The 196,161-nt window shown below is 60.8% G+C and carries 189 protein-coding genes and 4 tRNA genes (1 of these 193 running past the window's edge); 102 read left to right on the top strand and 91 right to left on the bottom strand.

The window, feature by feature from the left end:
* Positions 1-385: 385 nt before the first annotated feature.
* The 5 genes from ACI2I1_RS14290 to ACI2I1_RS14270 form a co-directional block, all read right to left on the bottom strand.
* The gene (locus ACI2I1_RS14290; protein WP_404679640.1) at positions 386-1,417 is read right to left on the bottom strand and encodes an SH3 domain-containing protein; all 1,032 of its coding nucleotides are present in this window, start codon (positions 1,415-1,417) and stop codon (positions 386-388) included.
* Positions 1,418-1,505: 88 nt separating this feature from the next.
* Positions 1,506-3,683, bottom strand: coding sequence for a DEAD/DEAH box helicase (locus tag ACI2I1_RS14285; protein WP_404679639.1), 2,178 nt, complete (start codon positions 3,681-3,683; stop codon positions 1,506-1,508).
* Complete coding sequence (locus ACI2I1_RS14280; RefSeq protein WP_404679638.1) at positions 3,680-4,984, bottom strand: ATP-binding protein; 1,305 nt, start codon at positions 4,982-4,984, stop codon at positions 3,680-3,682. The genes ACI2I1_RS14285 and ACI2I1_RS14280 overlap by 4 nt, the downstream gene beginning before the upstream one ends.
* Before the next feature lie 3 nt (positions 4,985-4,987).
* Positions 4,988-7,507, bottom strand: a complete 2,520-nt coding sequence (locus ACI2I1_RS14275) for a TerB N-terminal domain-containing protein (RefSeq protein ID WP_404679637.1) — start codon at positions 7,505-7,507, stop codon at positions 4,988-4,990.
* Positions 7,508-7,766: 259 nt separating this feature from the next.
* Positions 7,767-8,051, bottom strand: coding sequence for a CPCC family cysteine-rich protein (locus ACI2I1_RS14270; protein WP_404679636.1), 285 nt, complete (start codon positions 8,049-8,051; stop codon positions 7,767-7,769).
* A 411-nt stretch (positions 8,052-8,462) separates the two neighbouring features.
* Here ACI2I1_RS14270 and ACI2I1_RS14265 point away from each other — a divergent pair, with 411 nt between their 5' ends.
* Both ACI2I1_RS14265 and ACI2I1_RS14260 read left to right on the top strand, forming a co-directional pair.
* Positions 8,463-9,875 (top strand): hypothetical protein, encoded by a 1,413-nt coding sequence (locus ACI2I1_RS14265; protein WP_404679635.1) that lies wholly within the window; start codon positions 8,463-8,465, stop codon positions 9,873-9,875.
* A 375-nt stretch (positions 9,876-10,250) separates the two neighbouring features.
* Positions 10,251-11,873: a recombinase family protein gene (locus tag ACI2I1_RS14260; protein ID WP_404679634.1), complete on the top strand. Its 1,623-nt coding sequence runs from the start codon at positions 10,251-10,253 to the stop codon at positions 11,871-11,873.
* Here the strand turns inward: ACI2I1_RS14260 and ACI2I1_RS14255 are convergent.
* Positions 11,844-11,919: transfer RNA gene (locus ACI2I1_RS14255), tRNA-Thr, on the bottom strand. The two genes, ACI2I1_RS14260 and ACI2I1_RS14255, sit on opposite strands and share 30 nt — an antisense overlap.
* A 23-nt stretch (positions 11,920-11,942) precedes the next feature.
* Positions 11,943-12,016 (bottom strand) — tRNA-Cys (locus ACI2I1_RS14250).
* Positions 12,017-12,129: 113 nt separating this feature from the next.
* Between ACI2I1_RS14250 and ACI2I1_RS14245 the strand changes: the two genes are divergently transcribed.
* Together ACI2I1_RS14245 and ACI2I1_RS14240 are read left to right on the top strand one after the other, a co-directional pair.
* The gene (locus ACI2I1_RS14245; protein ID WP_404679633.1) at positions 12,130-12,909 is read left to right on the top strand and encodes an acyl-CoA thioesterase; all 780 of its coding nucleotides are present in this window, start codon (positions 12,130-12,132) and stop codon (positions 12,907-12,909) included.
* A 27-nt stretch (positions 12,910-12,936) separates the two neighbouring features.
* The gene (locus ACI2I1_RS14240) at positions 12,937-13,368 is read left to right on the top strand and encodes a hypothetical protein (RefSeq protein WP_404679632.1); all 432 of its coding nucleotides are present in this window, start codon (positions 12,937-12,939) and stop codon (positions 13,366-13,368) included.
* Between the two features lie 23 nt (positions 13,369-13,391).
* On the opposite strand, the gene ACI2I1_RS14235 is transcribed toward ACI2I1_RS14240, so the two are convergent.
* On the bottom strand, positions 13,392-14,189 hold the full coding sequence (locus ACI2I1_RS14235) for a crotonase/enoyl-CoA hydratase family protein (protein ID WP_404679631.1): 798 nt from the start codon (positions 14,187-14,189) through the stop codon (positions 13,392-13,394).
* An 11-nt stretch (positions 14,190-14,200) separates the two neighbouring features.
* A complete protein-coding gene (locus ACI2I1_RS14230) occupies positions 14,201-15,385 on the bottom strand; it encodes an LL-diaminopimelate aminotransferase (protein WP_404679630.1) in 1,185 nt (394 codons plus the stop codon).
* Between the two features lie 136 nt (positions 15,386-15,521).
* Here ACI2I1_RS14230 and ACI2I1_RS14225 point away from each other — a divergent pair, with 136 nt between their 5' ends.
* From ACI2I1_RS14225 to ACI2I1_RS14195, 7 genes are all read left to right on the top strand, one after another.
* On the top strand, positions 15,522-17,402 hold the full coding sequence (locus ACI2I1_RS14225) for a PHA/PHB synthase family protein (RefSeq protein WP_404679629.1): 1,881 nt from the start codon (positions 15,522-15,524) through the stop codon (positions 17,400-17,402).
* Between the two features lie 190 nt (positions 17,403-17,592).
* A complete protein-coding gene (locus ACI2I1_RS14220) occupies positions 17,593-18,369 on the top strand; it encodes a phasin family protein (protein ID WP_224813069.1) in 777 nt (258 codons plus the stop codon).
* 227 nt (positions 18,370-18,596) lie between these two features.
* Positions 18,597-18,959 (top strand): ATP-dependent Clp protease adapter ClpS, encoded by a 363-nt coding sequence (clpS, locus tag ACI2I1_RS14215; RefSeq protein ID WP_221544117.1) that lies wholly within the window; start codon positions 18,597-18,599, stop codon positions 18,957-18,959.
* A 109-nt stretch (positions 18,960-19,068) separates the two neighbouring features.
* Positions 19,069-19,470, top strand: a complete 402-nt coding sequence (locus ACI2I1_RS14210) for a DUF427 domain-containing protein (RefSeq protein WP_404679628.1) — start codon at positions 19,069-19,071, stop codon at positions 19,468-19,470.
* 65 nt (positions 19,471-19,535) lie between these two features.
* The gene (locus ACI2I1_RS14205) at positions 19,536-20,759 is read left to right on the top strand and encodes an LptF/LptG family permease (RefSeq protein ID WP_404679627.1); all 1,224 of its coding nucleotides are present in this window, start codon (positions 19,536-19,538) and stop codon (positions 20,757-20,759) included.
* 2 nt (positions 20,760-20,761) lie between these two features.
* On the top strand, positions 20,762-21,859 hold the full coding sequence (gene lptG / locus ACI2I1_RS14200; protein WP_404679626.1) for an LPS export ABC transporter permease LptG: 1,098 nt from the start codon (positions 20,762-20,764) through the stop codon (positions 21,857-21,859).
* Positions 21,856-22,389: a GNAT family N-acetyltransferase gene (locus tag ACI2I1_RS14195; RefSeq protein WP_404679625.1), complete on the top strand. Its 534-nt coding sequence runs from the start codon at positions 21,856-21,858 to the stop codon at positions 22,387-22,389. Before lptG ends, ACI2I1_RS14195 begins: the two co-directional genes overlap by 4 nt.
* 299 nt (positions 22,390-22,688) lie before the next feature.
* Here ACI2I1_RS14195 and ACI2I1_RS14190 read toward each other — a convergent pair whose 3' ends face one another.
* Complete coding sequence (locus ACI2I1_RS14190; RefSeq protein WP_404679624.1) at positions 22,689-23,780, bottom strand: fatty acid desaturase family protein; 1,092 nt, start codon at positions 23,778-23,780, stop codon at positions 22,689-22,691.
* Positions 23,781-23,924: 144 nt separating this feature from the next.
* Here ACI2I1_RS14190 and ACI2I1_RS14185 point away from each other — a divergent pair, with 144 nt between their 5' ends.
* Positions 23,925-25,100 carry an N-acetyltransferase gene (locus ACI2I1_RS14185; protein ID WP_404679623.1) on the top strand — a complete coding sequence of 392 codons (1,176 nt, stop codon included), beginning with the start codon at positions 23,925-23,927 and terminating at the stop codon, positions 25,098-25,100.
* Between the two features lie 129 nt (positions 25,101-25,229).
* Positions 25,230-25,658 carry a response regulator gene (locus ACI2I1_RS14180; protein ID WP_404679622.1) on the top strand — a complete coding sequence of 143 codons (429 nt, stop codon included), beginning with the start codon at positions 25,230-25,232 and terminating at the stop codon, positions 25,656-25,658.
* Between the two features lie 247 nt (positions 25,659-25,905).
* On the opposite strand, the gene ACI2I1_RS14175 is transcribed toward ACI2I1_RS14180, so the two are convergent.
* Positions 25,906-26,652: a Crp/Fnr family transcriptional regulator gene (locus tag ACI2I1_RS14175; RefSeq protein ID WP_404679621.1), complete on the bottom strand. Its 747-nt coding sequence runs from the start codon at positions 26,650-26,652 to the stop codon at positions 25,906-25,908.
* Between the two features lie 149 nt (positions 26,653-26,801).
* Between ACI2I1_RS14175 and ACI2I1_RS14170 the strand changes: the two genes are divergently transcribed.
* Complete coding sequence (locus tag ACI2I1_RS14170) at positions 26,802-27,593, top strand: response regulator (RefSeq protein WP_404679620.1); 792 nt, start codon at positions 26,802-26,804, stop codon at positions 27,591-27,593.
* Between the two features lie 211 nt (positions 27,594-27,804).
* Here the strand turns inward: ACI2I1_RS14170 and ACI2I1_RS14165 are convergent, their stop codons facing one another.
* Complete coding sequence (locus ACI2I1_RS14165) at positions 27,805-29,466, bottom strand: CHASE domain-containing protein (protein WP_404679619.1); 1,662 nt, start codon at positions 29,464-29,466, stop codon at positions 27,805-27,807.
* 235 nt (positions 29,467-29,701) lie between these two features.
* Between ACI2I1_RS14165 and ACI2I1_RS14160 the strand changes: the two genes are divergently transcribed.
* The 3 genes from ACI2I1_RS14160 to ACI2I1_RS14150 are packed head-to-tail and all read left to right on the top strand — an operon-like array spanning position 29,702 to position 31,714.
* Complete coding sequence (locus tag ACI2I1_RS14160; RefSeq protein WP_404679618.1) at positions 29,702-29,884, top strand: NepR family anti-sigma factor; 183 nt, start codon at positions 29,702-29,704, stop codon at positions 29,882-29,884.
* A complete protein-coding gene (locus ACI2I1_RS14155) occupies positions 29,884-30,492 on the top strand; it encodes a sigma-70 family RNA polymerase sigma factor (RefSeq protein ID WP_221543456.1) in 609 nt (202 codons plus the stop codon). Before ACI2I1_RS14160 ends, ACI2I1_RS14155 begins: the two co-directional genes overlap by 1 nt.
* Positions 30,493-30,544: 52 nt before the next feature.
* A complete protein-coding gene (locus ACI2I1_RS14150) occupies positions 30,545-31,714 on the top strand; it encodes an AI-2E family transporter (protein WP_404679617.1) in 1,170 nt (389 codons plus the stop codon).
* A 55-nt stretch (positions 31,715-31,769) separates the two neighbouring features.
* Here the strand turns inward: ACI2I1_RS14150 and ACI2I1_RS14145 are convergent, their stop codons facing one another.
* On the bottom strand, positions 31,770-32,381 hold the full coding sequence (locus ACI2I1_RS14145; RefSeq protein ID WP_404679616.1) for a superoxide dismutase: 612 nt from the start codon (positions 32,379-32,381) through the stop codon (positions 31,770-31,772).
* Positions 32,382-32,558: 177 nt separating this feature from the next.
* Between ACI2I1_RS14145 and glmM the strand changes: the two genes are divergently transcribed.
* The 3 genes from glmM to thiD are packed head-to-tail and all read left to right on the top strand — an operon-like array spanning position 32,559 to position 34,938.
* Positions 32,559-33,896 (top strand): phosphoglucosamine mutase, encoded by a 1,338-nt coding sequence (gene glmM / locus ACI2I1_RS14140; RefSeq protein ID WP_404679615.1) that lies wholly within the window; start codon positions 32,559-32,561, stop codon positions 33,894-33,896.
* Positions 33,896-34,120, top strand: a complete 225-nt coding sequence (locus tag ACI2I1_RS14135) for a DUF1272 domain-containing protein (protein WP_221543460.1) — start codon at positions 33,896-33,898, stop codon at positions 34,118-34,120. The genes glmM and ACI2I1_RS14135 overlap by 1 nt, the downstream gene beginning before the upstream one ends.
* Positions 34,117-34,938 (top strand): bifunctional hydroxymethylpyrimidine kinase/phosphomethylpyrimidine kinase, encoded by an 822-nt coding sequence (gene thiD / locus ACI2I1_RS14130; RefSeq protein WP_404679614.1) that lies wholly within the window; start codon positions 34,117-34,119, stop codon positions 34,936-34,938. Before ACI2I1_RS14135 ends, thiD begins: the two co-directional genes overlap by 4 nt.
* Here the strand turns inward: thiD and ACI2I1_RS14125 are convergent.
* Together ACI2I1_RS14125 and ACI2I1_RS14120 are read right to left on the bottom strand one after the other, a co-directional pair.
* Positions 34,935-35,822: an LOG family protein gene (locus ACI2I1_RS14125; protein ID WP_404679613.1), complete on the bottom strand. Its 888-nt coding sequence runs from the start codon at positions 35,820-35,822 to the stop codon at positions 34,935-34,937. The genes thiD and ACI2I1_RS14125 overlap by 4 nt on opposite strands.
* A 50-nt stretch (positions 35,823-35,872) precedes the next feature.
* Positions 35,873-35,948, bottom strand: a tRNA-Trp gene (locus tag ACI2I1_RS14120).
* 89 nt (positions 35,949-36,037) lie between these two features.
* On the opposite strand from ACI2I1_RS14120, the gene aat reads away from it, so the two are divergent.
* Entirely contained in the window at positions 36,038-36,721 is a 684-nt protein-coding gene (gene aat, locus ACI2I1_RS14115; RefSeq protein WP_404679669.1) for a leucyl/phenylalanyl-tRNA--protein transferase, read from the top strand.
* Here the strand turns inward: aat and ACI2I1_RS14110 are convergent.
* From ACI2I1_RS14110 to ACI2I1_RS14095, 4 genes are read right to left on the bottom strand one after another with little or no spacing between them, the layout of a single operon-like run.
* Positions 36,670-37,155, bottom strand: coding sequence for a DUF2155 domain-containing protein (locus ACI2I1_RS14110; RefSeq protein WP_404679612.1), 486 nt, complete (start codon positions 37,153-37,155; stop codon positions 36,670-36,672). The two genes, aat and ACI2I1_RS14110, sit on opposite strands and share 52 nt — an antisense overlap.
* A gap of 2 nt (positions 37,156-37,157) precedes the next feature.
* The gene (locus ACI2I1_RS14105) at positions 37,158-37,553 is read right to left on the bottom strand and encodes an NADH:ubiquinone oxidoreductase subunit NDUFA12 (protein ID WP_224813054.1); all 396 of its coding nucleotides are present in this window, start codon (positions 37,551-37,553) and stop codon (positions 37,158-37,160) included.
* Between the two features lie 52 nt (positions 37,554-37,605).
* Positions 37,606-38,106 carry a DUF192 domain-containing protein gene (locus ACI2I1_RS14100; protein ID WP_404679611.1) on the bottom strand — a complete coding sequence of 167 codons (501 nt, stop codon included), beginning with the start codon at positions 38,104-38,106 and terminating at the stop codon, positions 37,606-37,608.
* Positions 38,082-38,660, bottom strand: a complete 579-nt coding sequence (locus ACI2I1_RS14095; protein WP_404679610.1) for a regulatory protein RecX — start codon at positions 38,658-38,660, stop codon at positions 38,082-38,084. Before ACI2I1_RS14095 ends, ACI2I1_RS14100 begins: the two co-directional genes overlap by 25 nt.
* 130 nt (positions 38,661-38,790) lie before the next feature.
* Between ACI2I1_RS14095 and ACI2I1_RS14090 the strand changes: the two genes are divergently transcribed.
* The 6 genes from ACI2I1_RS14090 to ACI2I1_RS14065 all read left to right on the top strand — a co-directional run bounded on the left by ACI2I1_RS14090 (position 38,791) and on the right by ACI2I1_RS14065 (position 46,645).
* Positions 38,791-40,524, top strand: coding sequence for a fatty acyl-AMP ligase (locus ACI2I1_RS14090; protein ID WP_404679609.1), 1,734 nt, complete (start codon positions 38,791-38,793; stop codon positions 40,522-40,524).
* A gap of 562 nt (positions 40,525-41,086) precedes the next feature.
* Positions 41,087-42,331 carry a toxic anion resistance protein gene (locus ACI2I1_RS14085; protein ID WP_404679608.1) on the top strand — a complete coding sequence of 415 codons (1,245 nt, stop codon included), beginning with the start codon at positions 41,087-41,089 and terminating at the stop codon, positions 42,329-42,331.
* Position 42,332: 1 nt separating this feature from the next.
* Positions 42,333-43,088 carry a hypothetical protein gene (locus ACI2I1_RS14080; protein WP_404679607.1) on the top strand — a complete coding sequence of 252 codons (756 nt, stop codon included), beginning with the start codon at positions 42,333-42,335 and terminating at the stop codon, positions 43,086-43,088.
* Positions 43,088-43,390, top strand: a complete 303-nt coding sequence (locus tag ACI2I1_RS14075) for a polyhydroxyalkanoic acid system family protein (protein ID WP_404679606.1) — start codon at positions 43,088-43,090, stop codon at positions 43,388-43,390. The genes ACI2I1_RS14080 and ACI2I1_RS14075 overlap by 1 nt, the downstream gene beginning before the upstream one ends.
* Positions 43,391-43,559: 169 nt before the next feature.
* Positions 43,560-44,096 (top strand): biliverdin-producing heme oxygenase, encoded by a 537-nt coding sequence (locus ACI2I1_RS14070; protein ID WP_404679605.1) that lies wholly within the window; start codon positions 43,560-43,562, stop codon positions 44,094-44,096.
* Entirely contained in the window at positions 44,093-46,645 is a 2,553-nt protein-coding gene (locus ACI2I1_RS14065; protein ID WP_404679604.1) for an HWE histidine kinase domain-containing protein, read from the top strand. Before ACI2I1_RS14070 ends, ACI2I1_RS14065 begins: the two co-directional genes overlap by 4 nt.
* A 5-nt stretch (positions 46,646-46,650) precedes the next feature.
* Here ACI2I1_RS14065 and ACI2I1_RS14060 read toward each other — a convergent pair whose 3' ends face one another.
* The 6 genes from ACI2I1_RS14060 to ACI2I1_RS14035 all read right to left on the bottom strand — a co-directional run bounded on the left by ACI2I1_RS14060 (position 46,651) and on the right by ACI2I1_RS14035 (position 54,495).
* Positions 46,651-47,418, bottom strand: coding sequence for a class I mannose-6-phosphate isomerase (locus ACI2I1_RS14060; RefSeq protein ID WP_404679603.1), 768 nt, complete (start codon positions 47,416-47,418; stop codon positions 46,651-46,653).
* A 23-nt stretch (positions 47,419-47,441) separates the two neighbouring features.
* Positions 47,442-48,458 (bottom strand): mannose-1-phosphate guanylyltransferase, encoded by a 1,017-nt coding sequence (locus tag ACI2I1_RS14055; protein WP_404679602.1) that lies wholly within the window; start codon positions 48,456-48,458, stop codon positions 47,442-47,444.
* 51 nt (positions 48,459-48,509) lie between these two features.
* Positions 48,510-49,235: a TonB family protein gene (locus ACI2I1_RS14050; protein ID WP_404679601.1), complete on the bottom strand. Its 726-nt coding sequence runs from the start codon at positions 49,233-49,235 to the stop codon at positions 48,510-48,512.
* Between the two features lie 132 nt (positions 49,236-49,367).
* Positions 49,368-51,842 (bottom strand): TonB-dependent receptor, encoded by a 2,475-nt coding sequence (locus ACI2I1_RS14045; protein ID WP_404679600.1) that lies wholly within the window; start codon positions 51,840-51,842, stop codon positions 49,368-49,370.
* 247 nt (positions 51,843-52,089) lie between these two features.
* Positions 52,090-53,019, bottom strand: a complete 930-nt coding sequence (locus tag ACI2I1_RS14040) for an isopenicillin N synthase family dioxygenase (RefSeq protein ID WP_404679599.1) — start codon at positions 53,017-53,019, stop codon at positions 52,090-52,092.
* A 156-nt stretch (positions 53,020-53,175) separates the two neighbouring features.
* On the bottom strand, positions 53,176-54,495 hold the full coding sequence (locus tag ACI2I1_RS14035; protein WP_404679598.1) for a NupC/NupG family nucleoside CNT transporter: 1,320 nt from the start codon (positions 54,493-54,495) through the stop codon (positions 53,176-53,178).
* Positions 54,496-54,641: 146 nt separating this feature from the next.
* Here ACI2I1_RS14035 and ACI2I1_RS14030 point away from each other — a divergent pair, with 146 nt between their 5' ends.
* Positions 54,642-55,331: a queuosine precursor transporter gene (locus ACI2I1_RS14030; RefSeq protein ID WP_404679597.1), complete on the top strand. Its 690-nt coding sequence runs from the start codon at positions 54,642-54,644 to the stop codon at positions 55,329-55,331.
* Positions 55,332-55,335: 4 nt separating this feature from the next.
* Here ACI2I1_RS14030 and ACI2I1_RS14025 read toward each other — a convergent pair whose 3' ends face one another.
* The 3 genes from ACI2I1_RS14025 to ACI2I1_RS14015 are packed head-to-tail and all read right to left on the bottom strand — an operon-like array spanning position 55,336 to position 58,301.
* Entirely contained in the window at positions 55,336-55,851 is a 516-nt protein-coding gene (locus ACI2I1_RS14025; protein WP_404679596.1) for a DUF421 domain-containing protein, read from the bottom strand.
* 48 nt (positions 55,852-55,899) lie between these two features.
* A complete protein-coding gene (locus ACI2I1_RS14020) occupies positions 55,900-56,889 on the bottom strand; it encodes a radical SAM protein (protein ID WP_404679595.1) in 990 nt (329 codons plus the stop codon).
* Positions 56,886-58,301: a dihydrolipoyl dehydrogenase family protein gene (locus ACI2I1_RS14015; protein ID WP_404679594.1), complete on the bottom strand. Its 1,416-nt coding sequence runs from the start codon at positions 58,299-58,301 to the stop codon at positions 56,886-56,888. Before ACI2I1_RS14015 ends, ACI2I1_RS14020 begins: the two co-directional genes overlap by 4 nt.
* Positions 58,302-58,379: 78 nt before the next feature.
* On the opposite strand from ACI2I1_RS14015, the gene ACI2I1_RS14010 reads away from it, so the two are divergent.
* Together ACI2I1_RS14010 and ACI2I1_RS14005 are read left to right on the top strand one after the other, a co-directional pair.
* Entirely contained in the window at positions 58,380-59,432 is a 1,053-nt protein-coding gene (locus ACI2I1_RS14010) for a methyltransferase domain-containing protein (RefSeq protein ID WP_404679593.1), read from the top strand.
* Positions 59,429-60,466 carry an SDR family oxidoreductase gene (locus ACI2I1_RS14005; protein WP_404679592.1) on the top strand — a complete coding sequence of 346 codons (1,038 nt, stop codon included), beginning with the start codon at positions 59,429-59,431 and terminating at the stop codon, positions 60,464-60,466. The genes ACI2I1_RS14010 and ACI2I1_RS14005 overlap by 4 nt, the downstream gene beginning before the upstream one ends.
* Here the strand turns inward: ACI2I1_RS14005 and ACI2I1_RS14000 are convergent.
* Entirely contained in the window at positions 60,463-61,185 is a 723-nt protein-coding gene (locus ACI2I1_RS14000; protein ID WP_404679591.1) for a glycosyltransferase, read from the bottom strand. The genes ACI2I1_RS14005 and ACI2I1_RS14000 overlap by 4 nt on opposite strands.
* Entirely contained in the window at positions 61,182-61,757 is a 576-nt protein-coding gene (locus ACI2I1_RS13995) for a TIGR04282 family arsenosugar biosynthesis glycosyltransferase (RefSeq protein ID WP_224813036.1), read from the bottom strand. Before ACI2I1_RS13995 ends, ACI2I1_RS14000 begins: the two co-directional genes overlap by 4 nt.
* A gap of 279 nt (positions 61,758-62,036) precedes the next feature.
* Here ACI2I1_RS13995 and ACI2I1_RS13990 point away from each other — a divergent pair, with 279 nt between their 5' ends.
* The 6 genes from ACI2I1_RS13990 to ACI2I1_RS13965 all read left to right on the top strand — a co-directional run bounded on the left by ACI2I1_RS13990 (position 62,037) and on the right by ACI2I1_RS13965 (position 66,788).
* Positions 62,037-63,188 (top strand): tyrosine-type recombinase/integrase, encoded by a 1,152-nt coding sequence (locus ACI2I1_RS13990; protein WP_404679590.1) that lies wholly within the window; start codon positions 62,037-62,039, stop codon positions 63,186-63,188.
* Positions 63,178-63,705, top strand: a complete 528-nt coding sequence (locus ACI2I1_RS13985; RefSeq protein ID WP_404679589.1) for a hypothetical protein — start codon at positions 63,178-63,180, stop codon at positions 63,703-63,705. Before ACI2I1_RS13990 ends, ACI2I1_RS13985 begins: the two co-directional genes overlap by 11 nt.
* A 24-nt stretch (positions 63,706-63,729) precedes the next feature.
* On the top strand, positions 63,730-63,978 hold the full coding sequence (locus tag ACI2I1_RS13980; RefSeq protein WP_404679588.1) for a helix-turn-helix transcriptional regulator: 249 nt from the start codon (positions 63,730-63,732) through the stop codon (positions 63,976-63,978).
* Between the two features lie 356 nt (positions 63,979-64,334).
* Positions 64,335-65,186, top strand: coding sequence for a hypothetical protein (locus ACI2I1_RS13975; protein WP_404679587.1), 852 nt, complete (start codon positions 64,335-64,337; stop codon positions 65,184-65,186).
* Between the two features lie 96 nt (positions 65,187-65,282).
* Positions 65,283-66,371, top strand: coding sequence for a DNA cytosine methyltransferase (locus tag ACI2I1_RS13970; protein WP_404679586.1), 1,089 nt, complete (start codon positions 65,283-65,285; stop codon positions 66,369-66,371).
* A 3-nt stretch (positions 66,372-66,374) separates the two neighbouring features.
* Positions 66,375-66,788, top strand: a complete 414-nt coding sequence (locus ACI2I1_RS13965; RefSeq protein WP_404679668.1) for a very short patch repair endonuclease — start codon at positions 66,375-66,377, stop codon at positions 66,786-66,788.
* Between the two features lie 3 nt (positions 66,789-66,791).
* Here ACI2I1_RS13965 and ACI2I1_RS13960 read toward each other — a convergent pair whose 3' ends face one another.
* The 4 genes from ACI2I1_RS13960 to ACI2I1_RS13945 all read right to left on the bottom strand — a co-directional run bounded on the left by ACI2I1_RS13960 (position 66,792) and on the right by ACI2I1_RS13945 (position 71,733).
* Entirely contained in the window at positions 66,792-67,739 is a 948-nt protein-coding gene (locus tag ACI2I1_RS13960; protein WP_404679585.1) for an O-methyltransferase, read from the bottom strand.
* Positions 67,736-69,103: an ATP-binding protein gene (locus tag ACI2I1_RS13955; protein ID WP_404679584.1), complete on the bottom strand. Its 1,368-nt coding sequence runs from the start codon at positions 69,101-69,103 to the stop codon at positions 67,736-67,738. The genes ACI2I1_RS13960 and ACI2I1_RS13955 overlap by 4 nt, the downstream gene beginning before the upstream one ends.
* Positions 69,104-69,311: 208 nt before the next feature.
* Positions 69,312-70,643 (bottom strand): phospholipase D family protein, encoded by a 1,332-nt coding sequence (locus ACI2I1_RS13950; RefSeq protein ID WP_404679583.1) that lies wholly within the window; start codon positions 70,641-70,643, stop codon positions 69,312-69,314.
* The gene (locus ACI2I1_RS13945; protein ID WP_404679582.1) at positions 70,636-71,733 is read right to left on the bottom strand and encodes an HNH endonuclease; all 1,098 of its coding nucleotides are present in this window, start codon (positions 71,731-71,733) and stop codon (positions 70,636-70,638) included. Before ACI2I1_RS13945 ends, ACI2I1_RS13950 begins: the two co-directional genes overlap by 8 nt.
* 410 nt (positions 71,734-72,143) lie before the next feature.
* Between ACI2I1_RS13945 and ACI2I1_RS13940 the strand changes: the two genes are divergently transcribed.
* The 3 genes from ACI2I1_RS13940 to ACI2I1_RS13930 are packed head-to-tail and all read left to right on the top strand — an operon-like array spanning position 72,144 to position 73,371.
* Positions 72,144-72,707 (top strand): recombinase family protein, encoded by a 564-nt coding sequence (locus ACI2I1_RS13940; protein ID WP_404679581.1) that lies wholly within the window; start codon positions 72,144-72,146, stop codon positions 72,705-72,707.
* Entirely contained in the window at positions 72,704-72,898 is a 195-nt protein-coding gene (locus ACI2I1_RS13935) for a hypothetical protein (protein WP_404679580.1), read from the top strand. The genes ACI2I1_RS13940 and ACI2I1_RS13935 overlap by 4 nt, the downstream gene beginning before the upstream one ends.
* Positions 72,895-73,371 carry a hypothetical protein gene (locus ACI2I1_RS13930; protein WP_404679579.1) on the top strand — a complete coding sequence of 159 codons (477 nt, stop codon included), beginning with the start codon at positions 72,895-72,897 and terminating at the stop codon, positions 73,369-73,371. The genes ACI2I1_RS13935 and ACI2I1_RS13930 overlap by 4 nt, the downstream gene beginning before the upstream one ends.
* Here ACI2I1_RS13930 and ACI2I1_RS13925 read toward each other — a convergent pair.
* Complete coding sequence (locus tag ACI2I1_RS13925; RefSeq protein ID WP_404679578.1) at positions 73,334-73,555, bottom strand: helix-turn-helix domain-containing protein; 222 nt, start codon at positions 73,553-73,555, stop codon at positions 73,334-73,336. The genes ACI2I1_RS13930 and ACI2I1_RS13925 overlap by 38 nt on opposite strands.
* Before the next feature lie 121 nt (positions 73,556-73,676).
* On the opposite strand from ACI2I1_RS13925, the gene ACI2I1_RS13920 reads away from it, so the two are divergent.
* A complete protein-coding gene (locus ACI2I1_RS13920; RefSeq protein WP_404679577.1) occupies positions 73,677-74,264 on the top strand; it encodes a zinc ribbon domain-containing protein in 588 nt (195 codons plus the stop codon).
* Positions 74,265-74,341: 77 nt separating this feature from the next.
* Here ACI2I1_RS13920 and ACI2I1_RS13915 read toward each other — a convergent pair.
* The 5 genes from ACI2I1_RS13915 to ACI2I1_RS13895 all read right to left on the bottom strand — a co-directional run bounded on the left by ACI2I1_RS13915 (position 74,342) and on the right by ACI2I1_RS13895 (position 77,636).
* A tRNA-Lys gene (locus ACI2I1_RS13915) sits at positions 74,342-74,417 on the bottom strand.
* A gap of 109 nt (positions 74,418-74,526) precedes the next feature.
* The gene (gene folK, locus ACI2I1_RS13910) at positions 74,527-75,033 is read right to left on the bottom strand and encodes a 2-amino-4-hydroxy-6-hydroxymethyldihydropteridine diphosphokinase (protein WP_404679576.1); all 507 of its coding nucleotides are present in this window, start codon (positions 75,031-75,033) and stop codon (positions 74,527-74,529) included.
* A gap of 28 nt (positions 75,034-75,061) precedes the next feature.
* Positions 75,062-75,925 carry an N-carbamoylputrescine amidase gene (gene aguB, locus ACI2I1_RS13905; protein WP_404679575.1) on the bottom strand — a complete coding sequence of 288 codons (864 nt, stop codon included), beginning with the start codon at positions 75,923-75,925 and terminating at the stop codon, positions 75,062-75,064.
* Between the two features lie 11 nt (positions 75,926-75,936).
* Positions 75,937-76,719, bottom strand: a complete 783-nt coding sequence (locus ACI2I1_RS13900) for an SIMPL domain-containing protein (protein WP_404679574.1) — start codon at positions 76,717-76,719, stop codon at positions 75,937-75,939.
* A gap of 80 nt (positions 76,720-76,799) precedes the next feature.
* Complete coding sequence (locus tag ACI2I1_RS13895) at positions 76,800-77,636, bottom strand: class I SAM-dependent methyltransferase (RefSeq protein WP_404679573.1); 837 nt, start codon at positions 77,634-77,636, stop codon at positions 76,800-76,802.
* A gap of 103 nt (positions 77,637-77,739) precedes the next feature.
* On the opposite strand from ACI2I1_RS13895, the gene msrA reads away from it, so the two are divergent.
* Positions 77,740-78,279, top strand: coding sequence for a peptide-methionine (S)-S-oxide reductase MsrA (msrA, locus tag ACI2I1_RS13890; RefSeq protein WP_221543511.1), 540 nt, complete (start codon positions 77,740-77,742; stop codon positions 78,277-78,279).
* A gap of 56 nt (positions 78,280-78,335) precedes the next feature.
* Here the strand turns inward: msrA and ACI2I1_RS13885 are convergent, their stop codons facing one another.
* The gene (locus tag ACI2I1_RS13885; RefSeq protein WP_221543512.1) at positions 78,336-79,202 is read right to left on the bottom strand and encodes an OmpA family protein; all 867 of its coding nucleotides are present in this window, start codon (positions 79,200-79,202) and stop codon (positions 78,336-78,338) included.
* A 265-nt stretch (positions 79,203-79,467) separates the two neighbouring features.
* Positions 79,468-80,706, bottom strand: a complete 1,239-nt coding sequence (locus tag ACI2I1_RS13880) for an RsmB/NOP family class I SAM-dependent RNA methyltransferase (protein ID WP_404679572.1) — start codon at positions 80,704-80,706, stop codon at positions 79,468-79,470.
* A 56-nt stretch (positions 80,707-80,762) separates the two neighbouring features.
* Between ACI2I1_RS13880 and ACI2I1_RS13875 the strand changes: the two genes are divergently transcribed.
* Complete coding sequence (locus ACI2I1_RS13875) at positions 80,763-80,921, top strand: DUF1674 domain-containing protein (RefSeq protein WP_221543514.1); 159 nt, start codon at positions 80,763-80,765, stop codon at positions 80,919-80,921.
* Here the strand turns inward: ACI2I1_RS13875 and ACI2I1_RS13870 are convergent.
* From ACI2I1_RS13870 to ACI2I1_RS13855, 4 genes are read right to left on the bottom strand one after another with little or no spacing between them, the layout of a single operon-like run.
* Entirely contained in the window at positions 80,918-82,306 is a 1,389-nt protein-coding gene (locus ACI2I1_RS13870) for a cytochrome P450 (RefSeq protein WP_404679571.1), read from the bottom strand. The two genes, ACI2I1_RS13875 and ACI2I1_RS13870, sit on opposite strands and share 4 nt — an antisense overlap.
* 44 nt (positions 82,307-82,350) lie before the next feature.
* A complete protein-coding gene (hemH, locus tag ACI2I1_RS13865; RefSeq protein ID WP_404679570.1) occupies positions 82,351-83,373 on the bottom strand; it encodes a ferrochelatase in 1,023 nt (340 codons plus the stop codon).
* Complete coding sequence (locus ACI2I1_RS13860; RefSeq protein WP_404679569.1) at positions 83,370-85,649, bottom strand: molybdopterin cofactor-binding domain-containing protein; 2,280 nt, start codon at positions 85,647-85,649, stop codon at positions 83,370-83,372. The genes hemH and ACI2I1_RS13860 overlap by 4 nt, the downstream gene beginning before the upstream one ends.
* Positions 85,628-86,593 (bottom strand): Mrp/NBP35 family ATP-binding protein, encoded by a 966-nt coding sequence (locus ACI2I1_RS13855; RefSeq protein WP_404679568.1) that lies wholly within the window; start codon positions 86,591-86,593, stop codon positions 85,628-85,630. Before ACI2I1_RS13855 ends, ACI2I1_RS13860 begins: the two co-directional genes overlap by 22 nt.
* Before the next feature lie 117 nt (positions 86,594-86,710).
* Between ACI2I1_RS13855 and hflK the strand changes: the two genes are divergently transcribed.
* From hflK to ACI2I1_RS13840, 3 genes are all read left to right on the top strand, one after another.
* Positions 86,711-87,832, top strand: a complete 1,122-nt coding sequence (gene hflK / locus ACI2I1_RS13850; RefSeq protein ID WP_404679567.1) for a protease modulator HflK — start codon at positions 86,711-86,713, stop codon at positions 87,830-87,832.
* Between the two features lies 1 nt (position 87,833).
* Complete coding sequence (gene hflC / locus ACI2I1_RS13845) at positions 87,834-88,667, top strand: protease modulator HflC (RefSeq protein WP_221543519.1); 834 nt, start codon at positions 87,834-87,836, stop codon at positions 88,665-88,667.
* 159 nt (positions 88,668-88,826) lie between these two features.
* Positions 88,827-90,353, top strand: a complete 1,527-nt coding sequence (locus ACI2I1_RS13840; protein ID WP_221544120.1) for a Do family serine endopeptidase — start codon at positions 88,827-88,829, stop codon at positions 90,351-90,353.
* Positions 90,354-90,464: 111 nt separating this feature from the next.
* On the opposite strand, the gene ACI2I1_RS13835 is transcribed toward ACI2I1_RS13840, so the two are convergent.
* Together ACI2I1_RS13835 and msrB are read right to left on the bottom strand one after the other, a co-directional pair.
* The gene (locus ACI2I1_RS13835) at positions 90,465-92,627 is read right to left on the bottom strand and encodes a transglycosylase domain-containing protein (RefSeq protein WP_404679566.1); all 2,163 of its coding nucleotides are present in this window, start codon (positions 92,625-92,627) and stop codon (positions 90,465-90,467) included.
* Between the two features lie 112 nt (positions 92,628-92,739).
* Positions 92,740-93,138, bottom strand: a complete 399-nt coding sequence (gene msrB / locus ACI2I1_RS13830; RefSeq protein ID WP_404679565.1) for a peptide-methionine (R)-S-oxide reductase MsrB — start codon at positions 93,136-93,138, stop codon at positions 92,740-92,742.
* Positions 93,139-93,324: 186 nt separating this feature from the next.
* Here msrB and rpsT point away from each other — a divergent pair, with 186 nt between their 5' ends.
* The 5 genes from rpsT to ACI2I1_RS13805 all read left to right on the top strand — a co-directional run bounded on the left by rpsT (position 93,325) and on the right by ACI2I1_RS13805 (position 97,771).
* Positions 93,325-93,585 carry a 30S ribosomal protein S20 gene (gene rpsT, locus ACI2I1_RS13825; RefSeq protein ID WP_221543522.1) on the top strand — a complete coding sequence of 87 codons (261 nt, stop codon included), beginning with the start codon at positions 93,325-93,327 and terminating at the stop codon, positions 93,583-93,585.
* Between the two features lie 441 nt (positions 93,586-94,026).
* Positions 94,027-95,484: a chromosomal replication initiator protein DnaA gene (gene dnaA / locus ACI2I1_RS13820; RefSeq protein ID WP_404679564.1), complete on the top strand. Its 1,458-nt coding sequence runs from the start codon at positions 94,027-94,029 to the stop codon at positions 95,482-95,484.
* A gap of 85 nt (positions 95,485-95,569) precedes the next feature.
* Entirely contained in the window at positions 95,570-95,971 is a 402-nt protein-coding gene (locus ACI2I1_RS13815) for a DUF983 domain-containing protein (protein ID WP_404679563.1), read from the top strand.
* Positions 95,968-96,735, top strand: a complete 768-nt coding sequence (locus ACI2I1_RS13810) for a HesA/MoeB/ThiF family protein (protein WP_404679562.1) — start codon at positions 95,968-95,970, stop codon at positions 96,733-96,735. Before ACI2I1_RS13815 ends, ACI2I1_RS13810 begins: the two co-directional genes overlap by 4 nt.
* Positions 96,736-96,844: 109 nt before the next feature.
* On the top strand, positions 96,845-97,771 hold the full coding sequence (locus ACI2I1_RS13805; RefSeq protein WP_404679561.1) for an alpha/beta hydrolase: 927 nt from the start codon (positions 96,845-96,847) through the stop codon (positions 97,769-97,771).
* 3 nt (positions 97,772-97,774) lie between these two features.
* Here the strand turns inward: ACI2I1_RS13805 and ACI2I1_RS13800 are convergent, their stop codons facing one another.
* Entirely contained in the window at positions 97,775-98,476 is a 702-nt protein-coding gene (locus ACI2I1_RS13800) for an NAD-dependent deacylase (protein ID WP_404679560.1), read from the bottom strand.
* Between the two features lie 109 nt (positions 98,477-98,585).
* Here ACI2I1_RS13800 and dapB point away from each other — a divergent pair, with 109 nt between their 5' ends.
* Both dapB and nth read left to right on the top strand, forming a co-directional pair.
* Positions 98,586-99,314, top strand: a complete 729-nt coding sequence (gene dapB / locus ACI2I1_RS13795) for a 4-hydroxy-tetrahydrodipicolinate reductase (RefSeq protein ID WP_404679559.1) — start codon at positions 98,586-98,588, stop codon at positions 99,312-99,314.
* Between the two features lie 9 nt (positions 99,315-99,323).
* Positions 99,324-99,974, top strand: coding sequence for an endonuclease III (gene nth / locus ACI2I1_RS13790; protein WP_404679558.1), 651 nt, complete (start codon positions 99,324-99,326; stop codon positions 99,972-99,974).
* On the opposite strand, the gene ACI2I1_RS13785 is transcribed toward nth, so the two are convergent.
* From ACI2I1_RS13785 to dapE, 3 genes are all read right to left on the bottom strand, one after another.
* On the bottom strand, positions 99,971-100,264 hold the full coding sequence (locus ACI2I1_RS13785) for a hypothetical protein (protein WP_404679557.1): 294 nt from the start codon (positions 100,262-100,264) through the stop codon (positions 99,971-99,973). The genes nth and ACI2I1_RS13785 overlap by 4 nt on opposite strands.
* On the bottom strand, positions 100,257-101,495 hold the full coding sequence (locus ACI2I1_RS13780) for a dicarboxylate/amino acid:cation symporter (RefSeq protein ID WP_404679556.1): 1,239 nt from the start codon (positions 101,493-101,495) through the stop codon (positions 100,257-100,259). Before ACI2I1_RS13780 ends, ACI2I1_RS13785 begins: the two co-directional genes overlap by 8 nt.
* Positions 101,496-101,617: 122 nt before the next feature.
* The gene (gene dapE / locus ACI2I1_RS13775; RefSeq protein ID WP_404679555.1) at positions 101,618-102,757 is read right to left on the bottom strand and encodes a succinyl-diaminopimelate desuccinylase; all 1,140 of its coding nucleotides are present in this window, start codon (positions 102,755-102,757) and stop codon (positions 101,618-101,620) included.
* A gap of 29 nt (positions 102,758-102,786) precedes the next feature.
* Between dapE and ACI2I1_RS13770 the strand changes: the two genes are divergently transcribed.
* Positions 102,787-103,254: a cupin domain-containing protein gene (locus ACI2I1_RS13770; RefSeq protein ID WP_404679554.1), complete on the top strand. Its 468-nt coding sequence runs from the start codon at positions 102,787-102,789 to the stop codon at positions 103,252-103,254.
* A 22-nt stretch (positions 103,255-103,276) separates the two neighbouring features.
* Here ACI2I1_RS13770 and ACI2I1_RS13765 read toward each other — a convergent pair whose 3' ends face one another.
* Together ACI2I1_RS13765 and ACI2I1_RS13760 are read right to left on the bottom strand one after the other, a co-directional pair.
* Positions 103,277-104,170, bottom strand: a complete 894-nt coding sequence (locus ACI2I1_RS13765) for a S1/P1 nuclease (RefSeq protein ID WP_404679553.1) — start codon at positions 104,168-104,170, stop codon at positions 103,277-103,279.
* Positions 104,137-104,796, bottom strand: a complete 660-nt coding sequence (locus ACI2I1_RS13760; RefSeq protein WP_221544121.1) for a glutathione S-transferase family protein — start codon at positions 104,794-104,796, stop codon at positions 104,137-104,139. The genes ACI2I1_RS13765 and ACI2I1_RS13760 overlap by 34 nt, the downstream gene beginning before the upstream one ends.
* Before the next feature lie 211 nt (positions 104,797-105,007).
* Between ACI2I1_RS13760 and ACI2I1_RS13755 the strand changes: the two genes are divergently transcribed.
* On the top strand, positions 105,008-105,424 hold the full coding sequence (locus ACI2I1_RS13755; RefSeq protein WP_404679552.1) for a VOC family protein: 417 nt from the start codon (positions 105,008-105,010) through the stop codon (positions 105,422-105,424).
* 24 nt (positions 105,425-105,448) lie between these two features.
* On the opposite strand, the gene ACI2I1_RS13750 is transcribed toward ACI2I1_RS13755, so the two are convergent.
* The gene (locus tag ACI2I1_RS13750) at positions 105,449-105,880 is read right to left on the bottom strand and encodes a DUF983 domain-containing protein (protein ID WP_404679551.1); all 432 of its coding nucleotides are present in this window, start codon (positions 105,878-105,880) and stop codon (positions 105,449-105,451) included.
* Here ACI2I1_RS13750 and ACI2I1_RS13745 point away from each other — a divergent pair.
* The 5 genes from ACI2I1_RS13745 (at position 105,840) to ACI2I1_RS13725 (ending at position 112,774) form a co-directional block, all read left to right on the top strand.
* Positions 105,840-106,010 (top strand): hypothetical protein, encoded by a 171-nt coding sequence (locus ACI2I1_RS13745; RefSeq protein WP_404679671.1) that lies wholly within the window; start codon positions 105,840-105,842, stop codon positions 106,008-106,010. The two genes, ACI2I1_RS13750 and ACI2I1_RS13745, sit on opposite strands and share 41 nt — an antisense overlap.
* A gap of 176 nt (positions 106,011-106,186) precedes the next feature.
* Entirely contained in the window at positions 106,187-106,753 is a 567-nt protein-coding gene (gene ahpC, locus ACI2I1_RS13740; RefSeq protein WP_224813009.1) for an alkyl hydroperoxide reductase subunit C, read from the top strand.
* Between the two features lie 294 nt (positions 106,754-107,047).
* Positions 107,048-108,637, top strand: a complete 1,590-nt coding sequence (gene ahpF, locus ACI2I1_RS13735) for an alkyl hydroperoxide reductase subunit F (protein WP_404679550.1) — start codon at positions 107,048-107,050, stop codon at positions 108,635-108,637.
* A 202-nt stretch (positions 108,638-108,839) separates the two neighbouring features.
* Complete coding sequence (gene katG / locus ACI2I1_RS13730) at positions 108,840-111,056, top strand: catalase/peroxidase HPI (protein WP_404679549.1); 2,217 nt, start codon at positions 108,840-108,842, stop codon at positions 111,054-111,056.
* 167 nt (positions 111,057-111,223) lie between these two features.
* A complete protein-coding gene (locus ACI2I1_RS13725) occupies positions 111,224-112,774 on the top strand; it encodes a catalase (protein WP_404679548.1) in 1,551 nt (516 codons plus the stop codon).
* Positions 112,775-112,796: 22 nt separating this feature from the next.
* Here the strand turns inward: ACI2I1_RS13725 and ACI2I1_RS13720 are convergent, their stop codons facing one another.
* On the bottom strand, positions 112,797-113,774 hold the full coding sequence (locus ACI2I1_RS13720; RefSeq protein ID WP_404679547.1) for a LytTR family transcriptional regulator DNA-binding domain-containing protein: 978 nt from the start codon (positions 113,772-113,774) through the stop codon (positions 112,797-112,799).
* On the opposite strand from ACI2I1_RS13720, the gene ACI2I1_RS13715 reads away from it, so the two are divergent.
* Both ACI2I1_RS13715 and ACI2I1_RS13710 read left to right on the top strand, forming a co-directional pair.
* Positions 113,774-114,310: a DUF2306 domain-containing protein gene (locus ACI2I1_RS13715; RefSeq protein ID WP_404679546.1), complete on the top strand. Its 537-nt coding sequence runs from the start codon at positions 113,774-113,776 to the stop codon at positions 114,308-114,310. The two genes, ACI2I1_RS13720 and ACI2I1_RS13715, sit on opposite strands and share 1 nt — an antisense overlap.
* A 54-nt stretch (positions 114,311-114,364) precedes the next feature.
* Complete coding sequence (locus tag ACI2I1_RS13710) at positions 114,365-114,979, top strand: Pr6Pr family membrane protein (protein WP_404679545.1); 615 nt, start codon at positions 114,365-114,367, stop codon at positions 114,977-114,979.
* Here the strand turns inward: ACI2I1_RS13710 and ACI2I1_RS13705 are convergent.
* Genes ACI2I1_RS13705 through ACI2I1_RS13695 form a run of 3 tightly spaced genes read right to left on the bottom strand, consistent with a single transcriptional unit; the run spans position 114,960 to position 117,427 of the window.
* The gene (locus ACI2I1_RS13705; protein ID WP_404679544.1) at positions 114,960-115,529 is read right to left on the bottom strand and encodes a Smr/MutS family protein; all 570 of its coding nucleotides are present in this window, start codon (positions 115,527-115,529) and stop codon (positions 114,960-114,962) included. The genes ACI2I1_RS13710 and ACI2I1_RS13705 overlap by 20 nt on opposite strands.
* Before the next feature lie 22 nt (positions 115,530-115,551).
* Positions 115,552-116,736, bottom strand: a complete 1,185-nt coding sequence (locus tag ACI2I1_RS13700; RefSeq protein WP_404679543.1) for a murein transglycosylase A — start codon at positions 116,734-116,736, stop codon at positions 115,552-115,554.
* Positions 116,737-116,764: 28 nt separating this feature from the next.
* Positions 116,765-117,427 (bottom strand): Tim44/TimA family putative adaptor protein, encoded by a 663-nt coding sequence (locus ACI2I1_RS13695; RefSeq protein ID WP_221543543.1) that lies wholly within the window; start codon positions 117,425-117,427, stop codon positions 116,765-116,767.
* Between the two features lie 269 nt (positions 117,428-117,696).
* Here ACI2I1_RS13695 and secB point away from each other — a divergent pair, with 269 nt between their 5' ends.
* The 4 genes from secB (at position 117,697) to ACI2I1_RS13675 (ending at position 121,653) form a co-directional block, all read left to right on the top strand.
* The gene (gene secB, locus ACI2I1_RS13690) at positions 117,697-118,230 is read left to right on the top strand and encodes a protein-export chaperone SecB (RefSeq protein WP_221543544.1); all 534 of its coding nucleotides are present in this window, start codon (positions 117,697-117,699) and stop codon (positions 118,228-118,230) included.
* A gap of 28 nt (positions 118,231-118,258) precedes the next feature.
* Positions 118,259-119,902 (top strand): murein biosynthesis integral membrane protein MurJ, encoded by a 1,644-nt coding sequence (murJ, locus tag ACI2I1_RS13685; RefSeq protein WP_221543545.1) that lies wholly within the window; start codon positions 118,259-118,261, stop codon positions 119,900-119,902.
* Between the two features lie 4 nt (positions 119,903-119,906).
* Positions 119,907-120,923, top strand: a complete 1,017-nt coding sequence (gene trpS, locus ACI2I1_RS13680; RefSeq protein WP_404679542.1) for a tryptophan--tRNA ligase — start codon at positions 119,907-119,909, stop codon at positions 120,921-120,923.
* Positions 120,924-121,101: 178 nt separating this feature from the next.
* Positions 121,102-121,653, top strand: a complete 552-nt coding sequence (locus ACI2I1_RS13675; RefSeq protein ID WP_404679541.1) for a type II CAAX prenyl endopeptidase Rce1 family protein — start codon at positions 121,102-121,104, stop codon at positions 121,651-121,653.
* On the opposite strand, the gene ACI2I1_RS13670 is transcribed toward ACI2I1_RS13675, so the two are convergent.
* The 4 genes from ACI2I1_RS13670 to ACI2I1_RS13655 form a co-directional block, all read right to left on the bottom strand.
* Positions 121,650-121,997, bottom strand: coding sequence for a heavy metal-binding domain-containing protein (locus ACI2I1_RS13670; protein ID WP_224812999.1), 348 nt, complete (start codon positions 121,995-121,997; stop codon positions 121,650-121,652). The genes ACI2I1_RS13675 and ACI2I1_RS13670 overlap by 4 nt on opposite strands.
* A 53-nt stretch (positions 121,998-122,050) precedes the next feature.
* Positions 122,051-122,923: an SDR family oxidoreductase gene (locus ACI2I1_RS13665; protein WP_404679540.1), complete on the bottom strand. Its 873-nt coding sequence runs from the start codon at positions 122,921-122,923 to the stop codon at positions 122,051-122,053.
* Positions 122,924-122,994: 71 nt separating this feature from the next.
* Positions 122,995-123,231: a DUF2312 domain-containing protein gene (locus ACI2I1_RS13660; RefSeq protein WP_404679539.1), complete on the bottom strand. Its 237-nt coding sequence runs from the start codon at positions 123,229-123,231 to the stop codon at positions 122,995-122,997.
* A gap of 81 nt (positions 123,232-123,312) precedes the next feature.
* The gene (locus ACI2I1_RS13655; RefSeq protein ID WP_404679667.1) at positions 123,313-123,624 is read right to left on the bottom strand and encodes a DUF1244 domain-containing protein; all 312 of its coding nucleotides are present in this window, start codon (positions 123,622-123,624) and stop codon (positions 123,313-123,315) included.
* 49 nt (positions 123,625-123,673) lie between these two features.
* On the opposite strand from ACI2I1_RS13655, the gene pyk reads away from it, so the two are divergent.
* Positions 123,674-125,128 carry a pyruvate kinase gene (pyk, locus tag ACI2I1_RS13650; RefSeq protein ID WP_404679538.1) on the top strand — a complete coding sequence of 485 codons (1,455 nt, stop codon included), beginning with the start codon at positions 123,674-123,676 and terminating at the stop codon, positions 125,126-125,128.
* Here the strand turns inward: pyk and ACI2I1_RS13645 are convergent, their stop codons facing one another.
* The 5 genes from ACI2I1_RS13645 to rpoB all read right to left on the bottom strand — a co-directional run bounded on the left by ACI2I1_RS13645 (position 125,129) and on the right by rpoB (position 139,421).
* Positions 125,129-126,838 carry a SulP family inorganic anion transporter gene (locus ACI2I1_RS13645; RefSeq protein WP_404679537.1) on the bottom strand — a complete coding sequence of 570 codons (1,710 nt, stop codon included), beginning with the start codon at positions 126,836-126,838 and terminating at the stop codon, positions 125,129-125,131.
* Positions 126,839-126,872: 34 nt separating this feature from the next.
* A complete protein-coding gene (gene gltX / locus ACI2I1_RS13640) occupies positions 126,873-128,231 on the bottom strand; it encodes a glutamate--tRNA ligase (protein ID WP_404679536.1) in 1,359 nt (452 codons plus the stop codon).
* 73 nt (positions 128,232-128,304) lie between these two features.
* On the bottom strand, positions 128,305-130,620 hold the full coding sequence (locus ACI2I1_RS13635; protein ID WP_404679535.1) for a putative bifunctional diguanylate cyclase/phosphodiesterase: 2,316 nt from the start codon (positions 130,618-130,620) through the stop codon (positions 128,305-128,307).
* 228 nt (positions 130,621-130,848) lie between these two features.
* A complete protein-coding gene (gene rpoC, locus ACI2I1_RS13630) occupies positions 130,849-135,177 on the bottom strand; it encodes a DNA-directed RNA polymerase subunit beta' (RefSeq protein WP_404679534.1) in 4,329 nt (1,442 codons plus the stop codon).
* Positions 135,178-135,239: 62 nt separating this feature from the next.
* Positions 135,240-139,421, bottom strand: a complete 4,182-nt coding sequence (gene rpoB / locus ACI2I1_RS13625) for a DNA-directed RNA polymerase subunit beta (RefSeq protein WP_404679533.1) — start codon at positions 139,419-139,421, stop codon at positions 135,240-135,242.
* 372 nt (positions 139,422-139,793) lie between these two features.
* Here rpoB and ACI2I1_RS13620 point away from each other — a divergent pair, with 372 nt between their 5' ends.
* The 9 genes from ACI2I1_RS13620 to ACI2I1_RS13580 all read left to right on the top strand — a co-directional run bounded on the left by ACI2I1_RS13620 (position 139,794) and on the right by ACI2I1_RS13580 (position 143,872).
* A complete protein-coding gene (locus ACI2I1_RS13620; protein WP_404679532.1) occupies positions 139,794-140,306 on the top strand; it encodes a DUF2975 domain-containing protein in 513 nt (170 codons plus the stop codon).
* A complete protein-coding gene (locus ACI2I1_RS13615) occupies positions 140,306-140,530 on the top strand; it encodes a helix-turn-helix domain-containing protein (RefSeq protein WP_404679531.1) in 225 nt (74 codons plus the stop codon). The genes ACI2I1_RS13620 and ACI2I1_RS13615 overlap by 1 nt, the downstream gene beginning before the upstream one ends.
* 2 nt (positions 140,531-140,532) lie before the next feature.
* Entirely contained in the window at positions 140,533-140,832 is a 300-nt protein-coding gene (locus ACI2I1_RS13610; RefSeq protein WP_404679530.1) for a hypothetical protein, read from the top strand.
* 36 nt (positions 140,833-140,868) lie between these two features.
* The gene (locus tag ACI2I1_RS13605) at positions 140,869-141,300 is read left to right on the top strand and encodes a hypothetical protein (RefSeq protein WP_404679529.1); all 432 of its coding nucleotides are present in this window, start codon (positions 140,869-140,871) and stop codon (positions 141,298-141,300) included.
* A gap of 107 nt (positions 141,301-141,407) precedes the next feature.
* Complete coding sequence (locus ACI2I1_RS13600; RefSeq protein WP_404679528.1) at positions 141,408-141,650, top strand: hypothetical protein; 243 nt, start codon at positions 141,408-141,410, stop codon at positions 141,648-141,650.
* A 127-nt stretch (positions 141,651-141,777) separates the two neighbouring features.
* Positions 141,778-142,029, top strand: coding sequence for a hypothetical protein (locus ACI2I1_RS13595; protein WP_404679527.1), 252 nt, complete (start codon positions 141,778-141,780; stop codon positions 142,027-142,029).
* A gap of 325 nt (positions 142,030-142,354) precedes the next feature.
* On the top strand, positions 142,355-142,870 hold the full coding sequence (rplJ, locus tag ACI2I1_RS13590) for a 50S ribosomal protein L10 (RefSeq protein WP_404679526.1): 516 nt from the start codon (positions 142,355-142,357) through the stop codon (positions 142,868-142,870).
* Positions 142,871-142,954: 84 nt separating this feature from the next.
* The gene (gene rplL, locus ACI2I1_RS13585) at positions 142,955-143,329 is read left to right on the top strand and encodes a 50S ribosomal protein L7/L12 (protein ID WP_224812989.1); all 375 of its coding nucleotides are present in this window, start codon (positions 142,955-142,957) and stop codon (positions 143,327-143,329) included.
* A gap of 228 nt (positions 143,330-143,557) precedes the next feature.
* On the top strand, positions 143,558-143,872 hold the full coding sequence (locus tag ACI2I1_RS13580; RefSeq protein ID WP_404679525.1) for a hypothetical protein: 315 nt from the start codon (positions 143,558-143,560) through the stop codon (positions 143,870-143,872).
* A gap of 16 nt (positions 143,873-143,888) precedes the next feature.
* On the opposite strand, the gene ACI2I1_RS13575 is transcribed toward ACI2I1_RS13580, so the two are convergent.
* A complete protein-coding gene (locus tag ACI2I1_RS13575; RefSeq protein ID WP_404679524.1) occupies positions 143,889-144,422 on the bottom strand; it encodes an acyloxyacyl hydrolase in 534 nt (177 codons plus the stop codon).
* A gap of 105 nt (positions 144,423-144,527) precedes the next feature.
* The gene (locus tag ACI2I1_RS13570) at positions 144,528-145,214 is read right to left on the bottom strand and encodes a PilZ domain-containing protein (protein ID WP_404679523.1); all 687 of its coding nucleotides are present in this window, start codon (positions 145,212-145,214) and stop codon (positions 144,528-144,530) included.
* A gap of 211 nt (positions 145,215-145,425) precedes the next feature.
* On the opposite strand from ACI2I1_RS13570, the gene ACI2I1_RS13565 reads away from it, so the two are divergent.
* On the top strand, positions 145,426-146,829 hold the full coding sequence (locus ACI2I1_RS13565; RefSeq protein WP_404679522.1) for an MATE family efflux transporter: 1,404 nt from the start codon (positions 145,426-145,428) through the stop codon (positions 146,827-146,829).
* Between the two features lie 16 nt (positions 146,830-146,845).
* Here ACI2I1_RS13565 and ACI2I1_RS13560 read toward each other — a convergent pair whose 3' ends face one another.
* The gene (locus ACI2I1_RS13560; RefSeq protein ID WP_404679521.1) at positions 146,846-147,679 is read right to left on the bottom strand and encodes a mechanosensitive ion channel family protein; all 834 of its coding nucleotides are present in this window, start codon (positions 147,677-147,679) and stop codon (positions 146,846-146,848) included.
* 222 nt (positions 147,680-147,901) lie between these two features.
* Here ACI2I1_RS13560 and groES point away from each other — a divergent pair, with 222 nt between their 5' ends.
* Together groES and groL are read left to right on the top strand one after the other, a co-directional pair.
* The gene (gene groES, locus ACI2I1_RS13555; RefSeq protein WP_221543569.1) at positions 147,902-148,189 is read left to right on the top strand and encodes a co-chaperone GroES; all 288 of its coding nucleotides are present in this window, start codon (positions 147,902-147,904) and stop codon (positions 148,187-148,189) included.
* 85 nt (positions 148,190-148,274) lie between these two features.
* Positions 148,275-149,924 (top strand): chaperonin GroEL, encoded by a 1,650-nt coding sequence (gene groL / locus ACI2I1_RS13550; protein WP_221543570.1) that lies wholly within the window; start codon positions 148,275-148,277, stop codon positions 149,922-149,924.
* Positions 149,925-150,010: 86 nt separating this feature from the next.
* Here the strand turns inward: groL and ACI2I1_RS13545 are convergent, their stop codons facing one another.
* From ACI2I1_RS13545 to ACI2I1_RS13535, 3 genes are read right to left on the bottom strand one after another with little or no spacing between them, the layout of a single operon-like run.
* Positions 150,011-150,571 carry a DUF305 domain-containing protein gene (locus ACI2I1_RS13545; protein ID WP_404679520.1) on the bottom strand — a complete coding sequence of 187 codons (561 nt, stop codon included), beginning with the start codon at positions 150,569-150,571 and terminating at the stop codon, positions 150,011-150,013.
* A gap of 20 nt (positions 150,572-150,591) precedes the next feature.
* Complete coding sequence (locus ACI2I1_RS13540; RefSeq protein WP_404679519.1) at positions 150,592-151,215, bottom strand: DUF2231 domain-containing protein; 624 nt, start codon at positions 151,213-151,215, stop codon at positions 150,592-150,594.
* A complete protein-coding gene (locus ACI2I1_RS13535; RefSeq protein ID WP_404679518.1) occupies positions 151,212-151,481 on the bottom strand; it encodes a metal-sensitive transcriptional regulator in 270 nt (89 codons plus the stop codon). Before ACI2I1_RS13535 ends, ACI2I1_RS13540 begins: the two co-directional genes overlap by 4 nt.
* 48 nt (positions 151,482-151,529) lie before the next feature.
* Between ACI2I1_RS13535 and ACI2I1_RS13530 the strand changes: the two genes are divergently transcribed.
* Both ACI2I1_RS13530 and ACI2I1_RS13525 read left to right on the top strand, forming a co-directional pair.
* Complete coding sequence (locus ACI2I1_RS13530) at positions 151,530-153,386, top strand: copper resistance system multicopper oxidase (protein WP_404679517.1); 1,857 nt, start codon at positions 151,530-151,532, stop codon at positions 153,384-153,386.
* The gene (locus ACI2I1_RS13525; RefSeq protein ID WP_404679516.1) at positions 153,383-154,429 is read left to right on the top strand and encodes a copper resistance protein B; all 1,047 of its coding nucleotides are present in this window, start codon (positions 153,383-153,385) and stop codon (positions 154,427-154,429) included. Before ACI2I1_RS13530 ends, ACI2I1_RS13525 begins: the two co-directional genes overlap by 4 nt.
* A gap of 480 nt (positions 154,430-154,909) precedes the next feature.
* Here ACI2I1_RS13525 and ACI2I1_RS13520 read toward each other — a convergent pair whose 3' ends face one another.
* Entirely contained in the window at positions 154,910-155,299 is a 390-nt protein-coding gene (locus ACI2I1_RS13520) for a RidA family protein (RefSeq protein WP_404679515.1), read from the bottom strand.
* A gap of 75 nt (positions 155,300-155,374) precedes the next feature.
* On the opposite strand from ACI2I1_RS13520, the gene ACI2I1_RS13515 reads away from it, so the two are divergent.
* Entirely contained in the window at positions 155,375-155,974 is a 600-nt protein-coding gene (locus ACI2I1_RS13515) for a TetR/AcrR family transcriptional regulator (protein WP_404679514.1), read from the top strand.
* 44 nt (positions 155,975-156,018) lie between these two features.
* Here ACI2I1_RS13515 and ACI2I1_RS13510 read toward each other — a convergent pair whose 3' ends face one another.
* Positions 156,019-157,134, bottom strand: a complete 1,116-nt coding sequence (locus tag ACI2I1_RS13510; RefSeq protein WP_404679513.1) for an endonuclease/exonuclease/phosphatase family protein — start codon at positions 157,132-157,134, stop codon at positions 156,019-156,021.
* An 85-nt stretch (positions 157,135-157,219) separates the two neighbouring features.
* Entirely contained in the window at positions 157,220-159,439 is a 2,220-nt protein-coding gene (locus ACI2I1_RS13505) for a DUF305 domain-containing protein (protein ID WP_404679512.1), read from the bottom strand.
* Between the two features lie 192 nt (positions 159,440-159,631).
* On the opposite strand from ACI2I1_RS13505, the gene ACI2I1_RS13500 reads away from it, so the two are divergent.
* Both ACI2I1_RS13500 and ACI2I1_RS13495 read left to right on the top strand, forming a co-directional pair.
* Positions 159,632-160,039 (top strand): host attachment protein, encoded by a 408-nt coding sequence (locus tag ACI2I1_RS13500; protein WP_221543580.1) that lies wholly within the window; start codon positions 159,632-159,634, stop codon positions 160,037-160,039.
* 145 nt (positions 160,040-160,184) lie between these two features.
* The gene (locus ACI2I1_RS13495) at positions 160,185-161,198 is read left to right on the top strand and encodes a serine hydrolase (protein ID WP_404679511.1); all 1,014 of its coding nucleotides are present in this window, start codon (positions 160,185-160,187) and stop codon (positions 161,196-161,198) included.
* Between the two features lie 120 nt (positions 161,199-161,318).
* Here ACI2I1_RS13495 and ACI2I1_RS13490 read toward each other — a convergent pair whose 3' ends face one another.
* Entirely contained in the window at positions 161,319-161,591 is a 273-nt protein-coding gene (locus tag ACI2I1_RS13490) for a hypothetical protein (RefSeq protein ID WP_404679510.1), read from the bottom strand.
* A 241-nt stretch (positions 161,592-161,832) separates the two neighbouring features.
* Between ACI2I1_RS13490 and polA the strand changes: the two genes are divergently transcribed.
* The 3 genes from polA to ACI2I1_RS13475 are packed head-to-tail and all read left to right on the top strand — an operon-like array spanning position 161,833 to position 167,065.
* Entirely contained in the window at positions 161,833-164,667 is a 2,835-nt protein-coding gene (gene polA, locus ACI2I1_RS13485; protein WP_404679509.1) for a DNA polymerase I, read from the top strand.
* Between the two features lie 29 nt (positions 164,668-164,696).
* The gene (locus tag ACI2I1_RS13480; protein ID WP_404679508.1) at positions 164,697-165,974 is read left to right on the top strand and encodes a sensor histidine kinase; all 1,278 of its coding nucleotides are present in this window, start codon (positions 164,697-164,699) and stop codon (positions 165,972-165,974) included.
* A gap of 11 nt (positions 165,975-165,985) precedes the next feature.
* A complete protein-coding gene (locus tag ACI2I1_RS13475; protein ID WP_404679507.1) occupies positions 165,986-167,065 on the top strand; it encodes a mechanosensitive ion channel family protein in 1,080 nt (359 codons plus the stop codon).
* On the opposite strand, the gene ACI2I1_RS13470 is transcribed toward ACI2I1_RS13475, so the two are convergent.
* Positions 167,066-169,390 (bottom strand): CDC48 family AAA ATPase, encoded by a 2,325-nt coding sequence (locus ACI2I1_RS13470; protein WP_404679506.1) that lies wholly within the window; start codon positions 169,388-169,390, stop codon positions 167,066-167,068. It abuts the gene before it with no gap.
* 69 nt (positions 169,391-169,459) lie between these two features.
* Between ACI2I1_RS13470 and ACI2I1_RS13465 the strand changes: the two genes are divergently transcribed.
* The 5 genes from ACI2I1_RS13465 to ACI2I1_RS13445 all read left to right on the top strand — a co-directional run bounded on the left by ACI2I1_RS13465 (position 169,460) and on the right by ACI2I1_RS13445 (position 173,307).
* The gene (locus tag ACI2I1_RS13465) at positions 169,460-169,648 is read left to right on the top strand and encodes a hypothetical protein (protein WP_404679505.1); all 189 of its coding nucleotides are present in this window, start codon (positions 169,460-169,462) and stop codon (positions 169,646-169,648) included.
* Between the two features lie 235 nt (positions 169,649-169,883).
* On the top strand, positions 169,884-170,591 hold the full coding sequence (locus ACI2I1_RS13460) for a CoA transferase subunit A (RefSeq protein ID WP_404679504.1): 708 nt from the start codon (positions 169,884-169,886) through the stop codon (positions 170,589-170,591).
* Positions 170,588-171,487 carry a 5'-nucleotidase, lipoprotein e(P4) family gene (locus ACI2I1_RS13455; protein ID WP_404679503.1) on the top strand — a complete coding sequence of 300 codons (900 nt, stop codon included), beginning with the start codon at positions 170,588-170,590 and terminating at the stop codon, positions 171,485-171,487. Before ACI2I1_RS13460 ends, ACI2I1_RS13455 begins: the two co-directional genes overlap by 4 nt.
* 1 nt (position 171,488) lies before the next feature.
* Positions 171,489-172,154: a CoA transferase subunit B gene (locus ACI2I1_RS13450; RefSeq protein WP_224812967.1), complete on the top strand. Its 666-nt coding sequence runs from the start codon at positions 171,489-171,491 to the stop codon at positions 172,152-172,154.
* Positions 172,155-172,161: 7 nt separating this feature from the next.
* A complete protein-coding gene (locus ACI2I1_RS13445) occupies positions 172,162-173,307 on the top strand; it encodes a CaiB/BaiF CoA transferase family protein (RefSeq protein WP_404679502.1) in 1,146 nt (381 codons plus the stop codon).
* A gap of 66 nt (positions 173,308-173,373) precedes the next feature.
* On the opposite strand, the gene metK is transcribed toward ACI2I1_RS13445, so the two are convergent.
* The 6 genes from metK to hisS all read right to left on the bottom strand — a co-directional run bounded on the left by metK (position 173,374) and on the right by hisS (position 180,564).
* Positions 173,374-174,612, bottom strand: a complete 1,239-nt coding sequence (metK, locus tag ACI2I1_RS13440) for a methionine adenosyltransferase (protein WP_404679501.1) — start codon at positions 174,610-174,612, stop codon at positions 173,374-173,376.
* 51 nt (positions 174,613-174,663) lie between these two features.
* Positions 174,664-176,241 (bottom strand): apolipoprotein N-acyltransferase, encoded by a 1,578-nt coding sequence (lnt, locus tag ACI2I1_RS13435; protein ID WP_404679500.1) that lies wholly within the window; start codon positions 176,239-176,241, stop codon positions 174,664-174,666.
* A gap of 61 nt (positions 176,242-176,302) precedes the next feature.
* Positions 176,303-176,977, bottom strand: coding sequence for a DUF4167 domain-containing protein (locus ACI2I1_RS13430; protein ID WP_221543594.1), 675 nt, complete (start codon positions 176,975-176,977; stop codon positions 176,303-176,305).
* 238 nt (positions 176,978-177,215) lie between these two features.
* On the bottom strand, positions 177,216-178,034 hold the full coding sequence (gene prmC, locus ACI2I1_RS13425) for a peptide chain release factor N(5)-glutamine methyltransferase (RefSeq protein ID WP_404679666.1): 819 nt from the start codon (positions 178,032-178,034) through the stop codon (positions 177,216-177,218).
* Position 178,035: 1 nt separating this feature from the next.
* The gene (prfA, locus tag ACI2I1_RS13420) at positions 178,036-179,103 is read right to left on the bottom strand and encodes a peptide chain release factor 1 (protein ID WP_224812963.1); all 1,068 of its coding nucleotides are present in this window, start codon (positions 179,101-179,103) and stop codon (positions 178,036-178,038) included.
* A gap of 201 nt (positions 179,104-179,304) precedes the next feature.
* Positions 179,305-180,564 carry a histidine--tRNA ligase gene (hisS, locus tag ACI2I1_RS13415; RefSeq protein ID WP_404679499.1) on the bottom strand — a complete coding sequence of 420 codons (1,260 nt, stop codon included), beginning with the start codon at positions 180,562-180,564 and terminating at the stop codon, positions 179,305-179,307.
* A gap of 94 nt (positions 180,565-180,658) precedes the next feature.
* Between hisS and ACI2I1_RS13410 the strand changes: the two genes are divergently transcribed.
* The 3 genes from ACI2I1_RS13410 to ACI2I1_RS13400 all read left to right on the top strand — a co-directional run bounded on the left by ACI2I1_RS13410 (position 180,659) and on the right by ACI2I1_RS13400 (position 183,725).
* A complete protein-coding gene (locus tag ACI2I1_RS13410) occupies positions 180,659-182,605 on the top strand; it encodes a M61 family metallopeptidase (RefSeq protein WP_404679498.1) in 1,947 nt (648 codons plus the stop codon).
* Between the two features lie 135 nt (positions 182,606-182,740).
* Positions 182,741-183,280, top strand: a complete 540-nt coding sequence (gene ppa / locus ACI2I1_RS13405; protein ID WP_404679497.1) for an inorganic diphosphatase — start codon at positions 182,741-182,743, stop codon at positions 183,278-183,280.
* Between the two features lie 157 nt (positions 183,281-183,437).
* Entirely contained in the window at positions 183,438-183,725 is a 288-nt protein-coding gene (locus tag ACI2I1_RS13400; RefSeq protein WP_404679496.1) for a hypothetical protein, read from the top strand.
* A 13-nt stretch (positions 183,726-183,738) separates the two neighbouring features.
* Here the strand turns inward: ACI2I1_RS13400 and ACI2I1_RS13395 are convergent, their stop codons facing one another.
* From ACI2I1_RS13395 to ACI2I1_RS13385, 3 genes are all read right to left on the bottom strand, one after another.
* Positions 183,739-185,136, bottom strand: coding sequence for a mechanosensitive ion channel domain-containing protein (locus ACI2I1_RS13395; protein WP_404679495.1), 1,398 nt, complete (start codon positions 185,134-185,136; stop codon positions 183,739-183,741).
* Positions 185,133-186,479: a TldD/PmbA family protein gene (locus ACI2I1_RS13390; RefSeq protein ID WP_404679494.1), complete on the bottom strand. Its 1,347-nt coding sequence runs from the start codon at positions 186,477-186,479 to the stop codon at positions 185,133-185,135. The genes ACI2I1_RS13395 and ACI2I1_RS13390 overlap by 4 nt, the downstream gene beginning before the upstream one ends.
* A 75-nt stretch (positions 186,480-186,554) precedes the next feature.
* Positions 186,555-186,932, bottom strand: coding sequence for a hypothetical protein (locus tag ACI2I1_RS13385; RefSeq protein WP_404679493.1), 378 nt, complete (start codon positions 186,930-186,932; stop codon positions 186,555-186,557).
* A 158-nt stretch (positions 186,933-187,090) separates the two neighbouring features.
* On the opposite strand from ACI2I1_RS13385, the gene lptB reads away from it, so the two are divergent.
* From lptB to ACI2I1_RS13350, 7 genes are all read left to right on the top strand, one after another.
* The gene (gene lptB, locus ACI2I1_RS13380; protein ID WP_404679492.1) at positions 187,091-187,888 is read left to right on the top strand and encodes an LPS export ABC transporter ATP-binding protein; all 798 of its coding nucleotides are present in this window, start codon (positions 187,091-187,093) and stop codon (positions 187,886-187,888) included.
* A gap of 26 nt (positions 187,889-187,914) precedes the next feature.
* Positions 187,915-189,369, top strand: coding sequence for an RNA polymerase factor sigma-54 (gene rpoN, locus ACI2I1_RS13375; protein WP_404679491.1), 1,455 nt, complete (start codon positions 187,915-187,917; stop codon positions 189,367-189,369).
* Between the two features lie 143 nt (positions 189,370-189,512).
* A complete protein-coding gene (gene ctrA, locus ACI2I1_RS13370) occupies positions 189,513-190,211 on the top strand; it encodes a response regulator transcription factor CtrA (protein WP_404679490.1) in 699 nt (232 codons plus the stop codon).
* 289 nt (positions 190,212-190,500) lie between these two features.
* Positions 190,501-190,944 carry a response regulator gene (locus tag ACI2I1_RS13365; RefSeq protein WP_404679489.1) on the top strand — a complete coding sequence of 148 codons (444 nt, stop codon included), beginning with the start codon at positions 190,501-190,503 and terminating at the stop codon, positions 190,942-190,944.
* 60 nt (positions 190,945-191,004) lie between these two features.
* Positions 191,005-191,706: a tRNA (guanine(46)-N(7))-methyltransferase TrmB gene (locus ACI2I1_RS13360; RefSeq protein ID WP_404679488.1), complete on the top strand. Its 702-nt coding sequence runs from the start codon at positions 191,005-191,007 to the stop codon at positions 191,704-191,706.
* Between the two features lie 66 nt (positions 191,707-191,772).
* Positions 191,773-193,140 carry an NAD-dependent succinate-semialdehyde dehydrogenase gene (locus ACI2I1_RS13355; protein ID WP_404679487.1) on the top strand — a complete coding sequence of 456 codons (1,368 nt, stop codon included), beginning with the start codon at positions 191,773-191,775 and terminating at the stop codon, positions 193,138-193,140.
* Positions 193,141-193,151: 11 nt separating this feature from the next.
* Entirely contained in the window at positions 193,152-193,799 is a 648-nt protein-coding gene (locus tag ACI2I1_RS13350) for an SDR family NAD(P)-dependent oxidoreductase (RefSeq protein ID WP_404679486.1), read from the top strand.
* Between the two features lie 13 nt (positions 193,800-193,812).
* Here ACI2I1_RS13350 and ACI2I1_RS13345 read toward each other — a convergent pair whose 3' ends face one another.
* The gene (locus ACI2I1_RS13345; protein ID WP_404679485.1) at positions 193,813-194,418 is read right to left on the bottom strand and encodes an outer membrane protein; all 606 of its coding nucleotides are present in this window, start codon (positions 194,416-194,418) and stop codon (positions 193,813-193,815) included.
* Between the two features lie 226 nt (positions 194,419-194,644).
* Between ACI2I1_RS13345 and ACI2I1_RS13340 the strand changes: the two genes are divergently transcribed.
* Positions 194,645-195,352, top strand: coding sequence for a DUF3592 domain-containing protein (locus ACI2I1_RS13340; RefSeq protein WP_404679484.1), 708 nt, complete (start codon positions 194,645-194,647; stop codon positions 195,350-195,352).
* Here ACI2I1_RS13340 and ACI2I1_RS13335 read toward each other — a convergent pair.
* On the bottom strand, positions 195,349-196,002 hold the full coding sequence (locus ACI2I1_RS13335) for an aminotransferase class V-fold PLP-dependent enzyme (protein ID WP_404679483.1): 654 nt from the start codon (positions 196,000-196,002) through the stop codon (positions 195,349-195,351). The two genes, ACI2I1_RS13340 and ACI2I1_RS13335, sit on opposite strands and share 4 nt — an antisense overlap.
* A protein-coding gene (locus ACI2I1_RS13330; protein WP_404679482.1) for a hypothetical protein crosses the window boundary here: on the bottom strand, positions 195,936-196,161 show its 3' portion. Its footprint extends 326 nt past the window's final position; the window shows 226 of its 552 coding nt (coding positions 327-552); the start codon falls outside the window, past its right edge; its stop codon occupies positions 195,936-195,938. The genes ACI2I1_RS13335 and ACI2I1_RS13330 overlap by 67 nt, the downstream gene beginning before the upstream one ends.

Genomic DNA, 196,161 nt, shown 5'->3' with positions numbered 1-196,161 from the left:
CCTTTCGACGCGGAGGCTGGGCCGGAGCGACGACCCTTTCGACGCGGAGGCTGGGCCGGAGCGACGACCCTTTCGACGCGGAGGCTGGGCCGGAGCGACGACCCTTTCGACGCGGAGGCTGGGCCGGAGCGGTTTACATGACGTTCATGCCAAATTTGGCTATGACCTCAGACCTTCGGATCACTTGGGTAAGTCAGCTTAGCGCCCGAAACCCGGCCATTCGGGGCAATTGTAGAAGAGCCCCAAAACCGCAGCTTGAATACGTTCGAAAGGAGAGTGGCTTCGCTCCTAAGGTTTGTCGTTCGGATCGCCTCTGACGCAGCTGAAAGCGGAGGTTTGGATCGAATGGTGTAGTAGATTGAAGCGTGCCCAAGTCTCTACTCAATCAAGAACTACCGCCCATTACGAGAGAGTCGCGCCACACCCAACCACACTCGAGCTTATCAAGAGCACCATTGCGGTAATGCACCTTCACCCATCGGCCTTTGATGGACTCGACGAATACGCCCTCGTTTTCAGCTAGTCGCCACCGCAGTTCAGCCTGTCCGTTCGGATCGGTGCGCACATTGGCGAAGCTGGCCCTTACGACAGCGCGAGGAAGCGCCTCGATAGCGTCGATGCGTTCCGCCTCGGCATCCATCACCTGCGAGATTGCGTCGATCATGTTGTGTGTCGCGGCATCCCGCGCGCTATCATCATCGGTGTAATCTGCCCCCTGAACCATCTGCCAGACGGCAAAAAGGATCAAGAGCAATTGGATCAGACCCATCGTGCGAACTTCGTCGCCAGTGTTGCTAACGAGCCGTTCGAAAATGCTTTCGGCAAGTTCATCCTGATTGTCAGGTAGGGACGCGAGTTCGTCTTCTTCGTAGATCGCGCGGGCGTATGCCTCAATGGTGACCCGATCCATGTTCGCAAAACCGCTGACGATGGCGGATTGGTTTTGGCGAAGTGCCTCAGTCACCGTCGACCACGGGCGCATTACTTCGTTCAACTGATTAGCCAGCCGCTGCGATGCGCTGGTGATCGCAGTCAGGTTGTCGACGTTCTGCTTCTGCCAGCTGATCGTAGGCGCAATCATCGCCTGGTAAGTATTTTGGAGTTCCTGCACCCGCTGTGCGATTCCTGTGAGTGCAGGCAAACGCACTTGTTCCATTAGCTTGCTCATGGTGCCCGTCACGGCGTCCATGCGCTCTTGATAGCCTTTTAGCGCGTCTTGCACGACAGAATACGCGGGACTTTTGAGCGCATCGAGATAGGCAGGTTGAGCCGCGCGGATCCCTTTCGCCAATTTCAAAGCATCCGACTGCTCATAGAGCCTTGCAGTTTCGAGAATCCCTGATTGCTTAAGGAACAGGTTGTCGCGCTCCATACGACGACGCTCGGCTTCCAAAAACCTGTCGACTGAATTTACCATCCGTCGAAGATGGGGACTTTTGTTTTTGATCTCAATCCATAGCCGACCAAATCGGTCGCGCTGAAGCGAAGCTGATCTCCGACGACTTTCAAGACTGATCTCCAAGAGTTGAGGCTGCCAACCTCGATAGACATCCGGCATCAAGCCTTGAGGAAAGGGCATCGCGTCGAAGTAAGTCTTCAGTTAGGTGAGGATGGAACTTCTCGAACAACAGGTTCGATGAATGAGCAAACAGGTCCATCTCTTTGCCATCTGCCAGAGCTGAAAGGGCATCGATCAACTGCGGGCTTTCGTCTTTTCTGAACACTTCCAGAAACCCGTCGTGTGTCTGCACGGTAAAGCAGTTCGCACGAAGAGCGAGTGCCAAGGTCGTTGTCCGAACCGAGCCCGTTTTGGTCGCTATGACAGCAGCGTTGTCGCTGAGCTGCGCAATCCTTCCGGGGTCAAATTTCAGCTGGGTGTAGTTGCTGCGTGCCTCGTCGAGTAGCTCCAGCGCAGTCGCATCAAGATAGATCGGGCGCTTTTGGCCTTCTAGAACATCGAACATTCGCTCGATCACCCGGTCATGGATGTTGCCAGGGTCGCCCCCAAAGATGGGCGGCACTCCCGCTTTCGCCGGTGCAGCCAGGATGACACGATCCCGGTCGAGAACTTCTTGCACCAGCCAGCGCCTGCCCGAAAAAATGAGAAGCATTCCGGGAGCAATCATGTTGTCGATGGGGAGCGTTCCAAGCTCCCTACCGCCGGAAATCAGCCGGTATTCCTCGGGTGTCTGGAACACGGCATAGAAGCTGTAATGCTCGACCAATTTCTCGCCCATTGCACCGAGCAGCAGCAGTCCATCACTGGCTTGCTCGATGAGCGCAGTCTCGGGATGTCCGAGCGCCCGCAAAACATCCAGGAACAGCTGTGTATCGACCTGACGGAATGGTCCGATCTGGCAGAGAATCCTGTAGAGTTGCTGCGCACGTATTCCGCCTCGCTCGGCGATCACCGATAGGATTTGGTGAACGAGGGTCGAAAGGTGAAGGGCCTCGCGTTGTGGCGGTTCACACCAGCCTTCCAAAAGCAATTCGATCATCGCTATGGCCCGCACCATCCCAAGGCGAAGACGGTCCGAGAAATTGCTCGTCGGCGTAAGCTTTGCCTCGACTGCGTATTGTCGAAGGATGGCTGGCTTGCCCGGTCGCCGTCCTGATCGGCCAAGCCTTTGCCTGAGCGATGCGACGCTGAACGGTGCGCCAATCTGGCCGACACAGGTCACATCGCCAATATCAATTCCCAGTTCCAGCGTGGAAGTGCAGATGGCAGTCGTCGGCGCAATAGCATCTTTCATGCGACGTTCGATGAAGTCTCGATGCTCGCGCGATAGGCTGGCGTGGTGAGGGTAAAACTCTTGTGGCAGGTGTTCCTTTTCGCAAAGTGCGCGCAACCGATCTGAGTAGATTTCAACTGCCTGACGCGCACCGCCAAAGACAAGATTGTCCCTGCCTCTCAGGTGTTCGAATAGGTGCTGCGCAATGGCATCCGTCGCTGAAGGGCCTTCATCTTCCTTGTCACCAGCAACGTAGCCACGGAGCTGAAGCTGCAATTCGGCTGATCCGCCCTCGGCAACGACCTGTTCGACTTCATTTGGATTGTCAGGACGAAGATAGGCCTTCGCCAGTTCCATATCTCCGAGTGTGGCCGACAAACCAACCCGGCGAATAGGTCTATTGAGAGCAATTTCGAGGCGCGTGAGAAGCGAGCGCATCTGGATTCCGCGCTCGCTGTCGAGGACCGAATGCAATTCATCGAGAATGACTGCGCGCGTTGCGCCGAACAGCCTTGGAATCTCCAATCCGCGTCTAATGAATAGCGCCTCAAGTGACTCTGGGGTGATTAGGAGCACGCCCCTCGGTCGCTTGGTGGCCTTAATCTTTACCGATGACGAAACGTCGCCATGCCACGGCGTGATGGGCAAGTCTGTATCGCGACAAATGTCTCCAAGTCGCCGCGCCTGATCGGTGATGAGCGCTTTCAGCGGTGCGACATACAGAACATCAAATCCGTAGTCCTCACAGGGCTCATCGAGCACCTGGGACAGTAGCGGGAGAAATGCGGCTTCGGTCTTGCCTCCGGCGGTGCTGGCAGCGACAATCAGGTCACGATTGCCGTCCATAAGCACGTGAGTTGCGCGCGCCTGAATATCGCGCAATTCCTTCCAGCCTTGCTGACGTATCCATTTCTGGATTGGTCGAGCCAGCTTGTCGAATGCCGTGCTCACAGTCGGAAGCTGGCTAGCTCGTCGCTCTCGGGAACAGCGCCAACGCTCTCATCCACGTCGCTCATGTCGTCACCAGAATCCTCCACCACGTCGAGTTCTTCGATGAGGTCTGACCATTCGACGCCGGGGTTTTGCTCGAGCACCGCCAGAAGATTCACGAATGCCGTGACCGTGTTCCGGGGGGTTCTGAAATAGGCTTCCCCGATCCTGCCCGAACAGTGTGCCATAAACGCTTCCAAGGCGTTGTCTGGCAGGATTGTTTCATCGCCCTGCATAACGGCGCGAATTTTGTCCAGGAGCACGAACAAATCTTCGGGCGTAAGGCTGGCTAGTCGAATGACCGGCCCGGAGAGATCGACCAGTCCCTCACGCGCAAAGGTGTTTTCTGTGAGGCGAGATTGGAGGGCCTCATAGCTGTAGAGGCCGCGCCGCGTATTCATGAGGAATTCCGGCGTTCCTCCCATGAGGAACCCAAGGTTCTCCGCGCTCCCTTGCAGAACGTCGTTCAGAATGCGCAGGATTTGCTCATAGTTGGCATTGCGGGCTTGCGATGAAGTCAGCTTGTAGAGGTTGACCATTTCGTCGAGGCCAATGAGCAAGCCCCTGTAGCCCGCTTCACAGACGAATGCCGACATCAGTTTGAGGTGGTCGTAGACGCTTGCGTCATTGACGATGGTGCGAACACCGAGAGCCTTGCGAGCATCGGTTTTGGTAGCAAATTCGCCACGTAGCCATCGGATTGCTGCCGATTTCAGCTCTTCATCGCCGGTTTCGTGTCCCTGCCAATACCGGCGGATCACCTGCGCGAAGTCGAAGCCTCCGGTCAGCTCCTCGAAATGGGCAAGGCGCTGGCGAATGATGTCATCTGTCGACTGTTCTTGCGCCTCGGCATCGTGTTGGGCCTGACTGACAAAGCGTTCGACAACATTCGACAATGCACCACCATCGGGCTTGGTGCGGGTGGCAAGGTTTCGCGCCATCTCTGCGTAGAGGCCCCGTGCTTGCCCGCCGGTCGCGTGGATGCGTCGATCCGGGGCAAGGTCGGCAAACATGACGACCAGTCCCTTTTCGAGCGCTACAAGCCGGATCAGGTTCATGAAGAAGGTCTTACCGGAGCCATATTCGCCGATGATGAAACGAATGGCTGAACCGCCATCGGCGATCCGATCCATGTCCTTGACGAGTTCCTCGATCTCACGCGCTCGTCCGACCTGGATGTGCCGAAGCCCCAATTTGGGAACAACACCGGCGCGTAGCGCCTGAACGATGGCGTCGCGTTCGCGAGGTTTTAGTCTCGACATGAATTAATCCCCCTTCGCCATCTCGGCTCTCAACGTATCGGCTATGTCCGGCGATACGTCATATCCGTCATATTCATCGAGCAATGCTTCATCGAATTTATCGAATGCCCACTCGTTGACCACCTCAAGCGCGCCAGATGGCATGAGGCCTTGCTTACCAACGATCTCCTCAAACTCGTCGTCGGTCCAGTGTTCGCGCTGGATTATCTGCTCCACAAGCATTGCGTGCTTTGGATCGAGACCAGCCATTGAGGAAGAAAGAGCGTGCTCTGCAATGACTTCATCGCTCACGTCTTCGTCGGTCGAAAAAATCTCGCCCAGAACGCTTGAAACGCGCTCGGTGTCATCTCGAATAGCGGCAATACGCGCTCTATCGAGCGAAGCAACTTTGGCTTTTGGTTCATCCGGTATTTGTTCGCCGGGTGCTTCCGCTTCAGCGGCCTTAACGCGAACCGGGCCGTCTAGCACGTCGCCAGCATGGAGGTCGGCGTAAACGAGGCCAGCATCGATCCCGAGAGCCTTGTAGATCTTCTCGATGCAAGCCACTTCTTCAGACTGAATCACGCTGTCAGCGTGGGCTATCGCGACAACTGCCGCGCGCAGTGCTAGATGATGCTCAGTGTCCGCATCTTTCAGCTTGCTGCGCAGCCATGACATGTCTGGCGGAACATCGAGATACCATTCGAGGTTGGCGTGGAGACGCTTTCTTTCAAGTTCACTCAGGCCGCTAACAGCGTCGATCTTTTCACGGAGTGCTCTGCGTTCGGCTTCAACAATTTTGCTGTCGGCGTGTGCGACGAATGTCGCCAGCGCTAGTTCAAACAATTCGGTTAGATAGGCCGGCGAGACGTCTTCAAGCTGTTCGACCGGCTCGCCGAGTTCGAAGATCACAACAGGTTCGTCGATCTTCGGTCCGCGCAGCGAGAATCTTGGGTCTGGAGCCAGACCGAATCCGATACGGGCGAGTGCATCCGCTGCGCCAATCAGGTTCCGCTTGCCGAGCTTCTCCGGCGTTTCGCCTTCCAGGCGCGAGATCACATCAAGTGCTGGGACCAACCCACCTGCGGCTACTTGTTCGCGCGCCCAGTCCTTGAGTTCTTCCAACTCTTCTGACGGGAACAGACCCCAAAGCTCAGCAGGTAACAGCGCCTGTGCTTCAATGCTCCCACGGCTATCTTGGTTTCGTCCAAGAAATCGGCTGAATTTGTCGAGCTCATCCATAGCATCATCGGCTATCTTCTGCGCCTTCTGCACCGGCGACCGCAAATCAGTCACGTCGGGGATTTGAGCTTTTCGGCCGCTTTTCGCGCTTAGGTTAACCGAGCAGGTGAATTCACTGGAGGCGGCGCGATACGTCATAGTCAGCATTTTCCGAGGCGCTCGCACTTTCAAGCCATCGGGATGCAGCGCTCCGAACTTAAGTTTAAAGAGTGCTCGGAACTCTTCGTCACATCGCTCGGCAGGCGTGCGGAGGCGGCGTTCTGGATGACACAGCAACCACAGGAGCACCCATTCTGAGTCCAAGGCTTCGCCTTCGGAAATTATTCCTCCAAGGGCGAGCTTCAACAATATGGGCAAATCCCAACTGCGGTTCTCCAAAATTGCCTGCTTGAGGGTGGGGTCGTCAGTCGAAAAGCCACCCATTGCCGCCGCGCGGGCGATGTTGAGGAATTCACCGAGATACCTTTGTGCGGAATGGTTGTGAGAGAAGAGGGTCTTGAGGCGTTCAACCTCCGCCACGATTTCCTGTTTCTCATCTTCAGTAGGCTGTTCGACCAGATACCGCCGCTCCAATCCATAAAAGAAAAGGAACATGTAGCCCGGGTCGATCGTCCCGTCTTGCCGCCCACCCGCCAGCCAATCGAGATAAGTGGCTCTGCAAACGGCGGGGATGCTCGAATAGCCCGGCCAGTATGGCATATTAACGCCATTCCTGTCCGATCCGACCTGCGCAACGGACAACGATGGATCGATGTAGGCTCGACAGCTCTCGCCCAAATGGGTTGAGCCGATGCGAGGCGGTTTGCCGACGTAGACCATCCCATCGATCGTGCGACCCGCGATAGTAACGAGCTGCCCTCTAGGCACCCACCCTTGGTGACGGCCTTGCGATCTATCCGGTGAATCTCGCGTTGGGGTCTTTGCTTGACGCGAAAGCTCCTCTTCTTGATCCGACCGACCCAGTAGTTCTGCAGATCGGCGCACTGCTTCCGCTGCAGTTTGTGCTACCTTTCCGAAGTCGGGATCAAACTGACCTGGTTGATCCGGTCCCGAATTCGTAGACGCTCTAACCTTGCGCGAAAACGCGCGGGATCGCAGCTTTTCAGGGCCGGTCGTCTCCGCCACTCGCGCACTTCGACGTTTTTCATACCACCAGACAAATGCAATGGGCGCGAAAAGTGCGAAAAATACCTCAAGCGCATCGGGAAGACTGTCCAATGCAATTGCCGCGATTATGACACAAGCAATGAAAGAGACGACATAAAGTCCGATAATGCGGATGATTTTCCAGACAATCGACATATGCACTGCCTGCCATTTTGCGAATGAGAGGTCACGCGGATTTTCTAGTTGTAGAGCTATCCCTGACAGCGGACTTTGGCGTCAACCATCGCTTTAAGAGCGGGGAGGCGACTGGCCGCTTGCCTATATTAAAACGCTGAAACTAAACGCACCGTTGTCGGTGCAGATTTCGCCTATTAGGCCCCACCTTGCTGTTATCAGGTTTCAGGCTCCGCAGTCCGTCGCGCTGATTGCTGGAATTGGGGTGGAAAGCGGGCGTTCAACGGTCGGCAGATTCTGATGCTGTTGGCTGTCGAACATGAGTTACTGCGCTTTGCTCGCACGCGCCGAAAGCTTGGTAGTTTGAGCGAGCAACCGACAATGATAGCGCGCCATTCGGCCCTCCTCTCACTGCGTCTGCATCGTGGTCGTCTTGGCCGTCATCCTCCCAAAAGCAAACTGGGCAAATGTCGAAACCGCCCCGCTCGCTGAGCGTGAGGTTGAAACAGCACGGGCACTGGTGCGGTTCTTCCCCCGCCGACTTGTAGACATTCTCGAATTTCATTTCTCGGAGATCGCACTTCTACCAAACGACCCCAATGGGGTCGTTAGCCGAATGTCGGTTGTCGTCGTAACGACACCTGAAAGCAGACCGACTGCAAACGGCCCAATTCGAGACGTCTTGAGAAGCTACCGCCAAGCTGAGCTCAGCGGATGGCTTTGGTCCAGCCGTCTTGCAACCCTTATGTTATGGTCTGTGACGCCAAGCAAACCGAGATGACCATTTGCACACGAATTTTCCTCGAGATAATTTCTCTTTATGGAAAGCCGCTGGAATTGCGTTTCGCCGATCATTATTTTTCGATATTTCGTTTCTTTATGTATTAACTACCCCTATATAATACTTTCAATCTGACAATGTAAAAAACAGGTGATGAGACACCAGCCTCCAAGTTATTTCGCCGCATCCATTTCGATGCCCGAAGATCTCCAAGATCTAAATAACCATTTGCGGGCGTTGCGGTCGTCCTTGCTCGCAGAGTCAGCGGCAAGATGCTTCGCCGAATCGGAGTGCGCGACACACTTTTACAAATTTTCGCCCCTGAACCTGGATCCAGTCGGCGTTGATCCAGCGAATGAACAAGCGGTAGAACGCTATTTGCGGGGCATCGTAGCTCCACCGCGTTTTGCGATGCTTGGCGCAATGTGGGAAGACCTCTCGCTATTGGATTTCGAAATCGCAGCGTCGGATCTCTCCACGCTGCACGAGACCAGCCCGACTATAGGCGAAGCGGCGCTCCGGCTGGATATTCGAGGCATCTGGCGATTGGCCGCGTCCGCGGGCGGACCGGTTACAGCAGTCCTAGAAACATTAGTCCCTCAGCTACTGACGATAGCTGCGCTCGGTCATGTTTTTCACTACGCTCAAGCGCTCGCAGCACAGTTGCATACGCCGACCGGCTTTCCGGCGTTAGACCGGATAGACTACGACACCTCGGCCCAAGCACCCAAGGTCGGGACAGTATGTAAGGCGTTCTCAGAAAATTTCGACTTAATTGATCTTCTGATCGCGGCATATACGCCGTCAGGGCAGCTTGGCGATGTAGACGGCTACTGCGAGGGGCCGGGCTGCGATGCAAAAACTACTCGCATCTTTCGAAAGTGTGGCTTGCTCCATCGGGGAAAGAAGGAGCTGAAGCAGTTCACGAGAGCTCACGGCAGCGGACTCGAGGACTATCTAGACCGCAACATTGAAAGCTTGTCGCGCCTTCGAAACGGACTTGCTCCCACAATCGATCAACTCAAGTCCGGTTTTCACTACAATACGGCCCTAGGCAATATTGGCAGGACATCCCCAGCAGTTCTACTATACTTGGTGATCGAGCAGGCAGTGTCTTGGCTTGTGGCTCCGATCGTTGAAGGTCAAGACGAAGACAAGAAGATCAGAACGAAGCCGAAAAATGAATGGCCGCCAGATTTGATGGCGCGCCTTTCGGCTCGTCCCGCTTCAAGCGGAATAGCCACTTTAGCATGCAATCGGCCCTTGCATGCAGGCACGAGGCCTATGATCGACAACTTGTTCGCCGCTTACCGCTTCGCGATACTAGGGGATAACGAGGCTACCCCTACGAAATTCCGTAAACTCACATTCCAAAATCCTGGCGCTCAGCAGTGCCATGATCGCAAGCGCTTTAGCGGCGAGAAGGAAGGCCCGGCCAACTTCAGGAAGATAATGGAACAGTTTCGTGTCGATATGGAGAGTGGAAGAAATATCGACACACAAGCCAAACGCGACGCCGGCAAAATTCGCGACAGCCTCACGGGTCTGCCAAGCGACGCCGAACTGGCTCTTCGCTTCATACCACAAGCTTTTTCCCTATATATATGAAGACTTTGTCTAAGAGAAGTTATGGGTAGGTCCCAAATCGCCTGAACCGCAATCCGCCAAGGTTCGCGGATGGAACCTGAAACAAATATCGGAGACAAACACCCGCAGGCGGCTGTGCGTCGTAATCTCCTCGACAACAACGAACCACTCTCGCCGGGGGTCGGTCCAGTTGTCAAGTCTGCCACAAAATCTCGAGCGCCGGCCAACCTACACACCCGATCCAGCAGTTGCGAGACAGCAACCGGACGGAAGACCGTCACCGATCTGCCGACGGAACTGCCTATTCTGGACGGCGAAGCGGACCTCGTTTTCCGGATGCTTCAGCATCGGATTCATGATATGTTCTCGACTGATTAGAATTAGAGGAGATCTCTAGTGGCTCAGAGAATTCGCGCATTCGGCTACGTTCGCGTCAGCGTCGACGACGAAGGTCCGAACAACGCCAGCATCGCAGCGCAGACCCGAGCCATCGAGGAATTTGCCGAACGAAACGGCATCGAGATCGTTGAGATATTTTCCGAGCCAAACGTGTCCGGACGTAAGTTGGCTCGTAAGCAGTTCGATCGTATGATGGGTCTTGCGACGTCTCCATCGCGTCCGGTCCAACAGATTCTCGTGTTCAACCTTTCGCGCTTCGCTCGGCGGCTGCTGACGCAGGTAGTTAGCGAGCACAAACTCGCCGAAGCGCAGATTGAGCTCGTTTCGCTTACTGAAAACTTCGGCCAAGATGCGACCGGACGGATGATCCGCTCAATCGTAGCCCTCATGAACGAGAAATACGCGCAGGACGCCTCGCTCTTCACTCGACGGGACCGCCGCGGCAATGCCCGTTCCGGCTACTGGAATGGCGGGCCCGTTCCGTTCGGCTATCGCTCTGAAACCGTGGCGATCGAAGGCAAGAAGGAGCGCAAGAAGCTCTTCATCGTCGAGGAGGAAGCGATCGTCGTGCGCGAGATCTTCGATCTGGCCAGTCGTGGATTAAGTGGGCAACCGATGGGCACCCGAGCAATAGCGGCGCATCTAAACGAGCAAGGATATTCCCTCCGCGGCCGGAAGTTTTCACACGGAAATCTCGACGGCATTCTCACTCGCGAGCACTATGCAGGCTTTTACCGAGATAGCACAGCGGACGATCAAGGTATCAGGCCCTCCCACGGTGACGCCATCGTCGTGGCCTGCCCGCAGATCGTCGATCCAGTCCTTATCGCCTCGGTGGCAGCCCGGCGAGCAAAGGCCGCGCCGCGAGTCACGGCTCCGCGCCTCACCAACTCGCCGACGCTGCTCACCGCCGTCGCGAAATGCGGATCTCCGACCTGCGGCTGCGGGTTGACGATCCGCACCGCGAAGGGCGGACGATACAAATACTATACCTGCAACGCCCGCGCGTCCCGCGGCGCCTCTGCCTGTGACACGAAGGCGATCCGCGACGAAGTCCTTGATCCAATTGTGATCGAGACTTTGCTCCAACGGGTCCTACTCCCCGAGAGACTCAAGGTGTTAGTGTCGCATGTGATCGAAGTGTCCGACGTCGCCAACAAGCGCCGCGAAGCCGATCTTAAGCGCGTGCGCTCAGCGCGCATCGAGTCCGAGAAGCGCCTTCGCAACCTCTACGAACTGGTTGAGAATGGGCTCGAGAAGCCGAGCGATCGACATTTCGCCAAGCGCCTGTCCGAGCGAAAAAACGAAGTGGCGCAGTTGGATGCCACTGAGCGCAGTCTTGAGATCCAGCTAAATGATCACCGCGAGAAGATCGACGAAGCTTTCGTTGAAAAGTTCGGCAAGGTTCTGGTTCAGGAAATCCGCAACGGAACTCCTGGAAATCGGCGTGCATGGGTGCATCTGTTCGTCCAGCAGGTTTCTATAACCAACGACGAAATCGTGATCATGGGGACGAAGGCTGCGCTCGAAAGCGCCTTAATATCCGGCGCAAAACGAGGCACCGCACTGGTGCCCAGTTTTGACCGGGAGTGGTGCCGCTTAGGTGACTCGAACACCTGACCCCATCATTACGAATGATGTGCTCTACCAACTGAGCTAAAGCGGCACATTCTCTACGCAAAAGAGAAGTGGAGGCCCGAGCCGGAATCGAACCGGCGTGCAAGGATTTGCAGTCCTCTGCGTAACCACTCCGCCATCGGGCCTCGCCCGGCCTATCGGCACGGGAAGCGGCCCACTAGCGATTCTGGGTCAGCTTTGCAATCGCCTTACGTAACGTCGCACTGGACGCGGACGAAAACACTGGCAAATACGGTGCATGAGTATTGCCAGACTGACCGATCCGGTGTCCGCCAATGGCGGCAGGACCCGCTTTGAAAATCTTGATCACTGGATGCAGGGGCGTACGCTGTACGGCGGTGCTTCTGCCCTGATCGCTTATACCGCCGTCATTCGCGCATTCGCCGATCTGCCACCGCTGAGATCCGCTCAGATCGCATTCGTGGCACCGACCGGGCCCGAAATAGAGCTCAAGCGTGAAATCGTAAGGCAGGGACGCAATGTCGCGCAGGTACGCAGCGAAATCTGGTGCGAGGGCCAACGTACCTTAACTGCGTTCTGGCTGTTCGGCACGGAGCGCGAGTCGAATGCCGAACATGCTGCCGCGCAGCTTGCGGACTGGCCTGGGCCGCCAGAAGACGCCGAGATCACGATGACAGACAAAGGTCCCGCATTTATCCAGAACAACTTCGAGTTACGGCGCGGCCAGGAATTGACCGGTCCTGGGGAGCCGGTTGTTCGCCGATGGGCCCGGCTCGCTGAGAAAGAAGACCTCGATCCGATTAGTGAATTGATCCTGCTCGGAGATGTACTGCCCCCTGGTGCGATGCGGGCGATGAAGCGGCAGGGCCCGCTCAGTTCGATCAACTGGTCTTTCAATCTGCTTACCACCAGCCCCGAGACGCGGGATGGGTGGTGGCTATCCGAGAACGCCAGCCAGCACGCAGCCGGCGGATATTCGTCGGAGCGCCTGCGTTTATGGAATACCGATGGTAAGCAAGTTCTCGACGGCATGCAGTGTGTCGCCATTTTCGGGTAAATTAACGTGCTCAGGAAGGACCCTAGATTGAGCCTCGCCCCAGATCAGCGAACATTGGTTCTAGCAGGAGCCATTCTTTTCCTGCTCGGCCTCTTGGAGGGAGCGATCGTGCAAAGCTTCACCAATGCGAGGATGGCGCCTTCCGCTCATCTCACTGCTGTGCAGAGCGCCTTGGCCATGATGCTCGCGGGATTGCTTTGGACGTCGACACGTCTTCCCGGAAATGCCTCAACATTGGGCAAGTGGGCCATTATTATCGGAATGTTTGCGCTTTGGGTTGGGCTTACCGGCGCAGCGATAACTGGCGCCAGCAGCGTCCTTCCCATTGCGGGTGCTGGTTATCGTGCTAGCCCGTTTGCACAGATGCTGGTCGCGTTTGCCGTGCTCGGCGGAAGCTTTCTGCTGACCATCGGATGGTCGATCTTTGTCTGGGGTTTGCTCCGCGCAAACCGCGCTTAACTGCTGGCGCGAGGAATAAGTGCTCAAGAGTCGGTGAATTTGGGCGCACGCTTCTGCATGCCCGCCATCACCGCCTCTATCTGGTTGGGGGTTCGCATCACGGCAGCCTGCTCTTGGCTCTCGGCCAGCAGGATTTCGTCGCCGGACTTCTCCAGCATCGCTTCCGTTAGACGTTTCGCTCCACGAATGGCGTCGGGGTTACGACTTGCGATTTCGTTCGCGATATCATTCGCCTTGCCCAGCGGATCCTCGGTTACGTGGGTTGCCAGGCCAAGGGCCTGGGCCTCGGCGCCAGAAAACTCACGATTGGTGTAAACCAACTCGCGAAGGACATCATCTCGCACCAGACCGCGCCACAAGCGATACCCGCCCATGTCGGGCACGAGACCCCACTTCAATTCCATGATCGCCAGGCGTGTAGCTGGATGCACGACCCGGATGTCAGCACCGCTCGCGATCTGCAGACCGCCGCCGAAACACACGCCGTGTATTGCTGCCACGACCGGGACAGGGCACTTCCGCCAAGTCATGGCAACTTCCTGAAAGATATTGGCATTGTCGTGCGTGCGCGCTGTCAGAGGAGCGCGATCACCGTCATGCGTAGCTGTGAAACTCGACACATCGAGCCCGGCGCAAAAGGCCCTGCCCTCCCCTGCGAGGACGACAGCGCGTAGACCTTTCATAGACCGCAACCGATTACCCGTCTCGATAATCGCCTCGAATTGTGCGGGATCGAGTGCATTCATCTTGTCGGGCCGATTGAAACGCACCTGGGCAACGCCATTTTCGGCCAAATCGATAGTCACCCGCTCAGTGGTCATGCCTGTGTCCTTCAACGTGCGTGTTCCGCCAGAAATTTTTTGATGTTGCGCGCTGCCTGCCGGATACGCTGTTCGTTTTCGACCATCGCGATCCGGACGAAACCCTCGCCCTCTTCGCCATAGCCCACCCCAGCAGCGACCGCGACGCCAGCATGCTCCAGCAATTGTTTGGAAAATTCGAGGCTGCCCATGTGCTTGAATCCCGGGGGAAGAGGCGCCCAGGCAAACATGCTCGCAGCCGGGACGGGAATGTCCCAACCAGCGCGCCCGAAGCTTTCTACCATGACATCGCGGCGGTGCTGATAGCGCTGCCGGTTTTGTTCCACTATGTCCTGCGGGCCATTAAGTGCAGCGCAAGCCGCGGCCTGGATGGGCGTGAATGCGCCATAATCGAGGTAACTCTTCACGCGGGTCAGCGCGGCAATCAGTTTTGCATTGCCGACTGCGAATCCCATGCGCCATCCGGCCATGGAATAGGTCTTGGACATCGACGTGAACTCGACTGCCACATCCTTGGCGCCTTTTGCCTGGAGGATCGAGGGTGTGGGCTTGCCGTCGTAGTAAAGCTCTGAATAGGCGAGGTCGGAAAGCACCCAGACATTGTTTTCCTTGGCCCAGTCCACGACACGCTGGTAAAATGCAGCATCGACAACTTCCGCAGTGGGATTGCTGGGATAGTTTACCACCAGAACGGTTGGCCGTGGGACGGTATAAGCCATCGCGCTGTCGAGCGCCTGCCAGTAGCGTTCGTCGGGCGTGGTCGGGACGGAACGAATGGTGGCGCCAGCGATGATGAAGCCAAAGGTGTGGATGGGATAGCTGGGACTGGGTGCGAGGATCACGTCACCCGGCGCCGTAATAGCGGTGGCCATCGAAGAAAGTCCTTCCTTCGAACCCATCGTGACCACGACTTCGCAGTCTGGGTCCAGCTCCACCCCAAAGCGGGACTGATAATAATTCGCCTGGGCTTTCCTGAGCCCAGGGATGCCCTTTGACTGCGAATATCCGTGGGCGCTCGGCTTCTGGGCGACTTCGCACAGCTTGTCGACGATGTGCTGCGGCGGGGGATGATCGGGGTTGCCCATCCCCAGGTCGATTATGTCACGCCCAGCTTGCCGCGCCGCGTGCCGCATCGCGTTCACCTCTGCAATCACATAAGGAGGCAGGCGTTTGATGCGGTAAAATTCGTCGGACATTTAGGCTCCGTTGCGCGTAGTTAGAGTCATACTGATTACCTATTCGGGCCTCACACGCAAAGGTGCTCGCTCTTGCGAGCCAGAGAATTATCGTAGAGACCTATCAAGTGCTGCTTCGCGCCTGAAGGGGAGAGACATGGCCGAGACACCCGATCCGTTCACCAACCTCTATGAACAGCCCGCAAAATTGATGCGCGCCCTCTTCGCCCCGATGACAGGCGCAATGGATCCGGCGGCCATGACGGGAAACCAGTCAATGGGGCCGGAAGATATGCAGGCCTGGGCCGAATCAAGTGCGCAATTGCAGGCATTATGGGCGCAATTCCAGGCTGAGCAGATGAGCAATCCGCAAGCCTTGGTGCCCTATTTCGATCCCTCACGCTGGATCGCTCTGGCGAGCGACTGGTACAAGCAGATGCCGATCGCCCAGGCGGAACAGCAGCAGGCCCTGTGGGACGAGGGAATGAAACTTTGGTCCGATGTGCTGGGCCAGTATGGGTTGGGGCCAAAAGCAACGGATAGTGCCACCGACGATGTAGAACTTCCCCGGAAAGACCGGCGGTTCGCGGATGAGAAGTGGCGCGCGCATCCCGCTTATGCGCTCATCCATCAAACCTATCTCTTTCTAGCTGAGCGAATGGAGCAGATGGCGGACGACATCACCGGCCTCAGCCCCCAGCAACGCGAGCAGTTGCGCTTCACCACCAGGGCACTCACGGAGGCGGCGAGTCCCGCCAATTTCCCCCTCCTCAACCCCGTAGTAATGGAGCGCACGCTCGAAACCCACGGTCAGAATCTGGTAAAAGGCATGGAGCACCTTCTGGCCGACACGCGACGCGGCCAGCTTAGCCATTCCGACGCGGATGCATTCACTCTGGGTGAAAATATCGCCACGACGCCCGGCAAGGTGGTTTATGAGACACCGCTCTATCAGCTTATCCAATACAACCCCAGCACAGACGAAGTGCTGTCCACGCCGCTGGTAATCTTTCCACCGTGGATCAACCGCTTCTACATACTCGACCTCAATGAGAAGAAGAGCTTCGTCAAATGGGCGGTCGAACAGGGTGTGACCGTCTTCATGGTCAGTTGGAAATCAGCTGACGCAAGCATGAAAGATGTGGTCTGGGACGATTATGTCAAAGCGCAGATCGATGCGATCGATCAAATTCGCGAACGTCTCGATGTGCCGCGCGTACATACGATCGGTTACTGCGTCGCTGGCACCACCCTCGCCGCGACGCTCGCACTCCTTCACCGCCGCAGCGAAGAACATCGCGTGAAAAGCGCGACTTTCTTCACAGCGCAAGTCGATTTCGAGAAGGCTGGCGAACTGCTGAACTTTGTGGATGACCAGCAACTGGGTACGGTCAAGGCGCTTTCTCCAGATGGTTATCTGGATGGTCGCTACATGGCGGCGACATTCAATCTCCTTCGCGGCACCGATCTGATCTGGAATTATGTCGTCAACAACTACCTGCTCGGTGAGGAGTATCCTGCATTCGATTTGCTCCATTGGAACGGGGACGTCACCAATCTGCCCGCCAAGTGGCATCAACAATATCTACGTGACCTCTACCGGGATAATTTGCTGGTGAAGGCCGATGCGCTCAGCATCGACGGCACCTCGATAGATCTCGGTTTGGTCGAGACACCCACTTACGTCCAGGCAGGGAAAGAGGACCATATCGCACCGGCCGAAAGTGTCTGGAGGATGACAGAGCAATTCTCCGGGCCGGTCAAATTTATCCTCGCAGGGTCGGGCCATATTGCCGGTGTGGTTAATCCCCCGTCATCTGGAAAATACCAGTATTGGACTACCGACGCAGAGCCCCGCACGCTCGCCGACTTTCGCGAGACGGCCGAGGAGCACCCCGGCAGTTGGTGGCCCGACTGGATTGAATGGCTGCGCAGTCAGGACGCGACAACCGTACCCGCTACCGGGAAACGCAAGCCGGGCAGCAAAGGTGATAAAACCATCGAAGATGCGCCGGGGCGGTATGTCATAACCCGGTAGACCGCTGTTCTCCAGGCGGGGAACGTCGGAAGATCAGCTTGTTGAAGCACGTGCCCGTTGCCGGGTTCAGGCGACTCGAGCTTTATCGACTGGAATGAAACGAACCCGGCCATTGTGCACTGCACAATTTTCTTGACTTTGCTGCCGCCATGCCTATTTTGTGCAGTGCAACAAAGACGAGGTTATTCCGATGGCCGAAGATCAGGACAAGAGCGCCGCTGCGACTGAAAAAGCTTACAACGACGCCGTCGACAAAGCTGTTACGGCGAATGCCAAAACCGTTGGCAAGGCGGTGGAAGCGAAAAGCTCCGGTCCGGTGGAAGTCGATGCAGTAGCGAAAGCAGTTGCCGCTCCTGCGAGTTCCACTTCGGGTCAGACTAAAACCAGACCTGCGGACGCGCCCAAGACGCTTTCCAAAAAGAAAGCTTCTTCCCGGAAGAGCGGTTCAAAGAAGGCGGTCAAGCCTTCTGCTCCAGAAACCTCCCCCCCCTCGATTACCAAGTTAAAGGAAACCATCATGGCCAATGCCAAACCAGAAAAAACCGCTGATTACGCAGCCACCGCAAAGGATATGGCTGATGAAATGCAAAGCCGCGCCAAGGCCGCCTATGAAAAAAGCACCGAGATGACCAAAGAAGCTGTCGAGTTCCAGAAAGGCAATCTCGAAGCCCTCGTCGAAAGCGGCAAGATCTTGGCTTCGGGCATGCAGGACATGGGACGTGCTTATGTCGAAGAGGCGAAGTCTGCCGCCGACACCGTACAGGGCGACGTAAAGAGCATGGCTGCCGTGAAGTCGCCGACCGATCTGTTCCAGCTTCAAGGTGAGATTGCGCGTCGCAATTTCGACGCCATGGTTTCGACCGCATCGAAGAACACCGAAACCATGCTGAAGCTGGTAAACGATGCCTTCGCGCCGCTCTCCAACCGTATGAGCCTCGCTGCAGAAAAGGTCCGCACAGCGGCCTGATCAAACAAGCTTCAATACACCGGGGGCTTCTCTCCTCTCCCTTGCCCGGTGGTTGAAAAACGCGGGTCGAATGGCATTAATTGCCGTTCGGCCCGTTTCGTTTTCGACAGTCGTCCCGGTTCCTTCCCCACATCAAGATGGGATCGTGCTGGGCTGCAATCCATCAATCGAACCAAGCTGGTTTCCGCGCTTGCGATTTCGCCAGCCGATACGATATTGGCCCTGTGATGATCCACCCTTACCACCATTTTACGATAGCGGCTTCGACCGGCGACGACGATCCAGCCGAGGGTGACGGTCAGGCGAATGTCGCCACAAAAACCCGCGCCAAGCCAAAGAAGCCCAGTCAATACAAGGTATTGCTTCTGAATGACGACTACACGCCCATGGAATTCGTCGTCATCGTGCTGAAGCGCTTTTTCAGAATGGACATGGAAGAGGCCACTCGAGTCATGCTTCACGTCCATCAAAAGGGTGTCGGGGTGTGCGGGATTTTTCCGTACGAAGTTGCCGAAACGAAGGTGAACCAAGTGATGGATTTCGCTCGGCAAAACCAGCATCCTCTCCAATGTACGTTGGAAAAGGCCTGAGCCGATAGCATTCTTCGGTCACCCAGAACCCGATCCGATCGCCGAAGGGCAGGAAAGTGTCTGGGACTACCCGCGTCCGGCAATCGCCGAACCTTCAGATCGGCATATCGTGATCCGTCACAATGGCGAGACGCTTGCAGAAACCCGCAAGGCATGGCGCACCTTGGAAACGAGCCATCCGCCGACTTATTATTTGCCGCCCGAGGATGTAGCTACCGAATTTCTCGCCCCAAATCCGCATCGATCGCTCTGCGAATGGAAAGGCCAAGCAAGATATTGGGACGTTGTCTTGAGTGACGAGCGCATCCAAGCTGCTTGCTGGTGCTACCCCGACCCGGCTACGGCTTTTAGACCAATCGCGGGCTATTATGCCTTCTATCCTTCACCGTTCGACGAATGCTTGGTTGACGGGGAAAGAGCGCTCCCACAGCCTGGTGGCTTTTACGGCGGATGGATTACCAGTCGTGAAGCAGGGCCGTTCAAGGGCGTACCAGGTAGCCGATACTGGTAAGACATGACGCGCGCCTATTTTCGCGCTAGGGCCTCGGCCCACACGACCCACAGGCCGGAAACCGAGTGTTCAATTTCATTCCCGCAATCGACCGCTACATCTTTCGGCTAGTTATCGTGCCGATGCTCGGCGTCTTTGCGCTCGCCGCCTCTCTTCTCGTGCTCGACAAGATGTTGCGTCTCCTCGATTTTGTCGCAGTCGAGGGCGGTCCCGTAGGGGTAGTCTTCAAGATGCTCGCCACGCTCATGCCGGAATACGCCAGCCTGGCGATCCCGCTGGGATTGCTGCTGGGTATACTGCTCGCGTTTCGTAAATTGGCGACAACCAGCGAACTCGACGTGTTTCGCGCAGTCGGTCTATCGTATGGCCGCCTCCTGCGGGTTCCTTACCTGATCACTGCTGCGCTGATGGCGGTCAACATCGCCTTGGTATTCTTTATCCAGCCGGTGAGCCGCTTCACCTACGAACGGTTGGAATACGATCTGCGATCGGGGGCGCTCGGCGCTTCGGTAAAGGTCGGTGAGTTCAATACCATCGCAGACCGCATGGCTCTCAGAATTGAAATGAGCGAGGATGACGGGCGTGAATTGAAGGGCATTTTCGCGCGTGTTGCCAACGACAAAGGTCAGGTCCTCTCGATCAGCGCAAAGTCAGGCTCCTTTCTAGCCACAACCGACGATCCCGATACGATCATCCTACGCCTTACAGATGGAACGATCGTGCAGGACACCGGGCAGCAGGATCCCAGAGTGCTGACCTTCACCCGCCATGATTTGCCAATCGATCTTCCGGCGATCGAAGAATTTCGGTCGCGCGGAGAGGATGAACGAGAATATATCCTGCCCGAATTGCTCCGTATGGGATGGGCAGATGACGAGCCCAGGAGCAAGCGCGCCGCTTCTCAGGCCAGTTTCAACTTCAGGCTCGTGGAAGTCGTGATGATGGCTCTCATGCCCTTGCTGGCAGTCGCCCTCGGCATCCCGCCCAAGCGCAGTACAAGCGCGCTCGGCGTTTTCATCTCGATCGTGATGGTCGTCGCCTATCACAAGGTAAACCAATATGGCGAAGACGTAGGTGCCTTGGGAATGGTCGATCCCCTGTTGGCCCTTTGGGTGCCGTTCCTGCTGTTCGCCTCTCTCATCCTGTGGATGTATTATCGCGTCGCGTTCGTTCCGGGCGGACAAGCGATCGGCGCGCTGGAAAACTGGTTCTCGAAAATCGCCAAACGCATCGGCAAGCTGTTCCGCAGGCGCCGCCGCGTTGTGGTTGGCGAGGAAGGCGAGGACTGATCATGCAGCTTGATTTCTTCCCGTCGCGCACGCTCACCGTCTATCTTGCCAAATTGTTCGTGGTTCGGATCCTGGCTGTCCTGGCGATGCTGGTTCTGGTGCTGATGATGCTCGATCTGCTTTCCACCAGCGGAGAGATTCTCGCCGTCCCGGGAAATGGCCAAGGCGAATTGCTGACATATGCGGGCCTCCGAATCCCTCAATTGGTCCAGCGTTTCCTTCCCTATTCGGTGCTGCTGGCTACGCTGATCACCTTGGTGACGCTGAACCAGAATTCCGAAGTAATCGCGATGAAAGCCGCAGGGCTTTCTGCTCATCAGGTGCTCGCCCCCCTTCTGCTGACGGCGCTCGTAATGGGCGGGGTCAGCTTCATCTTCAACGAACGGGTAGTCACGCGCGCGACGGCGACGCTCAAGGCATGGGATGCAGCCGATTTCGGTCCCATCCCCGAAGAATCGCAGGTTCGCGCAGATGTCTATCTGACCGATGGAACCAATATTCTCACTGCTGCTCAGTTGACGGGCAGTGGGGAGAACATCCGTATGCGGGATGTTACCTGGTATCGGCGGAGTGCTGACGGGGCAATCGTGGAGCAGATCGAAGCCGCCAGCGCACGATATGCCGGGCCGGGCTGGCAACTGGAAGATGTAACCCGCTTCGACGTCGCCAGTGCTTCTCAGCGGGAAACCGAACGCATGCTCGTCGGCACGCAACTTACGCCGGCTCAGATTGATCTGGCGAAAGTGGATCCTGATGCGGTGCCGTTCTGGGAGCTTGGTGACCAGATCTCAGCATTCGAGGAGGCTGGTCGCAGAACCGGCGAAATGCGGGCCAAATGGTGGCACAAGCTATCGGGTCCACTATCATCTTTTCTGATGCCACTTCTTGGCGCAGTGGCCGCGTTCGGTTTGGCCCGGTCGGGCGCGCTCTTCGTTCGCGCGCTGATCGGCATGGCTTTGGGTTTCGCGTATTTCGTGGTCGACAATGCCGCGCTCGCCCTCGGCAATTTCGGTAGCTATCCTCCGTTTCTTGCTGCCTGGGCCCCGTTCTTCCTGTTCGCACTTATCGGTGAGACAGTCCTCATCCGAACAGAAGAATGACCGAATGGCACATCCGCCTGGCCCGGGCCGAGGATGCGGATTACCTCCCCGCGATCGAAACCGCGGCAGGCGAATTGTTCAAAACAGTTGATGGACTGGCAGGTATTGCCGGCACTCAAGCACTTAGCGCCCCGGAACAGCGCCGGTTAATTCGCAAGGGTCATTGCCTTGTGGCGGAGAGTGCAGGCACGCTTGTGGGATTTATTTCAACCGAGCCCTTTCACCGCGAACTCGATATTCGCGAATTCTCCGTTCACCCCGACTATCAGCGTAATGGCATCGGTGCGATCCTCTTACGAGCGGCCACGATTGACGCACATAATTCCGGCTTTCGGGCGATTACGTCGACGACTTTTGCCGACGTTCCATGGAATGGGCCCTTCTATATCCGGCATGGCTTCAAAACCGTCACCGATCTAAGCGCTCATCCACGACTAGCAGCAAACATCGAGCAAGAGGTCGAGGATGGTCTACCCCGCGAACGCCGCGTCGCGATGATAAAGTTCCTCGGCCTCGACGAGAACGCCTGACTGTTTCCGCCGGAAGATGTCCACCAAGGAAATCGGGCCCGATCAAACTCATGCCTACTGCCTAACTGCACATCCGGCCCAGGCCGCATGCAGTGACGCCAAGCCTTGCGTATGTCAGAGACTGACAGGGACCGCGTTCATACCACACACGTCGAAACTACAGCCGACGACGATAGTGGCGAGACAAAAATCATATCGGCTGATCTGAACGAGCTAGCCCGACAGAGCCGCTAAAACGAAAGGCTGGATCCCACAATCGAAGCAGATGGCCTCTTGCTCGGCTGAAAGTCGGCGTAGTGTCAGCCGCGCGGACGCATGGTGTTTCGCGCGATCCGCGCCACCAGCACCCCCATGCCGGCGTGGTTTGCGCCGTGATAACTGGAATCCGTCTCAAGCGCTGCAACCAAGCGACGGTGCGCCTCTGGCAGCGAATGATAGGGCATGGAGGGCATCAGGTGATGCAGGGCATGATAACGCAAGCCGACTGGAGCCCACAGTTCCGCAATACTACCGGGGGGAGGCACGTTGACGCTGTCGAGGAACTGCGCGGTTACAGTCATCGGTTCGCCTTCGTTTTCCCACAAATGCGCGACCAATGTGCGCAGCTGATTTAACAGCGCCACGACCGATGCGACGGCCAGCGCAACCAGCAGTGGTTTCCAGCCGAAAGCGAAGACGCTGCCGATCAGCGCCCAAGCCCACAGCATGCCAGCTGTTTCCTGGATCAGAACGCGACGCGGCAGATCGCCCTCCGGCGGGCGGCGACGGAAGTCGGGATTGATCGCAAGTGCGCTCAACCGCTGCCATGTCAGTTGCCGAAGCGGCGGGATAATCGCTCCCAGCGGAACCAGTACGGCAAAACGAAACAGCAATGCGACCGGCGCCAATATGGCGATGATCACGAATAGCGGCAGACTCCACGGCTTCATGAGCGCGAGCGGCAGATATTCCGGATCGGCACTCGTGCCGTATTGCGTGCGCTTGTGGTGCAGAGTGTGAACCTGTTCATACATGAAGGAGGGCGTCAGCATGGGAATGCCCACAAGCGCGTTCCAAGCAGAACGAAACCCCCGCATCGCTCCATTTCGGAAATGCGAGATTTCATGAATGAACAAGAGCGCCCGATACAGCGCCAGAACCGAGACCACCGCGGAAACGATTGCCAGCAAAGTGTTATCGACCAAAACAGCGCCTGCCAGCGCGCCATAGCCGATCAGCGCAGAGCCGACCATGTCTGCCCAGTAAACACTTGCTCGGTGTTCGGCGATATCCTTCGTCAGATCGCGGGCAGCGCGCAGCATCGCCTTGTCATCGGCGATCTGTGACAACCAGCCAGGCTGGCGAGTAATAGCTGCGCTTGAGGCAGTGGCAAAATTTGGTTCTGCGTTCATAATGATCGTTCCGGAGGCCGCGCCCATAGCGCACAAAGTCGCAGAATTACAGCCCGGCCCTTCGATTACAGATATCGGTGTCCGCTCAGGCTTCCTTGACTTTTGTGCGGTGCCATAGACAGGGCTAACCGCGGCTGAACAAGGATGAGACAGGTGAGCCAGAGCAATATCGTAATCGCGCCGGTAAAAGGCAAGAAAAGACGCGCCGAGTTCGTCGATCTTGGCCGCCAGTTCGCTTTACGCGAACCGCATTACGTTCCGCAGCTGCGCTCTGAACAGCTCGAGCTGGTCGATCCAGACAACAACCCTTTTTTCGGTCACGCAACGGTCGAATTGTTCATCGCGTTCCGCGATGGACACCCGGTAGGCCGCATTTCCGCCCATATCGATCATCTCGCCCTTGAGCTCCCTCGTGAACAAGGAATGGGTCCAGGCACCGGCATGTTCGGCTATTTCGACGCGGAAGATGAAGAAATCGCGCACGCGCTGCTTTCGAAGGCGAGCCAATGGCTGCGCAACGAAGGCATGAACCGCATGCTCGGCCCAATCTCGCTGTCCATCTGGGAAGAGCCCGGGCTACTCGTTCGCGGACAGGACCATTCTCCCATGATCATGATGGGTCACCACCCTGCCCATTACGGAAGCTGGATGGAAAGTTTCGGGCTGGAAGAAGCCAAGCGGCTCTATACCTACGACCTTAACATCGTTCAGGAATTCCCGAAGCTAGTCCAGCGGATCGTCGCTTCCGGCGAGCGCAACGAGCGCATCTTGATCCGGCCTATCGATATGAAACAGTGGGACACGGAAATCCGTACAGTGCTGCATATCCTGAACGATGCATGGTCGGATAATTGGGGTTTTATCCCGTTTACGGAGGCCGAGATCGCTCATGCTGCGAAAAAGATGAAACCGATCATCAAGCCAAATCTCAATATGATCGCCGAACTGGATCGAACGCCAGTGGCATTCATGATGGTCCTTCCGGATATGAACGAAGTCCTCAAGAGGATCGATGGGAAATTGTTTCCGTTCGGTTGGATCAAGCTTCTGGGTTGGCTGAGAAAGCCGATGGGCGCAGGTATGCGTGTCCCGCTCATGGGGGTGTTGAAAGAGTTTCAGAACTCCCGTCTTGCAAGCCAGCTCGCTTTCATGATGATCGAATTGATCCGCCGCAATGCGACCGCCGATTATGGCAGCGAAAGAGCGGAAATCGGTTGGATACTCGACGACAACAAGGGCATGAAAGCTATCGCTGAGACCATCCAAAGCTCGATCAATCGCGAATACGTCATTTACGAGAAAGCGACCTCTGAAAGCTGAAGCAGTTGCCGGTAAGCAACACGGGCCAGTAGACCGGCGTGGTCGGGAACTCCCACGCTTCCATCGCCGTTCGAAGAAAACAGTGCCACCAAAGCTGGCGCTACCCATTGAGAGATCGACAAGGGCCGCGTGAACAAAAAATCAATCCCAGCCCAACTCCCCCGCCATGTTCTGGTCGTGGAAGACGACGCAATTATCGGACTGACGATAGAGCAGACCCTGACCGATGCCGGCGTTCCCGAAGTGGAAATCTGCCCCACGACCGATAAGGCTCTTGCGGCACTCCGGCGCAAGCAACCCGATGTCATAATTCTCGATGTGCATTTGGCAGATCGGGACGATGGCTGGGCAATAGCGGAACTGGTCCGCACCCTGGGGCCTGACAGTCCTCGCATAATATTCTCGACAGGTATGCCGGAAGATATTCCGGAAGAGATCGCGGGATTGGGCACGGTGCTTGAAAAGCCGTATGAGCCGGAGGTTCTGGTGAAATTGCTCACCGAGCCCAAGCGCGAGGGGATCATCTCCCGTCTGCGCAGCAAACTGGCGCACGACTGACAAATCAAAGGCCAATGAATATCGCTATTAGATGTGCGGCCCTGGGAGCCAGGCAGCCTCAGCGAACTTTGTGATCGGAACCATCAAGAAAAAAGGCCTCCGCTCTTTTTGAGCGAAGGCCTTTCGGGATCATATCACCTGCCGCTTGGACGGGAGGGGGGTCTCGGCGGTGACATAGGGTAAATGAGCCAGCAAGAACCGGGTTCCCAGCGATCAAGATTTTTTTCAAACCACCATGCACCATAGATCAAATATAGGGGCGCTGCCCTTCCCCACTACGCGAAAAGCCGACCAAATCCGCCGCTGCATCCATGTCCGGAATGCAGATCTCTTTCTGACCCCACTCCACCAAACCATCGAGATGAAGGGCGCGCATAGTCCGGTTAGTATGGACCAGTGACAAACCAAGCATGTCGGCGACCTGGGATTGCGTAAGCGACAGGGCCAGCTTGTTGCCTTCTGCCGCGACGCCTGTGGCCTGGGCCCGATCGATCAGCCAAATGGCCAGAAATATCACGCGTTCTCTTGCACTACGCTGCCCCAGCGACACGATGTGATTTTCCAGCGCAGTCTCTTCCTTCGCTGCGAGCCACGTGACGTCGTAGCCTAGGCGGGGACTATCCTGGATGAGCTTCACGAAATCGGCTCGGTCGAAAAAACACACACGGGCCGGTGTTAATGCTTCGACCGAATGGTTCGCGGGATTATCGAAAGCCGCCTGCAGCCCGACCAGATCGCCAGGGAACATGAAGTTGACGATCTGCCTTCGTCCATCCTCGAGCGAGCGAAACCGGATAAAGACGCCTTCCAGAATGGTGTAAAGATGCCTGCCGTTCTCGGCTTCCGTCAGGAGGCTTTCGCCGCGAACAAGAAGGAACTCCCCCTTTTTTATCGAATTTATATAATGAGCCTGCGCTTCATCGAGCGGACGCAGAGCCTCGCATTCTTGAAGTGGGCAATGAACGCAATTATGTGGATCGGCGACGTCGAGCAAGGCAGGCCCCCATGCCTCAGTTAGTACAAGCTGTTCTCGTTTCCGTCGTAAGAAAAAGTCCGTTTGTCAAATCATGGGATTTCCCGGTGATTGACGGAACCTAAGCTGATACGGGGCGTTCAGCACGCGCAAACCACGGAAGGGGTTATATGTCGCTTGGTGACCAGATTGCTAAAAACTTACCTTATCTCCGCCGCTACGCGCGAGCCCTGACCGGCTCGCAGGCAACTGGAGATGCCTTTGTCCGCGCCACTCTCGAGGCGGCGTTGGCTGATGAACAACTCAAATCGTCTCTCGAAGGCGGTCGAGTTCCACTATATCGCGCTTTCAACAAGGTGTGGTCCAGTGCCTACATGGATGTGCCCGAAGTCGACAGCGAAGCCGGGCACGAAGGCGCCGCTCAGGATCGACTGAAGTCGATCACGCCCCTGAACCGTCAGGCGTTGCTGCTTACCACTCTGGAGGATTTCTCGGTCGAGCAGGCTGGCGAGATCATGGAGCTGGAATCTGACGAGATCGAACGTCTCGTGCAGGAAGCGGTCGGAGAAATCGATCGCGAGAGCGCAACCAGTGTCCTCATCATCGAGGACGAGCCGCTTATCTCCATGCAGCTGGAAGACCTCGTGACCTCCCTTGGCCACGAAGTTTGCGGAACGGCAGCCACGCGCACGCAGGCTCAGGAAGTTGTGGCGCAAAAGACGCCTGGATTGGTGCTGGCCGACATCCAGTTGGCAGATGGCTCCTCGGGACTGGATGCGGTGGACGATATCCTCGCTATCGATAGCGTCCCGGTAATTTTCATCACGGCCTATCCTGAGCGCCTTCTCACTGGCGACCGTCCCGAACCGACATATCTCGTGACGAAGCCGTTTCAGGAACAGACGGTCCGTGCTGCGATCAGCCAGGCCCTTTTCTTCGGATCAAGCCGGCCACTGGGCTGACGCACCCAATATTGCCAACAAGAAGGCCGCCCGGAGCTATTCGGGCGGCCTTCTTGCGTTGCAACTGGGTGTTTCGCCGCACAATTTCACTGAAGCCTGCGGAAGCTCACGGGCGATGCTCTTAAAGCGTATCTAGTCAGGGCTGGGACAGAAGATCACCCGCAACGGCACCATCTTGCGGAGCTAGCGGGTCACCGGTCTAGCCGAGGTCTCACTGGTCGAGTTTGGCTGCGGCATATTTGCTACGGAGGGCAAACTCGCTCGGCTCGCGCACGGCAGCCATCAATCGGCAGCGTACGCCCTTCGGGTCGAATTCGAGCTCAACTGGATGCCGGAGCTCGTGAGCGACGATCTTTTCAATCAGATCGATACCGAAGCCACGCTTGGTGGGTGGTTCAACATTGGGTCCGTTGCTCTCAATCCACTCGATGCGTGCAAGGTGCGGGTTTACAAGTTCCCACGTGACGGACACTTGTCCTCCACTGCATGACAAAGCGCCGAATTTCGCCGCATTGGTCGCCAGTTCGTGAATGGCAAGGCCAAGGGACAGCGCATCGTTGGGTGCAAGTTCGACGTCCGGGCCTTTCGCCACCACTTCGTGATCATTCGCGTTTATATAGGGAGCGAGCTCTACCGATATGACCGCTGCAATTGGCGTTGTCCCCCACTCAGACTGGGTAAGCAGGTCGTGGGTCGCGGAAAGCGCGCGGATGCGATTGTCTATGCCCTCGGCAAACTCATCCAGGCTCTCCGCCCTGCGGCGCGTAAGCGACACGATCGACAGCACATTCGCGAGAGTGTTTTTCACTCGATGATTTAACTCGCGCGTCAGTGAATTGCGAATGGAGTTCTGTTGAGCGAACCATTCCAGCGACCGACTATCTTCCTCTGCTTGCTGGGTAAGAAGGCGGGCCACTACAAGCAGTAGGCTCGCGACCGCGAGGCCGAAAAGCAAGGTGATGAGAGAGAGGGGCGAAAGGGCCATGTCCCGCTTTGACTGAACCACCAGCAACATGCGCCGATTGGCCAGATCGACATCGCGTTCCACGGTATGCCCATCATCGACCCAGTTTTCCGTCTCCACCATTAAGAGCGGCTTGCCGCCCGAAACGTCGAAAAAACGGAATGCAGCTTCTGGTGAAGTGATCAGTTCTGAAGCGGAGGTAAGAAACTGCGAGGCGTTGAACGGGCTGTATACGAAGCCTTTCAAGCTCCGCTGGGCGCCGCGTCCATCAAAAACTGGCATGTAAATAATGAAACCGAACTCGTCGGGACCACTATCCTGAACCAGATTGACCCGCCCGCTGGCCGTGGGCCGGACCGTCCGGGTAGCCTCGTCCATCGCTGCTCTTCTGGTGGGTTCCGAATACATGTCGAAGCCGAGCGCTTTGCGGTTGCGAAGAGTGTCGGGCTGAAGGAATAGGACGGGCACGAGCTGCTTTCGCGGGTCGTCTTGCAGAGAAGGCCTCACGTTCATCTGGCCCACGCGCCCGAAACTCAGCTGCTCCTCCACTGCTGCAAGCTGGTTATCGGTGATTGCTGGGGCCCATCCGATCCCTTCAGCTCCGCGGTAATCCGCATCGAGCCTCAGCTCAGAGACGAATTGCCGGAAGACATCACCGGTAACGCTTTGCTGTGAACCAAATAAGGCAGCTCCTGCACGCAAAAATGAGGAGCTGGAGTAAGCTCTCCTTTCGATGGCCGACACCATGGCATCGGCCTGGCGGCTAAGATCGGCATTTTCCCTGACACGCTCCCCTCGCTCTATGGCGAAGACACTGAGGACGGTGACCGCTGCGACCAAAAGAAAGATAGCCAACGGCACTGCCCGTGGATAATCCACGAGCCAACGCCGCTTCCCCCCACGTCGCATGAGTTTTTCTTGAACCAGCGGTATGCCTCACGATATTACAAGCTAAGCTTTGCCCATCTATCCGCCGAACAGAAGAAGGTTCCGTTATTTTTCTGCCGACTGATCATCAATTCGCTTTTTGCCGGAACCTGTTGCATACAAGGGCGTTGTGCCAAAACTAGGGATCATGGGTCACGGGTGTGGGGCGGCGATCAAAGCTCCTGCTTATGTAGGCCAGGGACAAAATCTTTATACGATGACCGTTGATAATTCTTCCGCAAGCAAACATGGTACAAGCGGTGGCAAGGCAGCGAAAACCGGTGAGGGCGACCGCCCCGACTGGGCGCTTGGCCTGCGCCGACTTTACGATTCCGTTGTCGAGGAAGACCTTCCCGACAACTTCAAGGATCTCCTTTCGCAACTGGACAGTAAGGACTGATGGGGGCTGAACAGCGTACGGCCTCCGAGAAGGCCGATTTCAAACAGGAATTGACCGACGTCGTTCCTCATCTGCGCGCTTTTGCTCGCGGCCTGTGCGGTCGTGCCGACATGGCGGACGATCTTGTGCAGGAAACCTTGTTGAAAGCTTGGGCCGCACAGGAACGCTTCCAGCCCGGGACAAGCATGCGTGCGTGGACATTCGTCATCCTGCGTAACGCATATCTCACTGATATGCGACGCAATCGCTTCCGCGGCGAATATGACGAGACCGTGGCCGAGCGGATATTGACGGCTCCGGCCGGTCAGGAAGAACCGATCCATCTGTCCGATATGCATCGCGCCTTGCTGACGCTTCCGCCCGAGAGGCGCGAAGCACTACTGCTCGTGGGTGCCGGTGGTTTTTCCTATGAAGAAGCCGCCAATATCTGTGGCTGTGCGGTAGGCACGATCAAGAGCCGTGTGGGCCGAGCCCGCTCTGCTCTGAACGCCATGCTGGCCGATGGCTCGATCCCCAAACGGTCCATCGACGATGACACTGCTCACCGTGCGATACTTGAGGAACTTGATGATGTCGCTGCCGGACAGGGGTCTTCCTCGCGGAACTGATGGCGGGGCCGAACTCCTTGCCCTCTCGGCGCCAATCGCCGGATAAATGCACATGAGCGAAGGCCCAGTCCGCCCAGAGGATAAGCTTACCGCGCCGGGCGAAGGTCGCTTTTCGCTGGCGGAGCAGGAACTGCGCCTGATATCCGCATTGGTCCTGCTGATCGGCATCGGCCTGTTTCTCGCGCTCCCCTTCGTGTTGTCGATCGGGTCGGTGGTCTTCCTGCCAGTTGTGACCGCGGTCATACTGACCGTCATTCTCTCTCCGCTCGCCGACAAGCTGAACGGATGGGGGGTGCCCAATGCGCTTTCCGCCCTGATTTCCTTGCTGTTCTTTTTCGCGGTCCTGATCCTTGCACTCGCATTGATCCTTCAGCCGGCTACTGTCCTGTTTGATGAACTGCCGGCAATGCTTAATCAGGTAGGCGAGCGGTTCACCCAGTTGCGCGATCAGTTTGCGTGGATCGGCCAGATTAACGAACAGCTGGCCGAACTGATGGACCGGGGAGAATCGCAAGAGGTAGTAGTAGCGACGCCAAGCCTCCTCGAAGAACTGGCGTTTGCGACACCCAGCCTTGTGATCGAGACCATCCTCACCCTCTTGATGGCCTTCTTCATGATCGAGGCGAGAGTACGGCTCAGACAGCGGCTGCTGTTCGGTCGGTCGAGTTTTGGCACCAGCATCAAGGCAGCACGCGTTTTGCGCGAGGTACAGGACCGCGTCGCAGCTTACATCCTGACGGTGGGGTGGATCAATGCTGCGGTCGGCGTCATCGTTGCGCTCGGCGCTTGGGCGCTTGGCGTCGACGCCCCCATCATGTGGGGCGGCCTTGCGGCCATTCTCAATTTTCTTCCCTATATCGGCCCGACCGTCATGGTCGGCCTGCTCGCCCTCTTTGGTATCGGCACGGCCGACACGGTATTTGTTGGCCTGATCCCTGCCGCGGCCTATCTCGGCCTGCACACGATCGAAGCCAATGTCGTGACGCCGTCGATTCTGGGCGCGCGGTTCACTATGAACCCTGTCATGATCCTGATCGCCCTTTCCTATTTCACATGGATCTGGGGAGTATTCGGGGCCTTGCTGTCGGTGCCCATCCTGCTGATGCTGACCGCCTTGTTCGATCACGTCGGACGGCCCAATCTGGTGGGCTTCATCTTCGGGGAACCCCTGTTCGCCAATAATCTTCTAGACCTCTCCGCCGAACCAGAAGCAGAAGTATAAAAAAGGCCGCCCTGCAATCGCACGGCGGCCTCTTTAAACTATCTGAGCGGACTGCTTAGCAGGGATATTCCCAAGTGGTCCCACGCGCCAGATTGTCGCTGGCGAAGCTCCAATTAAGTTTGTCGCTAACTGCACCAAGGTACTCGGGACGCGCGTTCTGATGATCGAGGTAGTATGCATGCTCCCACAGGTCGATGACCAAGAGCGGGTTGATACCATCTTGATCTGCCAGCGTATCGCCATCATGCGTTTCTTCGATGGTGAGTTCGCCGTTCTTCACTGCGAGCCAGACCCAGCCGCTGGCGAAATGACCTGCGCCGCGCTCTTTCAGCTTGTCCTTGAGCTTGTCGACAGAACCGAAAGCCTTGTCGATCATGCTCTTGAGCTCGTCCGAGGCAGCAGTTTCCTCGCTGGCCATGGAATGCCAATAAAAGCCGTGGTTCCAGCTCTGGGCGGAATTGTTGAACAGGCCCTGGTTGCTGTCACGCGCGGAGGAAATCACTTCTTCGAGCTTTTTCCCATCAAGGTCCCCACCTTCGATCGCGGAGTTCGTCTTGTCGATATAAGCCTTGTGATGCTTTCCGTGATGATAGCTCAGCGTCTTTGCCGAGACGGCCGGTTCAAGTGCAGTGTCTTCATAAGGAAGGTCGATCAGCTCGAAAGCCATGAATAGGTCCCCTTTGAGAATTGGTGTTAAAAAGTTTGGAACTCGAGTTCCTAACGCACATCCAAGCTTGTGGTTGCAGCGAGCTGCGACAATAGGAACAGAAGCGTGGCAAATCGACTTTCTTTAGCCGCGCATTCAAGCCAGAAGATTGGTTACAAGGTTTTACGAGAGGCTCCCATGGCACGGAAATTTTTTGGCACAGACGGCATTCGCGGTCGCGTGAACGAAGGAGTGATGACCGCTGAAAATGCCATGAAGGTCGGTCAGGCCGCAGGCACGCACTTCCTTCGCGGGAACCACCGCCACCGTGTCGTGATCGGCAAGGACACCCGCCTCTCAGGCTATATGGTGGAAAGCGCACTGGTGGCAGGCTTCGCCAGCGTCGGGATGGATGTCATCATGACCGGCCCCCTGCCCACGCCGGCGATCGCGCTGCTGACGCGGGAAATGCGGGCAGACCTTGGGGTCATGATTTCCGCCAGTCATAATCCTTTCGAAGATAATGGCATCAAGCTGTTCGGTCCGGACGGCTTCAAATTATCCGATGCTGCTGAAATGGCCATCGAGACATTGATGGAACAGGAGCCGCTGCTGGTGAGCCCGGATTTGGTAGGCCGCGCGCGCCGCATCGATGACGCGAGTGGCCGATACATCCATGCCGTCAAGCAATCGGTTGCCAGCGATATTCGCTTCGATCGGCTGAAAGTCGTGGTGGATTGCGCCAATGGAGCAGCCTATCGCGTCGCCCCCTCGGCGATATGGGAACTGGGTGCCGACGTATTCGCCATGGGCGTCGAGCCCAACGGCACAAACATCAATCGCGACGTCGGATCAACCTCACTCGATGCAGTGAAAAAGCGCGTAGTCGAAGAACAGGCGGATATCGGCATTGCGCTCGACGGCGACGCCGACCGTCTCATCGTCATCGACGAAAAAGGGCGGGCGGTCGATGGTGACCAGATCATGGCGCTTATCGCCACGCGGCTGCACGAGCGCGGCGATCTTACTGGCGGAGGGGTCGTTGCCACCGTTATGAGCAACCTAGGCCTCGAGCGCTATCTGCATGGTCTGGGCCTGACGCTCGAGCGCACCAAGGTGGGTGACCGATACGTACTGGAAAGAATGCGCGAAGGCGGCTTCAACGTGGGCGGTGAACAATCCGGCCACATGATCCTGACTGATCATGGAACCACAGGCGATGGCACGGTCGCCGCCCTGCGCGTCCTGGCGAGCCTCGTCCGTTCGGGGAAGCGGGCAAGCGAATTGCTCCACGTGTTCGATCCTGTGCCCCAGCTCCTGAAAAACGTCCGCTATTCCGGCGGTGCGCCGCTGGAAAACCAAAAGGTCAAACAAGCCATTGTGGACTCCGAAAAGGAACTCGAAGGCAAGGGCCGTCTGGTGATCCGCCCTTCCGGTACAGAACCCGTCATACGCGTCATGGCGGAAGGCGATGACGCCGGACAAGTCGAAAAGGTGGTCGACCGTATCTGCGACGCCGTGAAGGCTGTCGCCTGATGCTGGAGATGCGCGCCAATTGCGAACGCTGCGGCACGAATACGCCAGCCGAGGCGCCGGGGGCGTTTATCTGCAGCCTCGAGTGCACTTATTGCGCCGATTGCGCAGATAGTCTGGACGATCTGTGTCCGAACTGCGGTGGTGAACTGATGGATCGGCCGACGAGGTCGCGCCAGATACAGGAACGCTATCCACCTGGATCGGCGCAGAAAGGGCGGGCATGACACAGACGCAATCACCCCCACGCATTCTGTCGATTGCCGGGTCCGATTCTTCAGGCGGAGCGGGCATCCAGGCCGACATCAAGACCATTACCATGCTCGGTGGGTATGCGATGACGGCAATAACGGCGGTGACCGCGCAAAACACCACGGGAGTTCAGGCAGTCGAGGTACTCGATAGCGATTTTGTAATGAAGCAAGTCGAAAGCTGCCTGTATGATCTTAGGGCCGATGCGATCAAGATCGGCATGTTGGGCTCGCCGGAGATCGCCCTGCGACTGGCGGAGCGCCTCGACAGCTTTGCTGGCCCTATCGTATTCGATCCAGTGATGATCGCCACCAGCGGGGCGGTCCTAGCCGATGAAGCCACCATCGAGGCGTTTGGCGCACTGATGCACATCGCCACGGCAGTCACGCCAAATTTACCGGAGCTTGCGGCTCTTACCGGGCGCAAGAACATTCCTGCCGAGGAAATTTTCGAGGCTGCGCGCGAATTGGCTGAAGCTCAGGACACGATCGTGTTGGCGAAGGGCGGCCATAGCGATGGCGACCAGGTCATCGACTATGTGGTGTCGGCCAGCGGCAGGATCGCCAGCTTCGGGCATGAGCGGATCGAGACCCGGCACACCCATGGCACTGGCTGCACTCTGTCCTCTGCCCTCGCAACCATGCTCGCGCATGGTCAGCCGCTGACCCACGCTGTGCGCATCGCGCGGGCCTTTACCCGCGCAGCCATCGAGCAGGCACCCGGTTACGGCAGCGGGAATGGCCCGCTCGGCCACCAGTCCGTCAGGAAACTGGAGCCGGGCGAAGCACTTTAGCGATCGAGTTCGTAAAAGGCTGAGATGTGGTCCCACGCATCTTCGGCGGTTTCACACCAGCGGAACAGATCGAGGTCCTTTTTCGAGATAGTGCCTTCCTCGGCGATCGCCTCGAAATTCACCACTCGCTTCCAGAAATCCTCTCCAAACAGCAGAATGGGCATCGGCTTCATCTTGCCGGTCTGGATCAGTGTCAGCAGTTCGAAGAACTCATCGAACGTGCCGAAACCGCCCGGGAAGACCGCCACGGCTTTCGCTCGCAGCAGGAAGTGCATCTTGCGCAGTGCGAAATAATGGAAGTTTAGCGACAGATAAGGCGTCACATAGATATTGGGCGCCTGCTCATGCGGCAGGATGATGTTGAGCCCGATGCTTTCACCGCCGGCATCGCTTGCCCCGCGATTGGCGGCTTCCATGATCGATGGGCCGCCACCCGAGCAGACCACGAACTGGCGCTTGCCGTCCTGAATGATCGATTTTTCGGTGACCATGCGCGCCAGCTTGCGCGCCTCGCCGTAATATTTCGACTTGGCAACGAGACTCTCGACGACCTTGCGCTCTTCCTCGGGCAGATCCTTCGCGCCTTCCAGCGCCTCTTCTGCGGATTCGGGCGGTGGGATACGCGCACTGCCATACATTACCATGGTCGATCCGACCCCGGCCTCGTCGAGGATCATCTCCGGCTTGAGCAGTTCGAGCTGGAAGCGGACCGGCCTCAGCTCTTCGCGCAACAGGAATTCCTTATCCTGAAAGGCGAGCTTATACGCCGGATGGGCGGTCTGAGGCGTCTGCTTGGGCTGTGATTTTTCGAATTCGGCCTCTTCCTCGGCCGGGTAGAATTTGCGATCCTGCAGATCGCGCTTGGTCTTTTCTTCTTCTGTCATGTCCGCGCGATAGTGCGGACGTGCAGCAGCGACAAGTCATGAGAAGAAAATGGCAGGGGTGACAGGATTCGAACCCGTGGCCCTCGGTTTTGGAGACCGATGCTCTACCAGCTGAGCTACACCCCTGCAGCGTCAAGACGGCGCGCATTAGTATGGGCAGCGCGAATTGGCAAGACGCGTATCGCACCTGCGTGCAAACTGTTAGAGATATTGCCATGCATGCGCCCACATCCGACCTGATTCCGGTAGAGCTGCTTTTACGCGCCTATCGGAGCGGTGTCTTTCCAATGGCGGATCACCGCAACGACCGGGAGGTCTATTGGGTCGAACCGCGGGAACGGGCCATTATCCCCCTGGATGGCTTCCATCTCTCGCGCAGTCTGCGCAAGGTTATCCGTCAGGACCGCTTTCGGGTGAGCTGCGATGAGAATTTCGCCGCTGTAATCGCAGCCTGCGCCCAGCCGCGCGAGGAAATGTCCGAAAGCTGGATCAGCCATCAGATCGAGGCGAGCTATATTGCCCTGCACGAGGCTGGACATGCCCATTCGATAGAGGTCTGGGATGGTGATGACTTGGTCGGCGGCCTGTACGGCGTGGCTTTCGACCGGGTGTTCTGCGGGGAAAGCATGTTCAGCCGCGCCACGAACGCCAGCAAGGTGGCTCTTGCCTGGTTGGTTTCGGCCATGCGCAACGCCGGTTACGCGCTTCTGGACTGCCAGTTCATGACCGGCCATCTGGGATCGATGGGAGCGGTAGCCATGCCGCAATCGGCCTATCTCGAACGGCTGCTTTCAGCGCGGGGGCGCCCGCAGACGAGTCTGCCGCAGGCCGTCGCTGAAACGCTGGCTCACTCTTCCCCGGGAAAATCCATTGCGCAGGATTTGACCCAGACGTCGTAGATTGGATGCTCGACGACATTGAGAGCCGGCTTGTTCTTGAACAGCCAGCCTGAGAAGACCTTGCGAAAACTGTCTTCGGTCCCGCGCTCGCGCACCAAGACCTGCACGAAAGCGCCCTCGTCTCTCTCGAACTCCCAGGGCGCGGTCCGTTCGCAGGCACGCAGACGAACGATCACGTCACCCACGCGGCGTTGTTCGCCTGGCCTCAGCTCAAGCTCTTCGCTCAGATTGTTGCGCTTGTTCAGCAGGCCGATGGTGGCGACACGTTCTTCCATGGGCGTGCCGATCCCGGCTTCGTCGCCCGCGATCTCGGGCAGGTCGACGCTTTCGAGTTCTTCGGGGATCTGCGTCTGCGTCGGTGTCGGCTCGGGCGGATCGTCCGAACAGGCGACCACCATCGTCACCGCCACGAGAAGCGCGACCGGGCGAAACATTTTCAAGCGTCCGGCGACCAGGCTTCGTAATCGCCCACCGCACGCGCCCGCTTGCCGCCCCGTTCCAAAGCGCCCTGCGGACGATAGGCCGTCGCCGTGCCGGTGGCGTTGGGGGTGTAATCGGTTTCCCAGATGCGTGCGGGCGGCAGGTTGCTTTCGGGGATATCGTCGAATGCGCCGTGCAGCCAGCCATGCCATTCGCTCGGCACGCGGCTCGCGTCATTGGCGCCTTCGTAGATCACCCAGCGGCGTTCGCGCTGCCCCTTCTTCGGCTTGGACCGGAAATAGGCGTTGCCCTGCGCGTCGGTGCCGACCTGTTCGCCGTTGCGCCAGCTCCATAGGTGCGTGCCGATGGTGGCACCGTTCCACCAGGTGAAGATTTTTCCGAGGAAACTCATGGTCGCGCGCCTAGCCGATTCGCGCCCCTGCGCCAAGCGTCTCGTGCGCAGCTCACCAGCTTACCCGATCGCCCGGTTCGATGCCGAGTTCAGCTGCGCGCCCGCCGGCAATTTCCAGCACCGCACTGGCCGAGCCGACCGAATACACCTGCTTTTCCGAATAGGGTTCGGTCATCGCGGCGATATTCGAGATGCGTCCGTCAAGCCCAACGAAGATGATATCGAGCGGGATCGGGGTGTTCTTCATCCAGAAGGCGCGCGCGGTCGGCTGGTCGCTGGGAAAGATCATGGCTTCATCGGGGCCCAGCTCGGTCCGGTACATCAGGCCTTGGGCCTGACTTTGCGGGGTGTCGGCCAGTTCCGCCCTGAATTCATGCGAGCCGTCCGGACCTGCCACGACCACCGGCACGATTGCGAGGCCCGATACCGGATGCGCGGCCTGCGCGGCCACCTCACCCTGCCCGCCCTGGACTTCGGCATCGGCCGCAGGCGAGCAGCCCGCGATCAACGCAGTCGCGACGAGAGAAATCAGTCCCGTACTTCCTCGACCCATTCTTCCAACTCCCCGATGTCCGCAATCTCGACCACGCGCCGCGCGTGATCGAAGGAATGACCTGCCCGCAATATCGCGGCAAGCTGCTTTTCGCGCCGCTTGTGCGATTCTTCCGAGCCCTCGCCCGCCACCGAGGCTGCGAAGGGGCCAAACCGCCGGCGCTTGGCATAGGCGAGCACAGCACTGCGGGCCGCCCATTCGCCCGGCGCATTGGCCTGCCGCAGATCTTCTTCCAGCCCGTCCGCCCGCAGCTTTTCCTCTACCCGCCGCGCGCCATAGCCGCGTGCAAGCAGCCCGCTGGCCTTCATGCGCGCATACGCCTCATCGTCGACATAGCCCTTCTCGCCAAAGCGCTCCACCAGGCCGGCCACATCCGGCTCCCCTTCACCCTCCCAGCCGCGCTCGCGCAGCTTGCGCCGCAGATAGGTTTCGAGCTTGCCCGACGAGGTGGCGAAGCGGGCGACATAATGGAGCGCAAGGTCGTTCAGCCGCACGCGGTCGAGCGGTTTAGGTGTGCGACGAGTGCGCCTGCGTGTTGCATGACCATCAGCCATCGGCCATATTCGTGCCACAAACCTTATCGAATGGGAAAGTTTGATAAGCAGCCGCACCAGATTTCGCGGTAGCTTTTCCGACGAAGGTCGCCTTCTAGGGCATTGTTTTCAAAAGGTTACAAGAGAAAATATGACCGACGCCGTTTTGACGCCGACGCCAAATGATTGCGATCTACCCCGCCGCCGGAGCGATTTTGCGACGTTCAACGAAGCTGTCGACTATGCCGCGCGCAGCGAAAAGGGGCTTAATTTTCACGATATGCGCGGCTCGCTGGAGCGCGTTTATCCGTTTTCGGAAATGCGCGATGATGCCCGCGCGCTGGCCTACAAGCTGGTTGCCGCCGGGATCGGCAAGGACGACCGCGTAGCTCTGGTCGCCGAAACCAGTCCTGAATTTGCGGCCCTGTTCTGCGCCTGCATCTATGCCGGTGCCTGGCCCGTGCCGCTGCCGCTGCCGACCACCTTTGGCGGCAAGGACAGCTATATCGACCAGCTTTCCGTTCAGCTGGAAAGCAGCGATCCCAAGATCCTTCTCTATCCGCCGGACATCGCCGAAATGGCCAAGGCGGCGGCCGACAAGCAGGGATGCGATGGTGAAAGCTGGGATGTCTTCGCACAGCGCGAAGGGCCCGAAGTCGAGCTGCCCGAGGCCAAGCCCCACGATATCAGCTATCTGCAATATTCAAGCGGATCGACCCGCTTCCCCACCGGCGTCGCCGTGACGCACGAAGCGCTGCTCCACAATCTGCGCGGCCACGCCGAAGCCACCGATATCGGCGCTGGCGAGCGCGTGGTGAGCTGGCTGCCATGGTATCACGACATGGGCCTGGTGGGCTGCCTGCTGTCCCTCATCGCCAATCAGGTCAGCGGCGATTACCTCAAGACCGAACATTTTGCGCGCAGGCCGCTCGCATGGCTCGATCTCATCAGCCGCAACAAAGGCAATTCGCTCAGCTATTCACCCACTTTCGGTTACGATATCTGCGCGCGTCGCATTTCCAGCCAGAGCAATGTCGCCGAACGCTTCGACCTGTCGCGCTGGCGCACGGCCGGCAACGGGGCCGACATGATCCGCCCCGACGTGATGCAGAATTTCGTCAACGCCTTTGCCGATGCCGGTTTCAAGGCGACGGCCTTTACGCCCAGCTACGGCCTGGCCGAGGCCACTCTGGCCGTTACCGTCATGCCGCCGGGCGAAGGCATCCGCGTCGAACTGGTCGAGGAAGAACGCCTCTCCGGTCGCCCGCGCGATCTCTCGCGTCCGGCCCGGTATCGCGCCATCGTCAATTGCGGCAAGGCGCTACCCGGCATGGAAGTGGAAATCCGCGGCGAAAACGGGGATGCCCGCGGCGATCACCAGATCGGCAAGGTCTGGTGCCGCGGCAAGAGCGTGATGCATTCCTATTTCCGCAACGAGGAAGCGACCGAGGAATGCCTCGTGGATGGCTGGCTCGACACTGGCGATATGGGTTATCTTGCGGATGGCTATCTGTTCATCGTCGGCCGCGCGAAGGACATGATCATCATCAACGGCAAGAACCACTGGCCGCAGGACATCGAATGGGCGGTCGAACAGCTGCCCGGCTTCAATCATGGCGATATCGCTGCCTTTTCGATCGAAACCGAAAATGGCGAAGAAGCGCCCGCCGTGCTGGTGCATTGCCGCGTCTCCGAACCGGACGAACGCATCAAGCTGCGCGACCAGATAGCCGACAAGGTTCGCGGCGTAACCGGAATGAGCTGCGTGGTCGAACTGGTGCCCCCGCGTACCCTGCCGCGAACCAGTTCGGGCAAGCTGAGCCGGGCGAAGGCAAAGAGGCTCTATCTCTCAGGTGAAATACAGCCCCTCGACCTGGCCGCATAAGGTTTGGGGCGCATTTCATAAGAAATGCACGGTATTATTCTGATTATCATGGTGCTGATTATCCCGGCTACCGTGGGGCAGCTGACGCGGTAAGTGAAGAATTGGCGGGCAAGCGGGTCTGATCGTCGAATACCGTCAGATCATCGCTAGGCAGACCCCTCAATGCTTTCTTGCCATCATGACCGTGCGCCATGGTAGTCTTCCACCGGCCCAGTCTGGCAGCGATTTTGGGGCGCCGCGACCGCGCCTGGACGCGCGTTTTCTGGCCCCGCCAGGCCTTATCGAGCAGACCTTGGAAGGGCTTGCGCGATGCGTCGGCCATGCTGGTCAGCCACTTGACCAATCGCGGCTCTGATCGAGAACAGCAGGCGAAACCTGCTTTAGGTCTCGAATTGTTCGTTTTAAAATCTCTTCGTCTTCATGCTCCGCGGGTCGCCCGGCGTTAACATCACAGAATTCTATTTTGTCTGAGTCTTTTGAACGCTAGGCTCGCCCCGCTTGAACATCCTGTCTTACATACCTAATACAGGATCGGAACAGTTTACGGAGGTCTTCGCCAGTCATGAGTGACGCCAAAACGCAGGCAGAACAGGCCAAGGCGCCTGCCGCCCCTACCACCACGGCCGCTCCGCCGGAATTCGACCTCACGCCTCCGGACCCGGTTCCGGTGGTTTCGGCCGAAAAGGCCGCCGGTCTCGTGCCGGTTTCGGAAGAGGTGAAGAGCAAGCTGGAGACCAAGGTCGACGGCTTCGTCAACGATCTGATCTCGCAGGATGCCAATTCGCCCGAATTCGGCAAGAAGGTCGATCAGCTGACCAATATGGGCCGCAAGGAAATCATGGCGGCCTCCGGCATGTCCAACCGCTTCCTCGACCGTCCGGTCCGCGCGATGGACAAGGACGAAGGCGTCGGCGCGAACCTCGCCGAACTGCGCCGCGTGGTGGAAGATCTCGATCCGGGCAAGCGGGGCAAGCTTTCGGGCACGCGCAAGATCCTCGGCATCATTCCCTTCGGCAACAAGCTGACTAATTATTTCCGCAGCTACCAGAGCGCGCAGACGCATATCCAGTCGATCCTCAACAACCTTGCCAGCGGCAAGGACGAACTGATCATGGACAATGCCGCGATCGACGTGGAACGGCAGAAACTCTGGGAAGCGATGGGCAATCTGGAGCAGATGATCCACATCTCCAAGACGCTCGACGCCAAGCTCGAGGACAAGGCCGCCGAACTCGACGCGACCGACCCTGCCAAGGCCAAGGCGGTGCGCGAAACGGCGCTGTTCTATGTCCGCCAGCGTACGCAGGACCTGCTCACCCAGATGGCGGTCAGCGTGCAGGGCTATCTCGCGCTCGACCTGGTCAAGAAGAACAATGTCGAACTGGTCAAGGGTGTCGACCGGGCCAGCACCACCACGGTCGGCGCGCTGCGCACGGCGGTCACCGTGGCCGAAGCGATGACCAACCAGCGGCTCGTGCTCGGGCAGATCACAGCGCTCAACGAAACGACTGCGGGCATTATCGACAGTACCGGCACGATGCTGCGCGAACAGACCGGCAAGATCCACGAACAGGCCGCCGCAAGCACCATTCCGCTCGAAACGCTGCAGCGCGCGTTCCAGAACATCTACGACACGATGGACGAAGTAGACCAGTTCAAGGTGCGCGCTCTCGACAGCATGAAGCAGACGGTCAATACCCTCTCAAGTGAAGTAGAAAAATCAAAGGGTTACATCGCCCGCGCCGAAGGCCAGGCCCAGGCCCAGCAACAAGTAGCCGACAGCGGCCTCCTCAGCATCGAGGGCTGATATGGGTGACCTTAGCAAAGATAGCGAACGGATCCTCCAAGAGGCCCGGACGCTGCGCGACGACAATCGTACGGGCGGACGGCACCGGCGCGCGGCCTCGATCGGCGCTGGCTCGGCCGAACTGAAAGCGAAGCATTACGCCAGGAAGCTGGTCCAGATCGCCATCGGCATCGTGGGCGTCTTGATTGCTGCTGGCGTTGTCGGCGCGGTCATCGGCGGCATCGGGTTCTGGGGGGTCATGCTGTCCGTCCTCGCTATTCTGGTCGTCATCGGTGTCGTGTCGACGCAGAAGGTCAAGGTCCCCAAGCGGGCAGACATCAACAAGGGTAATGTCCAGCAGATGGTCGGCCGTACCGAATTGTGGCTCGAGAACCAGCGCCCGGCCCTACCCCCGCCAGCGGCGAGGATCGTCAGCGATATGGGCGTGCAGCTCGACGCCCTCGGTTTGCAGCTCGAAGGCGTCGACCAGAACCACCCCAAGGCACGCGAAGTGCGCAGCCTGGTCGGAGAGCAGCTTCCCGAAATGATCGAGAGCTACCGCCGGGTACCTGCGCACCTGCGTAGCGAAGAGCGCGCCGGATCCACCCCCGACCGGCAACTGACCGAAAGCCTCGGCAAGATCAGCGGCGAGATCGACTCCATCACCCGCCAGCTGGCGGAAGGCTCGCTCGACGACCTCGCGATCAAACACCGCTATCTCGATTACAAATTCGGCGACGGCGCCGAAACCAGCCCCCAATTGGAGCATAAGGACTGATGCGCGTTCCCCTGCAACACAATCTCGGCAAGGAAGAGGTGCGCCGCCGGCTTCATGCTCGCAGTCATGAAATCGGCGACGCCATTCCCGGCGGCGTTGCGGATGTCAGCGTAGACTGGCACCATGAAGACTGCATGGCGCTCGACATCAAGGCGATGGGGAATGTAGTGAAATCGCGGGTTCTCATCGAAGAGACCCAAGTCATCTTCGAAGTCGATCTTCCGCAAGCGCTTTCCTTTGTCGAGCCAATGATCGCCGGAGCGATTCGCAAGAAGGGCCAGAAGCTGCTTGAACCCAAATAGGCAGGCATGCGGGGCCGACCGCGCGAGGTGAGCCAACCCTTTAAGCCGCAGGAACAAATTTGTTTGCCAACCGCTTTTACGCGGGGCAGCGGATTGGTATTGTCCGCTTACGCGTCCATCACCTTCTGCGAAGCTTGCGATGGGGATGGTCTGGATATGGGATCGCAGGTTGAGAAATGCATTACGGGAAGCGACGAGCGAAACTCACGCTCGTCTCGATGAAGCAGTTGGCCACTTGCCACTGTCGTCAGCGGACAAGTATGCCTTTTTCCTGACTGCCCAGTATCGGGCGCGCCTAGCTGTCGATGAAGCGTTCGAGAATCAGGCGCCCCATGGCATGGTCGCTCCGCCTTCACAGACTAGGCTGCTGGAACTCGACCTCAAGGATCTCGGCTCCTCGCCCACCCAGCAATGTGGCAAGCTGAGCTTTGATACAGAGTTTGAAGCGCTGGGTGCGGCTTGGGTGATCGCGGGATCCTCGCTCGGCAACCGCGCTATCCTGCATCAGAGGCGCAAGAGGGAATTAGCGGGACCGCAACGTTTCCTTGAAGACGACCGCCTTACATCTTATTTTTCTGATCTCCGCACAGTTCTCACCGAAATTCACGCGGCTACCCATGTGGACGAGGCCGTGCTGGGGGCTATGAAGACATTCGAGGTGTTCGAGCGCGCCTTTGCAATTAAGCGATCGGGAGTCGCTGGATGAATACCGAAAACATGCATGTCGACCTTTCCAGCTGTGACCGTGAGCCAATTCATGAGCTTGGGCTGATTCAAGGATTCGGCGCGCTGATCGCCATCAATTTGGACTGGTTCGTGGGACAGCGATCCGCGAATCTCGAGCAAATGCTGGGGCTCGATGAACCGGTCGAGATCGGCGCCCGCCTTTCGTCCTATCTATCCAAGACGGCTTTTGAGCGCCTTCGCAGCGCGGTGGCGGGCCTGATCGATCCTGATCAGGTCGGCCGCCTTTTCGGACTTGATCTGATCGGGGATGGCAGGCTTTTCGACTGTGCCGTTCATTCCATCGGGGCGTACATAATCATCGAAATCGAGCCGCATGCCGAGGGAGATGTCAACCGGCAGATCGGCCTGCTTCGTCCCATCATGGCTCGTCTGGAGAAATTCAGCGACGCCAACAAGCTGCTCGCAGAGGCGGCTCGTCAACTTCGCATGTCGCTCGATATCGATCGGGTCATGATCTATCAGTTCCACAAGGATCTGTCGGGCGAAGTGGTAGCAGAGGCCAAGCGGGATGACCTTGGCGGTTTTCATGGCCTTCGTTATCCAAAAAGTGACATTCCCGCACAGGCGCGCGAGCTCTATAAACGCAATCGCTTTCGCATCATCAGCAATGTCAACGAAAAGCCTGTCCCGATCGAGCCCGGTTATACCGCCGAAGGCGATCCCATAGATCTTTCCTTAAGCACGTTACGCGCGGTATCGCCGATCCACATCGAATATCTGCAAAACATGGGCGTGGAAGCTTCACTGTCGATATCGATCATCATCGAGGGCAAGCTTTGGGGCCTGTTTGCCTGCCATCACTATTCCCCCAAGATCTTGCCCTATTCGCAGCGTACATCTGCCGAACTGTTCTCCGAGCTCTTCTCGATGATGCTGGAGCGGACTCTGTTCCGCAAACGAGACGAACAACGAGACGCAAGTCGGCGGGTGCACGATCGGCTTATGCGGGACATCGCTGCCGGAACGCCTCTGGCCGAGAGCCTGCCTTTGCTGACCCCCGTAATCCAGCAGATCATTCCGCATGATGGCGCCAGCGTTTTCGTCGAGGATGTCTACGATTCCAGCGGCGCGGCCCCCAACGAAGAAGAGTTCCGCGCGATAATTTCAGGACTGAACAGCGCGGCAACCAGCCGGGTTCTGGCCATCGATTCATTGACTGAAAGATTGCCGAAGGCTGAGAGGTTTGCAGACCGCGCTGTTGGCGCGCTTGTCATCCCGGTCTCTCGCACGCCACGTGACTATCTTGTGCTCTGGCGCCGGGGACTGGTCCAGACCGTTACCTGGGCGGGGAAGCCTGAAAAGACGGTAGAATATGGGCCCAATGGACCTCGCCTGACACCGCGGAAAAGCTTCGAAGCCTGGCAGGAGTCGGTAGAAGGCCGGAGCGCTCCATGGACCGATGGAGAACTGCAGGTCGCAGAAGGTTTGCGGGTGACCCTTCTGGAGATTATTCTCCGGCTGACCGATGATGCCGTCAAGGAACGGGCCAAGGCTCAATCTCAGCAGGAACTGCTGATTGCCGAGCTCAATCACCGAGTGAGAAATATCCTGAACCTCATTCGTGGGCTCATCAACCAGTCCAAGCACGAAGCTGGCAGCGTCGAAGAATTTTCGGATATCGTTGGCGGGCGAATTTCATCTCTCGCCGCCGCTCATGATAATATTACCAAGGGTAATTGGTCTGCCGCTCCGCTCAGCGAACTGATCGAAACGGAGGCCCATGCCTATCTGAGCAAGCAGAAGGACCGGTTGCAGGTAACCGGGCCGGAAGCCATGGTGGCACCAGAGGCTTATACCGTCCTTGCGCTCGTCATCCATGAGATGATCACAAATTCCGCCAAGTATGGCTCGTTATCCGATAGTTCTGGTCGTCTCGACATAACGATAACCCGCAATTCGGACGATTCGCTGCAGATTGACTGGAAGGAATCGGGCGGACCACCGGTAAAGCCACCGACCCGGCGCGGCTTCGGATCGACCATCACCGAACGATCCATACCGTTCGAATTGAACGGCGAAGCCAATGTCGATTATCGGCTTTCTGGCTTGGAAGCCTCGTTCTGCGTCCCTTCACGCTGTGTCGAATGGAATGGCGCATTCATCGGCGAACCGGACGGAGCCAAGAACATGCAGCCGGATGATAATGTGCCGCAGGATGTACCTGAAAGCGTACTTCTGGTCGAAGATAGCATGATCATCGCTCTCGACACCGAAGACTGCCTTCGCGAACTCGGGGTGGAGAATGTCCATGTCCAAAGCACAGTTGCAGGTGCCCTGTCGTTTCTGGAAAAAACGTCGCCGGGATTAGCGATCCTGGACTATAATCTCGGAAATGAGAGCAGCGAACGCGTGGCTGAAAAACTGGCTGAACTGGGCGTAACCTTCTGGCTTGCGACTGGTTACGGAGAGATGGAGGACCGTCTGGGAGAACTGGGCGCCTCGGGCTTGCTCACGAAACCTTATGGCAAGGCAGAGCTGGCGACCATATTGACCAAATCCAAGTCCTGATGAATTCAGGCGGCAGCGAATAAGAGTGCCCGCTCGCAGGCGGTAAAGTCTATTAAATGCAGCGCGTCAGCCCAACCGGCGCCGCCAGGTTGAATTTCGCAGTTCCCGATGCGGCAATGCCCGGATAATGGGAGAACTTGCACCGCACTGGGAAATTGTGCTGCGATAGTTCCGGTGGGGCGACCGACGCATTGTGCCACTTTGAAATGCCGAGAAGTTAGCAGCACCTTTTCTTCGGTGGGATCTACGCTGGCCCAGATGCCCTTCGCCGCCGAAGGTTCGGCAAGAGACTGAATTGCTTCCTCGATTTGAAGGGGGCGCCCTCGGCCGTAATCGTATAGTCGAAAAGTTGTATCGACGTTTGGCTGTAGCTCAACCAGCGTAACCCCCGCACCAATGGCGTGCACAGTCCCAGCGGGCAGGAAAAGAAGATCATCTTTCTTCACCGGCCGCCAGCTCAGCAAATCTGACAGCGTACCATCCAATGCAGCCGACCTGATTTGCAGCGCTGAGAGAGGCTCACGAAAACCTACTGCGATACGGGCGGTAGGCTCTGCGTCGGTGACGACCCAGCACTCGTCTTTACCTATTCTCGCTGGGCAGAACTTCTCCGTAGGATGGATTTGTATGGAGAGAATATCGTTCGTGAACAAATATTTGGAGAGGATGCGCTTGAGGGGAAGGGGCACCTCGAAACGGATTTCCCCGATTGCTTCATCTTGCTCGCCGTAAGGACACGGCAAATTCTTAGAGCCCCACGGCTTGCGAACCAAAGACGCACGAAGCCTCCCTCCGCTCAAGGAAGATCGCTTTCAAGATATTCGTTCAACTTTTGGGCGTGATCCCGGGCCATGATCAAAATTTCGTCTCCATCCACCACGATGACTACGTTCTCTAGCCCAATCGCGGAAACTCGTGGACCGTCGGAGTGTATCAGTACGTTTTTGCAATCCGCCATTCGCGCAGATGCGTCGGCAACATTGCCTTGTCGATCTGAAGGCCGAGCATCCATGAGTGCGCGCCAATTACCGACATCCGACCACTCCATCTCAGTGGTCACGACAGCAGCATTTGCGGTGTTCTCGAAAACGGCAAAATCGACACTTTCCCCGACGATGTCATCGTAGAGTTCTGCGGAAGGATAAAACCCGCCCTCAAGTTCTTTCCCGCACTCTACCGATCGGCTAACCAATTCAGCAGAGACCGGACGCAACTGTGCGAACTCACGCAGGAAATCCCCGGCGCGGAATACGAAAATACCTGCATTCCACACCACATCGGACTGCGCGATTAGCGTCGCAGCCTGTCCAGCATCAGGCTTCTCCCAAAAACGCGAAATGCTGTAACCAGGGTCGAGAGCATCGCCCAAGGTAATATAACCAAAGCCGGGTTCCGCGCGTCTCGGTGTGATACCAAGACACGCTAGCAACCCCCTTTTCGCAAGCTGCGCAGCTTCGGACACGGCCTTAACGAAAAGCTCGCCGTCACCTATGAGATGATCGGCAGGGCACACTAGGAGGATGTCATCGGCTTTTGCTAGCGTCGCAGCCAAAGCTATCGCAGTTGCCGTGTTGCGAGGCACCGGCTCAACCGCGAGCAGGCAAGAACCAGCCTGTTCGCGCGCAATATCCTCGTGGTTTTTCCCGCAAACTACCAAGGGCTTGAGAAACTTGGGGTGGGCCACCCGATCGATGGCTTGCTGAAAGAGCGTGCGCTCTCCAAACAGCTTTAGAAAGGGCTTTGGCATGTGAGGTCGGCTTACGGGCCACAGGCGCTTTCCAGACCCACCGCACAAGATGACAGGCTGGATCATGTGACATGCACCTTCAACATAGAATGTGCTTAGCTTCCCGAGCCAAGATTGTCAGTTAAAGAACCGTTGCTGGTAGAGGAATGTGGATGCGACTGGATTGCCTTGGGCATCCCGCGCAGGCTCGAACCTGATCTGCTGGTAGGACAACTCGCACACCCGAGCGTCCGTTTCAGGAAAAGGGCTAGCCCGATAAATAGAACACGACGTCACCCGTCCTGCGGCGGACACCGACAAGCGTACGATCACCGATTTGCCGATCCGCGCATCGCGTCCACCAGGCGGGATAGGAAATGCACTCGAATCGGAGATGCTTTGAACCAGTTCTGGTTTGGTTGCCGCGATACCGCCCTGTCCACCGCCGCCCCTACCAGCGCCTGTCCCTGAACCTGAGCCTGCGGCTCCCGTGCCATCACCAGCCTCAGTTGCACCCGAACTTTGGGCTGTCCCGGTGGAAGACGCACGTGGAACCGGCTTGTTCTCCCTTACCCTGACCGTTGGTTTGGGGGCAGTCACCGGCTCCGGAACCGCTTCTTCCCCTGGGTCGCCTTGAGCCCCCTCATCAGGTTCCGGCTCCACCACCGGCGGCTCTTCCTCCGGGGCAGTGACAGTGACGGTAAATGCAGCGACCACGGACCTCTCCACCTGTGCCGTCGCATTAGGGGCAAAGCTGCGAACCAGGAAATAGAAGACGGCGATATGCAGGATGATGATAAGTGCGATGACCCATGGATTGGGTCTCGACCTCTTACTGCTAAACCGGGAGGCTTGGTCGCTCATAGGCGCAGTAACGGGCCAACAGTGCTGAGCGTTCCGCCCGTGAGAGAGCAAACTACGGGTCACAGATCGCTCAACAAAAAAGGGCGGCCCAGAGACCGCCCTTTTTCGATTCTGAAGGGTGTAGAAGCCTTATCAGAAGCCCCACACCAGCGACGCGGTGAATGCCCGCGGCGCACCGATATTCACGAATTCTCCCGAAGTCGTAAGTCCGGTTGGTGCCGAACCGATATAAACTTCGTCGAACAGGTTCATCACGTTGAGCTGGAAGTATGCCTCGTCGAGATCTTCATCGAAGTAGCCGAGCGATAGACGAGCATCGATGTCAGCTACGGTGTAGCCGGGCAATTCGATGGTGTTGATATCGTTCAGGTAACGAGATCCCGTCCGCTTCACCTGAGCACCGAACTCGACAGGACCGAGATCGAACTGAGTGCGGGCGCCTACGGTAAACTTCGGCGCACCGGCTTCGCGCTTGCCTCCGGTGGCGGCAAAGCTGTTAGCTCCAATCTGTACGTCCTCTTCGATATCGGATTTCAAATAAGAGCCGAAGACATAGAAGAGAACAGGTTCACTTGGCTTCCAAGCGATGCTGCCATCCACACCGTATTTATCGACCTTACCGAGGTTACGGGTGATGGTACGGTCGGCCACCGGATCATAAGCGGAAGCTAGTCGGTTATTGTACCGGTTGAACCAACCGGTCAACTGGGCCTGAACCGTTTGGGTTTGATAGCGCACGCCTACGTCGACAGAGTGAGAAGTTTCGGGCTCCGGAGCAATTCCGGTATAGAGCGAGCCGTACAAAGCGTCAGTGCCTGGAACAGAAAGGTTCTTCGCATAGCTCGCAAAGACGCTAGCGCCGGAAGCTACCTCGTAAGTAAGACCCACGTTGGGCAATACGGCATCATAATTGTAATTCGCGGAAACCGGTGCAACAGCACCCCCATTCGCAGCTACATACTCTGCAATGTCTTCCGAACCGTTGATACAGTTGACATTTCCAGAAGGATCAGTGGTCACACAATATTGGTTAAGTTCACGTTCGAAGAAGGGAACACGAAGGCCCAGTTCTGCGGTAAGACCACCGAATTCACCACGGTACTGCGCAGCAGCCTGATGCAGAATTGCGAAAGACTTTCGGTTGCGCTTCTGAGGAGCTACTCCATTCGCATCAAGCAGCGGATCGTTAACAGGATAGATATCGACCGGTTCACCATTGCCTAAGAGCGAGCCTGCGGTGCCCGTCTGACGATGACGAGCGTGATCAAGCGTGTACGCCAAACGCACTCGATGATCGGGATTGATCTCATAAATAAGGTTTGCAATCACGCCATACCGATTTGTCCGAGTATGGCTGGGGGAAAGCACGTTCACGTAATCGAGTGTGTCCCCGTCGCCGTTGAGATCGACACCGCCGAAGTAATAATATGTGGTTCCACGGTCCGGACGGTTCGGGTTACGCGGGTCAGTGGTAAAGATGCCTCCAGTGTAACCATCTGGCGAGGCTCCTTCGAAACCAACCGATGTGCCTCCACCATTAGCTTTCACGTACTGGAAGCTAGGATCTACAGTCAGCGTCAGAGCATCAGTCAAAGTGAAGCGAGACGCACCACGAATGTTCCCAGTGTTAGAGGGATTATAACGACGCTCGAATGGCGTGCCACACGAGTTGTAACCATCTTGGACACCGGGAGTACCAGTGACGGTCGCGCATGGGGTACCGTCCGAAACTTCGTAGAACCGATCTTCAGGATCCTGCAGAGGGCTCGGTTCGCCTGTGTATCGATACGTCGAACCGTTAAAATTGTTGCGGTTTTCGTTGTAGTGACCGGCGAGCGAGATGAAATCGTCCGCATTGCCAAGCGGCTGGAAAATTTTCGCGTTGTACTGCTGCTTGTCTACGCCACCGTAGTTCGAGAAAACCGAGTCGTTCTCAGTGCGCGAAGCGCTGACATATGCTTTCAGTCCGCCAGGCGTCAGTTCACCAGTCTCGACCTTACCGAAAAAGCGATACATCATCCGATCGCCTGGATCGCCACGCGCGATAACGTTTCCGTAAGTGAGAGTGGTCGACACACCAAATTCATCATCCGGCGTCTTCGAAAGAATATTGATCGTGCCACCGGCGGCTGCTGCGGTCGGGCTGTCGACGTCTGTCGAGCCGAGGGTCACCGTTGCCGACCCGATGATTTCGGGATCGATCATCTGGTTGGTGTAAAGCGCGTAGTTCCCAGAATCGTTCAGTGGCAGACCGTCGAAGGTCTGCGAAATGCGATCGGATCCGAAACCGCGGATGGTGAAGCTGCCACCCAACGAACCAAACGGATCATTGTTGGTGAAGCTAACGCCCGGAACAAGGTTCAAGGTGTCGTTGATGGTCTGACCGGGTGCCTGACGCATGATAAGCTCGGAGTCGAGCGTCACCTTAGCCTTGGGCGAGTCGGGAATTTCCACGCCGCCTACGTCTTTCGAGCGCGTACCCGAGACAACGATAACGCTGCTGTCATCAAAATCGACCGATCCGGTCGACTGCGCTGCTGCCGGCACGGCGAGCATGGCGGTGGCTGTGCTGACCGCGCTCGCGGCCAGGAGATACTTGAACTTCATCGGAGAAGACCCCTTCGTCTCTTCAGATTGGAATATTTCGGTTAGCACTGGAGATGCGCCGCCCCGCTAGGCTGACGATGTTTCGCCAAAGCTATCCTTTTATGACAGAGTCAAGACAACCACAGGGAGGACGGGAGCGCCGTCACCGGCCCACCAAAAAATACGTGTGTTTTCCAAGCATTACTCCTGTTGCAAAAAGCACACAGGCGCTAAAAACTTTCCCGAGACAGTCGATTCCCCATGAGCCTCAGGCGAGATTGATCTCGCGCAGGCGCTCCATCAGGTAGTCATGGCTCGATATCGGTTCGGGATGGCCGGACGGATCCTCCGAGTCGATGCAGGACGGCAAAGTTTCAATGATGTAGTCGGGCCGGAAATGAAGGAAGAACGGCATTGAATAGCGCGCCCGATACGCAGCTTCCCCGCGCGGGTTGACGACACGATGGGTCGTCGAACGCAACTTGTGATTGGTCAGCCGGTCCAGCATGTCTCCGATGTTCACCACCAGCGCGCCGGGAGGCGGGGCGATGGCCAACCATTCGTCATCGGCGGTCAGCAATTCGAGACCCGCTTCTTCTGCACCGAGCAGCAGGGTGATAGTATTGATATCGCCATGTGCAGCGGCACGGATGGCGCCTTCAGCCTCGGCGCCTTCCAGTGGCGGATAGCGTAAAAGGCGCATAACCGAGTTTCCATCTTCGACCGTTGGGGCGAAAAAGTCGCGCCGCAAACCAAGGTGGATTGCGATCGCTTCAAGCACGCGCCCGCCGGCTACCTCAAAAGCGTTGTAAAGCTCGTTAAACGTCTCGCGAAAGCCCGATACCTCTTCGGGCCAGACGTTGTCGGCCATGTATTTCGAGAGCGGATGCCCTTCCGGCAGTTCGCGACCAACATGCCAGAACTCTTTGAGGTCATGGACTTGGGCGTCCTTCGCCTTCTCGGTACCGAAGGGCGTATAGCCACGCGCGCCCCCGCCTCCCGGGATCTGATAGGCTTTCTTCACATCGTCCGGCAGCGCGAAAAAGGCCTTGGACAGTTCTTCTGCGCGATCGATAAGATCTTGCGGAATGCCGTGGTCACGAATGACCGCGAAGCCATATTCCTCGAAGCTGCGGCCGATTTCCTTGGCGACTTCTTCGAGCGGGCGAGCAATGGATACACTGGCGATATCGGACATGGCGCCGCGATAGTCCCACCCGCGAATAGGCGCAATAGTGGCTCGCCGGCTAGGCGAGCGCTAACGAGATAAATCCAAAGGCGCGACTATGCACGCCTAGCACCACCACCGGCGACACCTGCAGAAAGGATACCGGCGCTGTCAGGCAACGAGCTGCTAATAAGGTAAGAACAACCCGGCAAGCGCAGCGCTCATCAAATTGGCAAGAGAGCCTGCCGCGAGTGCACGCAGGCCGAGCCTCGCGATGACGGGCCTCTGATTGGGCGCAAGACCTCCGGTGACGGCCATCTGAATTGCGATAGAACTGAAGTTCGCAAAGCCGCACAAAGCGAAAGTTATGATCGCACGACTGCGGTCATTCAGCGCGGCACCGTCAAGAGCGCCAAGATCAATGAACGCAACGAATTCGTTCAGAACGATCTTGGTACCGAACAAGCCGCCCGCGACACCTGCCTGATCCCATGGAATGCCAAGAAGGTACATTACCGGAGCAAAAACCCAGCCGAGCACCATCTGGAAGCTTAGAGCATCGTAGCCGAAGAGGCTGCCAACCCATCCGAGCAGGCCATTGGCCAATGCGACCAGCGCCACGAAAGCAAGAACCATTGCGCCTACCGCGACAGCGAGCTTCACGCCTGTCTGCGCCCCTTGCGCCGCAGCCTCGATCACGTTGGCAGGCTTTTCCCCGTCCTCGAAAGTCTCGGCGACCATCACTTCATGGGCCTTTTCGCTTTCGGTGATGGCAGCCGGGCCTTCGCCACTGATGCGGCCGCGCGGCAGAGAGAGCTCCCCTTCCGCTTCGGGCGAGGGTTCGCCATCGTCGGGCATGATGATCTTGGCCATGAGAATTCCGCCGGGCGCAGACATGAACGCCGCCGCAAGCAGGAACGGCAGATAATCGTTACCCAACAGGCCCGCGTATGCCGCCAGAATGGTGCCAGCGACACCGGCCATGCCCACGCTCATCAAAGTGAACAGGCGTGACGGGGCCAGTGCGGCGAGATAGGGCCTCACAACCAGCGGACTCTCGGACTGCCCGACGAAAATGTTTGCGGCCGCGCCCAAGGACTCGACCTTGGATATCCCAGTCACCCAACCGATCGCGCCGCCGACCCAGCGCACGATGCGCTGCATGACCCCGAGGTAGTAGAGGATCGAAACCAGCGCAGCGAAGAAAATGATTACCGGCAAGGCGCCGAGGGCGAAGGTGTTCGACAAGGGATTGTTTTCCGGTGCGCCAAAGAGGAACTGGGTTCCCTGATCTGCATAAGAAAGCAGCGCCGCCACGCCGTTGGACATCGCATGTATGACGGCCCTTCCGCCACTCGTGCCGAGCACCAGGAACGCCATCAGCGCCTGTAACGCAAATGCAGCGCCAACGATGCGTAACTTGATCCGCTTTTTGCCAGTGGAGAGGAGAAAAGCGATAGCGAGGATCACCACGATCCCGAAAATATTGATCAGTACTGGCGGCACGCGGACCCCTTCGCATTGCACTAGGTACAACTTGGACTAGTTGCGGATGAAATCGGCCGCTACCTTGCACGGCACTGCCTAGTCAATTTACGGGCGCAATTCCAGCTTCGGCTGTCACCAGACATGAAAGTACACCGTCTCTCATCATGACAGAACAGCATGGCGAAATTCGCATCAACGCCGCAGCGACACCGCTGGGGCTCTTCGTCTACACTCTGATCTATGGAGGCATGACGGTGCTTGCTGGGGTGCTGGCATTCAAGCAGGTCCAGCTTTACCCCACCAATCTTGCTGTCGAATCGGGCATCTTCGCCTTCCTGCTTCTCGTGGTGATTTCCAGCACGATTGCACAGCTGTACGGTGAGAAACTGGCAAATCGTATCGTGTGGTGGGGCTTCCTGCCGCTCCTGATCGCAGCACTTTTGATGCAATTAGTGCTGCATCTGCCCGCTTCCCCCGAAATGGCCGGGGGTCGTGGCGACGATCTGGCGGCCTTCGAGCGGGTTCATGCAACAATCTGGCGGGTCTGGGCAGCTGGCCCAGCTGCGTATCTGGTTTCCCTGCTGCTCAATGTATGGATCTTCGCCCGCCTGCGCGGGAGCGACGAGAACACGGGCACAGTATCTTTGATGCTGCGAGGCGCGATCGCATCGGCGCTCAGTCAGGCGATCGATTCGGTCATCTTCATCACGCTGGCCTTCTACGGACAATTCCCCATCGGCAACCTGCTGATCGGACAGATCATCGCAAAGGTTCTGCTGAGCTTTATCCTCGTACCGTTCCTAATCACCGGCGGTGTTGCCTTCGCAAGGCGGCTGGACAGACGCAGAAGCTGACGCCTCAAGGTCTGTCGATCCCCTCGATAATCCGGTCCTCCAGAGTATCTCCGTGGAGGACGCTGATATCGCCGGTTGTTTCGAGCACCACTGCTCTCACCTGGCTCAATTGCAGCACGTTCGCCTCGCGTAGCTTGGCGAAAAGGTCGCTCTCGGCGACACGGGAAATATCCAGCGCTCCCTCAACGATCTGACCGTTATACATAAGCATGATCGGGCCATTCTGAATTGCTTCCTCAAACGCTTCCGAATTGCGTCTGATTCGCGCGATCAGGTACTGAACGCCAAACAGACCACCCGTCGCCAGCAAAGCCTGCGTAAACGCAGTCCACTCGCTCGCCTGAACTGCCCCTGCGAGAAGCGAGCCTGACGCGATCGTCACGACGAAATCGAAATTGGTCATCTTGGATAACGTGCGCAGGCCGATCAGGCGGATCAGTGCGGTCACCCAGGCGACGCCGATTAGTGAGAGGATTGCCGCGCGGGCGACGATGTCGAGCCAGGTTTCTTCGAAGAACATGCCCCGCCAACGCGCGGACGCGGAAAGCCTTCCCGCACATGATAATAATCAGGCGGAGCAGCTCGCTCCGCCGAGCACGCAGAAACGGGCGCAGTGGGGATGGTTCAGGGGAACGTCGCAATCCGCCTCGGCCAACGTCCCGCCGAGGTCGAACCCGTCGTCATGCGGGATGAGCGTGCAGGCGACCACACGCGGTGCGGGTACACCCTTGCGGTGCACGACCATCCGGCTGGTGTTGCACATGATGTCGCTCGGCGACTTACCGAGAATGTCCCAGCAGGCGGTCGTGATCTCGGCGATATCCTTGTCGGCATCCATCTCGGGGAAGAGCACAAGTTTACCAAGGTCATCCATATCGAGGGCGATGCCTTGCTGGGCGAAGAGGGCGGCGTAGTGGTGGCGGGCGGGGTGTTCGCCTTCGCCGGGGAGGAGGCGGCCGGCGACCGCGATGGAGAAGCCGCCCTGCGACAGCCAGCGCAGCCCGTCCATCGCCGCGTCCCAGCTGCGCGGCCCGCGTTCGGCCTCGTGCACCGCCTTGCTGTAGTGATCGAGGCTGACGCGCAATGTCAGCCGGTCGCCATGCTGCGCGCGCAGGGAGAGCAGTTCGTCTTCGTGCCGCCGCATCGGCTTCATCGCATTGGTCAGCACCAGCACCGCGAAGCCGCGGTCGAGCGCGGCCTCCAGCATCTCGATGATGCCGGGGTTCATGAAGGGCTCCCCGCCGGTGAAGCCGATCTCGCGCGTACCCATGCCCTGCGCCTCGTCGAGGAAGCGCACCGCATCGGCGACCGAGAGATAGACCAGCGCATCATTGGTCGGGCTGCTTTCGATATAGCAGCTGGCGCAGGCCAGATTGCACAAGGTGCCCGTGTTCAGCCACAGCGTATCGAGGCGCGCGAGCGGGACGCTGGCGCGCGGATCGCCTTTGGCGGTGACCTTGGGATCGCTGAACTTTTCGCGCGGCAGGCTGGCCGCATCCACGGCGAAGGGCGAGGGTCCGGCCGGCGCATTGCGCGATTTGCTGCGGGTATCGTTCATGCCAGACGCCTCCGAATCCGCGCGACGAGCCCGGCCCATTTCTTCGGAACCGTGCCGAACACCGTCGGCTCCCAGGCGCTGAAGGCCCCGGCTTTCGAGATCTCGCTCCGGGTCGGATACGGAACGATGGCCGAACCGAGCGCGAAACTGCTGCTTTTGCCCGTAATCGTCTGGGCAAGCGGCAGGACCATTTCGCCGGCGTGCTTGCCGACCAAGCTGGCGCCGAGCACTTTCCGGCCTTTCAGCACGAGCTTGAGATGGCCCGCATCGTCGCCATCGGTCAGCGCGCGTTCGTTGTCGTGGAAGCTTTCGGTCACCACCCTGACCCTGTCCCCGTACCGGCTGCGCGCGTCCTTTTCGGTAAGGCCGACCTGCGCCACTTCGGGAGCGGTATAGGTACACCAGGGCAGCGCCGACCAGTCGACCTTGGCAGGGATGCCCAGCGTGATCTCGAGCGCCACGTTAGAGCCTTCATAGCCCGACACATGCGTCAGCCGCGGCCCGTCGCGGCAATCGCCAATCGCATAGATGCCCTTCACCGAAGTGCGGCGGCGATCGTCCACCACGATGCCATTGTCGTTCATCGCGACGCCCACTTCCTCCAGCCCGAAGCCGGTGCAATTCGCGCGCCGCCCGGTGGCGATCAGCAGATGTGTGCCGTCGATCGTCTCGCCCCCCGCCGTCAGCCGGAAGCCCGCGCCCTGCGGCTCGACCCGGTCGGCAGTCGCGTGGACGAAGCGTACCCCTTCGCGTTCCAGCGCGGCGCGGACGACCGCCACGCTGTCGGGATCGTCACGCCCCATCAACTGCCCCGGTTCGACCACCGTGACCGCGCTGCCCAGCCGCCGGAAGGCCTGCGCCATTTCCATGCCGATCGCGCCGCCGCCCGCGATCACCAGATGATCGGGCAATTCCTCCAGCGCGAACAGCGTCTCGTTGGTGAGGTAAGGAACCTCGTCCAGTCCGGCGATCGGCGGGATGGCGGGTTTCGATCCAGTGGCGATCACGATGCGCGGCGCGGTGAGCGTACGCCAGGCCACTTCCACCGATTGCGGGCCGGTGACCTGCGCCCAGTCGCGAAATACCTCGCAGCCCATCTCTTCGAACCGCTCTTCGCTGTCGTGCGGAGCGATGGCGGCGATGGCATCGTGGATGTGCCGGTGCACCCCGCGCCATTCCACCTGCGGCGGGGCCAGCGTGACGCCGTGGCGCGTGGATATCCGCGCCTCTGCCGCGCGCGCGGCGGCTGCGATCAGCGCCTTGGACGGCACGCAGCCATCGTTGAGGCACTCCCCGCCCATCTTGCGCGCTTCGATCAGCGCGACATCGAGCCCGAACAGCGCGCAGCCGCCCGCAGCAGTCAGACCGGCAGCACCGCCGCCGATCACGATCACGTCATGAGTGAATTTCATCACTTGCTCCCTAGGCCATTATGCTGGACAGGCGAAGGGCGTTTCCCGCATGCAGCATTTCGAAAGGCTTCAAGCCCCATGAATTTGGCCAATTCGCAGGATTATTACGGCAAGGTGCTTGCCTCTTCCGCCGATCTCAAAACCGATGCCTGCTGCACTGCAGAGGCCCCGCCTCCCGCCGTGCTCGCCGCCATGCGCAATGTGCATGAGGATGTGCGCAGCCGCTATTACGGCTGCGGCCTGGTCACCCCGCAGGCGATCGAAGGGTGCCATATCCTCGATCTTGGGTCGGGCAGCGGGCAGGATGCCTATATCCTTGCCCAGATGGTTGGCGAGACAGGGTCGGTCACCGGTGTCGACGCCACGCCCGAGCAACTGGCCGTCGCGCGCGAACACGAGGACTGGCACCGCGACCGCTTCGGCTATGCGCAATCGAACGTGCGGTTCATCGAAGGCGATATCGAAAAGCTGCTGGCGCTCGATCTGCCGGAAAACCATTTCGACGTGATCGTATCCAATTGCGTCATCAATCTGGTGGCGGACAAGGGCGCGGTCTTCGAAGCCGCGCACCGACTGCTGAAGGATGGCGGCGAACTCTATTTCTCCGACGTCTATTCGGACCGCCGCGTCCCCCTTGCCCTGCAAAGCGATCCGGTGCTGCATGGCGAATGCCTGTCCGGCGCGCTGTACTGGGGCGATTTTATCGCGCTGGCCAAGGCCGCCGGTTTTGCCGATCCGCGGCTGGTAACCAGCCGCCCGCTCGGCATCGACGATCCCGCCATCGCCGCCAAGCTTGACGGTATCGGCTTCCATTCGGCCACCTATCGCCTGTTCAAGCTGCCCGGCCTCGAATCCCAATGCGAAGATTACGGCCAGGCCGTGCGCTACAAGGGCACGCCGGCGGGGAGCGAGAGGGTCTTCGAACTCGACGGCCACCATCTGATCGAGGCCGGGCGGATGTTCCCGATCTGCGGCAACAGCTGGAAAATGCTGGCCGACACGCGCTTTGCCCAGCATTTCGATTTCTTCGGCGATTTCTCGACCCATTACGGCGTCTTCCCCGACTGCGGAATTGCCATGCCGTTTACCGGCGGCAGCGATAACGCGCCCCAGCCCGCCGCCTGCTGTTGAGGATCCTCGTCACCGGTGCCGCCGGCCTGCTGGGCGGCGAGCTGTGCAAGCGCCTGCTCGAAGCCGGTCACGCGGTGACCGGGCTCGTGCACCGCAATCCCACGATCTGCGGGAATGATGGACAGGCCCTCGCCATCGACACGCTCACGGGCGACATTTCCCAGCCCCGTTTCGGCTGGGAGGCAGAGCGGTTTGCCGAAGTCGCGCAGGCGCACGATTTGCTGATCCATTGCGCCGCGACCGTGCGCTTCGATCTGGCGGAGGACGATTACCGCGCTGTCAATGTGGACGGCGTGGCGCATGCACTGGCGCTGGCCGAAGCGGGCGAGATGGATTTTCTCCATATCTCGACCGCCTATGTCTGCGGCATCCGCAATGGCACGATCAGCGTGAACGATGCGCTGCCGGGTAATGGGCCGGAAAACGCGCCCGAAATCGGTTTCGCCAATGGCTATGAAGCCAGCAAGGCGGCGGGTGAGCGGCTGGTGCGCGCTAGCAGCGTGCGCTGGGCCATCGCGCGCCCTTCGATCGTGGTGGGCGATTACGAAACCGGCGCGATCCGGCAGTTCGACACCACCTATGCCGCGTTCAAGCTGATCGCCGAGGGCCGCGTCCGGCAGATGCCCGCACGGGCGGACGGTACGCTGGATTTCGTGCCGCTCGATCACGTGGCGCAAGGGATCGTTCTGATCGCCGAGCGGATGGAGGATGCGGCGGGCGGCACCTATCACCTCGTCTCGGGCCAGCCGCTTCCGGTGACTGCCTTTGCCGGCGCGATCGGGTCCTATCCCCAGTTCCACGAACCCCGGCTGGTGACGCCTGAGGAGTTCGATCCGGCCTCGCTACAGGCGCTGGAGCGGCGGCTCTACAAGCGCGTGGCTGGCCTTTACGCGAGCTATTTCCAGCGCGATCCGCATTTTTCGGATACCGAATTCCGCAATCTGTCGGGCCGGGGCTGCCCGCCTACGGGCCCCGCCTATATCCACCGGCTCATCGATCACTGTATTGCGGTGGGCTTCCTGCCCGCCGCCTAGCGCACGTCGGGATAGTGGCGCGCCATCCGCCCGCGCAGCCCGAAGGCCCAGAGCATACCGACCTTGAAATAGATCCAGTTCGCTTTCAGCGGCCCCCAGGCCGCGATCCGGCGGTCCGATGTTCGGACGCGGCGGCGGACCATCTTCACGCGGCCCAGCGCGGCAAGCTTAACGCACAGATCGGCCTCTTCCATAACCGCATCGCCCGGCGTGCAGCCGCCCACGGCAAGGAATTGCTGGCGGCGGAAGAACATGGCGTGATCGCCGAACAGCAGCCGCACCCCGCGCAGGAACAGATGCGGCCGGGTGATGAGCGGGGCGTACCAGGTCTTGGTCCAATTATGGATCGTGGTGCCCCAGCGCACACCTTGCGGCCCCGCGATCACCGGCGTGAAACTGGCGAGCGCGATGGCGGGATCGGAGAGAGTGTTCTCGATCACCGCAACCATGTCGGCGGGCGGGATAGTGTCGGCATGGAGGATGCAGACAAGCTCGCCCTGCGCCTGCTCCACCCCGTGATTGATCTGCTTCGCCCGGCCTCTTGGCGCGCTCAGCACGCGCCATCCGGCGGCCTCGGCGATGGCTATTGTGGCATCGCTGCTGCCGCCATCGACCAGCATGATTTCCAGCGGTGCGGGACCCAGCGCGCCGAGGCTGGCGATCAGCGCGGGCAGCGCCTTTTCCTCGTCCAGCGTAGGGACCAGCAGCGTGACGCTCATTCAAATTCGGGCCACTGGGCCAAGTCTTCGGCGGTATCGATATCGGCCAGTTCTGGCAGGATCGCCGGGCCATGGCCGCGCACCGCCAGCCGGGCGAGCGTTTCGGGCAGCACCTTGGGCGTGCTCCATTCCATATCCTCGAACAGGAACGCCACGGGCTCGCGAAAGCCGATCAGATAATAGCCGCCGTCATTGGCCGGGCCGAGCACGACGCGCCGATCCTCCAGCGCACCGGCGGCAGCGCGCAGCAGCGGCGCGGTGATGCCGGGGCAATCGCTGCCGATGATGAGGGCAGGCGCCTCTACCCGCGCCATCCGCGTGCCGAGATCGCCATCGCCCTGCTCCACCACCGCTACATCATCACCGAACAGGCCGCGAAATGCGCCGACTTCCCCGCCGGTCACGCGCAGTTCGAAAGCGAGCCCGCTTTCGCGCGCTACGTCCACGGTGAGTGCAAGCAGCCGCGCATAGAGCCGCGCGGCGCCTTCCTCGCCCAGCGCGGGAATGAGGCGCGTCTTCACCTTGCCGGGGACCGGCAGGCGGGCGAATATCGAAAGACGGGGACCGGTCATCGCCGTCACCTTAGCGCCTGTGCGCCGCGGGTGAAGGGGATGACGGAAGAAACGTGGTGAGCCGTGCTGGGTTCGAACCAGCGACCTACTGATTAAAAGTAAGCCGCCCAACATGAAACTTGGCGTGCACATGCTCGAAATAAATCGCTGCATCCACTGCTTCTAACGGGAATGTGCCGATAATGGCTCGTTTCTCGTCATACCGCTCAACGACTCTCCGAGACATTCAGGGGCACCCAAAGTCACCCACGGCGCGAATGAGACGGACACGAGACGGACATGGCAAGAACAAAAATCACAGACAAGGTAGTGCGCGAACTCACTCCGTCCCCTGACGGCAAGCAAAAGATTGTTAGGGACGAGGTCATCGTGGGTTTCGCCGTTCGCATCACCGGCAGCGGGTTCATCTCGTTTGTCTTTAACTATGTATGCAACGGGGTGCAGCGGAGGCTGACCATCGGATCGCCGCCCGCTTGGTCAGTAGCTGCGGCTCGAGAGAAGGCGAAACAACTACGACGGCAGGTCGATGTCGGAATTGATCCACTTGAGGACAAACGCGCAGCACGAAACGAGAAAACTGTCGATGAAGTATGGCAGCGCTATCAACGTGAGGTGCTATCCAAGCGTGCTCCAAAGACGGTGAAAGACGTGACCTCTATCTGGGATCGTTTGGTTACCCCCACACTAGGCAAGATGCAGATCACGAGAGTTCTGGCGCAAGACATTGAGAGCCTTCATGCGACGGTGAGCGAAGCCACACCCACCCAATCGAACCGGATGCTCGCGAGCATCCAGCACATGTTCACCAAATCCATCCATTGGGGACTAGTATCGCATAACCCAGTCAAAGGGATTGATCGAAACCCCGAAGAGAGACGCGTCCGGTTTTTGTCGGAATGCGAACTGCGCCGTTTTCTCCGCGCTCTTCGCAAACGACCGCAGACCAGTTCCACCTTAGCAATAGAGTTCCTGATGTTGACTGGTGCCCGAAGCGGCGAGACTTTCCGCGCGAAATGGGTCGAGGTTGATTTAAGAAAAGCGGTCTGGACGAAACCTAGCGCCCACACAAAAACCAAAAAAATTCATAGCGTCCCGCTGGCATTGGAGGCTGTTGAAGTATTGAAGCGTGCACAAGAAAACCGCCGAAGTGAGTTCATATTTCCGGGCATCAATGCTTCACACATCAAGTCAGTGAAAAAGGCCTTTGCAGCCATTCTGCGTGATGCCGACATAACAGATTTCCGAATTCACGACCTGCGGCATTCCTATGCTTCTTGGCTCGCGTCCGAGAATGTGCCTCTGACAACGATTGGTCGTCTTTTGGGGCACACACAGGTATCAACCACGTTGCGCTATTCACATCTGAACGACGAAGTGCTTCGGAATGCGACCAGTATAGCAGGGAGACGGATGCGACAGGATGAGCAATAAGACACGCAGATCAGGTCATTCGCATATTGAGAATGCTCAGCAGCTTTTCGAGCGCACAGGTGATTATCGGTATGTTGCGCTTGCCATTGGTTCCTCCCCAACGAAGCCGCCGAAATGGGCTATGCAAGCCTGTCTAGCTGAATGCGAACGAACTGAAAGTAAGGCATATTCTGTCGACGAAGACAGGATAGGACAGGTTCTTGATGATACGATACGCGCTCTAGCCAATCATGAACGAGATACGCGCAAAAACTGTCGCATGTCGCTCCGTGCGGCCATTCTTAAAGCCACAGGAAGAGTAAGCGGTCCACTAGACGAAGATAGCGAGGTCAGGCCTTACCGCAGGGCATGGGACAGGGAACAGAAAGAAGATCGTCGTCACAGCTATTTGGGATTGGAAGGCTATGAGACGACGCACCGCATCCATCGCGTTCTCATGGAAGAGTATGGGCGTGAGTTCGGTATGCCGACCGACCCTCTCAAAGATTTCTGGCGAGCCGAGAATGGCGACGAATAGTTTCATGTGACCATTATTGGCCGAATGTCGGCATATTTTGCTTCGATAGGTTCTCTTAACTCCGGTCCAACACTGGAGAAGCAAATGACCCATGATTTCCGAGACGACCTGATCACTTGCGAAGATGCGGCGCGACACTTGGCTGTATCCATTCGTACGTTGAGCCGCTGGGCTAGACTAAGGAAGGGGCCACCACGCATAAAAGTGGGGCGAAGCATTTTCTATCGACGCTCAGCGATTGAGCATTGGCTGCTGTCGTTAGAGAACGGCTGATTGTGATTTCATTGCAGCAACAAAGGCGGTTCGCTCGGAAACTCATTTCTACAATCAGTCGACGGAGCGAAGCTGGCAATTCCCAGATAGCGCGGTCGCTGCTCAATAGAGAGATTGAGCGATATCTTGGGTCTTGGGCTGTTCAAGCCTCAACAATGTTCAGGATACGCAGTGAGAAGGTCTCGGCAAAGTATGCGATGTCCGAATGGGCAAAGGCGCAAACAGACCCTATCGTTCCATATTCTTACCGGAGGTATCGGCCAGAGCCACCCATCGATTGGTATCTTAAAGCCCGCGCCACCACCGGTCACAGGAAGATATGCGTCTTACCCGCTCAGATCGCCATGTGGCATCGAATGGCGAAAGACCTAATCGTCGCTCAACATCATCCGCGTGCTCACATCGGCGACTGGCGTGAAAGGGGCCGAGATCATCAAATCCGCCAAATCGTAAATGCTGTAGAGAATGACGACGCTTTTGTCGTTGTCGCAGATGTGGTGCGGGCGTTCCCAAGCGTCAATGTCGATACAATCTATGAACTTCCATATCTACCAGAAGCACTGATCCGTAGGGCTATCGACTATCGGTTCCTTCGCTTCTCGCGTGGGTATGTGGGAGCATGTCCATGGGACGAGTTAAATCTCATGCATGGTGAACTTGAAATGGCTCCGAGCGGTCTCTTGGAAGGATCGCCCGTGTCGAATGCTCTTTTTTCGGTGCTTCTAGATGATCTGCCGGATCACTTGGACGAATGTATAAGCGCATTCGTTTACTGTGACAACGTCATCCTGGTAGCGCCGACGGAGGAGCAAGCCCAAAATGCAGCGAGGTCTTTGGTCAGGTATTTCTCCGGCCACCGAGCGGGGCCATTTGAAGTGAGGTCAGAGGTGCGGAAGGTGCGATATGGTTTCGATCATCTTGGTTACTCGCTATACTGCCGAGGCAACGAGGTGGAAGTCGACTTGTCTCCTGCCTCTTGGAAAAGGCTCCTAGCGCGCATCCAAGATCAGGAGGCAAGCTGTGCTGAAACTCTGCGATGGTTACACACCTCATATGGTGCGCTGACCCAAGGCAAGATAAACAACTGGGTGACACTTATTCTCGGCGAGGAGATGCGACGAAGAGACGGAAGATCGCCTGCTTCCCACGCGTATTGCGACGCGTCGCAGACTTTGAGCAAGCGGAACGCGGAAAAGGCTGACCTCTAATGTAGCTTACTGATGTTGGTTTTCTTCAATGGGTAGTGCTTTCTGCACCAAACCTGGTTAGATAGCGATCGCATTAGAGTGAGGGCACCCGATGCGATGAAATTGGTCGAATTGTTTTGTGGAGCGGGCGGGTTCTCGCGGGGCGCTCATTCGGCCGGATTTGAAATTTCTGCCGCATACGACCTCGACGAGACATTGACATCGTCCTTCGAGCGCAACTTCCCAAACACTCTTTTGCGACATCGTGATGTGAGCAACTTGCAAGGCGCTGAAATAGCGGGAGATGTCAGCGGCGAGATAACTGGGCTTATCGGGGGCCCGCCATGTCAGGGATTTAGCAGCATTGGGCGACGCGAAGTCTCGGACCCACGCCGCCTACTGCTTGGCCATTTCTTTCGCTTAGTCGCAGAGATCGAGCCCTCATTCTTCGTGATGGAAAACGTCCTTGGATTGACGAGCGCGCACTCGCGCGACGTTTTGGCGCAGGCGATGCAGAAAACGGCGGCGGCTTACAATATTTGCGAGCCCCTTATCTTGAACGCTGCTGATTTCGGAGCCGCAACATCCCGACGCCGAGTTTTCGTTATCGGCTTGCACCGAGACTTTCAAACCACGTTCGAAGGTGAAATGTTGGAGCAATGGAAAAGGCCTGCCGCTACTGTCCATCAAGCAATCGCAGATTTGCATGGAGCTGAGCGTCTAGGAGATAAAGATGACGGCTTCGATCATTGGCGTATCAAACGACGGGGTGCACCCTCCGAATATGCCCGCTCTTTACGATCAATAGACGGACGATTTACGGGGCACAGGATAACCGATCATTCAGACAAGGTCATTCGCAGATTTTCTGAAGTGCTTCCCGGCAAGACAGACAAGGTAGGCAGACACCATCGGTTGAAATGGGATGGGCAGTGTCCGACCCTGCGGGCGGGCACCGGCTCAGACAGGGGGTCGTATCAATCCGTGCGGCCTATCCACCCCGTAGACAACAGGGTGATAACAGCAAGAGAGGCGGCACGACTACAGGGTTTTCCGGACGACCATGTTTTTCATCCGACCACATGGCATAGCTTCCGAATGATCGGGAATAGTGTCTCGCCAATCGTTGGCGATGTCGTTTTGAAGACGGTTGCTCAAACCTTAAAACTTAATGTGAATGAGCATTATACAGAGGCGGCGGAGTAGTAGCTGGTTGATCATGTAACCAAAGAACGCCGATCATGGTTGATGTCTCGCGTCAAAAGCAAGGACACCTCACCGGAATTGCGGGTTCGGAAAGCCGCTCATTCGCTGGGATTACGGTTCAGGCTTCATCGGAAAGACCTACCTGGTAAGCCGGACCTTGTTTTTCCGAAACACAAGACAGCCATCTTCGTCCACGGTTGCTTTTGGCATCGGCACAAAAATTGTCCTAAGGCGACGACCCCTAAATCGAGGCGCGATTTCTGGCTGGAGAAGTTTGCGGCAAATGTCAGTCGTGATGAAAGGGTTAGCCTGGAACTTCGAGATCGAGGCTGGTTGGTAGAAACCATCTGGGAGTGTGAAACAAAGATTGATGGCCCGCTCCGCGCTCAACTTATGGATATTTTCGGACTTGAGTGAAGCCTAAGCCAAGATTTGAGCGAAGGCTGGATACTGTCGATAGTGGGTCTGAAAGGCCCTCAACTCATCTTCGTGCAAATCGAACCCGAGGGCCTGAATGTCGTCTCGCGAAAGAGCGGCATCGCTTGGCAGTTGGGCTTGCAGAACGGCGGCTTCCTTCATCGTTAGATGCGGAGCATGAACTGGATCTGCGGGTTTGCAATCCCAATCGTCTCTTTGCACGATGTCGCGAGCCACAGTTGCTGCACCCTTCGTCGGCAAGAGCCCTCCGACCGTGACCATTTGCGCTCCATCCTGATAGAGGACCCGAAATGCCGGGATAAAGCCGCCCGGGCGGGAGAGTTCGGCGGCAACGGACTGCATATAATCTAACGAGTAATCGGCGAGCGTGCTCTGGAGCCTCTCCTTCTTAAAGTCTGCTTTGGGTAGATTGTCTGGTAGGACCGCACCCAAAATTTCTCGCAGCCTCTCGGGTCTATCTGTGGCCTTGCCGTACTTCATTTCCAAGGCATTGAACGTGCAAAGGAAAATGCTGTTAGCGGGCGCGCGCTCGATAACGAGCCGGATGTCCTCGCGAATGTCTTCGTTCAATTCGTAATCGTAATCGAGCCAAATGAGCCAAGGCCTTGATCGCAGGGCGTTATCGGCTAACAATTCGGGAAGGATGTTGCCGGACAATCCCTCCTTCACGGTCACGGTAGAAAAAGGCGCGTTGAAGGTCGCCCGACGAAAGCCGATTGGATCGGCCTCGATGGAAAACATTTCACGAACGCCGAGAACTTTGTGTGCGAGGAGGAAGTCGGTGAACCAAACGGACCCGAAGCCCACGTAAATCATGTCTTCGTAATCGAGATGACCCTGCAGACGGCGGATGCCCTCAAATACGATCTGCCTTTGAATGCTCTTACTCGGCCTAAGACTGTAATTGATCGTGTTGAAGGAGGGCATCATTCGTCTCCTACGAGATCGTCATAGGCATACTCGAACGATTGCAGGCCGACTTCACGGTAAGAGAGCGTCGCTTTGCCCATCGCACGCGCCAGCTTCTTTATCCGAGTGACGGGGACCGAGTATCCTATGTTGCCTACTCTTTCCACGGGCTTCGCCGCGTAGCGGGGCAAAGTTACGGTCTCCCGCTTGGCCAAGGATCTCAATTTCACAGGCTTTGCAGCGGCTTCCACCGCCTTCGCTTGTTCGAGGGACTGCTTTCTTGAGTTGGTATAATTGATCCAAGCACGTGTGACCTCGCGCATCTTGGGACGCGCGCGTCGATAGACTTCGGACGAAGTGTCCACACTGCGCTTTGTAGTTGTCATCGGAAGAGCACCAGCATCCTCGGCCGTAAAGATTATCATGCCGATGAAACCCGAATATTGTCTGTGCCACTGAGGCCAACCGTCGCTTCCCCAACCGGAGATCGAGGTCTTGTCCGCTGCGAGGACGATCCGCCCGTTGCAGACGACATACCAGCCGAAGCGCCGTTCACCTTCATCTTCGACATCCGGGTCACCGCTATCCGGGGGAGGAGCCGCCATTCCGCCTATCAACTCGACCTTTACGATCTCACCTTCGACTTCGTCCTCGTATTCGATCCGCATCGGGGCAAAGCCGTCACCTTCGCGTAATTCGATCTCCCAACCGGTAATTTGTTCTCCATTGAGGTCAATGGACAGGCCACGATCAAGGTGCAGCGAATAATCGCGAGCGATCGTACGCCGAAGGTTCTGTATGAAGGCGGGGCTGTCAAACGACGTTTTGGAACCCGAAGTCAGTTCCTCGACTACGATCTCGACGCCGTTTTCTTCTAGATCGTCGGCCTCCACGATGTCGAAGTCCCAAGGGGGACTATCGTCGCTCAACCAACTGTCGACATCGATGGGAACTTTGAATGATAGACGGGTGTCGTCATCATCAAGGAACGTGCTGCGCACGGATATGTCGCGCCCTAGCTTGAAAACTGCTCGCTTCATGCCGATCCCATAAACCCCGATGCTATAGGCATCGCCTGTATCGGTTGCCGGTCGACCGAAGCTGAAGGCATGCTCAACTGCGTCGTCTAGTGTCATCCCTCCGCAGTTGTCCCTGATAGAGAAACAATCAGGTGTTCCAACGATCTTGATCGAGAACGGGGACAGGTCAATGGTCTCGTCCAAACCCATAGGCTTGCTTCCGGCGGTCCTCCATGCGCCGTCGACGCTGTTGTCGATCAAGTCGAGAATGCAGTCTTCGAGAGTGATGTCCCTCGTAATCATTCGCACGAAAAATGCTTTGGTTGGATTGGCGACCGCTTTGGTCTTGCCCGCCTCAATTGTCATTGCCCCTCCACGTCATTAGTCTGCTAGCGTCAAATGAACGCGTAAACATTAACGGGCAAGGCAATGTTTTCCCAGCGCGCATCTGTGTTCGCAATACGGCTTCCCCTTGGGAGACACCTGTAGAAGCAGGTCATCCTTCCCATGTGGGTCGCCCCGGCCCCATTTGGACACTTTCTTCTGAGCCCTAGAGCCTAGGTGGACGAGGCTCTCACTCGTGGACTTCAAAGCCGAAAAACCGAAGTGCCTTTATGGTTCGGCCATTGACCGGGGGGCGGTCGGGATCAAGCCAGCCAAGCAGTTCCATAACGCACGCCTCGCCGAACCCGGCCAACTTCCACTGCTCGTTCCTGATGCAGTCATATGCACGGTTCAACGCAACTCCCGAACCGTAGAGGAGGTGCGACAGCGTAACCTTGATGCGGGGTAGAGAGTTTTCAGCGAACTGCGCTTTCAGGCCGGTTATCCCGCCGGAGACATGCCTAAGACGGTCGTTGAACGCATGGACGCCGATCAAGGCGTCGAACAGATCGTCATAGGAAAGAGCAGCGATTGCTTCGGGCGAGGCCATCGCGTTACGGAGCCGGTGGATGCGATCAGTTTCCTTTTCGGCATCATACATATCGCCCGCTTGTGTATCGGTTGAGGTGGTCCATGCATCGAGGCTCGATAGGACACGCTGACGCCGTTCCGCTGCCGAGGCGAGAGTAGTCTCCTTCCACGTTTCTCCTGGGGCTTCAACCAGACGGCACCAACCGAGAAACCTCCCGATCTCGATAACTGGGTCTTCGCCCTCAAACTCAGGTCGTCGCTTGCCGAACGCAGCAAAAATCGCTTCTACCTCCCGGAACGCCGGGATGATCTCCTCGTCGTATTTTCTGTGATACTTTTGGAGAAATGCCCTTTCCTTGCTCACCTTTTCGCTACCGACTTTGGCACTCGGAACGACTGCCTCCGGGACGAACTGTTCCAGCTTGAACTGGAACTCCTCTTCTTCCTTGGGGTCGCCAATCTGACGAAAAGCCAGTTCGTATTGCGACAGAATGTCAGCGGTCAACGTTTCGGCGCTTGACCAGAACATCTCATAGAGCGAGACGAGGTCATCGAAACCATCATCGTTCCTGCGCACGACGACCGACACTTCCCTGTTGGTTTTCAATCCGCTGTCCGTCAGATTTGCGGAGCCCACCAGCGCAACGTCACCAACGATGTAGAGTTTCGCATGGAACTCTCGGTCAGTGTAATAGCGGATCCGCACGAGGGGGTTGGCGATGGCTTTCCGAAGGATTGGCGGCGGCGTGATCGAGCAAAGGCGCACGAGCAGGTTCACTTTGCAGCCGCGCTTCGTCAGTATTCCGATTGGTTCCGTCGTAGTGAAGAATGGGCTGGCGAGATAAGCGTCACACCCAACTGACGTGCAATGCGAGAACCAGTTGATAGTGTAACCTGTGGAAGCTGTGTTTCCGTAGCTATCCCGTAGCGCCATCATGCGTTTCTTCTTTCTGTCCTTTAAAAAGGCGGCCGGGCATACCTCGTCATCCACTCGCCAATTCGCGATGCACGATACGATGGCAGTTGGCGCATAGCACTTGCAGTTGATCCAGGGTGGTCTCATGCCCAGGCTTCATTTCCGAGATCGGGATGCTGTGGTGCACCTCCATGCATCCCTCCGCCAAAGCTGCTCCGAATAAATCGACCCAGTCATTTTTGCACCGCTCGCACCATAGCCGACCATTCTCGGCTATAAACTGCTTCTTCTTTAGTCTCGCGAGACCAGCCGCCCTCTCTTTGCGAAGATGCTTCGCAATACGTGGGTTGCCTTCCGTCCAAGTTCGTTCGTCGTCTGTTGGCGGAACGTCCGCGAGGGCCTTTTCCAACTCAGCACGCGGAGTTCTCTTGCGAGTTGCAGGAAAGCGTTCGGTCCCGGCGATGCCTCGCTTTTCGATGCTGTAGCCGAGGTCGTTCATAATCCGAAAGGCTGTGTTTCCCGGCCCGGAAGAAAATAGATATGAATGGGTGTAAGTGCGCAATGCTTCACTGAGCGCAACACCGAAAACAGCCTTCGCTGGAAGTGCGTCGCCGTTGTCAGCGATGAGCCAATATTCTCGTGGGTCTGCGAAGGAATGCCAGCGCGGATCATTTCCTGCGAGTTCGTCAATGGCTGTTTCAATATGCTCCTTGCGCACCTGTCGAAGAACCGCTGCCGGGAGACCACTCTTACCGCCCTGGAGGATCGTTCCTTGGATAATAGGGATGATCGAATAGGCGGGCTGGCGTGGCGTTATGATGAGAAGTCGGCGGTAAGCCCCTCGACTGCGACTACCTGCATTTGAACGGCGAACGATCTCGTCGAACTGATCTTCTACGGAGGCGGTAACCTCAGATGTGTCAAGAAGCAGACGTTCGTTAAGCGGCCGATCCTGGACTGGCCCACTGTCTAAATAGATCTTCGGATACGCGCCCTCTTCATGGAGACGGCTTAGAATAAGTTCGAGCGCTTTCCGATATTCGGGATTGCGCTCGTTATTACCCGCAGATCCGCTACGGCTGTGTAGAACAACCCGACTGTCCCCCACCTCAACTTTGGCGGAGAGCGGTCGCTGCTTTTCCGTCAATATCTCGGTCTCGATCATCTTGTAATCCGCTCCCCCTGCGATGCGTTTCTCCCTACGCGAGATTGGCTCGCAGTGCTAAGCCCAAAAACGAACTGAACAGAAGGAGGCGCGAATGGGCACCAAATCGGCATGGACACCAGAGCGTAGGGCTAAGCAGCGGGCCGCCATTGCGAAGACGAAGCCTTGGCTCCAATCGACGGGACCGCGCACTGCGGCAGGAAAAACGGTATCAAGCCAGAATGCTCGTCTGCCGGACACCTTGAGAGAAGCACGGAACCAGATTGCCGAAACCCGTGCGCTGGCGCTTGAGATTTTTGGGCGTCAGAGGATGCCAAGGTGGCCTTTTGACTAACGCTTTTAGAGCCATTTTACTCTCGACCACGGAGCACACTCCCCTAGGATAACCTTGTGATTAATCAGGAGATGCTGTGCTCATAGGATACGCTCGGACGTCAACATTCGATCAGATCGCAGGTCTCGAAAGTCAGATCGAAAACTTAACTGCTTCAGGCTGTAGCAAGGTCTTCTCCGAACAGGTTTCATCCGTTGCGGAACGAGCGCAACTCGAACTCGCGCTCGATTTCGTGCGAGAGGGCGATGCTTTGGTCATTGTTCGACTGGATCGCCTAGCACGATCCACTAGTGACCTCCTTTATATCATCGCAAGGCTTGAAGCTAAAAAAGTTGGTCTTCGTGTCCTCGATTTCGGTGGCTCGGAAATGGACACACAGTCGCCGACAGGAAAGCTGATGCTGACCATGTTCGGGGCACTGGCACAGTTCGAGCGCGAACTCATGCTAGTTCGCCAGCGCGAAGGCATCGAGCGAGCCAAGGCAGCGGGCAAATACCTGGGCAGGGTCCCCACAGCCCGCCGCAGGCTTCCAGAGATGCGCGAAATGGCAGAGGCGGGCCTTACCCCTCCGGAGATCGCCAATCGCCTCAATCTCTCCCGAGCGAGCGTATACCGCCTGTTGAAGGAAGATCGTTCGTGACCGAGCCAGCCGAAGTCTTCGCCCGGATCGCAGCGGAGTTGGAAGACATGCATGGTGTGTCGGTTGAAGGCCAGTCAGGCGACCAGCCGCCCGAAGGGATCGCCGTCATTGCGCTTGAGATTGGCAACCGGTTGCAACGGGTCCGCGACCTTTTGGCCGAAGTGCAATGCTCGTCCGGGCGTCCTGCATGAAATGGCCCCCCGCCGACGTCCTGCTAGATCGCAAAGTCGAGGCTCTGGTTTCTGATGGCTTTGCCCTGCCCAGATGGGGCTTCGCGGTCCCCGGCCCCTACAACGGCGCGAAGGGCGAAGAGCGCATCTACGCGTGGCAGAAGAACCAGATCGCTTGGCGGCTAGGTTGGCTTCCTCGCAACCAGACCTGTTCGATCTGCGAGGCCCGGCCAGCCGAACAAGGCCATCAGGAACTTTACCAGCGGCCTTTCGCGCTCATGCCAGTATGCAGATCGTGCCATGTCCGTCTTCATCGAAGGTTCGGCAACCCTGATCGCTGGCAGGCCTTCGTAGATCAGCTTTCGCCCGATAACTGGGCGAGGATGCTCCTGCCCGAGCAACTGGATCGTCTGGATGCGATATGGCTTGCGGCCGTGCCCGACTGGCTGGGTGCGCTTACTGCTCTTTCGAAGGCTCGGCGAGCAGCGCAGTAACCGGCACATCCAGTGCGATCATAATGCGTTCGATTACGTCGATGGTCGGTGCGCGCTTCGCGTGCTCGATATGGTTCAGGTATGTTCGGTGAATACCGATCAACGCAGCGAAATCATCCTGCGACATCTCGCGCTCCCGCCTAAGCAGCCAGATATTCTTGGCAAGGTTGTCGCGAAGTCGCATCGTAGACGATGGACCATAACCCGAAACTGGGCGCACCCGACTATCGTCTACAAAGTTCTTTCCGGGATCGGGCCGATCTCTTAGGGTAGACTATCATCTACTTACCGGGGGTCAGAACTTTATGAATGCAGACGAACGCAAGTGTCCGGAATGCGCAGAGACGATCAAGAAGGATGCAAATGTCTGCCGCTTCTGCGGTCATCGTATTCGCGGCGGCGGTCCGACCGATGGGCCAAGAAACGAAGCCGAGCAGAAGGTTGCACGCAACTCCAAGATCGGCTGTGCCGCTGCTATTGTTGCCATTGTCTTGCTCATGGCGTTCTGTTCACCAGACACCCCGGATGACCTCGGTGCATCTCAACCAACTGCTGCCAAAAAGCAGGCAGAGAATGAAGAGGATGATCTTACAGATCGCAGCACGCAGATCATGTGGGTAACGCGCACGAGGAACGGGGTGGAAAGCAGATTGAAGGACCCCGACAGCGCGGACTTCAAGGATGTGCGGTTTTATTCAGGCGGCCCGTCGCCCGCCGTTTGTGGGCAGGTGAACGCGAAGAACAGTTTCGGCGGCTATATGGGGTTCCAACGCTTCATTGGGTCTGGCGAGAAAGTCGTGTTTCTCGAAGATGAAGTTGCCAGGAGCGAGTTTGCTGATGCGTGGACTACTCTTTGCATCAAAGCTGACCGGGATGATGTTTACCTTCCATAAGTCTGGCGGCAGACGGACACCAGACGGACACAAGGAGAGGCGACTAGTCGGAGAGCCAATAAAATTGGCAGAAAAGGTGGTGAGCCGTGCTGGGTTCGAACCAGCGACCTACTGATTAAAAGTCAGTTGCTCTACCGACTGAGCTAACGGCCCGACCACGGGCGGCTCCCTAAGCAGGTGGCTCCGGCTGGTCAAGCATGGTTTGTCCAGCTTTTCGCAGACCGGCCCGTTCGGGGCCTTGCTGCGGTGCTTGCCGTGCGGGTCAGGCGCGCGGTGCGGGTCGGGGTTTACGGATGCGCGCGGCGAGTTGCCGCAGCGTGAGCGCCGTTACCGGATCGCGCCAGTGGGGGGCGATTTCGGCGGCGGGTTCGATAACGAAAGCCCGCTCGCGAAACAGCGGGTGGGGGATAGTGAGGTCTGCCGATACCCAGACGCCGCCGCTCCACAGGACGATATCGAGATCGAGCGGACGCGCGCGCCACCTTCCTCCGCGGCGGCGGCGTCCAAACTCGCGCTCGACCTCCTGCAGGACATCCAGCAGCGCCGGTGGGGGCAGCCCGGTCTCGATCACCGCCGCCGCATTGGCATAGCGCCTGATCGAGGGGCCGATGGGCCGGCTGGCGATGATGCCGGAGACCGCGGCGATTTTGCACTCGGGCCCGGACAGCCTGCCGATGGCGGCCCGCAGGACCTGCGCCGGTCCGCCCACGCCGGGAAAGCGCATGTTCGAACCCAGCGCGACAAGATAAAAGTGGCGCGCGTCGGCCATCACGCGTCGCGGCGTGCCGGGCGAGGCATCAGATATCCTCGGCGATCCGGCCGTAAAGCTGCGGGCGGCGATCGCGGAAGAAGCCCATTCCCGCCCGGTGCTTGGCCGCGCGGTCGAGATCGAGCGTCGCGACCAGCACGCCGCTTTCGTCGGCGCCGAATTCCTCGATCAGATCGCCCCATTCGTCGGAAATGAAGCTGTGCCCGTAGAAGCTCTGCGGGCGGTCGGCGGGCCCTTCGTGGCCGATGCGGTTGGCGGCGCAGACCGGCATGCAGTTCGACACAGCATGGCCGATCATCGCCCGGCGCCACATGCGGCTGGTGTCGAGTTCCGCGTCATAGGGTTCGGACCCGATGGCGGTGGGATAGAAGAGCACTTCCGCCCCTTTCAGCGCCATGACGCGGGCGCATTCGGGATACCACTGGTCCCAGCATACTCCCACGCCGATCCGCGCGCCGAACAGGTCCCACACCTTGAAGCCGTCGTTGCCGGGCCGGAAATAGTATTTTTCCTCATAGCCCGGCCCGTCGGGAATGTGGCTCTTGCGGTAAGTGCCCATGATCTCGCCGTCCGGCCCGACCATCGCCAGCGTGTTGTAATAGTGGTGGCCGTCGCGCTCGAAGAAGCTGGTCGGAATGGCGACGCCGAGCTTCTTCGCCAGTTCCTGCATCGCCACCACGCTGGGATGCTCCGCCGTGGGGCGCGCGCGGGAGAACAGATCCTCCTCCTCGTCGCGGCAGAAATACTCGCCCGCGAAGAGTTCGGGCGGCAGGATGACCTGCGCGCCCTTCCCGGCGGCTTCTTCCACCAGTTGCGAAACGGCGGCGATATTGTCCGCCTCGTCCGGAAGGGCGAGCGGCAGTTGCAGGACGGATATGGTCAGCTCTCTCATGCGGCAGAGCGTTATTTCTCCCGCAGCGCGAAGTCCACCTGGATATAGACCTGGCTGCGCGTGGTGCCGACCATCATGCCGGGCGATCCCTCTTCGGGGCGGGGAGCGGTGCGCACCAGCGGCGGCGGTGGCGGCGCAACGGGCGGAGGCGCAGCCGCAGCGCTTTCGACCATCGCATCGTTCATCGCCTGCGCACCGCGCAGCCATTGCTGGCCCTGCTGGCCGCCTGCATCGCGGATGTAGAGCACGCGGCCGATCTCCATGTCGGCAGCCTTGGCATAGGCCTGCGCCCGGATGCGGGCGGCCTTGTAGGCATCGGCATAAGCGAGATTGGCGACCGTCTCGGGATCACTCATGGTCAGGCTGGGGCCGGACAGGACATTGGCGCCCGCTTCGGTAACCGCGCTCACCGCGGCGCCAGCCCGATCGGGGTTGTCCATCGTGACCTGGAAGACGTTCGAAGCCTGGTACTGCCCCTTGCGATCGCCCCATTCGACCCGCCGGACGGAGACATTCTGCGTCTGGATATCGTCTTCCTCGACCCCGAGTTCGCGCAGGGCAGCAACGATCTCGGCGATCTTTTCGGCATTCGCCTCGCTTGCCTCGGTGGCGCTGCGCGAGAATGTCTCGATCCCCGCGTTGAACTGCGCGCGGTCTGGCTTGCTTTCGGCCTGGCCGCTTGCGCTTACTGACAGCAAGGTTTCCGAATGATCGACGCCGCGAACCTCGTCGGCCCGGTCGCCGCACGCCGCCAGCGCAAGCGTGGCGGCGGAAAGAAAAAAGACATTACGCATGAGAAACCCCTGATGACACAATATTACATCAGGGGTTTCTCATTTGCAGACTGAACGGCTGCTGACAGCCGGATTGCCGCTTACATGCGTTTGCGGAAGAGCAGCGTCATCCGATCGCTTTCGCCCAGATCCTTCAGCTCTTCCTTCTTGCCGCCCCAGCTGGGAGGCATCTGCCAGACGCCGCCTTCGTGATTGGCCGGATCGCGCGGGTTCGCGTTGATTTCACTCATGCCGACGAGATCGAAACCATGTGCCTCTACCAGCGCAATCACATCTTCCTGCCTCAGATAGCCGTTCCCGCCCAGTGTGTAGTCGCCTGGTGCATCGGCATTGGCGCGGTGCTGGACGATGCCCAGCATGCCGTCATCCTTGAGCAGGCTGCGGAGCCGCGTGAGCTCCGTGTAAAGCGCCCCGGACCGCAGGAGATTGTGCATCTCGCGGAAAATCAGCACGCGGTCCGCGCTGCCGTTCATGGCCTCGGTCAGATCCTGCGAGCCATGAATCGCAACCGGCGCACCGGTGAGGCCCCACTGCGGATAGCTTTCGGAAAACTGCCCCGGAAGCTTGCCGAAATATTCACCGAACCTGCTCGCATCGGCAGCGGAAGGATCGGGAGTCACGCCGATATAACGGCCATCGGTGCCCAGATAAGGCACCAGCACCCGCGTGTACCAGCCGCCTGCCGGCATGTAATCGATCACGGTCATGCCCGGTTCGACGCCGAAGAATTCCAGGGTCTCGAACGGATGGCGATACTGATCGCGCGCGCGATCCTCGGCGCGGTTCTCCTGAGCCAGCGCGGCCATCAGCGCCTGATGCCGGCTGTGGCGTTCGGCCATCGGCCCGTCGCTGTGATGATCGGCAACCGCAGGAGCGGCTAAAGCAAGGGCGGCGGCCCCGGCAAGCAGTAGGCGCATAGAAATTCTCCCCATCTGAAACGAATGCTGTCTTCCTGCCCCCTGCCGCAGCCGATGACAAGCGCGACCAGTCTTCCTACATCTTCGAGCGAAGGAGATACGAATGGCTCAGGAACAGGTTATCGTGGCCGGCGGGTGCTTCTGGTGCACCGAGGCGGTGATGAAGGACGTGATCGGCGTAACCGAGGTCGAGAGCGGCTATATCGGCGGGGAAAAGCCCGATCCGACCTATAAGGAGGTATGCAGCGGGACGACCGGCCATGCCGAAGGCGTGCGCGTGACCTATGACAGCGATCGCATCAGCCTTGAGCAGATCCTCGATGTGTTCATGGGAACGCACGATCCGACCCAGCTGAATCGGCAGGGCAATGACGTGGGCACGCAATATCGCAGCGCCATCTTCCCGGCCGATGATCAGAAAGAGGCGGCTGATGCGGCGATCGCACGCTGGAATGACGAGCATCCCGGCCAGACAGCCGTGACGACCATCGAAAGCGGCGAATGGTATCCTGCTGAAGATTATCATCAGGAATATTGGGAAGGCGAAGGGCAGCGTAACCCCTATTGCCTGGCGGTCATTCCGCCCAAGCTGATGAAGCTGCGCAAGAGCTTCCAGCAATATCTCAAGGAAGATGCCGAATAAGAGAAAGGGGCGGACATCGCAGTCCGCCCCTTCTTTTTAGCCGGATGTGGCTGACCTCAGCCTTCCTCGGTTGCCTTGCTGACGAGGATGTTGACCGAGACACGGCGGTTCTGCGCCTTGCCATAGGCGGTCGTATTGTCTGCCGCAGGGTCCGCTTCGGCCATGCCGGTCGGGGTGAGCATGCGCCAGGGTTTCCAGCCGCATTCCTGCTGGAGGAAATTGACGACGCGGCCTGCGCGGCGTTCACTGAGCACCTGGTTATAATCCTGGCTGCCGTCGGAATCGGTATAGCCGACGACAAGCAGCAAAGCGTTGTCCATCGCTTCGGCATCGGTGGCAATGGCGCAGATTTCCTGACGACCTTCGGGCGAAATATTCCATTTGCCGCTGTCGAAATAGACGTTGGTGACGCCCTTCACATTATACTGGTCGATATTCGCCATGCGGCCGCGCAGCGCCTCGGCAGCTGCGGCATTGGCATCGATATCGGCGCGATGTTCGGCGAACTGCTGCTGGGTGGCGCCGCGGATCATGGCAGCTGTTTCGAGATCGCTGCCCTTGAGCTTGATCTGCTTGGCAACCAGTCCGCCATCGAACTGCAGGGTTTCCACCTCGACCGGAATTCCGTTCAGCAACTGGTTCGTACGCAGTGCCTTGCTGCCCAGGCCCAGAAATCCACCCGTGGCTTTTACTTCGGTCCCGTCGTCGACGATGACAGTCGCGGTCTGGCCGTCTTCGGTCGTGACCTGGATGGTTTCACCGCTCCGGGCCGTGATGATGCCTTCGATTTCCGGACCTTCGGTCAGGGCCGATCCGTACACATCGATATCGGAACCATCCTGCGCCAGCGCAGGGGCCGCCATGGGTAGCGCGGCAGCCGAAAGCAGCAGGGGAAGAGCTGCGGTTTTTGTCAGTCCAGTCATTCAAATTCCTCCGTCTAGGGCCGCCACGCGCAGACGCGGCGACGGCTCATGAACCCGTGTCGCAGGTGCCGTTCACGGGTTAGAATACCTCTACTCATCAAGCTTAACGCCCGAGAAGCTCGGGTGCGGGTGCGCCCGAGGGAGGGTTGGGTGCTGGCGCCGGCCTTGCTCGAAAATGAACAATGGCAAGAATAAGGCAATGCCGGGGGCAGTTCGCGCCGCCCCTGCGACAAACCGATCCGCCGCCATGGGCGGATCGCCCAATTCAGTCGGCTTTCTGGCTGGTCGAAATGAAGAAGCCATCGAGCCCGCCTGTTTCGGCGAGCATGCCCGGATCTGTCCGAAGCGTGCCATCTTCCGACGGCGCAAGATCTGCCGGAAGGTTTCCTGCATCGATGGGCAGGAGGCGGAGGCTACCCGGCAAAGCCTGATCCTCGCCTTCTTCGCGCTCGAGCGAACAGGTCGCATAGACGAGGGTGCCGCCGGGCTTGAGCCATTCGGCCGCGCGGCTGATAAGCGCGGATTGGAGCTGCGCCATCTCCTCGATCTGGCGCTGACCGATTCGGTGCAGCACGTCGGGATGGCGCCGCGCCGTGCCTGTCGCCGTACACGGCGCGTCGAGCAGGATGGCATCGAACTGGTGCTTGGGCTCCCATTCCAACGCATCCGCGCGAACCACGCTGGCTTTCAGACCTGTCCGCCCCAGATTTTCCTTCAGCAGGGCGAGCCGCCGTTTCGAGACATCAAGCGCGGTGACCTTCCACCCCTGCGCGGCCAGCTGGAGGGTCTTGCCCCCGGGCGCGGCGCACAGGTCGAGGACGTGCCGCCCCTCTCCCGCACCCAGCAGATGGGCCGGCAGCGACGCGGCAAGGTCCTGGACCCACCAGGCCCCGTCGGAGAAACCGGGCAATTTCTCGACATTCTCGCCGCGGGCAAGGCGCAGGTGCCCGGGCATCAGGCTATCCGCAGCCAGTTTCGCCTTCCATATCTCGGTCTGCTCCGGATCCTTGAGCGTGAGATCGAGCGGCGGCGGAACGGCCAGGCCGCCCGCGATGGCTGGCGCCCGTTCGCCCCAGCGCTCCGCTACCGTTTCGGGCAGAGTGGGCGCAGCAGGCAGCGCGGCCTCCTGCTTCGTCAGCGTGGAGAAAACGCCATGTGCCAGCCGCCGCGGTCCACCGGCCAGTAGCGGCAGACAGGTCGCGATGATGGCGTGCGGCGGCGTGTCGAGGCGGAGCCACTGCGCCAGCATCATGCGCAGGACCATCCGGGCCTTCGCATCGGACGGCAGGACCGTCTTCGTCGCACTGTCGATCTGCGCGTCGAGGTCGACCAGCCAGCGCAGAACTTCGCTGGCGATGGCCCGGGCCAGCGCCCGGTCTTCGAACTTGCGCACGTCTTTCGTCGCCGCGGCGAAGGCAAGGTCCATGGTGTCGCCCCGCCGAAGGACGGCATCGAGCAGACGAAGCGCGGCGCGGCGCGCGTGAATTCCGGAAGGCTGTGCCATTGGTCCGCGCCCTACGCCTACTTGAAACCATGCGCCAGTCCGCGCATCTTCATTATATGACCAAACGCGCAGACAAGCGGCCCGAGACTTTCAAGAAGCCCGATCACTGGACGAGCGAACCGCCGCCCAAGCCGGAGAAAGGCGAAGTCGACGAGGATCTCAGCCCCACCCGCTATGGCGACTGGGTGAAGGACGGGATCGCGATCGATTTCTAGATCCGCTCGAGTGTGATCTTGAGCCCGTCCTTTGGCTTGGGAATGGGCCAGGCCTGCCAGTCGGGCTCCTGATCCAGCGCGATGCGGTAGCGCGGGAGCAGCTGGGCCATCAGGATCTTGATCTGCATATAGGCAAAGTGCAGCCCCAGGCACATGTGCGCCCCGCCGCCGAACGGCACCCAGGCATATTTGTGGCGCGCCTTTACCGCCTCGCTGGTGAAATGGTTCGGATCGAAGCCATAAGGGTCGGACCAGTGCTCTTCTTCATGGTGCACGTAATTGGCATTGATGCCGACATGCGATCCGGCGGGAATGCGATAGCCGCCGAATTCGAATTCCCGCAGCGCGCGGCGCGGGGTCGAAGGAACGGGCGGCATGATCCGCAACGCTTCCTTGAAGGCCATCTCGACCAGCTCCAGCCGGCCCATGTCTTCATAGGCGAGGTCGCGCGCCCGGCCGTCCGGGCCGAGGCCGCCGGTGACGCTTTCGATTTCCTGGCGCAGCTTCTCCTGCCAGTCGGGGTTCTTGGCCAATTGCCAGATCAGCGACGTGGCCGAGCTGGTGATGGTGTCATGCGCCGCCATCATCAGGAAGTTCATGTGATCGACCACCTCGTCGACCGGCATCAGACTGCCATCCTCATATTCGGCGGTCGCGAACTGGCTGAACATGTCTTGCCCCCCGCCCTCGGCGCGGCGACGGTGGGTTTCCTGTGTGAAAAAATCGACCAGGAATGCGCGGCCATCGGTCCCGCGCTTCATCTGGGTGAAGGGTAGCGGCCTTCTGACCGGCGCTACCGAGGCCTGGACCATGTCGATGAATGCGGTGTTGATCCTGTCGGCTTCCGGCCCCCACTCGATACCGATGAAGCTATCCGCCGCCAGATCGAGCGTCAGCGTCTTGATGGCAGGATAGAACTCCATCCGCCCGGCGCCCCATTCCTCCACCTTGTGCGCGATCCCGCGGTTGAGGCTGCCCGAATAATGGCGCATCGGGCCGGGCTTGAACGCGATCGACAGCGCCCGGCGGTCGGCCCGGTGGTGGTCGAAATCCAGCAGCATGAGGCCGCGCGGGAACAATTGGTCGAGAATCGGACCCCAGCCCTGCTCCGAAGAAAAGTTCTTCTCTCGGTCGAACAGGACAAGCTCGTTGGCGTCGGCGCCGATCAGCGCGATGTTCCAGCCCCCGAACGCCTTGCTTTTGTATACTCGGCCGTACGTTTCGACCATGTGCTGCGCAAAGGCGTGCGGGTCTTTGAGCATCTTGAAGGTGTTGCCCACCACGGGCCAGCCGCCTTCACCGGGTATGTGCGCAAGCTCTTCTTCGGTCGGATTGCCTTCGGACCAGTGAGCCGGGATCGGATTGTGTGCTGCAAGTGTGGCCATGCGGCCGGTTATGCCTCAGCCGAGATTAAGTGGCAATTAGCAATCTATATCCACCCGGCAAGCTCGCGCCGCAGCAATGTTTCAAGCATGGCCACGCCAGCCTCCGATGTATTCAGGCAGGACAGCGCAGCGAACTGCTCGCCGCCCGCCTCGAAAAACTGGTCCCGACCCTGCATCGCAAGCTCTTCCAGCGTTTCCAGGCAGTCGGCCGAAAAACCGGGCGCGGCGATTGCCATGCGCTTGGTTCCCATGCCCGCTTCCTCAGCAATCACCGTATCGGTTGCCGGTTCGAGCCATTTGGCGCGCCCGAAGCGCGACTGGAACGTCGTGCGAATCCGCATAACGCGTTCCGCAAGCTTGTCCTGCAGGAGCCGGGAGGTTTTCTGGCAATGACAATGATAGGGGTCGCCAAGGTGCAAGGTCCGCTCGGGCATGCCGTGAAAGCTCAGCAGCAGCACTTCCGGCACGAATTCCAGGCCATCAAGCTGGCGAGTGAGGTCCGCAGCCAGCGCGTCGATATAGGCGGGATCGTCGTGATAGGGCGGCAGGGTCCGCAGGCTTGGTTGCCAACGCATTTCCCGCAGCTTGTCCGCAGCCTTGTCCACAACCGTCGCCGTCGTGGCTCCGGAATATTGCGGATAGAGCGGAGCGAGGAGAATGCGTTCGCAGCCAGCGTCCATCAGGGCTTGTAGCCGTTCCGGGATGGAGGGCGTACCGTACCGCATCGCCCAGTCCACCGTGACGCCCTCTCCCAGCCGCGCCTGCATCGCTTCGGCCTGCTGCCGGGTAATGACGGCCAGCGGGGAGCCTTCCTCGGTCCACACCTGCGCATAGGCATGGGCGCTCTTTTTCGGCCGGGTATTGAGAATGATGCCGCGCAAAATCGGTTGCCAGGCGATGGGCGGGATCTCGACCACTCGCCGGTCGGACAGGAATTCCGCAAGATAGCGCTTTACCGGCCCGGCCTCAGGCGCATCCGGTGTTCCAAGATTGACGACGAGAACACCAACGCCGCCCGAGCGAACGGGGGGATGGTCGGCTGGAAGATTCTGTTTTTGCCAGGTCATGGAACGAGGGGGAGACGGTAAGAACGCTCGCCCGTCAAGGCGAACAATGCATTGGCAATAGCGGGAGCCGCCACGACGACGCCCAGTTCACCGGGATCGAAGGGCTCTGCATCGCTTTCAACGAAGTCGATCCGCATGTCGGGAGTGTCGGCCAAACCGGGCAATCCCATCCCACCGAAAGTGCGCGGGACAGGGTGGCCGCTCTCGAAACCAAGCGGTCGCCCAAGCGCCAGTCCCATACCGTAGAGCAATCCCCCTTCGACCTGCTGGCGGGCTATATCGAGATTCACGATGCGACCGATATCGACCACCGCGCTCAGCTGACGCACCTTAATCCCGCCTTCGCCCCGCATGAGATGCGCGACGCAGGCGATGTGTCCGGCTGCATCCTCGCCGAGCCGCATGCGTGCTACGGCAACTCCTTCACCGGAACCGGGCTGCGCGCCATCCCATTCACCAAGCCGCGTCGCCCTGCGCAAGGCTTCCGCCAGCCGCGGGGCGGTGCCCAGCATGGCCATACGGTAAAGGAAGGGATCGCGCCCAGCCGCCCGGGCAAGTTCGTCGACCACGCACTCTGTGAAAAAACAGGTATAGCCCTGAGCCCCGCCGCGCATGCGGCCGGTCGGCAGGGATATCGTCGCCGGGACATGCTCTACCGCGACATGCGGGATATTGTAGGGCGGAACCGCGCCTTCCACGACGAGAGGGTCTGCTAGACCCGCACTTTGCCTCTGCGCCGCTTCGGGGACATGATTTCGAAACAGACGATGCCCCGCTTCGCGCATCCATGAAGGCGACACTATCCGCGCCCGCCATGCGACCGGCTGCCCCTCTGCACCGATTGCCGCGGCGATCTCGCCCGAAACCGGCGCTCGCGGAGGAACCGCTTGGAAATCCTGCGCGCGCGACCATGTCAACTGGACCGGCCTCCCCACCTCGGCGGCGATCTGCGCCACTTCGATAGCGTGCTGCTTTTCCAGGCGGGCATCGAAGCTGCCGCCGGCAGGCATGGGGTAAAGTACCACATCCGAATTCGTCAGCCCCACAGCCTGCGCCGCGGCATCGCGAGCCGCTTCGGGTGCCTGCGCCGCCATCCACAATTCCAGCCGTCCTCCGGCCAGCCGCGCGGTTGCCGAGGCCGTTTCCAGCGGAGCATGCGATGCAGGAGCAATGTCGAAGCGCCGCACAATCGCCGTGTCGCCCAGCAGGCCATCGAGATCGCCCATGGTCTCGATGCGCTCGGCAAGCTGAGCGGAGCTATTTGCCGCTTCTTCGAGCTGCGCTTCGAGCCGGTCCTGCTCCAGCGCTCCCGGTCCGGTGAATTGCGGCCGCATCTTCGCCAGCGCCCGATCGGCAATCCACCAGCTTTCCGCCACCGCGGCGAGCCAGCGCTTCGACCGCACCACGGCAACCAGACCGGACATTCCCGCGGCCTTTCGTTCGCTGAACCGCAGGAGTTCGGGCAAACCCGCCGGGCCGTGGCGTATGGATGCATAGACCATGCCGGGCAGCCGGACATCGCCTGCAAACAAATGGCTGCCATCGACCTTGGACGGCAGGTCGAGGCGCGGATACATTCCCTGCGCCTCCGCTTCACCGGGTATCGGCTGTTCGAATGCGGGCATGGGCCGGAGCGGTGCGGGATCGGGCGGATCGTAGCGCACCGCGTCCTCCACAAGATCGCCGAAGGCGACACGCTGCTCTCCATAGATGACGAAGCCTTGGGCAACCTGGCATTGCTCGGGCTCCACATCCCACCGATCTGCTGCAGCTCGCGTCAGCATGTCTCGCGCGCTTGCAGCGGCCTCGCGAAGCGGCAGTTCATATGCGGCAAGGCTGGTCCCGGCGGCAGTGGCCGTGAACGCATTGCTGCGCGCGAAGCGGCCAGTTGACCAGTCGTTATCGGGTAGCCAGCCGTCCAGCAGGTAAGACCATTTCCCGGCGAGCGGGAGATTGGCGAACATGCCCGATGGCGGGACCGGTTCAATTCCAACCTGACGCCAGTCCGCTCCCAGTTCGACTGCGGCAATCTGCGCAAGAACGGTGCCGATCCCCTGCCCCATCTCGAGCTGGGGCTGGGCGATGGTGACAATCCCGTCCCGGCCGATAACCAGCCAACCGGCGAAAGTTTCGTCGCCAGGCCGGGCGACCAGCGGACTGGCATATTTGCGCGGCCAAAGATTCCACGCGATCAAAAGCCCTCCGCCAGCCGCCGCTCCGACGAGCAGTTTGCGGCGTGAAACGGAAAGGCCGCTCAGTTTCTTTCTGCGAGCCACGCTTGCAAACTCTCGGCTATCGCCAGGAAGGGTTCGGCAATGGGATGGTCGAGGGCTGCGGGCGGCTTGCCATGATCGCTTCCCTGACGGATTTCGATATCGAGCGGGATGCGTCCTAGAAACGGCAGATCAAGGCGCTCTGCAGCTGCTTCCACCTGCCCGGCGCCGAAGGGATTGGAAACCTCGCCGCAGGAGGGGCAAGCATAGCCCGACATGTTTTCGACCAGACCGATTACCGGCACCCCGGCACTGTCGAACAACTGGCCCGCCCGCGCCGCATCGATCAACGCCAGATCCTGCGGGGTCGAAACGAGCACGGCACCCGCCGGTTTGAACTTCTGCACCATAGTCAGCTGCACATCGCCGGTTCCAGGCGGCAAATCGATCAGCAGGACTTCGGTATCTTTGCTCCAATGGGCCTCGATCAGCTGGCCGAGCGCACTTCCGGCCATGGGTCCGCGCCATGCCAGTGCCTTGCCCGGCGCAACGAGGTGTCCCATCGAAAGGTGCGGCACACCGTATTTGCCATCGATCGGGATCGGCTTGTTGTCCCGCGCCTCGGGTTTTTCCCCCTGCGTCCCGAAAATAACCGGCTGCGACGGGCCATAGATATCGGCATCGACCAACCCCACCTTCACGCCCTTGCGTGCAAGCGCAATGGCAAGATTGGCTGTCAGCGTCGACTTGCCGACCCCGCCCTTGCCCGATCCGACCGCGATGATCACCGGGCCCTTGCGCTCCGCCGTCATCACGACGCGCACATCGCTGACGTCTGAGCGCCGCCCCACGGCCTCCTTTATTGCAGCCTCCGCCTGGGCGCGCCCCGCCTCGTCCAGGCTGCCGGCATCGACGACAAGCGTCGCCCTGCCCTCGTTGAGGACGGATCCGGTGACAAGAGAGGCTAATTCGGGAGGAAGATCGGCGGAAAAATCGGTTCGGCTCATGGCTGGCGCTGCTGTAGCATCGAAAAGCGCGCCGCAACCCCTGTTTTTCCGGCAAAGGCTGCCTATAAGACAGTTATGAGAATTTTGGACGGGCTTGGACAGAGGATCCGCCTAGCAATGGCTGGCAACAATCCGTGGGGTGGGGGGAGCGATGATTCCTCCGGTTCCGGTGACGGTGAAACACCCAAGGGTGACAAGGGTAAGGGCGAAGGTCCCCGTAATCCCTGGTTGCCATCGGGCTCTGGTGGAAGCGGCGAAGGGCGCCGCGGTCCCAATATCGAAGATATCTTCAAGAATCGCGGGCCCGAAGGTCCGCGCCGCAAGGGCGGTGGCGGCGGGCCTGGGGGCCCCGGCTTCCGCATTCCGCAACGTCCCGGTGGCAAAAGCTGGTTCCCGGTCGCGATCGTCGCAATCGTCGGCGTCGTCCTGCTCGCTACCAGCGCGCATCTGATCGATCCTCAGGAAAAAGCAGTCGTCAAACGTCTCGGCGATTACAGCCGCACGCTCGATTCCGGGCTTCAGTTTACGCTCCCTTTTCCGCTTGAGACTGTGGATGTCGAGAATGTGGAAGGGGTCCGCCCGATCCGCATTCCGGGAAATGACAATCAGGCCAAGCTGATCCTGACCGGCGACCAGAATCTCGTCGATCTGAGCTACATTGTACGCTGGAACATCCAGGATCTCCAGCAATTCAAATTCCGCGTTGTCGACCCGGAAGAGACCGTCAACGAAGTTGCCGAAGCGGCAATGCGCGCGGCAGTCGCCGAAAAGCAACTGGACGAGACCTTCTCGGGTCAGGGACGCGCCGCGATCGAACTGGACGTGCGCGAACGCATGCAGGCGACGCTTGACCGTTATCAGGCGGGCATAAGGGTGCTCGGTGTCGAAATCGAAAAAGCCGATCCGCCGAGCCAGGTGGTCGATGCTTTCCGCGATGTGCAGGTTGCCGAACAGAATGCGGACGCAGCGCGCAATCAGGCGCAGGGTTATGCCCAGCAGGTGCTGGCGCAGGCGCAGGGTGAGGCCGAAGCCTTCGACAAGGTTTACGAGCAGTATCGCCTCGCGCCCGAAGTGACCCGTCAGCGTCTTTATTACGAGACCATGGAACGTGTGCTCAGCAAGACCGACAAGACCATCGTCGAGGCCCAGGGTGTCACACCCTACCTCCCGCTACCGGAAATCCGGCGCCGGGCTCAGCAACAGCCCGAAACCACTGTAACCGCACCGGGAGGCCAGTAAGATGCAGCGTATCTGGGAAGACCACCGCCTCACGATCATCGTGGCCGGACTCGTCCTGATCGGGCTCATGATGAGCCTCTATATCGTGCCCGAAGAAGAACAGGTCGTCATCGTACGGACCGGTGAACCGCAAGGCATCGTGAACACGCCAGACGGTCAAAAAGGTCCGGGGCCCTATCTCCGCGTGCCGTTTCTCGACCGCGTGGTAAGGATCGAACGCCGACTGCTCGATCTCGAGATGACCAATGAAGAGGTGCTGTCGAATGACCAGCAGCGGCTCCTGGTGGATGCCTATGCACGTTTCCGCATCATCGATCCGGTTCGTATGGTGGAGCGTGCCGGGACTACCGATGGCGTGCGTTCCGCGCTTGAGCCGATCCTGAATTCGGTTCTGCGTCAGGAACTCGGCCGCCGAACGTTTCAGGCCATGCTAACCGCCGAACGGGGCTCCGCGCTGCAGAATGCGCGCGCCAATCTCGACCGGCAGGCACGCCAGTACGGTGCCGAAGTCGTCGACGTTCAGATCACCCGCACCGATCTGCCAGATGCCCCCCTCCAGTCCGCTTTCAGCCGGATGGAATCGGATCGCGAACGTGAGGCAAGGACGATCCGGGCGCAAGGCTCGCGTGATGCGCGGATCATTCGCGCTGAGGCCGATGCGGAAGCCGCTCGCATCTATGCGGAAAGCTTCGGCAAGGACGCTAATTTCTATGACTTCTACCGCGCCATGCAGAGCTATGATGCGACCTTCGCTTCCGAAAACGGCGATGCGGCCAGCAGCATAATTCTGTCGCCTGACAACGAATATCTGCAGCAGTTCCGCGGACGCCGTTGAACATTCGTCGATTGAACGAGGGGTACTACCCTGCCGTTCAAGAGGCATTCAGCGCTAGGCCGCAGTCTACGCAGCGGAACTGCCGAAGCCGGAGCGTTTTGTGAAAGCGTGCTGGCTCCGAACGAAGTCAAAGAGGATTTGAAAGAGGACGTGAAAAAAGTGCGATACGCTTATTCCGTAACTGCCACCCTTTTGGCCGGTGGCGCTGCCCTTTCCCTCGCCGGGTTCCCGGCCGGGGCGCAGGTCGCCCAAAACGACGATTCGCAGATCGCGCGCGTCGTCCCGCGTGCCGGGGCGCCCGAAAGTTTCGCCGATCTGACCGAGCAACTGCAGCCGGCCGTGGTGAATATTTCGACGCGCCAGCGAATTGAGGTTCAGACCGGCGGCAATCCTTTCGCCGGAACCCCGTTCGAGGGCATGTTCAACCGCCGTCGCGGGCAGCAAGACAGCGAACCCCAGTATCGTGAGGGACAGTCGCTCGGCTCGGGCTTTATCATCTCTTCCGACGGCTATGTCGTGACCAATAATCACGTCGTCAGCCCGACCGGGCGTGGCTCTGTCGAAGAAATCACCGTGACCCTGCCGGACGGCACCGAATACGAAGCCGAATTGGTCGGCACCGATGCGGCGTCCGACCTCGCCGTCCTCAAAGTCAACCGGCGCGAAGCTTTCCCCTTCGTGACCTTCGGCGATTCCAGCCAGGCCCGTGTGGGTGACTGGGTGATCGCCATCGGCAATCCCTTCGGCCTCGGCGGAACCGTGACGAGCGGGATTGTTTCCAGCGTTCTGCGAAACGCAGGCAGCGGCGCCTACGACCGCTATCTGCAGACCGATGCCAGCATCAACCGCGGCAACTCCGGTGGACCGCTGTTCGACATGCAGGGCAACGTCATCGGCATCAACAACGCCATCATTTCGCCCACCGGCGGAAGCGTGGGCATCGGCTTTGCGATTCCTGCTGAAACCGCGGCCCCTATCGTCGACAAGCTCCGGCGCGGCGTCGAGATCGAGCGCGGCTATCTGGGCATCCAAATCCAGCCGGTGACCGAGGACGTCGCCTCCTCGCTCGGCCTTGCGCGCAATCGCGGCGAGATCGTCCAGATGGTGCAGCCCGGCGAACCGGCCGATCGCGGCGGCATCGAAGCGGGCGACATCGTCCTTCGCGTCAATGGGAAGGACGTAACACCTGATCAGACGCTGTCCTACCTCGTCGCCAATATCGCACCGGGCACGTCAATTCCGCTGGATGTGATCCGTGACGGTGAACGCCGCCGGGTCAATGTGACCGTGGGCAAGCGCCCGAGCGAAGAAGAGATGCGACGCAGTCAGATGTTCGATCCCGACGCGGAGCCGGAAGACGACATGTCGCCCAGCGACAGCGAAGTCATCCAGGAGAGTGTCGGTCTGCAGGTGCTGGAACTGACGCCGCAGATTGCACGCCAGCTTGGTGCCGGATCTGACACGCGCGGACTTGTGATCGCTTCAGTTGACCAAAATTCCGACGCGGCTCGCAAGGGCCTCCAGCGTGGGGACATCATCCTGACGGCAAACTACCGTCCGATGACGTCGGTTGCTGATCTCGAGACTGCGGTCCGCTCGGCCAAGGCCGAAAACCGTGATGCGGTTCTTCTTCGGATCCAGCGTCGCGGTGGTTCGCCGCAATATGTGGCTATTCGCCTTCGCTGATCCGAACCAAAGTAGTGCTCGAAAATAGAGCCCTCCCGATACGCGTTGGGAGGGCTTTTTCGTACCTAGTCGGAAGTCGCCTAACCTTGAGCAGGATGAGGAAGATCGCCTCTAACGATCCCGTCCGATCACGCCGTCAAGAAAATCGTCGTCGATCGCTTGCGGAGCGCCATCTTCTCCGCGCCCCGTCGATGGTTGCGGCCGCGGCGGTGGGACGCGCTGAACTCTTGGCTGCTGCGGTCGGATAACCTCCACGCCCGAGCCGTCCTCTGGCTCGTCACGCGGTCCCGGCAACGCCCCCTCTGGCCCCTCGCTTCGGCCAGGCTCGATCAGATTGCCCTGCTCGTCGATGTAGTAATAATCATCCGGGTCGCCGAAGAAGAAGTCATCCTCTTCATCCAGCTGCCATTCCGGCACCTGAACTTCGGTCTCAAATTCTTCCACCGGGCGGTCCTTCACCGCATAGCGCATGAAAGCAGCAAAGGCCTGTGCCGGGGCGCGGCCTCCCTGCAAACCGCCGACCCGTCGGTTATCGTCCCGGCCCATCCATACACCGGTGGTGACGCCCGATGAAAACCCGACGAAATAACCGTCCTTGTTCGAACTCGTGGTCCCTGTCTTACCCGCGACCGGACGCCCGATTTGCGCAGCACGCCCCGTTCCGGTCTGGACTGCGGTCTGCAGAAGATCGGTGATGCCCCGCGTCACGTTATCGGGAATGATTTGTGTACTGCGGGCGCGGCGGTGCTGATAAAGCACCTCTCCATCCGTCGTCGTGACTTTGACGATCCCATAAGGGGTTACCGAATTGCCGCCGGCCGAGATCGCCGCGAATGCGCGGGTCATATCCAGCAGGCGCACTTCGTTTGAACCAAGTACCATCGCCGGATAGGTATTGATCGGGGTAGTGATACCGAAGCGGCGAGCCATGGACGCCACCGAACCGAATCCGACTTCGTTGCCGAGCTGGGCGGCTACCGTGTTGATCGAATAGGCGAAAGCGGTCCGCAGATTAGTCTCGCCGATGTTTCGCCCATTCGAATTGTTGGGACTCCAGCCGCCGATCGAGACCTTTGTATCCACTACGCGATCATCAGGGGTATAACCCGCCTCCAGCGCGGCGAGGTAAACGAACAGCTTCCAGCTCGAACCCGGCTGGCGGAGGGCATTTGTCGCCCGATTGTAATTCGTCTCGACATAATCGGTCCCTCCGACGAGAGCCAAGATGGCGCCGTCGCGATCAAGACTGACCAATGCGCCTTGCGCTCCTTCGGGGGCATTGCCCGCTACCGCAGCAGTCGCAGCTTTCTGCATCCCGGGATCCAGCGTGGTCCACACTTCGATCGGTTCGAAAGTTTCGGGCAGCAGGAGATCCAGTTGCGGGAGCGCCCAATCGGTAAAATAGCGCACCGAGTTGGTCCCCTGCTCCGGCTTAAGCTTGACCGCCGATACATCAACTTGTGCCTCGCTCGCGCTGATACGGCCCTGCTCGCGCATCAATTGCAGGACCACGCTTGCACGGCTGACCGCCGCATTGACGTCGGCGGTGGGGGAATAGCGGCTGGGTGCCTTCACCAGCCCTGCGATAATCGCCGCTTCGGCAGTCGACAGCTCGGTCGCCGGATGGCTGAAGAAGTTCCGGCTCGCGGAATCGATACCGTAAGCGCCGCCGCCGAAATAGACCTTGTTGAGATAGAGTTCGAGGATCTGTTCTTTTGAGAACTTCCATTCCATCGCCATAGCCAGGATGGCTTCGCGAAGCTTGCGATCGAGCGAACGATTGCTGTTGAGGAAAACATTGCGCGCAAGCTGCTGGGTAATGGTGGAGGTGGCGCCGAGCCGGTTCTCACCCGTCGCCCACACATATACGGCGCGCGTCAGGCCATAAGGGTCCACGCCGGGATGCGAATAGAATCGCCGGTCCTCTACAGAGATCATGGCATCTTTCATGACCTGCGGGATCTCGTTAGCGGTGATCCACTTGCCATAACTAGGGCCAAGTTCGACGAGTTCGGAGCCATCTCGCGCGCGCACGACAATGGTCTGCGCATTCTGGGTTGCCTTGAGTTGATAATAACTCGGCAAGGACCGGGCTGCGAACGCCACTGCGATAGCGAGAAAAATCAAGCCGAGGACAGCGATGCCTGTACCCCACAGAAGCATCCTGCGAAACCAGACCTTCACGCGGCTGGTTTCCCCCCACCCCTCTTCTGCCGCCCGCCGCGCACGCTCCGATCGCTGGCTGCGTTTACGGCGGCTGCCTCTCTTATCCATTCCCTGCGGCTTCCCTCATGTTCCAGGCGCACGGCCCTATATCCGCCACAATCTCCCATGGCGAGACGGAACCTCGGCTTAACGAATCGTACGGAGGCCGCAAGCCGCCCCCTTAGTCGTCTGGTTCGAATTCGAGTGCTGCAGAGTTGATACAATAGCGAAGGCCATTCTCGCCGGGGCCATCCGGAAACACATGGCCAAGGTGCCCTTCGCAGTTGGAACAGGTAACCTCAGTCCTGATCATGCCATGAGTGACATCGCGGTGCTCTTCCACTGCGGCGCTTTCGGCCGGCGCCGTAAAACTCGGCCACCCGGAGCCGCTGTCATATTTGTCCGCGCTTTCGAACAAGAGCTGACCGCAGGCAGCGCAGTGATATTCCCCATCAGCCTTGTTCTTGTCATACTTGCCGGTGAAGGCGCGCTCCGTCCCTTTTTCCCGCAAGATGCGATATTGCTCAGGGGTTAGCTCTTCGCGCCACTCGGCTTCCGATTTTTCGACTTTATCGCTCACAGCTTGTCCTTCATCTCATCTGCTTCCATATAAGGGCAACAGGGCGCGCCAGTTGCGGTTCCGCTTTTGCTTGACGATTCGGTATCCCATCGCTAAGTGCGCCGCTTTCCGGCGGTTAATCCGCCTTTTTCGACACGCCCAATTGAATTCCAGCCGCTTTTTGTCGCGGCCTGATCGAGGACAGATATGGCCAATACGCCGCAAGCCAAGAAGCGCATCCGTCGCAACAACCGCCGCGCCGAAGTCAACGGTGCGCGCATGAGCCGCATCCGCAACTACGTTAAGAAGGTTGAGACCGCGCTCGAAGCTGGCGACAAGGATGCTGCCCAGACCGCCCTCCGCAATGCTCAGCCGGAAATGGCTCGCGGTGTTGCTCGCGGCGTGATGCACAAGAACACTGCAGCTCGTAAGATGAGCCGCCTGTCGAAGCGCGTTGCCGCGCTCTGATTTTTAAGCGGCTTCGGCCGAACACAGACACGTGAGGGGTCGTCGCAAAACGCGGCGGCCCCTTTTGTCGTATTCGGGTTGTACTTTGAAATCAAAGTGTCTCCGAGCCGTAATGAAATCGGCGGAAATACTGCGATTCGTCAGCCCCATTTCGTTAAATCGAAGCTTTTTCAAAGGCATCCACGGAGGGCTGCGGGGTCACGTTGAGTCAACTAGATTATTTCAGATTTTTTGCTGTTATCCCCCTTGCGACTCATCGCTGCTGCGACCTACACAATGGATCTGCTCGGGGGGGACAGCCCGGGTATTCATATCGACGGCCAAGGGGAGGGACCACCCGAGAATCACGCGATTCCGGGTAGCGGCGAAGCTATGCGCGCACTCCCTCTGGCCCACTTAACTTTTGGACGACCGTACGGTCACTCGGGGATCTACACTCCAATGGCGAAATCAGGCGAGCTTGCTGGCAAGCGGAAGGCAAATAACGAAATGGAAGACCTGGAAGCCGTAAACCTGGCAGCCGATTGGGCAGATATCAGCCAAGGCCTGCGCAAGGATTTGGGGCACCAGCTTCACAGCCAGTGGATCAAGCCCATACAGCTTGGCCGGATCGATTCTGAGACCGGCACGCTCGATCTGTTTCTTCCGACCGAATTCAGCGCCAATTGGGTCAAGGATCGCTTTGCCGACCGGCTGAGTCTGGCGTGGAAAATCGCGCGCAGCGAAGTGCGTCAGGTCGCCATTTCGGTTCACCCTGGCCGGCGCCAGGTTGCCGATCTGCGTCTTCACAGCAACGGCCGTCGCCCTGCGAACGATGCCGACACTTCGATGATGGCAATCGGTGCCGATACTCTGGGAGATACCGGCTTCACCTCTTCGGTGGGCCTCGACGCCAGCCTGACCTTTGCCGCCTTCGTGACCGGCGAGGCGAATATTCTCGCGTTCAACGCGGCCCAGCGCATGTCTGCGACAGAAAAGCCGCAATTCAGCCCGCTTTACCTCAAGGGCGCCACCGGACAGGGCAAGACCCATCTCCTGCATGCCATCGGACACACATTCCTTCAGACACACAGCCGCAGCCGCATCTTCTACTGCAGCGCCGAGCGCTTCATGGTGGAATTCGTGCAGGCCCTGAAGGCCAACCGTATGATTGAGTTCAAGGCGCGGCTGCGCAGCTTTGACTTGCTGCTGGTCGACGACATCCAGTTCATTATCGGCAAGGCCTCGGCTCAGGAAGAACTGCTCTACACGATCGATGCACTTCTGGCGGAAGGCAAACGCCTCGTCTTCGCAGCCGATCGCGCGCCGCAGGCTCTCGACGGTGTGGAACCGCGCCTGCTGTCGCGCCTTTCGATGGGCTTGGTGGCGGACATCCAGCCCGCCGACATCGAACTGCGCAAGAAAATCCTTCACTCCAAACTGAGCAAGTTCGCACCGCTGGCCGTACCGGAAGACGTGCTGGAATTTCTCGCGCGTACCATCACGCGAAACGTGCGTGAGCTGGTCGGGGGACTGAACAAGCTGATCGCCTATGCGCAGCTCACGGGACAGGAAGTCTCCCTGCAGTTGGCCGAAGAGCAGCTGACGGATATCCTGTCTGCCAATCGCCGCCGGATCACGATCGACGAGATCCAGCGGACCGTCTGCCAGTTCTACCGCATTGATCGCAGCGAAATGAGTTCGAAGCGCCGTGCGCGTGCGGTGGTGCGCCCGCGCCAGGTCGCCATGTACCTGTCAAAGGTACTCACCCCGCGCAGCTATCCCGAGATTGGCCGCAAATTCGGCGGGCGCGACCATTCGACGGTCATCCACGCCGTGCGCCTGATCGAGGATTTGCGCCAGCGCGATGCTGATATGGACGGCGATGTGAGAAGCCTCCTGCGCCAGCTGGAAAGCTGACCAGTCCACATCGTAGGCACCGTTGGTCGACAGGCCTTGCACAGCCTTGTCGACAGCGTGCATGGGAGCGTCCAAAGGGGCAGGCATGAGCAAGCCGATCAGTCTGCCCAAAACGCTCCCCTCCGCCTTGTGGCGGGGCACATTATGCCGCTGCCCGCGATGCGGCGACGGCAAATTGTTCCGCAAATGGCTGAAGCCTGTCGATCGCTGCAGCGTGTGTGATCTCGATATCACCGGACAGCGGGCGGACGACCTTCCAGCTTATATCGGAATTTTCGTGAGCGGGCATTTGCTCGCCCCCGTCATCATCACGCTCGTGGTCAGCTATTCGCTATCCCCCATGGCGTTGCTCGCCATCATCATTCCGCTTGCACTGGTGATGCTCATCGCCCTGCTGCAACCATCCAAAGGAGCCGTCATCGCTCTGCAGTGGTGGAACGGGATGCACGGCTTCAAGCGGGAACGCGCGAACGGAGAAAACCTGTGAGTCTCACGCCCGAACGTCTCGATCGCTTTGCCCGGCACATCGTCTTGCCTGAAGTGGGCGGCGCTGGGCAAATGGCGCTGGCAGAAAAACATCTCGTGCTCATCGGCTTGGGTGGGATCGGCAGCCCCGCGTTGCAATACCTCGCTGCCGCTGGGATCGGGAAGCTGACCCTCGTCGACGACGACAAGGTCGATCTCAGCAACCTACAGCGGCAGACGCTTTATAACGAGCGTGACGTGGGCCACGGTAAGGCCATCTCTGCAAAGCGATGGGTCACGCTGTTCGACCCTGCGCTCGATGTCGAAATCAGTGATCGCCGTATCGATCCCGCCCGCGCCGCCACGCTTGTTGCCGATGCTGACCTTGTGCTCGACGGGACCGACAATTTCGCCACTCGGCTCGCTGTCTCCGACGCCTGCGTGAAAGCCGGCGTGCCATTGCTGTCAGCTGCAGTCGGGCGCTTTCAGGGGCAAGTCGCCGCTTTCGCAGGGCATTTGCCCGACGAAGCCTGTTACCGCTGTTTCGTCGGCGATGCTTTCGATGCCGACGATTGCGATACCTGTGCCGAAGATGGCATGCTGGGCGCGATGGCAGGCTGGGTCGGAAGCTTTGCCGCGCTGCACGCGGTTCGCCTCCTCCTCGACGGAGTGAGCGCCTATGGCGATTCGCAATGGAGCCGGGTCAATCTACTCGACGGCATTAAACCGGGCATGCGCCAATTCGTGATCACGAAAGATCCCGCATGTTCGGGCTGCGGCCACTAGCAGCCCAGGGATCTCTCCTGCCGCGAACGAGCTGGTTGACGTGTTCGGAAGCCACAGTAACTTCGCGCGAGACCGGGCAGGTAATACTGCCGCAGAGAGGATCTTGGCCATGTTCCGAAACCTTTTGACCAGCCAGCTGGCGGCATTTGCTATGATCGCGGCAACTCCGGCGTCGGCTCAAGCCGACCGGATGACCGCTATAGCCACACCTGAACAAGCCGATGCGATCGCTCTCGGCACCGGTTCGATGCCGGGGGCGACCACAGCGGAAAGCTGGCATTCCCAATATGGAAGCGTGTTTGCCCGGAACGTGGTCGACTCCACGGTGACGCCCTTTCTCGCCGATCCGGCGATTGCGACAGGCAGCGCGGTAATCGTCGCCCCGGGCGGCGGTTTTCGTACGCTCTCGATGGAAAACGAAGGGTGGCAGGTAGCCCAAGCCCTGAACGAGCGGGGCGTTTCCGCCTTCGTTTTGAAATATAGACTTAACCAGACACCCGCCGACCTCCAAGAATTCGCCTCATTGCCGCCTCCGCGCCCCGCCACGGATCCGGGCGAGAACGCAAGACCAATGCTGGATCAGCGCATGGCCAGCATCGGCCCGATGATCGAGGACGCGGAGGCTGCTTTCGCCTTGATCCGCGTCAATGCAGCAGCATGGGGCGTAGACCCGGACCGGATCGGTATGATCGGATTTTCGGCCGGCGCCGCACTGACGATGGCGACCGCGATTACCAGCGAGAGCGCCAAACCGGCGTTCCTGGCTGATATCTACGGCCCGCTCGGTCCGCTTGACGTGCCGGCCGAAAAGCCGCCATTATTTATCGCCCTTGCGGCCGACGATCCGCTCTTCAACACGACCGACTTCGGCATCGTGACCTCATGGAAAGACGCGGGCGCGGCGGTCGAATTCCATTATTACGAGCAGGGCGGTCATGGCTTCGGCATGTATCAGAAGGAAACAACAAGCACCGGCTGGTTCGATGCCTTCACCGACTGGCTGGTGATGCATGGCTTTGCCAGACCGCTGGAGTAACGCTTACCCGAGCACTTCTGCGACCCATTCCGGGACCAGTTCGCTCGCCCTTCCCTTCCGGGTCTCGTCGAACCAGTAGGATCCCTCGCTGCGCTGTAAGTTGAGCTCCAGCGTATGCGCACCGAATTCTCGTGCATCTCGGACGAAGCCCGCAGCCGGATAGACCGCCCCGCTAGTGCCGATGCTGACGAACAAGTCAGCGCGTCGCAGTTCTTCATAAATGCGGTCCATCTCGTAAGGCATCTCGCCGAACCAGACGACATCGGGACGCAGTGCCTCTGCGCCGCAATCTGGGCATGCAGGGCTGCCGACAAGCGGTTCACTCCATTTATGCCGCTGCCCGCAGCTGGCGCATAAGGCGCTGAGCAATTCGCCATGCATATGAAGTACGCGTTTGGCCCCGGCCCGTTCATGCAGGTCGTCGACGTTCTGCGTCACAATCAGCAAATCGCCTTCCCACTCCGCATCCAGCTCGGCCAGCGCCCGGTGAGCTGCGTTCGGCTCCACCTTTTGCACCGCCTCGCGCCGTGCATCGTAGAAGCGCTGCACGAGAGCGGGGTCGCGTGCGAAGCCTTCGGGCGTTGCGACGTCTTCCACCCTGTGCTGTTCCCACAGGCCGCCGCCGTCACGAAAGGTGTCGATACCGCTTTCCGCCGAAATCCCGGCGCCTGTGAGAATGACGATGTTGCGGATAGAATCGGACAAGTTTCGGCTCCCGGTCGCCCCACGCTTGTCGAAAGGGCGTCTTATCTTCTAGCCACACGTTAACGAACCAAACGGAGCTATGACAAGCTCAGCCCGAACGGAGGTCAGCTTGGCGAATATTGGTGTCATCGGAAGCAAAGGCGCGATGGGTGAGGTGTTGCGCCGCGTCATAGAAGAGTCCGGCCACGATTTCTCGGGCGGCGCGGACAAGGGCGACGATGTCGGCAAGCTGGCCGATGTATCGGACCTGCTGGTCGATTTCTCCGCGCCGGCCGCCCTGCAATCCAATCTGCATGCAGCGGTCGGGGCCGGAATCCCGATCGTGATTGGCACCACCGGGCTCGAGCGCAAACATCACGATGCAATCGATCAGGCCGCGCACGCCATTCCGGTGCTCCAGACGGGCAACACGTCTCTTGGAGTGACCCTCCTTGCTCACCTCGTTCGCGAAGCCGCTCAGCGGCTCGGCAAGGGGTGGGACATCGAAATTCTCGAAATGCATCATCGCCGCAAGGTGGACGCTCCGTCCGGGACCGCGCTGCTCCTTGGGGACGCTGCCGCCGGCGGACGGGGTATCGATCTTGCAACCAATAGCGAAAGCGGGCGCGATGGTGCGACTGGTCCGCGTAGTGAAGGTGCGATCGGCTTCGCCGCTCTGCGCGGTGGCACTGTTGCCGGGGAACACAGCGTCATCCTGGCTGGCGAAGAAGAACGCATCACACTGTCCCATAGCGCAGAGAACCGCGCCATTTTCGCTCGCGGAGCAATCCGCGCAGCCGAGTGGCTCCGCACACGCGAGACGGGCCGGTATTCCATGGATCAGGTTCTGGGCATCTGATTTGCACATATGACCAAGGATCAGATCTTCGAGTTCTTTCGCCGCCTGGCGGAGGACAATCCCTCGCCAGAAACCGAGCTGGAATATGGGAATGCTTACCAGTTGGTGGTCGCAGTGGCACTGTCTGCCCAGGCGACCGACGTCGGGGTCAACAAGGCCACGCGTGCGCTATTCCGCGAAGTCGAAACCCCCGCGCAAATGATCGCGCTGGGCGAGGACGGGCTGAAGGAGCACATCAAGACCATCGGCCTGTTCAATTCCAAGGCGAAGAACGTCATCGCGCTGAGCGAACTGCTGGTGGCCGAATATGGCGGCGAAGTGCCGGACACGCGCGAGGACCTCGTCCGCCTGCCGGGCGTCGGCCGCAAGACGGCCAATGTCGTCCTCAATTGCTGGTTCGGGCATGAGACCTTCGCTGTCGACACGCATATCCTGCGCGTCGGCAACCGTACGGGCCTTGCGAAGGGAAAGACGCCCGAGCAGGTCGAGGTGAAGCTCGAGAAGCGCGTGCCCCAGCCCTTCCGGTTAGGCGCGCATCACTGGCTGATCCTGCATGGCCGCTATGTTTGCAAGGCCCGCACGCCCGAATGCTGGCGCTGCCCGGTGGTTGACCTTTGCAGCTACCGCAAAAAGGTGTTGGAGAAGCCGAAGGGTCGTTAGCGGTCCGGCTTCCCGTCGAGGCAAATCCTCTCGCCCGGTTGCAGGGTTGCCTGAGGTGCGATGCCCTCGAGATAGATCAGCGTTTCCGCTTCCTGCTGGTTCATGCCCATCGCGCTGGCATGAGCCATCAGTTGTGGCACCGTAAATCCCGAGCCGTTCTCGGGCACGGTGATCAATGTGCCCGCGCACCCGGATGCGCGGTCTCCACCCCCGCTCCCGCCCGCCTGCGGTGTGCAGGCGGTGAGCGTCGCGATCAGCACCGCTGCCGCGGCGGCTGACCGCCTAGACATCGTCTGCCGAGACCATTTCGCGCCGGTCGATCTCGCCCGTCATCACGGCCACCGTCGTCGCCACGGCAGCATCGCCGCTGACGTTGGTGGTGGTGCGCATCATGTCCATGATCCGGTCCACGCCGGCCACGAAGGCGATCGTTTCCAGCGGCACGCCCACCGCGCCGAATACCAGCGCCATCATGATCAGCCCTGCGCCCGGAATGCCTGCCGCACCGACCGCGCCGAGAGTCGCGAGAATCGAGATGAGGAAGTAGTCGCCCCAGCTCAGATCCACGCCGAAAATCTGCGCGCCGAACAGCGTGGCGAGGCCGAGATACATCGCCGTGCCGTTCATGTTGATGGTCGCCCCCAGCGCGATCACGAAGCTGGCGACCGAATTCGACACGCCGAGATTCCGCTCCGCACAGCGCAGCGTCACAGGCAGCGTGGCGTTGGAGCTGGCAGTGGAATAGCTGACCGCCATCGCATCGACGATGCCGCGGAAAAAATCGCGCACCGGCAGCTTGGCGAGGAATTTGATCATCGCCGAATACATGACGAAGATTATCAGCAGGCAGCCGGCATAGTTCAGCGCGACCAGTTTCGAGAGCGCGACGAGCGCATCCAAGCCCAGTGTGCCCGCAACCCAAGCCATCAGCGCGAAGACGCCGAAGGGGGTGAGTTCCATCACCACCATGGTCACCTTCTGCATGATCACGGCACCGCTATCGAACACCTTCTGCACCGGCAGGCCGTCTTCCTTGGCCATCAGGATACCGATGCCGATCAGCAGGCTGAAGACGATTAGCGGCAGCACCGACACGTCTGCCATAACCTGCACCGGGCTTTCGGGCACGATCGACAGGATCATGTCCACCGCCGTGGTGGGATTGGGTTCGGGCGTGGTGCCCATCTCGATCGCACTGGTATCGACGCCCGCTCCGGGAGCGATGATGGTGCCAAGCGCGAGGCCGAGCCAGACGGCAATCTGCCCGGTGACGACGAACAACAGCATCGCCCGACCGCCCACCGCGCCTAGCTTGCGCAGGTCGCCGATCGCCGCGACGCCGCTGACCAGGCTGAAGAAGATCAGCGGCACGACCAGCATCTTGATCGACTTGATGAAGAAATCGCCGATCCATTTGATGCTTTCCGCCTCGGGACCCCAGGCATAGCCCGTCAGCACGCCCAGGAGGAGCGCGGTGACGACGCGCTGCCACAGCGGAATTTCGAACCAGGTCTTCAGCAAACTGTCATCCCCTCATGTCGTCATTGTGAGCGGCGCAGCCGCGCGGCAATCCATGGCGCAGTTCGCGGCGAATGCAAAGCGGCATGGATTGCCCCAGCGCCCCGGCACCTCGCCATGACTGCCTATTCTGCGCTCAACGCTGCGCGGGCGATGCGCGCATAGATGCGGCTGAGCGTCGCCAGATCATCGACTGCCACAGCCTCGTCGCGCTTGTGCATGGTCGCGTTGCAGAGGCCGAATTCGATCACCGGGCATACGCTGCGCAGGAAGCGCGCGTCGGAGGTGCCGCCGGTTGTGGAGGGTTCGGGTTCGAGCCCCGTTTCCGCTTTCACCGCCGCGGCGATGATGTCGGAAAACGCACCCGGCGGAGTCAGGAACGGCTCGCCGCTGATGATTGGCAGCGCGGTGCCCCCGTGTCTCTGGGCCACCGCTGCGACTTTCTCCGACAGCGAGGCGCCCGAATGGCAATCGTTGAAGCGGATCGAGAGCCGTGCCTTTGCGGCCTCGGGAATGACGTTATGCGCCGGATTGCCAACTTCGAGGTCGGTCACTTCCAGATTGCTCGGCTGGAACCAGTCGGTCCCTTCGTCGAGCACCAGCGCATCGAGTTCGGCCAGCATCGCGACCAGTTTGGGAATCGGATTGTCGGCCAGATGCGGATAGGCGACGTGGCCCTGCGTGCCCTGCACTTCCAGCCAGATGTTGACCGAACCGCGGCGGCCGATCTTCATCATGTCGCCCAGCCGGTTCACGCTAGTTGGCTCGCCGACGAGGCACAGGTCGGGCTGGTGGCTCGCCTCGCGCATGAAATCGATCAGCGCGCGGGTGCCGTGCAGCGCGGGGCCTTCCTCGTCGCCGGTAATGATGAAACTGAGCGTGCCCGCATCGGCCGGGACCTGCGCCACGGCATCGACCATGCAGGCGATGGCGCCCTTCATGTCGACCGCGCCGCGGCCGTAGAGCAGATCGCCGCGCACTTCGGGGGCAAACGGCTCGCTCGCCCAGCCGCCGCCCGGCGGGACGACGTCGAGATGACCGGCGAATGCGAAGTGGCGCGATCCCGGAGGGCCCTTGCGAATGGCGAAGAGGTTTTCCACCGGCGCTTCTGGCGTTCCTTCCTCACCCGCTCCGCGCGTGAACCGTGTGACTTCGAAGCCGAGCGGGGCGAGCATGGCCTCCAGCTCGTCGAAAACCGACCCGGTGGCGGGCGTGACGCTGCGGGCGGACATCAGGCGCTTGGCGAGATCGAGGACTTCGGTCATGTTGCCTCCGCTAGCAGGAGAGTGTGCCAATGCCCAAGCTCGATCTCGACGCCATTCCCCAGACCAATGCAACCGGCTATCCGCCGCCCTACGACCAGGACGTCGCAGGCCGGAGATATCGGCACCTTGCTCCTGCTGCCGGGTTTACCAAACTCGGGGCCAGCCATGTGGTCCTGGACCCGGGTGCCTATTCCTCACAGCGGCACTGGCACGAGGGGCAGGACGAGCTGCTCATCTTCCTGCAGGGCGAGGCCGTGCTGATCGAGGATCAGGGCGAAGTGCCGGTCCATGCGGGCGATATCCTCGCCTGGCCGGCGGGAGACCGCAATGGCCACCGCCTTCACAACCGGTCCGACAAGCCCTGCGTCTTCATCGCCGTGAGTGCCGGAGATCGTGATGAGGACCGCGGCGAATATCCCGACATCGACATGGTCTTCACCCCCGAAGGCTATTTCAAGCGGGACGGCACGCCTTATCCGACCAAGCGCGCACCCTGATCACGTCCGTCACCCGACCTACTCATCGGGCCTCTTCATCAGCCAAGGGTCCCGGCGCGAAGGCCTTGTCCAGATATTCCGCCATGCGGATCCCGGCCTGCGTCACCCGCCTGCGCAAGATCGGGATCGCACGCTCGATATCCTCCTGCGTCAGCGCCGTTTCATCGGGCAGTTCCTCGCCATCGCAGGGGGCGCGGTCGAAAGCATTGGGATAGACGAAGTCACGCGCCGTTTCCCAGCTCTCCCGCCCCCAGTCGGCGGAGGTTCCGCCGCCCAGTTCAGCCCGCTCCGCTACGGAATAGCGGCGCACCAGCGGCGTGGGCGAAGACGTGATGGCGCGTTCGGCCAGCGGCCCGTCCCAGATCCAGTGCAGGTTCAACCCCGGCGCAATGCCATAGGCGGTCGTATTGTCATTGCCGCCGCGGTCACCGTGATCGCCCGAATGCAGCGGCATATGTACGTCGCCGATGAAATGGATGAGGAAGGTCAGCGCCTCCAGCCGCACATTGGCGGGCAGGCTTTCATCGGCAAGGATACGCTCGTTACGCTCGATCTGGGCGAGGATGCAGTTCTGCCCCGAGCAATTGGCGCGCGGATCATAGGCTTCACAGACCGGCGCGGTGCGGTAATGCCAAGCGAAGGTATAGCCCCAGCGCCAGTAATCGCTGCGCAGGCAATCGGGCCAGGAAGCGGCATCTTCGAGACTCGCAAGCTCGCAATCGGGTACGCCCAGCTCGGGCGCGGCCTTCAGCAGGCGCGCGATGGCGGCCCGCGTTTCCGGCTTCACATTCGCAAGCGCGATCGATGCAGTGGTGCGGTGGGCGTAATCGCCCCATGCCATGGCCTGCGCGGGCAGCAGCGCAGCCAGCGCTGCCAGCAGTGTCAGGAAACGGTTTCGTATTGTTCGATGACCCATTCTTCGTTTTCCGATGCGGTGATCCACGCCTGCATCCACTCATGCTCCCATAAGGCCTGCATATAGGCCGCCGCGAAGCCGGGGACGGCAATCTGATAGCTGATGAAGCGGCTGACGACGGGGGCGAAAAAGACGTCCGCCGCGCCGAAGGTGCCGAAGAGATAAGGGCCGCCGCTGCCGAACCGGCTGCGCGCTTCGGCCCACAGAGTGAGGATGCGCAGGATGTCGGAGCGGCAGGCCTCGCTCGGCGTGAAACCGTCGAAGCGCTTGCGCACGTTCATCGGGCATTCGCCGCGCAGGGCCTGGAAGGAGGAATGCATTTCGGCGACCATCGATCGCGCCATGCCGCGTGCGGTCTCGTCCTTGGGCCAGAACCGGTCGCGCCCCACCTTGTCGGACAGGTATTCGAGCATGGCGAGGCTGTCCCAGACCACGGTTTCCCCGTCCCACAGCAGCGGGACCTTGCCCGATGACGGCATGATCTCGCCGCCCTGCCGGGTCGCTTCCCAATCCTCGCCATACAAGGGGACGACGATTTCGTCGAAGGACAGGCCGGACTGCTTGGCCGCCAGCCAGCCGCGCAGGCTCCAGCTGGAGTAGTTCTTGTTACCGATAACGATCTTCATGCGGGCTCCACCATTCCCAGTTCCCTTGCGCCCTATCCGTTCATCCACGCGCTGTCGATGCTGAATGGTGGAGCGCTTGGAGCGCACCTCAGCGTAAAATTCCTCGAGCATGGCAAGGGCGGTTTCCGGCGTCAGGTCGTTTCTCATAGCCCCAGCCATGCATAGCCAGATGCGTGTAGGAAAACGGTTTCTGGCAGGCTATTGCCGCTGCATGACCCTGCGCCCTTTCCATCTCGCCTTCCCCGTCCGCGACCTTGCGGAAGCCCGCAGCTTTTACGGCGGGACACTGGGCTGCGCCGAGGGGCGTTCGTCCGATGAATGGATCGATTTCGATTTCTACGGCCATCAGATCGTGGCGCATGCGGGCGGGGATGCGGGCGACCGGGCAAGCAACCCGGTCGATGGTCACGACGTGCCCGTCCCGCATTTCGGCGTGGTGCTGACGATGGAGGACTGGCAGGCGCTGGCCGACCGGCTGACGAACGCAGGCACGCAGTTCGTGATCGAGCCGACGATCCGCTTCAAGGGCCAGCCGGGCGAGCAGGCGACGATGTTTTTCCGCGATCCCAGCGGCAATGCGCTGGAAATGAAAGCCTTCGCCGACGACGCGATGTTATTCGCGACCTGATCGGCTGCGAGCGAGGCAGGGACTTCAGTCCTCGTCCCTGCCCCGTTTCTCATCCTCGCGGGCGTGCATGTCACCCCACAGCTTCTCGGTCCCGGCCTCGACCGAACGGTTGACGTATTGCGATGCGACCAGCCAGCCCTTGATCGGGCGCAGCGGCAGCACACAGCCCAGACCCATCAGCGGAATGGCGATCACGAACAGCAGGACTACGGGCAGTTCCAGCGCGACCTGCATCCACACGATCAGGAACAGCAGCGGGAAGGCAACGAAGGTCAGCGAGAAGAAGGCCGGGCCATCGTCCGGCGAAGCGAAGCGGTAATCGAGCCCGCAGACATCGCAGCGATCGACGACCTTCAGCCAAGACTTGAACATCTTACCCTTGCCGCAATGCGGGCAAAGGCCTTTCCAACCCGATTTGAAGATCCAGGCGGTCTTTTCGCTTTCGTCCAGTTCCAAGATGCAGCTCCGAATGGTGGCCGGTGTGACACGCGCTTGTGGCCAAGATGCGCTGGCGCGCGAAATCGAGCAGTGTGGGCGCGCGCACAAGCACAAATATGTGCACCCGGCTTGCGCGCCGTTCATCTAAGCGGGGTTCGTTGATTGCGAAAAACGCAACTATAATAGCCGTTCCGTTGCGCTTTTCGAAAGTTCCATTCAGTTAATCGATTATTCCGATGCTAGCAATCGCAACATATCGCTTTTGTGCATCGCAACAGACCTTATCTGGGGTGCATCAGTTTAACCCGAACAACGGAGAAACCCATGGGTATTATCGGAAGCCAGATCAAACCGTTCAACGCCACCGCATTCCAGGCAGGCAAGGACTTTTTCGAAGTCACCGACGAAGACGTTAAGGGCAAGTGGGCCGTTTTCTTCTTCTATCCGGCCGACTTCACTTTCGTCTGCCCGACCGAACTGGAAGATCTCGGCGAACAGTACGCCATGCTCCAGAAGATGGACGTCGAAGTCTACGGTGTGTCGACCGACACCCACTTCAGCCACAAGGCATGGCACGACACTTCGGAAAAGATCGGCAAGCTGCAGTTCCCGTTCCTTGGCGACCAGAACCACATCCTCGCACGCAATTTCGACGTGCTGCGTGAAGGCGTCGGCCTTGCTGACCGTGCCACCTTCGTGGTCGATCCGGACGGCGTGATCCAGATCATGGAACAAACCTGTGAAGGCGTTGGCCGCAATGCGAACGAACTGGCCCGCAAGATCAAGGCTGCACAGTATGTCCGCGCCAACCCCGGCCAGGTCTGCCCGGCAGCATGGGAAGAAGGCAGCGATACGCTTTCGCCTTCGCTCGACCTCGTCGGCAAGATCTAAGCTGCAGGCGAATATTTTGGAGGCGGCGCTTACCCTTTAAGGCCGCCTCCCGAGACTGGAACACGCTTCCCGTCTCATGCCGAGGCCCGGGGGCTTCCCCCCTCCCCCCCAACCCCCGGGCCTCTTAATTTCTCACCAGCGCCCTCTCTTCGCGCATGCGAGGAGATAAAGGCGACGCGGCAATCCATCACTTCGCCCGATATCCGGCCCGATATCCGGTTACGGCAAATGGCAGGAGATGGATTGCCACGTCGCCCCGTTCCGGGCCTCTCGCAAAGACGAAGGATACGACCGATGCTCGACGCCAATCTTACCCAGCAACTCAAGACCTATCTTGCCAATCTGCGCGAACCGGTGGAACTTGTCGCTTCGCTCGGCGGTGACGAGAAGTCGCGTCAGACGCGCGAATTGCTCGAAGAGATCTCGGCGCTGCACGATATGGTCAGCGCAAGCTTCGACGGCACTGACGAGCGCAAGCCCAGCTTCGTGATCCGCCGCGCCAGCGATGCGGAAAAGTGGGTGCGCTTTGCCGGTTTGCCGATGGGGCATGAGTTTACGTCGCTGGTTCTCGCCCTGCTGTGGGCAGGCGGCCATCCGCCCAAGGTCGATGCCGATCTGCTGGAGCAGGTCCGCGGGCTGGAGGGCGATTTCAATTTCGAGATGTATTTCTCGCTCAGCTGCCACAACTGCCCCGACGTGGTCCAGGCGCTGACGCTGATGGCGCTGGAAAATCCGCGCGTTACCGCCACGCTGATCGAAGGCGGCGCGTATCAGGACGAAGTCGACGCGCGCGACGTGATGGCCGTGCCCGCGACCTTCCTGAACGGCGAACCCTTCTACAACGGCAAGATGGAACTGGCCGAAATCCTGGCCAAGGTCGACACCGGAGCCGATGCCAAGGCGGCAGAAAAGCTGTCCGCCAAGGACGCTTTCGAAGTGCTCGTGATCGGCGGCGGCCCGGCCGGCGCGGCTTCGGCCATCTATACCGCCCGCAAGGGTTTCAGCACCGGCATCGCGGCAGAACGGTTCGGCGGCCAGCTGCACGATACGCTGGGCATCGAGAACCTTCCCGGCACCGCCTATACTGAAGGCCCCAAGCTGGCGGGCGATCTGGAACGCCATGTCGGTGAGTACGAGATCGACGTGATGAACCTGGCGCGGTCGGTAAAGCTTATTCCTGCCACGCAGGAAGGCGGACTGCATTCGGTCGAACTGGCCAATGGTGCGACGCTCAAGGCCCGCAGCCTGATCCTTGCCACTGGCGCGCGCTGGCGCAATCTCGGCGTGCCGGGCGAAGCGGAATATCGCAACAAGGGCGTGGCCTATTGCCCGCATTGCGACGGCCCGCTGTTCAAGGGCAAGCGGATCGCGGTGATCGGCGGCGGCAATTCCGGCGTCGAGGCGGCGATCGACCTCGCCAAGATCGTCGGCCACGTCACGCTGATCGAATATGACGAGCAGCTGCGCGCCGACGAGGTGCTGCAGAAGAAGCTGCGCAGCATGGACAATGTCGAGATCGTCACCAACGGCCAGACGACCGAGATCACCGGCAGCAACGGCAAGGTCGACGGGCTGATGGTGAAGAACCGCGAGAGCGGCGATACGCGCCGGATCGAGCTGGAGGGCGTATTCATCCAGATCGGTCTCGTGCCCAACACCGAATGGCTGGAAGACAGCGGGCTGGAGCTGACCAAGTTCGGCGAAATCGTCACCGACGAGGAAGGCCGCACCAATCTGCCGGGCATCTTCGGCGCAGGCGATGTGACCAATGTGCCTTACAAGCAAATCGTCGTCGCCATGGGCGAAGGCTCGAAAGCCGGCCTGTCGGCCTTCGATTACCTGATCCGCACCGAACCGGTGGACGAGATCGCCCAAGCGGCCTGATTTTCCCCCTTCAAACGCCTTCAAAGCGCCGTCATCCCAAGCGGATGGCGGCGCTTTTCCATGGCCGGAAACACCTTGCCGCAAAATCGCCTCAGCCAATCAATTAGAACCGTTTAATCGATTGGACGAATGACCGGCTATTGGGCAGATTGCTTTCATCCTCGGACGGGAGACCGAGTCTAAGTTAGCAGGAGAGAAGACCATGGACGCCAAGACCGGAGATATCAGCGGTTGCCCATTCACCGGAAACAGCGGCACGCGGGACCTGTTCGGCCGCCGCAACCGCGACTGGTGGCCTGACCAGCTCGACCTTGAAATCCTTACCGAGGGCGGCCGCGCAGCCGATCCCATGGGCGAGGATTTCGATTATTGCGAAGCCTTCAATGCGCTGGATTACACCGCGCTGAAGAAGGACCTCACCGATCTCATGACCGACAGCCAGGAATGGTGGCCGGCCGACTATGGCCATTACGGCCCCTTCTTCATCCGCATGGCATGGCACGCCGCCGGGACCTATCGCACCGGTGACGGGCGCGGCGGTTCGTCCAGCGGGCAGCAGCGCTTCGCCCCGCTCAACAGCTGGCCTGACAACGGCAATCTCGACAAGGCGCGCCGCCTGTTGTGGCCGATCAAGCAGAAATACGGGAAGCATATCAGTTGGGCCGATCTGTTCATCCTGACCGGCAACGTTGCCATCGAGAGCATGGGCGGCCCCGTCTTCGGCTTCGGCGGCGGGCGCAAGGACGTGTTCGATCCCGAAACCGTCTATTGGGGCACGGAAGACCAGTGGGTCGATACCGGCGCGGAAACCCGCATCCAGCCCGACGAGGGCAAGGCGCTGGAAAATCCGCTGGCAGCGATCCAGATGGGTCTCATCTACGTCAATCCCGAAGGTCCGGGCGGCAATCCGCACGATGCGGAAGGCATGGCGCGCGACATGCGCGAAACCTTCGCCCGCATGGCAATGAACGACGAGGAAACCGTCGCCCTGACCGCGGGCGGCCACGCTTTCGGCAAATGCCACGGTGCCGCCCCGGCGGACTCGTTCGGCAGCGCGCCCGAAGGCGAGACGCTGCACCGCATGGGCTTCGGCTGGCTGACCGACCCTGAAGAAATCGAGAAGGGCCATATCACGACCTCGGGCATCGAGGGCGCGTGGACGCCCAACCCGACGCAGTGGGGCAATGACTATTTCCGGTTGCTGTTCAAATATGATTACGAGCTGACTCAGTCACCCGCAGGTGCGAACCAGTGGACCCCGGTCAATCCCGAGGAAGCCGACATGGCACCCGATGCGCGGGACCCGAACAAGAAGGTCCCCACCATCATGACGACCGCCGACATGGCGTTGAAGCGCGATCCGGAATATCGCAAGATTTCCGAGCGCTTCCTCAATGACCAGGCTGCGCTGGACGATGCCTTTGCCCGTGCATGGTTCAAGCTGACCCACCGAGACATGGGGCCCAAGGTCCGCTATCTCGGCCCCGACGTGCCGGGTGAAGACCTGATCTGGCAGGATCCCATTCCCGCCGGCTCGCAGGTTTCGGACAGCGATCTGTTGTCCTTCAAATCGAAGGTTCTCGATAGCGGCCTGTCGGTCGCCGAACTGGTCAAGGCGGCATGGGCTTCGGCCTCAACCTATCGCAATTCGGACCACCGCGGCGGCGCCAACGGCGCGCATATCCGCTTCGACGAGATACGGAACTGGGCCGTCAACGATCCCGAAGAACTGTCGCGCGTTCTGGACAAGCTCGACGAAATCCGCGGCAGCATCTCGATGGCCGATGCGATCGTCATCGCCGGTTCGGCGGCAGTCGAGAAAGCTGCGAAGGATGCCGGCTTCGATATTGCCGTCCCCGTCACTACGGGCCGGGGCGACGCCAAGGCGGAAGACTTCGACGCCGAGAGCTGGGAGCCGCTGGAACCCTTCGCCGACGGTTTCCGCAATTACCTGAAGACCAAGGCTTCAGTGAAGACCGAGGACATGCTGATCGACCGGGCGCATCTGCTCGGCCTGTCGATCCCCGAAATGACCGTGCTGGTCGGCGGGCTGCGCGTCCTGGGTGCGGTGAGCCACCACGCCAAGCATGGCGACAGCATCGGCGTCCTGACCGAAACGCCGGGCAAGCTCGACAACAGCTACTTCGTTAACCTGCTTCACATGGGCACCGTCTGGGAAGTGGTCGACGAGAGCGGTGACGAGGAATTCGTCGGCAAATGCCGCCTGCACGGCGACGAGAAGTGGCGCGCCACGCGCACCGACCTCGTATTCGGCTCCAATTCGCGGCTGCGCGCCGTGGCAGAAGTCTATGCCGAAAACGGCAATGAGGAGAAGTTCGTTCGCGATTTCGTCAAGGCCTGGACCAAGGTCATGGACGCGGATCGTTTCGATCTCAGCTACGCCAAATATCACTCCTAAGGCACAGCTGCCTACGAAGATGCAGGAAGCCCCCGCCCCTCCGGGCCGGGGGCTTTTTGCTGTTCGCCTGACGCGATCACTACGAACGCTTTTTCGAATGCTTACCGGCAGGAACACGCCCGCATCTGACCCGTATTCAAGGCATCCCCCGAAAAAAGGCGCGCGACATGGCAAACGGCAAAGTTCCCCCCACCACCACAGATGCTGGCATCCCGGCACAGAGCGACGAGCATTCCCTCACTCTGGGCCGTGACGGTCCGATCGTTCTCAACGATCACTACCTCATCGAGCAGATGGCCAATTTCAACCGCGAGCGCATTCCCGAACGGCAGCCGCATGCCAAGGGTTCGGGCGCTTTCGGCTATTTCGAGACCACGGCTGATGTGTCGAAATACACCAAGGCAAAGGTCTTCCAGAAGGGCGTGAAGACCGACACGGCCATGCGCTTTTCAACCGTGGCGGGCGAACGTGGCAGCCCTGATACCTGGCGCGATCCGCGCGGCTTCTCGGTCAAATTCTACACCGAAGACGGCAATTTCGACATGGTCGGCAACAATACGCCGATCTTCTTCATCCGCGATCCGCTGAAATTCCAGCATTTCATCCGCAGCCAGAAGCGCCGCGCCGACAATGGCCTGCGCGATCACGATATGATGTGGGATTTCTGGACGCTGAGCCCCGAAAGCGCGCATCAAGTCACCTACCTCATGGGGGACCGCGGCGTGCCGAAGAACTGGCGAGAGATGAATGGCTACGGCAGCCATACCTACATGCTGATCAACGAGGACGGCGAGAAGTTCTGGGTCAAGTTCCACTTCATGACCGATGTCGGCGAGATGAGCGGAAACGCCCACCTTACGCAGGACGAGGCCGTGAAGAAGGCGGGTGAGGATAGCGACTATCACCGGCGCGACCTGTTCGATGCGATACATAAGGGCGATTATCCCAGCTGGACGCTGAAATGGCAGATCATGCCTTACGAGGACGCGAAGACCTATCGCATCAACCCCTTCGATCTGACCAAGACCTGGCCGCACAGCGACTATCCGCTGATCGAAGTCGGCAAGCTGGTGCTAAACGAAAACCCGGTCGACTGGGACACCGAAATCGAACAGCTCGCGTTCGAGCCGAACAATATGGTCCCCGGCATCGGCCTGTCGCCCGACAAGATGTTGCTGGCCCGCGGCTTCTCCTATGCCGATGCGCACCGCCACCGGCTGGGTGTCAATTACAAGCAGATCCCGGTGAATTCGGCAAAGAATGCCAAGGTCAATTCCTACTCCCGCGCAGGCGCTATGCGGGTAACGAATTCGGTCGATCCGGTATACGCGCCGAATTCCTACGGCGGCCCCGCCGCCCAGCCGGAAGTGGGCGGGGAGGCGACCTGGCACACCGATGGCGACATGGTCCGCATGGCCTATACGCTGCGCGAGGACGATGATGATGTCAGCCAGCCCCGCGCCCTGATCAACGACGTGATGGACGATGCCCAGCGCGACCGCTTCGTATCGAACGTCGCAGGCCATCTGGCAGACGGGGTAAGCGAAAAGGTGCTGGTACGCGCTTTCGATTACTGGAAAGCCATCGACCAGACGATCGGCGAGCGGATCGAAAAGATGGTCCGTGACAAGATCGGCGGCAAATCGGAAGCACCGGGCATGGCGAGCGCGCTCTCCATTGGCGGCGAAGGGAGCGCGATGAAAGAAGCTGCCGAATAAGTGAAAGCAGGCGCGGCTGGCGTTATAACCAGCCGCGCTCTTTCAGCAGCGACACGTTGGCACGGCTGACCGGTGCCTCGATGCCATTGTCAAGCACCAGCCGCACATTGCGGCCTTCACGCTTCACATCCGTTACCGATCCGCGCGCGACCCACCAGCTCCGGTGGACTTGCTCGCCCTCCATCCCGCCCAGTTCCGCGACGGCGTCACGCATACGCATGAGAACAAGTTCGCTGCCCAAGGCAGTATGCGCGCGAACGTAGTGATCTTCCATTTCAAGAGCGATGAGCTGGCTGCCGAGTTCCGGAGACAGCCGGTCGGTGAAGCGCAAGCTGGCTACAGGTTCAGCCTCACGCACCTCCCCATCTGTCGGCGCCATCTGGGGCGGGACTGCGGGATCGGCAGCATGCGGTTCAATCATCCGCGTCGCCGGGATGAGATTGAACATCAGCGTGACCACTGCGCCGACGAGGGCAACCAGGCCATAATGAACAAGGGCCGTTTCGAATGTCGGCATGCGGACGGCTCCGCCTCCGGCATTTACGACCCAGACCAGGCAGGCCATGGGCACCGAGGCAATCAGCACGGCGGCTGCCCACAAAGGAAGCGCTGGCAGGGCGAGTAAGGGTCCGAGCCGCAGCACGATCGCTCCGATCGGCTTGTAGAATGCATAGCCCGAAACCGCCAGCACCACCCAATAGGTAATCCGGGCGGGAACCGACATGCCGACCGTGCCCAGAGGAGCCAGCAGGCCGAGCACCACGCCGATGGCGACCAATACCGACAGGTCGATCACGATCTGGCGCGCACGCATGGCGGCCGGTCCTGGCACATTCGCTGTCATCGGGAGCGAGCCTAGCGCCAGTTCGCGCTTCGTAAAGTGGCATTCATCCGTAAATCCGCGCAATTGGCGAAGCAGCGGGCCAGAAGGCGTAAGCCCGATTGCCCGCGAATGGGCGTGCGTCAGAACCGTTTCCGCAACCGTCACGGAGACAGACAATGACTGCCATCGCCTTACCTTTCAGCAAAAGCGCCGCTGCGAAATCCAGCTTCGATCTTGGACCGATCGCCAGATCGCTGGTCGGTGTAGCCTGCTTCACCATGAGCTTTCTGGTGCTGATCGCTCTGGGCCGGGCAGCGCTGGGACTGGTCGACAATTTGCATCACTATGCCAAGCTGCCCATACTGATCCACGTCGCCACGGTGCTCCCGGCCATCCCGCTTGGCGGCTATCTCCTGCTGGCGAAGAAGGGCACCCCGCGGCACAAGCAGCTGGGCAAGCTCTGGCTCGTCCTGATGCTGGTCACGGCAACCAGCGCCATCTTCATCCAGTCTACCGGTGGCTTCAGCTTCATCCATATCTTCGTGCCGGTGACTTTTCACGCCGCGTGGAAGACGATCGCGACTGCCCGCAAGGGCGATATCGCCGGCCACAAGAAGCATCTCGTGTTCACCTATCTCACCGCGCTGATGATCCCTGGCATCTTCGCCTTCGTCCTGCCGGGCCGCCTGATGAACGTCATGCTGCTGGGCTGATCGGCGCCGGAGCGGGATGCTGGCAATGCGGGCACGGTGCGCTAGACAGGCGGAATGTACCCCTACTATCCGTACCCCGCCCGCATCCTGGCCGGCATCATTTCGGCCATCGCGATCCTTTCGCTCGCCGCGCAGTCGATCGGCAATATCGAGCGAGACGGATCACTGATCGAAGGATGGAGCGCAATGCTGCGCTTCTTCACGATCTGGGGCAATCTTGCCTCGGCAGTGGCATTTGCCTGGATCGCATGGCGCGGCCGGATCGAGCCGCGCATTCCCTTTGCGCTTGCGGCCGCGCTGGTGATCATCGCGGCGGTCTATCACCTGCTCCTCGCCTCGATGCATCATCCCGAAGGTCTGGATTGGTGGACGAACATTGCGCACCATACGTTGGTCCCGGCAGGCGGGATACTGTGGTGGCTGCTGTTCTCGAAGGACGAACTGGCGGGCTGGCGTTCGCTTCCCATCGTCATGCTGGTGCCGCTGATCTACGGCGCGTTCGCGCTGATCAATGGCGCGGTGACCGGATTCTATCCCTATTTCTTTCTCGACCGGAGCACACTCGGTCTCGGCGCGGTCCTCGTGAACATGGCGGGGCTGGCGATCCTGTTCATGGCAGTCGCAGCAGCCTTGTTGGGGCTGAGAAAGATTATCCGCGTTCGCGCCTGAGCACGATATAAAGCGCGCCGTCACCGCCGTGCCTGATGTGGGCGCGGCGGACCGCGACGATGGCGGAATGGTGGCTCGACGCGGCCAGCCAGTCCAACACCTTGGCGCGAATGGCGCCCCGTTTATGCCCACGGTCTGCCGGATCGACGGGGCGCGGCTTGCCCGTCACCAGCAGGATCGTGCGCGCGCCCATCGCGCGGGCCTGAGCGACCCCGCTCATCAACCGGTTATAGGCGGCATCGAGGCCATGCCCGTGAAGATCCAGCGTGAAGTCCGGCTGCACCGCACCCGACCGCATCCGCTTGTCCCATCCAGCGTCGAGCGTGTTGCGCGTGGCATCGATCTGCTTGGGCGCGGGCTTGGGAGCGGGGACCTGGCGCACCGGCTTCGCGGCCGCCTTGCGCGGCTGCGGTTGCGGCTTGGGCGGAGCGGCGGCCTTGGATAGCCGCATCGGACTGGGAGCTTTGGCCGGATGCAGGCGATCGACCGTTGCGGCGACCTTTTCCCACGCTTCCGCTTCGTCCTCCGAAAGGCCCCGCGGCGCGCTCATGGGGCGGACCCGAAGCGCGCGGTCATTGCTGGAGGCGCGCGAGCGTTCCCTTGGGAAGCAGCAAATAGGCCATTCCGCGCCCGCTCATGCCTCCGGCGATTTCGCTCGCATCGCCGCCATTGCCCCAGAAGGTGTCGAAGCGGTTCGCGCCCTTGATCGCGCCGCCGGTATCCTGCGCGATCCACAGACCGTCGGCCACGTCGCGGTCGAGGTCGAGCCAGACCGGCGCGCCGTAAGGAACGAAGTTGGGGTCCACAGCCACGCTGTCCCCCCGCTTGACCGGCACTTCAAGCGAGCCGAGCGGACCATCGGTGTCGAGCGGGCGGAAGAAGATCCAGCTCTTGTTGAGGTTCATGATCTCCGCGCCCTTTTCGGGGTTATCGCGGATGAACTGGACGATGCCCTGCATGGAGGTGGCGTAGGGCGTGCCGTCGCCGATCAGTCCCTGCTCGCGCATCACGCGGCCGATGCCGACATATTCGCGGCCATTCTGGCCCGCATAGCCGATGCGCATCACGCTGCCGTCGGTCATGCGCAGCAGGCCGCTGCCCTGGATTTGCAGGAAGAAGAATTCGACCGGATCGGCTGCCCACGCAATCACCGGAACCTTGCCGTCCAATGCACCCTCGACGATCTGCGAACGCTCGTAATAGCGCACGAACTTGCCGCTTTCGTCATATCGGCCGAGCGGGGCGCGCCCGCTGCGCTCAACTTCGGGAATGTCGTCGGGCCAGCCGCGCACCAGATCTTCCGGCATGGCATAAATCGGGACGTCGTACCCAGGTGCCGGCGTCCGGCTGCCAAGTATTTCGGGTTCGAAATAGCCTGTTGCGAACGCCTTGCCATCACCGACGATGACGGTCTCGAACTGTGCGCGGAAAAAATCTGCCGCCGGGCCGGACCAGTTTTCCGCGGCTGCGCACGGTGCCTGCCAGTCCACCCGGCGCGTCAGGCCACTGACATCGTCGCGAAACAGAATCTTGCTGCAGGAGGCGCGAAAAGCCGTGAGCGCGGACGCTGCATCGAAGCTCTGGAACGGCATGGTCTCGATCGCTGGACCCGGAGAAAGCGTGGCGGCGAGAGCATTGTCAGCGGGGATTGCCGGGGGCGGTTCGACCGCGCCCGTATCCAGAGGCGGGCGTGCACCTGGAACTGCGGCGCATCCCGCTAGGCTGAAGGCTGCAACCAGCCCGGCGAGAAAACGCATCTAACCCTCCGAAGTCGAATAGCGAGCGTCAGCCCTGATCGGTTTCGTCCAGCACCCAGTTCGGGTCGCGCGAATCGACATTGCGGCTGAATGTCCAGATGTCGCGGCTTTCCACCGCATCATCGAGCGATCCGGCGACGACATTGCCGTCCTTGTCGCGGGTGAGCGAGGCGATGTCGGATACGAACAGAACCGAGATGCGCGCCGTGCGCCGGTCCAGCTCGGCCGAATGGATGGTCGCATCCTCGATGCGGATCAGGCGGTTTTCAAGCGTTTCGCCCGCAGCCTGCCGCGCGTCGATCGCGCCGGAGAAGCCGGCATAGACATCGTCATCGGTCAGTTCGCGCAGCGTTTCCTTGTCGCCCTTCCAGAAGGCTTCGAGGATCATGCCGTAAGCCGCCTTCGCCCCTTCGAGGAAAGCCAGCAGATCGAAGCGCTGGTCGGCGCTCGCAATCGCGCGGATCGCGCTTTCATTCTCGGACGAGGCATTGTCCACACCGCGCAGTGTCACCGGCTCCCTGACCGGCGCAGCACCGCGATCTAGCGCCGATGGCGCGCCCTTGGCGTCCGGCGCGTCGAAGCGGCGGTGCACAGGCTCTTCCTCATGCTCCGACCGCTGGCCGAGCACGGAATAGAGGCGCAGCCCCAGAAAGGCTGCAATGGCGGCGAGGATGACGATCTCGGTGATCACAAAAACAAGTCCAATCAGTATTCTCTCCTGCCTACGCACCGTAGCGTCGGCAGTTCCGTCCTACCTGCCCTAGATAGGGTCGAATTACAAACGGGCAATGTCGGACGGATGCCCTGATGCACCGCGTTTGCGCCGGATCGTGCCCGCTGCGCAGGCTCATTGCTCCCCGCCCGGTCAGGTGCTAGGCGCGCGCCGAACCGGTCGGAGAGCGCATCGCGCCATTCTTCCGACTCCGATGATTCGATCTGCAGAAGAAGTGATACGCGAATATGGCCGAAGAAAACGACGTACTGACCGATCTCAACATGGATCCCGCAGCCGGCGGCAACGGTGCGGACAATCGCCCGACGGTTGGTCTCATCAACCAGTACATCAAGGATCTTTCGGTCGAGAACCCGAACGCACCCGGCAGCTACCAGTGGCAGGAACAGCCCCGTGTCGACGTTCAGGTGAACATCGGCGCCGACAAGGTGAGCGAAGAAGTCACTGAAGTCGAACTGAAGGTTACTGTCCGCGCCGATGGCGACCAAGGCAATTTCTACCTCGTCGAGCTGGCCTATTGCGGCCTCGTCGGCATGCGCAACGTACCAGACGAACACGCCCATGCCTTCCTGTTCGCAGAAGCGCCGCGCCTGCTTTTCCCTTTCGCCCGCGCGATCATTTCCGACGCGGTACGCGATGCCGGTTTCCCGCCGCTTTTGCTCGACCCGATGGATTTTGGCGCGCTATATCAGCAGCAGCTTCAGGCCCGTGCGGCACAGCAGGGTGGTGAAGACGTCCCTGCACCGACCGGCAACGCCTAATCGGCCAGATCAGGGAACAGGCTAGGCCATGAGCCTGCTCAAAAATGTCGGCACGATCGGCTCACTCACCATGGTGAGCCGCGTTGCCGGCATGGCGCGCGAGATGATCTTCAGCCGCGTATTGGGCGCCAATGGCGTGACCGACGCGTGGTTCCAGGCCTTCATCATCCCCAACGTCTTCCGCCGCCTGTTTGCGGAAGGCGCGTTTTCGGCGGCCTTCGTACCCATGTTCTCCAAGCGCCTTCACGGCGAAGGGGGCATAGAAGACGCGCGCAGTTTTTCCGACGACGTGCTGAGCATTTTCCTGCCGGTGCTGATCGTGGTCTGCGCCGTCATGATGCTGGCCATGCCGTGGGTAATCTGGGCGCTGGGCGACCAGGCCCGTGATCCGGTGAATTTCGACATGGAAGTCGATTTCGCGCAGATCATGTTCCCCTATATCTTGCTGGTGAGCCTGGTGACGCTGTTCACCGGCATGCTGAATTCGGTCAGTCGCTTCGCGCCGGGCGCCAGCTTTCCGATCCTGCTGAATGTCACGCTGATCGCGGGCTTGCTGTTCGGCGATTATGCGATGAACGAATGGGGCTGGACCACGCGCCAGGTCGGGTACAGCCAGGCCTGGGCAGTCACGATCGGCGGAATGATCCAGCTTGCCTGGCTGTACTACTGGACGCGGGTTGAGGGGTTTCGCCCCAAGCTGCTCTGGCCGCGCATCACCCCGGAGGTGAAACGCCTGTCGATCATTGCGCTGCCAGCGGCGATCGGCGGCGGCGCCTACCAGCTTAATACGCTCGTCCAGCTCTACTTCCTTAACCAGCTCGACAGCGGTTCGATCAGCTACATGAACTATGCCGATCGCCTCAACCAGCTGCCGCTGGGGATCATCGGGATCGCCCTGTCGACCGCCATCCTGCCGACCCTGTCGAAATTCGTCGGGGCCAAGAACAGGGAAGGCACCGACCGGGTGCAGTCCGACGCCATCGAACTGTCGATGCTGCTGACCCTCCCCGCCGCGGTCGCGCTTGCGGTATGCGCCGTGCCATTCACCACCATGCTGTTCCAAGGCGGCGCTTTCTCGGTCGAACAGGCGCGGCTGACCGGCAATGTGCTGGCGGCCCTCGTCCTCGGCCTGCCCGCCTATGTGCTGGTGAAGGTGCTGGTGCCCAATTTCTACGCCCGTTCTGATACGCGAACGCCGGTCTATGCCGCCTTCATCTCGCTCGTCGTCTTTCTCGCGGTCTGTATCTGGAACAACGGGATGAACCTTGGCGGCCGCAGCGAATGGCTGGGTTACGCAATCGACCTCCCCCGCCTTCAGTTCGCAGGGCTGGGTTACGGCGTGGTCGGAATCGGTTTTGCCAGCGTGATCGGCGCATGGATCAATGTGGGATATCTGTACTGGGTGCTGGTCAGGCGCGGATATTACACGATCCCGCTCGCCCTTGTCGGACGGCTCGCCCGGCAGCTGATCGCTGCCGCCGCGATGGGCGCCGCCTTGTGGTTTGCCCGCGATTTGCTAACCGGCTGGTACTCTGCCGGATTGTTCGCACGCGCGGGCGCTCTTATCGTCCTCGTGCTGTGTTCGGCAGCGGTCTATTTCGGCGTGGCCTTCCTGGTCGGCGCGATCGACAGGCAGCGGATCGTTGCCTTCACCAAGAAGAGAGCTCCATAATTCCATGCGCGTAGTCTCCGGCATCCAGCCCACCGGCAATCTCCACCTCGGCAATTACCTCGGGGCGATCCGCAATTGGGTGCGGATGCAGGACGAGATGGGCGATGGAGAGCAGTGCTTGTTCTTCCTGGCCGATCTGCATGCCATTTCCATGCCGCATGACCCGGCTGAATTGCGCAAGGGCACGCTGGAGATGGCGGCCGCCCTGGTCGCGTGCGGCATCGATCCGGCGAAGAGCGTGTTGTTCAATCAGGCACAGGTCCCCCAGCACGCCGAATTGCAGTGGCTGCTCGGCGGGACGGCTCGCATGGGCTGGCTCAACCGCATGACGCAGTGGAAGGACAAGGCCGGCAAGAACCGCGAAGGCCAGTCGGTCGCGCTGTTTACCTATCCCGTGCTGCAGGCCGCCGACGTGCTGCTGTATCAGGCGACGCATGTTCCCGTGGGCGAGGATCAGAAGCAGCATCTCGAACTGGCGCGCGATATCGCCCAGAAGTTCAACAATGACTTCGCGTCGGAAGAGGCCCCGGTCTTCACCCTGCCCGACCCCATCGTTCCGCCGCAGGCCGCACGCATCATGTCGCTGCGCGACGGCATGGCCAAGATGAGCAAGTCCGATCCTTCGGAAATGAGCCGGATCAACCTTGCCGATGACGCCGACACGATCATGAAAAAGGTCAAGAAGGCCAAGACCGATCCCGAAGCGCTGCCGGGCGAGGAAGCCGGGCTGGCCGGACGCCCCGAAGCGCTGAACCTGGTCACGATCTACGCTGCCCTGACGGATGGCAGTGTGGAAACCGTCCTCAAGGATTTCGGCGGCGAAGGCTTCGGCAAGTTCAAGCCCGCCTTGGGCGAAGTGATGGTGGAAAGCCTACGCCCGATCTCCGAGCGCTTCACCGCATTGCTGGAAGACCGCGAGGCGCTGGACGCCATCCTTGCCCGCGGCGCATCGCAGGCACGCGAAATCGCGGTGCCGACGCTTGAGAAGACATACGAGTCCCTGGGCCTTGTACGCGGCTGACAATAATCAGCTCCTGCCAGTCAAAGAGGTCGTATCGAAGACCTACAGCGAACTCCTGTCTTTCGTCCGCTCACCGGTTCCGCCTGTCGGGCGCCAACCGCTTGGGCGGACAAGAACCATCGCACTCCTTACCGTCCTCGGGATCGATATCGGAATTGTTGCGGTCTTCCTGATCGCTATGTTCAGTGCAGAAGCGGCTGGGGCAGCATTTCCGGCTACCCCAGACTTCGGGATCAGCCCGCTCTTCCTATTCCTATTCGCCACGACGGTCGCGCCGGTGCTCGAAGAAGTTATATTTCGCGGCTGGCTTAGCGGACGCAAAGCTGACCTCGAATTCGCGGGGACGATATTGGGTCTCGCCGCGATTGCGTTTGCTGGCTTCGCCTTGTTTTCCGGAGACGCAATCGCCTGGCTTTCGGTCTTCGCCATTAGCGCGGTTGCAGCTTTGTTACGATGGGGGGTTCGCCGAAAAACTCACCAGGCGATGCCTGGCTGGTTCGCTCGCCATTACGCCAAGATCGTCTATCTGAATTCCCTAGCTTTCGGCACCGTTCACCTGACGAATTACGACACCTTCTCCGCAATTCATTTAGTGATGGTTCTTCCGCAGACGATAGGCGGAGTACTCTTGGCATTCACGCGCACGAGGTTGGGCCTAAGTGCCTCGATAGTCCAGCACGCCCTCTTCAACGCGTTGGTTTTCGGCGCAGATACTGCCTTTGCCAGTTAAACCTTAACAGCAGTCCCGCTCGCCGAAACCATCAGCATCGAACCCGTGTCACCGATGACCTCATAGTCGAGATCGACGCCGACGACCGCATTGCCTCCGCGAGTCGCCGCTTCAGCCTGCAATTCCTCGATCGCCTGTTCACGGGCATCGCGCAGGATGCGCTCGTAGCTACCCGAACGCCCACCGACGATATCTCGGATATTGGCGAAGAGGTCGCGAAACAGGTTCGCGCCGACGATCACTTCACCGGTGACGATGCCGAGATAATCCTGAATGGGCCGCCCTTCGATGGTGGGCGTGGTGGTCACGATGACGCCGCGCGCGTCCTTCCAGGGTCCGGGCATTCCAATCTCCAATCATCTACTGTATTATCAGCATACCACGCCTGCTGCGTGGATCAACCGTTGATGATCATCCCGCCATTGGGATGGAGCACCTGTCCGGACATGTAGGAGCTGTCTTCGCAGGCAAGAAACAGGAAGGACGGAGCGACCTCATTGGGTTCGCCGGGCCGCCCCATCGGCGTGTCTTCGCCGAAATCGTCCATATTCTCGGGCGGCTGGCCACCCATGGGATTGAGCGGCGTCCAGATCGGGCCCGGCGCCACTGCATTCACACGGATGCCCTCGCCTACGAGATTTTCCGACAGCGACCGGGTGAACGCAGTGATTGCTCCCTTGGTAGAGCTGTAATCGAGGAGGATGGCAGCGCCCTGATACATGGTGACGCTGGTGCAATTTATGATGGACGCGCCCTTCTTGAGATGCGGACGGGCGGCCTGCGTGAGGTAAAACATCGAAAAGATATTGGTCTGAAACGTGCGCTGCAACTGCTCGACTGTGATATCGGTAATATCGTCATCGGGGTGCTGCTCGCCGGCGATATTGGCGAGGATATCGAGCTGGCCCCATTTGTCGACCACGCGGTCGATCAGCAGTTTGCAGCTGTCGGGACAGCCGAGATCGCTTTCGTGCAGCAGGACCTCGCTGCCTTCCTGCTCGATCGCCTTCGCTGTGATCTTGGCGTCGTCGCTCTCCTCGAGATAGGCGATCGCCACCTTCGCGCCCTCGCGCGCGAACAGGACGGCGGTGGCGCGGCCGATGCCGCTGTCACCGCCGGTCACGATCGCCACCTTGCCTTTCAGCCGCCCCGATCCGGGATAGCGCGGCTGCCATTCGGGCTTGCGTTCGAGATCGGTCTCCGACCCCGGCATGCGGGGTTCTTCGGAGATTTCCTCAACGAATGCGGTTTTCACATTTTCGGTGGTCATGGGTGAAATCCTTTCACCCAACCAACCCGGTGGCCTTGCGCGGCGTTCCGTCGGTCCGCCGCAGCTTGGCCTCAACCCATGCCGAGCGCGGCCTTGTAAGTGCCGAGGATGGTTTCCTGCTCGCTACGCTCGTCAGGCTTCATCTTACGCAGCTTGATGATCTGGCGCATGATCTTCGTGTCGTATCCGACAGCCTTGGATTCGGCATAAACGTCACGGATATCGTCCGCGATGCCCTTCTTTTCCTCTTCGAGGCGCTCGATACGCTCGATCAGCAGGCGCAGGCGGTCGTCGGTGGCTTCGGCCATTTTCAGGAGTGCTCCAATGAAATGAGAATCGGTTGGCGGGTGCGATAGCCACCCACCCGGCCCGGGTGAAGGCGCTTGTGGTTACTCCACCCGATTTTTCGCGACGCTTTCCTTCATCCGCGCGAGCTGTTCGTCGGTCGCGGGGGTCTGGCGGGTCGCCTTCCATTCGTCCTGCGGCATTCCGTGGATCACTTCGCGCGCGGCGGCCTTGTCGCCGTCGTAGCCTGCATCGAGGATCCAGTCGGCCAGACAATTGCGACAGAAACCCGATAGACCCATCAGGTCGATATTCTGCGCATCGTGGCGATGCTGCAAATGGCGGACCAGGCGCCGGAAGGCCGCCGCCGCTACGTCATCGGGAAGTTGGTCGAGTGTGTCTGTATTCGTATCCATCGAAAGCTTGTCCTTGAGTTGCCACACGGCTCTGCCATAGGCGTTGTTCATGCAAAAGCTCGATCCGAGAGGCCGCAAGGTCAAAATCCTCGCCACTGTCGGCCCCGCCAGCCGGTCTCCCGAAATGCTCGCCCGGCTGTTCAAGGCCGGAGTAGACGCCTTCCGCGTCAATATGAGCCACGGCGAACATGGCGATCACGAACAGACGATCAAGGCGATCCGCCAGATGGAAAAGGATTTCCATCGTCCGATCGCCATCCTCGCCGATCTTCAGGGCCCCAAGCTACGCGTCGGCAAGTTCAAGGATGGTCAGGCGGTGATCCGGCATTCTGGCCATTTCACGCTCGATCGCAATCCCGAGCCGGGCGATGAAACCCGCGTCCAGCTGCCGCATCCCGAACTGTTCGGCCTGCTCGAGAAGGGCCAGCGCCTGCTTATCAACGATGGCAAGATCCGGCTTAAGGTCATCCGCGCCGACGAGAACGAAATCCTTTGCTCGGCCGAAGTCGGCGGCGTCATTTCCGATCGCAAGGGCGTCAACGTGCCCGATGCCGAAGTCCCGATCCCCGCACTGACCGACAAGGACCGCAACGATCTCGCCTTCGCGATGCACCAGAATGTCGACTGGATCGGCCTGAGCTTCGTGCAGCGTCCCGAAGACCTTGCCGAAGCGCGCAAGCTGATGGGCGGCAAGGGCGCGCTGTGCGCCAAGATCGAAAAGCCGATGGCGGTGCGCCGCCTCGACGAGATCATCGAGATGTCGGACGGCATCATGGTCGCGCGCGGGGATCTGGGCGTCGAGCTGGAACCGCAGGAAGTTCCGCCGCTCCAGAAGCAGATTGTCAACAAGGCGCGCACCGCCGGCAAGCCGGTCATCGTCGCCACGCAGATGCTCGAAAGCATGATCGAAAGCCCGGCCCCGACCCGGGCCGAAGTCTCCGACGTGGCGAATGCGGTCTATGACGGCGCCGACGCCGTGATGCTGAGCGCGGAAACCGCTGCGGGCGACTGGCCCGAAGAAGCGGTTACCATCATGCACCGCATCGCCAAGCAGGTGGAGCAGGACGAGGCCTATCTCGGCCGCGTGCGCTTCCTCGAAACGCCGCCCGATCGCACCACTGCCGACGCGCTGGCGCATGCCTGCATGACCGTCGCCGACACAGTCGCCATCGAAGCGATCACCGTCTTTACCGGCAGCGGCTCCACGGCCCGCCGGGTGGCTCGCGAACGGCCCAGCGTGCCGATGCTGGTGCTCACGCCGAGCATGACGACGGCGCGCCGCCTCGGCCTGCTGTGGGGCGCTCATGCAGTGGCCACCAAGGACATCGGCAGCTTCGAAGAGATGATCGCCAAGGGCAAGCGCATGGCGCTTCGTCACGGGCTCGGCAGCGCCGGTTCGAAACTGATTGCGCTGGCCGGCGTCCCTTTCGGCACGCCCGGTTCGACCAACCTCATGCACGTCGTCACCGTGGCGGGTGACGAGCTGGAAAAGCACGGGGAATAATCAGGTCGGCGCGATATCCTCGTCGAGCTGAACGCCGCACCCTTCGAGAGCCTGACCCACGGTCCGGTAAAAGCGGCAGACGTTGCTATCGAGCTTTTCCAAGATCTCCGCCACCGGTTCGTGAACGGCGGCGAAATGCAGAGTGATGCCCATCGATTTGAGGCGCATCACCATGCGCCTCAGCATGGAAAGACCGCTTGCGTCGATATCGTTCACCGCGCTCATATCGAGCACTAGGCCTGTTACGCTGTCATGTTCGGCCAGCCGGTTGAAGACTTCTTCTTCGATATAGGCGGCATTGGCAAAATAGATTGACCGGTCGATCCTGACCACGAGATTCGGCAAAGTGGTCAGCTCGACCGCATCGCGCTCGATCGATCGAAAGCTTGCTCCCCCGTCGTCCGTGCCAACCCGGGTTACGCGCGGCACCGAGGAGAACCAGAGGAAATAGGCGAGCCCCAGAAGCGCCCCGATGGCGAGGCCGAACCGTACGCCGAGCAGCAATGTCGACAGGAAAGACGCCCCGACGATAACCGCCTCGACGCGGTCATGGTCCCAGACCGCCCGAATTTCCCGCAGGTTGATCAGACCGAAAACGGCACTGATCACCAAGGCGGCCAGCGCGGTCTTCGGCAGGTAGGCCAGCAGGGGAGCAAGAAGGAAAAGGACGGCCACAATGGCGAGCGACGCGATGATGGAAGTGAGCGGAGTGCGCCCGCCGCTATCGCCGGCCAGCGCCGACCGGCTGAGGCTGGCACCGACCGCATAGCCACCGGTGAGCGAGGCAGCGATATTGCCTACACCCAATGCCACCGCTTCCCGGCTCGTATTGAGATTGCTGCGATCTTCCCCGGCGAGCGCCTTGGCGACGGCAGTGGCAGTCACAAAAACGATGATGGCCACGGCCAGGCCGCTCGGCAACAAACCGATCCAGACGGAAGGTTCGGCAAAAGAGCTGAAGAGATGCGGCAGCCCGCCGGACACAGCGTCTACCGTGGGCACTTTCGCCGGGCTGGTCGCGGCGATCCAGCCTGCAATCACGATGACGAGGAGGGGGAGCGACTTTGCCAGGGCGAGGCGGAATGGCGGTTTAACCCCGATCTTCCAGAGAACGACGGGCGCATAGCGATTGGCCAGCAACAGCGCCGCCAGCGCACCGGCGCCGATGGCCGCGGTGACCGGACGCAGCTGCTGCAATCCTTCCCCGAGTGCAGAGAGCGCTGAAGGGAGATTCCCCGCCCGCGGGACATCGATCCCGAGCAGAGTGGGCAGCTGGCTTGCTGCAATCAGGAACGCGGCGGCGGCAGTGAAGCCCAGCAGGACCGGTTCGCTGATGAAATTGACCAGTCTCCCCAAGCCGAAGCCGCCCAGAATGACCAGCAGGATACCCGCCTCGATACCGATGATTGCTGCCCCGACCTGCGGTTCGAGCGCCGCATTCCCGACAGCTTCGCTGATCACCAGCGATACCAGCGCCACCGGTCCCACGGAGACGAAGGGGCTGGTGCCGAAAAAGAAATACAGGACGGGAGGAGTCAGCGCTGCGAAGAGGCCCATCTGCGGCGGGAGCCCAGCCAGCTGAGCATAAGCCATGGCCTGCGGCACGAGCAGGATGGAAAGCACGAGGCCCGCGATGACATCCTTGCCGGCGCTCTGGGCACTGAACGCATCCAACCATCGTGTGGTAGGCACGAGCGCCTCACCTGCCATGCGTCGCAATTCTCCTTCTGGGCGGTAACCTCGGCTATGAACGCGGCGGGGCGGCGGAGCGTTCCAACCGTTCCCGGGCCTTCTCTTCCCCGATCAGCGGTAGAAGCTCTTTCATTTCCGGACCGTGGTCCTTGCCCGTCAGCGCCTGCCGCAGGGGCAGGAACAGGGCTTTGCCTTTGCGCCCCGTCGATTTCTTGAGCCTGGCTGTCAGATCTTGCCAGGGAGTTTCCGACCAGGTGAGAGCTGCTGCGGCGTCACCGAGAAACGCCCTGTCTTCCGCTTCGAAATCGGGCTGGTCGATCGGACCGGTGACCAGTTGCCACCAATCGCGCACCTCTTTCAGATGCGTGATGTTTGGGCGGACAGCATGCCAGCCGGCTGCGTCCATTTCATTCGGCAGCCGGTCTTCAACCTCGGCGAAATCCATCTGGTGGAGGATCGCGGCGTTGAGTCGATCGAGCTCGCTGTCGTTGAACCGTGCAGGGGCACGCCCGAAGGTCGACAGATCGAAACTGGCAACCAGTTCGCCGCGATCAGCGATCGCCTCGACGGGGCGGGACGTTCCCAGCCGCGCCAGCAGTGCGACGATCGCCTCCGGCTCGATGTCGCGCTCGCGAAACGCATCGCAGCCGAGCGAGCCAAGGCGTTTCGAGAGCTTCCCCTCATTTCCTACCAGCAAGGCTTCATGCGCGAACCGCGGCATTTCACAGCTCCCATATGCTGCAGCAATAAGTGCGGTAAACATCTGAATTTGCACGGCGGTGTTGGATACATGGTCCTCCCCGCGCAGGACATCTGTGATGCCCATATCGAGATCGTCGACCGCGCTGGGAAGCATATAGAGCCAGCTGCCGTCGGCCCGCCGGACAACCGGATCGGACAGCTGCGACGGATCGAATTTCTGCGCGCCGCGAATGCGATCGTTCCAGCGAATGGCTTCATCGTGGTCAAGCTTGAATCGCCAATGCGGAGCGATGCCCTCCGCCTCTTTGGCTGCCCGGTCCTCTGCGCTGAAATCGAGCGCCGCACGGTCATAGATCGGCGGCAGACCACGTCCCAAACGGATCTTGCGCTTGAGTTCGAGCTCCTGTGCCGTCTCGTAAGCCGGGTAAACCCGACCAGCCCGCTTCAGCGCCTCGAATGCCGCCTCATATTTGTCGAGCCGCAGCGATTGCCGCTCTTCCGCATCCGGTTCGATACCGAGCCAGGCGAGATCCTTGCGGATACCATCGACATATTCCTCCCGGCTGCGCTGTGCATCCGTGTCATCTATCCGAAGGATGAACCTGCCGCCTGCCTGACGCGCCAACAGCCAGTTGTGGAGCGCGGTACGGATATTTCCGACATGAAGATGGCCGGTGGGCGACGGCGCAAAACGCGTAATGGTAGTCATGGCCGCAGCCGATAGCGCAAGGCGCAGGATATGGCGAGCGGTCCGACACGGATCCCGATCGTGAGCGCGGACGTCAGCCTGTGCGCAAGGCTTCCTGCGTCCGCGCCCGCGCAGAGGCCGTCACTTTCTGGCGCTTGCGGCGATACTCCAGAAACTCCGTGCCGAGATATTCGCTGGGGGATGCCTCTCCACCGTCCGGGGCCAGCAAGGGAATGGGCATGCATTCTGGCGAGGACGGCTCAGCAATCAGGAACCCCTGCGCCTCGTCGGCGCCCAGCTTGCGCAACATGTCCAGCTGATCGGGCGACTCGATCCCTTCTGCTGTCACTGCCACGCCGAATGCGTCGGCAAGGCGGGTGATGCTCGATACGATCGCCTGGCTGGCGATGTCCTGCACGACATCGGTCACGAACGTGCGATCGATCTTGAGCCGATCGAACGGAAAGCGGCGCAAATAGCTGAGCGAGGAGAAGCCGGTGCCGAAGTCGTCGATCGCGATCTTCACACCTAGATCGCGCAAGGCCATCAGGTTCGTCAGGCTCTTGTGGTCCTCGTCCATCAGGACATGCTCGGTGATTTCCAGCTCCACGCGCTCAGGAGCGATATGTGTCATATCGATGGCCTGTGCGACCGTACCCACGATGCCCGGTGTTTTGACCTGAGTGGGCGACAGGTTGATCGCTATGCGAAAATCGCCAGATGCTCTCGAGGCATCGAAAAGTGCCTGCTGGATAACCCAGTCACCGAAAGACAGGATCTGGCCCGTTTCCTCGGCGAATGGCAGAAATTCGTTTGGCGCAATTATCCCGCGCTGCGGATGACGCCAGCGCAGCAAGGCTTCGTAGGCCGTGATTTCTCCGGTTCTGAGATCGGCTACGGGCTGGTAGTCGAGATACATCTGCCCCCGGTTGAGCGCTTCGCCCAGATCCATCTCGATCTCGCGGCGCTCGCGGGCCGCTCTGTCGAAGCTCGGATCGAAAAGCGCCAGGTCATCGCGGCCCTTCTTCTTCGCCATGTGAAGCGCCAGATCGGCACGGCGCATCAGCTCGTCGGCGTCGCAATCTCCGTCGAGAGAGCGCGCGATTCCGACGCTGGCCGATATGCGATGACGCTGGCCATCGATGACGAAGGGCGCGCGCATGACGGAGAGAAAACGATGCGCGCGTTCAAGCAGCAGACCGTCCCCCGACCGCGTGTTGATGAGGACGGCAAATTCGTCCCCGCCAAGCCGCGCCACCAGATCCTCCTTGCGCACCTCCTGCTCCAGCCTTGCTGCCGCCTCGCGCAGCAACGCATCACCCAAGGCGTGGCCACGGGCATCGTTGACCGCCTTGAAATCGTCGAGGTCGATATAGAAAACTGCCGCATCGAAGACAGCAGAGGTGCCTTCCTTTTCCTTCCCGCGAAGCCTTTCATTGAAGAGGTGGCGATTGGCCACTCCGGTCAGACTGTCGTAATGGGCCATGAAGGCGACCCGTTCTTCGACAAGCCGTGCGCTCGTCACGTCCCTAGCGACACCAGCCATGCCTGCGCCACCATCGCGGGGCCGTGCAGACAGTCGCCAGTACCTGAGGTTTCCGTCGATCATGAGGCCGACCATCAGATCCCGGAAAGGCTCTTGGTTCGAAAGACGCTGCGCAAGTATGTCGCGCTCCTTGCTGGGCTTGAAAAGCTCGAGAAACGCGAGCCCTTCCAATTTTTCACGCTCGATCCCGATCAGAGCTGCAAATCGCTCACTGACGTCGCGCAGATTTCCGTTCGGTCCGATCATCCAGAGGCTATCCGAGGATTGCTCCTCGTAATCGTCCAGCAGCACTCTGATCATTGCCTCGTTTTCACGGCGCCGGAATTCGCTGCGGACGGACTGGCGAAAGCTGCGCTCCTGATTGATCAGAGTGATCATCAACACGATCCCGAAGGATGTGAGCAACGTCAGCGACGGCCAGCCATCCAGACCCGCCACCGCCAAGGTAGTTGAGGCCAGACCGACCGACATGCCGAGGATATGGAAAATGCCGACACCCGGGCTACTGCGATAAGCCATCAGCACGCTGCAATAGATCGCCGTCCCTGCGATCCCGAGGAAGGTGATATCGATCGGATCGGCAATGATCGCCAGATAGGGAAACAGGATCATCCAGCCGATGCTGGTGGCGAATTGTGCGGCGACAACCAGTTTCCAGCGGCGATACAGCGCCTGCCAAGGGGCGTTTGCCGGGTCGAAATTGCGGGCCAGGAACACCGACAGCGCCACTAGCGCGATCTGGATCGCGGCAAGGACCAGCAGGTAGGGCCCATTGGCCGGATCGTAGAACACCTTGGTGACGACGAGGATGGTCACTAGGGAAGGTACGAGCAGGATACCCAAGCCACGCTTCAGATCGCCCAACCGGCGACGCAAGGCGAACTGCCCTGCCGGCGTGGAAATACAATTTGGATGACCTGGCTTCAAAGCGACCCCCTGCCCGAGCTTTTCACCTCTGCCTAATAAGCCATTGACGTTACGGAAATCTACTTATTTATTAGCTCTTCTTCATAACCACTGCGGTGTGTAACAAAAAAGCCCCGCCGAATTTCTCCGGCGGGGCCCATCTTTATTTGCGAATCGCGAAGTGGCTTATTCGCCGTCTTTCGCATCTTCATTGAGGTAGTCACCCGCATCGGCATCGGTGCCGTGGGTTTCCCCCTCCATGCTCGCCAGCGGATCGTCGCCGATCGCAGCTTCGGGGCCCTGTGCGAGTTCCGCCTCGTGCTCTTCTGCTGCGGTGTTGGCAGCGATTATCGCATCCTGAGCCTTCTTCCACTGTGCCCGCAGGGCAGCGTCGCGGCTGGAGGCGGTCACGCGCATCCGGTTCATGCCCGCACCGGTACCGGCGGGAATGAGACGGCCGACGATGACGTTTTCCTTGAGACCGACCAGCGTGTCCTTCTTGCCCTCGACCGAAGCCTGGGTAAGCACGCGGGTGGTTTCCTGGAACGACGCCGCCGAGATGAACGAACGCGTCTGAAGCGATGCCTTGGTGATGCCGAGAAGGATCGGAGTGCCCTTGGCGTGCTCCTTGTTCTTGCCGAGCTTCGCGTTGGTTTCGTTCAGCTCTTCCAGATCGACCTGTTCGCCCGGCAGCAGCACGGTATCGCCGCTATCGGTGATCTCGACCTTCTGCAGCATCTGGCGAACGATCACCTCGATGTGCTTGTCGTTGATCTTCACGCCCTGCAGTCGGTAGACTTCCTGGATTTCCGTGCACAGATATTCCGCCAGCGCCTCGATGCCGAGGACTTCGAGAATGTCGTGCGGGTTCGGCGAACCCGAGATCAGGGTGTCGCCCTTCTTGACGAAGTCGCCTTCCTGGACGTCGATGATCTTGGTCTTGGGGATCAGGTACTCTACCGGATCACCTTCCTCCGGAACGATCGCGATCTTGCGCTTCGCCTTGTATTCGCGAACGAATTCGATCTTGCCCGAAATCTTGGCGATGATCGAATTGTCCTTCGGCACGCGGGCCTCGAACAGTTCGGCAACGCGCGGCAGACCACCGGTGATGTCGCGCGTCTTGGCGGCTTCACGCGAAGCGCGGGCGAGGATGTCACCTGCCTGCACTTCCTGACCGTCCTCGACTGACAGCACCGTACCCGGCGCCAGCATGTAACGCGCAGCTTCGCTGTCGTCCCCGGCATCGTTGAACAGCGTGAGGCGCGGACGAAGATCGTCCTTCTTCGCGCGTCCGCCGCTGCGGATTTCGGTGACCACACGCTGGGCGATACCGGTGGCATCGTCGACGCGTTCTTCCATCGTCTGCGTGTCGACGAGATCCTGGAAGCGAACCACACCCGACTGTTCGGTGATGATCGGCAGGGAGAACGGATCCCATTCTGCCAGACGATCGCCTTCCTTCACCTTGCCGCCATCCTTGTGCATCAGCACGGTACCGTAAGGCACCTTGTGGATTTCGCGTTCGCGGCCTTCCTTATCGATCACGGCCAGTTCGCCGTTGCGGGCGAGCGAGAGGATACGGCCCTTCTTGTCGGTGATGGTCGGCATGTCACGATATTCGACCTTACCGTCCGACACGGCTTCGAGATGCGAGGTCTCGTTGAGCTGTGCAGCACCGCCGATGTGGAAGGTACGCATGGTCAGCTGCGTGCCGGGTTCACCGATCGACTGTGCGGCGATGACGCCGACAGCTTCACCGATGTTCACCGGCGTACCGCGAGCAAGGTCACGGCCGTAGCAGGTGGCGCAAACGCCCTGCTTGGCTTCGCAGACCAGCGGCGAGCGGATCTTGGCGACCTGCGTCTCGGCGTCCTCGATGACCTTGACCATCGGTTCGTCGATCAGCGTGCCAGCCTTGACGATTACTTCGCCGGTAGCGGCATTGACGATGTCTTCGGCCGTGGTGCGGCCGAGGATACGCTCGCCGAGCGAGGCGATGACGCTACCGCCCTGCACGATGGCACGCATTTCGAGCGCATTGTCGGTCTTGCAGTCCTCTTCAACGATGACGCAGTCCTGCGACACGTCGACCAGACGGCGGGTCAGGTAACCCGAGTTCGCCGTCTTCAACGCCGTATCCGCGAGACCCTTACGGGCGCCGTGGGTGGAGTTGAAGTATTCGAGGACGTTCAGGCCTTCCTTGAAGTTCGAGATGATCGGGTTCTCGATGATCTCGCCCGACGGCTTGGCCATCAGCCCGCGCATACCGGCCAGCTGCTTCATCTGGGCCGGGCTACCACGCGCACCGGAGTGGCTCATCATGTAGATCGAATTGATCTGCGCTTCCTTGCCGTCCTTGTCGACCGGCTGCGAGCGGATCTCTTCCATCATGGCGTCGGCCACCTTGTCGCCGCACTGGCTCCAGGCGTCGATGACCTTGTTGTACTTTTCCTGCTGGGTGATGAGACCGTCCTGGTACTGCTGCTCGTAGTCAGCAACCAGCGCCTTCGTGGACTCGACCATACCCGCCTTGCTGTCGGGGATGATCATGTCGTCCTTGCCGAAGGAGATGCCGGCCTTGAACGCGTAGCGGAAGCCCAGCACCATGATGGCGTCGGCGAACAGCACCGTGTCTTTCTGGCCGGTGTGACGATAGACTTCGTCGATCACGTCGGCGATGTCCTTCTTCGTCAGCAGGCGGTTGACGATGTCGAAGGGAACCTTGTGGTTCTTCGGCAGACATTCGCCGATCAGCATGCGGCCCGGGGTGGTGACGAAACGCTTCATCTCGACCTTGCCCTTTTCGTCCGCTTGCGGGACGCGGGCCATGATCTTCGAGTGCAGCGTTACATCCTTGTTTTCCAGTGCGTGATGCACTTCGGCCATGTCGCTGAACATCGGCAGAATCTCGTGCTTCTCGCCGTCGTCGCCGTCCATGTATTCGGGCGTCTTTTCCTGGCGTTCCATCGACAGGTAATAGAGACCCAGCACCATGTCCTGCGAAGGGACGATGATCGGCTTGCCGTTGGCGGGCGAGAGGATGTTGTTGGTCGACATCATCAGCACGCGCGCTTCCAGCTGCGCTTCGAGGCTGAGCGGAACGTGGACGGCCATCTGGTCGCCGTCGAAGTCGGCGTTGAAGGCGGCGCAGACCAGCGGGTGAAGCTGGATCGCCTTACCTTCGATCAGCACGGGTTCGAACGCCTGGATGCCGAGACGGTGAAGCGTCGGGGCGCGGTTCAAGAGAACCGGGTGCTCGCGAATGACTTCGTCGAGGATGTCCCAGACTTCCTTGCGTTCCTTCTCGACCCACTTCTTCGCCTGCTTCAGGGTCATGGAAAGACCCTTGGCGTCGAGGCGGGCGTAGATGAACGGCTTGAACAGTTCGAGCGCCATCTTCTTGGGCAGGCCGCACTGGTGCAGCTTGAGTTCCGGACCGGTCACGATGACCGAACGGCCCGAATAGTCGACGCGCTTACCCAGAAGGTTCTGACGGAAGCGGCCCTGCTTGCCCTTGAGCATGTCGGACAGCGACTTGAGCGGACGCTTGTTCGCACCGGTGATCACGCGGCCGCGGCGGCCGTTGTCGAACAATGCATCGACAGCTTCCTGCAGCATGCGCTTTTCGTTGCGGACGATGATGTCCGGTGCGCGCAGCTCCATCAGGCGCTTCAGGCGGTTGTTACGGTTGATGACGCGGCGATAGAGGTCGTTGAGATCCGACGTCGCGAAACGGCCACCGTCCAGCGGCACCAGCGGGCGCAGTTCGGGCGGAATGACCGGCACGACTTCGAGGATCATCCATTCGGGACGGTTGCCGCTTTCGATGAAGCTTTCGACGACCTTCAGGCGCTTGATGATCTTGGCGGGCTTGAGCTTCGACTTGGTGGTCGCCAGCTCTTCCAGCAGGTCTTCCTTTTCCTGCTCGAGATCGAGATCCATGAGCATGGTCTTGACCGCGGATGCACCGATGTCGGCCGAGAAGGCATCTTCGCCGTACTCGTCCTGCGCTTCGAGCATCTCGTCTTCGGTCAGCAGCTGGTTCTTCTCGAGCGCGGTCAAGCCGGGCTCGGTCACGATGTAGCTTTCGAAGTAGAGCACGCGTTCGAGCTGCTTGAGCTGCATGTCGAGCAGCAGGCCGATGCGCGACGGCAGCGACTTCAGGAACCAGATGTGCGCGACCGGAGCAGCCAGTTCTATGTGGCCCATGCGTTCACGGCGGACCTTGGTCACAGTGACTTCGACGCCGCACTTTTCGCAGACGACGCCCTTGTACTTCATGCGCTTGTACTTGCCGCACAGGCATTCGTAGTCCTTCACCGGACCGAAGATGCGCGCACAGAACAGGCCGTCACGTTCGGGCTTGAACGTGCGGTAGTTGATCGTTTCCGGCTTCTTGATTTCGCCGAAGGACCACGAGCGGATGCGCTCGGGGCTGGCGATGCCGATCTGGATCTCGTCGAAGGTTTCGGGCTTCGCGAGCTGGTTGGTGAATTTGGTCAGTTCGTTCATGACTTAATTCCCTAAGGGATAATTCTAACAGGCGGAGGAGCGGTGGGGAGCGATGTGCTCCCCTATTCCGCCGCGATCGCGAGGCCGTCGTCGTCCTCGTCGTCGGCAAGCGACTTGAGTTCGACATTGAGACCCAGGCTGCGCATTTCCTTGACGAGCACGTTGAAGCTCTCCGGAATGCCGGCTTCGAAGGTATCGTCACCCTTGACGATGGCTTCGTAGACCTTGGTCCGGCCGATCACGTCGTCCGACTTCACGGTGAGGATTTCCTGCAGCGTGTAGGCTGCACCGTAGGCCTGGAGTGCCCAGACCTCCATCTCACCGAAGCGCTGGCCGCCGAACTGCGCCTTACCGCCCAGCGGCTGCTGGGTGACGAGGCTGTAGGGGCCGATCGAACGGGCGTGGATCTTGTCGTCGACCAAGTGGTGCAGCTTGAGCATGTAGATGATGCCCACGGTCACCTTGCGGTCGAACGCTTCACCGGTGCGGCCATCGAAGAGGACCGACTGGCCGTCTGCATCGAGGCCGGCCTTTTCCAGTTCCACGGTCACGTCGCCTTCGCGGGCGCCGTCGAACACCGGGGTGCCCATCGGGACGCCGTAGCGCAGGTTACCGGCCAGCTCTACGATTTCCTCGGTCGAACGGCTCTTCAGGTCTTCGGCATAACGGTCGCCATAGACTTCGTTCAGACGCTCGATCACCGCTTCGGGCGGCTTCGCATTGGCGTAATCTTCCGAAGCGTTCGGATTGGCCTTCTTCCAGTCTTCGAGCTGCTCGCCGATCTGCATGCCCAGGTTACGGGCAGCCATGCCGAGATGCGTTTCGAAGATCTGCCCGACGTTCATGCGGCTGGGAACGCCCAGCGGGTTCAGCACGATGTCGACCGGCGTACCGTCTTCGAGGAACGGCATGTCCTCGACCGGCAGGATGCGCGAAATCACACCCTTGTTACCGTGACGGCCGGCCATCTTGTCGCCCGGCTGCAGCTTGCGCTTCACCGCCACGAAGACCTTGACCATCTTGAGCACGCCCGGAGCGAGCTCGTCACCGCGCTCGAGCTTTTCCTTCCGGTCTTCGAACTTGTCGTCGATGACCTTCACGCTCTCGTCGTACTGCGACTTGACCGCTTCGATCTGCTGCTGGCGATTGTCGTCCGCAACCGCGAACTTGAACCACTCGTGACGATCGATGCTGTCGAGCACTTCTTCCGTGATCTCGGTACCCTTCTTCACGCCCTTGGGCGCAGCCGAAGCCGTCTGCCCTTCGAGCATGTCGCGCAGGCGGTTGTAAGTGGCACGGTTCAGAATGGCGCGTTCGTCGGCAGCGTCCTTGCGGAGGCGTTCGATTTCCTCGTTCTGGATGGCGCGCGTACGATCGTCGATCTCGATACCGTGACGGTTGAAGACACGGACTTCGACGACGGTCCCGGCAACGCCCGGCGGCAGACGGAGCGAGGTGTCGCGCACGTCGCTGGCCTTTTCACCGAAGATGGCGCGCAGAAGCTTTTCTTCCGGCGTCATCGGGCTTTCGCCCTTCGGCGTGATCTTGCCGGCCAGGATATCGCCCGGGTGCACTTCGGCACCGATGTAGACGATGCCCGCTTCGTCGAGGTTGCGGAGCGCTTCCTCGCCGACGTTCGGGATGTCGCGGGTGATGTCCTCGGGCCCGAGCTTGGTGTCACGCGCCATGACTTCGAATTCCTCGATGTGGATCGAGGTGAAGACGTCGTCCTTCACGATACGCTCGGAGATGAGGATACTATCCTCGTAGTTGTAGCCGTTCCAGGGCATGAAGGCGACGAGCGTGTTACGGCCCAGTGCCAGTTCGCCCAGATCGGTCGAGGGACCGTCGGCAATGATGTCGCCGGCTTCGATCGTCTCGCCGACCTTCACCAGCGGACGCTGGTTGATGCAGGTATCCTGGTTCGAACGCTGGAACTTCTGCAGCGTGTAGATGTCGACGCCCGACTGGCCGGGTTCCACATCGCCGATCGCGCGGATGACGATACGGGTTGCGTCGACCTGGTCGACCACGCCGCCGCGCTTGGCGGTGATGGCCGCGCCCGAATCGCGCGCAACGGTTTCTTCCATGCCGGTGCCGACCCAGGGCGCTTCCGCCTTGACGAGCGGAACGGCCTGGCGCTGCATGTTGGCGCCCATCAGCGCGCGGTTGGCGTCATCGTTTTCCAGGAACGGAATGAGCGAGGCACCGACCGAGACGAGCTGCTTCGGGCTGACGTCCATCAGCGTGATGGTTTCGCGCGGAGCCATCAGGTTGTCGCCGCTCTGACGCGCCGAGACCAGCTCTTCCACGAAGCCGCCGTTTTCGTCGAGTTCGGCCGAAGCCTGCGCGACGGTGTGCTTCTGCTCTTCCATCGCCGAGAGGTAGATGACCTCGTCGGTGACCTTGTTATCCTTCACCTTGCGGTACGGCGTCTCGATGAAGCCATACTTGTTGACGCGGGCGAAGGTCGACAGCGAGTTGATCAGACCGATGTTCGGGCCTTCCGGCGTTTCGATCGGGCAGATACGGCCATAGTGCGTCGGGTGAACGTCGCGGACTTCGAAGCCGGCGCGCTCACGCGTAAGACCGCCCGGGCCAAGCGCCGAAACGCGGCGCTTGTGGGTGACTTCCGACAGCGGGTTGGTCTGGTCCATGAACTGCGAGAGCTGGCTGGAGCCGAAGAACTCGCGCACGGCAGCCACGGCGGGCTTGGCGTTGATGAGGTCGTTCGGCATCACGGTCGACACGTCAACCGAGCTCATGCGCTCCTTCACCGCGCGTTCCATGCGCAGCAGGCCGACGCGGTACTGGTTTTCCAGCAGCTCACCCACCGAACGCACGCGGCGGTTGCCGAGGTTGTCGATGTCGTCGACTTCGCCCTTGCCGTCCTTCAGGTCGACCAGCTCCTTGACCACGGCCAGGATGTCTTCCTTGCGCAGCGTGGTGACGGTGTCTTCGGCATCGAGCTCGAGACGCATGTTGAGCTTGACGCGGCCCACGGCCGACAGGTCATAGCGCTCGGCATCGAAGAACAGGCCTTCGAACAGAGCTTCTGCGGTTTCCTTGGTCGGCGGTTCGCCGGGACGCATGACCTTGTAGATCGCTTCCAGGCCCTCGTCGCGGTTCTCGGCCTTGTCGACCTTCATCGTGTTGCGGATCCACGGACCCGTGTTCACGTGATCGATGTCGAGCAGCGTCAGGCTGTCGACACCGGCAGCGTCGAGCACTTCGAGGTTCTCTGCCGAGACTTCGTCACCGGCTTCGATGTAGATGCGGCCCGTGCTTTCGTCGATCAGGTCTTCGCTGGCATAGCGGCCGAAGATTTCCTCGGTCGGCAGCAGCAGGGTTTCCAGACCATCCTTGGCCGCCTTGTTGGCAGCACGCGGGCTGATCTTCTGACCGGCGGCGAACACTTCTTCGCCCGTCTTGGCATCCACCAGCGGGAAAGCCGGCTTCTGGTTACGCCAGTTTTCAGCGACGAAGGGCAGTTCCCAGCCATCCTTGGCGCGCTTCCATTCGACCTTGTCGTAGAAGTGCGAGAGAATGTCCTCGGCATCGAGGCCGAGCGAGTAGAGCAGCGCGGTGACCGGCAGCTTGCGCTTGCGGTCGATACGCACGTTGACCACGTCCTTGGCGTCGAATTCGAAGTCGAGCCAGCTGCCGCGGTACGGAATGATGCGGGCCGCGAAGAGGAGCTTGCCCGAGGAGTGGGTCTTGCCGCGGTCATGGTCGAACAGGACACCCGGCGAACGGTGCATCTGCGAAACGATGACACGCTCGGTACCATTGATGATGAAGGTGCCGTTGTCCGTCATGAGCGGCATGTCGCCCATGTAAACGTCCTGCTCCTTGATATCGAGGACGGAGCGGGTTTCGGTTTCCTGGTCGACTTCGAAGACGATCAGGCGCAGCGTGACCTTCATCGGCGCGGCATAGGTAATCCCGCGTTGGCGGCATTCGACGATGTCGTATTTCGGCGGCTCGAGTTCGTAATGCACGAAGTCGAGTTCGGCAGTGCCGGCAAAATCGCGCAGCGGGAAGACCGAGCGCAGCGTCTTTTCAAGACCCGAGACATGGCCCTTGTCCTTGTCGGACCGCAGGAACTGTTCGTAGCTCTCGCGCTGGACCTCGATCAGGTTGGGCATGTCGACGACTTCGTGGATGTCGCCGAAGATCTTGCGGATACGCCGCTTTGCGGTACCCGAAGCCGTGCTGCGGGGGGCCTTCGCCTTGGTAGCCATAAGGGGTAATTACCTCTTCTCGTGTGCCAGCTCCGCAATGTCCATTGACGCGGACAGGAGCGAAATTTGATGTCTCATGCGCGTGAGAGCCGTATCGTGAGACGCAAAAAGGCCGCAGCGAATGCACACCCTTAGCGGCGGCAGCTGCAGCTCATGAAAAGCGTCGCGATATGGAAACGCCGCTTCCATCCTGTGTCCGATCCCCGCGCATGAATCAGACTCGCTCGAAGCGTGCGGTCGAGAAGGCATATAGGATGCGCGCCCGACAGGGTCAAGGAGCGCGATTCCGAGCCACATATCGTTTTTCGATATTATCGATTGACGATAAGAACGAATCTCTCCATATCGAATATCGATAAAGGAGATATGCTCGTGTTCCGAACGACAATCTGGATATTTCGCATCGCGAACTGGCTGAACTGGATTGGCGCAGTCTTGTTCACTCTACTTCTCGCTGCGCTGCTATTGGCGAGCGAGCATTTCTATCCGGCAATTACGCAAGCGTTCGAGGTCCGCGGACAAGAGGCAGTCCGGGCGGTATGGACATGGCTTGTCTCGGTCTGCGCTATCGTGGTGCCGGCTGCGATCTGCATCCATGTGATCTTCACCCGCCTGATCGCCCTGCTCCGTGACGCGGCCATCGGGCAGGCTTTCAGCGAGCAGAATGCACGCCGGCTCAAGGCAGTAGGCTGGGCGCTTCTGGGCGTGAACATCCTTGACCTCATATTCGGACAAATATCGGTCTGGGCGAGCGCGGCCAGCGGCGAATATTTCGGCTGGACCTTCTCGCTCACCGGATGGTTCGCGGTTCTTCTGCTGTTCCTTCTGGCCAAGGTTTTCCGCGAAGGCGCCGCCATGCGCGAAGACCTGGAAGGCACCGTCTGATGCCTACCGAGGACACCAGCGCAATCGCTGTCCGTTTGGACGAGCTGCTGCAGGATCGCGGCATGACGCTGACCGAACTGTCCGAACGCATCGGGCTCACACTCGCCAACCTTTCGATCCTGAAAACAGGCAAGGCCAAGGCGATCCGCTTTTCGACACTCGAAGCCATCTGCCGCGAACTGGAATGCCAGCCGGGGGACTTGCTTAAATATAGGGAGGATTAAAAATGATCTGGATAAAACGTTTCTTCACCGACCTCGGCGGGACCTATGTCGACAGTCTGCGCGCGATAAAGGCCCTACCCTGGCTATTTGCCGCAATCATCGGCTGGGAGTTTGCGCAGCATATCGTCGAAGTGCGTATCGGCATGTTCGAAAGCCAGGAGATGGGGCGCGCCGTCGCAGATGACGGGCTGCGAATGGCCTTCGGCTGGGTGAAGATGGCATCGATCTATGTCGGGGCCTTCTTCGTCATCCGGTATTTCATCTCCCAGCGCAGTGACCGTAGCCTTGCGCCTCTGGGCTAAGCAGGCCTCCGCTACCTCCCGTATTTCGCCTACTCATTGGTCGTTTTTGCAGCGCTATTCTATGCACGCTCCCTCATTACCGAAGAGCATGTCGATACGTTCCGCGCCGCCGTGGGGCTGGGCCAGCAGCTCCTGGAACCTCTGCTCATCGCCTGGGTCGTAGCCGCTGCGACCGACGGCAGGATTAGCGGACCTATCGCATCGGCGCGACGGCTCGGCTTGCTCTATTTTCTCGCACTGCCACTCCTGTTACTGGCACGTGTTCCCGCTAGCCTCCTGCATCAGCATCTCAATCAGACCGCCGTCGGCAGTATGGGAACGGAATTGTGGTTGACCCTGGCAATCGACGCTGTCGTGGTTGGTCTTATCGTCTCCATCGTCCCGTCAGCCATGGTGCGAGTGGCAGGGTGGATGGACAAGCGCAGCATGCAGAAGCGTCCCGCCGAACCACGCCCTCTCACAGCGTGACTCCGCCCGGCACGCATGAAAATGCACCCAATGCAAAATGTGTCTTTTACTTGACGAGAATAAGGCTATTTTAAGGCCACGCCAATCATGGCGCAGGAATACGAATCATGAAGAAAATCGCTCTCGTTGCAGCTCTTCCCGTTGTGCTGACCCTCGCTGCTTGCGGCGAAACCGCTGAAGAAACGCCGGTTGAAGAAGAAACCACGGTTGTTGAAACCGCTCCTGTCGAAGCACCGATGGCTGACGACACTATGGCGACCGACGACACCATGATGGCCGACGAAACCGCCGCTGACCCGATGGCTGAAGAAGCTCCGGCCATGGACGAAACCGCTCCGGCAGCAGAATAATCTTCTCCGGCCGCCAGCGCGGCCCGATGGATTGACGAAAGGCCCGGTGTTCGCACCGGGCCTTTTTCGTTGCGGAACGCTCGGCATTCGGGCCCGTTCTTGGAATAAGCCAATTAGGAGAATTCACATGAAGCCCGCTCTTGCCCTCGCCCTGCCTCTTGCGCTCACCCTCGGCGCCTGCGGTGAACCGATCGATGGCTCAGACACTGCCGATATGCAGGGCGATGCGGTAACCGCTCCGTCGAGCGATGACGCCATCGATGGTGAAAATCCGGCCACCGACGGCATGCTGGAAACCGAAGTCGAAACCGATACCGAGGCAACCGGTCCCGAACCGGTCGGCGACCCCATGATGGAACGCGACGAAACCGCGATGTAAGCAACTTTGCCTCATGCGCCCGCACTTGACGCGGGCGCAGGAAGCTTTAAAGGCCCGCCCCGCACAGGCGGGTCTTTTCGATTCTCGCCCGCGCATCCGTCCGAGACAGCTGGTGACCGGGATCTGCCCGGTCTTAATTTCCGGCCTAGACGGGGACAGAGATTTTCCGGCGGTGTCCTGCATCGCCGTTCGCGCCAGTCTCCATGCACTATGGTGGCGCACTCCTTCCCCCTCAACGGACTCGCCCGTGTCGCATTGCCGGCATGGACAAACGTAGCCGATCGTCCGGGAGCCATTCCGGTCGGTCATAGTGAAGGAGTATGGCATGGATCGTTCGCAGAAAACCGACGCGGTCGCCCAGCTCAGCGAAGTCTTCAACCAGGCTGGCGTGGTCGTCGTGACCCGCAACCTGGGCCTTACGGTCGCCCAGTCGACCGAATTGCGTACGAAGATGCGTGAAGCCGGTGCGTCCTATCAGGTTGCGAAGAACCGTCTCGCCAAGCTCGCCCTGAAGGACACCGACTACGAAGGAATCGCTGAATTCCTGACTGGTCCGACCGCTCTCGGTTATTCCGAGGACCCGGTTGCCGCGGCCAAGGCCGTGGTGGAGTTCGCCAAGACCACCGACAAGATCGAAATCGTCGGCGGATCGATGGGCGCGCAGAAGCTCGACGAAGCAGGTGTGAGGTCGCTGGCCTCGATGCCGAGCCTCGACGAACTTCGCGGCACGATCGTGGGCCTCCTCAATGCGCCGGCAACCAAGGTTGTCCGGACCATCAAGGAACCCACTTCGATGCTCGCACGCGTGGTTGGCGCCTATGGCGCCAAGGAAGCCGCGTAAGAGCAGGTTCGAGCACAGAACACCTATTCATCGGGGCATTTTTCCAACCCACGCCCCGGCCACATATTATTGGAGTGAAACATCATGGCTGATATCGCCAAGCTTGTTGAAGAACTGTCGAAGCTGACCGTCATGGAAGCCGCCGAGCTTGCCAAGGCACTGGAAGAAGAGTGGGGCGTGAGCGCCGCTGCTGCTGTTGCCGTTGCTGGCCCCGCCGCTGGCGGCGCTGCTGAAGCTGCTGAAGAAAAGGACGAATTCGACGTCGTTCTCACCGGCGACGGTGGCAAGAAGATCCAGGTCATCAAGGAAGTCCGCGCCATCACCGGTCTCGGCCTCACCGAAGCCAAGGCTCTCGTCGAAGGCGCACCGAAGGCCCTCAAGGAAGGCGTCAACAAGGCTGAAGCCGAAGAAATCAAGAGCAAGATCGAAGCAGCCGGCGGTACCGTCGAACTCAAGTAAGCCTTATTCCCGCCCCGGTGGGATATGCTTACGCTTCGATCTCTCCTCGAGAGATCAGACGAAGGGCGGTGCCGAAAGGCGCCGCCCTTTTTCATTACGTGCTTGCATCTTTTAACCGCTTACAACTATTGGCACCCTACCCCAAAAGTATTAATCCTTATTTGCAGAACGTTCCTTGACAGGACCGTTCTTTGCCAGAACGCGGTCGTGCCACGAGAAGGAGGCATCATGTATTTGTTCTTCCTTATCGCAGGATATCTCATCGCGACATTCCTTGGAGCTGTTCTTTTCGTTCGTATCTTCCCGCGGTCCTTCTGCTCACAGACAATCGACCGATACGTTCTGCTTTTCCCGCTTTTTCCGTTATTTGTCTTTATTGACGTGATGAGTCTTGGCGCGCGAGCCCTTGCCATCGCAGCCAACTGGCCGGTCTACGCTTTCGACATCCTCACCGGACGGCCTCGTCGCCGGTCCAGGAAAAAAGCCTACACCTACTATTACCGGTATCGCAGAAGCTCGGACAAGCGCCGACGCGGCGATTAGTCTACCGCGCGAAGGCCTACAATTTCAGGTTTACCCGAACGCCCATCGTGTCGATGCCGGGATTCTGCTCGCTGTTGAACAGCCGCGCATTGCTGATGTGGACCCAGCTCGCCTCGATCGAAAACCGGTCGGAGATATCGTAGCCCAAGGCGATTTCCGGCTCGAACAGCACCCGGCTGCCGAGATCGGTACGAATGCCGGTGGCGGGATCGACCCGCAATTCCGGCGCATCGTGCACGACAAGTCCCACGCCGGGGCGGAGGTAGACTTTGCCCATTTCCGCCTTCCAGCTCACGCCCGCGCCGACGAAGCTGGTATCGCCCGACAGGTTTACCGAGCCGAAGACATAGGGCTGCATCCCGCCCAGCGCGCCGATCTCGTCGAAGCGAAGACCGGCCTGGACATCTGTCCCGCCCTCGTTCGTGTCGAAGGTGAACGGCGTGTCGACCGCGTGGACATAGACGCCGCCATAGACTTCCTGCGCCATTGCAGCACCGGGCACGAAGCCGGCCAGCACGAGGATTGCCGAAAACGAACGGATAAAGCGCATGCGAAATCATCCTGCAATGTCGTGGACGTTGCAAGCGATAGTAGGCCGGTTAGCTTTCGTGGGCCTGAAGCGCGCTCTTGTGACCGCGCGATCAGGCCCGCGAAATTATTCGTTGCCCCAGTTGATATGGATATCGACGCTCACTTCATCCACGCCCGCCGCTTCGGCGATGCGCTTGCGACTGGCCCGCACGATATCCGCCAGCGAGCCCTGCTCTTCGTCGCCCTCCAGGCTGGCCACTTCTTCGCCCAGCCGCGGGGCGCCGTAGACCAGTTCGAGTTCGCCGACACCGAGTTGCTGGGCGAGAATACCCATGGTTTCGTGGCGCGGGCGAACCTGGTCGCCTTCCCACTTCCACAGCGTCGGCTTGCTGACGCCCACCTTCTGCGCCAGTTCGACCATCGTGAAGCCCGAGGCGGTACGCAGGCGCTTGATCCGCGCGCCGAGGGTTTCGTGATCGACGCCGTAAGCCTCCCGGAACGGGCTGTGGAAACGGGCGGCATCGCGCACGCTGTCCAGCTCGTCTTCCGAAATCGGCGTATCGAAAGAGCAACCGTAAAAATCCTCCGCCGACCAGACAACCCGGGCACCGACCGCCCCGCTCTGCGGAAGAACGACCTGGATGGGATCGTTTTGCGAAATGTCCGAACTGGTCCTGACCAGCATCCCGCCAGTGGAAATATTCATGATTTCCGCATCGAACGCCCTGCCAGCCTGTCCAACACCTGTCCTCAACTGCAGCACGAGCCGCGGTTCTCGCCGATCGAACATTCTTTTTGGCTGAGCCGTCATTAAATTGGAATTCCTTTGCTTGACCCGCCCATCGAATACTTCGTCTTTTTGAAGGAATGTGGAACGACTGTCTACGGGTAATCCCTAAGTAAGCATATTGTAATAAACTCATCTATTCCCGCTGGCAAGGCTGGCCGGATACAAGCCATTTGAGGTTTCGGGCAAACCCTTCTATCCGGCCCTCCGCTCCGCCTGCGCGGGGCCTGCCGAAATGACAGACATCCCTGCCCCCATGCCCCTGCCCGACCGCAGCGATGGCTGGCGCGACGAACTTCGCGCGACATTCCGGCTGAGCTGGCCGCTGGCGGCTGCCAATCTGCTGCAGATGCTGACCTATGCCGTGGACGTGATCTTCATCGCCCGGCTTGGGGAAAGCCAGCTGGCCGCCTCGGCGCTGGCGATCGCGCTGTTCGGGCTGGTGATGTGGGCGCTGTCTGGCCTGACCGGGGCCGTGGCGCCGGTGGCAGCCGCCGAGCTGGGCGAGCGTGCGCCTGCCCTGCGCCCGGTGCGCCGTTCGGTGCGCATGGCGCTATGGCTCGCGCTGGCATCGGGGATCGGGGGGATCGGCCTGTGCCTCCTGCTCGGCCCGCTGATGCGCGCCACCGGGCAAGAGGCGGAGATCACCGCCATGGCGCTCGAATACAATACCGTGCTGGTCCTCTCGCTGGTGCCGATGCTGTTCTGCAACGTGCTGCGCAATTTCGTCTCCACGCTCGACCGTCCGATCCTGGCGACGGCGATCACGGCAGGCGGCATCTTCGTCAATGCGGCGGCGAACTACAGCTTCATCTTCGGCAATTTCGGTGCGCCCGAGCTGGGCCTGCGCGGCGCGGCGGTGGCCACGATCATCACCACGCTGACGACGCTGGCGGCCTATGTTCTCGTCATCCGGCTCGACCCGCGGCTCCACCGCTATCGCATTTTCGGCCGCTGGTGGTCGCCCGACTGGCCGCGGTTCTGGCACATCGCGCGCATCGGCACGCCCATCGCGCTGACCATCACGGCGGAGGCCGGCATCTTCGGCGTGGCGGCGTTCCTGATGGGCAATATCGGTGCCAGCCAGCTGGCCGCACACACGGTCGCGCTGCAGATCGCCGCGCTCGCCTTCCAGGTCCCCTTCGGCGTGGGCCAGGCGGCCACCATCCGGGTGGGCTATTTCTATGGCTCGCGCAATCGCGACGGGATGAAGCGCGCGGGCTGGACCGCGATTGCGGTGGGCACCGGCTTCATGGCGCTGACGGCGATTGCCATGATCGCGATCCCCAAGCCGCTGCTGGCGATCTATATCGATCCCTGGGATCCCAAGAACGCCGTGCTGGTTGGCTTCGCGCTCAAATATATCGTCATCGCCGCCGCTTTCCAGCTGGTCGACGGGATGCAGGCCGTCGCCGCCGGGGCGCTGCGCGGATTGCAGGATACGCGCGTACCGATGTGGATGGCCGCATTCGCCTATTGGGTGCCGGGCATCGGCATGTCGCTCTGGCTCGGCTTCTACACCAGCCTCGAAGGCGTCGGCGTGTGGATCGGGCTGGCGACCGGCCTCTCGGTCGCGGCCCTGCTGCTGACCTGGCGGTGGGCGCTGCGCGACCGGCTCGGCCTCACCACGCGCCCCTGACGTATCCGCGCGCGCCTCAGGCGGCGCGCTGGGTAACCTCGCGCTGCGGGAAGGGGATCGAGATGCCGACATCGTCGAAGCGCGCCTTGACCTTTTCGGTCAGGTCCCAGCCCAGGCCTAGATAATCGCCGGTGGTGCACCAGACGCGCAGCCCGATGCCGACCGAACTGTCGTCCAGCGAGGCGACGAAGGCCACCGGTTCCGGATCGGCCAGCACGCGCTCGTCCGCCGCGGCCATGGCCAGCAATTCCGTCCGCGCCTGCTCCATGCTGTCGTTATAGCCGATGCCCACGATCAGCTCGAACCGGCGGATCGGATGGCGATGGAAATTGACGATCGCCTGGTTCCACAATTCGGAATTGGGGACCATCACGAACAGGCCGTCGAACTGCTTCAGCTCGGTGGTGAACAGGCCGATCTGCTGGACCGTGCCGGTGACCGAACCGGCCGAAATCGCCTCGCCCACCTTGAAGGGGCGCTGGACCAGGATCATTACGCCCGATGCCACATTGCTGAGCGTGCCCTGCAGCGCCAACCCCACGGCCAGCGCCATGCCGCCCAGCGCGGCGAGGATGCTGGTGGTCTCCACCCCGAACTGGGTCAGCACGGTCACTATGACCAGCGCCCACAGCGCATATTTGACGAGGTTCGACAGGAACTGCGCCACGGTCGGATCGAAACGGGGCGAGCGGGTCAGCGCGCGTTCCACCCAGCTCGACAGGATCTTGGCCGCCAGCAGGCCGATGATCAGCACGGCGAAGGCGCCGGCAATCTCCATCATGTGCAGCTGCAGCCACACCAGCACCTGTTCGGGAATGGTCAGGGCCGAAACGGTCTTGTCGGTCTTCATCAATACGCTCCAGAAAGTCGTCGCCACTGGCGGATTTGCGCGGCCCGATAGCCAATTTGCCTCGCTCTGGCCAGCCCGCGCCACGGCCCATCCGATCGGACGAATTTTTTTCGCTTCGGCCCGTTGACTCAATCCGCGCTCGATCCCAAATGCGCCGTGCTGGCACTCCAGACCAGTGAGTGCCAACCATCATTTTCACTCTCGAATAGAAAGGTCATCACTATGGCATTTCGTCCGCTTCACGACCGCGTGCTCGTTCGCCGCATCGAAGCCGAAGAAAAGACCGCTGGCGGTATCATCATTCCCGACAGCGCCAAGGAAAAGCCCAGCGAAGGCGAAATCGTCGCTGTTGGCGCCGGCGCCAAGGCCGAAGACGGCACCGTCACCCCGCTCGATGTGAAGGCTGGCGATCGCGTATTGTTCGGCAAGTGGTCGGGCACCGAGATCAAGCTCGATGGCGAAGACCTTCTCATCATGAAGGAAAGCGACATCATGGGGATCATGGGCTGAACGGGATTTAACCCCCAGGACACTGTCAACTGTGTCAACTTCAGTCATCTGATCAACTAGAAATCTGAACGGAAAGGACAGCAACATGGCTGCCAAGGACGTAAAATTCAGCCGCGACGCGCGCGAAGGCATTCAGCGCGGTGTCGACATTCTCGCCAACGCCGTGAAGGTCACGCTGGGCCCCAAGGGCCGCAACGTCGTGATCGACAAGAGCTTCGGCGCACCGCGCATCACCAAGGACGGCGTCACCGTCGCCAAGGAAATCGAACTGAAAGACAAGTTCGAGAACATGGGCGCGCAGATGCTCAAGGAAGTCGCTTCGAAGTCGAACGACGCCGCCGGTGACGGCACCACCACCGCCACCGTGCTCGGTCAGTCGATCGTCACCGAAGGCATGAAGTCGGTTGCCGCCGGCATGAACCCGATGGACCTCAAGCGCGGCATCGACCTCGCTGTCGAAAAGGTCGTTGCGGACCTCAAGGGCCGTTCGAAGGACGTGTCGGGCTCGGGCGAAATCGCTCAGGTCGGCATCATCTCGGCCAATGGCGACCGTGAAGTCGGCGAAAAGATCGCCGAAGCCATGGAAAAGGTCGGCAAGGAAGGCGTGATCACCGTCGACGAATCGAAGGGCCTCGAATTCGAGCTCGAGACCGTCGAAGGCATGCAGTTCGACCGCGGCTACCTCAGCCCGTACTTCATCACCAACCCGGACAAGATGACGGTCGAACTCGAAAACCCGTACATCCTGATCCACGAGAAGAAGCTCTCGAACCTGCAGGCGATGCTCCCGGTTCTGGAAGCGGCTGTCCAGTCGGGCCGTCCGCTGCTGATCATCGCGGAAGACATCGAAGGCGAAGCGCTGGCCACCCTCGTGGTCAACAAGCTGCGCGGCGGCCTCAAGGTTGCTGCGGTCAAGGCTCCTGGCTTCGGCGATCGCCGCAAGGCCATGCTGCAGGACATCGCGATCCTGACGCAGGGCGAAATGATCAGCGAAGATCTCGGCATCAAGCTGGAAAACGTCACGCTGGGCATGCTCGGTGAAGCCAAGCGCGTCACCATCGACAAGGACAACACCACCATTGTCGACGGTGCCGGCTCGGAAGACGACATCAAGGCCCGCGTTTCGGAAATCCGTACGCAGATCGACAACACCAGCAGCGATTACGACAAGGAAAAGCTGCAGGAACGTCTGGCGAAGCTCGCCGGCGGTGTTGCCGTGATCAAGGTCGGCGGTGCCACCGAAGTCGAAGTGAAGGAACGCAAGGACCGCGTCGACGATGCGCTGCACGCAACCCGCGCAGCAGTCGAAGAAGGCATCGTCCCGGGCGGCGGTACCGCGCTGCTCTACGCTTCGAAGGCTCTCCAGGGCCTGACCGGCGAAAACGACGACCAGACCCGCGGCATCGACATCGTCCGCCGTGCGCTGCAGGCTCCGGTTCGTCAGATCGCCAGCAACGCAGGCCATGACGGCGCAGTCGTCGCCGGCAAGCTGTTCGACGGCAATGACGAAAGCATGGGCTTCAACGCCGCCACCGACACCTATGAAAACCTGGTGTCGGCCGGTGTGATCGACCCGACCAAGGTCGTGCGTACTGCACTGCAGAACGCCGCCTCGGTTGCCGGTCTGCTGATCACGACCGAAGCCGCTGTCGTCGACAAGCCGGAAGACAAGTCGGCAGCCCCTGCAATGCCCGACATGGGCGGCATGGGCGGCATGGGCGGAATGGGCTTCTAAGCCATACCGACCAGCCGACAGGCACAATAAAGAAGCCCGGCGGGAGCGATCCTGCCGGGCTTTTTATTTGTTCGGGATTGCGCCGTTCAGGGCGTGGCGCCGCCGTCCGGGTTGAGATGGCCTTCGAACTTCGGGACCGGGCGGATGGCCGCCTCTTCCGCGGTCGCGGCGATGCCGTTGCGTTCGATATCGCCGAGCAGCCATTTCATCTCGGCGATTTCCTTGCGCTGGGCGGTGATGATGCTGTTGGCCAGTTCCTGCACCCTTTTGTCGCGGATATGGGCGCGTTCGCTGGTCATGATGGCGATCGAATGATGCGGGATCATCGCCGACATCCATTCCTCGTCATAGACGGTTTCCTGGCTGCGGACGAGGAACAGCGCCACCACGAAAGTCACCACCGATACGCCGATGATGATCCAGTTCTTGGCCGTGTTGCGGTACATCCCCCACATGAACAGCAGCATGACGATGGCCATCACCGCGCCCATCACGAACATTATCCAGAACCGCGTCTCGCTCCACATCACATGATCGAGCGCATAGGTGTTGAGATACATCAGGCCGAACATGATCACGGTCGATGTGCCCACCATCGCCATAAAGCGTTTGTAATTGCCTTCGCGGGGCGTGCTGTTGTCCTGCATTTTCCCTGTCTCCTTTGCCGTCATTCCCAAAGATGCCCGAACCCGTGGGCCAGTTCGCCGCCAAGCCAGCCCTGCGCGACGATCGCCGCTGCCGACAGGCCGAGGAGCAGCCGTAGCATGAGGCGGCGTTCACCCTTCCGCAGGGCGAGGAGTGCGATCACGGGCCCGAGAACTCCGAGCCCGGTACCCAGCCAGCGGTGCCATTGCATGATGTCTCCGCCGCCCAGCCACAGGCCCGTGTGGATCCAGCCGAACAGGGCGGCCACGCTCGCCGCGATGCCTCCGCTCGCCGCCGCGATATCGGCAGCCGCCCGGCTGCGGCCGCCGGGCCGCGCGATGGACAGCAGTTCGGCGAAAGCCGCGAACAGCAGCAGCGCGATGGGGAAGTGAACCGTCGCGGGGTGGAGATTGGTCAGGAAGTGCGGGATGCGGCTCGGCTCCAGCTGTTCCGTCTCTACCGCAGCGCCTGTGCCCTTGGCGGCCGGTTCCACAGGCTTCTGCTGCTGGGGCACCGGCTGCGCGGCTTCCTCCTCCGGCGAGGCTTGCGCCGCCTCCTTTTCATGCCCCTGCGGCCCATGCGCCAGCACTGTAGCGGGGACCGCGAGGCCGAGGACGAACGCCGCCAGCAGGCCGCCCTTGATCATGCCTTGGCCTTGGCGAACAGATCCACCAGCTCGGGGAACTTCCGCCGCTGATCCTCCGCATCGCCCGAAGCGATGGCCTCCGCGACGCAGCAGGCCGCGTGGTTCTTGAGGATCTCGGTCTCGGCCTTGGCCAGCGCGGCCTTCACCGCCTGGAACTGCTGCAATATGTCGATGCAGTAGCGGTCTTCCTCCACCATCTGCGCCAGCCCCCTGACCTGTCCCTCGATCCGCGACAGACGGTTCAATACGGCCTTGTTCGGGTCCATGCGGCAATCTCCATTGAATACTCCCCGGGGGTATAATATGAGAATGCCATGATATGCAAAGAAAGTCCTTCCCCGGTCGTTTCGCGGCGTAAATTCCTGCTCGGTTCGGCGATGGCCGGTTCCGCCGGGCTGGCTGCCGGGGGGCTTGCGGTTCCGGCTTGGGCGCGGGGCGAAAGCCTGACGCACGCCCGGCAGGGCTTCGGCGAAGTGTCGGGCGAACGGATCGGGCTGACGATAGACCGGCACCACGTCACGGTCGGCGGGCGCAAAGGCCATGCGGTCGCCGTCAACGGCAGTGTTCCCGGCCCGCTGCTGCGCCTGCGCGAAGGGCAGGACCTGCGCATCGATGTGACCAACCGGCTGGACGAGGACAGCTCGATCCACTGGCACGGCCTGCTGCTGCCCTTCCAGTTCGACGGCGTCCCCGGCGTGAGCTTCCCCGGTATCCGGCCGGGGGAGACCTTCACTTACGAATTTCCCATCCGGCAGAGCGGCACCTATTGGTGGCACAGCCATTCGGGGCTGCAGGAACAGGCGGGGCATTACGGCCCGATCGTGATCGAGAGCGCCACCCCCGATCCGCGTTACGACCGCGATTACGTGGTGCTGCTGTCCGAATTCAGCGCCATGCACCCGCATGAGATCGCGCGGAAGCTCAAGGTGGGCGAACATTATTTCAACTACCAGATGCAGACCGCGACGGATGGCGACATGCCGGCGGACGAGCGGCTGATGTGGGGCGGCATGCGCATGAATCCGCGCGACATTTCCGATGTCACGGGTTCCACCTACACCTTCCTCGTCAACGGTCACGGGCCGATGGACGGGCTGGAATATCTCTTCACGCCGGGCGAGCGGGTGCGGCTGCGCGTTATCAACGGTTCGGCGATGACCTTCTTCAACGTCCGCATTCCCGGCGTGCCGATGACAGTGATCGCGGCCGACGGCATGGACGTGGCGCCGGTGGAGGTGGACGAGTTCCAGATCGGCGTGGCGGAAACCTACGATGTCATCGTGGCACCGCCCGCGGGCAGCCATGCGCTGGTGGCCGAAGCCATGGACCGCAGCGGCATGGGCCTCGCCTCGCTCACCTCGAGCGCGGGCACGCGCGCGGCCCTGCCGCCGCTGCGCGAACCGGTCACGCTGACCATGGCCGATATGGGCATGGGCGCGATGGACGGCGGCCATGGCGGCGCGATGAAGGAGGATGCGCATGGCGGGATGGACCATGCGGGGATGGACCACGCTTCCATGGATCATGGGGCGATGAACCACACAGCCTCCGCGAGCACACCGGCCATGGACCACGGTTCGATGGATCACGGCGGCATGGACCATTCGATGCGCGATACCTCCACCCTGCCCAAGGATGTGAAGGTCGGCCCCGGCCTCGACATGGTCGCGCCCATGCCGATGGACCGGATGGATTATCCCGGCCTCGGCCTCGACACGGTCGATCACCGCGTGCTGCGCTATACCGATCTCAGGGCCGCGCGCGCCAATCCGCATCGCATGCCCACGCGCCAGTTGGAGATTCACCTCACCGGCAATATGGAGCGCTACATGTGGAGCTTCGACGGCCGGAAATTCTCCGCCGTGAACGACGATCCGATCCGCTTCGCTCATGACGAGCGCGTGCGGGTCAAGCTGGTCAACGACACGATGATGGCCCACCCCATCCACCTGCACGGCCATTTCTTCGAACTGGTCAACGGCGCAGGGATGATGAACCAGCCGCTCAAGCACACGGTCGTCGTCCAGCCGGGCAGCACCGCCACTTTCGATGTCACCGCCAACGAGCCGGGCGACTGGGCCTTCCACTGCCACCTGCTCTACCACATGCACGCCGGGATGATGCAGACCGTCACCGTGCGGCCCTTCCCCGCGCCGGAGGACGAGGCATGAGCGCGCGCACCGCCCTCGCCGCGCCGGTGATCCTCCCACTGCTGCTGTCGGCCGCGCCGCTGGCCGCCCAGGATCACGCAGCAGATCATGGGCAAGATCATTCCGGCCACACCATGCCGGACCACTCCGCGCACCAGCAGCAAGAGCAGGCGCCCGAGCCATATCAACCCATGGCCGGCCATGACGGCCACGCCCGGATGGACCATTCCGGCCATGCCGCCGCGCCTCAGGCAGGCACCATGCCCATGGACCACTCGGCGCACCCAATGGGCGAGCTGTCCAGTGCCTCACCCCCGCCCGCGGCCTTCGAAGGCCCGCTCTACGCTGCCGATGCCATTTACGGCGCGGCCACCATGGCGCAGGCGCGCGAGACCAACCGCGCCACCCACGGCGACATGAAAACCGGCACGCTGATGGCCGAACGGCTCGAAGCGCGTATTGCCGATGGCCATGACGCCTTCCTGTGGGATGTGCAGGGCTGGTACGGGGGCGATATCGGCAAATTCGTCCTCAAGTCCGAAGGCGAAGGCGCGTTCGGCGGAAGGAGTGGCGGGAGCGGCGGCGGCGTCGAGGATGCCGAAATCCAGGCGCTGTGGGGCCATGCCATCGGCCCGTGGTTCGATCTGCAGGCCGGGGCGCGGCTCGATCTGGAGCCGGAGACGCGCAGCCACCTCGTCCTCGGCGTGCAGGGCCTTGCGCCCTACATGTTCCATGTGGACGCGGCGGCCTTCCTGTCCGACCGCGGCGATCTCACTGCGCGGATCGAGGGCGAATATGACTACAAGCTCACCCAGCGCCTGATCCTCCAGCCGCGCGCCGAATTCGAACTCGCCGCGCAGGACATTCCCGAGCGCGAGACCGGCTCCGGCCTCACCAGGTTGGAGACCGGCCTGCGCCTGCGCTACGAACTGGCCCGCGAATTCGCCCCCTATGTGGGCGTGGGCTACGAAGCGAAGCTGGGCGAAACGGCAGACCTCGCCCGCGCAGCCGGAGAAGACCCGGACGGCCTCGCCCTGCTACTCGGCCTGCGCGCGTCGTTCTGAGCTGCGGGCACCTGAAGGCCGCTACGACCGGTGGCCTTGAGGATACCGGGCACGCACGATCTTTATGGCAAGCCGCAGGAGTGGCCGAAGGCTATCGGTGCGGATAATATGTTCGGCCAATCGCCTGCTTCTATCCGAGCGGAATCCGTCTGGCGGGACCAAGACAACAAGACCTGGTCGATAGGGAACCACTGAAATCCCATACCTGCGGATAAAAGGCATCAGGCCTTCCCGTTGCAGGAATTTTAGAAGGTAAATCGGCGGCGAGAACTCAGGCGAAAGCTTCTTGGTCGCCCGCCAGTTTCGGTGGGAGCCGCGCGGGCCATATGATGGTCTAGCCAAGCTGTGCTTTCCGGCAGAATTTCATTTGCCCTGGCTACTTGCGACCAGAAAGCTCCGCAACCCGGTTGTCATCGACAAGCCAGCCCAAGCCATCAAGAACTTGGTCGCGCACCATGGACAGTAGAAGATCCCAAAAGATCACGTGGAAGGGAGACGCGCGACGGCTTTGATCTCGAAGTCAAAGCCGGCAAGCCAAGTCACACCGACGGCGGTCCAGGCCGGGAACGGCCGAGCGGGGAAATAACGCTCCTTGACGGCCATGACGTCTGGAAGCTGTGCTTCGGGATCGGTGTGAAAGGTCGTGACGTCGATCACGTCGTCGAAACTGCAGTCAGCCGCGTCCAGCACGGCCTCAAGGTTCCTGAACGCGCGTTCGACCTGATCAGGAAAGGAAGCCTCGGGTGAGCCGTCTTCACGACTTCCAACCTGCCCAGACACGAAAAGAAGATCTCCCGATCTGACGGCAGGAGAGTAGCCATCATTCGTGGTACGGCTGCGAGCGGCTTGCTCGCGATCCGAATTCCACATACGCTGTGTATCTGAAATATGTTCACATACGCGGCGTATGTCAACGGGAAGATGAAGAAAAGGGATTGAGACAGAATGCCGAGACGAACCCGCGCCGAAACGATGCAAGAGACGCGTCAAAAGTTAATGCGATCCGCTCGTTCGGCCTTTGCGGACAAGGGCTTCTTCGAGACATCGATGGATGACCTGACGTCCGCGGCGGGGTTCACGCGCGGGGCGCTTTACCATCAGTTCGGCGACAAGAAGGGATTGTTCGCGGCCGTCGTCGACGAGATCGACGCGGAAATGGCTGATCGTGCGCGCGCCATTGCGAAACAGGAGGGATCCGTATGGGCGGCGCTTCTGGCCGAAGGCGGAGCTTACATTGAAATGGCACTCGATCCCGAAGTGCAGCGTATCGTCCTGCGCGACGGTCCAGCGGTGCTGGGCGACCCGGCGCTCTGGCCCAGCCAGAACCGCTGCCTCGACGCCACCCGCGAGGCAATCACACACCTTGTGAACCAGGGAGTGCTGAGGCCAGTCGATATTGAGGCCGCATCACGGCTGCTGAACGGTGCCGCACTCAACGCGGCACTCTGGCTCGCGTCCTGCGACGATCCTGCGACGATGCTGCCGAAGGCGCAAGAGGCCTTCCGCATGCTTGCAGAAGGCTTGCTTGCGCCTGAACTCCACTGAGCGCTTCTTGGAAACAAGGGCGCCGATACCCCCCCTCTCACAAGTCACTGGGGAACCCCAGACCCATCCTGAGAACCCGAAACTCCCCCGATGAGATCGTTATGGCCGGCGCCGCCCTGTGGCTCGGCCTGCGCGCGTGGTTCTGGGCGCTTCGGCGCATGAACCCGTTCCAAATCGGCATCCCTGCTTTGCGGGTCGACGCAGACGCGGGCGATCAGGGGCAGGTGGTCGGAGCCGACATCGTCGCCAATGGCCAGTTCTTCCACCTTTACCCCGTCGCGCACGAAGATCTGGTCGAGCGGCCAGCCGACCAGCGCGTAATCCGCCGGGAAGGTGGCGAAGCTGCCGCGGCCCGCGCGGGGGTCGGAGAACTTGCCTTCCTGTGCGAATTTCTGCGTCGTGCGCGACCACGGCACATCGTTGAAATCGCCAATCGCCAGTACGTTGGACAGCGCATCGGGCGTCCTGGCACCGGCGCGGGCGATATTGGCATCGCGCTTGGCCGTGCTTTCACCGGGCAGCGGCGGGCGCGGGTGCAGACCGATCAGTTCGAAGCGCGCGCCGTCGCCCATGCGCAAGGTGGCATAGAGCGTGGGCGTGTTAGAGCTGGTGTTGGCGATCATTTCCGCCCGGTCGACTTCCAGCCGTGTGGCGAAGGCCATGCCGTATTTGTTCTCCAGCGGGCGATCCAGCCGGTAACCATAGCCTGAAAGCACCGGCTCCAGCTCGGCCATCCACTTCTCATTGGTTTCCATCAGCAGCAGGATATCGGGGTCGACCCGCTGGATCAGGCTGGCCGTTTCGGCATAGCGATCGTTCGGCTGAAGAACGTTGAAGGAAAGCACGCGCGCACAGCTCATCCCGTCGACTTCCTCGGGCAAGGGCACCTGTGTCGAGGCAAGGAAGGTATAGGGCCAGATTCGCCACAGATTGATGGCGATCACGCCTGCTGCGAGGCCTAGCGCAATCCACTTTCGGGCCCGCGCCATGAACAGCGCGATCGTGCCCAGCAATGCGGCCAGATAGATCATCGGTTCGCGCATCATGTCGAGCATACGGACCGAACCCCGGTTGGTCCCCCACAGCGAAACCAGCGTTGCCGCTAACAGGATCACGAGCAGGACAAGGATAACCTTGCCCACGGCTTTAGGCGCTTTCATTCATTTCCCCCGATTGCGGATACAAAACGACCGCAGCAGTCCTACTGCCGCGGTCGCTTGTTTGTTCCGCCAGGGGAAGAACGGTTCACCCGCCCTTGCGGCTGTTCTCCGCGGCGCGGACGACTTCGGCGGGCCAGGTGACCTGCGTCTGGGTCTGCGGGTTGAACACGCCGCCTTCATATTGCGCCGCTTCGGCTGCGGCGATTTCCTCGGGCGTGAGGAACTCGCTCGGCTCCAGCGCGAAGATGTCGAGGCCGCGGCTGATCTCGGTCGCGTAGATGCGGCCCTTGTACCAATAGGCCGACCAGTATCCGCCGGTTACCAGCTGGTCCTTGTCCACCGGCCCGCGGTCGAAATAGGCGATTTCGAACGGGTTGCTGGCATCGGTGAAGTCGATCACCGAAATGCCGCCCTGATACCATGCCTGCACGAAGATATCGCGCCCCGGCACGGGGATGATCGAGCCATTGTGCGCGACGCAGTTTTCCTTGTCGCTCTGCGGCGCGGGCAGCTTGTAGATGCCGCGATAGCTCAGCTTGCCGTCCTCGATCGCATAGAAGGCATCTGCGCCCCAATTGGCGGGATCGCCCGCCTGGCAGCGCGGCCGCCCGCCGCCGCCCCATTCATCGGTGAACAGCACCTTGGTGCCATCGTTGTTGAAGGTGGCCGAATGCCAGTAGGCAAAGCCCTTGTCGGTCACATCGTCGATGCGCCTGGGCTGGAAGGGGTCCGAAATGTCGAGGATGATGCCATTGCCCGAACAGGCACCGGCGGCCAGATTCTTGGCCGGGAACACGGTGATGTCGTGGCACTGGTTGGTGACAAAGGTTTCCTGCGTGCCTTCGCCGTGATTGCCGCCGCGCCACAGGCCCGCGATCTGGCCGTCCTTGGCAAAGACGCGCGGGCTGTCGACGATGCGCGCCGCCGACGGATTGGCGACGGGGATTTCGACCACGTCGATGCTGAACAGGGCGGTTTCATCGCCGGCGGTGTCGAAGCAGCCTTCCAGCTCCTCGTTATCGCGCACATAGCTGGTGCCCGAGTTGTAGACCACGATCCGGCGCTCGTCGGCGCTGACGATCGAATGGGTGTGGCTGCCGCGGCAGGTCTGCACCAGCCCGACCTGGCGCGGGCGGGTGATGTCCGAAATGTCGAAGATGCGCAGGCCGCGGAAGCGCTCCTCGCTGACCTTGCCGGCGACGCCTTCAAGGCCGCAATCGATCCGGGCGCGGCTGTCCTGCACGCTCATGATCAGCAGATCGCCGACGATCGACACGTCGCCCTGCCCGCCGGGGCAGACGGTGGAGGACACCAGCTGCGGCACGCCGTCCGTGCCCAGGCGATAGGCGTTGAAGCCGTGATAGCTGCCCGCCACCATCAGATCGCCCGCAAAGGCGATGTCGGTATTGGCGAAATCGAGCAGCGAGCCGCGCTTGCCGAACTGGGGCTTTTCCTCCTCGGCATCCTCTGCCGCCGCGGCTTCGGCCCTCGGGGACTTGGCCTTGCCTTCCTTCTCGTCCTCGTCCTTCTCGATCAGCGGCTGCAATTGCGCGGGGTTCTGGGGATCGAAGAACCCGGCGGGCTTGGGCTGCGCGGCGACGAGGCGCAGGTTCAGGATCGCCTCGCCCGCATCGCGGAAGCCCGCGGCCAGCGTGGCGCGCGGATCGCGGGACAGTTCGGCCAGCACCGAATTCATGCGGTCGATTTCCGCCTGCTGGTCGGTCACCACATCGTTGGTGAATTCGAACAGGACGGGTTCATAGGCGCTGCCGGGGGCATCGTGCAGCTCGTCAACCATGTCGAGCGCGCCCTTGTGATGAGCGATCATCAGCTGGAGGAACAGCTCGTCGAAAGCGGTGCCGCTCGATGCGGCCAGCTGGGTCATCTGCTCGGGCGTGGCCATGCCCTTCATCAGCCCCATGCCATGCGCCGCGGTATGCATCGAATGCGGCATGGCGATCTGTTCGCGGCGCTGCTCCAGCCATTCGCGCATGAATGTCATCTCGTCGCGCTGGCCCGCCTCGATCCGGTCGGCGGTCTTGAGGATGGCATCGTTATTGGTGCGATCGGGCGCCAGCCGCGCCATGTCGACCGCCTGCTGGTGATGCGCGATCATGCCCTGCATGAAACGGACGTCGGCGGGCGAATAGCGCGTGTCGGACAGAGCGATGGCTTCCGCCTCGCCGATCACCCGCGGCGCTTCTCCCGGCGCGCCCGGCAGCACGATGGGGGCGGATTGCGCCATCGCGACACTCGAAGTGGAAAGCAGCAGGCCGCAGGCAGCGGCGCGGAACAGATTGGTCATGAAACAGGTCCCCAAGATTGATGCGGGCGATCAAGACTCAGCTTCGCCGCCGGGTCAACCGGACAATCTGCGAACGTCATGGACGATCTGCCGGGTTCCGGGCCCGCTCCATCCGATCAAGAGGGTGTTCGGGGACCATTTCGGAACACTGGCCGTTGGTTGCGCGAGACCCAATTACTGGAGGAGACATCCATGAAACTGCCGCACAAGGCCCATGTCGCAATCGTCGATGGCGAGAATTTCACCGTCATGCAGAACACCGGCCAGCCCTTCGAACCCAAGCTGGAAGGCGCCCAGAAACCCGATCTCGAAGCCACCAATTTCAGCGCCGGGATCAAGCATCAGGACGATATGGGGCAGCGTCACGGCGCCACCGATCTCAACGAACTCGCCCACGGCGCAGCGGCGGCGGAATGGCTAAATGCCAAGGCGGTCGCTGGGGAAATCAACGATTTGCTGGTGATCGCGGACCCCAAGACCCTGGGCGAAATGCGCCGCCATTATCATTCCGAACTCGAAAAACGGCTGGTCGGAGAAATCGACAAGACGATGACCGGAGAACCAACAGACCGCATCGAAAAGGCCATTGCTGCGGCCTGATACGGGCAAGAAATCGGCTCTTCACCGCTAATAGCCGATAGTATCTCCAGCGCTGCCGCGACACAATTCGTCGCGGCAGTGCTTGCACCTTTTCGCCACATATCGTTAATGTCCTGAAAACCATCGATTTGGTAACGGGATAGCCATGCGGATCAGAAAACTCGGGAACATGCTGGCAGCCGGGGCACTCGCTCTGGGCCTGCCCGCCATCGCCAATGCGCAAGGATATACTGCGCAATTCGATCAGGTTCTGGGGACCGAAGCGCGGACCCCGCAGACATACGAAGCGGTATATGACGATCCGCTCGGCCAGCGCATTTCCCAACTCGCGGAAGGCTCGCAGGGCCGCATCGGGGTCTATGCCATCGACCTCACCACGGGGCACGAAGTCGGCGTTCTGGCCGATCAGCGCTTTCCCATGGCCAGCACCAGCAAGGTGGCCATCGCCGCCACCTATCTCGCCGGTGTCGATGCCGGGAAATGGAGCCTGACCAGCGAATGGCGGCTCCCGCGTCCGGGCGGCGCCTTTCTGTCCGGCAAGCAGCATCTCGACCTGATGATCAGCAAGAGCTGCAATGCCTGCACCGATGCCCTGCTGAACGCGGTCGGCGGCCCGCAGGCCGTCAATGAATGGATGCGCGGCGCAGGGATCACCGAATTCCAACTGACCCGCGATATTGCGACGCTGGTGCGCGAAGACGGGCGCGTCGATCCCGCATCCGCCTCGGATTTCCGCGACAGCGCCACCCCGCGCGCCATGGGCCAGCTTCTGGCGGGCATCTATCAGGGCAAGTGGCTCAGCGCCTCTTCGCGCGGCGTCCTGATGAACGCCATGCGCGCCACCACCACCGGCAAGAAGAGAATGCGCTCTGCGCTGCCGACCAGCGCCGGCCTGGCGCACAAGACCGGCACGCTTGCCCGCACCGCGAGCGACATCGGGATCTTCCACACGCCCGACGGCCGCGCGGTTGCTGTTGCGATCTATGTCACCGGGCAGAGCCCTTCGATGGCGGTCGAGAATGGCGACCGGAGCCGGAAGCTCCAAGCGCGGCAAATGCGCGACGCCCGCATCTCGACGATCACCGGCGCGCTATACCGCGGCTTTGCCGACCGTAAGGCTGATGGCCGCGTCTGGGCGGATGCCGATTACGGCGGCTAGATTTTCCTGCCTTCGAAGCATGGTCTCGCACCAAGTGGCAGGACCTATAAGAAAGGGCGGCGCCATCCGGCACCGCCCTTCTTTTTTGGAACGGTGAACCGTTCCGCAAAGCTAACCGAATTAGTCGGCCTGAGCTTCTGCGGTGGTTTCGTCCTGAACGTCGGCTTCGACTTCAGCAGCAGCTGCGTCAGCGTCGGCAGCCATTTCGTCAGCGCCAGCTTCCATTTCAGCAGCGCCTTCTTCCATGGTGTTGCCAGCGGCTTCCATGTTGGCTTCGGTGTCGGCAGCAGCCGAATCAACGGTGTCGCCAGCGGAATCTTCGGTTGCTTCCGAGCAAGCAGCGAGCGAGAGAGCAGCGGCCGAAGCGGCAGCGACGAGTGCGATCTTACGCATAATGGTAAATCCTTAAACAGCGAGTTCTGAATGCGGAGAGGAACTCCATCCCCGCGCAAGGCCATCCAAATCCGGCCTTACGGTGTCTAAATAGTGGCGACATTGTGGCACTGCAAGCCTTTTTGCCCCAATCTGCCATGATCTTGCCGCAATCCCGCGCATTTACGCCATTTTTACTTTCATCTTTTTTCCTCCCCTTGGCGCTCCCCATCCGCGCGGCTGGCTGCTAGTGCCCCATGCGATGGCAGACAAGCAGCACCTCTATCTCGTCGACGGTTCGGCCTATATCTTCAGGGCATATCACCGGCTTCCTCCGCTGACCGATCCGGAAGGCACGCCGGTCGGCGCGGTCTATGGCTATACCACCATGCTGTGGAAGCTGGCGGACGATCTCGACAAGGCAGACGGTCCGACGCATCTCGCCGTCATTCTCGACAAATCGAGCCACAGTTTCCGCAACGACATCTACGATCAGTACAAGGCCAATCGCCCCGATCCGCCAGAGGATCTGGTGCCGCAATTCCCGCTGATTCGCGACGCCACCCGCGCCTTCAGCCTCCCCTGTATCGAGGAGCCCGACGTCGAGGCCGACGACATGATCGCATCCTATGCTCGCGCCGCGCAGGCCAAGGGCTGGGACGTGACAATCGTCTCTTCCGACAAGGATCTGATGCAGCTGGTCGGTGAGAAAGACGGCGCCAGGATCGACATGCTCGATACGATGAAAAGCGCGCGCATCTACATCGAGGAGGTCGAGGAAAAGTTCGGCGTGCCGCCCGAAAAGGTGGGCGACGTGCTGGCGCTGATGGGCGATTCGGTCGACAACATCCCCGGCATCTTCGGCGTCGGCCCCAAGACGGCGAGCAAGCTCATCGCCGAACATGGCGATCTGACCGCCGCGCTCGATGCGGCCGAGGGCATGAAGAAGAGCAAGCTCAAGGAACGCCTGATCGAGCACCGGGCCAATGCCGAGCTCAGCCGGGTGCTCGTCACCCTGCGCGAAGATTGCGGCCTGCCCGTCGATCTCGAGGATATGAAGCTCGCCGGTGTGCCTTCCGAACCGCTCGCGGCGTTCCTGGAAAAGCACGGCTTCACCAGCCTGCTGCGGCGCCTGGAATCGGGCACGGGCAGCCCCAACCGCGCAACCGATCTCAATCCGCCGAAGCAGGAAACAGCGGGCAGCGAGCCCAGCGCCGAAGGCAACGCCCAGCCCCTGCCCGACATGCCCGCCGTCGATCGCAGCGCCTATGAATGCGTCCAGACCGCTGAGCGCCTGCAATCCTGGATCGACCGGGCCCGCGAAGCGCGGGTGGTGGCCGTAGACACGGAAACCAGCTCGCTCGACTGCATGCAATGCGATCTGGTCGGCATCAGCCTTGCGCTGGGACCCAATGATGCCTGCTACATCCCGCTCGCCCATGGCGGCAGCGACATGTTCGCCGAACGACCCGACCAGGTCGAGATGAAGGCGGCGCTGGAAATGCTGAAACCGCTGCTGGAAGACGATGCGGTGCTCAAGATATTCCAGAACGGCAAATATGACCTCAATGTCCTCTCGCGCAACGGGATCGAGGTGTCACCGATCGACGACACGATGATCATCAGCTTCGCGCTGGACGCGGGTCGGAGCGAAGCGGGTATCGGCGGCGGACACGGCATGGACGAACTGGCCGAGCGCCATCTCGGCCACACATGCCTCAGCTTCAAGGACGTCTGCGGGACCGGCAAGAAGGCAATTCCTTTCGGCGAGGTACCGCTCGACAAGGCGACCGAATATGCCGCCGAAGATGCCGACGTGACCTGGCGCCTCTATAAGCATTTGCGCCGCCGCCTCCCGCTCGAAGGAGGTACCAGGGTTTACGAACGGGTGGATCGTCCGCTGGTCCCCGTCGTGGCGGGAATGGAACGTCACGGCATCAAGGTGGATCGTGCACAGCTCGCGCGCCTGTCGGAAGAATTCGCCACCGAAACCGCGCGGCTCGAAGGCGAAATCCACGAGCTCGCCGGGCAGGAATTCGCCGTCGGCAGCCCCAAGCAGCTGGGCGAAATCCTCTTCGACAAGCTGGGCCACAAGGGCGGCAAGAAAGGCAAGAGCGGGCAGTATTCGACCGACCAGTCAGTGCTCGAACGCCTCTCCGGTGACGGCGCGAAAATCGCCGACAAGGTGCTGGAATGGCGGCAGCTGACCAAGCTGAAATCGACCTATACCGATGCGCTGCAACAGGCCATCAATCCGCTGACCGGCAGAGTGCATACCAGCTACAGCCTGGTAGGGGCGCAGACCGGGCGCCTGTCCTCGACCGATCCGAACCTCCAGAACATCCCGATCCGCACAGAAATCGGCCGCCAGATCCGCGAAGCCTTCGTGGCGGATGAAGGCAACATCCTGCTCGCGGCCGACTATTCGCAGATCGAACTGCGCCTGGCTGCACACATGGCCGATGTCGGTCCGCTTCGCGAAGCGTTCGAGGAGGGCGAGGACATCCATTCGCGCACTGCCAGCGAGATGTTCGGCGAAGTCACCCGCGATACGCGAGCCCGCGCCAAGACGATCAACTTCGCTATTCTCTACGGTATTTCGCGCTGGGGCCTCGCCGGCCGCCTGAAGGTCGAACCCGACGAAGCGCAGGCGATGATCGACACGTATTTCAAGCGTTTCCCGGGCATCCAGAAATACATCCTCCACACGCTCGAAAGCGTGCGCGAGAAAGGGTATTCGGAGACGCTGTTCGGCCGCAAGACATGGTTCCCCCGGATCAATTCGAAGAACCCGAACGAACGCGCCGGTTCCGAGCGCGCGGCGATCAATGCGCCCATCCAGGGCACCAGCGCCGACATCATCAAACGGGCCATGGTGCGCATGGGGCCGGCGCTTGAGGGGGCTGGCCTCGGCCATGTCCGAATGCTGCTGCAGGTCCACGACGAACTGGTCTTCGAATTACCCGAAGCCGATGCCGACGCAGCATCGCAGGTCATCGAGCGGGTGATGGCAGGTGCGGCACGGCCCGCTGTCGATCTGTCGGTGCCCCTCGGCATCGACATCGGTACCGGCAAGAGCTGGGGGGCGGCGCACTAGTGATGGATATCCCGAAGAGGCCACTTGGCTTGAAGCTGCCAAATGCCATCGTGCTGCTGATCATCGGCGCCGCAATGATGGCGCTCATTTTCCTCGTCTATCAGACCGTCGAAGCCGAGCGCTCGCAGCGCCAGCAGTCAGGGCGGACCGCAGAGCTGATCGAGGAACTGAAGCGCGTGGAAACCGCCGCGCTCAACGGCGAGACCGGGCAGCGCGGCTATCTCATCACGCTCGACCGCCGTTATCTCGAACCCTATCAGGCTGGCCGGGAACAGATCGATCCAGCCCTGCGCCGGGTGCGAGACCTGCTGGGAGACGACGTGACGGCGCGGCAGGAAGAATTGCTGGACCAGATCAGCATGCTTTCCAAAGCCAAGTTCTCCGAACTCGAAAATACGGTCGTGCTGCTCGAGGACGGGCAGCTGCTGGAAGCCCGGCGCGCGATCCTGAGCGACCAGGGGCAAGAGACCATGGAACGGTTGCGCCGCGCGCTCGACGAGATGGAGGATATCGAACGCGAGCTGCTCTCCAGTCAGGTGCAGGACACCGCTCGCCTCGAGGGGCGCGTACTGCCGCTGCTTGCCGCTTTGATCGCGCTGCTGGTGATCGCGATCTATTTCGGTTCGCGACTGGTATCGCGCGCCGCCCGCGCAGAAGCGGAAGCCGCGCAGGCCGCCGCAGTGGGCGAAGCGCGCGACCGTGCAGATCTGCTCGCCCGCGAACTCAATCACCGGGTGAAGAACCTGTTCGCTGTCGTGCTCGCAATCATCCAGATGAGCGCGCGTGACAAGCCGGAGGCCAAGCCGGTGACGGATGCCATTTCCGAACGCGTCCGGGCGCTCCTGACCGCACATGAGGTAAGCCAGGGCGCGCTCGATCGCGAGCTCGCATCGCTCGAGGCGCTGGTCGAGACGACGCTCGCGCCCTATCGTTCGCAGACCCAACCGGCGCAGATCGATGGGCCGGAAGTCCTGCTGCCGGCCAAGCGGATCACACCGCTTGGTCTGGTGCTTCACGAATTGACGACCAATGCCGTCAAATATGGCGCATGGGCCCATGGCGGCGGGATCGATGTGAGCTGGAAATGGGTGGGCGACGCGGTCGAACTGGTCTGGAGCGAGGGCGGCGCCGAGATCGAAGGCGAGCCCGACCGCAAGGGCTTCGGCAGCCTGCTTATGGAAAGCGCGGCGCGCCAGTTTGGGGGAAGCGTGGAGCGGGATTTCACTCCGACCGGCCTGACGGTCAGGATCACTCTGCCGCAGGTGGAAAGAAGCACAAGCCTTGCCACCACGGAGCAAGGTCAATAATCGCGTAGGCGATGCTCGAGCGGTACTATCCCCAGAACTGGCCGGTTTCCTACGAAGGCCTGATCCACACAGCGATTGCCTTGGGAGTAGCCACTTTCCTGGCGCTGGCCCTGCACTGGATCGTGTTCAAGCTGCTCGGCCGGGTCACCCGCGCATCGGCCAGCAGGGTGGACGACACTCTCGTCGCCAAGATCCGCAAGCCAATGCGCTGGGCGATGATTGCGTTCGGCATTTCCATTGCCGCAGAAAATGACGCGCTGATTGGCGACGGGTGGGATACGCTGATCCGGTATCTCATGCCTGCCGTCATCGGCTGGGTGGCCTTCTCCTTCGTCAAGGGGCTGGCCGCGGGTTACGAGGCGCAGCTGGCGGTTACCGGCGAAGAGGTCCTGCATCGCGGATACCGCACCCGTATCGCGATCCTATCGCGCACTGCGCGGGTGGCGATCGTCATCATCACCATTTCGCTTATCATGGTGAATATTCCGGGTGTGCGCGATGTGGGCACTACGATGCTGGCCTCCGCCGGTCTGGCGGCCCTCGCCGTCGGCGCGGCAGCGCAGCCAGCGCTGAAATCGCTTATCGCGGGCTTGCAGATGGCCCTAACGCAGCCGCTCCGCATCGGCGATCTCGTCAAGGTCGACGGGCAGGCCGGCCGGGTGGAGGAAATCCGCATGAGCTTCGTCACCGTGCGAACCTGGGACGAACGCGTGATGGTCGTACCCACCAGTCGCTTCCTCGATCAGAGTTTCGAGAATTGGTCGCGCGTCAGCGAAAAGCTGACCGGCCCGGTGATGCTGCATCTCGATCCGGCCGCCGAAGTTGAGCCTATCCGCGAGGAATTCGAACGCTTCGTGAAGGCGCATCCGCTGTGGGACGGGCGCAATCTGGCGCTGCTGATGACCGAAGCCTATCCCGAAAGCATCGAACTGCGGCTATCCATGAGCGCGGATACGATCGGCGATCTCTTCACCCTGCGCTGCGAAGCACGGGAGCACATGGTGGCCTGGCTGCGCAAGAACCAGCCCGACGCGCTGATCCGCCACCGTCTCGAAGTGGAAGCGGCAAATCAGCGCGCGATGGGCAATTAATCAACCTTCGGCATTGCCATGCTTCCGGTCGCGTGTCGGCTCGAGCATGCCTTCGTGGATGAAGCCGATCGGCTGCACTTCGGCCGCCCGCTTCTTCAACTCGCCACGCATCTTCTTGTATTCGGCTTCCATCTTGCTGGTCACCGTGGCGCGGCTGTCCTTGAGCGCTTCCTCGAAGTCAGGTCCGGTAACCTGTTGAACGTCACCACCGGCACGCTGCAGGGCATTGAGACCCGCCCTGCGAACCACGTCTTCCAGATCGGCACCGGTGAAGCGCTCGGTCTTGCCAGCGATGTCCGTCAGGCTGACGTCCGCAGCCAGCGGCATATTCGCCGTGTGGATGCCGAGGATCTGCTCGCGGCCAGCCTTGTCGGGAGTGCCGACATAGACCAGCTCGTCGAACCGACCTGGCCGGAGCAGAGCAGGGTCCACCAGCGTCGGACGGTTGGTTGCGCCGATCACGACCACCGACTGCAGCTCTTCCAGTCCGTCCATCTCGGCAAGGATGGTGTTCACCACCCGGCCGGTCACCTGAGGTTCGCCCTGCCCGGACCCGCGGGCGGGCACCAGGCTGTCGATCTCGTCGATGAAGACGACGCAAGGGGCCACTGCCCGCGCGCGCTTGAACATGCGGGCGATCTGCTGTTCGCTTTCGCCGTACCATTTCGAGAGGAGATCGCTCGACTTCATCGAGATGAAATTGGCTTCTGCTTCCTTGGCGACAGCCTTGGCCAGCAAGGTTTTGCCGGTGCCCGGCGGGCCATAAAGAAGGAAACCCTTTGCCGGCCGGATCCCCAGACGCCGGAAGGCCTCGGGGTTTTTCATCGGAAGCTCGATACCTTCCTTGAGCTTCGAGATCGATTCGCCGACGCCGCCGATATCGTCCCAGCCCACATTCGGAACCTGGACCATAACCTCGCGCATGGCGCTGGGCTGGATCCGCTTGAGCGCCGAGAGGAAATCCTCACGGCCCACATAGAGCTCGTCGAGCACTTCGGGCGGAATGGTCCGCTCGTCGAGATCGATCTTCGGCATGATGCGGCGGACGGCGTCGATCGCGGCCTCACGCGTGAGCGCGGCAATGTCTGCCCCGACAAAGCCGTAGGTTGCCTTGGCGAGTTCGGTCAGGTCGACCCTGTCGCCCAGCGGCATTCCCCGCGTATGAATGCCGAGAATTTCCCGGCGGCCTTTCTCGTCCGGCACCCCGATGACGATCTCGCGGTCGAAGCGGCCCGGGCGGCGCAGCGCTTCGTCGATCGCATCGGGCCGGTTGGTAGCCGCAATGACCACGAGGTTGGAGCGCGACTCCAGCCCGTCCATCAGAGTCAGCAGCTGAGCGACCAGGCGCTTTTCCGCTTCGCCGGGAACACGGTCCCGCTTGGGCGCGATCGAGTCGATTTCATCGATGAAGATGATCGCAGGCGCGGCCTTGGTCGCCTGCTCGAACACTTCCCGCAGTGCCTTTTCGCTGTCGCCATAGCCCGATCCCATGATCTCGGGGCCATTAATGGTGAAAAACTCGGCATCGCTTTCGTTCGCCACGGCCTGCGCCAGACGTGTCTTACCAGTGCCTGGCGGGCCGTGCAGCAACACGCCCTTCGGCGGATCGACGCCTAGCCGGGTAAAGAGTTCGGGATAGCGTAATGGCAGCTCCACCATTTCACGCAGCGCCTGAATGGTGTCCTCTATGCCGCCGACATCGTCATAGTTGACGACGGCGCGCGCATCGCGCGGAGCCTCGAACTCGGCGCGCAACTCCACTTCGGTATTCTCGTCGATGTGGACGATGCCCTTAGGGCTCGTCGACACGACGGAGAGACGTATCTGCGTCAACGCATAGGCAGGCGCATTGAACATACGGCGCACCTCGGGAGGCATATTCTGCACCGGCTGCTGGCCGGTCGTCGCCACCAGATCGCCTGCCATGAGCGGCTTGCCTGCAAAGTTGCGCTTGAGAGCCTGTGCCGGTCCCTGCAAACGCATGTCGCGATTGGCCGGAGCGAATACCACCCGCGTGGCGGCGCGCGATTCGGCGGCCTTCACTTTAACGTGCTCGCCCGATCCGACTTCGGCATTGCCGCGCTGAAGACCGTCGAGCCGGATGACTTCGATCGCCTGGTCTTCATCGTAAGCCGACATGGCAATCGCCACAGTCGCCCGCTTGCCGATGATTTCGACCGGATCGCCTTCGGTAATGCCCAGGGCCTGAAAGGCGGAGCGGGGCATGCGTACGATGCCATGGCCGCTTTCTTCCTGCCGGGCGGCAGCCACCTGCAACCGGACTGTTTTTTCGTCTACCGCCGTCGCAGCGTCAGCATCGGCCATGTGGAGCTATCTCCCTCGCAAAGTGTCATTCAATCGGCCCCGAAGATGGGGACGGGTCACAGACATGCAATGAGCGAGAAAGGCTATGGTGTCCGCACAGAGCGGGAGGCAGACAAGAAAAAAGCCCGGCTGGCGAACCAACCGGGCTTAAAAAGTCTTGGGAGAGGATGCCTAAAAGGCAAGAGGAGATATGCCGTCATACCGGTTTTTGTGCAAGTGCGAAAAGAACAAGTTTTCTTGAAAAAAACGCAAGGTTAATTCTTAAGAGCCTGATTTTAATGATGCGCCGGGAAGCGATATGCTCGCAACTGCAGCAAAGTGGTCTTGAAGCTTGCTTGAAACGCACTTCGAATTTGGCGCAGGTGCGGTAAAACATGACCATCGAAACTGCCGGAGCGGCGTTATCCAAATGTGGGGCGGCCGCCGCATTCTAATCTTGCGGGGTGACTTGCAACCCGCATCTCGCTAGCAGCGAAGCCGTAACGGAGGTTCGATGAACAAGCTTTTTCCCGACGCCGCTTCCGCCCTCGATGGGCTTCTTACCGATGACATGTTGATTGCCAGCGGAGGCTTCGGCCTGTGCGGCATTCCCCAGCGGCTGCTGGAAGCGATCAGGGAAAGCGGGGTCAAAGGGCTGACTTTCGCCAGCAACAACGCCGGGATCGACAATGAAGGCATCGGCATGCTGCTGCGGACACAGCAGGTGAAAAAGATGATTTCTTCCTATGTCGGCGAAAACAAGGAGTTCGAGCGCCAGTTCCTTTCGGGCGAGCTCGAAGTCGAATTTTGCCCTCAGGGGACGCTCGCCGAACGCATGCGCGCCGGCGGGGCAGGCATCCCCGGTTTCTACACCAAGACCGGCGTCGGCACCCAGGTGGCCGAGGGCAAGGAAGTGAAGAATTTCGGCGGTCAGGACTATATCCTGGAGCACGGCATTTTCGCCGACCTTGCCATCGTCAAGGCATGGAAAGCGGACGAGACCGGCAACCTAGTGTTCCGCAAGACAGCCCGCAACTTCAACCAGCCCGCCGCTACCTGCGGGAAGGTTTGCGTGGTCGAGGTGGAAGAGATCGTCCCTGCAGGCAGCCTTGATCCGGACTGCATCCACTTGCCGGGCGTTTACGTCCAACGCATGGTCGTCGGCGCGCCATACGAGAAGAAGATAGAGTTCGTGACCACGCGCGAGCGGGAAAGCGCATGATACGCGCCGCTCTTGCGTCCGCCGCGGCTCTTGCGCTGTCTGCGTGTGCGACCACACCGCCCACGCCTTCGGCAGTCGCCGACGCCCCGGACACGATGCAATGGCTCTATGGCTCGGGTGAAGCGGCCGGTGCGTCGATCCAGGCTTGGAGGTCGCTCGCCGATTATGCTGTCGCCCGGTCCCGCCAGCGCAGCGTGCCCTTTTCGGTCGCGATGGGCCTCGATGGGACCATCGCGGAACCGGCGAGCTGCATGACCGGCGATCGTGCGAAGCCGCTCGCCGTGGTGTTCGACGTCGATGAGACCGTCTTGCTCAATATGGGTTACGAATATTGGTCCGCCGCAACCGGCGCCAGCTATTCGGGCGAAACGTGGAAGCGCTGGGAAGAAAGCGGGTCAAGCTACGTCAAGCCCGTCCCCGGCGCTGTTACTGGACTTCGCCGGTTGCGCGAAGCAGGCGTCACGCCCGTTTTCAACACCAACCGCCAGTACAGTGCCGAAGGCGCAGTCCGCGCAATCGCGGCGGCCGGCCTCGGCGATGCAGTCCATGGCGAGACGTTATTCCTGCGCGGCGACGACGGGACGAAAAGCGGGGGCAAGGATGCCCGCCGGGCCATCATCTCCGAGCGTTACTGCGTCATCGCGATGGCCGGGGACAATCTCGGCGATTTCGCCGATGTGTTCAACGATGACGCGCTTCCCGCTTCCGAGCGGCGCGAACTGGCGGCGCGCGGCGACCTGGCGCAGCTCTGGGGCAATGGCTGGTTCGTTCTTCCCAACCCCGTTTACGGCGATTCGCTCAAGGGCACGGTCGACGAGGTCTTCCCCGAAGGCACGCGCTGGACACCCGAGACGGCACCTTCCGGAGCGCCCGCAATCATGAACGAAGGCAACTGACATGACCGATACCGCCACCCGCACCGGCTGGGACCGCAACCAGATGGCCGCACGCGCCGCGCGCGAGCTTGAGGACGGCTATTACGTCAATCTCGGCATCGGCATCCCGACGCTGGTCGCGAACCACATTCCCGAAGGCATGCACGTCACGCTGCAGAGCGAGAACGGCATGCTTGGGATCGGCCCGTTTCCTTACGAAGGGGAAGAAGACGCCGATCTCATCAATGCTGGCAAGCAGACCATCAGCGAACTGCCGCACAGCGCCTATTTCGACAGCGCCCAGAGCTTTGCCATGATCCGCGGCGGCCATATCGACCTCACCGTATTGGGCGCGATGGAAGTGGCCGAGAACGGCGATATCGCCAATTGGATGATTCCCGGCAAGATGATCAAGGGCATGGGCGGCGCCATGGATCTGGTCGCGGGGGTGAAGAAAATCATCGTCGTCATGGATCACACGGCCAAGGATGGCAGCGCGAAGTTCATCCCTAGCTGCACCCTGCCGCTTACCGGCCAGAACGTGGTCGATATGATCATTACCAACCTCGGCGTCTTCCGCCGGCCCGATCATGACAGCGCTTTCCAGCTGGTCGAACTTGCTCCCGGTGTGAGCGAAGAGGATATCGCCGCCAGCACGACCGCGAAATACGAGGTCGCGCTCGGCTGACGCTGCAATGGCCACGTGGCTCGACCATCCGCGTAACGAGAACAGCCCGCTTGCAGGGTTGAAGGTGCTCGAACTCGCCCGCGTTCTCGCCGGGCCCTGGGCCGGACAGATCCTCGCCGATCTCGGCGCGGACGTGATCAAGGTGGAGAGCCCCGAAGGCGACAATACCCGGATCTGGGGACCTCCCTGGGTCGAGCATGGCGGCGAAACAACCAGTGCCTATTATCACTCCTGCAATCGCGGAAAGCGCGGGATCACCGCCGACTTTCGCGAAGAGGAAGATCTCGCCCGGGTGGCCAGGCTGGCGGGCGAGGCCGATGTCGTGCTTGAGAATTTCAAGCCCGGCGGCCTCACGAAATTCGGGCTCGATTACGGGACGCTGTCGAAGGCGAACCCTTCCCTCGTCTACTGCTCCATCACCGGGTTCGGACAGGATGGTCCGCGGAGGGATGAACCCGGCTATGACTTTGTGGTGCAGGGCATGAGCGGCTTCATGGCGCTTACCGGCGAACCGGAAGGCGATCCCATGAAAATGGGCGTGTCGGTGAGCGATCTTTCCTGCGGGCTCTGGGCGGCCAATGCCGTGCAGGCGGCGCTCCTCATGCGCCATCGCACCGGTAAGGGGCAATGGATCGACATGAGCCTGCTCGACAGTTCGGTCGCCCTGCTGGCCAATCAGGCCATGAGCTACCTTTCCACCGGCCAGAATCCGCCGCGCATGGGCAATGCACATGCGCAGGTCAGTGCCTATGGCGTTTTTCCCACGTCCGACGGGCAGGTCGTGCTCGCGCCTGCGAACGATGCGCTTTTTCGGCGATTGCTGACCTTGCTCGGCCGCGAGGACCTTCTGACCGACGCGCGCTATGCCACCAACGAAGGCCGGATCGCCCGCCGCGGGGAAGTTGATGCCCTGATTGCCGAAGCTACCGCGCAGTGGTCACGTAAAGATCTGCTGGCGGCCTGCGCAGAGGCGGCCATCCCCGCCGGGCCGATCAATGAATTAGATGAAGTTTTCGCCGACCCTCAGGTCAAAGCGCGCGGCATGGAGATAGAGATCGGCGGTCTGCCATCGGTGCGCAGCCCCTTTGTTTTTTCAGACGCCGACCTCGCGCTCGAAAAGACCTCACCCAGCAAGGGTCAGGACGACCGGTAAAGAAAAAGGGCGGCCCGGTGAGCCGCCCTTTCGCATTCGATTTGCTGTGCGTTAGCCCGTTGTGCGTCAGCCCAGCGCGGCTTTCAGATCGTCGACCAGATCGGTGCGCTCCCACGGGAAGCAATCGCCATCCGCCTGCCTGCCGAAATGTCCATAGGCCGCACTTTTGCGGTAGATGGGCTTGTTGAGGCCGAGATGAATGCGGATGCCGCGCGGGGTCAGGCCGCCGAGCTTTTCGATACCACGGATTGCAGTCTCCAGCGCTTCATCGGTCACGCCGTCGGCGCTGGTACCGTGCGTGTCGACATAGATCGACAGCGGCTTCGACACACCGATGGCATAGGAAAGCTGGATCGTGCAGCGACGCGCCAGACCGGCCGCGACGATGTTCTTCGCCAGATAGCGTGTGATATAAGCAGCGGAGCGGTCGACCTTGGTCGGGTCTTTGCCACTGAAGGCGCCGCCACCGTGCGGGGCCGCCCCGCCATAGGTGTCGACGATGATCTTGCGGCCCGTAAGGCCCGCATCGCCATCGGGACCGCCGATCTCGAAAGCACCGGTCGGATTGATGTGCCATTCGGTTTCGTCCGAAACCCAGCCTTCGGGCAGGATTTCCGCCACGACCTTCTTCACATAGGACTTGAGTTCGGCTTCCTTCTCACCCTCGTGATAGCCCTTGGCGTGCTGAGTCGAAACTACGATCGCTGTGCAGGCCACCGGCTTGCCATTCTCATAACGCAGCGAAAGCTGGCTCTTGGCGTCGGGTTCGAGGAAGGGAGCAGCGCCGCTCTTGCGATCTGCTGCAAGCCGTTCGAGAATCTTGTGCGAATAATCCAGCGTGGCCGGCATGAGATCGGGGGTCTCGTCGCAGGCGAAACCGAACATGATGCCCTGGTCCCCGGCCCCTTCGTCCTTGTTGCCGCTTGAATCGACACCCTGCGCGATTTCGGCGGACTGGCCGTGGAGGTGATTTTCGAAGGTCAGCGTCTTCCAGTGGAAGCCATCCTGCTCGTAACCGATCTCGCGGACGGTGCGGCGTACCGCTGCCTCGATCTCGTCCTTCGCGCCGGGCGCCCAACCACCGTTGTAGGACCACTCCTCGTTATTCTTGTCGTACATGGGAGCACAGCGGATTTCGCCCGAGAGGATGATCCGCTGCGTGGTCGTCATGGTTTCGCAGGCGACGCGCGATTCGGGATCCTTGGCGAGCATCAGATCGACGATCGCATCCGAAATCTGATCCGAGACCTTGTCCGGATGCCCTTCTGACACGCTTTCAGAAGTGAAGAGATAATTGGTGCGCATTCCGAACCCCGATGAAAGATATAAAGATAGCTTTAAGTGTTGCTTTCCCTGCTAGCGACGGATGCGCCTGACTGCAACCAGCGATCCGATGAGAAGCAGCACGCTCCAGATCAGCGTGAGCCAGTGATCCATGCCGTAGAACAGCGTTGGCTCGTCTGCCGGAGGCACGAAGGTGTCGATCCGGTCGGCTACATTGCGGCCGATATGGTGCCGCACGATCCCGCTGGCATCGATCACGGCGCTGATCCCGGTCGTCGTCGAGCGGAGGACGGGCAGGCCTTCCTCGATCGCCCGCATGCGCGCCTGCGCCAGATGCTGCGGCGGGCCCCAGTCGCCGAACCAGCCATCGTTCGACGGGTTGAAGATGTAATCGGGCCGGTTGCCACGCTCGACCACTTCGCCGGAAAAGACGATTTCGTAGCAGATCTGCATTCCAGCCTTGCCATGAGGTCCGAAGTCGAACGTCTGCGGCCCCGGACCTGGTATGAAATCGATTGAGCCTGCGACAAGGCGCCTCATGCCGAGCGGTTCGAGCAGCGCGCGCATCGGGAGATATTCCCCGTAAGGCACCAGATGTGCCTTGGCGTAACGCTGGCCTAGATTGCCTTCGGCATCGATCGGGGTGATGGCATTGTAAGCGCCCGTCGCCCGCGCGCGGCCATCCACGTCCTCGATCCTCAGATCGACAGCGCCGGTAAGCAGAAGCGCGCCCTCTCCCAGCGTCTGGCCGATCTGGTAGCGCGCGAAGGCGGGATCGCCGCCAGCGGTCATCTGGTTGTAGTAGCGCTGCGGATAACCGGGCCGGAGGTAATCGGGCACGCCGCTTTCAGGCCACAGCACAAGCCGCCGCGAAACCGCACGCTGCGGCACGCTCAAAGAAGCGATGCGGAGAAATTGCTCTGCATATTTGCTGGGATCGTCGAGCTCTTCCTGCTGGAGATTGGGCTGAACCAGTGTCAGCGGCAGGGTGCCTTGCGTCGGCGGCGGGCCCGGCAGGACCATGGCGGCCACCACAGCGATCACCAGACCGCCAGCGACGATCCAGCGCCGCGCGGCGATCGTCCAGGCGAAGATGCCGCACAGGGCGACCGTCAGCCCGGACAGGGCATAGCTGCCGATCCATGGCAGAACCACCGCGAGGCCGGGGCGGTCCCAGCTGCCCAGCAGCATCATCGAGAACGGGCCCCAGGCATAGCCGGTGAAGACCCAGCTGCGGAACCATTCGGCACCGATCCACAGGCCGCCCAGCGCCAGCGCGAAGGGCAGAAGCCCGCGCCCGCGCGCCACAAGCCATGCGCCGAGGCTGGCGAGCGCCGGCCAGACGGCGAGATAGAGTGAAAGGAGCGGAACGGCCGCCCAGCCCAATATGGCGGGCATTTCGGCCTGGTAGGTGAAGGCCGTGGCGATCCAGTTGTTGGTGAGCGTGAAATGCGCCACGCCGAACAGCCAGCCGGTCAGGAAGGCGCTTTTCCCGCTTTCCTGGCGATAGGTCAGCCAGACGAAGGCGGCCATGGCGGCAAGGCCCAGCAGCCAGATATGCAGGGGCTGGAAGCCGGTCGCCGAAAGCAGACCGAGTAACAGGGCGCACCAACGCGGGTGCCGCAGGGCGAAAGCGGGGATTCTCTCCATCGCCACGCCTGTTACGTCAGGGCGCGGCGATGGCAAGCGAAAGCAGGATGAGCGAGCGCGATCAGCCGACCGCGCTCACGTCCTCGCTTTCCTCGGTCTTGCGACGGCGGCGGCGCGGCGCAGGCTTTTCCTCGTCAGCGCCGATTGCGGGCGGGAGGGCAGCCACGTCGATTTCGCCTTCATTGCCGGGAGCACCTTCACTGGCCACTTTGGGCTTGCGAGGAGCACGGCGCTTCTTGGGCGCTTCTTCCTCGTCGCTCTTGCGGGTGAAGGGGTTTTCCTCCGGCTCGTAATCGCTGCCATCGTCGTCGTTCGACGAACGGCGCGGCCTGCGGGCCCGGGTTTCCTTCTGTGCCTGGTCTCGGCCCTGATCGTCACCCTGGCGGGCGCGTGGGCGGCGGTTCTTGCGGCGATCGTCACCATCATCGTCCGAATCGTCATCATCGGACTGGTTCGAGCCGCGATCGTCGTCGCGCTTGGCCTTGGCTTCTTCCTGGCGCGCCTTGTTGTCGGCGATCACGCGGAAATAATGGTCGGCGAACTGGAGATAGTACTCGGCCTGGACGCGGTCGCCATTATGCTGGGCGTCCTGGGCAAGCTTCTTGTACTTGTCGAGCAACTGCGGCGCATTGCCGCGTGCCCGGCTGTCGATCCGGTTGGCCGAATTGCCGCCGCCCTGATTGCGATTGTTGTTGCTACGACCGCGGCGACGGTTGTTATTACGGTTGTTGTTCAAGGAATACTCGTCCTTTTATGGCGCGGCGCGAACCCTCGGTCCGCCTCTGGCCGCGTAATCCATCGTTCATGCAGCGCCCTCACGCAGCATGCGTGCCCCTGTCTGTGCATGGTATGCAACAGCTGAAAGCCGCGCACCGGAACTGCCATGTCGGAGCTTTGGACCGGTGGGTCGAACACTCTCGCGCACCACTGGCCTGTGGCCAGAGTTAGAGGGTCGAATCGGCTTTGCCAACCCCCTATCTCAGAATGAGTGCACGAGGGCGATTTGCAAGGTCCCGCCGCAGCTCGGATGAAAAGCCGTTTTCGGCGGCCAGGGCGCCAACCGCCTCGGCCTGCTCATGCCCGATTTCGAGGATCGCGATCCCTTCTGGCGCCAGCAGGCCGCGCAGGCAAGGCAGCAGCAGGCGATAATCGTCCAGCCCCTCCGGCCCGGCGAACAGGGCAGTGGCCGGCTCGTGGTCGCGCACATCCGGATCGAGCGCGGCGCCGTCTTCCACATAGGGCGGATTGCACAGCACGATGTCGAACGCGCCCAAAGTCGCCGCCCAGCCTTCCTCGCGCCAGTCGAGCAGATGGAACCGCACGCGGTCCTCAAGGCCCAGCAGGTCGGCATTGTCATGCGCCACGCCGAGCGCGGCGGGCGAGAAGTCAGTCCCGATCCCGCTGGCCCCGGTCTCGGCGACCACGCTCAGCAACAGCGCCCCGGTGCCTGTGCCGAGGTCGAGCACGCGCTGCGCCGCCGGCTTCAGCTCCAGCGCGGCCTCCACCAGCATCTCGCTGTCGCCGCGCGGGATCAGCGTATCGGGAGTGACGCGAAACTCGCGGCCGAAGAACTCCTGATAGCCGAGGATATGCGCCACCGGTTCGTTCGCCGCGCGCCGATCGACCAGATCGCCGTAGCTCGCAGGCGCAGGATCGCGCATCGAGCGCAGCAGCATTTCCGAGCGGCCCGTGCCCAGCGCATGCGCCATCAGCAATTCGGCATCGAGCCGGGCGGTATCGCTCGTCGCCGCGAGCCGCCCGGCCGCCGCGCGGATGGCATCGCCGACATTCATGTCACTCACTGAGCGCCGCGAGTCGCTTGGCCTCGTCCTCCGCGATCAGCGCATCGACCAGTTCGCCCAGCCCCGGCCCGGCGATGATCTCGGGCAGCTTGTGCAGGGTCAGCCCGATGCGGTGATCGGTCACGCGGCCCTGCGGGAAGTTGTAGGTGCGGATGCGTTCGGAACGGTCGCCGCTGCCCACCATCGCCCGCCGCGCCTCGGCCTCGGCCCCCTGCGTCGCTTCGCGCTGGGCGTCGTACAGGCGCGTGCGCAGCACCTGCATCGCCTTTTCCTTGTTCTTGTGCTGGCTGCGCGCATCCTGGCAGGTCACCACCGTACCGGTCGGCAGGTGAGTGATGCGGATCGCGCTGTCTGTCGTATTGACGTGCTGCCCGCCCGCGCCGCTGGCGCGGTAGGTATCAATCTTGAGGTCGCCCGCATCGATCTGGACATCCACCTCGTCCGGTTCGGGCAGGACCGCCACCGTGGCGGCAGAGGTGTGAATGCGCCCCCCGCTCTCGGTTTCGGGCACGCGCTGCACGCGGTGCACGCCGCTTTCGAACTTGAGCTTGGCGAAGACCCCATTGCCCGCGACATTGGCGACGATTTCCTTGAAACCGCCGACTTCGCTGGCATTCATGCTGACCGGCTCCACCTTCCAGCCCTGCTCTGCGGCATAGCGTTCATACATGCGGAAGAGATCGCCCGCGAACAGCGCCGCTTCATCGCCGCCCGTACCGGCGCGGATTTCGAGCATGGCGGGCTTGTTGTCGGCGCTGTCGCGCGGGAGCATGGCGATGGCCAGCTGCCGTTCCGCCTCGGGCAGGCGCTCGCGCAGTTCGGCCAGTTCCTCTTCGGCCATGGCCTTCATTTCGGGATCGGCCAGCATTTCCTCGAGACCGGCGATCTCCTCGCGCGCCGATTTCACTTCGGCAGCCACGCGGGCGACCGGCTCCAGCTCGGCATAGTCGCGGCTCGCCTGGACGAAGGCGTCGCCTTCCAGCGTGCCCGACGCCATGCGCGCCTCGAGCTCGGCGAAGCGATGGGCGATCTGGTCGAGACGTTCGGCGGGGACTTGCAAGGTTAGAACTCTGTTTCCTGAACGATGGAGCGCCTGGAGCACGGTCCAGGGGTAAAAAACCCGATGGCGGCAAGCGTCCCGCGACTGGGTGCGGGATCAAGAAATCGCTTATCGGGCATGGAGGGGCATTAGCCCCGAACGGGGCGTGTAGGAAAGGGCGGGATGGCGCTTGGCCCCAACTCCCGCCCGATTTCCAGAACCTCAGCCGTTCCAGCGGCCTGCAAAGATGGCTTCCGCTTCGGTCGCCCGCGCATAGTCGCTGTCGGCGCTGGTGAGCGTCTGCGTGTGCTGACCATCCCTTACGTCGAACGAAATCAGCACGGCGGGATCGGCCTTGCGCGCCTTGTCGAAGCGCTTGCGCGGGCTGCCCGTGGCGAACAGTTCGGCGTTGAAGCCCTGGCGCCGGAAGATGGCCACCATCTCGGCGGCATCGCCTTCACGCTCGGAATTTTCGGCTGCGATGGCGATTTCCAGCCGTTCGGTGCCCTTGCCATCGCACAGCATCGCCAGCCGCTCGATCCCGGCGGCCCAGCCGACTGCGGGCGTGGGCGCGCCGCCCAGGCTTTCCATCAGCCCGTCATAGCGGCCGCCGCCCAGGATCGTGCTCTGGCTGCCGAGCTTGCCGGCGGCCTCGCTGCCCTCGTCGGGAATGAATTCGAAGGCGGTGTGGCGATAGTAATCGAGGCCGCGCACCAGGCTTTCGGCGCGCGTCCACTTGACCCCGGCGGCATCGAGGCCGCCGGTCACGGCATCGAAAAAGGCGCGGGCGCCGCCCGACAGGAACTGGTCGATCTTGGGCGCGTCGGCGACGAACTTCTGGTCGCGGCGGTCCTTGGAATCGAGAATGCGCAGCGGGTTCTTTTCCAGCCGCTCCTGCGAATCCTCGCTCAGTTCGTCCTTCACCGCGCGGAAATGCTCGACCAGCGCGGCGCGCCAGGCTTCGCGGCTGTCGCCATCGCCCAGCGTGTTGAGATGCAGCGTAACCCCGGTAATGCCGAGTTCCTTCAGCACCTGATCGGCCATGGTCAAAAGCTCGACATCGGCCTGCGGTTCGCCCGCGCCGATGATTTCGGCATCGATCTGGTGAAATTGGCGATAGCGCCCCTTCTGCGGGCGTTCGTAACGGAACAGCGGGCCGTGGGTCGCCAGCTTGACCGGGGCATATTGCTGCCAGCCATTGGACAGGAAGGCGCGCGAAATACCGGCGGTGAATTCGGGCCGCAGCGTCAGCGATTCGCCGCCGCGATCCTCGAAGGAATACATTTCCTTCGACACGATATCGGTCGTCTCGCCGATCGAGCGGGCGAACACCTCGGTCTTCTCGAAAACGGGCATTTCGACCCGGCGGAAGCGGTAGAGGCGGCGCACGCGTTCGAAGGTTTCGACCACGAAAGCGAAGGCTTCCGCATCGGGTCCGAAAATATCCTGCGTGCCGCGAATGGCTTGGGGTGTCTTGCTCATCGGGCGCGCGTCTAGCGCGTTCGGTGGAGAGGGGGAAGCCGCTCGTCGAGAGTTCGCTTGCCATATATGGGGGGCGCCCGCATGGCGTGGCCCCATGAAAACCGTCTCCACGCCGATCGCCCTCGCCGCCGCCCTTCTCCTCGCCTCGGGTGCCAGCGCCCAGTCGCGGCCCGAAGCCAATTCCGCCCCCATCGCCCCGCAGCTGGACGATGCCACGCCGCTGCCGCAGGACACCGCCTGGCCGGGCGGCACGATCAGGCTGGAAATCGACGCGACCGATACGCGCCGCGCGCTCTATTCGGTGAAGGAAACGATCCCCGTTCCCGCCGGGATGGATCAGCTGAACCTGCTGCTGCCCGAATGGCTGCCCGGCAAGCATGCCGCGCGCGGTGCCGCCAATCTGGTCTCCGACATCCGCTTCACCGCGAACGGCCAGCCGCTCAAATGGAGCCGCGACCCGCTCGACGTCTATCGCTACCGCGTCAGCCTGCCGCAAGGCACCAGCGAAGTGGTGGCCACCTTCCGGCACACCTCGCCCGTGACCGGCAGCGAGGGCCGCATCTCGATGACGCAGGAAATGTTCAACCTGCAGTGGGAAGCGATGAGCCTTTATCCCGAAGGCCATTACACCCGGCGCATCGAAATCCTGCCCACGGTCAAGGTGCCGCAAGGCTGGCAGGTCTTCACCGCGCTCGACGGCCAGACCCGCAGCGGCGACATGGTGAGCTGGGACGAAGTCGATTACGAAACGCTGGTCGATTCGCCGATCTTCGCGGGCAAATATGCGCGCCAGTGGGAAGTGGGTGAAGATGTCCGGCTGGATGCGGTGGCCGATGCGCCCAAATATCTGGAGCTGGCGCCAGAAAACCTCGCCCGCTTCGAACGGCTGGTGGATGAGGCCGACGCCCTGTTCGGCGCACGCCCGTTCGACCATTACGACATCCTGCTGGCCATGACGGACCGGATGGGCGGCATCGGGCTCGAACATCACCGCTCGGCGGAAAACCAGTACGAACCCACCGCACTGATCGACTGGGACAAGATGGACTGGGACCACAATGTCGTCAGCCACGAACTGGTGCATAGCTGGAACGGCAAGTTCCGCCGCCCCGAAGGACTGTGGACCCCCGATTACCGCACGCCGATGCAAGATACGCTCCTGTGGGTCTACGAAGGCCAGACGCAGTTCTGGGGCTGGGTGCTGGCGGCGCGCTCAGAATTCCAGAAGAAGGAAACCGTGCTCGGCATGTTTGCCAATGCGGCGGCCAATTATTCAGAAGGCCAGCCCGGCCGCGCCTGGCGCAGCGTCGAGGACACGACCTATGATCCGATCGTCAATTCGCGCCGCCCGCTGCCTTACAGCTCGCTCCAGCGCAGCGAGGATTATTATGTCGAAGGCGCGCTGACCTGGCTCGAAGCGGATCAGATCATCCGCCAAGGCACAAAGGGAAAGAAGGGGCTCGACGATTTCGCCCGCGCCTTCTTCGGCAAGGAAGACGGTGACTGGGGCGTGCTGACCTATGATTTCGACGAAGTCGTGGAGACGCTGAATTCGGTCTATGCCTATGACTGGGCCGCATTCCTCGACACGCGTCTGCGCCAACCCAACCAGCCCGCCCCGCTGCGCGGTCTGGAAATGGCTGGCTACCGGCTGGTCTGGAAAGACGAACCCAATCCCTACGCCGCGGGCCGGATCGCCAATGGCAAATATACCGACCTGTTCTATTCGCTGGGCATCAATCTCAACAGCGATGGCAAGGTAACCTCCACCCTGTGGGACGGACCCGCCTTCAATGCGGGCATCGTCAACGGCACGCAGATCATGGCGGTCAACGGCACGGCCTATTCGAAGGATGTGATCACCGAAGCGGTGACGGCGGCCAAGACCAGCGGCGATGCAATCGACCTGCTGGTGAAACGCGGGGAGCGCTTCGACACGGTATCGATTCGCTATGACGGCGGCCTGCGCTATCCCTGGATCGAACCGGCCGCCGGCGGCACCACCGCATTCGACCGCCTGCTGGAAGCCCGCGCGCGCTGAGGAACCGGCCCGAAAGCTGCCGCCGCGTGGTTATCACTATCTTGCGGTAACCACGCGCGGCGGTTAGGGCGCGCCCCGCGAAGTCTTTCCGGGGAGAGGGGCCGACCGAATTTCTCATCTAGCTAGAGAGCTATAATGCGTATCGACATGATTCCCGTGGGCGATGATGTGCCCAACAGCCTGAACGTCATCATCGAAGTCCCCACTGGCGGCGAACCGGTGAAGTATGAATTCGACAAGGACAGCGGCGCGCTGTTCGTCGACCGTATCCTGCACACGCCGATGCGCTATCCGGCGAATTACGGCTTCATCCCGCACACGCTGAGCCCCGATGGCGACCCGCTCGACGCGCTGGTCATCGCGCGTTCGCCCTTCATCCCGGGCTGCGTCGTGCGTGCCCGCCCGATCGGCGTGCTGAACCTGGAAGACGAACACGGCGGCGACGAAAAGCTCGTCTGCGTGCCGATCGACACGACCTTCCCCTATTATTCGGACGTTGCCGAAACGAAGGATCTGCCCTCGATCATCTTCCAGCAGATCGAACACTTCTTCACCCACTACAAAGACCTGGAAAAGGAAAAGTGGGTCCGCGTCGGCGCCTGGGGCGATGCGGCGGAAGCCAAGAAGATCGTGCACGAAAGCATCGAACGCTACGAAGCGAAGAAGCAGAAATAAGGATCGAGGGGCGCCACCGAGCGCCCCTTTTTCTTGGGGCCTGCCCGTTTGGCTTGAGGGAAGGATGGTCGGCGGTTGAACAATTGCCGCAGAAGCGATAGAAGTTGTTATGTTATCTTGTGACTCAATCCCATCAAAAGAGCCAAGAGGAATTTTCGTGAAGAAACTGCTTATTGCCGCCGGTCTCATCTCGCTTGGGGCGCTTTCCGCCTGCGGCGAGGCGCATACCGATGCCGACACGCCTGCCGATGCCATGGCCACCGACAATGATGCCGAAGACATAATCGTGGAAGAGATCGGTGCAGTCGAAGATCACGCCGATCTGGCCGAAGATCGCGCCGCCGATGCCGATACGCCCGAAGAGCGCGCGCGGCTGGAAGAGCATGCCGACCAGCTTGATGCGCGCGCCGACAGGCTGGAAGAGGAAGCCGACCGGGTCGACTAGGCCCGGTCCGCAGTCACTCCACGGGGCGTGAATGGTCGAGCAGGTCCTTTTCCTGCTCGCTGCCCGTTTCGCGCCGTTCCTTGTCGACCATCTCGGCGATCTCGTTGACCGGGCGGATGTCTTCGTCGGCCTCGGTGACGGTCACCTGCCGCACCGGCTTGGGCGCTTTCGTGTCCTTGCGTTCGCCGCCCTCGGCGATGTTCTCGAACGGCAGCGTCGCGGAACGCGGGTCGAAGCGCAGGCGGTAGATCGGTTCGGGCAGGCCGAAGCCGGCGTCCTCCAGCGCTTCCTTCACCGCGGGGATGGCGCGGCTCTGCGCCTTGAACCAGTCGGTCTTGTTCTGGTCGACCCAGCCCAGGAAGCGGATCACGACATTGGAATCGCCGACTTCGACGATGCGCGCCTCCGGCGGCGGATCGGACAGGATGAAATCGAGCGAGCCCAATGTCTCGCGGCCCAGCTGGCGGGCGGCGCGCGCATCGTCATCGGCATCCACGCCGAGATCGAATTCGAAGCGGCGCTGCGGGTTGCGGCTGAAATTGGTGATGACCGCCTTGAACACCTGGCTGTTGGGCACGCGCAGATGGTTGCCGTCGAGCGTCATCATTACCGTGGCGCGGCTGGTCAGGCGGATCACCCGCCCTTCGAGATTGTCGATCAGCACATGGTCGTTGGCGCGGAATGGCTGGCGCAGGCTGAGCATGAGCGAGGCGACGTAATTCTCGATCGTGTCGCGCAGCGCAAATCCGAGTGCCAGGCCGATGACCCCCGCCCCACCCAGCACGGCGCCAAGCAAGGCGCTCGCCCCGACGATATCGAGCGCGACCACCAGTCCGCCGACGACGAAGACGAAGCGCAGCGCGCTGGCGATGAGTTCGGCCAGAAAACTGTTGGGCGCAATCCTGTGCCACAGCGAGCCGAGCCCGGCGATGAGATAGCCGATCAGCGAGATACCCGCCCACACCAGCAACGCCAGGCCGATCAGCGGCAACAGCGCGATCAGCCCGTCCCATTTATCCGCCAGGCTGGCAATGCCCGAAGCTTGCGCGGACACCGAAACGTCGCGCTCCAGCCCGTTTTCCACCGTGACCACGCCGGTCACCCGGCTGGCGATGGCTTCGGCACGGGCGACGTCTTCCTGCTTGGGCACGGTGCCCGACAGGGTGACGACGCCCTGGCTGACCGCCACGTCCACCGCCTGGAAGGCGGGCAGTTCGGCAAAGATGCCTTCTATCCGGTCGGCCATGCGTTGGTCGGCGCCGGCATCCTGCGTATCGTCGATCGCCTGCGCCGGAGCCGACGTTTCGGCGGGCGCGGGATCGCTTTCCGGCGCGCTCGGCAGGATGGCCAGCGCGGGCGCGGCAACCATCGCCGACAGCGCAAGAGCGGCTGCGGCAACCAGCCGCTTCATTCGCCCGCCACCATCATGCCGTCGACGCGCAGCGTGGGCACATTGATCGACCGGTGCATCTCGAGGTCGTCGGCGGGGGTGAGCGCGCGGTACATTTCGAGGAGGGTACCCGCGATGGTGATTTCCGCAACCGGTTCGGCGATCTGGCCCTGGCGGATCCGAAAACCCGTCGCCCCGCGGCTGTAATCGCCGGTGACGGTATTGACGCCCTGCCCGAACAGCGAGGTGACATAGAGCCCGTCCTCGATATCCGCCATCAGCGCTTCGGGTGAAACCGCGCCGGGTTCCATATGCACATTGCTGGCGCTGACGCCCGGCGATCCGCCGCCCCCGCGCGAGGCATGGCCGGTCAGTTCGAGGCCGAGCTGGTCGGCGGAGGACACATTGGTCAGCCAGCCGGTAACGCGGCCACCGCGCACCAGTTCGCGCGGGCCGGTGCGCACGCCTTCGCCATCGAAGGGGCGCGAACGCTGGCCGCGTTTGCGCAGGGGATCTTCCACGATGCGGATGGCCGGATCGAACAGTTCGTCGGCCTCATGCCCCAGAAGGAAGCTGGCCTTGCGCGCAATCGCCGGGGCCGACATCGCGCCCAGCAGATGGCCGACAAGCCCGCCCGCGATGCGCGGTTCGAAGACTACCGGCAGCTTGCTGCTGGGGATCGATTTCGGGTTCAGCCGCTCCACCGCGCGCCGCCCGGCTTCGCTGCCCACAGTTTCCGGCGCGGGCAGATCGGCAAGGAAACGCGCGCCCCGCGAGGCGTGATCGGTCTGCATCGAACTGCCCTCGCCCGCCACCACGCTGGCAGACAGAGAAAAGCCGCTGCCGGCATAACCGCGGGCGAAACCGGTCGATGTCGCCAACGCGACCACGGCGCGGCTGGCGCCCGCGCTGCCGCCATTGCTGTTGGTGACGCCTGCCACAGCGCGCGCGGCCTCCTCGGTCGCGAGCGCGGCTTCGCGCAGGGCTGCCGGATCGGGCTGATCGGGATCGTCGAGTTCGAGATCAGGCATGTCGCCGGTGAACTGCGCATCGGCAGGGGCGAGGCCAGCATGCCGGTCTTCGGGCGCGTGGCGCGCCATCTGCACCGCGCGTTCGGCCAGCGCCTTCAAACCTTCGGGCGCGAAATCGCTGGTATGGATCGAGGCGGAGCGTTTGCCGACGAAGACGCGCAGGCCGATCTCCTCGCTTTCGGAGCGTTCAACCTCTTCCAGCCGGCCGAGTCGCATCGACACGGATTCCGAAGCATTGGCCCGTGCCACGGCGTCGGCTGCGTCCGCACCGGTCTTCTGCGCCAGTGCCACGAGTTCCTGGCAGCGCGCCAGTGCGGTTTCTTTATCGATCATGCCTCGCCTTCAACTCCGCAAACCCTGTGAAGGGTCCGGCTAGGGAGCCGGTGCGGGCGGCGCAAGCCCGGAAGGTCAGGCGGCGAAGATCGCCTTGAAGAATGCGGTCAGCACGAAGGGCAGGCCGATGGCAATCGCCCACAGCAGCACCTGATCGCGGCGATAGGCGCTGCGCAGGCTTGCATCATGCGCGCTGTCCCCGGGCAGATCCTTCCAGCGTTTTTCGAACCAGCGACACGCCGGGATGATGGCCCCGACCAGCAGGATCAGCGCGAAATAGGGGATGGTGCTGGAAACGCCGTCCTTCAGTGCTTCCACGGTCACGAAGATCTGGAGGCCGGTGTAGACGATGAGCGCCAGCGCGACATTGTCGCTCATTTTCTTGGACCAGTCCGGCGAACCGCTGTGCGTTACGGTTGCGACACCGTGTTCCCTATCCAGTGCTTTAGCCATCGCTCGTCTCCCCAGACTGTTGATGAAGGCATAGTTTCAAATTTGTGACCTTAAGGCAAGCGCCGCGCGAGAAGCCTGTTCTTGGCGCCCGCCGGACAATTCGCGGCGCTTTGCAGGGCAGACTTCGGTCGGGGGTTTTACAAACCGGTCCGCATGCTATGGCAAGCACCATGGACCAAGACGTGATCAGCCCGGACAATGAAGACGTCCATGATGCCGCCCCGCCCATCCCGCAGGGCGGGCTGGAAGTCATCTCGATCGCGAAGAGCTATGACAAGCGGCAGGTGCTGACCGACATCTCGCTCAGCGTCGGCAAGGGCGAAGTGCTCGGACTGCTCGGCCCAAATGGCGCGGGCAAGACGACCTGTTTCTATTCGATCATGGGGCTGGTCCGGCCCGACGCCGGCCGCATCCTGATGGACGGCGAGGACGTGACCCGCCTGCCGATGTATCGCCGCGCGATCCTCGGGCTCGGCTATCTGCCGCAGGAAACCAGCATTTTCCGCGGCATGACGGTGGAACAGAACATCGCCTGCGTGCTCGAAATGGTCGAACCCGACCGGGATACGCGCGCGGCCGAACTGGACCGATTGCTCGACGAATTCGGCCTTACCCGCCTGCGCGAAAGCCCGGCGATGGCGCTGTCGGGCGGTGAACGCCGCCGCGCCGAAATCGCCCGCGCGCTGGCCGCCAAGCCGTCGATCATGCTGCTGGACGAACCCTTTGCCGGGATCGATCCGCTCTCGATCAGCGACATTCGCGATCTGGTGAAAGACCTGAAAACGCGCGGCATCGGCGTGCTGATCACCGATCACAATGTCCGCGAGACGCTGGAAATCGTCGACCGCGCCTGCATCATCTATGGCGGCCAGGTCCTGTTTGCCGGAACGCCCGAGGCGCTGGTGGCGGACGAAAACGTCAAACGGCTCTATCTCGGCGAGAACTTCACCCTGTGATCGCGGACGGCGCCCGGAGATAGACAATGGCGCTCGGCCCGAGGCTGGACCTAAGGCAATCCCAATCGCTGGTGATGACGCCGCAGCTGCAGCAGGCGATCAAGCTGCTGGCGCTGTCCAATCTCGAAATCGAAAGCTTCGTCGCCGAGGCGCTGGAGAGCAACCCGCTGCTCGAAGTGGGCGAGTTGCGCCACGAAAAGGGCGACGACCAGCCGGAAAGCGCGCCGGGCGAACACGAATCGACGCCCGATTTCGACGGCGAGACCGCGCTCGACATTGCCGATTATGCGCGGGACCCCGATTCCTCGCCCGCCGATCGCGGCGACTGGGCGCAGGCAGGCGGGCTGGCGAGCGGCGGGGAAGAGCTGCCCGATCTGGAGAACCGCTCGCGCAGCAATCTGAGCCTGGCTGAACATCTTGCCTCCCAGATCGGCGCGCTGGCGCATGACGCGCGCGAAGGGCTGATTGCCGGACGTATCATCCACGAACTCGATGAAGCGGGCTATCTCCATACCTCGCTGCGCGAATTGAGCGACGATTTGGGCGCCCCGCTGGCCGAAGTGGAGCGGGCGCTCATGCTGGTCCAGTCGCTCGATCCTACCGGGGTGGGCGCGCGCAGCCTGTCCGAATGCCTCGCCCTGCAGGCGCGCGAGGCGGATCGTTACGATCCCTGCATGGCGCGGCTGATCGACCATCTCGATCTGCTGGGCAGCGGGGATATCGCCCGGCTGCGGCGGCTATGCGATGTCGATGAGGAAGATTTCGCCGACATGCTGGCGGAACTGCGCAGCTATGACCCCAAGCCCGGCTCGCGCTTCGGCGGGGAGGCCGAGACCGCCATCGTCCCCGACGTGATCGTGAAACCAGCCGATGGCGGCGGCTGGCACATCCGCATCAACGAAGCCAGCCTGCCCCGGCTGGTGGTCAACCGCGACTATTACGTCGAGCTGGAAGCGGGCGCGCGCGACAAGGCCTCGCGCGCCTGGCTGAACGAACAGCTGGGCGAAGCGGACTGGCTGATCCGCGCGCTGGACCAGCGCCAGAAGACCATTTTGAAGACCGCCACCGAAATCGTGACCCGGCAGGAAGGCTTCTTCCGCGAAGGCGTTTCCGCCATGCGCCCGCTCACTCTGCGCGAGGTGGCGGAAAAGATCGAGATGCACGAATCGACCGTCAGCCGGGTGACGAGCAACAAATATCTGTCCTGCCCGCGCGGCACCTTCGAGATGAAATATTTCTTCTCCAGCGGGGTCGCCGCCGCCGATGGCGAAGGCGCCAGCAGCGAAGCGATCAAGGCCCGCATCCGCGCCCTGTGCGATGCCGAGGATGTGAAGAAGGTGCTGTCCGACCAGAAGCTGGCCGACCTGCTGAACGAAGAAGGATTCGATCTCGCCCGGCGCACGGTCGCCAAATATCGCGAGGCTATCGGCATCGGCTCTTCCGCCCAGCGCCGGCGGGCGAAGAAACTCCGCGCGCTGTGAAGGCAACCGCCGCCGTTGCATTTGGCGTGGGCGAATTTTACGTCGTTTTAACCTTTTCCATTCATACCCGATCTGGGTAACAAGGGTTTGGGCTTTTTTCTGACGGGAACGAGCCAGCGGATTTAGAGGCAAGGGGGCCGCCCATGCGAGTATTGCTGATCGAAGACGAGCCGACCACGGCGAAAGCCATCGAGCTCATGCTGACTACCGAGGGCTTTAACGTCTATTCTACTGATCTGGGCGAAGAAGGCCTCGATCTGGGCAAGCTGTATGATTACGACATCATCCTGCTCGACCTCAATCTTCCTGACATGCACGGCTATGACGTGCTCAAGAAATTGCGAGTCGCCAAGGTTCAGACGCCCGTCCTGATCCTCTCCGGCGTGGCCGAGATGGACAGCAAGATCCGCAGCTTCGGTTTCGGTGCCGACGATTACGTCACCAAGCCGTTCCACCGCGAAGAACTGATCGCCCGCATCCACGCCGTGGTGCGCCGCTCGAAGGGCCATAGCCAGTCGATCATCCGCACCGGCAAGCTCGCAGTGAACCTCGACGCCAAAACGGTCGAAGTCGATGGCGCCCGCGTCCATCTGACGGGCAAGGAATATGCGATGCTCGAGCTGCTCAGCCTGCGCAAGGGCACTACGCTGACCAAGGAAATGTTCCTCAACCACCTTTACGGCGGAATGGACGAACCCGAACTGAAGATCATCGACGTCTTCATTTGCAAGCTGCGCAAGAAATTGAGCCATGCCTGCAACGGTGAGAATTACATCGAAACCGTCTGGGGCCGTGGTTACGTCCTGCGCGACGACGAAGAAGAAGAGGCCGAAGCGGCCTGATCTTCTTTTCGGGTCGGATCATTTTTCCGACCCGCCGCAGATCAGGGTTGATCTTGCACGCATAAAATAGTTAACGCCGATTTTCTTAAATCGTTAAGCCGCTCGAAGCTTACAGTTTCGGGCGGCCTAATATTTGATTAACTATAATGCGTATTCTTCCGTAATTGAATATTTCGGCTGAACTGCGAGTTTACTCCCGGGCAACAAGTATAACTTGGCGGGTAAGCGGCGGGACCACTCTCTGTATGGCGCCTGCTGGCTTCCTCGATGCGTTTGGGGGGTAGGGAAGATGAAGGTCTGTAAAGTGCCACGGATTGTCATAGTCGAAGCGGACCGCGCGCTCGCCTTTATGATGGCCGAATCGTTCACGTCTGCCGGGTTTAAGGTTGTCGGCTGCGCTCGAAATGCCAGGGATGCGATCGAACTGGTGCAGCAGCACAAGCCCGATATGCTGATTCTCGAATTCGATCTCGAGGGACAGATGAACGGACTGGAGCTGGTGGCCCAGATCAAGTTGCGTCACCCGGCCACGCGGACCATTCTCGTCACCGGATGGGACATCAACGATATCGCTGCACGGATCGAAGGGGTTCACCCCGATCGCATCGTGCGCAAGCCCTTCATGCCCCAAAAGCTGATCGAGGTTATCGAGCATGCGCATCACCGCGCATCGCCGCTGCCCGCCGTGGCGGCCACGCTTCCCCCGCCGCCCCCTTCCTTTCACATGCATTGACTGGCGCGCGGGAACGACGGGCTGGACAAGCGCGGCCCGCTTGGCCTAGCGCGCCTGCCCATGTCAGCATTCAAGGAAGGCGATCCGACCACGCTCAACCGGCTCTACGGCCGCAGCCAGGGCAAACCCCTGCGCGCCGCACAGCAGGAACTAGTCGACAAGCTGCTGCCCCAGATCGCCGTTCCCGCCGAAGGGCCGGTCACCGCTGAAGGCCTGTTCGGCTTCGACCGGCCATTGCATTTCGAAATCGGTTTCGGCGGCGGCGAACACATGGCGTATCGCGCCGACATGCTGCCCGATCACGGCTTCATCGGGGCCGAACCTTTCGTCAACGGCGTTGCCCAGGCGCTGACCCATGTGCGCGATGGCGCCTTGGCCAATGTCCGCATCCATCACGGCGATGCGCTCGATGCCTTGGCCCGTGTGCCGGACGATGCGCTAACCATGGTCTATCTGCTTCATCCTGATCCCTGGCCCAAGAACAAGCATGCCAAGCGCCGGATGATGAACGATGGCCCGGTGCGCATGATTGCCGACAAGCTGAAGCCGGGCGGGGAATTCCGCTTTGGCACTGATCACGCGGTCTATCTGCGCCATGCACTGATGGTGATGCGCCGCTTCACCGACGAATTCGAATGGGTCGCCGCCGACCGGCACGCGTGGGAAAACCGCCCTTCTGGCTGGTGCGAAACGCGTTACGAACACAAGGCCCGCCACACCTATGGGCACGAGGTGTGGTATTTCCGCTTCCGGCGGAGATAGGCTTCGGAACGCTGCGGGGGGCGCGGCGATTGTTTGGGTGTAACCCCCAACCAAAGGCCCTCCCCCTTGATCACCACCATTAATCCCGCAACCGGCGAAACCATCGCCGAATATGAAACGCTCGATAAGAACGGCATCGACCGCAAGCTCGAGACTGCGACGCGCACCTATCGCGAGTGGCGCACCACTTCGATCGACAAGCGCACCAAGGTTCTCTCCGCCCTCGGCGATCTCTACGAGAGCAATAAGGAAGAGCTCGCAAAGCTCGCCGTGACCGAGATGGGTAAGCCCATCACCCAGGCGCGTAGCGAGGTCGGGAAATGCGCCAGCCTGCTGCATTATTATGCCGAGCATGGCCCGCCGATGCTCGATTCAAAATTCTGGGACCTGTCCGATGGCGGCCGGGCCGAGGCGCGCTGGCTGCCGCAGGGGCCGGTGCTCGCGGTGATGCCATGGAACTTCCCCTATTGGCAGGTTATCCGCTTCCTGGCGCCGACGATCCTGGCCGGGAATGTCGGCCTGCTGAAACATGCCAGCATCGTGCAGGGCGTTGCCCAGCGGATGGAGGAACTGGTGGTCGAGGCAGGCGGTCCCGAAGGCCTGTTCCAAAATCTGTGCGTATCCTCCGATCCGATTGCCGATGTCATTGCCGATACGCGCATCGTCGCCGCCACGCTGACGGGGAGCGAGGGCGCCGGCAGCGCCGTGGCGCAGCAGGCGGGCAAGCACCTGAAGAAGGTCGTGCTGGAACTGGGCGGCAGCGATCCCTTCATCGTAATGCCGTCCGCCGACATGGACCAGGCGGTAAAGGACGCCGTCACCGCACGCATCCAGAACAACGGCCAGTCCTGCATCTGCGGCAAGCGCACCATCGTCCATGCCGACATCTACGATGATTTTTCCGAACGGTTCATCCAGGCACTGAAGGACGTGAAGCTCGGCGATCCGATGGATGAGGACACCGGCCTTGGACCGCTGTCGAGCGAGGGCCAGCGCGATACCGTGCTGGATCAGGTCGAGAAGGCGAAGAAGGAAGGCTGCACCCTGCTCTTCGGCGCGGAGAAGATCGACAAGCCGGGCGCGTGGATGACTGCGGGCCTGCTGACCGATGTCGCAGTGGGCAGCGAAACCGGTACGGACGAGATCTTCGGCCCCGTCGGCCAGCTCTACAAGGCGAAGGATATCGACGAGGCGACGATGATCGCCAATGCCATTCCCTTCGGCCTCGGCTCTGCCGTCTGGACCAATGACGAGGGCGAGAAGGAGCATTTCGCCAACGCCATCGAAGCGGGCATGACGACCTTCAACGGCGTCAACGGCTCGAAGATCGAGGCGCCCTTCGGCGGCATCAAGCGGTCGGGCCACGGCCGCGAACTGGCCGAATTCGGCCTCCATGAATTCATGAACCTGAAAACGCTGGTCCACCCGGCGTAAGGAGACATCCAATGAGCAAGCATATTCTTATCGTCGGCGCATCGCGCGGCATCGGCCTCGGCCTCGCCGAGGAGTTCAAGGCGCGGGGCTGGCAGGTCACCGGAACCGAACGCTCGAAAAGCGATGATCTCCACGCGCTGGAGGATGTGTCGGTGGCGACGCTCGACGTCACCGATCCATCGACCTTCTCCATCGACGGCGAATTCGATGCGGTGATCGTCAATGCCGGGATCACCGGGGCGGAGCACCAGTCGAGCGAGAAGGCGACTGCGGACGAAGTGGCCAAGGTCATGATGACCAACGCCTTCGGCCCGGCGCATTTGGGCAAGGCGCTACTGCCGCAAATCAGGAAGGGCGGCTCGCTGTCCTTCATGAGCTCGCTGATGGGTTCGATCGAGGACAGCTCGGGCGGCTATGAACTCTACCGCACCAGCAAGACCGCGCAGAACATGCTCGCCAAGGGCATTGCCGAGCAGGAGGCGAAGGAACGCGGCGTGACCGTGCGTTCGCTCCACCCGGGCTGGGTGCAGACCGACATGGGCGGACCCAACGCCAAGATCACGGTAGAAGAAAGCGTGAAGGGCCTCGCCGATGTCGTCGAACAGGCGAGCGGTGACTACGCCTATGTCGATTACACCGGCAAGACCCTGCCGTTCTGATCGGCTCTAAAGCCTAGAAACGCAGTGCGAGACCGGCCACGACCTGGTCGGTCGTCGCGTCGCCCTGACCCGCATCGGCGAGATCATTGTATTTCGAACGGCGGTATTCGAGGCGGCCTTCCAGCGGTCCGGGCAGCTGCACCTGCAGGCCTGCGCCGTAGCGGATGCCGTCGGCATTCTCGTCCAGCTCGTCGAGCGAGCCGCTGTCGGTGAACGCCTTCGTATCGAGCGCGGTATAGCCCACCTTGCCATAGGCCGCGATGCCGGGCGTCAGCGCTACGCCGGCGCGCGCGCCGATGTAATACTGGCCGCCGGTCTCCAGCCCTTCGCGCGCGCCGCCGAAGCTGTCTGGGAAGCTTGTGGTGCCGTCGCTGGTGGACAGTTCGCCTTCCACGCCGACGAAGGCGCTGCCAAGGCTGAGGTCGTAGCCTGCATTGATGCCGTAAACCGCGCTGTCGGCGCTGGCCGTGGCGTTGCCGTCGGCCGCATCGACATCGACGCCTTCATAGCCGCCGAGCACGCCGACATAGAGGCCGCCGGGTGCGCGCGTGTCCTGCGCCATGGCCGGAGTGGCCGCGAGGCCGGCGCCGATCACGGCGAGTGCGAGTGCTTTTTTCATTATTCGTCCTTTCGAGTGCGATCCCTTGCACATGTCCCATTTGAATGGGGAAAGGCCCTTAGCCGCGAGTGCGCTTGCCAAAAGATGAACCTGCGAAAATTCGTCCGCCGAGCCGTTCCGGCAAGGGGTTCGGGCGTGATGGTTCGGCCCGCCGCAGCAGCGCGATCGACGCGCGCTGGCAGTTTATCGGCAACCCGCTAAACACGGGTTCGGGAGAGGGACGCGGATGCAGAAAAGGATGATCTTGCCGGGGGCGCTCTTTACGCAGGCGGGTGCGGCGGCGCTGGCGCTCGGCCTGTGGCTGGGCGCGGAGCAGTGGCAGTTCGCCCGCTCCGCCGTCGCTACGCAGGGGACAGTCGTCGGCCATACGGAATTCGAGGGCAAAGACGGCGAGCCGAATTTCGCGCCGCTTGTGGAATGGCGGGACGGGCAAGGCCGAATGCGCCGGTTCCGCGGCCAGATCGGCGGCCCGAACCCAGCCTACCGCCTGGGCCAGAGCATCGAGATGGCCTATCTGCCCGGCAATCCCAGCGATGCCCGTCTCACCGCTTTCTGGCCGGCATGGATGAAACCCATCATCGCGGTACTGATCGGTATTGCCTTCCTTGCCGCAGGCCTCTGGCTGCTTCGCGTCTTTCGTACCGAGCGCCGCCGTATCGCCTTCCTGATGCAGAACGGCAAGCCGATCGAAGCGCGCTTTCTCTACGCCCTGCCCGTGTCGAGCAGGCGGCAGGGCCCGCATGACTGCTGGCGGATCGTCTGCACGGGCGCCGATCCGCAGACGGGCGCCAAGCGCAATTTCAGGAGCGGCCCGGTGACGATCCACCCTGCGGCGCTGGAGAATGCGTCCTTCCGCGTCCTGATCGACCCAGCCGATCCGCGCAATTACCTCGTCGAGCTACCCGCTGGCCTGCCGCAAACGGTGCCGGCCTAGGCGAGGCATTCGCGCAAGGTCGCCAGCAGCGCGTCCGTATCGGCGGCGCTGTTGTAGAGATGCGGCGTGACGCGCAGCGAGCTGCCGCGCACCGAGACATGCACCTGTCGCTGCGCCAGCTTTTCAGTGAGCCCGGCGGGCAGGCCGTCGGGAAAACCGAGCGCGAGGAAATGCGGCGCGCGCGTGCCGATGGGGGCATGCGTCAGCCCCAGCTCGGCCGCCTCGCGGGCGATGGCATCGGTCCGGCGGCCCAGCTCGTCGGCGATTGCCGCGATCCCGAATTCCATCAGGAAATCCATTCCCGCGCCTGCGCCCATCAGCAAAGGCGCGTTCGATTTCTCGCCCATGTCGAAGCGCCGCGCGCCGGGCTGGAAATCGCTGCGATACTCGACCAGCCGCGAAAAATCTTCCGAGCCTGCCCGGTTGATCCAGTTATGTTCAATCGGCACGCCATCATGATGCTTCGGGTCGGCATAAAGCAGGCCGATCCCGTAAGGCCCCATCAGCCATTTGTAGCAAGCCGCCACGGCAAAATCGGGCTGCACCGCCGCAAAATCGAGCGGCATCGCGCCAAGCGACTGGGTCAGGTCGAGCACCAGCGCGGCCCCATGCGCGCGCGCCTTTTCGCCCACCGCCACCAGATCGACCATGCGCCCGTCCGCCCAGTGATTGTGCGGCACCGCCACGATGGCGGTATCCGGCCGATGGCATCGAGTACCGCCCCGCTCCAGCAGCTTTGCGACGGGCGCGACACGGCGATCACCTCGGCCCCGGCAGCCCGCGCCCTTTCCTGCCAGACATAGACATTG

This window comes from Qipengyuania sp. NPDC077563 (assembly GCF_044901345.1).
GTDB lineage: Bacteria > Pseudomonadota > Alphaproteobacteria > Sphingomonadales > Sphingomonadaceae > Qipengyuania > Qipengyuania aestuarii.
The sequence above is the reverse complement of the archived record's forward strand: the minus strand, read 5'-3'. Positions and strand labels throughout refer to the sequence as shown.

Bases quoted from the DNA above. Each gene is read 5' to 3' on its own strand.
- ACI2I1_RS13725 (WP_404679548.1), top strand. From the start codon at position 111,224: ATGGCAAACGGCAAAGTTCCCCCCACCACCACAGATGCTGGCATCCCG.
- groES (WP_221543569.1), top strand. From the start codon at position 147,902: ATGGCATTTCGTCCGCTTCACGACCGCGTGCTCGTTCGCCGCATCGAA.
- ACI2I1_RS13655 (WP_404679667.1), bottom strand. From the start codon at position 123,624: ATGGATACGAATACAGACACACTCGACCAACTTCCCGATGACGTAGCG.
- ACI2I1_RS14125 (WP_404679613.1), bottom strand. From the start codon at position 35,822: ATGACAGAAGAAGAAAAGACCAAGCGCGATCTGCAGGATCGCAAATTC.
- ACI2I1_RS13970 (WP_404679586.1), top strand. From the start codon at position 65,283: ATGAAATTGGTCGAATTGTTTTGTGGAGCGGGCGGGTTCTCGCGGGGC.
- ACI2I1_RS14085 (WP_404679608.1), top strand. From the start codon at position 41,087: ATGAGTGACGCCAAAACGCAGGCAGAACAGGCCAAGGCGCCTGCCGCC.
- ACI2I1_RS14170 (WP_404679620.1), top strand. From the start codon at position 26,802: ATGTCGCTTGGTGACCAGATTGCTAAAAACTTACCTTATCTCCGCCGC.
- ACI2I1_RS13395 (WP_404679495.1), bottom strand. From the start codon at position 185,136: ATGAAGCGGCTGGTTGCCGCAGCCGCTCTTGCGCTGTCGGCGATGGTT.
- ACI2I1_RS14100 (WP_404679611.1), bottom strand. From the start codon at position 38,106: ATGGGTCGAGGAAGTACGGGACTGATTTCTCTCGTCGCGACTGCGTTG.
- ACI2I1_RS14185 (WP_404679623.1), top strand. From the start codon at position 23,925: ATGAGACAGGTGAGCCAGAGCAATATCGTAATCGCGCCGGTAAAAGGC.
- ACI2I1_RS13805 (WP_404679561.1), top strand. From the start codon at position 96,845: ATGTTCCGAAACCTTTTGACCAGCCAGCTGGCGGCATTTGCTATGATC.
- aguB (WP_404679575.1), bottom strand. From the start codon at position 75,925: ATGAGAGAGCTGACCATATCCGTCCTGCAACTGCCGCTCGCCCTTCCG.
- ACI2I1_RS13715 (WP_404679546.1), top strand. From the start codon at position 113,774: ATGACTGCCATCGCCTTACCTTTCAGCAAAAGCGCCGCTGCGAAATCC.
- ACI2I1_RS13675 (WP_404679541.1), top strand. From the start codon at position 121,102: ATGTTCAGTGCAGAAGCGGCTGGGGCAGCATTTCCGGCTACCCCAGAC.
- thiD (WP_404679614.1), top strand. From the start codon at position 34,117: ATGACACAGACGCAATCACCCCCACGCATTCTGTCGATTGCCGGGTCC.
- dnaA (WP_404679564.1), top strand. From the start codon at position 94,027: ATGGCGAAATCAGGCGAGCTTGCTGGCAAGCGGAAGGCAAATAACGAA.
- ACI2I1_RS13610 (WP_404679530.1), top strand. From the start codon at position 140,533: ATGATCTGGATAAAACGTTTCTTCACCGACCTCGGCGGGACCTATGTC.
- lptB (WP_404679492.1), top strand. From the start codon at position 187,091: ATGGCAAGCACCATGGACCAAGACGTGATCAGCCCGGACAATGAAGAC.
- ACI2I1_RS13535 (WP_404679518.1), bottom strand. From the start codon at position 151,481: ATGGACCCGAACAAGGCCGTATTGAACCGTCTGTCGCGGATCGAGGGA.
- rpoN (WP_404679491.1), top strand. From the start codon at position 187,915: ATGGCGCTCGGCCCGAGGCTGGACCTAAGGCAATCCCAATCGCTGGTG.
- ACI2I1_RS14290 (WP_404679640.1), bottom strand. From the start codon at position 1,417: ATGGTAAATTCAGTCGACAGGTTTTTGGAAGCCGAGCGTCGTCGTATG.
- ACI2I1_RS14040 (WP_404679599.1), bottom strand. From the start codon at position 53,019: ATGTCCGATATCGCCAGTGTATCCATTGCTCGCCCGCTCGAAGAAGTC.
- ACI2I1_RS14145 (WP_404679616.1), bottom strand. From the start codon at position 32,381: ATGGCTTTCGAGCTGATCGACCTTCCTTATGAAGACACTGCACTTGAA.
- ACI2I1_RS13350 (WP_404679486.1), top strand. From the start codon at position 193,152: ATGAGCAAGCATATTCTTATCGTCGGCGCATCGCGCGGCATCGGCCTC.
- ACI2I1_RS13615 (WP_404679531.1), top strand. From the start codon at position 140,306: ATGCCTACCGAGGACACCAGCGCAATCGCTGTCCGTTTGGACGAGCTG.
- ACI2I1_RS13520 (WP_404679515.1), bottom strand. From the start codon at position 155,299: ATGTGGAATTCGGATCGCGAGCAAGCCGCTCGCAGCCGTACCACGAAT.
- ACI2I1_RS13760 (WP_221544121.1), bottom strand. From the start codon at position 104,796: ATGAAGATCGTTATCGGTAACAAGAACTACTCCAGCTGGAGCCTGCGC.
- ACI2I1_RS13875 (WP_221543514.1), top strand. From the start codon at position 80,763: ATGACCAAACGCGCAGACAAGCGGCCCGAGACTTTCAAGAAGCCCGAT.
- ACI2I1_RS14225 (WP_404679629.1), top strand. From the start codon at position 15,522: ATGGCCGAGACACCCGATCCGTTCACCAACCTCTATGAACAGCCCGCA.
- glmM (WP_404679615.1), top strand. From the start codon at position 32,559: ATGGCACGGAAATTTTTTGGCACAGACGGCATTCGCGGTCGCGTGAAC.
- pyk (WP_404679538.1), top strand. From the start codon at position 123,674: ATGCAAAAGCTCGATCCGAGAGGCCGCAAGGTCAAAATCCTCGCCACT.
- hisS (WP_404679499.1), bottom strand. From the start codon at position 180,564: ATGAGCAAGACACCCCAAGCCATTCGCGGCACGCAGGATATTTTCGGA.
- ACI2I1_RS13410 (WP_404679498.1), top strand. From the start codon at position 180,659: ATGAAAACCGTCTCCACGCCGATCGCCCTCGCCGCCGCCCTTCTCCTC.
- ACI2I1_RS13360 (WP_404679488.1), top strand. From the start codon at position 191,005: ATGTCAGCATTCAAGGAAGGCGATCCGACCACGCTCAACCGGCTCTAC.
- ACI2I1_RS13365 (WP_404679489.1), top strand. From the start codon at position 190,501: ATGAAGGTCTGTAAAGTGCCACGGATTGTCATAGTCGAAGCGGACCGC.
- ppa (WP_404679497.1), top strand. From the start codon at position 182,741: ATGCGTATCGACATGATTCCCGTGGGCGATGATGTGCCCAACAGCCTG.
- ACI2I1_RS13815 (WP_404679563.1), top strand. From the start codon at position 95,570: ATGAGCAAGCCGATCAGTCTGCCCAAAACGCTCCCCTCCGCCTTGTGG.
- ACI2I1_RS14135 (WP_221543460.1), top strand. From the start codon at position 33,896: ATGCTGGAGATGCGCGCCAATTGCGAACGCTGCGGCACGAATACGCCA.
- ACI2I1_RS13340 (WP_404679484.1), top strand. From the start codon at position 194,645: ATGCAGAAAAGGATGATCTTGCCGGGGGCGCTCTTTACGCAGGCGGGT.
- ACI2I1_RS14055 (WP_404679602.1), bottom strand. From the start codon at position 48,458: ATGATCCAGCCTGTCATCTTGTGCGGTGGGTCTGGAAAGCGCCTGTGG.
- ACI2I1_RS14065 (WP_404679604.1), top strand. From the start codon at position 44,093: ATGAATACCGAAAACATGCATGTCGACCTTTCCAGCTGTGACCGTGAG.
- ACI2I1_RS13450 (WP_224812967.1), top strand. From the start codon at position 171,489: ATGACCGATACCGCCACCCGCACCGGCTGGGACCGCAACCAGATGGCC.
- metK (WP_404679501.1), bottom strand. From the start codon at position 174,612: ATGCGCACCAATTATCTCTTCACTTCTGAAAGCGTGTCAGAAGGGCAT.
- ACI2I1_RS13880 (WP_404679572.1), bottom strand. From the start codon at position 80,706: ATGGCACAGCCTTCCGGAATTCACGCGCGCCGCGCCGCGCTTCGTCTG.
- ACI2I1_RS14015 (WP_404679594.1), bottom strand. From the start codon at position 58,301: ATGAAATTCACTCATGACGTGATCGTGATCGGCGGCGGTGCTGCCGGT.
- secB (WP_221543544.1), top strand. From the start codon at position 117,697: ATGGCCGAAGAAAACGACGTACTGACCGATCTCAACATGGATCCCGCA.
- ACI2I1_RS13995 (WP_224813036.1), bottom strand. From the start codon at position 61,757: ATGACCGGTCCCCGTCTTTCGATATTCGCCCGCCTGCCGGTCCCCGGC.
- ACI2I1_RS13470 (WP_404679506.1), bottom strand. From the start codon at position 169,390: ATGGCCGATGCTGACGCTGCGACGGCGGTAGACGAAAAAACAGTCCGG.
- katG (WP_404679549.1), top strand. From the start codon at position 108,840: ATGGACGCCAAGACCGGAGATATCAGCGGTTGCCCATTCACCGGAAAC.
- polA (WP_404679509.1), top strand. From the start codon at position 161,833: ATGGCAGACAAGCAGCACCTCTATCTCGTCGACGGTTCGGCCTATATC.
- rpsT (WP_221543522.1), top strand. From the start codon at position 93,325: ATGGCCAATACGCCGCAAGCCAAGAAGCGCATCCGTCGCAACAACCGC.
- ACI2I1_RS13595 (WP_404679527.1), top strand. From the start codon at position 141,778: ATGAAGCCCGCTCTTGCCCTCGCCCTGCCTCTTGCGCTCACCCTCGGC.
- gltX (WP_404679536.1), bottom strand. From the start codon at position 128,231: ATGACTACCATTACGCGTTTTGCGCCGTCGCCCACCGGCCATCTTCAT.
- ACI2I1_RS14110 (WP_404679612.1), bottom strand. From the start codon at position 37,155: ATGTTTCGCCCGGTCGCGCTTCTCGTGGCGGTGACGATGGTGGTCGCC.
- hflK (WP_404679567.1), top strand. From the start codon at position 86,711: ATGGCTGGCAACAATCCGTGGGGTGGGGGGAGCGATGATTCCTCCGGT.
- ACI2I1_RS14090 (WP_404679609.1), top strand. From the start codon at position 38,791: ATGACCGACGCCGTTTTGACGCCGACGCCAAATGATTGCGATCTACCC.
- ACI2I1_RS14160 (WP_404679618.1), top strand. From the start codon at position 29,702: ATGACCGTTGATAATTCTTCCGCAAGCAAACATGGTACAAGCGGTGGC.
- ACI2I1_RS14050 (WP_404679601.1), bottom strand. From the start codon at position 49,235: ATGAGCGACCAAGCCTCCCGGTTTAGCAGTAAGAGGTCGAGACCCAAT.
- ACI2I1_RS14075 (WP_404679606.1), top strand. From the start codon at position 43,088: ATGCGCGTTCCCCTGCAACACAATCTCGGCAAGGAAGAGGTGCGCCGC.
- ACI2I1_RS13580 (WP_404679525.1), top strand. From the start codon at position 143,558: ATGTATTTGTTCTTCCTTATCGCAGGATATCTCATCGCGACATTCCTT.
- rpoB (WP_404679533.1), bottom strand. From the start codon at position 139,421: ATGGCTACCAAGGCGAAGGCCCCCCGCAGCACGGCTTCGGGTACCGCA.
- ACI2I1_RS13870 (WP_404679571.1), bottom strand. From the start codon at position 82,306: ATGGCCACACTTGCAGCACACAATCCGATCCCGGCTCACTGGTCCGAA.
- ACI2I1_RS14150 (WP_404679617.1), top strand. From the start codon at position 30,545: ATGAGCGAAGGCCCAGTCCGCCCAGAGGATAAGCTTACCGCGCCGGGC.
- ACI2I1_RS14165 (WP_404679619.1), bottom strand. From the start codon at position 29,466: ATGCGACGTGGGGGGAAGCGGCGTTGGCTCGTGGATTATCCACGGGCA.
- ACI2I1_RS13560 (WP_404679521.1), bottom strand. From the start codon at position 147,679: ATGAAGACCGACAAGACCGTTTCGGCCCTGACCATTCCCGAACAGGTG.
- ACI2I1_RS13920 (WP_404679577.1), top strand. From the start codon at position 73,677: ATGAATGCAGACGAACGCAAGTGTCCGGAATGCGCAGAGACGATCAAG.
- ACI2I1_RS13455 (WP_404679503.1), top strand. From the start codon at position 170,588: ATGATACGCGCCGCTCTTGCGTCCGCCGCGGCTCTTGCGCTGTCTGCG.
- ACI2I1_RS14030 (WP_404679597.1), top strand. From the start codon at position 54,642: ATGACAGAACAGCATGGCGAAATTCGCATCAACGCCGCAGCGACACCG.
- ACI2I1_RS13495 (WP_404679511.1), top strand. From the start codon at position 160,185: ATGCGGATCAGAAAACTCGGGAACATGCTGGCAGCCGGGGCACTCGCT.
- ACI2I1_RS13510 (WP_404679513.1), bottom strand. From the start codon at position 157,134: ATGAAAGCGCCTAAAGCCGTGGGCAAGGTTATCCTTGTCCTGCTCGTG.
- ACI2I1_RS14000 (WP_404679591.1), bottom strand. From the start codon at position 61,185: ATGAGCGTCACGCTGCTGGTCCCTACGCTGGACGAGGAAAAGGCGCTG.
- ACI2I1_RS14080 (WP_404679607.1), top strand. From the start codon at position 42,333: ATGGGTGACCTTAGCAAAGATAGCGAACGGATCCTCCAAGAGGCCCGG.
- ACI2I1_RS13530 (WP_404679517.1), top strand. From the start codon at position 151,530: ATGATATGCAAAGAAAGTCCTTCCCCGGTCGTTTCGCGGCGTAAATTC.
- rpoC (WP_404679534.1), bottom strand. From the start codon at position 135,177: ATGAACGAACTGACCAAATTCACCAACCAGCTCGCGAAGCCCGAAACC.
- ACI2I1_RS14190 (WP_404679624.1), bottom strand. From the start codon at position 23,780: ATGAACGCAGAACCAAATTTTGCCACTGCCTCAAGCGCAGCTATTACT.
- ACI2I1_RS13885 (WP_221543512.1), bottom strand. From the start codon at position 79,202: ATGACTGGACTGACAAAAACCGCAGCTCTTCCCCTGCTGCTTTCGGCT.
- ACI2I1_RS13570 (WP_404679523.1), bottom strand. From the start codon at position 145,214: ATGACGGCTCAGCCAAAAAGAATGTTCGATCGGCGAGAACCGCGGCTC.
- msrA (WP_221543511.1), top strand. From the start codon at position 77,740: ATGGCTCAGGAACAGGTTATCGTGGCCGGCGGGTGCTTCTGGTGCACC.
- folK (WP_404679576.1), bottom strand. From the start codon at position 75,033: ATGGCCGACGCGCGCCACTTTTATCTTGTCGCGCTGGGTTCGAACATG.
- lptG (WP_404679626.1), top strand. From the start codon at position 20,762: ATGCAGCTTGATTTCTTCCCGTCGCGCACGCTCACCGTCTATCTTGCC.
- hflC (WP_221543519.1), top strand. From the start codon at position 87,834: ATGCAGCGTATCTGGGAAGACCACCGCCTCACGATCATCGTGGCCGGA.
- ACI2I1_RS13895 (WP_404679573.1), bottom strand. From the start codon at position 77,636: ATGCGCCTACTGCTTGCCGGGGCCGCCGCCCTTGCTTTAGCCGCTCCT.
- ACI2I1_RS13960 (WP_404679585.1), bottom strand. From the start codon at position 67,739: ATGATGCCCTCCTTCAACACGATCAATTACAGTCTTAGGCCGAGTAAG.
- ACI2I1_RS13660 (WP_404679539.1), bottom strand. From the start codon at position 123,231: ATGGCCGAAGCCACCGACGACCGCCTGCGCCTGCTGATCGAGCGTATC.
- ACI2I1_RS13930 (WP_404679579.1), top strand. From the start codon at position 72,895: ATGAAATGGCCCCCCGCCGACGTCCTGCTAGATCGCAAAGTCGAGGCT.
- ACI2I1_RS13980 (WP_404679588.1), top strand. From the start codon at position 63,730: ATGTCGGCATATTTTGCTTCGATAGGTTCTCTTAACTCCGGTCCAACA.
- ACI2I1_RS13975 (WP_404679587.1), top strand. From the start codon at position 64,335: ATGGCGAAAGACCTAATCGTCGCTCAACATCATCCGCGTGCTCACATC.
- ACI2I1_RS14275 (WP_404679637.1), bottom strand. From the start codon at position 7,507: ATGTCGATTGTCTGGAAAATCATCCGCATTATCGGACTTTATGTCGTC.
- ACI2I1_RS13600 (WP_404679528.1), top strand. From the start codon at position 141,408: ATGAAGAAAATCGCTCTCGTTGCAGCTCTTCCCGTTGTGCTGACCCTC.
- ACI2I1_RS14235 (WP_404679631.1), bottom strand. From the start codon at position 14,189: ATGACCACTGAGCGGGTGACTATCGATTTGGCCGAAAATGGCGTTGCC.
- ACI2I1_RS13540 (WP_404679519.1), bottom strand. From the start codon at position 151,215: ATGATCAAGGGCGGCCTGCTGGCGGCGTTCGTCCTCGGCCTCGCGGTC.
- ACI2I1_RS13515 (WP_404679514.1), top strand. From the start codon at position 155,375: ATGCCGAGACGAACCCGCGCCGAAACGATGCAAGAGACGCGTCAAAAG.
- ACI2I1_RS14025 (WP_404679596.1), bottom strand. From the start codon at position 55,851: ATGTTCTTCGAAGAAACCTGGCTCGACATCGTCGCCCGCGCGGCAATC.
- ACI2I1_RS13900 (WP_404679574.1), bottom strand. From the start codon at position 76,719: ATGCGTAATGTCTTTTTTCTTTCCGCCGCCACGCTTGCGCTGGCGGCG.
- ACI2I1_RS14220 (WP_224813069.1), top strand. From the start codon at position 17,593: ATGGCCGAAGATCAGGACAAGAGCGCCGCTGCGACTGAAAAAGCTTAC.
- ACI2I1_RS13765 (WP_404679553.1), bottom strand. From the start codon at position 104,170: ATGGGTCATCGAACAATACGAAACCGTTTCCTGACACTGCTGGCAGCG.
- ctrA (WP_404679490.1), top strand. From the start codon at position 189,513: ATGCGAGTATTGCTGATCGAAGACGAGCCGACCACGGCGAAAGCCATC.
- ACI2I1_RS14155 (WP_221543456.1), top strand. From the start codon at position 29,884: ATGGGGGCTGAACAGCGTACGGCCTCCGAGAAGGCCGATTTCAAACAG.
- hemH (WP_404679570.1), bottom strand. From the start codon at position 83,373: ATGACCTGGCAAAAACAGAATCTTCCAGCCGACCATCCCCCCGTTCGC.
- ACI2I1_RS13525 (WP_404679516.1), top strand. From the start codon at position 153,383: ATGAGCGCGCGCACCGCCCTCGCCGCGCCGGTGATCCTCCCACTGCTG.
- dapE (WP_404679555.1), bottom strand. From the start codon at position 102,757: ATGACCGAAGTCCTCGATCTCGCCAAGCGCCTGATGTCCGCCCGCAGC.
- ACI2I1_RS13670 (WP_224812999.1), bottom strand. From the start codon at position 121,997: ATGCCCGGACCCTGGAAGGACGCGCGCGGCGTCATCGTGACCACCACG.
- ACI2I1_RS13855 (WP_404679568.1), bottom strand. From the start codon at position 86,593: ATGAGCCGAACCGATTTTTCCGCCGATCTTCCTCCCGAATTAGCCTCT.
- ACI2I1_RS13465 (WP_404679505.1), top strand. From the start codon at position 169,460: ATGAGCGAGAAAGGCTATGGTGTCCGCACAGAGCGGGAGGCAGACAAG.
- ACI2I1_RS13545 (WP_404679520.1), bottom strand. From the start codon at position 150,571: ATGCAGGACAACAGCACGCCCCGCGAAGGCAATTACAAACGCTTTATG.
- ACI2I1_RS14195 (WP_404679625.1), top strand. From the start codon at position 21,856: ATGACCGAATGGCACATCCGCCTGGCCCGGGCCGAGGATGCGGATTAC.
- ACI2I1_RS14270 (WP_404679636.1), bottom strand. From the start codon at position 8,051: ATGAAATTCGAGAATGTCTACAAGTCGGCGGGGGAAGAACCGCACCAG.
- ACI2I1_RS13835 (WP_404679566.1), bottom strand. From the start codon at position 92,627: ATGGATAAGAGAGGCAGCCGCCGTAAACGCAGCCAGCGATCGGAGCGT.
- ACI2I1_RS14010 (WP_404679593.1), top strand. From the start codon at position 58,380: ATGAATTTGGCCAATTCGCAGGATTATTACGGCAAGGTGCTTGCCTCT.
- rplJ (WP_404679526.1), top strand. From the start codon at position 142,355: ATGGATCGTTCGCAGAAAACCGACGCGGTCGCCCAGCTCAGCGAAGTC.
- ACI2I1_RS13710 (WP_404679545.1), top strand. From the start codon at position 114,365: ATGTACCCCTACTATCCGTACCCCGCCCGCATCCTGGCCGGCATCATT.
- lnt (WP_404679500.1), bottom strand. From the start codon at position 176,241: ATGGAGAGAATCCCCGCTTTCGCCCTGCGGCACCCGCGTTGGTGCGCC.
- ACI2I1_RS13505 (WP_404679512.1), bottom strand. From the start codon at position 159,439: ATGACCAATCTGTTCCGCGCCGCTGCCTGCGGCCTGCTGCTTTCCACT.
- ACI2I1_RS14265 (WP_404679635.1), top strand. From the start codon at position 8,463: ATGCCCGAAGATCTCCAAGATCTAAATAACCATTTGCGGGCGTTGCGG.
- ACI2I1_RS13955 (WP_404679584.1), bottom strand. From the start codon at position 69,103: ATGACAATTGAGGCGGGCAAGACCAAAGCGGTCGCCAATCCAACCAAA.
- ACI2I1_RS13335 (WP_404679483.1), bottom strand. From the start codon at position 196,002: ATGGTCGATCTGGTGGCGGTGGGCGAAAAGGCGCGCGCGCATGGGGCC.
- ACI2I1_RS13990 (WP_404679590.1), top strand. From the start codon at position 62,037: ATGGCAAGAACAAAAATCACAGACAAGGTAGTGCGCGAACTCACTCCG.
- prmC (WP_404679666.1), bottom strand. From the start codon at position 178,034: ATGAATGTCGGCGATGCCATCCGCGCGGCGGCCGGGCGGCTCGCGGCG.
- ACI2I1_RS13755 (WP_404679552.1), top strand. From the start codon at position 105,008: ATGACCCTGCGCCCTTTCCATCTCGCCTTCCCCGTCCGCGACCTTGCG.
- ahpC (WP_224813009.1), top strand. From the start codon at position 106,187: ATGGGTATTATCGGAAGCCAGATCAAACCGTTCAACGCCACCGCATTC.
- aat (WP_404679669.1), top strand. From the start codon at position 36,038: ATGCATGCGCCCACATCCGACCTGATTCCGGTAGAGCTGCTTTTACGC.
- ACI2I1_RS13925 (WP_404679578.1), bottom strand. From the start codon at position 73,555: ATGCGACTTCGCGACAACCTTGCCAAGAATATCTGGCTGCTTAGGCGG.
- groL (WP_221543570.1), top strand. From the start codon at position 148,275: ATGGCTGCCAAGGACGTAAAATTCAGCCGCGACGCGCGCGAAGGCATT.
- ACI2I1_RS14105 (WP_224813054.1), bottom strand. From the start codon at position 37,553: ATGAGTTTCCTCGGAAAAATCTTCACCTGGTGGAACGGTGCCACCATC.
- murJ (WP_221543545.1), top strand. From the start codon at position 118,259: ATGAGCCTGCTCAAAAATGTCGGCACGATCGGCTCACTCACCATGGTG.
- ACI2I1_RS13385 (WP_404679493.1), bottom strand. From the start codon at position 186,932: ATGGCTAAAGCACTGGATAGGGAACACGGTGTCGCAACCGTAACGCAC.
- ACI2I1_RS13665 (WP_404679540.1), bottom strand. From the start codon at position 122,923: ATGACCACCGAAAATGTGAAAACCGCATTCGTTGAGGAAATCTCCGAA.
- ACI2I1_RS14045 (WP_404679600.1), bottom strand. From the start codon at position 51,842: ATGAAGTTCAAGTATCTCCTGGCCGCGAGCGCGGTCAGCACAGCCACC.
- ACI2I1_RS13565 (WP_404679522.1), top strand. From the start codon at position 145,426: ATGACAGACATCCCTGCCCCCATGCCCCTGCCCGACCGCAGCGATGGC.
- ACI2I1_RS13770 (WP_404679554.1), top strand. From the start codon at position 102,787: ATGCCCAAGCTCGATCTCGACGCCATTCCCCAGACCAATGCAACCGGC.
- ACI2I1_RS13500 (WP_221543580.1), top strand. From the start codon at position 159,632: ATGAAACTGCCGCACAAGGCCCATGTCGCAATCGTCGATGGCGAGAAT.
- ACI2I1_RS13645 (WP_404679537.1), bottom strand. From the start codon at position 126,838: ATGGCAGGTGAGGCGCTCGTGCCTACCACACGATGGTTGGATGCGTTC.
- ACI2I1_RS13700 (WP_404679543.1), bottom strand. From the start codon at position 116,736: ATGCGTTTTCTCGCCGGGCTGGTTGCAGCCTTCAGCCTAGCGGGATGC.
- ACI2I1_RS13460 (WP_404679504.1), top strand. From the start codon at position 169,884: ATGAACAAGCTTTTTCCCGACGCCGCTTCCGCCCTCGATGGGCTTCTT.
- ACI2I1_RS13785 (WP_404679557.1), bottom strand. From the start codon at position 100,264: ATGTCTAGGCGGTCAGCCGCCGCGGCAGCGGTGCTGATCGCGACGCTC.
- ACI2I1_RS13945 (WP_404679582.1), bottom strand. From the start codon at position 71,733: ATGATCGAGACCGAGATATTGACGGAAAAGCAGCGACCGCTCTCCGCC.
- clpS (WP_221544117.1), top strand. From the start codon at position 18,597: ATGATCCACCCTTACCACCATTTTACGATAGCGGCTTCGACCGGCGAC.
- ACI2I1_RS13705 (WP_404679544.1), bottom strand. From the start codon at position 115,529: ATGAGCGCGCCGCGGGGCCTTTCGGAGGACGAAGCGGAAGCGTGGGAA.
- ACI2I1_RS13345 (WP_404679485.1), bottom strand. From the start codon at position 194,418: ATGAAAAAAGCACTCGCACTCGCCGTGATCGGCGCCGGCCTCGCGGCC.
- ACI2I1_RS14230 (WP_404679630.1), bottom strand. From the start codon at position 15,385: ATGTCCGACGAATTTTACCGCATCAAACGCCTGCCTCCTTATGTGATT.
- nth (WP_404679558.1), top strand. From the start codon at position 99,324: ATGACCAAGGATCAGATCTTCGAGTTCTTTCGCCGCCTGGCGGAGGAC.
- ACI2I1_RS13575 (WP_404679524.1), bottom strand. From the start codon at position 144,422: ATGCGCTTTATCCGTTCGTTTTCGGCAATCCTCGTGCTGGCCGGCTTC.
- ACI2I1_RS13490 (WP_404679510.1), bottom strand. From the start codon at position 161,591: ATGCGTAAGATCGCACTCGTCGCTGCCGCTTCGGCCGCTGCTCTCTCG.
- trpS (WP_404679542.1), top strand. From the start codon at position 119,907: ATGCGCGTAGTCTCCGGCATCCAGCCCACCGGCAATCTCCACCTCGGC.
- rplL (WP_224812989.1), top strand. From the start codon at position 142,955: ATGGCTGATATCGCCAAGCTTGTTGAAGAACTGTCGAAGCTGACCGTC.
- ACI2I1_RS13445 (WP_404679502.1), top strand. From the start codon at position 172,162: ATGGCCACGTGGCTCGACCATCCGCGTAACGAGAACAGCCCGCTTGCA.
- ACI2I1_RS13390 (WP_404679494.1), bottom strand. From the start codon at position 186,479: ATGATCGATAAAGAAACCGCACTGGCGCGCTGCCAGGAACTCGTGGCA.
- ACI2I1_RS14020 (WP_404679595.1), bottom strand. From the start codon at position 56,889: ATGAACGATACCCGCAGCAAATCGCGCAATGCGCCGGCCGGACCCTCG.
- ACI2I1_RS13985 (WP_404679589.1), top strand. From the start codon at position 63,178: ATGAGCAATAAGACACGCAGATCAGGTCATTCGCATATTGAGAATGCT.
- ACI2I1_RS13475 (WP_404679507.1), top strand. From the start codon at position 165,986: ATGCTCGAGCGGTACTATCCCCAGAACTGGCCGGTTTCCTACGAAGGC.
- ACI2I1_RS14280 (WP_404679638.1), bottom strand. From the start codon at position 4,984: ATGTCGAGACTAAAACCTCGCGAACGCGACGCCATCGTTCAGGCGCTA.
- ahpF (WP_404679550.1), top strand. From the start codon at position 107,048: ATGCTCGACGCCAATCTTACCCAGCAACTCAAGACCTATCTTGCCAAT.
- ACI2I1_RS14245 (WP_404679633.1), top strand. From the start codon at position 12,130: ATGAGTATTGCCAGACTGACCGATCCGGTGTCCGCCAATGGCGGCAGG.
- ACI2I1_RS14095 (WP_404679610.1), bottom strand. From the start codon at position 38,660: ATGGCTGATGGTCATGCAACACGCAGGCGCACTCGTCGCACACCTAAA.